Here is a 194,160-nt window from a genome sequence, read left to right on the forward strand (position 1 = left end):
CGCACCGCGATTCGAGTACTGCCCCACCGACATCCGAGCTACTGTGGATGTCATGACTGCGGCCTACGAAGAGGTGCCCTTCAGCGAACTGCTCCACCACCCGGCCGCGACCACGCGCCGACTGGACGCCGTCCGCGCGATCCGTCTCCGGAGACGCGACGCCGGAGACCTCGCGTTGATGAGGGTCGACCAGATGGAACGGGACGCATCGGTCGTGGATTTCACCTCCCGCCTGCTCGCCGGGCTCGTACGGACCGAGAACACCGCCGCCCTGCGCCAAGCGCTGCCCGAAGCCCTGCCGTGGGTCACCTTCCTGCCCGAGGAGGACGTCGACGCGCTGCTCGCCGAACTGGTCGACACGGCACGCGGCGCGGTGGAGCTGGACAACCTCGCCCCGATCGCGGTCCTGCTCACCCAGTGGAAGCACAGCGCCGAGATCCACGCGGATCCTACGCTGTACGCCCTCCTCACCCGCGAGCCCGAGGGCGACCTCGGGCCAGTGCCGCCACCCGAGGCGGCAGAGTGAGCCCGAAGAGGGGGGACCGGGCCGCGCCGCCCCCGATCGGGGAGGAGTACGACCTCCGGTTCGCGAACTCCGAGGCGGCGGAGGGGTGGGAGCACCTGGCACGCCAGGCTGCGGGCAACCTGCGCCGCGCGTTCGAGAGGATCCGCGCCACCCCGCGCGCCGGTGACAACCCCGCCCGTCAGCACCGGCTCAAGGGCGGTCTCGGAACCGCCGCCTTCAAGGGGCAGGCGTTGGAGCGCTGGCAGTTCGAGGTCACGGGCGGCGGGCGCGTCTGGTATCTGATCGACGACGTCAACCGCACCGCGTGGATCACCCATGCGGGTAGCGGCCATCCCAAGGCCACGGACTGACCCGGTCAAGGGCGTGAACTGCGGGGTGCCGGGCGATCCACGGCGGATCGCCCGGCACCGTGGTGTTCCGGGCTTGCTCAGTGCTGGTGGCTGGCGGTGGGCTCGGTCGGGTGGGCGGCGGTGGTGAGGGTGAAGGCCGCGGTGTGGACGGTGTCCTGGTGCTTGAAGTCCAGGAAGAGGCGGTAGTCGCCGGGGCTCGGGGCGGTGGTGGTGAAGCCGATCTCCGGGCCCGGGGCGGTGGTGTCCGGGTGGACGTGCAGGTAGGCGAGGTCGCCGGCGCGGAGCGCGACGAGGTGGCCGTACGCGCCGAGGTAGGGCTGGAGGTCGGTGACCGGCTTGCCGTCCTTGCTGACGCTCAGGGTGAGCCGGCCGCTTCGCCCCGGGGTGAGGTCGCCGCCGAGGGTCACGGTGTAGCCGTCCACGGTGACGGTCCGGCCGGTCTCCGGGAGCGGGGCCGGGCGTAGCTCGCCCGCGGCGTGCAGGTCGGCGCCGAGGGTGAGGCCCTCGGCGGCGCCGGCCGGGGTGAAGTCGGCGAAGACCCGGTACTCGCCGGCGGCGGGTACGGCGGCCGGGGCGCTCCAGGTGCCGTCGGCGGCGAAGGTCGGGTGCAGGTGCTGGAAGGTGGAGAGGTCGCGCGGGGCGACGATCAGGTGCAGGTCCTTCTCGTGCTCCTGCTGGTACGCGGTGACCGGCTTGCCGTCCGTACCGAGGATGCGGAACCGCAGGTCGGTGGGGGCGCCGGCGGTGACGAAGGGGTTCTCGACGCTGAGGGTGTAGCCGCGCTCGGAGATCTGCAGCCCGCCGGGCAGGTGGTCGGCGGCCGCGTCGTCCGTCCGTCCGGGCGCTCCGGTGTCGTGGCCCGCGTGCGCGGCGGTGGCGGGCCTGGGGGAGGGGCCGTTGCCGGTGGCGTTGCCGACGCCGAGGGCGAGGCCGAAGGCGGCGGCGAGGCCGGCGGTGAAGGCGGTGATGCGCAGCGCGGTGTTCATGGCGGTTCTCCTCGGGGGCGTGGGCGTGGGCGGCGTACGGGGGGAGGGGCTCAGGTGCGCATGAGCCGGGCGATGGCCTGCGTGGCCTCGGCGACCTTGAGGTCGGCCTCGGTGCCGCCGCCCGCGATGGCGTCCTGGACGCAGTGGGCGAGGTGGCTGTCGAGCAGCTGCAGTGCGACGGACTGGAGGGCCTTGGTGGCGGCCGAGACCTGGGTGAGGACGTCGATGCAGTAGGTGTCGGTGTCGACCATGCGCTGGAGGCCGCGGATCTGGCCCTCGACGCGGCGCAGTCTGCGCAGGAGCTGGTCCTTCTCGGTGCGGTAGCCGGTCATGCGGGCCTCCTCGGGATTCCGGCGGGGCGTGCGGGGCGTGCGGGGCGTGCGGGGCGTGCGGGGAGTGCGGGGAGTGCGGGTGTGCGGGCGTGCGGGGCGCGCTGTGCGGCCCCGATGCCCATGAGTGAATACCCCATGGGGGTATCAAGTCAAGCGGATCGGCACCCCGGAAAATACCTGCCGGGGGTATCGCTCAGGCCTTGCCGACGATACCCCTCAGGGGTATAAATGAACCCGGCGCCGCCCGATACCCCTCATGGGTATGAAGGCCCGGCCGTCGAAGGCAAGGCAACCGACGTCACGAGGAGCGACGATGACTACGCAGGCACCCGCCTCCGCGGAGGTGGAACTCTCGATCGGCGGAATGACGTGCGCCTCGTGCGCGGCCCGCATCGAGAAGAAGCTCAACCGGATGGACGGGGTCACCGCCAGCGTCAACTACGCCACCGAGAAGGCGAAGGTCTCCTTCGAGGGCGGCGTCGAGGTCGCCGACCTGATCGCCACCGTCGAGGCCACCGGCTACACCGCGGCACTGCCCCAGCCCCCGGTCGCCGAGGGCGGGGCCGGCGAGCCGACCGAGCCGGCCGACGAACTCGCCCCGCTGCGGGCCCGGTTGTTCACCGCGCTGGCACTCGCCGTGCCCGTGATCGCGATGGCGATGGTGCCCGCGCTGCAGTTCGACAACTGGCAGTGGCTCTCCCTGACCCTGACCGCCCCGGTCGTCACCTACGCCGCCTGGCCGTTCCACCGGGCGGCCTGGACCAACGCCCGGCACGGCGCCGCGACGATGGACACCCTGGTCTCGCTCGGCACCGGCGCCGCGTTCCTCTGGTCGCTCTGGGCGCTGTTCTTCGGCGACGCCGGGATGGCCGGCATGCGGCACGGCTTCGAGTTCACCATCGCCCGCAGCGACGGCGCGTCCAACATCTACCTGGAGGCGGCGGCCGGCGTCACCGCCTTCATCCTGGCCGGCCGCTACTTCGAGGCCCGCTCCAAGCGCACCGCCGGCGCCGCGCTCAAGGCGCTGCTGGAACTGGGCGCCAAGGACGTGACGGTGCTGCGCGGCTCCACTGAGGTGCGTATCCCGATCGCCGAACTCGCCGTGGGCGACCGCTTCCTGGTGCGGCCCGGCGAGAAGATCGCCACCGACGGCACGGTGGTCGAGGGCGCTTCGGCGGTGGACGCCTCGATGCTGACCGGCGAGTCCGTGCCGGTCGAGGTCGGGGTCGGCGACAGCGTCACCGGTGCGACCGTCAACGCGGGCGGGCGGCTGGTCGTCGAGGCCACCCGGGTCGGCGCGGACACCCAGCTGTCCCGGATGGCCAAGCTGGTCGAGGACGCGCAGAACGGCAAGGCCGCCGCGCAGCGCCTCGCCGACCGGATCTCCGCGGTCTTCGTACCGATCGTCATCACCCTCGCGGTGGCCACCCTCGGCTACTGGCTGGGCACCGGCGAGGGCTGGACCGCCGCCTTCACCGCGGCGGTGGCCGTGCTGATCATCGCCTGCCCGTGCGCCCTCGGCCTGGCCACCCCGACCGCGCTGCTCGTCGGCACCGGCCGCGGCGCCCAGCTCGGCATCCTGATCAAGGGCCCGGAGGTCCTGGAGTCCACCCGCAAGGTCGACACCGTCGTCCTGGACAAGACCGGCACCGTCACCACCGGCCAGATGACCCTGCTCGCCGTGCACACCGCCACCACCACCACCCGGGCCGAGGTGCTGCGGCTGGCCGGGGCCCTGGAGCACGCCTCCGAGCACCCGATCGCCCGGGCGATCGCCGGCGCCGCCGCCAAGGCCGGCGAACTGCCCGCCGTGGAGGGCTTCGAGAACGTCCCGGGCCTGGGCGTCCAGGGTGTGGTGGACGGCCACGCGGTGGTGGCCGGCCGCGAGGCGCTGCTCAACGAGTGGTCGCAGTACCTGCCGGCGGAGCTGGCCGAGGCCAAGCGCACCGCGGAGGCCGCCGGGCGCACCGCGGTCGCGGTCGGCTGGGACGGTGAGGCGCGGGCCGTGCTGGAGGTCGCCGACGCGGTCAAGCCGACCAGCGCCGAGGCCATCGGCAAGCTGCGCGCGCTGGGCCTGACCCCGGTGCTGCTGACCGGCGACAACCGGCTGGTCGCCGAGGCCGTGGCGTCCGAGGTCGGCATCGCACCGGAGCACGTGATCGCCGAGGTCATGCCGCAGGACAAGGTCGAGACGGTCAGGCGGCTGCAGGCCGAAGGCCGGGTCGTCGCGATGGTCGGCGACGGCGTCAACGACGCCGCCGCGCTCGCCCAGGCCGACCTGGGCCTGGCCATGGGCACCGGCACCGACGCCGCCATCGAGGCCGGCGACCTCACCCTGGTCCGCGGCGACCTGCTGGCCGCGGCCGACGCCATCCGGCTCTCCCGCAAGACCCTCGGCACCATCAAGAGCAACCTGTTCTGGGCCTTCGGCTACAACGTCGCCGCCCTGCCGCTGGCCGCCGCGGGCCTCCTCAACCCGATGATCGCGGGGGCTGCCATGGCCTTCTCCTCGGTCTTCGTGGTCGGCAACAGCCTCCGGCTGCGCCGCTTCCGCTGAAGCCTTCGAAGCCGTTGAAGCCTTCGCAGGCCTTGAAGTCCTCGCAGCCTTGAAGCCTGGAAAGCCCCCCGCACCGGGCCGAGGCCCCGGAACCCCGCCAGGGTTCCGGGGCCCCGGCGTTCCCGACGGGCCGTCGCGTCCTCGGCTGCGTCCCCGGTCGAGCCCTCAGCCGTCCGCGATGCCCAGCGCGGTGCGGATCTCGCCGACCAGCCGGGCGTCGAGGCCGCCCGCCGCGGTCATCCGGTTCTTGACGAGCGCGAAGGAGAACCGGTGTGCAGGGTCGGCGAAGGCGGTGCTGCCGCCGGACCCGCTGTGGCCGAAGCCGCCCGGCGGACGCACCGGCGGCCAGGACTCGTCCCCGACCAGGAACCCGAGGCCCATCGTCCACGGGACGCCCATCATCCGGTCCACGCCGCTCGTCCGGCCGGTGGTCGCCTCCTTCAGGGTCGGAGCGGAGAGCAGCCGCACCCCCGCCGCCTCGCCGCCGCAGGCCAGCACCGCGAACAGCCGGGCGGCCGCGCGCGCGGTCATCACGCCGTTGGCCGGCAGCGCCGTGCGCCGGAAGTCGGCGCGGTTGGCCAGCCCGGCCAGGGGCAGCACGGCGGGCGGGGCGCAGACGAAGAACGGCGCCCCGGCCGGGATCCGCTCCAGCCGGGCCGCCCAGCCGCCGTCGTAGCAGGTCGCCCCCCGTGGCAGCAGGTGCTCGGGGACGTGGAAGAGCAGGTCGTCGGCGATCCCGAGCGGGCCGGTCACCTCCTGCCGCAGCAGTTCCCCGCAGCCCCGGCCGGTGGCGCGGCGCAGGATCTCGGAGAGCAGCACCCCGTACGTCCAGGCGTGGTAGCCGACCGCGCTGCCGGGCTCCCAGAGCGGCTCCTGCCCGGCCAGCCAGGCGGCCGTGGCCGGGAGGTCCAGCAGCCGCTCGGGGGTCACGTCCGGCGGCAGCTGCGGCAGCCCGGCCGTGTGGGAGAGCACCTGCCCCAGGGTGATCCGCGCCTTGCCGGCCGCGCCGAACTCCGGCCAGTACGCGGCCACCGGCTCCTCGTACGCCAGCGCGCCCCGGTCCACCAGCACCGCCACCAGGGCGGCTGCCACCCCCTTCCCGGTCGACCAGGCCGGGACCAGCGTGTCCGGTCCCATCGGGCGCTGCTCGGCTCGGTCGGCCAGGCCCGCCCACGCGTCAACCACCACCTCGCCGTCCAGCCACGCGGCCACCTGCACCCCGAGCTCCTCGCCGGAGCCGGCGACCTCGGCCAGGACCGCCTCGACCCGCCGCTGCGCCGGGTTGTCCGGCGCCGTTCCGCTTCCCATCCGGCCTGCTCCCCCTTCTGCTGCCCGGACCCCGCGGATGCGGGGCCCGCTCGGGGAGTCCAACTCGGCTGATGATCGGAACGATCCCGCAGGCCCCGCCGGGCCCACTCGGCCCGTACGGCCGTACGGCCCACTCGGCCCACGGGACGCGCGGCCCGGCTCAGGGCGCCTCCGGCAGCTCCACCGCCTGCCACCGGTACGCCGCGTCCTCCTGCCAGACCTGCAGCTCGCCCTCCACCACCGCGGCCAGGCAGAGCCGCCAGTCGTCCCCCATGGCGAGCGCGACCCGGGTCGCCGGGCGCAGCGTCGGCCGCCACCAGCGCGGGCGCCGGGAGGCGCCGCCGGCCGGCAGTCGCAGCCGTACGCCGCCCGCGCCCGCGAGGGCGATGGTCGGGCCGCCGCGGTGGCCCACCATGGCGATGCCGAGCGAGGGTTCGCCGTCGCCGATCTCGGTGCCGGGCCCGGCCGCGCCGAGGGTGTGCAACTGGACGGAGCCGTCCGGCCGCAGGGTGGCGGCCCGCGGTCCGGCGGAGGTACGGGCCAGCGCCCCGGCGCGCGGGCTGTCGGCCGGGCCGAGCGGGGCGGGCGGCTCGGCGGAACCGGGCCGCCAGCTCAGCACCCGTCCCCGGTGCTCGACCAGGACCAGCCAGCAGCCGGGCCGTTCCTCCAGCGCCGCGAGCACCCGGTCGGCGGGGCAGCCGGACAGTTCCTGGCCGGTGAGGGTGAGGCCGGGCGCCCAGCGGTAGGAGCGCAGCGCGCCGCCGACGGCCGTCCAGACCGTCATCTCCCCGCCCGGGCCGACCGCTCCCGCCAGTCCGTTGACGCCGCGGGCCGCCTCCCACCAGCCGGCCGCGGTACCGACCCAGAGGGTGTTGCCGCGGTCCTCGGCGCAGACCACCAGCTCGCCCTGGCGCCCGGCCCAGCCGGCGGCCAACTCCCGTACCGCGCCGGGGCCCTGGCCGGCCGGCAGCCGGTGGGCGGTGCGGCCGGGGCCGGCCAGCGCGGTGCCGTCGGCGCCGCCGGTGACGACCAGCGGGCGTCCGGAGCGGTCCGGCAGCACCGCCAGGCCGGCGGTGCGGGCCACCGGCCGGTGGGAGCGCAGCAGTTCGCGGCCGCGGCCGGCCCACGGGCCGAGCGGGGCCGGGCGGCGTTCCGGGTCGCGGGCCAGCGGCTCGCACGCCCAGCGCGCCAGCTCCTCGCCGTAGCCCGCCGCGAGCAGCTCGGCGCGGGCCTGTTCGGCGGCCAGCCGGTGGTCGAGCCGGCCGTGGTCGGGCAGCAGCAGGGTGCGGGCTAGGGTGCCGACCGCGAACAGGTCCTTGGCGGTGGTGGGGAAGCCGCCGACCTGCTCGGCCTCCGGCGGGACGTGCCCGGGGGTGAACACCGCGACGGTGAGGGTGTGGTCGAGCGGGGCGAGGAAGGTCAGGTCGATCAGTTTGACCACGCCCTGGCCGTCCACCAGGACGTTGGCGGGGGAGATGTCGCGGTGCACCCAGCGCTTGCGGTGCAGCTCGTCGACGATCCGGCAGAGCCGCTCCAGCACCTCGGCCACCGCCGCCGGACCGCCGCGCTGGGTCCGGGCCCAGGTGTGCAGCGGCACGCCTTCGACCCACGGCGAGATCTGGTAGCCCAGCAGCCCGCCGGAGGACACCGCGCCGGGCCGGTGCGGGGAGGGGCCGAGCAGGAAGCTGGGCACCACCAGGTCGGTGACGCCCAGTCGGTGGGCGTTGTGCGAGACGTCGTCCCAGCGGCCGAGCCAGCGCCGCACCTCGGACGGGTCGCGCTCCAGCATGATCTTCGCGGCGACGAGTTCCTTGCGCCCGTTGTGGCCGGTCCGGACCGCCCGCCACACCTCGGCCTCGCCGCCCCGGTGGTGGAATTCCAGGAGTTCGTACTGCTCGGGGTCGAACTCCGGACCGAACCTGAGCCCGGGCACCCAACGCGACTCGGACACACGACCCCCGACGCTTCCGAACCGTTCGACGGTTCTGACCGCTGCTGATGCGCTTGTTGACGTCCCGCCGACGCGCTTGTCCGCGTCCTGCTGCCGCGCTGACCAGGATAGTGCTCTTTCCTGTTCGTCTGTCCGATCGAGGGCCTATTCTGTTGGCGCTCGAGCAACATCACGACACGACGTCAACTCATGATCATCCAAAGCTGCTTGATCATGGAGCGGACGACATCCTGACACAGGGGGACGGTGCATGGCGCTGCTAGCGGTGCTGCTGATCGTGGTGGCACTGGCCGGTGCGGCCGCCGTCGTGCTGGCGCGACGCCGACGGATCCTGGACGCCGAGGCCGCGACGAAAGCCCTGGCCGCGGCCGCCGAACGGCTCACCGCGGGCAAGGCCGCCCAGGCCCGCCGCCACTACGCCCGGATCGCCGGCCGACTCGCCGCCGGGCCCGCCGAACTGAGTCCGCACCGCGGCCTCGCCCTGCTCGGCCAAGCCGAAGCCACCATCCCCACCGGCGACCAGCAGGCCACCCTCGCCCTGTACCGCGAGGCCTTCCCGCTGCTCACCGACCCGGCCCGCCAGCTGCCCCGCTGGAGCCTGCGCCGCCTCGCCGACGAGCAACTGCACACCGCCGACGGCGACCTCGGACCGCTGCTCGCCCTCCTCCAGGCCACCGCCGCCGGCGCCGAACCCGGCGAGGAGGCCGACACCGCGGCCCGCGCCCTCGACCGGCTGCACCACCGCTGCCGCGACGGCGCCCCCGCGCGGCGCGAGGACGCCACCGCCCGCGCCCTCGCCGCCCTGCCCGGCCGCGACTGGCCGGTCCTCGCCCGCGCCGCCCTGCTCCAGGAGACCGACCGCGCCGCCGAGGCCGAGGCCCTGGTCGCCGAACGGGCCCCCGGCGGCAGCGGCGAACTCTGGTTCCGCCGCGGCGTCCAGCTGTACGGCCGGCACCAGGACGGACCCGCCGGCGCCGCCTTCGACGAGGCGCTGCGCCTCGGCCCCGGCGAGCCCTCGCCGTGGGGGCGCGGCCTTGCCCTGCGCACCGACTGCCTGCTCTTCCGCGGCCTGGCCCGGCAGCGCCTCGGCAACACCGAGGCCGCCTGGAGCGACTTCGCGGCCGCCACCGCCGAGGCCCCGACCGACCCCCGCCCCCGCTACGCCCTCGGCCGGCTCGCCCTGCTGCTCGGCGCCGACGACCAGGCCCGGGAACAGTTCACCGCCGCCCTCACCGTCCAACCCTCCTTCGCCCCGGCCCGGTTCGGCCTCGCCCTGGTGCACGAACGGGCCGCCCGCCCCGCCGAGGCCGCCGCCGACTACCGGGCCGGCCTCGGCCAGGCCCCCGACTGGCGCCCCGCCCGGGTCCGGCTCGGCGCCGCCCTGCTCGCCGCCGGACGGGCCGACGAGGCCGAACCGCTGCTGCGCGCCGAGTCCGACACCGAACCGGGCACCCGCTGGACCAGGATCGCGGCCTTCCACCACGGCCTCGCCCTCGCCCGCACCGACGACCCGGCCGGCGCCCTCGCCCGCTGGGAGCCGCTGGAGGACGAGGACCTGCGCGAACGCCAGGCCCTGGCCCGCGACCGGCTCGCCCGCACCCGCCTGGCCACCGACCCGGCCGCCGCCCGGGCACACTGGCAGCGCGCCGCCGCCGAACACCCCAGCGCCGCCGGCTACCGCACCGCGCTGCGCGAGGCCGCCCTGCGCGAGGCCGCCCACCTGCTCGTCACCGGCCGCGACCACCCCGAACCCCGGGCCCGCGCCACCGCCGCCCTCGCCCTCGCCGACACCCTCCCCGGCGCCCTCACCCACCGCCAGGCCCGGCTGCGCGCCGCCCTCGCCCTGGCCGAGGGCGCCACCGAACCGGTCACCACCCTGCTGGACGCCTCCGGCGGCCTGCGCGACCGCTACCACCTGGCCGCCCTCGCCCTGCTCGCGGGCCGCCCGGCCCAGACCATCGCCCTGCTCGGCCCGCCCGACCCGAACGGCGACCCGGCCGTCGCCCGGCTGCGCGCCCTGCTCGCCGAACGGGCCGGCAACTGGACCGCCGCGCTCGACTGGTACCGGCACTTCCTGAACGCCGGCCCCGGCACCGGCCGCGCCCCCGGCACCCCGCCGGACCACGCCCCCGGCGGCTGCGCGGTCTGCGACCGCCCCGCCACCGGCGCCTGCGGCGGCTGCGGCCGCGAAGCCTGCGCCGACCACCTGCACATCGCCGCCGACGCCGCCTCACCCCGCTGCGTCCGCTGCGCCGGCCCCGCGCTGCGCGCCGTCCTGGACTGCGCCCGCCGCGCCGGCACCCCCGAACAGGCCGAACCCGTCCTGGCCGGCTGGGCGGCCGCCCTCGGCGACAGCGCCGCCGCGGGCCCGGTCCGCCTCGACCTCGCCCTGCTGCGCGCCGAACTCGGCCGCCACGACGAGGCACTGGCCGACCTCCCGGCGGACGCCGCGGCCTCCCGCGCCGCCGTCCTGGTCCGCAGGGCCGGCGCAGCCCTGGCCGCCGACCGGCCCGGAGCGGCCGCCGGCGACCTGCGCCAGGCCCTCGCCCTCGCCCCCGGCCACGCCCAGGCGGCGGGCACCCTGGTCCTGCTCGCCGAGCACGAGGCGCACCAGCACGCCACCGAGGGCCGGCACCGGGAGGCCTGGACGGCCTACCGCGAGCTGCTCCGCAGGGACCCGGCACACCCCCGGCTGCTGCACGCCCTCGGCCTGGCCGGCTACCGCCTCGCCGCCGGTGCCGACTCAGCCGCCGACCCGGTCGCTGCCGACTCCGCCGCCGACCTGACCGCTGCCGCCGACCCGACCGCCGCGGGGACGACCGCTTCGGCGGCGGCCGACGAGGAGGTCTGGGCCTGGACGCTCGGCTGCCTGGTCGCCGCCCTGCACCAGCCCGAGCTGTGGGACGAGTCCGCCCGGATCACCGGCCGCACCCCCGAACCGCAGCGGCTGGCCGCCGCCCGTACCGGCCTGATCGACCGCCTCCGGGACGACCTGCGCGCCCTCGACCGGGCCGCCGGCCGCAGCGGCGACGAGGTCACCTCCTGGACGCTGCGCCTCGGCCTGGAGGCCCACGCCGCCGACGCCTTCGCCCAGGAGCACGTCCGGATATCCCTGCCCGGCCGCCCCACCCGCCGGCTGACGGCCGGCCCCACGCTCGACCGGCTGCTCCGCGCCGAGCCGGGAACCACCGGCTGGGCCGAGGCCTTCGAGCAGGCCGTCGGCGCGTGGCGGCGGCGCACCATAGCCGCCGACGCCCCGCCGCTGGTCCGCGCCGTCGGCCTCTTCGGCCCGCTCGGACCGCAGCGCTACCTGCAGCTGCAGGGCCGCCAGGCCGCCGCCGTCGCCGCCCTGGACGAGGTGGCCGAGGGCGAGCGCGGCGAGGACTGGCAGGCGCTGCTCGGCGCGTCCCTGATCAGCCAGGCCCGCGAGCACCACCGCAACCAGGACTGGCGCGAGGCCCTGGACTGCCTCACCCGCGCCCGGGCCGTCCCCGGCGTCGACCTGCCCGCCGACGCCGCCAGGATCGCCGCCGAGTCCGGCGTCCGGGCCGCCCGCGCCCTGCTCAAGAACACCGTCGACGACCAGCCCGGGGCGGCAGAACTGCTGGAGAAGGCCTTCGCGATCGCCCCCGACGACCCCGAGGTGCGCGGCGACCTCGGCGCCACCTACGCCCAGTGGGCCCGCAAGATCAACAACGAGGACAAGGACTACGGCCGCGCCATCGAACTGCTGCGGAAGAGCCAGGAGCTCGCCCCCGGCGACCCGACCGCCCGGCACTTCCTGGAAGCCGCGCTCGGCAACCGGGCCGGCCAGCTCAGCCGCGCCGACGCCCCCGACCCGGAGCTGGAGGAGGCCGCGGAAGCCTGGCGGGCCCTCATCGCCATCAACCCCGACCCCGACCACCGGCTCGGCCTCGCCTTCGTCCTGCGCCAGCTCTCCCGCTCCGCCGCCTTCGCCGACGACCGTGCCCGCGCGGTACGGCGGATGGCCGAGGCGCTCGACGCCGACCCGGAGTGGGACGGCGACATCGACCGCGAAGCCCCCCGCCGGGTCGCGGTGATGATCGCCAACCACGTCGTGGACGCCATGCAGGACCGGCCGTTCACCGCCCAGGCCGCCATGCTGCAGAAGGCCAGGTCCTACGACGACTCGACCGACATCTGCCGCCTGATGGTGAGCATCTGGCGCGGCGAGGCCATCGGCCACTACGAGGCCCGCCGCTACGTCGAGGCGATCCGGCTGCTGGAGGAGGCCCTCGGGCTGTCCCGCAGCCCGGAGGACACCGGCAAGCTGCACCGCGAACTCGGCATCGTCTACGGCTCGTACGCCGTGCAGCGGGCCAACGCCCGCCAGCTGCGGGAGGCCCGCGACCTGGCCCGCAAGGCCGTCGAGCACAGCCCGGAGGACTCCGAGCTGCGGGCCATGCAGCGGCGGATCAACGCGCTCTACTGACGGCAACCGCACGGCACTTGCCGTCGTCCTTCAGCCGAGAGCCCTGTCGCCGACCCCGTCCGTTCAGCCGATCCAGCCGTCCCTACCGATCCAGCCGCCCGAGCCGTCAGCCGTCCCAGCCGCCACCGTGAGGAGAGACCGCCCGCCATGCCACTGCCAGAACCGTCGCCGTACGAGGTGCTGGGCATCCCGCTCACGGCCGGAGTGCGCGAGATCAACCTCGCCGTCGGACCGGCGATGCGCGCGGCCCGCTACACCCGCCAGCAGATCCAGGAAGCCGCCGCACTGCTGCGCAACCCGGACCGCCGGCTGGAGGCGGACCTCCAGCAGCCGCTCCCGCCGGAGCCCGTCGAGCAGGCCGCCGAGCTGCTGGCCCCGGCCCTCGCCGAGCCGCTGCTGGTGATCGAGCGGCCCCCGCTCCCACCCGTCCCCGCCTTCCTCACCCTCCACCGCGCCGAGCTGGCCGCCGACTTCACCGATCCGGCCCCGGCCGGCACCGACCCCGAACCCCCCGTCCCCGCCCGCTACGCGGCCGACCTCTCCGTCCTGCCGCAGATCGAGGTTCCCGATTGACTTCCTCCCCTCCTGAAGGAGGGCGATTCCCCTCAGCCTCGCGGCTGAGCCGCTGCGCGTCGGCGCTGCGGTGGGACTACTTCCTGCTTCACCGACGACCGCCCGCCCGGAGCGCTCCGTTGAGGTCTTACACCGTCTCCACAGGCCGACACCGCCAGTCCGGCGGCCAGGATGTTCTTGGCTGCGTTCACGTCCCGGTCGTGGGTCGTGCCGCAGCCGCATGTCCAGGTACGGACGTTCAGCGGCATGCTCGCCGCGATGGTGCCGCACGCCGAGCACAGCTTGGAGCTGGGGAACCACCGGTCAACGGTGATCAGCTCGCGGCCGTACCAGGCACACTTGTACTCCAGCATGACCCGCAGCTCGCTCCAGCCCGCGTCACTGATCGCGCGGGCCAGCTTCCTGTTCTTGAGCATGTTGCGGACCATCAGGTCCTCGATCACGATCGTTTGGTTCTCACGAACGAGTCGAGTGGTGAGCTTGTGGAGGAAGTCCCTGCGCCGGTCGGCGATCCCGGCCTGGATCCTGGCGACCTTGGTCCGGGCCTTCCCACGGTTCGCCGATCCCTTGGCCTTGCGGGCAAGCACCCGCTGCGCTGTCGCGAGGCGTCCCCGGTCCCGGCGTTCATGCCGGGGGTTGGTGATCTTCTCGCCGGTGGAGAGTGCCACCAGGCTGGTGATCCCGACGTCGATGCCGACCGCCGCGTTCACCGGCTTGGCCATGGTCGGCCGGTCGTCGCACAGGATCGACACGAACCAGCGGCCCGCACCGTCCTGCGACACCGTGACCGTGGACGGGGCCGCCCCCTCGGGAAGCGGCCTCGACCACACGATGTCGAGCGGCTGATCCATCTTCGCCAGGGTCAGACGCCCGTTCCGGAACCGGAACGCCGAGGACGTGTACTCGGCGGACTTCCTCGACTTCTTCCGGGACTTGAACGTCGGGTACTTCGCCCGCTTCTGCCAGAAGTTCGAGAACGCCCCTTGAAGATGCCGGAGCGCTTGCTGCAACGGGACCGACGACACTTCGCAGAGGTAGGCCAGCTCTTCAGTCTTCTTCCAGGCCGTCAGCATCGCCGACGTCCGGTTGTAGTCGACCCTCTCCTGGCGCAGCGTCCACGCCTCAGTCCGGGCCTGCAACGCCATGTTGTAGACCTTCCGCACGCATCCGAACGTGCGCGACAGCTCAGCTGCCTGCGCATCGGTCGGGTGGAAGCGGTACTTGAACGCCCGCTTCACGTGGGTGGTCGCCATGGGTCACACATTAACACCCATTGTTGTAGCAATATAACGGACAGTCACAATTTGGACATTCCAAGCCGCATTGGCGGCGGTCTGCCTATTCCTGTCCCGCTACATGGGAGTTCGCTCCCTATCCCGGCTGAAGCCGGGGGTATCCATGAAAGGATCCGAATGACCGACGCACCGACTGTGACCCCGCTCGACGGCCACCGGCCGCTGGAGATCCCGCCGGGGGTCGAGGAGGTCGACCTGGAGCGGAAGTTCGTCCAATTGCTGTTCCGGGCATCCCTGTTGGGGAGCAAATTGACGGAGCAGCGGCAGGCCGCCCGGGCCGAGCAGCGGGAACTGCTGGGCGTCCTGGTCGACGTGGACGACGCGCTGGCCGCGCTCGGGCTGGACCGCGAGCTGGTGGCGATGGGCCGGGGCGAGGGCATCGAGGCCACCCGGCGGCGGCTGCTCGGTCGGCTGGCGAAGGCCAAGGTGCGGCCGATGCGGCTGGAGGGGATGACGGCGGACCCGGACCTGGCCGAGATCGTGGGCGTCGAGGCGCGGCCGGGGGTGGCGCCGGAGACGGTGGTGCGGACGGTGCTCACCGGGTTCTTCTGGGAGGACGAGGTGCTGCGGCGCGCCCAAGTGGTGGTCGCCGCACCGGAGTCGGACCAGGACCCGGAGCCGGAAGCGGCAGCGGCGGTGACCGCCGGGGCGGTCGCGGAGCCGGAGCCGGAATCGGAAGCGGAAGCGGAAACGGCCGGAGCGCCCTCGGCCGGGATGACCTCGGCCGAGGTCGAGGAGGCGCTCCAGGGCGCGGAGTCCGAGCAGCCCGAGGGGGCGGGGGAGCCCGAGGCGGTGGTGCCCGTCCGGGCGCAGCCCAAGGCGGCGCCGCCGCGGGCACGCCGGAAGGCCGCGGTGTCGGGCAAGCGGGCCAAGCGCAAGAAGTAGCCAGGACCACGAGGGGCAAGAGGGGAACGACATGTACCGCACACTCGGCATCGACCTGGGCACCACCAACTCGGTGGTCGCCCACCTGCGCCGGGGCGAGCCGGAGATCATCTTCAACCGGCAGAACCAGGAGGGCACGCCCTCGGTGGTCGGCAGCGGCCGCAAGGGCGAGCTGCTGGTGGGCTCCACGGCGCGCGGCCGGATCGCCATCGACGGCGTCAACGTGATCCGCTCGGTGAAGCGCTTCATGGGCCGCAAGTTCAAGGACCCGCAGGTCCAGGCCGCCCTGAAGGAGGTCGACTACAAGGTCACCGCGGGCACCGACGGGGACGTCAACGTCTGGTTCAACGGCCGCTCGTACACGCCGATCGAGATCTCCGCGATCATCCTGCACCGGCTCAAGGAGGACGCCGAGCAGCGCTTCGGCGAGCCGTTCCACCGGGCCGTGATCACCGTCCCCGCCTACTTCGGCGAGCGGCAGGTCGCGGCGACCCAGGAGGCGGGCCGGCTGGCCGGCCTGCACGTGCTGCGGATCATCAACGAGCCGACGGCCGCCGCGCTCGCGTACGGGATCACCTCGGAGGCCGGCGACGAGGGCAAGACCGTGCTGGTCTACGACCTCGGCGGTGGCACCTTCGACATCTCGATCCTGCTGCTGGTGCCCGGTTCGGTCTCGGTGCTCGGCATCGAGGGCGACAACCTGCTCGGCGGCGACGACTTCGACCGGGCGATCACCACCGCGCTGCTGGAGGACATCCGGGAGGAGTACGGCTCGGACTACCAGCCGGACCTGCGCGACCGCCCGAAGATCGCCTCCACCGCCGAGACGATCAAGATCGAGCTCTCCAACCAGGAGTCCTCCGAGGTCATCCTGCCCGGTCTCGGCGCCGGACAGCTGGTGCTGGAGACGGAGTTCGAGCGGGCCCGGTTCGAGGAGCTGATCGAGGCCCAGATCGAGCGCACCATCGAGCTGACCCACAAGGCCATCATGCAGGCCAACCTGACCGTCGGGGACATCGACGAGGTGGTCCTGGTCGGCGGTTCGACCGCGATCCCGCTGGTCGCCCGGCGGCTCGGCGAGGTGTTCGGCCCGCGCCGGATCCGGCGCGGCGTCAACCCGATGCAGTGCGTGGCGCTCGGCGCGGCCGTGCAGTCCGCGCTGGTCGGCGAGGTGGAGTGCCCCGAGTGCCGGGCCCCCGGCGACCTCTCCGCCTCCAACTGCGCCAACTGCGCGACCTCCCTGCTGGGCGGCGACCGGGTGTCCTGCCAGACCTGCCACATCCCGGTCGACTCCGCGGCCGCGGACTGCCCCAAGTGCGGTCAGTCCATGGCCGGTTCCGGCGGCGTCGGCATCCCGAAGCAGACGCAGGCCACCACCGTGGTGCGCGGCGACAACTGCCCGCGCTGCGGCACCCCGGCCGCGCCCGGGGTCACCGCCTGCGAACTCTGCGGCGAGGCGCTCAACTCGGCCGCCCCCGGTCAGACCAGGGTGGCCTCCACGGCGGCCGAGGACGTCGGCCTGCGCTGCGGCTCCTGCGGCCAGGTGAGCCCGCCCGGCAGCGAGATCTGCACCGGCTGCGGGGAGTTGATGCAGGTCACCAACCCCTTCGACATCACACCGAAGAACCTCGGGATCGAGCTCAACGACGGCCGGCTCGCCGTCATCATCCCCAAGAACACCAGCTACCCGACGAGTTCGCCGGTCAGCCGGGAGTTCGTGGTGTCCGGCAGCGGCCGCCAGCGGCTGGAGATCGCGGTCTACGAGGGCGAGCACGAGATCGCCCAGCAGAACGAGCTGATCGGCCACCTCACCCTGCGCCTGCCCGAGGGCCTCGGCGGCCGCACCCCGGTGGAGGTGGCCTTCGGCCTCGACCGGGACCGCACCATCACCCTGTCGGTACGGATCCAGGGCGGCGCGGAGAAGACCGTCAAGCTGGAGCGGGTCACCCTCGACCCGGAGCTGAAGGTGCAGGTCGAGGAGCAGCAGCGGCAGATCGAGACCTTCACCGACCGCTGGGGCGGCGAGCTGACCGAGGCCGAGATGCGCGAGGCCCAGCGGCTGATGGACACCCTGGACGACCTGGCGGCCGGCCAGACCCGCGGCCAGTCGGTGGACGAGGCGCTGGAGCGGGCCCAGCGCCAGCTCAAGGCGCAGCGCTGGGTGCGCGGCTCGGAGGCGTACCTGAGCCTGTTCATCCACTACTGCGAGAAGCTCCTCGACCCGAGCGACCTGGACCGGCTCCGGTCGGTCGCCGCCGAGCTGCGGCTGAAGCGCGAGGCGGCGGACTGGGAGGGCGCGATGCGCGCGGCCCAGCGGGCGGACGAGCTGTGCGACTCGCTCGGCCACACCATGCGGATGCTCACCATGTGCAACGTCTACGTGACCCAGAACATGGTCTCGCCCGCCCTCGGCCAGCTGGTCATGGCCGAGCTGCGCGGGCTGGACGCCGCCGTGGAGGCGCCGAACATGGAGGAGGTCAACAAGCACATGTCGAACCTGCTGGCCCTGTACGCGCAGGCGCAGCGGGAGCTGGGCAGCGAGCCGAGCGCCGAGTCGCTGGGTCCGGTGCGCCCGGAGGAGGCCGGTCCGCGATGAGTGTCGTGCCCGAGAGTGCCGTGTCCGAGAGTGCTGTGCCCGAGAGTGCCGTGCCCGACCTCCAGGTGCTCTGTCCGCTGTGCAAGGTGGCGGCGGACCCGGCGAGCCTGTGCTGCCCCTCCTGCCGGGAGGACCTGTCCGTGCTGTTCCGGCTGCGTTACGCCGGTCGGATCGACTTCAACCGGGCGTTGGAGGCCCTGCGGAACGGGGACGCGGCTGCCGCGGCCGCCCTGCTGCGCGCGGCGCTGGCGGCCGAACCGGAGCTGGAACCGGCGCGTGAGCTGCTGGAATCACTGAGCGTGGCCGGGCCCGGCGGGCCGGATCCGGTGGGGCGGGAGGGCGACACGCCCTCTGAGTGACCAATTCGGCCGCTCTCGACCTGCCGTCGAGTTCGATCGGTGCGAGTGTGATCGTCACACGGATGTTCGCCACCCTCACAAGGAGTGACGCAATGCGTCTTCGCACCTACCTCGCCGCCACGGCCGTCGCCGCGGTGTGCGTCCTCGCCGGCGCCGGTACCGCTGCGGCCGGCGGCGCCACCGCCAACGGTGTCGCCTTCGGCTCGCCGGGCGTCCTGTCGGGCAACCAGATCCAGATCCCGATCAACATCGAGGCCAATGTCTGCGGCAACACGATCGGCGTCATCTCGATCCTGAACCCGGCGATCGGCAACACCTGCATCAACGCGTGACCTGAGCTCCTGGCCCCGGGGCCGTCCGTCGCACCGACGGGCGGCCCCGGTGTCGTGCCGGGGCGCGGATGCGAAGGGGGTGTGCCGGGGCGCGGTACCCCCGTTCGGGGGTGGCGCCGGAGCCGCGGGGTCGGGACCATGGTCCCCGACCCTCGCGATCCCCAGCCAGGAGGCAGCACGTGCGGACCACGCCGACCAGTCGCAGCTACTCATCCGGCACCTCGGACGTCCCGCTGCTCGGCGACACCATCGGGGAGAACCTCGACCGCGCGGTGCGGGCCTTCCCCGACCGCGACGCCCTGGTCGACCGGCCCACCGCCCGCCGCTGGACGTACGCCGAACTCGCCGCCGACGTCGACGCCCTGGCCCTCGGCCTGCTGCGGCTCGGCATCGCCAAGGGCGACCGGGTCGGCATCTGGGCGCCCAACTGCGCCGAGTGGACGCTCACCCAGTACGCCACCGCCAAGCTCGGCGCGATCCTGGTCACGGTCAACCCCGCCTACCGCGCACACGAGTTGGAGTACGTGCTGAAGCAGGCCGGGATCCGGCTGCTGGTCGCCGTCGAGCGGTTCAAGACCTCCGACTACGCCGCGATGATCGAGGAAGTCCGGCCGCGCTGCCCCGAGTTGGAGCGCGTACTGCTGACCGGCGGACCCGGCTGGGACGAGGTGCTCGTCGCCGGCCGGCGGGCCGACCCGGCGCTGCTCGCGGAATTCGCCGAGCGCCAGGGCGAGCTGGCCCCGGACGACCCGATCAACATCCAGTACACCTCCGGCACCACCGGGTTCCCCAAGGGCGCGACCCTGTCGCACCACAACATCCTCAACAACGGGTACTTCGTCGGCGAGCTGCTCGACTACACCGAGCAGGACCGGATCTGTGTCCCGGTGCCGTTCTACCACTGCTTCGGGATGGTGATGGGCAACCTGGCGGCCACCTCGCACGGCGCCTGCACGGTCATCCCCGCCCCGTCCTTCGAGCCCGGCGCCACGCTGGCCGCCGTCGCCGCCGAGCGCTGCACCTCGCTGTACGGCGTGCCGACCATGTTCATCGCCGAGCTGGCCGACCCCGACTTCGAGCGCTACGACCTCGGCAGCCTGCGCACCGGCATCATGGCCGGCTCGCCCTGCCCGAGCGAGGTGATGAAGGAGGTCATCGAGCGGATGGGCATGGCCGAGGTCTCCATCTGCTACGGCATGACCGAGACCTCGCCGGTCTCCACCCAGACCCGGGTCGACGACTCGGTCGATCGCCGGGTCTCCACCGTCGGCCGGGTCGGCCCGCACCTGGAGGTCAAGGTCGTCGACCCGGCGACCGGCCGTACCGTCCCGCGCGGTGAGCCGGGCGAGCTGTGCACCCGCGGCTACTCCGTCATGCTCGGCTACTGGAACGAGCCCGAGCGCACCGCCGAGGCCGTCGACGCCGCCCGCTGGATGCACACCGGGGACCTCGCCGTGATGGACGAGGACGGATACCTCGCCATCACCGGGCGGATCAAGGACATGGTGATCCGCGGCGGCGAGAACCTCTACCCGCGCGAGATCGAGGAGTTCCTGTACACCCACCCGGACGTCCTCGACGTCCAGGTGATCGGCGTCCCCGACCCGAAGTACGGCGAGGAGCTGATGGCCTGGATCCGGATGCGCGAGGGCGCCGAGCCGCTCACCGCGGAGGCCGTCCGGGCGTACTGCGCGGGCCGGCTCGCGCACGTCAAGATCCCGCGCTACGTGCACGTGGTGGAGGAGTTCCCGATGACGGTCACCGGGAAGATCCGCAAGGTCGAGATGCGGGAGGCGGCGGTGCGGATCCTGGGGCTGTAGCCCCTCGGGTCCGGTCCGGCGGGCTGCGGGTGTCCGGCGCGCGCCGGGGGAGCGGGGCACGCGTCGGGGGTACGCGCTCGTCCGGGCGGGTGGAACGGCGGCCCGCCGGGAATGCCGCACGGTCGGTGTGCGCACAGTCCCGGCATGACTGCTCGTACGCCCATGCGATCCCTGGTCGCGGACGCCGCCCTCGCCGCCCTGCTCGCCCTGGCCCTCGCCCACCCGGCCGCGCCCGCCCTCGCCGACCGGGCCGGGCCGACGGCACCGACGGCCGGCTGCGCCGCACAGCCCGCCGCACAACCCGCGGCACAACCCGCCGACCGGCCCGGTGGCACCGCCGGTCCCTGCGCCCGCTGACCGGGGTGGTCCCCGCCCCACCACCGGCTGACCGCCCGAACCGCTCGGACGCCCCGGCCGTTCTCCTCCCTCCGGTAGGGTGCGCGGTCGTCCGGGCCCGACGAGGAGAGGTGCAGGTCGATTCGATGAGCGGGGCGAGGACGGTGGCCGGGCCGGGGGAACTGCGGCGGCACCTGGGCGTGTTCGACGCCGTGGTGATCGGGCTCGGGTCGATGATCGGCGCCGGCGTCTTCGCCGCCCTGGCGCCCGCCGCGGCCGCCGCCGGGTCCGGACTGCTGATCGGGCTGGCAGTGGCCGGCGTGGTGGCGTACTGCAACGCGACCTCCTCGGCCCGGCTCGCCGCCCGCTACCCGCAGTCCGGCGGCACCTACGTCTACGGCCGGGAACGCCTCGGCGCGTTCTGGGGCTACCTCGCCGGCTGGGCCTTCGTCGTCGGCAAGACCGCCTCCTGCGCGGCGATGGCGCTCACCGTCGGCTCCTACGTCTGGCCCGGACAGGCCCACGCCGTCGCGGTCGCCGCGGTCGTGGCGCTGACCGCGGTCAACTACGTCGGCGTGCAGAAGGCGGCCCGGCTCACGCGGGCGATCGTCGCCGTCGTGCTGGCCGTGCTCGCCGCCGTGGTGACGGCCTGCCTCACCGGCGGCGACGTCGACACCGGCCGCTGGGCCGTCGGCGCGGACGCCGGCCTCCACGGCGTGCTCCAGGCGGCGGGCCTGCTGTTCTTCGCCTTCGCCGGGTACGCCCGGATCGCCACCCTCGGTGAGGAGGTCCGCGACCCGCGGCGCACCATCCCCCGCGCGATCCCGCTCGCGCTCGGCATCACCCTGGTCGTCTACGCCGCCGTCGCGCTCGCCGTCCTGGCCGTCCTCGGCCCCGACCGCCTCGCCCACGCCGGGGCGCCGCTGGCCGACGCCGTCCGGGCCGCCGGGGCCCCCGGCCTGGTCGCGGTGGTGCGCGCCGGGGCCGCGGTCGCCGCGCTCGGCTCGCTGCTCGCCCTGATCCTCGGCGTCTCCCGCACCACCCTCGCGATGGCCCGCGACCACCACCTCCCGCACCCGCTCGCCGCCGTCCACCCCCGCTTCGGCGTACCCCACCGCGCCGAGCTGGCCGTCGGCACCGTGGTCGCCGTCATCGCGGCCGTCGGCGACGTACGCGGCGCGATCGGCTTCTCCTCCTTCGGCGTCCTCGCCTACTACGCCGTCGCCAACGCCTCCGCCTGGACCCTCACCCCCGCCGAAGGCCGCCCCCTGAGGCTCGTCCCGATCGTCGGCACGGCCGGCTGCCTCCTCCTCGCCTTCGCCCTCCCCGCGTCCGCCGTCCTCAGCGGCGCCGCCGTCCTCGCCCTCGGCGCCGCCGCCTACGGCCTCCGCCGGGCGACGGCTCGCCGCTGACCCGGGCGTCACCCGGGACCCGTCCGAACGCCGACGGCCGGCGGGGCGCGATGCCCTCGCCGGCCGTCGGTGGGTGTGCGGGGTGTTACCGGGCGCCCCACTCCTGGTCGGTGTGCACGATCTCGCGGCCGAGCGGCATCAGCGAGATCGGGATCATCTTGAGGTTGGCCCAGCCGAACGGGATCCCGATGATCGACAGGAACAGCGGAATGCTGGTGATCAGGTGCCCGATCGCCAGCCACCACCCGGCGAAGACCAGCCAGATGACATTGCCGACGCAGGACGCCGCCCCGGCGTCGGGCCGCTCCACCGCCGTCCGCCCGAACGGCCACAGGATGAAGCCGGCGATCCGGAACGAAGCGATCCCGAACGGGATGGTGACGATCAGGACGCAGCAGATGATGCCGGCGAGCGTGTAGGCAAGCGCCATCCAAATGCCGCAGAAAACGAGCCAGATGACATTGAGGATGAACTTGATCGCCTTCATGGGTCGTACCTTCTCACGTCGCTCGTGCTTGCTGCCATGACCGGTGAATGCCCGCTGGCGGGCGCGTCCACGCCCGTAGGGCCCGTCTTCGGACCCCCGCCTGCGGGCCGACGCCGGGGCACGCACCTCGCCGCGTTGTCGTCGGTCGCCGATGCTCCGCATGGACTCCCTCCTCCGCCTTGCGATGCACGCACCCCAACGCCGCCCCGCCCGCCCTGGCGGGCGGACGACGGGGGTTCGAAGACGGGCCCTCGGGGGCGCATATGGGGGAGCGGGCCGGGGTGGCCGGATCTCGACGGCCGGGAGGGTGGGCCGAGATTTCTTCGAACCGGCCTGCAACCTCGGCGGGCGTCGCACGTCTATCCGAGTGAGAGGGTCGGGAAGGGCCGGCCGCTCGCTTCCGACACATCGACACCACGGCTCCGACGGGCCGGGCGATGCCGCCCGGGCCTGGTCAGTCGTGTACGAATCCTTGGGGGGATCATGTTCGAGAACACCACCGTCAAGCGCCGTCTCGGCTCGGTTGCCGGCGCGCTCGCCGTCGTCGTGGGCGGCGGGCTGCTCGCCGCCGCGCCGGCCTCGGCGGCCAACTGGAACCCGATCGACACCGCGGGCCAGGCGGTGCAGGTCCGGGTGGCGTTCAACGGAAAGTGCCTGGAGGTCGCGGACTGGCGGACCGACGACGGTGCTCCGGTGCGGCAGTGGACCTGCACGGGCGGGGCGAACCAGCAGTGGACGTTCAGCGACGGTGTGGCGGTCAACCAGGCGAGCGGCAAGTGCCTGGCCGTGGTCGGTGCGAGCCTCCAGCGGGGCGCGCTGATCGAGCAGCGCAGCTGTGACGGGACGAACAACCAGAAGTGGGGGAAGGTCAACATCCACGACAACGGCCTGATGTCGATCCACAACGTCGCCAGCAGCTACTTCCTCGACGTCAGCGGGTGGAACCCGAACGACGGCGCCGCGGTGGACCAGTGGGACCCCAGCCTCCGCGACAACCAGCTCTGGCTGCTCGGCTGAGGCCGGTAGCCCGATGAAGCCGGTGCCCGGCCCGGCCCCGGTCGGGCCGGGCACCGGCTGGGCCGGGGGCGGGGACGGCTGGGCCGTGCCGCTGTGGCAATCTCAGGTAGTCGTACGTCAGAGATCCATTGGGGGGATCATGTTCGAGAACACCGTGGTCAAGCGCCGTCTCGGCTCGGCCGCCGCCGCGCTGGCCGTCGCCGTCGGCGGCTGGGTGCTCGCCGCGCCGGCCTCGGCGGCCGACCGGCCGCCGGTCGACAGCTACGGCCGGTTCGCGCAGGTCATGTCCTGGTCCAGCGGCAAGTGTCTGGAGGTCGCGGACTGGCGGACCGACGACGGTGCTCCGGTGCGGCAGTGGACCTGCACCGGGGGCGCCAACCAGAAGTGGTGGTTCCGGGACGGCGTCGCCGTCAACCAGTTCAGCGGCAAGTGCCTGGCGGTCGTCGGCGCGAGCACCGAACTCGGGGCCGGGATCGAGCAGCGGACCTGCAACGGGACCGCCGCCCAGCACTGGGAGCAGGGCGCCTACTTCGGCGGCTACATCGAGATCGTCAACTCCAACAGCGGCAAGCTGCTCGACCTCTACGGCGGCGACCCGGCCGACGGCACCCCGGTGATCCAGTGGGAGTCGAACCTCGGCGCCAACCAGCGCTGGGAGCTCATCTGACGGTCCACCGCAAACCGCACGCTCACCTACGTCCCATGCTTCACGCACGTCACCGACCCACAGGGGGAAACATGTTCGGGAACACCGCGATCAAGCGCCGCGTCGGCTCGGCAGCCGCCGCACTCGCCGTCGTCCTCGGCGGCGGGCTGCTCACCGCCTCGCCGGCCGCGGCCGGCGACGGGATGATCTACAAGCAGATGGACACGGCCGGCGTCGCCAAGCAGCTGCAGGTCAAGTCCACCGGCAAGTGCCTGGAGGTCGCCGACTGGCGCACCGACGACGGCGCGCCGGTGCGGCAGTGGACGTGCACCGGCGGTGCGAACCAGCAGTGGACCTTCAGCAACGGCCTGGCCGTCAACAAGGCGAGCGGCAAGTGCCTGGAGGTGCCCGGGTGGAGCACCTCGGTGGGCACCGCCGTCCAGCAGTGGAGCTGCCACGGCGGTGACAACCAGCACTGGGGCGAGGTCAACGTCGGCGACGACGGCTACCAGGCGGTGATCAACATCAACAGCGGGCACGTGCTCGACGTCAACGGCAACAGCGGCGCCGACGGTGCCGTGGTCATCCAGTGGTACCCGACAGGCGTCCCGAACCAGCGTTGGCGCCTGGTCTGACGGCTGCCGCCGCCGTACCCGCCCGTACCCGTGCCCCGGACCGACGACCATCGGTCCGGGGCACGGGTGTTTCGCCGGGGCCGTCAGGCCGGGCGGGGGATGTAGGCGAGGCCGTGGGCGCCGGGTTCGGCGAGCTTGGGGACGGTGAGGCGGGAGACGGAGGTGAGGGTGTCGAGGTCGACGACGTCGACGGTGGAGGAGACGACGCAGGAGACGTAGGCGAAGCGGCCGTCGGGGGAGGAGGTGATGGTCAGGGGGAAGAGGCCGACCTCGACGGAGCCGAGGCGCCGGTGGTCGTCGGCGGAGAACACGGTGAGCCGGCCGGGGAGTTGGCGGCCGAGCGCGGAGTCGGGGTCGGGGGCCGAGCGGACCTCGCCTGCCAGGATCCGGCCGGTGGAGGTCAGGTGGACCGGGAGCGCGGCGGACTCGGTCGGGAGGACGGCGACGACCGAGGCCGTCTCGGTGTCGATCACCCGGATGCCGGGGGCCGCGTCGGGCCGTGCGGCGTAGCCGAGGTACGGGCCGGCGACGTAGACCCGGGTGCCGTCGGGGGAGACGGCGAGGCCCTCGCTGCCGGGGACCTCGACCTTGGTGGTCATGACGCCCCGGCCGAGGTTCACGACCGAGACGAACGGGGCCTCCTTGTTGGTGGCGAAGCCGGTGCGTCCGTCCGGGGAGATGGCGAACCAGTGCGGGCCGGGGGCGCCGGTGTCGATCCGGCCGAGCGAGCGGCGGGTCTCGGTGTCGATGACCACGACGCCGCCGGGGCGGTCCGGGCCGCCCTCCACGCTGACGTAGAGGCGGTTGCGCTCGGCGTCCAACGCCAGTCCGTGCGGGCCGTGTTCGGGGGCGAGGTCGATCACCTCGACGATCCGGCGGGTGTCGGCGTCGATGAGGGTCAGCTCGGTGCGCCGGCCGTTGTGCGCGTGGTAGTAGCCGGAGCTGTAGGCGGTGGTGCACCAGAGCTGGCGCCGGGTCGGGTCGAAGAGCAACTCGTGGGGTTCGGCGAGGATTTCGACGGTGTCGAGGAGCCGGTCGGTGGCGGCGTCGAAGAAGGAGACGGTCGGGCCGCTCTGGCTGACGACGGCGAGGACGTCCCCGGCGAGGTGGGAACGGGAGGTGGTGGACAACGGGTGCTCCTTGCGGCGGGTTTCCGTGTGAACGGTTCCACTCTCGGCGCCCCGGGGCGCCGGCACCATGCAAAGATTGGCAGGGGATAGTTTCCCTATACGCAAAAGTGCAGTTCAGGAGCAGAATCATGGACCTCAACCTGCTGCGGGCCCTGGACGCCCTGCTCCAGGAGAACAGTGTGACCCGGGCCGCCGAGCGGCTCGGCACCTCGCCGGCGGCGGTGAGCCGGATGCTGGCCCGGCTGCGCCGCGCGGTCGGCGACCCGCTGCTGGTGCGGGCCGGCCAGGGGATGGTGCCGACCCCGCGGGCGCTCGAACTCCGTGAGGAGGTGGGCGCGTTGCTGCGGGGCTGCGAGAACGTGCTGCGTCCCGGGGCGGGGTTCGACCCCGTGCACCTGGAGCGGACCTTCACTGTGCAGACCAGCGACGTGGTGCTGGTCCGGGTGGCCGGGTCGTTGACCGAGCGGATCCGCGCGGAGGCGCCGAAGGTCGACGTGCTGTTCCTGCCGGAGGCGCTGGAGGGCGGGCCGGCGCTGCGTCAGGGGCTGGTGGACGTCGAGGTGGGCGTGCTCGGGCAGTTGGACCCGGAGATCCGTACCCGGCCGCTGGTCCGGGCGCCGCTGGTGGGTGTGGCCCGCAGCGGCCATCCGCTGTTCGAGGGGCGGATCACCGCCCGGCGCTTCGCCGCGGCCGACCACATCGGCATCTCGCGGCGGGGCAAGCGGCTCGGGCCGATCGACACCGTGCTGGCCGAGCGCGGACTGCGGCGCAGGGTCGCGGTGGTGGTGCCGAGCCACACCACCGCGATGCTGCTGGCCCGGGACAGCGACCTGGTCGCACTCGGCCTGTCGGACTGGCTGCCGGAGACGCTCGACGCGCTGGGGCTGCGCACCTTCCCGATCCCGCTCGAACTCGCTCCGCTGGAGCTGGGGATGGCCTGGCATCCGCGCAACTCGGCCGATCCGGGCCACCGTTGGTTCCGCGAACACCTGGCGGCGGCCGTCCGGCAGGTGCGGGAGGAGTGAGTCGGCCGGGCGCGGTACGGACCCCACAGTCCGTACCGCGCCCGGTGGTTGCCGGTGGATTCCGGACGGCTACCGGCGGAGCGGCCCCTCGCAGGTGTAGTCGGCGGTGCCGGCCTTGCCGGTCTTCCAGACGTCGACCTTGCCGAAGGTGCAGTTCATGTCGTTGAGGTTGTTCGCCTCGTCGACGTTCTTGGTGCGGGTGAGGAGGAAGTAGTCCACGGTGTCGGACATGTCCTTGAAGACCCTGTCCGGGTTGGCGGAGTCCGAGAGGTTGGCGGTGATGCGGCCGGTGCAGACGAAGCGCATCGGCTTGTTGGCCCAGTCGCCGTTGTCCTTGCAGGTGGGCGTGGAGGAGGTGGCGGCGGCGAACTCCTCCTGGACGTCGTCGGCCCAGGCGAGGTCGAGGGCGTCGTCGGCGATGAAGGAGGTCGACGGGACGTACAGCTTGTCGACGTTCTTGATCTGCTCGTCGAGGAAGGCCGAGTACTCCTTCTGGAGCGCGGCGTCGGCGCCCGCCCGGGTGCGCCAGGCGTCGAACCCGGCCGGGTCGTCGGCGCGCTCGTAGCCGTACATCTCGCGCAGCAGCGTGGGGTGCTTCTGCCAGAGGAACTCGAAGAAGGTGCCGGCGTAGTTGTAGAAGTGGAAGGCCGGGGTGTCGGTGTACTTGGCGTGCAGGAGCTGGGCGACGGTCATCCGCGGGATGCCGGCGGCCTCGTCGGCGGCGAGCTTGCGCACCAGCGACTTGCGGACCAGGATGCCCTGGTCGCGGGTGGCGCCGTCGAAGAACTCGGCGGTTCCCTCGTCCATCGCGGTGGTCTTGTCGTCGGCGTACCAGCGCGCGTCGCCGAAGTAGCCCGGCACCGCCCAGCGGCCGTTGAGGTAGTGGGTGTACTCGTGGCGGAACAGCTCCTCGAGGGTGAGCTGGGAGTCCTGCGGGACGCGCCGCTGGTAGGTGTAGAAGGTGGCGCCGCGCTCGATGTACATGCCGCCGTTGGCGGTGCTGTAGCCGGTGAGGACCGGCTGGTACACCTCGTAGTCGGCGCGCGAGGCGTACAGGTGGATGTGCAGCGTGGAGTTGGTGTCCCCGGCGAGCGGCTGGTCGGTGCCGAGGACGCGGAAGAACTGGGTCTTGACCTGCTTGCTCGCGTAGTACATCTGGTCGACGGTGGCCTTGTCGAGGGCGGTGCGGACCTCGATGGCGCCGTTGTCGTAGGTGTACGTGTGGGGGAAGAGCCTGGCCTCCAGATCGGACACGCAGACGCCGTACTGGTGGCAGACGCCGTAGGTGGCGGCCCAGCCGATGGCCTTGACCCACGGGTCGGACCACTCGCCGAAGGAGGTCCTGGTGGTGTCGATCAGCGCGCCGAGGCCGGCGACGGTGGCGTCGCGCAGGGCCGGGATCTGGCCGAAGCGGCCGGCCTCGGCGACGGCGTCACGGGCGGTCCAGGCGTTCCGGGTGCCCTTGAGGTGGCCCCAGGAGGCGTACGCGCGGAACGCGGCGCGGTAGTCGGCGTCGGCGGTGACGGCGGCGAGGAAGGCCGGGTCCTGGTTGTAGATGCCCAGGTAGTTGAGGTTGAGCGCCTGGAGGACGGCCTTGCCCCAGGCGGCGCTGTCGGCGACGGTGGTGCCGGGGGCGAGCACGCCGAGGATGCGCCGGGCGAGGCCGAGGTTGTTCTGGCGGAGGCCGTCGGTGCCGGCGGTGATGGCCGTCTCGCGCAGGACGTTGGCGGCGAGGTCGGTGCGGTCGAAGGCGTGCGCGCTGCCCGCGTACGCCGTGACCGCCTGCTGGACCGAGCTGAGCGTGGCGGGGTCGGAGACGTTCAACTCGTGGTGGGTGAAGGCGTGGTAGACGGTCGCGTGCAGGTACGTCCACAGCTCGTAGACGTGTGAGGAGCCGGTGCCGTCGTCGGTGGCGGACAGTTGGGCGATCCGCTTGGCGACCGCCTGGACGTGGGCGTTGTCCATGGTGGTGGTGAAGCGGGCGTCCCAGGTCCAGAGCAGCGTGTTGAGACAGCCGTCGGCGGTGACCGCGGGATCGGTGAGGAAGGCGACCAGTTGGTCGGCGCCGAGGCCGGTGAGCCCGTCGACGGTACAGGGCACGCCCGCGGCGGTGGTGGGCGCGGTGGCGGCCGTGGCGGTGACCGGGCCGGCGGTGGGCGCGGGCGCGCCCACGTGGTCGGGCAGCAGGCCGGGGATGAGCGAGTCGCCGAGCGAGCCGCCGCCGGGGGCCGGGGCGGGGGCGCCGGGCTTGGCGGCGTCGGTGCCGAGGTGGTCGACGTCGTCGTAGGCGGTGCGCCGGTCGGGGTCGGCCTGGGCGGGCGTGGCCGGGGTGGCCGGGGCGGCCGACTGGGCCGTGGGGGCCGAGGGGGACGACGGCGTGGGGGTGAGGGCCTGGGCGGTCTGCAGGGTCGGCAGCGTGAGCGTGAGGGCCATCGCGGAAGCGAGCAGGACTCGCTTGGCAACGCGGGAAGTTGACACCGTAACTCCTGGAGGGGGAAGTGGCAGGGCGGTGCGAGGCGGCAGTGCCGTGGGGGTCCGGCCCGGGACTGCCGGGGGGAGGGGGCGGGCGGTGCGGGGTCGGGGCCGCCCCCGAGTGAGGCGTAACATAGCAATGTGAAATTGCACCTGCCAAGAGGGTGAACGAAGTTGACCCCGGCTCGGTCCGCCGCCGCAGTTCGGGATACCCTGCGGGGGTACGGGATCAGCTAGGACGGTGAGGAGGCGAACGATGGCGCGGTCACCGCGACCGTTCGGGCCCGCCGTCCCGTGGGTGCTGCGCCCGCTCCTCCTCGCCGCGCTGCTGCTGGGCGTCCTGACGATGCACGCGCTCGGGCATCCGGTTGCCGGACATGGTGGGCACCACAAGGGTGACGACCGCGTGACGGCGGCGCAGCAGCTTCCCGAACACCACACGATGGCTGCTGAGCCCGTACCAGCCTCGGCCATGGACCCCGCCTCCGCCGACGGCATGGACCCGATGGCGGTCTGCCTCGCCGTCCTCGTCGGCTGGGCCCTGGCGCTGCTCGTCGCCGGCCACCTGCTGCGCCGCAGCGGCGACGCCGCCGCCGAGGTGCGGGCCAGGCTGCTGCGGGCCGTCCGCGCGCTGCCCCCGCCCGGCGGCGGGCGGACACTCCTCACCCGGCTTTCGGTGCTGCGTCAGTAGGCGCGCGCCCGCCGTCCCGTGCCCGCGTGCCCCGACAGGCCCGTGCACGGAACGGCGGACGCGACGTCCCGCTCACCCACACCACACCGCACGAGGTGCACTCCGTCATGCGCACACCCACCCGTCGTACCGTCCTCGGCGCCGCGCTCGGCGCCGCCGGGGCCGGCCTGGTCGCCGCCTGCTCGTCCGACTCGATGAAGGGCATGGACCACTCCGCCATGAACCACGGCGCCACCGGGAGCACCGGCAGCGCCACCGGCTCGGCCACCGCCTCCGGTGCCGCGCCCACCGGCTTCGTCGCCCCGAACGGCCCTGAGGTCGCCGCCGCCGAGGCCCGCCGCAACCCGGGCCCGGAGCGGAAGGTCGCGCTCACCGCCACCGAGACCACCCTCGACCTTGGCGGCCGCACCGTCCGCAGCTGGGCGTACGGGGACCGCCTGCCCGGTCAGGAGGTCCGGGCCACCGTCGGCGACACGCTCGCCCTCACCCTCGCCAACCACCTGCCGCAGCCCACCTCGCTGCACTGGCACGGCCTCGCGCTGCGCAACGACATGGACGGCGTGCCGGGTGTGACGCAGGCCGCCGTCAAGGCCGGCGGGTCCTTCGACTACCGCTTCGCGCTGACCCACCCGGGCACCTACTGGCTCCACCCGCACTCCGGCGTCCAGCAGGACCGCGGCCTGTACGTGCCGCTGATCGTCGAGGACCCGAAGGAGCCCCTGCGGTACGACAAGGAGTGGGTCGTCGTCCTGGACGACTGGGTGGACGGCGTCGACGGCAGTACCCCGGACGCCGTCCTCGCCGAACTCGCCAAGGGCATGGGCGGCACGGGCGGGATGGGCGGGACGGACCACTCGGGCGGCTCCGGCCACGACATGCCGGGGATGCCCGGCATGGGAAGCGCGTCTGGTGCGGAGAGCGGAGCAACCGGCCCCTCCCGGATGCTGATGGGTGCCTCCAGCCCCCTGCTCGGCGGCGACGCCGGTGACGTGGCCCACCCGTTCCACCTGGTCAACGGCCGGCTCGCCACCGCGCCCGAGACCTTCACCGCCAAGCCGGGCGACCGGATCCGGATCCGGCTGATCAACGCGGCCGGCGACACCGCCTACCGGGTCGCCCTCGGCGGCCACGAGCTGACCGTCACCCACACCGACGGCTTCCCGGTCGAGCAGGCCACCACCCGGGCGCTGCTGCTCGGCATGGGCGAGCGCTACGACGTCCTGGTCACCGCCCAGGACGGCGTCTTCCCGCTGACCGCGCTCGCCGAGGGCAAGAACGCCACCGCGCTGGCCGTGCTGCGCACCGGCGGAGGCGCCGCGCCCGACGCCTCGGTGCGCCCGGCCGAGCTGGACGGCAAGCTGGTCACCGCCGGGCAGCTCAAGGCCGGCCCGGACGTCCGACTGTCCGCCAAGTCCCCCGACCGTACGGTGGGGTTGGAGCTCACCGGCGGCATGGCGAAGGCCGACTGGGCGTTCAACGGCCGCCCGTACGACCCGGCGCAGCGCTACCCGGTGGCGGCGGGTGAGCGGGTGCGGCTGGAGTTCCGCAACAGCACCGCCATGTGGCACCCCGTCCACCTGCACGGGCACAGCTTCGCGCTGCCCGGCGGCGGCCCGCGCAAGGACACCGCGATCGTGCTGCCGGGCGCGACCCTGGCCGTCGACTTCGACGCCGACAACCCGGGGCTGTGGATGGTGCACTGCCACAACGTGTACCACGCGGAGACGGGCATGATGACGGTCCTCGGTTACCAGGCGTAACCCCCGTCCGCATCCCGGGACGCCGGGGCGGGGAGCCCGCTCCGCACCCCGGCGTCCCGGCCCGCCGCGCCGTGCACCCGCGCCGACCTGCGGCGTCATGACGTTTTCTTAACGCGTCCCGATGACGTGCCCTTAACGCCCGTCGCATAGCCTGGCGCACTGCCGTCGCCCGACGGCGACTTTGCGGGGTCTTTAAACAAGAGGTGTCACGTGGTTTCGTCGGGTTCGACGGGGGCGACGGCGGAGGGTTCTCCGTCGGCGCGAATACGGTTGCGGACCTGGCTGCTGGAGGACGTGAGCGCGGAGAAGCCCGCGCAGCCGTCCGCGGCGGCCAGGGGTCCGGAGGCGGCGCACAAGGCTTCGGCACACGCGGGTACGGCACCTGCGGGTACGGCGTCCGCGGGCGCCGGGCACGAGGGTGCGGCGGCGGGGGAAACCGCCGCGCCCGGTGCGCACGCCGGCCAGCGCTGGTGGCGGGTGATGTGCCTGACCGGCCTGGACTACTTCTCGACGCTCGGCTACCAGCCGGGCATCGCCGCCCTCGCCGCGGGCGTGCTGTCGCCGATCGCCACCATCGTGCTGGTGGTCGTCACCCTGCTGGGCGCGCTGCCGGTCTACCGGCGGGTGGCCAAGGAGAGCCCGCGGGGTGAGGGCTCGATCGCGATGCTGGAGCGGCTGCTGTCGTTCTGGAAGGGCAAGCTGTTCGTCCTGGCGCTGCTGGGCTTCGCGGCGACGGACTTCCTGATCACCATCACGCTGTCCGCCGCCGACGCGAGCGCGCACCTGGTGGAGAACCCGCACCTGAACGGCATGCTCGGCGGCAAGCAGGTGCTGATCACGCTGGTCCTGGTGGCGCTGCTCGGCGCGGTCTTCCTCAAGGGCTTCAGTGAGGCGATCGGCCTGGCGGTGGCGCTGGTCGGCGTCTACCTGGCGCTGAACGTGGTCGTGGTGGCCGTCGGCCTCTGGAAGATCGTCGAGGCGCCGCACGTGGTCACCGACTGGACGGACGCGCTGACCGCCCAGCACGGCAACCCGGTGATCATGGTCGGCGTGGCCCTGGTGACCTTCCCGAAGCTGGCGCTCGGCCTGTCCGGTTTCGAGACCGGCGTCGCCGTGATGCCGCACATCGAGGGCGCGCCCGGTGACACCGAGGCCAACCCGGCCGGCCGGATCCGCGGCGCCCGCAAGCTGCTCACCACCTCCGCCGTGATCATGAGCTGCTTCCTGATCGCCACCAGCTTCATCACCACGCTGCTCATCCCGGCCGACCAGTTCAAGCCCGGCGGTGACGCCAACGGCCGCGCCCTGGCCTTCCTGGCGCACGAGTACCTGGGCGGCGCCTTCGGCAGCGTCTACGACCTCTCCACCATCGCGATCCTCTGGTTCGCCGGCGCCTCCGCGATGGCCGGCATGCTCAACCTGCTGCCGCGCTACCTGCCGCGCTACGGCATGGCGCCGCACTGGGCGCGCGCGGTGCGGCCGATGGTGATCGTGCTGACCGTGGTCGGCTTCCTGGTCACCTGGATCTTCGACGCCGACGTGGACGCCCAGGGCGGCGCGTACGCGACCGGCGTGCTGGTGCTGATCAGCTCGGCGGCCATCGCGGTGACCATCGCCGCGTACCGCAAGCGCGAGAAGGGCTGGACGGTCGCCTTCGCGGCGATCTCGGCGGTCTTCCTCTACACCACCGTGCTGAACTGCATGGAGCGGCCGGACGGTCTCAAGATCGGTGCCTGCTTCATCGCCGGCATCATCCTGGTCTCGCTGCTCTCCCGGCTGCGCCGCGCCTTCGAGCTGCGCGTCACGAACGTCGCGCTGGACGATGTGGCGGAACGTTTCATCAGGGACTACGCGCACCGCCCGCTGCGGCTCATCGCCAACGAACCGAGCCGCCGCGACAACGCCGAGTACCGCGACAAGATCCGCCAGATCCGCGCCGACAACGACATCCCCGGCGAGGACGACCTGGTCTTCGTCGAGGTCACCGTCCGCGACGCCTCCGACTTCGAGGCCGAGCTCACCGTCCGCGGCGAGGTCCTGCACGGCCGCTACCGCGTCCTCACCCTGGAGAGCTCCAGCATCCCCAACGCGATCGCCGCCCTGGCGCTCACCGTCCGGGACCGCACCGGGCAGCGGCCGCACCTCTACTTCGAGTGGACCGAGGGCAACCCCTTCGCCCAGTTCCTGCGCTTCTTCCTGTTCGGCCAGGGCGAGGTCGCACCGGTCACCCGCGAGGTGCTGCGCGAGGCCGAACCCGACCGCTCACGCCGTCCGCGGGTCCACGTCGGCTGACCCCCTGCCCGTACCCGTACGGCCCGTCCGCTCCCGGTGAGCGGTCGGGCCGTCGGCGTTCCCCGGCCGTCTTCGGTGTGACCGGGCACGGCGCCGCCCACGCCCGGGAGGGGGAGGGCGTGGGCGGCGGGTCGGGGGGAGAGGGGACGGGTCCAGGCGGCGGGTCAGGAGGGGAGGTCGAGGACGGTGCCGGGCTGGATGAGGTCCGGGTCCTCGCCGACGGCCGTGCGGTTGAGGGCGTACAGGGCCGGCCAGCCGCCCGGGACGCGCAGCCGCTCGGCGAGGTCGGCCAGGGTGTCGTCCTCGCGGACGGTCCAGGTACCGGCTCCGGGGGTGGGGGCTTCGACGGCGGTCGCGGGGGCGGTCGCGGGGGCGTCCGGGGGCGGGAGGACGCCGCCGCGGTCGTGGTCCCGGGTGGCGCGGGCGCCGCAGACCGGCCACGGGGAGAGGCCGCGGTGGCCGGCCAGGTGCTGGGCGACGGCGATCTGCTGGTCGCGGGTGGCGAGGTCGGCGCGCGGGGCGTAGGCGAGGCCGCCGTTCTCGCGCCAGGTCGGCTGGTCGAACTGGAGGCCGCCGAAGTAGCCGTTGCCGGTGTTGACGCGCCAGTCGCCACTGCTCTCGCAGGCCGCCACGCTGTCCCAGTCGTACCGGTCGTCACCCGCCCGTCCGGGGTCGGACCCGGTGTCGCGCCCCGGCGGTGCGGCGTGGGCCGCGGGGGCGGCGAGGACCACGGCGAGGGCGCAGAGCGCGGTGGGGACGAGGCGACGGAGACGAGCGGTGGGAGGCATCGGCGGCTCTCAGATCCGGGGACAGGGCGTGCACCGACCGGAGGCGGCGCACTCCCACCGACGCACGACCGGTGGGGCGCGCCGCCGCCGACACGTCCGGCAGGTCACCCGCACGGCCGCGCGGGACCACCCCGGCGGCCCGCGGCCGATCGGCCGTACCCCGTTCCACCCACCCCCCGTAGGGTGGCCCGGACGTTCCTCGACGAAGGGTACGAACGATGACGAGCGATCAGGGCACCGTACGGGCCGAGTTGGGCGTGATCGGCGGCTCGGGTCTCTACGCGCTGCTCGACGACGTGACCGAGGTGCGCGTCGACACCCCGTACGGGGCGCCCAGCGACGCGCTGTTCGTGGGGGAGGTGGCCGGGCGGCGGGTCGCCTTCCTGCCCCGGCACGGGCGCGGCCACGGGCTGCCGCCGCACCGGATCAACTACCGGGCCAACCTGTGGGCGCTGCACTCGCTGGGCGTGCGGCAGGTGCTCGGACCGTGCGCGGTGGGCGGGCTGCGGCCGGAGTACGGGCCGGGGACGCTGCTGGTGCCCGACCAGTTCGTCGACCGGACCTCGGGGCGGGTGCAGACCTTCTACGACGGGCTGCTGCTGCCGGACGGCTCCGTCCCCGAGGTGGTGCACGTGTCGATGGCCGACCCGTACTGCCCGGCCGGGCGACGGGCGGCCCTGGACGCGGCCCGCGACGCGGACTGGGAACCGGTGGACGGCGGCACCCTGGTGGTGATCGAGGGACCGCGCTTCTCCACCCGCGCCGAGTCCCGCTGGTTCACCGCCAACGGCTGGTCGGTGGTCGGCATGACCGGCCACCCGGAAGCCGTCCTCGCCCGTGAACTCGGGCTCTGCTACACCTCGTTCGCGCTGGTCACCGATCTCGACGCGGGGGTGGAGAGCGGCGAGGGCGTCACCCACGCCGAGGTGCTGAAGGTCTTCGCGGGGAACGTCGACCGGCTGCGCACGGTGCTGTTCAAGGCACTGGAGAGCCTGCCCGCCGCGCGGGACTGCGTCTGCTCGCACGCCCTGGACGGGGTCGCCACCGGTCTGCCGGGCGTGGTCGCCACCGGCTGAGCCCCGCTGACCGGTCGCCACGGGTCGTGGGGGCGTGGGTCGTGGGGGCGCGGGTCGTGCACCGACGTTTTCCGGCCGACCGGTGTTCAACTGCCGTTCCCCGTACGCACGGCCGGTCGTGGTCCGGCCGTGCGGTTCGGCTGGGAGCCTCCTGGGCGATTCCCGGAGCCCAGGAGGCGGCAGTCGTGGCACACCCTTCGGTCCATCCTTCGACACACCCTTCGACACATCCCTCGCGCAGGACGGTCCTTCGGACGGGGACGGCGGCCGGCGCGCTCGCCGCACTGCCCGCGTCCACCCTGCTGTGGACCCAGCCGGCGGTGGCCGGCACGCCCGGCCCGGAGCAGATCCACCTCCAGTGGGGCGAGGAGCCCTCCCGGGAGATGACGGTCTCCTGGGCGACCGGCGCCTCCGTGCGCCGCCCCCGGGTACGGATCGGCACCCCGCGCGGCGGCGCCGGACACACCGTGGACGCGGCGACCCGCACCTACGTCGACGGTCTCAACAAGGTCGAGACCTTCACCCACCACGTCCGGCTGACCGGCCTGCGGCCCGACACCACGTACGTCTACGAGGTCCTGCACGACGGCGCGGACCCGGTGCGCGGCACCTTCCGCACGGCGCCCGCGCGCGGCCGGGCGGCCTTCCGGTTCACCAGCTTCGGGGACCTGGGCACCGGCGACAACGTGTTCAAGAAGTCCTCGAGACACGGCGCCGCGGCCGTCCGCCAGGTCGAGCAGTTCAACCCGCTGTTCCACCTGCTCAACGGCGACCTCGCGTACGCCAACAACAACACGGACCTCCAGCCGCAGTGCTGGAACGCGTTCATGAACAACCTGTCCACGTCGGCCGCGAACCGCCCGTGGATGCCCGCACCCGGCAACCACGAGGTGGAGGCCGGCGGCGGGGACCTCGGGTACGCCTCGTACCTGACCCGCTTCGAACTGCCCGACAACGGCACCCGCGACCACTGCGGCAACTGGTACAGCTTCCAGGTCGGTTCGGTGCTCTTCGTCAGCCTGGACGGCAACGAGATCGCGGTCGAGGACGACGCCAGCCTCGACCCGGCCACCGGGCAGTCCATCTACATCAGCGACTACAGCGAGGGCGCCCAACTCCGCTGGCTGGAACGGGTGCTGTCGCGGGCCCGGCGCGGCCGCTCGGTGGACTGGATCGTCGCCAACATGCACCAGTTCGCGATGTCCTCCTCCTCCGCCAGCCACGGCGGCGACATGGGCATCCGCGAGAAACTGCTGCCACTGCTCGACCGCTACTCCGTCGACCTGGTGCTGGCCGGCCACGACCACGACTACGAGCGCACCCACCCGGTGCGCGGCACCGCCCCGGGCGGGCTGCTCACTCCGGCGGTGGCCGACGACGACCTGCGGCAGATCGACACCTCGCAGGGCACCGTCCACCTGATCCTCGGCGGCGGCGGCACCGCCGGGCACGACGACGTCTACCTGCCCGCCGACGGCGACGGCGTGCGCGAGGCCTTCGTCCGCACCCAGCGGCTCACCTTCAAGGCCGACCCGGACGCCAAGGAGAAGGCCCACTGGTCAGCGGTGACGGATCCGGACACCAAGTACCCGTACGGCGTCGCCGTCTTCGACGTCGACCCGGGCCTGGTGCCCGGCGGCCGCACCACCATCACCGTCAGCTACTACCACTCGGTGCCCGCCACCGCCGCCAACCCCTTCCCGACACCGGTCCTGTACGACCGCTTCACCCTCCACCGCGACCGCAGCGACGGCTGGGACGACGAGGACCAGGGCGACGACGAGAACGTCTCCCGGAACGACGCGGAGGCGGCCGCCTCCGGCTGACCTGTGGCCCCCCAACTCCCCGGGCCCGCCGCGTACTTCGCGGCGGGCCCGGATTGCTTGTAGCGCACCAGGAGTGCGGCGGGCAATCCGCAGTTCGTCGTAAGACAGGCCAGGGGGCGGCGGGCAAGACTGTCTCCGCCATGTCCACGCCAATGACTGGCAGTTCGGATCAGCCGCTCGGATCAACAGCACGCGCCATGCGCACTCCCACACCACCAGAAGGTTGGAAGCGATGCACCTCCGTGCCACGACCCGCAAACTCCTCCTCACCGGCCTGGCGCTCGCGTTCGCGGCCGCCCCGCTGCTGGCGGTCCCGGCCCAGGCCACCACCACGTCCGCCGTCGCCCTCGCACCGGTGAGCGCGGCCGCGTCCGTCGCCCGGCCGGGCGCCCCGATCGCGGTCTCGACCGCTGTGTTCGCGCTCTCCCCCGACCGCGGCGGCGTCTACAACTGGAACGGCGCCGCCTGGACCCAGGTCGGCGGCCCGGCCGCCACCATCGTCTCCGGCGGCGGCGGGCTGGTCGCCACCAACCCGACCAGCGGGGACCTCTACGTCTACAACTGGAGCCCCAACAGCTGGTCCAGGATCGGCGGCCCGGGCAAGCAGTTCGCCCTGGACGGCAGCCGGCACGTCTTCGGGCTCAGCCCGGACGGCAGTGGTGTGTTCGTGTGGATGGGCGGCACCAACTGGAACCAGATCGGCGGCCCGGCGGGCAGCATCGCGGCCGGCGGCAACACCCTGATCGCCACCAATCCCAGCACCGGGGACGTCTGGCGCTACGACGGCACCGGCTGGACCCGGATCGGCGGCCCCGGCGCCCAGTTCGCCGTGGACGACGCGGGCCGCGTGTACGGCCTCAGCCCCGACCGCAGCGCCGTCTTCCAGTGGCAGGGCGGCACCAACTGGACCCAGGTCGGCGGCCCGGCCGGCAGCATCGTCGCCGGTGGCGGCGGCACCCTGCTCGCCACCAACCCCGGCACCGGGGACGTCTGGCGCTACAGCGGCGGGAACTGGTCCCGGATCGGCGGCCCCGGCGCCGAGTTCACCATCGACGGCGCCGGCCACGTGTACGGCCTGAGCCCCGACCGCAGCGGCGTGTTCCAGTGGCAGGGCGGCACCAACTGGACCCAGGTCGGCGGCCCCGCCGCCTGGCTTGCCGCCTCCTGAGGTCCAGCCACGATCCGGGCCCGCCGCGTCGCTCCGCGCGGCGGGCCCGCTCAGGTGCCGGTGGCCCGGACGTAGATGTCGGCCGCGCCCGGTGTGGACGTGGTGGACGGCCGCGCCACCACGAAGATCTGCCGTCCGGCCTGCCCGCCGGGCACCAGCGAGCCTTCGGTGGGTTCGTTGCCGGGCAGCGCGGCCCGCAGGTCCTCCGGCAGCGGTGCGGGGGCTCCGGGCCGGGCCAGGTCGTACGTGCTGAGGAAGTCGTCGATGTTGACGTCGTCGCCCCCGCCGAGTCCGTAGTGCAGGTAGGCGACCGGCTTCCCGTCGGCGGTTCGGGAGAGCACGGCGTCCGCCGGGACGTAGTACCGCCCCTTGGCGGGGTGCTGCTCGTGATGCAGGCCCGCCAGCCGCTCCGCGCGGTCGGCATCGGTCTCGCGCGGATCGAAGGTCCGCAGGACCCCGGCCACACCCCACCAGACGCATCCCACGGTGACCAGCACGCACAGCGCGAGGAACGTGCCCAGGAGCCAACGCGTCCACGGCCTGCGAGCGGAACCACCGGACGTCATGTCAGAGCTTCCTGGTCCTGTTCCTACTGCTGCCTCCCATGTCGAACTCCTGCGCCAGACCGGTCCGGTGGAGGCGCTGGAGGTCGTCGTCCGAAACATAGCCGATGCCCGGCACGTCGGTCCCCTTCCGGTGGTCCCAGTTGTACCGGTCGCGGACGTGCGTCTTGTAGGTGACGGTCACCTCCGGCGGAGCACCGGGTGAGGTCGGCCTGACCTCGATCTTCGCTCCGGTGTTGTAGTGGAAGGAACCGACCGCGTAGAACCAGTCCTTGCTGCTGTCGGGCGTCGCGGACATGGGCTGCCAACCGGTCTGCTGAACCAGCGCGACGGGTTTGCCGGTGCGCCGGTACTCCGCCAGAGCCTCGGCTTCCCAGCCCGGGATGTTTCCGTCCAGCGTGGTGGAAACGCTCCCCTGGAAGTCGGGTATGTCCCTCAGCATGTCCTCGACGTTCAGATCGAGCGGCTCGCCGGTGCCGGAGAGGAAGTGCGCCATGTTGGCGCTGGCGCAGACCCGTGACTGGCGCACGCGCCGAGGGACGATCCGATGGTCCAATCGCCGTGTCGGATTGCGGCCGCCGCCGACTCACCGAAGCCGGTGTCGGACTGTGAGACCTTGTCTGCTCCCTCATCCACCTTGGCAGCCGCTACTGGGAGTCGCTCCGGCTCCGATATATACCCAATCATCCCGTGCCTCCCAAACTTGGGTAGCTCTCCTGGTTCTCGCGCTAACGAGAGAGCAGCGGCGGACGCAGGTGAATGGGATGACCCGTGAGAGAGCTCGACCCATGCCTTCGTCGGCAGGCGCGCCATCCGGACGGGCGTGTTGACGGGTGGTGGTTCGCGCAGCCGCGACGGGGCCTCCACGCGAGGTGGAGGCCCCTGCGGGTCTTTCGGATGATCTGTCAGGTGAACAGGCGGGCGTCGTCGTTGGCCGTGATGTTGAGTGATCCTGCGTATCCGTTGCCGTAGGCGTACCAGAGGCCGTCGCTGACCCGGCTGACCCATACGGTGTGGCCGGTGTTGTTCACGATCGAAGCCGCGTTCTGGTAGACGGTCTGGCCGTAGCCCGAGCCGTTCGCCCAGTGGGCGAAGGTGAAGTTGTGCAGGTCGACGTTCTGGCCCGGGGACCAGTTCTCGAACGAACCCCAGCCGTTCCCGGGCGAGTTGTAGTACAGGCAGACGCTACCGCTGGGGCAGGTCTCTGCCCCGCCCGGACCGGCGGCGTAGGCGCTCCCGGTGGCCATGGCCACCGCGCCGGCCGTCAGTGCCGCCACCGCTGCGAGCCTGGCCGCACGCGGTTTGATCGTGATGCGCATTCCGTACTCCCGTCTCAAGTCGACAGTGCAGGAAGGCCGATGGGTGCGGTCAGTGTTCGACCGCTGTCCGCTTGAGGCCTCGAACAGGCTGGCACGGCAGTCTCGTTGGCGCCATGGTTTCGCATCGTTCCGCTTGTGGACACATCCGGAGGCGGCGGCGCTGGTTTCGGAGGGCTCAGGCGGCTTCGGCCCGGTCCAACGCGGCGGCACCCGGCTGTGCGAGCCAGACCAGCCGCGCGGTGATCCCCGGTTGCCCGGCGAAATGGCGAACGGCTCGCTCGGGTGACGCGAGGGTCATTCGCAGCCGCCCGTCGACGCCGATCACGTGCGTCGGCCCGTCGTTGTCGGCGAGCCCCCAGGCCACGACCCACCCGTCGGCGTCGGCAGGGCCCTCGCCGCACACCTGGACGACGGCGAACAGCCGGGGCGCGGTGTCGAGCACGAGTTCGCACAGCTCCTGGTCGAACGGGCGGGGGTTTGGCGAGGGCTGAGCGGTCATGGAAGTCTCCTGACTCAGGGCATGGTTGAGCCAACGGCCAGCACCTTCGGTAACTGATCCAGTTCATACGGTAGTGCCAGCGTGGCATACTTTCCATGCAGTCCATTGAAGACTTGCTATTTCACTCCAGGTAGTGAACGAGAGGATCGCGATGGCATCGAGCGATGCCCCGACGTTGCGTCAGCAACGTCTCGGCGTTGAACTGCGCAAACTCCGCGAGAACGCTGGGCTCAGCTCAACAGCCGCTGCAGCTCTCGTCGGTGTGAGCCAGGCCCACATGAGCCGAATCGAAGCTGGCCGCTACGCGGTGAGTGCGGATCGAGTCCGCGCGTTCGCTCGCGCGTACACATGCACGGACCAGAACCTGATCGACGCTCTGGCCGGCATGACCGGCAGGCGGACCCGGGGGTGGTGGGAGGAGTACCGTGACATCCTGCCGCCGAGCGCGCTCGATCTTGCCGAAACGGAACACCACACGACGGCGATGCGCATCGCCTCGGTGATTCACATCCCCGGCCTGCTCCAGACCGCCGAACACACACGTGCGCTTGCCGGCAACGCCGTACCGCCTCTGGCGCCACACGAGGTGGAACACCGGGTGTCGTACCGGATCAAGCGGCAGGTCGTCATCTACGGCCAGCGGGCAATCCCACTCACGGCGATTGTCCATGAGGCAGCCCTGCGAATGGAGTTCGGCGGGCCGCTCGTGGCCCGCGCGCAGCATGGGCACCTCATCGAGGCGAGCACCCGCGAGAACATCACGGTTCTCGTGATTCCCTTCGGCGCGGGAACGCTCCCCGGCTCCGGGCAGTCCATCGTCTACTGCTCCGCGGTCGTACCCCAGCTCGACACCGTGCAGCTCGATACGTATCACGGCTCCGAGTTCCTCGACGCCCATGCACAACTGGTGAAGTACCAGAAGGTCCTGGACATCATGGAAGCCTGCGCCCTCAGCCCTGCCAAGTCACGTGATCTCATTGCCCGTATCGAGAAGGACACCTGAGAGGAAGCGCCATGTCAGCTCCCGACTGGCAGAAGTCCAGCTACAGTTCCGAGTCGGTCAACTGCATCTATCTCGCCGCGGCCCCCGACCGCAGCGTCAAGCTCCGCGAGAGCGATGACCCGGACGTCATCATCACCACCTCGCCCGACAGGTTCCGCGCCTTCCTCCTCGGCGTCAAGGCGGGGGAGTTCGACCACCTCACGACGTAGTTCGGTCGGGGCAGGGGTGACGGTCAGGTGGCGCTGGGGGCGGTCTCGTCAGGTCGCGGGGTCGTCGGCCTGCGCAGGCACGGTGCACGGGCGCAGGACCATGAGCGAGTCCTCCAAGGCCGCCACCATGGCGAAGGGAAACCGGTCGAGCTCAAGGCAGAGTGCGATGTCGTCGGGGTGCACTCCCTGACGCACCCCCGCCGCGAGCTCGGCGGCGGCGCGCGACTCGGCAGCTCGGCGGAGGAACACGGAAGCGTCCGCCTCGGCGTCGGTCGACCTGCGAGCGATGTATTCAGCGCACGCCACATCCTCATCGGCCTGGCCGTCTTCGCCGGTGACCACGAACGTGACACCGCGGCTCTTGCGTGTCCGCAGGAGCCGAGCGGTCGCCTCTGCCACCACGAAGCCGGCGCACAGCACCAACGGTGCGTCCTTCACGGCAAGGGCGCCGACCGTCCCCGCGGTGGTCTTCTGCACAACGGTCCGTCCGCGAAGGTCGGCCGACCGCAGCATTCCCGGAGAGTTGACCAGGTCGAACCCGGCCGCGGGCGGACCGTCTTTGAGTGCCACCCAATCCGGGTGGCGGGTCTTCAGTGCCAGGGCGTCGTCCAGCGACTCGGCGAGAACGATCTTCTCCGCCCCTTGGGCAAAGGCCCAGGCGGCCACGGTGAAAGCGCGCATGACGTCGACCACGACCGCCACGGACGGGACCTCGACCAGCTCCGCGATACCGACGAAACGAGCGTCCATGCCGGCGCAGTCCTCCGCACCCCGGGAGAGGCGCCAGATCTGCTCCTCTCCCGTGGCGGCCGGGGTGAGGCGCTCGGTGGGACGGCGGAGGTGGACGGTGAAGCCGAGGCGGGCGGGGACGGCGGCGCTGCGGTGGTTGCCGGGGTCGTGCCAGATCTCGACGTGGTCGACGCCGGGCAGCCGGAAGGCTTCGGCGATCATGGCGCGGGCGGCCCGGGTGACGAGGCCGCGGCCGGTGGCGTCGGGGTGCAGCCAGTAGCCGATCTCGCGTACGGCGGGCCCCGATTCCTCGCGCCGGTAGAGGCTGGTGGCGCCGACCATCCGGCCGTCCTGGACGATCAGGTAGGTGTAGCTGTCGCCGCGTTCCCACTTCTCGTCGCGGGTGGCGACGAACTCGGCTGCCGCGGCCGGGGTGTGGTCGGCGATCCAGGACATCCAGGGCCGTACGTGTTCGGCGGACTCCTCGATCAGCCGGAGGAACTCCGGGTAGTCCGCCTCGCCCCTGAAGCGCCTCAGGGTGAGGCCGCCGTCGAGCTCGATCACGTTCAGCGGGAGGTCCATCCTGCGATCATCGGGCAGGCTGTTCGCACGCGCGAAGCATTTTTGGGAACGCCAGGCGCATCGAGGTCGACGGCAAGCTCGGGCGGCGGCTCCGACACCGTCGCTGCTCTCAGGCGCGGTCGGGGAAGATGCGGCCGAGGTGGTAGTGCAGGACGGTGGTCGCTGCATCCGCCGTGCGCTGGTTGAGCAGGACGCTCAGGCCGAGGCCGGCGGAGACGGCGAGGAGGACGACGGCTTCCTGGCGGGGGTCGAGGTGGGGGGCGGCGTCCCCGGCCTGTTGGGCGGCGGTCAGCTGGGCGGCCAGGAAGGATTCCATCTCGTCGGGGGCGGCGAGGAAGGGCTGTCCGCCCAGGGCGGGGTCGGTGACGGAGAGCACCGCGTACTCGGTGTAGACGAGGTGGAAGGTGCGGCTCTCCTCGTCGGTGGGGACGGCTTCGAGGAGCACCGCCTCGATGATGCCGCGGGGGTCGGCGGTGGTGCCGGCTGTGCGGACGCGTCGTTGGACCCGCTCGCCCATGCGGGTGGCCAGGCGGGTCATGGCGGCGAGTAGCAGCTGCTCCTTGGTGTCGAAGTAGTACTGGACGAGGCGTACGGAGACGTCTGCCTCGATCGCCACGGAGCGCATGGTGACGGCGTGCAGTCCGTTCCGGGCCGCCGAGCGGAGCAGGGCGTCGATGATGTGGGCCCGCCGTTCCTCGTGATCCACCAGCTTCGGCATCGGGTTCCCTCCGGATGTTTTTATGGTACAACCATACCATCAAACTGGGAGGGGATCATGACCAGGACCAGCGTCGGACACTTCGTCAGCGAGGCGGCTCGGACGACGTTCCTTGCGGCGTACGACCGGGCGATGGAGCTGTGGCCGAGTCCGCGCCAGGAGTTCGATGTCGAGACCACCTACGGGAGCGTGCACGTCCACCGCTACGGCGCGGCGACCGGCGAACCGATCGTGCTGCTGCACGGCCACGCCGGGCATCCGTCCAACTGGTACCCGCAGGTCGCCGCCCTGGGTGAGCACCACCCGGTGTACGCGATCGACACCCTGGACGACCCCGGCCGTAGCGTCCAACGCGCCGTCGCGGCCGGGTCGGAGGAGAACGCGGCCTGGCTGGAGGAGGTGCTCGCCGGTCTGGGGCTGGAGCGGGTGCACCTGGTCGGGGTCTCGTACGGTGGATGGCTGGCCCTCAATCAGGCCATGCACGCGCCCGAGCGGCTCGCGTCGATCGCGGCGCTGGACCCGGGCGGGATCGAGAAGGTGCCCGCGCGGTTCTACCTCCACATGGTCGCTGGTCTGTTCGGGATGCTGGCCCCGCGACCGCTGCGCCCGGCGGTCGGGCGGCTGCTGGCGAACCCGGCGCTCAGTGCGCCGCGCGAGATGATCGCGCCGCTGATGCTCGCGATGCGCGGTTACAGGCCGAGCGCCCGGCCGCCGGCCCGGCCGTTCACGGACGAGGAGTTGGGGTCGATCGCGCTGCCCGCGCTGGTGCTGGTGGGCAAGCGCAGCGCGCTGCTGCGGCCGCGCCAGGTGGTGGAGCGGGTGACGGCGCTGATTCCGGGGGTGCGGGCGGAAATCCTCGAACGGGCCGGGCACGGGCTGAACTTGGAGCAGCCGGAGCTCGTCAACGAGCGGCTGCTGGCGTTCGTCGGTGGGGTGTCAGGCGGCGGCGAGTAGGGCTGAGGTGGCCCGGGCCTGGTCGTAGCGGTGGAGGGCGAGGCGGGCGACGGCCGGGTGGGCTCCGAGAGGGGCGGCGGTCCAGGTCGCTCCGGCACCAGCGGCGCGGCGGGCGAAGAAGCCGGGGGAGAGGAGGTAGGTGGCGAGGGCGACCCGGGGGTGGCCGGCGGCCTGGAGGGCGGCGACGGCCTGCGGTGGGGTGGGGGTGGCGGCGGAGAGGTGGGCGGGGGTGACGGGGCGGCCGAGGCGGGTGGCGAGGAGGTGGGCCATCCGTTCGGTGTCGGCGAGGGCGGTGGGGTCGGAGGAGCCGGCTCCGGCGAGGACCACGGGGGCGTCCGCCGGGGCACCGCTCCCGGTGAGGCGGTCGGCGAGGGCTTCGGTGAGCAGGGGGTGGGGGCCGAGGGCGGGGGTGAGGCATTCGGGAGGCAGGCCGGCGGACGCGAGGGCGGCGGGGATGTCGACGCGTACGTGGTAGCCGGTGCCGAGGAGGAGGGGGACCAGGATCGGTTGCCGGCCGTCGAGCCGGTCGAGGGCATGCGGAAGGGACGGCTCCGCGAGGTCCAGGAAGCAGCAGCGGACGGTGAGTTCGGGGCGGAGGGAGCGAACCAGCCGGAGCAGGGCGCGAGTCGAGGTGACGGCCGCCGGGTCGCGGCTGCCGTGGGCGACGGCGAGCAGGACCGGCGGCATCAGCCGGCCGCCAGCCGGTAGCCGCGCTTGGGGACGGTGCGGATCAGGGCGGCGTGCGGTCCGAGGGCGGCGCGCAGCCGGCCGACGGCGGCTTCCACGGCGTGCTCGTCGGCCGTGGCGTCCGGCCAGGCGGCGCGCAGGAGTTCGGCGCGGCTGAGCACCCGGCCGGGGCGTTCGGCGAGGGCGCGCAGGACGGCGGCGCCGCGCGGGCTGAGCATGTGGCTCTCGCCGTCGACCAGGGCGGCGTTGCCCTGGAGGGTCAACACCTGGCCGTCCAGCGGGACTTCACGACGCGCCCGGACCGGCAGGACGTCCGCGAGCAGCCGGACCAGCGAGCCGAGCCGGCCGCGCTCGGGGTGGACGGCGGGCAGGCCGAGGTCGGCGAGCGGCCGGGCGCACAGGGTGCCGACGCAGACCGGCAGGACGTCCTCGCGCAGGGCGTCGATCAGCGCCTCGTACAGGCCCTCGGCCTCGGCCGCGGTGAGCAGGGCGGTGATCGCGGGGGCGCTGGTGAAGGTGAGTGCGTGCACCTGGCGGCGGACGGTCTGGTCGATGAGTCTGCGTACCGCGCCCGGGTCCTCCGGGGGTGCCCAGCGGTAGACCGGGACGGAGATCACCTCGGCGCCGCGTTCGCGCAGCGCGGCGGCGAAGCCGTCCAGTCGGACCCCGTGCTCCTGGACGGCGATCCGGCACCCGGCGAGCGGGCGGGCGAGCAGCCAGGTGAGCAGTTCGTCGGTGGCCTCGGTGCCGGGGGAGTAGCCCTCGTCGAGCCCGCTGGCCCGGACCGCGCCGGTGGCCTTGGGACCGCGGCTGAGCACCACCGCGCCGCGGCAGGCCTCGGCGAGGGCGGCGCCCCGGTCCCAGCCCTCGGCCGCGCTCATCCAGCCGCGCCAGCCGACTCCGGTGGTGGCCACCACGTAGTCGAGCGGGGCGGCCAGGCAGCGGTCGGTGGCCTCGCGCAGGGCGAGGTCGTCGGCGAGCGGCAGGATGCGCAGCACCGGAGCCTCGACCACCTGGGCGCCGCGCCGGGCGAGCAGGGCGGTGAGCTCCTCGCGGCGGCGGGCGGCGGTGACCCCGACGGTGAAGCCGGTGAGCGGTCCGGGCTGGGTGAGGGTTGCCATGGCGGTCAGCGTGCGGTGCTCCTGTTACGGGGGGATTGCCCAGCCGTCACCTACCGGTAAGCGAAAGTGCCCTTCCGGTTACGGCAGATGTCCGACCGTGCACCCCGGTGACCTGGGACCGTGAGCGAGGCGTACCGCGGCCGCAACACCGGTGACCCGATCGCGAAACAGCGGGCGGCGACCTTTCTCGGCATGACGCCGACCAGCCCGGACGCCGCCGCCCCCGCCGCCGGGGCCGCCGCCACCGGCGGGGCCGCCACCGCCGCCCCCGCCGCGGCCACCGACACGCACTGCCCGTACTGCTCGCTGCAGTGCGGCATGCGGCTGGGCGGCCCCACGGCGGACGCCCCGGTCGAGGTGCTGGAGCGCCCGGACTTCCCGGTGAACCGCGGCGCGCTCTGCGGCAAGGGCCGCTCGGCGCCCGCGCTGCTGGCCCGGGACGTCCGGCTGACCGGCCCGCTGCTGCGGGACCGGCCGGGCGGGCCGCTGCGCTCGGCGGGCTGGCCGGAGGCGCTGGACCGGGTGGCCGCGGGGCTGGCCCGGACCCGGGCCGAGCACGGGCCGGACGCGGTGGGCGTGTTCGGCGGCGGCGGGCTCACCAACGAGAAGGCCTACCTGCTGGGCAAGTTCGCCCGGGTGGTGCTGGGCACCGCCAACATCGACTACAACGGCCGGTTCTGCATGTCCTCGGCGGCGGCGGCGCACCGGCGGGCCTTCGGCCTGGACCGCGGGCTGCCGTTCCCGCTCGCCGACGTCCCGCACACCGGCTGCCTGATCCTGGTCGGCGCCAACCCGGCCGAGACGATGCCGCCCGCCGTCCGCTACCTCCGCGAACTGCGGGAGAACGGCGGCAGGTTGATCGTGGTCGACCCGCGCCGTACCCGCACCGCCGAGCTGGCCGACCTGCACCTGCAGCCCCGCCCCGGCGGGGACCTGGCACTGGCCCTCGGCCTGCTCCACCTGGTCGTCGCGGACGGCCTGGTGGACGAGGAGTTCGTCGCCGGGCGCACCACCGGCTTCGAGCGGGCGCGCGAGTCGGCGATGGCCCACTGGCCGGACCGGGTGGAGCGGATCACCGGTGTCCCCGCGCACCGGCTCCGCGAGGCGGCCCGGCTGTTCGGCGAGGCGGAGACCGGCATGGTGCTCACCGCGCGCGGCCCGGAGCAGCAGAGCAAGGGCACCGACACCGTCGGCGCCTGGATCGACCTGTGCCTGGCCACCGGCAAGGCCGGCCGCCCGTACAGCGGTTACGGCTGCCTGACCGGCCAGGGCAACGGGCAGGGCGGGCGCGAGCACGGCCAGAAGGCCGACCAGCTGCCCGGCTACCGCTCGATCGAGGACCCGGCGGCGCGGGAACACGTCGCCGCCGTCTGGGGCGTGCCGGCCGAGAGCCTGCCCGGCCCCGGCAAGTCCGCCTACGAGCTGCTGGACGGCCTCGGCCGCCCCGGCGGCGTCCGGGCCCTGCTGCTGGCCGGCTCCAACCCGGCGGTGTCCGCGCCGAACGCCGGGCACGTCACCGAGCGGCTGCGCGCCCTGGACCTGCTGGTCGTCGCCGACCTGGTGCTCTCCGAGACGGCCCGGCTCGCGGACGTCGTCCTGCCGGTCACCCAGTGGGCCGAGGAGGACGGCACCACCACCAACCTGGAGGGCCGGGTGATCCTGCGCCGCCGGGCCGTCGACCCGCCGGAGGGCGTCCGCAGCGAGCTCTGGGTGCTGCGCGAACTCGCCGCCCGGCTCGGGGCACCGGCGGGGCGCCAGGCCGACGGCTTCCCGGTCGAAGGCTCGGCGGCCGACGGCTTCCCGGTCGAGCCCGAGCGGGTCTTCGACGAGCTGCGGCGCGCCTCGGCGGGCGGCGACGCCGACTACGCGGGCGTCAGCTACGCCCGGATCGCCGCCGAGGACGGGGTGTTCTGGCCCTGCCCGTCCGAGGACCACCCCGGCACGCCCCGGCTGTTCCTGGACCGCTTCGCCACCCCGGACGGCCGGGCCCGCTTCGCCGCCGTCACCCACCGCCCGGCCGGCGAGGAACCGGACGAGGCGTACCCGCTGTACCTGACCACCGGCCGGGTGCTCGCCCAGTACCAGAGCGGCGCGCAGACCCGCCGGGTCGCCGAGCTCAACGCGGCCGCGCCCGGCCCGTTCGTCGAGCTGCACCCGAGGCTCGCCGAGCGGCTCGGGATCGCGGAAGGCCAGCCGGTCGCCGTCACCAGCCGGCGCGGCCGGGCCGTCGCCCCGGCGCGGGTCACCGACGCGATCCGGCCGGACACCGTCTTCATGCCCTTCCACTGGTCCGGCGCCGGCCGGGCCAACAGCCTCACCAACCCGGCGCTGGACCCGGTGTCGCGGATGCCGGAGTTCAAGCTCTGCGCGGTGCGGGTGGAGCCCGCCCAGAAGGAGGCCACGCCATGACCCCGAGGATCGCCGTGGTCGGCGGCGGCATGGCGGCCGCCCGGTTCGCCGAGCGCTACGGGGCGCTCGGCGGGCCCGGCACGGTCACCGTGTACGGCGCCGAACCGCGCGCCCCGTACAACCGGGTGCTGCTCGCCGAGGTGCTGACCGGGCGCTACGACGCGGAGTCGATCGCCCTGCCGCTCGGCGGGGCGACGGCCCGGCCCGGCTGCGAGGTCGTGGCGATCGACCCGGCCGCCCGGACCCTGCGGCTCGCGGACGGCGGCGTCGAGGAGTGGGACGAACTGGTCCTCGCCACCGGCGCCAACCCGGTCCTGCCGCCGGTGCGCGGACTGCGCCGGGCCGACGGGTACGGCCTGATCGAGGGCGTGCACACGCTGCGCACCCTGGAGGACTGCGCCCGGCTCGCCGAGGAGGCCGTCGGCGCCGAACGGGCCGTGGTGATCGGCGGCGGGGTGCTCGGGGTGAGCGCCGCCCGGGCGCTGGCCGCGCTCGGTGTCCGTACCGAGATCGTCCACCAGGCACCGCATCTGATCGAACGCCAACTCGACGACGAGGCGGCGGTGGTGCTGCGCGAGCGGCTCCGGGCGCTCGGCGTCGAGTGCTACACCGGCAACCGGGCCCGCGCCGTGCACGGCGGCACGGGGGTGCCCGCCCCCAGCCTGACGGCCGGGAGGTACCCCCAGGCCGAAGGCGGGGGGAGGGTCGGCGCCGTCGAGCTCGCCAACGGCTACCGGCTCGACTGCGACCTGGTCGTGCTGGCCTGCGGCACCCGGCCGCGCACCGCGCTCGCCCACGCCGCCGGACTGCCCGTGGCCACCGGCGTCCTGGTCGACGACGGCCTGGCGGCCGCCCCCGGCGTGTCCGCGATCGGGGACTGCGCCGAACACCGCGGCACCGTCCACGGTCTGGCCGGCCCCGCCTGGGAGCAGGCCGACGTGCTCGCCCGCCGGCTCTCCGGCGCCGAACCGGGCGCCCGCTACCCCGGCACCCGCCCGCGTGCCCGGCTCAGCACCGGCGGCCTGGAGTACGCGGCCTTCGGCACCGTGGACGAGACCCTCGACCCGGGCCTCGACGTCCTGCGGCTCACCGACGCCACCCGCGGCAGCTACAAGAAGCTCCTCCTGCGCGGCGACCGCCTGGTCGGCGCCATCCTGCTCGGCGACCTGGCCACCGTGGACGCGCTGGCCGGCGCCTTCGCCGACGGCGGTGCGCTCGCCGGCCACCCCCTGCACCTGCTCACCCAAGGAACCGTGATGACTGGAGACGTGCGTTGACCACAGACGACCGCAGCATTCGAGACCTCGTCCTGGTCGGCCACGGCATGGTCGGCCAGCGCTTCCTGGAGGCCTGGACCGAGCAGCCGGCCGCGCGCGACTGGCGGGTGACGGTGCTCGCCGAGGAGCCCCGGCCCGCCTACGACCGGGTCCACCTGAGCGCCCTGTTCTCCGGCAGCACCGCGGAGGACCTGACGCTCTGCCCGTCCGGCTTCCTCGCCGAGCACGGCATCGACCTGCGGCTGGGCGACCCGGCCACCGCGATCGACCGCGAACGGCGGCTGGTGGCCACCCGGTCCGGCGCCGAAGTCCGGTACGACGTCCTGGTGCTGGCCACCGGCTCGGTGCCCTTCGTCCCGCCGGTGCCCGGCACGGACGCGCCCGGCTGCCACGTCTACCGCACCATCGAGGATGTCGACGCGATTCGCGCCCAGGCCGGGACCGCCCGGACGGGCGTGGTCGTCGGCGGCGGACTGCTCGGCCTGGAGGCCGCCGGCGCCCTGCGGGCCGGCGGACTGGACACCCACGTCGTGGAGTTCGCGCCCCGGCTGATGGCCGTCCAGGTGGACGACGGCGGCGGCGCGGCGCTGCGCCGCAAGATCGAGGAGCTCGGCGTCACCGTCCACACCAGCGCCGGCGCCAGCGGTGTGCTCACCGGCCCGGACGGCGCCGTCCGCGGCCTCGCCCTCGCCGACGGCCGCGAACTGGCGGCCGACCTGGTGGTGTTCTCGGCCGGCGTGCGCGCCCGCGACCAGCTCGCCCGGGACTGCGGACTGCCGGTCGGCCCGCGCGGCGGTGTCGTGGTCGACGCGCACTGCCGTACCGAGGACCCGGCGGTCCTCGCCGTCGGCGAATGCGCCCAGGCCGTCGACGGCCGGGTCTACGGACTGGTCGCCCCCGGCTACCAGATGGCCGAGACGGCGGCCCGCACCCTCGCCGAGCTCGCGGGCTCCGGTCCCACCGGCGCAGGCTTCGTCGGCGCCGACACCTCCACCAAGCTCAAGCTGCTCGGCGTGGACGTCGCCAGCTTCGGCGACCCGCACGGCACCGCCGACGGCGCCCTCGACGTGCTCTACAGCGACAGCCGCAGCGGCGTCTACCGCAAGCTCGTCATCGGCGCCGACGGCGCGCTGCTGGGCGGAGTCCTGGTCGGCGACACCGAGGGCTACGGCGCCCTGCGCCCGCTCGCCGTCGGCGGCAAGCCGCTCACCGTCGCCCCCGAACAGCTGGTGCTGCCCGCCGGGTTCGCCTCCGCCGGACCGGTCGCGCTGCCCGACGACGCCGTGCTCTGCTCCTGCCACAACGTCACCCAGGGCGCGGTGCGCGCCGCCGTCCGCGAGCAGGGCGCCGACAGCGTCGCCGCCGTCAAGAAGTGCACCCGGGCCGGCACCGGCTGCGGCAGCTGCCTCAAGCAGCTCGGCACCGTCGTCACCGAGGAGCTGGAGGCCGCCGGGGTCAGCACCGCCAAGGGCCTGTGCGAGCACTTCGGCCACACCCGCGCCGAGTTGTACGAGATCGTCCGGGTCACCGGCCTGGCGAGCTTCTCCGAACTGCTCGCCAGGCACGGCAACGGCGGCGAGGGCTGCGAGATCTGCAAGCCGACCGTCGCCTCCGTCCTGGCCAGCCTCGGCAACGGCCACATCCTGGACGGCGAGCAGGGCGCCCTGCAGGACTCCAACGACCACTTCCTGGCCAACCTGCAGCGCAACGGCTCCTACTCGGTCGTGCCCCGGGTGCCCGGCGGCGAGATCACCCCCGAGGGCCTGATCACGATCGGCGAGATCGCCCGCGACCACGGCCTCTACACCAAGATCACCGGCGGCCAGCGGATCGACATGTTCGGCGCGACCGTCGACCAACTGCCGGTCATCTGGCGCAAGCTGGTCGACGCCGGGTTCGAGTCCGGACACGCCTACGGCAAGTCGCTGCGCACCGTGAAGTCCTGCGTCGGCGAGACCTGGTGCCGCTTCGGCGTCCAGGACTCCACCGCCCTCGCCATCGAACTCGAGCTGCGCTACCGGGGGTTGCGCTCCCCGCACAAGCTCAAGGCCGCCGTCTCCGGCTGCGCCCGCGAATGCGCGGAGGCGCAGAGCAAGGACTTCGGCATCATCGCCACCTCGGCCGGCTGGAACCTGTACGTCGGCGGCAACGGCGGCATGACCCCGCGCCACGCCGACCTGCTCGCCGCCGACCTCGACCGCGAGACCCTCATCCGCACCATCGACCGCTACCTCATGTTCTACATCCGCACCGCCGACCGGCTGGAGCGCACCTCGGTCTGGCTGGAACGGCTGGAAGGCGGCCTGGACCACCTGCGGGCCGTCGTGCTGGACGACTCGCTCGGCATCGCCGCCGAGCTGGACGAACTGATGGACCGTCATATCGGCGGCTACCGGGACGAATGGGCCGAGACGCTGGCCGACCCCGACCGGATGCGGCGCTTCGCCTCCTTCGTCAACGCCCCCGGCACCCCCGACCCCGCCGTGACCTTCGTCCCCGAACGCGGCCAGATCCGCCCCGCCCGCCCCGGCGAGGCCGGCCACACCCTCGACTCCCCGGTGCTCGTCGCCGGGGCCCGACTGGAGGTGCTCACCCCGTGACCGTACAGATCCACGACGGGACCAGCTGGCGGACCGTCTGCGCCCTCACCGACCTCGAACCCGGCCGCGGCGTCGCGGTGCTGCTCCCCGACAGCGAACAGGTCGCGCTCTTCCGCGACCGCGCCGGCGAGCTCTACGCCGTCGACAACCTCGACCCGTTCAGCCGCGCCCCCGTCCTCTCCCGCGGCCTGCTCGGCAACCGCGGCGACCGGCCCACCCTCATCTCGCCCATGTACAAGCAGGTCTACGACCTCACCGACGGCCGCTGCCTGGACGAGGACACCGCCCCCGACGGCGCCCCCGCCGTCCTGCGGCGCTGGCCGGTGCGGGTCCACACCGAGGAGCGTGCCGCATGACCACCGTCCTCGACACCAGAACGCCCGCCCCGCTCGCCGGATGGGACCCGGAGGACGAGGAGTTCTGGGAGCGCTCCGGCGCCCGGATCGCCCGCCGCAACCTGGTGTTCTCCGTGCTCTCCGAGCACATCGGCTTCTCCGTCTGGAGCCTCTGGTCGGTGCTCGTCCTCTTCCTCGGGCCCCAGTACCACATCGACACCGCGGGCAAGTTCACCCTCACCGCCCTCCCCACCGCGCTCGGCGCCACCCTGCGGCTGCCGTACACCTTCGCCGTCGCCCGCTTCGGCGGACGCAACTGGACGGTGATCAGCGCCCTGCTGCTGCTCCTCCCCACCGGGCTCGCGGCCCTCGTGCTGGAACCCGGCGTCTCCTACGGGACCCTGCTGGCCGTCGCCTGCGTGGCCGGCGTCGGCGGCGGCAACTTCGCCTCCTCGATGGCCAACATCAACGCCTTCTACCCGCACCGGCTCAAGGGCTGGGCGCTCGGCATCAACGCGGGCGGCGGCAACCTCGGCGTACCGGCCGTCCAACTCCTCGGGCTGCTGGTCCTGGCCACCGCCGGGGCCGCCCACCCCCGGCTGCTGCCGCTGCTCTACCTGCCGCTGATCGTGCTCGCGGCGGTCGGGGCGTGGTGGCGGATGGACAACCTGGCGACGACCGGCCCCGGCGAGGGGAAGGCGCTGCGCGAGGTGGCCCGCGACCCGTACGGCTGGGCCGTCTCCACGCTGTACATCGGGACGTTCGGCTCCTTCATCGGCTTCGGCTTCGCCTTCGGGCAGGTGCTCCAGGTGCAGTTCCACGAGCGCTTCGACACCCCGGTCAAGGCGGCCGCGCTCACCTTCCTCGGACCGCTCCTCGGCTCGCTGCTGCGACCGGTCGGCGGGCGGCTCGCGGACCGGTACGGCGGGGCGGCGGTCACGCTGTGCACCTTCCTCGGGATGGGGGCCGGGACGGCGGTGGTGCTGGTCGCCTCGCGGGCGGGCTCGTTCCCGCTGTTCCTCGGCGGATTCATCGCCCTGTTCGTGCTCAGCGGCATCGGCAACGGCTCGACCTACAAGATGATCCCGGCGCACTACCAGGCCGTCGCCCGGGCGGCGGTCGCGGCCGGCGCCGAACCGGCGGCCGCCGAGGCCGACTCCCGCCGCCGCTCCGCCGCGCTGATCGGGCTCGCGGGGGCGATCGGGGCCTTCGGCGGGGTGCTGGTGAACCTGGCCTTCCGGCAGTCCTTCCTCGCCAGCCACAACGGGGACGCGGCGTACCTCGGGTTCCTGGGGGCGTACCTGCTCTGCTCGGTGCTGACCTGGGCGGTCTGGCTCCGGCGGCGGTGAGAGCGGCGGTGACGCCCGGGCCGGCGCGGCGGTGAGAGCGACGGTGACACCCGGGCCGGTGCGGCGGTGCGCCGGTGAGAGCGGCGGGCGTCGGGCCGTTGGGCCGTTGGTATGACGGGCGGACGGCCCCGGCGCGCGCCGCTCCGGCCGGACGGTTAGCGTCGGCCGCAACACGTCCTCAGCCCCGGGAGGTTGCAGTGCAACGGTGGATCATCCTGACGGTCGTCACCACGGCCCTCACCGGCCTCGCCGCACCCGCCCGGGCCGCCCAGGAGGTCGCCGACCCGGCGCCCGCCACCACCGTCGTCACCCTCGACAACGCCACCATCGACCCGAAGATCCCCAGCCGCGTCCGGGTCGACGTCAGCTACCTCTGCTCGGTCGCCGACGACGCCCGCTCGCTCACCGTCTCCGTCGAACAGAAGGACCCGGAGGACACCTCCTCCGTCGCCTTCGGCTCCAGCCGCACCGCCGAAGCCGACGTGCTCTGCGACGGCACCCAGCAGCACCGGCGGATCGTCGTCCAGTCCAAGACCATCAACTGGATCCCCGACGCCGACGCCGTCCTCACCGCCATGGTCTCCAACATCGGCGCCACCCCCCAGGCCGCCGCCGACGCCAAGCGCGCCAAGCTCGTCACCGGCCCCGCGAGCTGAACCACGCTTGCCCTACGCGCTTGCCCTACGCTCGTGCCCTGCACTCGGGGAGGGGCGCGAACGGTGACCGACGGCTCGAACACGATCAACAACAGCACCGTGAACGGGAGTTCCGTCCAGGCCGGGTACATCGAGAACCTGTACCTGGACGGACGGCGTCCACCGGCCGGCCCGGACGAGGACGACCCCTGGGTGCGGAACGCCGCCGCGTCACGCGCCTGGCAGCACATCCGGGCCGACCGGGACACCGAGCCGTACCGCGGGGCGGCCCTCGCCGCCGTCCGCGAACTTGCCCGGCTGCGGGACGCGGTGGACCTGGCCGACGACCCCTGGCAGGACCCCGGCATCGCGCTCCGCTTCGCCGACCGGCTCGGCTGGCTCCTCGGCGACCGCCCCCTCGGCCTCTACCCGGCCGAGGCCGCGCTGCTGGCGGTCACCCCCTTCCTCTACCGGGTCCGCACCCTGCGCCTCGCCGCCGACCGCACCGGCGTCCGCCCCACCGACCTGCTGCCCGCACCGGCCCCCGACGCCCACCGGGCGGCCTACGAGCAGTTCACCGAGTCCTACGACCTGCTCACCCACCGCGCCCGCACCCGGCCCACGTCGGCCGCCCCGCTCGGCTGGTGGCTCTACCACCGCTGGCTCGACCAGCACGAGGACCTCGCCGACCCGGACGCCGTCCGCGAACTCCTCGACGCACTGCCGGCCCTCACCGAACTCGGCGAAACCTTCTCACCGAAGCGCGTCAGCGCCCTCCTGCACGGCCTCCGCCGGGGCCCCGACGTCACCAACCACGACTACCTGGCCGGTCTCAGCACCGACGACCACCTCCGAGCCCCCGGCGAACAACAGGTCCGCGAACGGCGGTTGGCCCTCCTCCTCGCCCTCGCCCACGGCACCGCCATCGAAACCACCGCCCTCCCCGACATCGTCGCCGAACACCTCGGCATCCCCCACGAAGTCGACCTCACCGCCCTGCGCCGCACCCTCGACGAGGCCGTCTGGGGCGGCTCCTACGACCTGCCCGTCCTGCGCGCCGAATGCCACCACGAGGCCGTCGTCGAAGGCCTCCGCGAATACACCGCCCGCGCCGACGAACTCCTCCACGCCGTCCGCCGCGAACTCACCGACCACCCCCTCCCCACCCGCCTCACCTCCGACGAAGCCGCCCCCGCCACCGGCGCCTTCACCGGCTGGGCGAGGTTCCGCCTGGACGAACGACGCGTCCGCAGCCTGCTGATGGGCGTCGAGCTCTACCGCGACCGCGACCTGGCCATCCGGGAGCTCTACCAGAACGCCCTCGACGCCTGCCGCTACCGCCGCGCACGCACCGAATACCTGGACCGCACCAACACCGTCGGAGCCACCTTCAGCTACGAAGGCCGCATCGAGTTCCGCCAAGGTGTGGACGAGAACGGCCGCGCCTACCTGGAATGCCGGGACAACGGCGTCGGCATGGGCGAGGCGGAGTTGAGAGGCGTCTTCTCCAACGCCGGCGCCCGCTTCGCCGAGCAGCTGGACTTCAAGCTGGAACGCGCCGAATGGCGAAAGGCCGACCCACCCGTCGAGCTGTACCCCAACAGCCGCTTCGGCATCGGCGTACTCAGCTACTTCATGCTCGCCGACGAGATCCGGGTGACCACCTGCCGGATGGACGCCACCGGCCGGCGGGGCCCGCTGCTCGAAGTCTCCATCTACGGCCCCAGCCACCTCTTCCGCATCGTCGAACGCGAGGACACCTGCCGGAAGCCCGGCACCACCGTGCGCCTGTACCTGCGCGACGACATCGAACCGGCGGAGTCCTGGTCGGCCGTCGGTGTCCTCGAACGCCTCCTGGGCATCGCGGAGTTCCCGACTTCGGCGGTGCACGGCGACCGGGCAGCGCACTGGGATCCCGGGGTCCTCCGCTCGCGGAAGGCTCCGCAGGGCGAGGCCTTCGGGTTTGACGCCGGGGGAGGGACGACATCGTGGCTCGCCGCGCCGAAGGGGGCGCAGGTGACGTGGTGCGAACGCGGTGGCGCGTTGCTGGTGGACGGACTGGTGGTCGAGCCGGAGGTCGTCCGCGGAGTGATCTCGCCCAGCGGGCTGTCCGGCGCGGTGGTGAACCTCTCCGGAAGACTGGCACCGGGGAAGCTGTCGGTGGACCGCCGCCGCGTCATCAGCGATGTGTCGGAGACCGTCCGGGAACTGCTCGAAGAGGCGGTGGGCGAGTTCGTGAGCTGTGAGTCGGCCGTACTCACGATGGACTGGCTCCACCGGGTGACGGACAGGAACTACGATTTCGCCGATCTGGTGGCCGCCGAATGCGCCCGACAGGGCCGACGGTTCGAATTTCGCGAGGTCGAATACGACACCCGCCGCACGGGATTGTTCCTGGCCGATGATCGGATCCTCAAGTCGCTCGAAGCCCCGGATGCCTATGTTCCGGGGCAGGTGGACGGAGACCCGCTCGATCACGTTCTGCTGTGGCGGATCATGGCTCACGGAAGGGAGTCGCTGTTCCCGGAACTGGGCGATCTCTGTCCGGAGCTGCTCGTGTCCGGGAAGGTACGGACCGCGATGCCGTCTGACATCGCGGTCCTGGCGGAGCGTGACCATCGATTCAGCACTCGATCGTGGCGGAGTCGGACACATCTGAGGGGCGAGTGGATCTCCGGGCTTTCCCAGGAACTCGGCATCACGCCGGAGAGTGCCCGTGTCCGGGCCACTGCTCTGGGGGTTCCGCCTGGCGGCCGTCGAGGCCACATGGTCGGACAGGAGCATGACCGCTCGCCGGCGGTCGTCAATGACCTGCTGGTCATCGCCGATTTGCGCGGGGTCTCGGCGGCAACGGCGGCAGAGTTCTGGACTGGTCTGGGCCGAGAGGTCGCCCGCGAGGTGGTCGATCTCGCGATCGCCGTCGACACCAACCCCGTCTTTCTCTGGCGCCGGTCCGGCAAGGGAGCCTTGTGGGGTGGGCCGCACCCGGGAGGCGATGTCGCGCCGGGGCATCTGGCCAAGGCCAGTCGCCTGCTCGGGCTTTCGGTCGATCGGGTCTGTGCGGTCATGATGGACCACGGCCTCACGGCGGACTCGACGGGCCTGCCGCCCTTCCCCTCCGAGGAGACCGTGGTGCTGTTGAGCTGCTACCTCAACGGCTCCACCCCGTGGCTGGATCGGTCGGAACCGGTCCCGGCGGAGCATCTGCTGCGCGCGGCGCGAGACCTGGGGGCGACGGTGGAACGAGTGGCACAGGTCCTTCGGACCGCCGGATTCCGTGTGCCGCCCTTCCCGGAAGACGCTCATGTCGCGGACTTGGAGCTGTTCCTGAAGCGACCGTCCCAGTGGCCTGCGACTGACCTGACCTTCGAACAGCTCTTTGACCTGGTGAAGTCGAGGAGATCCACGCTGCGCGAGGTGATCGAGCGCTACCGGGCCTACGGAGTGGAGATTCCGATCCACCTGCCGGAAAGGCTCACTCGACGAGACGAAGAGCTCTTCTCGTCCGGCGGCGCGATGAACTGGGACCGCCTGACGGTGAGCGCGCCCGTGCCCTTCGCCCGGTTGATCGCGGCGGCCCGTATGCTTCGACGGCCCCCCGGGGAGCTGGCGCGCCACTTGAGGACGCGCGGACTCGTACCGTCCAGTGACGACCTTCCGGCCGAACTCACCCTGGACCAGGCGGTCGAGCTCCTGAACCGCAACGGGGTCGCGTCGATCGCACTGAGCTGGATGGAGGAGATCGTCCTGGTCGACCTGCTGAAGCTGTCGCTGAGGACGGGACACTCGATGGCGCAGATCGCCGCGTGGTACCGGGAGTGGGGCATGGACGTGCCCGATGTCGGCGAGGTGATCCGGGCCGCGCTGGCGCGGGTGCCGATGGCGGGCCCCTCGTAGGTGTGAATCCGCCGCTCACCAGGGGTGCTGTGGTGCCGTGCGATGTTCTACAGTGCTGTAGAACTGAACGACCGGCGAACGGGGACGCACCATGCACAAGCCGCTTCGGCTGCCGCAGCAGGATCGGGCCGACTTCGAGACGGAGCTCGGGCGGGCGCTCGGTGCGCCGGAGGTGCGGGCGGCGCTGCGGGAGGGTGGCGGCGAGGCGGGCGGGGTGGAGTGGCTGCGGCGGGCGGCGCGGGAGAACGCGGAGTTCGTGCTGGCCGCGGCGGCGCCGGAGTACGAGCGGTACGCGGCGCTGCGGGCCGACGCGGACGCGGTGGCGCGGCTGCCGGTGGATGTGCCGGCGCGGGAGCGGGCGTCGGGGTGGTGGGGGGTGCTGGGGGTGGTGGTGCCGATCGTCGCCGGGGTGGCGGCGGGAGTCTTCCTGCTGGCGGGCTGGCTGCTGGACCTGGTGGAGGACCTGGACGTGTTGGCGCACGCGCTGCTGAGCGCGGGGTGGGTGGCGGCCGGGGTGGCCGCGGTGAGTCTGCTGGTGGGTGGGGCGGGGTTGCTGGGCGCGGCGGCCCGCTCGTCGGCGGCGGTGGGCGTGGAGGCGGACGGGCCGGGGGAGTTGGCCCGGGCGCGGGCGGCCTGGCGGGCGGCGTTGGCGGAGCGCGGGCTGCTGCCGTACCTGGTGGCGCAGGCGAACGCGGCGGCCGGTCAGCGGGGTTGATCGAGGTTCGGGGTGCGGGCGGCGTCGACGAGGAGCTGGGCAGCGTCGAGGGGGATGGCGAGGCGGCGGGCGATCCAGGGGGCGGGGCGGCCGGCCCGGGCGAGCATCCAGGCGGAGTACAACTGGCCCAGCTGGGGCGCTCCCTGGGCGAGCAGGAGGGGGCGGACGGCTTCCATCGGGAAGCCTTCGAGGGCACGGGCGCTGTACTCCCGGCCGTTGGGGCCGGCGGGTGGCAGGGGGAGCGGGCGGCGGGCGTCGAGCCAGCGGGTGAGGAGGACGGCGCCGACGACGAGGAGGCCGGTGCCGGAGGCGCCGATGAGGATTCCGCCGATGACGGGGCGGTCGTCCTCCTTGGCCATGCCGAGGGCGATCTCCTCCAGGACGAGCAGGCCGAGCACGGTGAGCAGCACCGCCGCTTCGCCGGGGCGAGGACGGGGCCGGGACGTCGACATGCGGAACCTCTTCCTCGGCGGGCTGACCGGGGCGTTCGGGCGGGCGCGGCGATTCACCTCCCGTACAACGGCGGTGGGCGGCGCGGGGCACGCTCGGGCGGGCCTGGTGGTGAAGCGCCGGACTCGCGTTGACGTACCGTCATGGTCCTTGTGTCGTCGGCGGGTTGATCGTAAGGGTGGATGCTTCGGTGGGGCGGGGAGCTCTGCTGCGGGCCTCGGGCCAGGCCAGCCCGGGCCCACCGAGCTCGACGGGCTCGACGGCGATGTCGAAGGAGCGGAGCCCGGCCGCACCGGAGGCGCCCCGAGGCCGGGCGGACGGGTGGCCGGGCGGCCGGGCGGGCGTCAGCGGGCCAGGAGCGGCAGCGGGGCGCCGGTGCGGGCCGGGAGTTCGAGGCGGGTGAGCAGCGCGGAGGGCGAGACCTCGACCACGCGGCAGCCGGCCCGGTGGCGGCAGTGGCGGGCGACGGAGCCGTGGCGCAGCCGGTCGAAGCGGCGGCGGGTGGCGGCGCCGAGGACGAGCAGGTCGTCGGGGCCGCTGACGGCGCCGACGAGGGCGGGTCCGGGGTCGGCGTCGACCACCAGCGGGTGGATGACCAGGCCGGACGGGTAGCCGCCGTAGGCCTGCTCGAAGGCGATGTCGAGCCGGCGTCGGGCGGCGTGCTCCAGTTCGGAGCGCGGGCGCAGTCCGTCGCGCTCGCCGGCGGTCCAGGCGGCCACGGGCACCAGCACCGCCTGGTGCCGGGCCGCCTCGCCGACGGCGTGGTAGAGGGCGGCCAGACTGCTCAGTGATCCGCTCAGGCCGACGATCACTCGGGTGGTCCCGGTCATGGCCGTTCGCCTCCGTCTCTCCGGATCGGCTCCGGTGGGGTGGCCCGCGGGTTGGTCCGTCGGGGTGGCCCGGTGGGGTTCTCCGGTTCGGTACTCCTCGCTTCGGATGACTCCAGTGAACCCCGGAACGACCTGCTCCGTACCGGCGCTGACACCACCATGACGCGGGTCGCACCCATCTTGACGGCCTCCTGACGGGTGGGCCGGCCGGGTGGCCTCAGCCGAGCCCCGGGACGAACTGGATCAGCAGGTCGATGGCCTTGATGCCGAGGAAGGGCAGGATCAGCCCGCCCAGTCCGTAGACCCGCAGGTTGCGGCGGAGCAGGTCGGTGGCGGAGGCGGGCTGGTAGCGGACGCCGCGCAGGGCGAGCGGGATCAGCGCGATGATGATCAGGGCGTTGAAGATGATCGCGGAGGCGATCGCCGAGGTGGGGCTGTGCAGTTCCATGATGTTGAGGTGGTGCAGTCCGGGGTAGGCGCCCGCGAACATCGCGGGGATGATCGCGAAGAACTTGGCGACGTCGTTGGTGATCGAGAAGGTGGTCAACGCTCCCCGGGTGATGAGGAGTTGCTTGCCGACCCGGACGATGTCGATGAGCTTGGCCGGGTTGGAGTCGAGGTCGACCATGTTGCCGGCCTCCTTGGCGGCGGGGGTGCCGGAGTTCATGGCGACGCCGACGTCGGCCTGGGCGAGGGCGGGTGCGTCGTTGGTGCCGTCGCCGGTCATCGCGACCATGTTCCCGGCGGCCTGCTCGCGCCGCAGGTGGGCGAGCTTGTCCTCGGGGGTGGCCTCGGCGAGGAAGTCGTCCACGCCGGCCTCCTCGGCGATGGCCTTGGCGGTGAGCGGGTTGTCGCCGGTGACCATGACCGTGCGGATGCCCATCCGGCGCAGCTCGGCGAAGCGTTCGGCGATGCCCTCCTTCACCACGTCCTTGAGTTCGACCACGCCGAGCGCGCGGGCGCCGTGGCGGTCGTGGACGGCGACCAGCAGCGGGGTGCCGCCGGCCGCGGCGATCCGGTCGACCAGCGGTTCGGCCTCGGCGGGCAGCCGTCCGCCGGATTCGGCCACCCAGCGGGCGACGGCGCTCGCGGCGCCCTTGCGGATCAGACAGCCGGTGCCGTCGGGCCAGTGCAGGTCGACGCCGCTCATCCGGCTGTGCGCGGTGAACGGGACGGGCCGCTGCTCGCCGAGCTCGCCGGGGGAGCGCGGCGGCACCCAGTACTGACGGTTCGTCAGTTCGACGAGTGAGCGGCCCTCCGGCGTCCCGTCCGCGACGGAGGCCAACTGGGCGGCCTCGGCGAGCTGTTCGGTGGTGGCGCCGGGCAGCGGGTGCAGGGCGACGGCCCGACGGTTGCCGTGGGTGATGGTGCCGGTCTTGTCGAGCAGCAGCACGTCGACGTCCCCGGCGGCCTCCACGGCGCGGCCGGAGAGGGCGATCACGTTGCGCTGGACCAGGCGGTCCATGCCGGCGATGCCGATCGCGGAGAGCAGCGCGCCGATCGTGGTCGGGATGAGCGCGACCATCAACGCGACCAGCACGACGGTGGTCTGGGGCGCGCCGGCGTAGATGGCCATCGGCTGGAGGGAGACCACGGACAGCAGGAAGACGATGGTGAGCGAGGCGAGCAGGATGTTGAGCGCGACCTCGTTCGGGGTCTTCTGCCGGTCGGCGCCCTCGACCAGGGTGATCATCCGGTCGATGAAGCTCTGGCCGGGGCGGGAGGTGACGCGGACGACCAGGTGGTCGGAGAGCACCCTGGTGCCGCCGGTGACGGCGGTGCGGTCGCCGCCGGACTCGCGGATGACGGGCGCGGACTCCCCGGTGATGGCGGACTCGTCGACGGAGGCGACGCCTTCGACCACCTCGCCGTCCTGGGGGACGACCTCGCCCGCCGGCACCAGCACGATGTCGTGCAGCAGCAACTGCGCTGCGGGGACGGTCTCGTGGCGGTGGTCGCGGGTACCGACCCGCCAGTGCGGCAGCCGCCGGGCGGTGGTGCCGGCCTGGGCGCGGCGCAGCGAGTCGGCCTGGGCCTTGCCGCGGGCCTCGGCGACGGCCTCGGCCAGGTTGGCGAACAGCACGGTCAGCCAGAGCCAGAAGGAGATCACCCAGGCGAAGACACTCGGATGGACGACCGCGGTGAGGGTGGTGAGCGCCGAGCCGGTCTCGACCACCAGCATCACCGGATTGCGCGCCATGACCCGCGGGTGGAGCTTGCGGACGGCGGCGGGCAGAGCCTCGGCGAGCTGTCGGCGGGTGACGAGCCGGCGGCGCCCCGTCGGGCCGGTGGGCCGGTGGCCGGGGTGGTGCGGCGGCTGCCCGGGTGCGGGGGCCGGGGCCGGGGCCGGGCGGCGGAACAGGTTCTGCTGCCGGCTGGTGGCGGCAGGGCTGGTGGTGTCCGGGGTGGTGAGGGCCGAACGGCGCATCGTCTCGGGGGACCTTCCGGGCCGCCCGGTCGGACGGGGCGGCGGTTCGGGGAGCGACGGGGGACGGCGGACAGCCCACCACCGGTGTCCCGCGCGCCATGCCGTTCTTGACACGGGCTTGGCGGCGGAACGGCCGTCCTTGACACCTCCCTGACACCGCGCCCGGGCCGCCGTCAGGGGGGCGTCAAGGTCGGCGGCGGGGGCGTAGGTCCTGCGTCAAGGGCGGGTGCGGTGGGTGTGCGGAGGGTCTCCACTGGAGGGGGCCGGGCGTACGACGCCAGCTGTGCGGCCGCAAGACGCGAGCCGCCCGGCCGTACGGCCCACCACTCGAAGGGACCCCGCCATGACCACCGCCACCCTCGTCATCGACGTCGACCGGCCGCCGGCGCGCACCGTCCGCCTGGTGCCGGCCACCGGGCGCCGGGACCGGCCCGAGCCGCCGGAACCGGCCCCGGCCGCCGAGGCCGACCGCGCCCGCACCCGCCCGGCGAACTGCCGCTTCGCGATGCACTACGAGGACTGACCGGCCGCCACCCGAACCCACCCGACAGGAGCATCCCCATGACCCAGCTCACCGCCCCACCCGTCACCTCCCCGACGGCCACGCCCGCCGACGCCCCCGCCGACGCCCCCGCCGACGCGCTCGGCGGCCCCTGGCCGGCTTCGGCGCGGCCCGGCCGGGGAGCCGACCTGCTGGTCGGCGGGGTCGGACTGGCCGAGGCCGCCGAGCGGTTCGGCACCCCGCTGTACGTGCTGGACGAGGGCGAGGTGCGGGCCAGGGCCCGGGCGTACCGGCGGGCGCTGCCGCACGCCGAGGTGCTGTACGCGGCCAAGGCCTTCCTGTGCAGTGCGATGGCCGACTGGGTGGAGCAGGAGGGCCTGGGCCTGGACGTGTGCTCCTCGGGCGAGCTGTGGCTGGCGGTCTCGGCGGGCTTCCCGGCGCGGCGGATCCTGCTGCACGGCAACGCCAAGTCCCCGGAGGACCTGCGGCTCGCCCGGCGGCTGAGGGTCGGCCGGATCGTCATCGACGGCCCGGCCGAGATCGCCCGGCTGGCCGCGCTGGTGGCCGCCGACACCCCGCAGCGGGTGCTGGTGCGGGTCGTCCCGGGGATCGCGGCCGGGCACCACGCGGCGGTGCGGACCGGGGTCGGCGGTCAGAAGTTCGGCTTCCCGATCGAGGGCGGGGACGCGGCCGACGCGATCGCCCGGGTGCTCGACCAGCCCGGTCTGGAACTCGCCGGTCTGCACTGCCACCTGGGCTCGCAGATCACCGAGGTGGAGCCGTACCTGCGGGCGGTGGACGCGTTGGTGCGGCTGCTGGCCGAGGTGCGCGAGCGGCACGGCGTGGAACTGCCCGAGCTGGACCTCGGCGGCGGCCACGGCATCCGCTACCTGCCCGGGGACGCGGAGTTGGACCCGGCCGAGTTCGCCGTCCGGGTGACCGACCGGGTGGCGGTGCGCTGCGCGGAGGCCGGACTGGAGGTGCCGCGGCTGCTGGTGGAACCGGGCCGCGCGATCGCCGGGCCGGCCGCGGTGGCGGTGTACCGGGTGCTGTCGGTCAAGCACACCGCCGACGGCCGCTGCTTCGTCGCGGTGGACGGCGGCATGAGCGACAACCCGCGTCCGGCGCTGTACGGATCCCCGTACACGGTACGGCTGGTGGGCCGCCGCTCGGAGGCGGGCGCGGTCCGCGCGGACGTGGTCGGACGGCACTGCGAGGCCGGCGACGTGCTGGTGCGCGACGCCGTGCTGCCCGCCGACGTCCGGCCGGGGGACCTGCTGGCGGTCCCGGCGGCCGGCGCGTACCAGCTGTCGATGGCCTCCGGGTACAACCTGGTCGGCCGTCCGGCGGTGGTGGCGGTGCGCGACGGCCGGGCCCGGCTGCTGATCCGGCGGGAGACGGTCGAGGACTTCCGGCTGCGCGAGGTCGGACGCTGAAGCGGCTCAGCGCTTCAGCGCTTCAGCGCTTCAGCGCCTCACGGCTTCACGGCTTGATGGCGACGCCCGCGTAGAAGGAGACCTGTGCGTCGGTGACGCCGGCGGGGAGCAGCCCGTCGGTGGGGGTTTCGGTGTCGTCGTGGCTCCAGCGGTGGGCGGGGACGATACCGGGGCCGAGGAGATCGAGGCCGTCGAAGAAGGTGGCGAACTCGGCCTTGGGGCGCAGCCGGAGGGAGGTGCCGGCCTGGTTGTAGATCTCCTCCACCCTGGAGGCGCCGGACGGGTCGAGTTCGGCGGTGGCGTGGGAGAGGACCAGCGCGGAGCCGGCCGGCAGGGGAGCCAGGAGGTGCTTGACGATGGCGTGGGCGGCGTCGAGGTCGGGGACGAAGTGGAGCAGGGCCACCATCGAGAGGACCACGGGCTGCGTCAGGTCGAGGGTCTGCGCGACCTGGGGGGTGGCCAGGATCGCGGCCGGGTCGTGGACGTCGCCGTGGACGTAGGCGGTGCGGCCCTGGGGGGTGCTGGTCATCAGCGCGCGGGAGTGGGCCAGGACGACGGGGTCGTTGTCGGCGTAGACCACGCGGGCCCGCGGTTCCACGGCCTGGGCGACCTCGTGGAGGTTCGGAGAGGTGGGGATGCCGGTGCCGATGTCCAGCCACTGGCGCAGGCCGCGTCGGGCCAGGGCCCGGGTGGCGCGGTGCATGAAGGTGCGGTTGGCGTGGACGGCGGTGCGCATGGTGGGGAACACGGTCAGGACGCGTTCGGCGGCCTCCCGGTCGACCGCGAAGTTGTCCTTGCCGCCGAGGAAGTAGTCGTACATCCGGGCGCTGTGCGGTATGTCCTGACGTATGTTCAGTGCGGCCGATTCGGTGGACCCGAACTGGACGGCCGTCACCAAGGTCTCGTCGGTGCTCATTCCGTACTCCCTCATCGGTGATCATGCCAGGGCTCGCCGCATTGTAGCCAGCTGCCGGCCCGGCCGACGTCACCGTCCCGCTGCCACTGTCGTGGGCGGACGGTGAACAGTTCGACCATCCGCTCCTCCACGCGGCGCACCGCCCAGGTGGTTGCTGCGCCCCGCCCGGAAGCGGGGAAAAGCGGGTGAACGGGCGTGGCGCCGTCGGTAGGGTCCCGCCCGTGACGGACTGGCTGGAGATCTACGAGAGCGACTGCGCCCTTCCCCCGGGGCGCCGGCTGGACGACCTGGTCGCGGAGCTGGCGCGGGCCCTGGGGGACCCGGACCCGGAGATCAGGGACGGCTACCCGTACGCGGTGCTGGCGACCTGGATCGAGCGCGGGGTGATCGACCGCGACCGGCGCCTGGCGCTCGGCGACCTGATGGCCGATCGGTTCACCGATCCGCGGACCGAGGCCAGGACCTTCGCCGCGCTCGTCCTGGAGATGATCGTGCGCGGGGGCGACCTCCGGCCCGGCTGGGTCGAGGCCTTCGCCGCCTGGTACCGCTCGGAGACCGACCTGCGGGGCCACGACGCCGCGCTCGGCTGGCTGCACGCCGTGGCGCACGGCGCGGACCTGCTGGGGACGTGTGGCCTGCGGCCCGAGGTCGATGCCGAAGCGCTGCTCGCGCTCGCCGCCGAGCGGCTGCTGGCCCCGACCGACTACCTGTTCGCCGAGCGGGAGGACGACCGGCTCGCCAAGGCCGTCGGTCTCGTCCTCACTCGGGGCGACCTGACGGCGGAGCAGTCGATTGGATGGCTGTCGCCGATCGGATCCGCGCTCGCCCCGCACGAGCGAGGGCCGATGCCGGCCTGGGCCTCCAACACCGTACGCACCCTCCGCGCCCTGTACCTCGCCGCGGACCTCGGCGTCTCTGCGCGGCGCGACGGCCACCGCGCCCCGCTCGCCCACGGCGAAGCGGTCAAGGCTCGGCTGGCCGAGGTGCTGGCCCCGGTGTTCCCGTACTCCTGACCCGTCCGGACGGATCTCCCGAGGATCTTCCGACGCGATATCGGACGAATCGCGGGGTTCGTCATCCGACGGAGCGTCAGGAGGTGGCAGGAAGGCGCCAGAAGACGTCGGGAAGTCGGTGCGAACGCGACCACTTCGTGGGCGATCGCTGTTAGGCTGCGCGCCTGAATCCCAACTCACCGGGATTCCAGCAGATTTGGACGAGGGCGTGAACACCCTCCCGCCGGGCGGGATCGGCTGGGGCGGGCCCGCACCAGCCGACACCCGAGGAGCCAGGTGAAACCCGAAGAGCTGCCCCTGCTGTTCCAGGTGCTGGCCCACGAGTTCACGGACGTGACCGGCATGTCGGTGGCGGCGACCGGCTCGCTGGCCAGGGGCGATCACCGCACCGGGCCCGGCGGCGAGATCGTCTCCAACCTCGACCTGGTCCACGTGGTGGCCGACCGGGCCGACGTGCCGGAGGCCCGCGCGGTGGTCGGCCGGGTGATGCAGCGGATATCCGACGCCTTCCGGATCGAGACGACGTCCACCATCGCCGTGCTCCCGGCGTTCCGGTCCGCCGGGCACGCCCACTACCGGAGGAGCATGCGGCCCGAGTGGTTCTGCGACGGCCTCGGACTCGGGCCGGCGGCCTTCGATCCCCCCGGCCGCGAGGACGGCGGCCCGCTCGCGGCCCTGGCCTGGGCGCTGCAGCCGGTGCCGTACTACCTGGCGAAGGCCACCGCACTGGACCCGCCGACCAACCTGGCCAAGGCCCGGAGGCACGCGCGGCGGCTGGCCGACCGCTTCGGCCTGACGGAGGTGCGGGACGGCCTGGACGACCTCCCGCGCGCCCTGCGCGAGGTGATCGCCGGACACGGTCTGACCCCGCTCGACTCCACCGCCCGATACCTGGACACCCCGACCCACCCGGCCATCGCGCAGCTCGTGCGGGACGCGGTGTTCGTCGAGGCCATGGGCCTGGTGTCCGCGGATTCGATGATCGTCATGCTGCCCTCCGTACGGCAGCCCGCACGCTCACGGCCCTCCGCCGCACTGTCCGCCGTATCGCTGTCCGCCGTCCCGAACTGACCGGCACCTCCCCGAACCCACCGACTGGAGAGCGCCGCATGTCCACCCGGCAGCACGTGGAGATCCTGCCCCCGCACCCGCTGCGGGCCGGCTACGACCGGGCCCTGGAACGCGGGTCGATCGCCGACCGCTTCCAACGGCGCCTGGAGCCCGCCAACTTCAACCCCGGCTACCTCGGCGATCTGACGGCGCGGGTCGAACGGGCGCTGCGCCTGGACCCGTCGGACGAGACCATGCGCTGGCGCCTGGCGTTCCTCCTACTCCAGAACAACGCCACCGCGGCGGCCGTCGAGCGGGCCGGGGAGCTGCTGGCCGGTGCCACCCTCCCGCAGGCCGGGCGGCTGGCCCGGCTGGTGGCCGGGATCCGGGGCCGGGCCGACCGGCCGCGGACCGGCCGTCGGGTCAGACGGGTCAACTGGTCGATCAACAACCGCTGTCCGATGTCCTGCCAGGGCTGCTACAACCCGTTCGCCGCGGAGCAGATCGACCTCGCCCAGGCCGAGCTGATCGTCGGGAAGCTGGCCGCGCACGGGACCAGCGACCTGGTGCTGGCCGGTGGGGACCCGCTGCTGTGGCCGCCGGTCTTCGACGTGGTCGACCGGGCCGTCGCCGCCGGGCTCAAGGTGGGCCTGGACACCACCGGTTACACGCTCACCGCGGCGAAGCTCGCCCGTCTGCGCGGGCTGTCCTCGCTGCGGCTGCCGCTGGACGCCGTCACCCGGGACGTGCAGCGGGCCTTCCGCCGCAGCCCGGACCACCGGCTGCTGGACGCCCTGCTGGAGTCCCTCGCCCTGTGCGACGCCGAGGGCTTCGACCGGGTGCGGGTGCACACCGTGGCGAGCGCCGCGAACCTGCGTCAACTGCCGGAGCTCGCCGAGGAGGTGCTGTCCCACCCCTCGGTGGCCCAGTGGGTGATCTTCCAGTGGTGGGGCCGCCGGGCGTCGCCGGAGACGGTCCGCCGGCTCGGGGTGGAGGTGGAGGCCGTCCGCGAGGTGGTGGCCGGGATCCGGCGCGACCACCCGGACCGGGAGATCCACCTCGCGGAGAGCGGCGAGCGGGAGCTGCTGAACTGGATGATCCAGTCGAGCGGACAGGTCGTCACCTTCGGCTCGGGCGCGGAGGAGGAGTTCATCCTGGGCAACCTGCTGACCGACGAGGTCGAGGAGATCCTGACCCATCCGATCCTGGACTTCGAGGCGATGGCCCGCGGGATCCCGGTCACCCCGGGAACCGTGTTCGGCCCGCCGGACGGCGCACCCGACGGCGCACCGGACGTCCCGCACGGCTGATAACGGAACGGTTGCGGAGCCCGTCCTTCCCCCGCTCGGGTCTTGACGGCACGGGGAGGGCGGGCGTTTGCTGTGTCCCGCTCGTTGGAACCTGTTCGGTTCTGGTTTGTTTTGTGTATTTGAACGTTCAAAACACCCGGACGGGCACCCATCCCCCACCCCCTTCAGCCTCCACCCTCCAGCGCCGCCCCACCGAGAGGAATGCAATGTCACACCTTTCCCGACGCGATCTGCTCCGCACCTCCGGAGCGGGCTTGCTGGCCCTCACCGCCGGCGGCGCCCTCGCGGCCTGCGGCGGCGGCTCCGGTTCGGGCGGTGCCGGCGGCGACGCCGAGAGCGGCACCGTCACCGTCTGGTCCTGGGCCACCGCCGCCGAGGCCCTGCGCGGCGTCGTCCCGGCCTTCGAGAAGGACAACCCCGGGATCAAGGTCGACGTCCAGGACATCGGCGAACCCGCCATCTGGGACAAGATCACCGTCGGCATGGCGGCCGGCGGCCAGGGCCTCGGCGACGTGCTGCACATCGGCTGCGACTACCTGCCCGGCTACCTGGAGAAGTTCCCCGGCGGCCTCGCCAACCTCTCCGAGTTCGGCGCCGACGCCCACAAGGACGCGTTCGCCAAGGGCCTGTGGCCGGTCGTCACCGGCAAGGACGGCCACGCCTACGCGCTGCCCTGGGAGGTCAACCCGCTCGGCTTCTTCTACCGCAAGGACTACTTCGACAAGGCGGGCGTCGACCCCGAGTCCCTCGCCACCTGGGACGACCTGATCGCCGTCGCCGACCGCTTCAAGGCCGCCAACCCCGGCATCGCCATGGTCGGCCTCAACAAGGCCGCCAACCCCAGCCCCGACCTGGACTTCCTCCAGGGCCTGATGCAGCTCCAGGGGGCCTTCTACTTCGACCTCCAGGGGAGGATCACCGTCGGTTCGGAGGCGGCCGTGCGCGCCCTGACGATCATCAAGCGGCTGGAGGAGGCCGGGATGATCGCCGACACCCCCGGCGTCCAGAGCTGGCCGCCCGTGATGAAGGCCGGCAAGCTCGCGGTGGCCGCCATGCCCGCCTGGGTCGCGCACTACCTGGAGAAGAAGTTCACCGACCAGAGCGGCGACTGGCGCCTCACCAAGCCGCCGGCGGTCACCCCCGGCGGCAAGCGCACCGCGCTGGTCAACTCCACCCACCTGGCCGTCGCCGCCTCCAGCCCGCGCCGCCGGGCCGCCTGGAAGTTCGTCGAGTACGCGCTCACCCGCACCGCCGCGGTCAACTCCATGTTCAACGCCGGCGGCGTCTTCCCCGCCCTCACCGCGGCCTACGCCGACCCGCTGTACTCCGCCCCGAGCGCCTTCTACGGCGGCCAGCCGGTGCTCAAGACCTTCGCCGACCTCGCCACCGACGGCGGCGATCCCACCAACTACTCCGGCGACTACGCGCGCGCCCTCAAGCTCGTCAGCGACGCCCAGACCAAGGTCCTGCTCAAGGGCGCCGACCCGGCGGCCGTCCTCCAGGACGCCGCCAAGCAGCTCGCCCAGCAGACCGGACGCACGATCGCATGACCGCCGCCGTCCCGTCCGTCACCCTCGCCAAGGACGCCGCGCGGGCCCACCGCAACGCCCGCCGGCGCCGCACCGCCGTGCCCTACCTGCTGCTCGCCCCCGCCCTGCTGACCTTCGGCGTGTTCAAGGCCTACCCGGTCGTCGACTCGCTGCTGCTGTCCTTCACCACCGGCTCCGGCTCCGCCAGCCACGCCGCCGGACTCGCCAACTACCGCCGCCTGCTGGACGATCCGCTGTTCTGGACGGCCCTGCGCAACACGGGCGAGATCCTGGTCCTCCAGGTGCCGCTGATGCTCGGCCTGGCCCTGCTGACGGCCGTCGGCATCAACTCGGCGCTGGTGCGCTGGCGTACGGTCTGGCGGCTCGGCGTCTTCATGCCCTCGGTCACCGGCCTGGTCGCCACCGGCGTGATGTTCGCCTACCTGCTCAAGGCCGACGACGGCGCGGTCAACTGGCTGCTGAACGCCGTCGGCCTGCCCGCCGTCGACTGGCTCGGCCAGCCCTTCTGGGCCCGGATGGCCGTCGTCCTGGTGCTCACCTGGCACTACACCGGCTACAACGCCGTCATCTACCTCGCCGGACTCCAGTCCATCCCACGGGAGTTGTACGAGGCCGCGATGGTCGACGGCGCCGGTCCGGTCCGCCGGTTCACCGCGATCACCGTCCCCGGCCTGCGCCCGGTGCTGCTCTTCACGATCGTGCTGTCCACCATCGGCACGCTCCAGCTCTTCGACGAGCCGTACGTGCTGACCGGCGGCGGGCCCGACAACGCCACCCTGACCGTCTCCATGTACCTGTACCAGAACGGCTTCCGGTTCTTCGACTTCGGCTACGCCTCCGCCATCGCCTACGCGCTCACCCTGCTCGTGTCGGTGCTCGGCGCGGCCCAGATGCGCCTGATGGGAGAGCGCGACACATGAATCCGACGAAGCTGCGCGGCTGGCCGCTGACCTTCCTCCTGGCCGGCGTCACCGGGCTGTCGATCGCCCCCTTCTACTGGCTGGTGGTCTCCTCCACCCGCAAGGACACCGAGGTCTTCGACTGGCCGCCCAAGCTGCTGCCCGGCGGGAGCCTCGGCGAGAACCTGAGCCACCTGGAGCAGAAGATCGGCCTGCTCAGGGTGGTCGGCAACTCCCTGCTGGTGGCGGGCGTCCAGACGCTGGGCGCCCTGGTCGTGGCGCTGCTCGCGGGCTACGCCTTCGCCAAGTTCCGCTTCCGCGGCCGCACCCTGCTGTTCGCGCTGCTGCTCTCCACCCTGGTGGTGCCCGAACAGGTCATGCTGGTGCCGCTGTTCAAGATGATGATGAACCTCGGCCTGCTCGACACCTACCAGGCGCTGATCCTGCCCGGGCTCTGCGTGCCCTTCGCCATCTTCCTGATGCGGCAGTCGCTGAGCAGTCTGCCGGACGAACTCCTGGACGCCGCCCGGGTCGACGGCGCGGGCGAACTCCGGGTGCTGTTCAGCGTGGTGGTGCCGGTCATGCGGCCGGTGCTGGCCGCCCTGTCGATCTTCCTCTTCCTGGGCTCCTGGAACCAGTTCGTCTGGCCGCTGATCGCCCTGCGCAGCCCCGAGATGCACACCCTGCCGGTCGCGCTGGCGACCCTGCACGGCAACAAGGCCAACACCGACTACGGCGCCATCCTCTCCGGCACCGCGCTGTCCACCCTGCCGATGATGGTCCTCTTCCTGGTCCTCCAGCGGCAGTTCATCTCCGGCCTGCTGGCCGGCGCCACGAAAGGCTGAGCATGACCGAGAGCGTGACCGAGAGCACGGCCGAGGGCGCGACCCCGAGCACGGCCGAAAGCACCGAGGCGAGCACGACGCCGAGCACGGCCGAGGTCTGGGAGCCGCACGCCCCCGCCGTCGCCGGAGGCCTGCGCCCGCTCCACGCCCCAGGGCTGGACCTGCGGGTGAGCGGCGCCGCCACCGCCCGGGAGACCGCCGACGGGGTGGTGGAGGTGACCGCCGAGGGCAGCGGCGACGTCCGGATCGAGTGGCGGGTGCCCTGCGTCGACGCCACCGCGTTCTGGACGCCCGAGCCGCGCGGCACCGGCCGGCTGCCCGCCGCCTGGAGCGCCCCGCGCCGGACCGGCCTCGCCGACGGCGCGCCGATCGCCGCGCTGGTCGGCACCGGCGACGTGGCGCTCTGCGCCTTCGCCGCCGGGCGCCCGGACGTCCTGACCGGGGCCGGCGTGGTCGAGGAGACCGGCGAGTTCCGGTTCTGGGCCCAGGCCGCCGACCGGCTGACCGTGCGGATCGACACCTCGCGCCGGCACTACGCCCGCTGCCTGGCCGACCTCGCCGCCTGGTGGGGCGCCGACCACGCGGCCGACATCCCCGACGCCGCCCGCCAACCCGCCTACTCCACCTGGTACTCGATGCACCAGGACGTCTCGCCGAAGGGCGTCGAGACCCAGGCCGCGCTCGGCAAGGAACTCGGCCTGGACGTGATCATCGTGGACGACGGCTGGATGACCGCCGACCGCACCCGCGGCTACGCCCACTGCGGCGACTGGGAGCCGGTCTCCCTGCCCGACACCGCCGCCCACGTCCGGCGCGTCCACGAGCTCGGCGTCCGCTACCTGCTCTGGTACGCACTGCCGTTCATCGGCAAGGACAGCGCCGCCTACCAGCGGATCGGCCGGTACGCGCTCGCCGAGGTCCCCCGGATGGGCGCGGTCGTCGCGGACCCGCGCCACCCCGAGGTCCGGGCCTTCCTCACCGACCGGCTCGCCCGCGCCGTCGAGGAGTGGGGCATGGACGGACTCAAGGTCGACTTCGTCGACTGGTTCGCCCGCGCCGCCCAGGGCGGCGACGCCCCGGCGGCCGGCCCCGGGGCGGACTGCGACAGCGTCGACGAGGGCGTGCGACGGCTGCTCGCCGCCATCCGCGACCGGATCACCGCCGCGAACCCGGAGGCGATGATCGAGCACCGCCAGCCGTACGTGAGCCCCGGCCTGTGGCCGTACGCCACCATGATCCGCGCCACCGACTGCCCGCTCAGCCCGCAGGAGAACCGGCAGCGGACCGTCGACGTGCGGCTCGCCGCCGGGCCCGTCCCGGTCCACGCCGACATGCTGATGTGGCACCCGGCCGAGCCGCCGGAGCAGATCGCCTGCCACCTGATCAACGTGCTGTTCTCGGTCCCGCAGGTCTCCGTCGACCTCGCCGCGCAGAGCGACGGGCAGCGCGAGGCGCTCGCCTTCTGGCTCGGCGTCTTCCGCGAACACACCGAGACCCTCCAGCTCGGCGAACTGCTGCCGGCCCGCCCGGACCTCGGCTACCCGATGGTCACCGCGCGCGGCGCCGACACCGTCGCGGTGGCACGCTACGCCGCCCTTCCCGTGGACGCCGCCGGCGAGGACTGGCGCACCCTGCTGGTCGCCAACGCCGACGCCGACCCGGACGTGCGGCTCACCGGCGGCAGCGGGCGGGCCGCGGTGACGGTGCGGGACGCCCGGGGGCGTATCGTCCGGCAGGGCGAGGTCGAGCTGGCCGCCGCGGACCCGATCCCGGTACCGCGCGGCGGACTGCTCACCCTGCGCCGCCCCTGACCAGGCCTGGAGGAGACCGGATGCCCGAGGGACCGCCGCGACCGCGCCGCGGCGCCAGCACGATCGAGGAGGTCGCCCGGGCGGCCGGGGTCTCCCGGCAGACCGTCTCCAACGCGCTCAACGCCCCGCACCGGGTCCGGCCGGAGACCCTGGAACGCGTCACCACCGCGATCCGCGAACTCGGCTACCAGCCCGACCAGTCCGCCCGCTCGCTGCGCAGCGGCGCCCGGCGCACCCTCGGCTACCTCGCCCCGGTGGACGACCCGCTCGACCCCAACCCGCTGATGGCCGGCTTCCTGGAGGCCCTGGTCGACGCGGCGGGCGCCGAAGGCCGACGGGTCCTGCTGTTCCGGCCCGCCCCGCCGACGGCGGACCCGACGGCCGCGATCGACGAACTGGTGGCGGCCCGCCAGGTGGACGGGCTGGTGCTGGCCGACGTACTGGCCGAGGACGCCCGGATCGCGCACGTCGCCCGGCTCGGCGTCCCCTTCGTCAGCTTCGGGCGCACCGGCCCGGGGGAGCCGCAGCACTGGGTGGACATCGCCAACGACGCGGCGATGGCCGAGGTGGTGCGGCACCTCGCGGCCCAGGGCCACCGCCGGATCGGCTACCTCGGCGCCGCCGAGGAGCTGCCCTGGATGGCGGCGCGGCGGGCGGGCTTCCTCGCCGAGGCCCACCGGCTGGGGCTCACCGCGGTGGCGCTGCCCGGGGCGGAGGCGACCGCCCCTTCGGCGGTCGCCGCGGTCCGGGCGCTGCTGCGCGGGCCCGACCGGCCGACCGCCGTCGCCGCGGGCAGCGACCTGCTGGCGCTGGACGTGTACGAGGCGGTCCGGGCGGAGGGGCTGGCGGTCGGGCCCGGCGGGGTGGCCGTCACCGGCTTCCACGACACGCCGCTCTGCCGCCACCTGCACCCCGGGCTGACCTCCGTCCGGCTGCCGCTGCGGGCGATCGCCGCCGCGCTGGTCGGTCGGCTGCTGGGCCGGCTGCGCGGTGAGGCGGAGCCGGCGGCGGGGCTGGAGCTGCCCACCGAGCTGGTGGTGCGGGGGAGCAGCGGGTAGCCGGAAGCGGGCCGCGGGCTGTCGGCCAGTCGGGTCGTCGGTCAGTCGGCGCCCGGTGCGACGATCAGCTCGCCGACCAGGCGGGCGGCCGCGGCCCGCTGTTCGGCGGGCAGGGCGTCGTCGGTGACGAGGACGTCCAGCTGGTCCAGAGCGGCGAAGGAGGCCAGGCCGACGGCGTTCCACTTGGTGTGGTCGGCCACCACGACCACCCGGCGGGCCGAGTGCAGAAAGGCCCGGTTGGTCTCCGCCTCGGCCAGGTTGGGGGTGGTCAGCCCGGCCTCGGGGGAGAGGCCGTGGCAGCCCAGGACCAGCAGGTTGACGTGCAGCGAGCGGATCGCCTGGTCGGCCACCGGCCCGACCAGCGCGTCCGAGGGTGTGCGGACGCCGCCGGTGCGGATCACCGTCGCGGTGGCGGGGCCGCCGTCCTCGTCGGGCTGTTCGAGGAGGTCGGCGATCCGCAGCGAGTTGGTGACCACGGTGAGGCCCTCGACCGCGCGCAGGTGCCGGGCGACCGCGAAGGTGGTCGTCCCGCCGGCCAGCGCGACGGCCGAGCCGGGCGGTACCAGTGCGGCGGCCGCGCGGGCGATCGCCTCCTTGGCGGGCAGCTCCCAGTGCGCCTTGGTCTCGAACCCGGGCTCGCCGGTGGCCGGCGCCTCGATCCGCACCGCGCCGCCGTGCACCTTGTGCACCAGGCCGCGGCGGGCCAGCGCGTCCAGGTCGCGGCGGACCGTCATGTCGGACACCCCGAGCTCCCGGACCAGCTCGGTGACCCGGACCCCGCCGCGCGCACGGACCTGCTCCAGGATCAGCACACGGCGCTGCCCGGCGAGCGGTTGGGCGCTGTCAGCCATCGGGAGGCCTCCTTCCCCTACGTCTGAGGCATGGCATTGGTGGATAATGTTTGAGATTGTAGCTTTCTGTTGATTCCAATGGCTCCACTCGGAGGAAGAAGGCCATGCCCGGGACGACCCTGACCCAGCCCACGACCAGGACCGTGACCGGACTCGCGGACGGCCGGCAGCTGATCTACTACGACCGCGGGGCCGCCGCCCCCCGGAACGCCGTCGACGAACGCCCGCTGGATCCGCAGGCCCCCGGCTCCCAGGTCCGGCTCGACCCGGCCACCGGCGACTGGGTCACCATCGCCGCGCACCGCCAGGCCCGCACCTACCAGCCGCCCGCCGAGGAGTGCCCGCTCTGCCCGTCCCGGGACGGCCGGCTCAGCGAGATCCCGGCCGAGGACTACCAGGTGGCCGTCTTCGAGAACCGCTTCCCCTCGCTCGCCGGCCCGCCCGCCGACCCCGCCGGGGAGGCCGACGGCCTGTGGACCGCGGGCCCCGGCGCCGGCCGCTGCGAAGTGGTCTGCTTCACCGCCGACCACGACGCCTCCTTCGCCGACCTCACCCCCGAGCGGGCCCGGCTGGTCCTGGACGCCTGGACCGACCGCACCGCCGAACTCTCCGCCCTGCCGGGGATCGAACAGGTCTACTGCTTCGAGAACCGGGGCGCCGAGATCGGCGTCACCCTCGCCCACCCGCACGGCCAGATCTACGCCTTCCCGTTCACCACCCCCCGCACCGCCCGGATCGCCGCCCGCGCGGCCCGGCACCGCGCCGCCACCGGCGGCAACCTCTTCGAGGACCTCCTCGCCGCCGAACGCGCCCACGGCGAGCGCGTCGTGCTGACCGGCGAGCACTGGACGGCCTTCGTGCCCTTCGCCGCCCGCTGGCCCTACGAGGTGCACCTGTACCCGAACCGCAGGGTGCCCGACCTGACCGCCCTGGACGAGTCGCAGCGCGCCGAATTCCCGCTCCTCTACCTGGAGTTGCTCCGCCGCTTCGACCGCCTCTTCGGCACCGGCCGCACCCCGTACATCTCCGCCTGGCACCAGGCGCCCACCGGGCAGCGCGACGAACTCGCCCTGCACCTGGAGCTGTTCACCATCCGGCGCGCCGCCGACAAGCTCAAGTACCTGGCCGGCGTGGAATCCGGCATGGACGCCTTCGTCAACGACGTCACCCCCGAGGACGCGGCCCGCCGGCTGCGGGAGGTCGCGTCGTGAGCCCCGCGCACCCCGTGAACACTGTGAACCCCGAGAACACTGTGAGCCCCGTGAGCCCCGTGAACCCCGTGAACCCCGTGAACGCCCCCACCTTCGCCGAGCTCTACGGACGCCCCGCCGAAGGCGAGTGGGCCGCCCCCGGGCGGGTGAACCTGATCGGCGAACACACCGACTACAACCTCGGCTTCGTGCTGCCGATCGCCCTCCCGCAGACCGTCCGCGCCCAGGCCGCCCGCCGGGACGACGGACTGCTGCGGCTCTGGTCCGCCCAGGGCCGGGAACTCGTCGAACTCCGGCTCGCCGACCTCGCCCCGGGCGCGGTACCCGGCTGGGCCGGCTACCCGGCCGGCGTGGTGTGGGCGCTGCGTGACGCCGGACACGAGGTCGGCGGCGCCGACATCCGGCTGGACAGCGACGTCCCGAGCGGCGCCGGCCTCTCCTCCTCCGCGGCCCTCGAATGCGCCGTCGCCGCCGCCTACGACGGCCTGTACGGGCTGGGCCGCTCCGCATCCGAACTCGCCCAGCTCGCCCAGCGGGCCGAGAACGCCTTCGTCGGCGTGCCCTGCGGGATCATGGACCAGATGGCCTCGATGTGCTGCCGCCCCGGCGCCGCCCTGTTCCTGGACACCCGCGACCTGTCGGCACGCCAGGTCCCCGTCGACCTCGCGGGCGCGGGCCTCGCCCTGCTCGTCCTGGACACCCGGGTCAAGCACGACCTCGGCGACGGCGCGTACGCCGCCCTGCGGGCCGGCTGCGAGAAGGCCGCCGGCCTGCTCGGACTGCCCGCGCTGCGCTCCCTGGAACCCGCCGGACTCGCCGACGCGCTCACCCGCCTCCCCGAGGAACTGCGCCCCCTGGTACGCCACGTGGTCATCGAGAACGCGCGCGTGGAGGCCGCCGTCGCCCACCTGGACGCCGGCGACCTCCCGGCACTGGGCCCGGTCCTGACCGCCGGCCACGCCTCGCTGCGCGACGACTTCCGGGTCTCCTGCCCGGAGACCGACCTCGCCGTCGAAGCAGCGGTGGCCGCCGGTGCCCACGGCGCCCGGATGACCGGCGGCGGGTTCGGCGGCTCCGTCATCGCCCTGGTCGACACCGGCCGGGCCGACCACGTCGCCGCCGAGGTCACCGCCGCCTTCCGCACCGCCGGCTACGCCGAGCCGCGCACCCTCACCGCCACCCCCGCCGAGGGGGCTCGGCGGATCCGCTGATCAGGCCCGGTGGGCCGCCGGGCGCTCCGGGGAGGCCTCCGCGAGCGCCCGGGCCACGGCCTCGGCGCCGGCGCGCAGCCCGTACACCGGGGTGGACGGCTGCTGGCGCCAGGAGTCGTCGATGCCGCCCGCGTCCACCGAGTCGAAGCCCAGCTCGTCGACCAGCGCCCGGACGACCCGCTTGGCCGCCTCGTCGTCGCCCGCGACCGGCACGGCGATCCGCTCCGGGTCGCCCGCCGGGAGCGGACGGTCCAGCAGGTCCTGCGCGTAGGTGCCGTTGAACACCTTCACCACCGGGTGGCCGAGGTGCCGCTCCGTCCACCGGCTCTCGGTGAGCCCGTCGTCCTCGATCGCGTCGATCCGGCCGTCGCGCTCCTTCGGGTAGTAGTTGCCGGTGTCGATCACGGCCACGCCCTCGGCGGCCCCGTCGAACAGCCCGGCGGGCAGGTCCGGGACGTTCTTCAGCGGCACGGTCACGACCACGACCTCGGCGCCCCGCGCCGCCTCGGCGACCGTCACCGCCGTCGCGCCGGTCTCCTCGACCAGGGCCTTCAGCGTCTCCGGGCCGCGCGAGTTGGCGACCGAGACGTCGTGCCCGAGCGCGGTCAGCCGCCGGGTCAGGTTTCCGCCGATGTTGCCCGCGCCGATGATGCCGATCTTCATAGGAAGCCCCTCGTGTGCGAGTTCCGTACCGGGTCGTCAGGCTCGTACGGCCCGTCCGGCCGCGGTAGCCCGTCGTCCTGTCCCAACCGCGCCGCGACCGCCGCGATTCCCCGCGCCAGGGTGGTTCTCCGGGACCCGGGGTCGGGGCGGGTCTGGTACCGGGTCAGCGGCCGCCGTGAGGGTGGGGGCCATGAACACCGACCGCACCCCCGCCGCCGACCGCACCGTCCTCGTCACCGGCGGCACCAGCGGCATGGGCCTCGCCACCGCCCGCCGCCTGCTCGCCGACGGCTCCCGGGTCGTCGTCACCGGCCGCGACGACGCCCGGCTCGACCGCGCCGCCCGGCTGCTCGACGCCGGCGACCGGCTGCTCGCCGTCCGCGCCGACGCCGCCGTCCCGGCCGACCTGGCCCGCCTCGCCGACACCGTCCGGGAGCGGTACGGCAAGCTCGACGGCGTCTTCGCCAACGCGGGCGTGGCCGGCTTCCGGCCGCTGGAGGAGGTCACCGAGGACGAGTTCGACCGGATCACCGGCACCAACCTCAAGGGCGTCCTCTTCACCGTCCGGCACGCCCTGCCCCTGCTGGACGCGGCCGGCGGCGGCTCGGTCGTCCTCAACGCCTCCTGGACCCAGCACCGCGGCCTGCCCGGCGCCGCCGTCTACGCCGCCACCAAGGCGGGCGTCCGCAGCCTCGCCCGCACCCTCGGCAGCGAGCTCGCCGGGCGCCGGATCCGGGTCAACTCGGTCAGCCCCGGCTACATCGTCACCGAGATGTTCCACCGGGCCGTCCCGGACCCGGCCGACCACGAGCCGATCCGCGGCCACGTCCCGCTCGGCCGCCTCGGCACGGCGGAGGACGTCGCCGAGACCGTGGCCTTCCTGCTCTCCGACCGGTCCTCGTACATCACCGCCCAGGACATCGTGATCGACGGCGGCCTCGTCCCCGCCTTCCCCTCCCTCACGGGCTGATCCACCCGCCGCCCCGTGCGTCCCCGTGCCTGGTCCTGACAGGGCCAGGCACGGGGACGCCCCGCCGGGCGAGAATCCTTCCGTGAACCCGACCAGCGCCCTGAGCGAATTCCTCCGCACCCGCCGCGCCCGGCTGCGCCCCGAGGACGTCGACCTCCCCGACTACGGCGGCCGCCGCCGGGTCGCCGGGCTGCGCCGCGAGGAGCTCGCCCACCTGGCGGGCGTCAGCGTCGACTACTACACCCGCCTCGAACAGGGCCGGGTCGGCAACCCCTCGCAGACCGTGCTCGACGCCGTCGCCCGCGCCCTGCGGCTGGCCCCCGACGAGTCCGGCCACCTCCACCGGCTGGCCCGGCCCGCGCCCCGCCCGCGCCGCCGCCCCGCCGTCCGCCAGCAGCCCCGCCCCTCCCTGCTGCGGCTGCTGGAGCAACTCCACGACACCCCGGCCCTGGTGATGGGCCACCGGATGGACATCCTGGCCTGGAACCGGGCCGCCACCGCCCTGTTCGGCGACTACGGCGCCCTGCCGGCCGAGGAACGCAACATCGCCCGCATCACCTTCCTCGACCCCTCCTCCCGCGAGCTCTACGCCGACTGGGCGAGCTGCGCCCGGGAGAACGCCGCCTTCCTCCACCTGGAGGCCGGCCGCCGCCCCGACGACCCGCTGCTCGCCGAACTCGTCGGCCAACTCTGCCTCCGCAGCGAGGAGTTCCACCACTTCTGGGCCGAACACCCGGTCGCCGACAAGACCTCCGGCCGCAAGGTCTTCCGCCACCCCGTCGCCGGCACCCTGGACCTCGCCTACGACACCCTCCGCCCCGCCGACGACCCCGGCCAGGCCCTGGTCACCTACACCCCCGACCCGGGCACCCCGTCCGACGACGCCCTCCGCCTGCTGCTCTCCTGGGCCGCCTCGCGCTGAGCCCCGCGTTCCCCGGCGCCGGGCCGGTCGGGTGACGGACGGCCCCCGCCGCGGGAGCCGCCCGGTCCGTCACTCGAAGCGCGCGGGGTCTCCGGCCCCCCGTCGGACGACCTCCGGGCTGCCGCTGGAGAAGTCGATGACCGTCGTCGGCTCGGTGCCGCAGTCGCCCGAGTCGACCACCGCGTCGAGCACGTGGTCGAGGCGCTCCTTGATCTCCCAGCCCTGGGTCATCGGTTCGTCGTCGCCGGGCAGGACCAGGGTGCTGGAGAGCAGCGGCTCACCGAGTTCGGCGAGCAGCGCCCGGGTCACGGCGTGGTCGGGGATCCGGACGCCCACCGTCTTCTTCTTGGGGTGCATCAGCCGGCGCGGAACCTCCTTGGTGGCGGGGAGGATGAAGGTGTAGCTGCCGGGGGTCGCGGCCTTGACGGCGCGGAACACGTTGTTGTCGAGCTGGACGAACTGCCCCAGCTGCGCGAAGTCCTCGCACATCAGGGTGAAGTGGTGGCGCTCGTCGAGGCGCCGGATCGTCCGGATCCGTTCGAGGCCGTCACGGTTGTCCAGCCGGCAGCCCAGGGCGAAACAGGAGTCGGTCGGGTACGCGATCAGGGCTCCGGAGCGGAGGCTGTCGGCCACCGTGCCGATGGTGCGCGGCTGGGGGGACTCGGGGTGAACGTCGAAGTACTTCGCCATTGGCCGACCCTACGGGATTCCCGGGGCTCATCGGCGCAGCCGCGTCGTCCCGCGTTCCGGCGTTCCCGCGTTCCGGCGTTCCCGCGTTCCCGCGTTCCCGCGTTCCCGCGTTCCCGCGTTCCCGCGTTCCCGCGTTCCGAGGTTCCCCCGTTCCGGCGTTCCCGCGTTCCCGCGTTCCCGCGTTCCGAGGTTCCCCCGTTCCGGCGTTCCCGCGTTCTGGCGGGCCGCCGGGCCGCGGCGTACGGTCGGTCGGCATGGGCTTCGATCAGGCTGTGGCGAACCGGATCTTCCTCCCCGGGACGTACGCCGAGGGCGTGCCGTACGACCTGTTCCGTGAGCTGCGGGCCGAGGCGCCGGTCTGCTGGGTGGAGGAGCCGGCGGTGGGGGAGTGGCCGGCCGGGCCCGGGTACTGGGCGGTGCTGCGGCACGCGGACGTGAAGCACGTGCTGCGCAGCCCGGAGGACTTCTCCTCGCACCTCGGCGCGACCCAGATCAGGGACCCGGACACGCCCGCCGACCTGGCCTTCGCCCGCACGATGATGCTCAACCAGGACCCGCCCGACCACTCCCGGCTGCGCCGGGCCGTCGCCGCGGCCTTCACCCCGCGGGCGCTGCACGAGCTGACCGTGGCCGTGGAGCGCCGCGCGGCCGAACTCGTCGACGCGATCCGCCCGTTGGGCGAGGCCGACTTCGTGCCGGTCGCCGCCGAGCTGCCGGTGTGGACACTGGCCCTGATCCTGGGCGTGCCGGAGCAGGACCGGCAGCTCCTGGTCGACTGGTCGAACCGGGTGATCGGCTACCAGGACCCCGACCACGCCCGGTCCAGTACCGCCGACCCCTCCCGGCTCACCGACCTGGGCCGCGCCGCGCTCGCCCACCGCCCCGCCGTCCGGACCGCTGTCCGCACCGCCCCCGGCGGACGCCCGGTCAACCCGCGCTCCCGCGCGGCCCTCGCCGACATGTTCGCGTACGCCCACGGGCTCGCCGAGCAGCCGCCGCCGGGCAGCATCGTCGCCCGGATGCGGGACGCCGGGCTGGGCCCCGCCGAGTTCGAGACGATGTTCTTCCTGTTCGGGGTCGCCGGCAACGAGACCCTGCGCAACGGCCTGCCCGGCGGGCTGTACTCCCTGCTCACCCACCCCGAGCAGTACGGCCGGCTGGCCCGCGAGCCCGGGCTGACCGCTCCGGCGGTCGAGGAGCTGCTGCGGTTCTGGCCGCCGGTCGTGGAGTTCCGCCGCACCGCCACCAGGGACGTGGTGCTGGCCGGGCGGCCGATTCGCCGGGGCGACAAGGTGGTGGTCTACCATGCCTCCGCAAACCGGGACGAATCGGTCTTCCCTGACCCGGACCGCCTGGACCTCACCCGCTCGCCGAACGACCACGTCAGCTTCGGCTTCGGCCCGCACTTCTGCGTCGGGGCACGGCTCGCCAGGATCCAGACGGCGGCCCTGATCCGCCGGGTCGTCGCCGGACTGCCCGGCCTGGAGCTCGCCTCCGACGCGCCGCCGAGGCGGCTGGTCTCCAACTTCCAGAACGGTCTCAAGTCACTGCCGGTCCGCTGGAGGCAGCGGTGAGGAACCCGGGGCGCGGAACCGCCGGCGCGGAACCGGCGGTGCGGGGACGGAGGCGTGGGGCGGTCAGCCCGCGCAGTCGGGGCAGAGCCCGCGGTAGGTGACCTCGGCCTGCGAGACGGTGAAGCCGAAGCGCTGCTCCGCCGGGAGGTCGGCGAGCGGGTTGCCGAGCGGGTGGACGTCGCGGATGGCGCCGCAGCCGGTGCAGATCAGGTGCTGGTGCGGACGGTGGGCGTTGGGGTCGTAGCGCTTGGCGCGCCCGTCGGTGGCGACCTCGATGACCTCGCCGAGCGTGACCAGCTCGCCGAGGGTGTTGTAGACCGTCGCCCGGGAGATCTCCGGCAGGCGCTCGGCCGCCCGGGCGTGCACCTCGTCCGCGGTCAGGTGCACGTGCTCGCCGTCCAGGACCTCGGCCACGACACGCCGCTGGGAGGTCAGGCGCCAGCCGCGCCCGCGCAGCCGCTCCAGCAGGTCACTCATATCGGTTCACCTATTCAGGTCAAGGGGAGGACCGGAGTTTACCAATGCACATCCTGCGCCCTCCGGTTCCCGATGGGATATGGGCTTGGTGCCTTTCTTGACTTGGATTCCGTCCATCGTAGGATCGGCTCCGCGCTAGCCTGGTGAGCAGCAGCACGTGGCTCCCGTTGCTGTGGTGCGCAGCAGCAACACGTGGCACGCGGCTCCGAACGGCACCGACCGGTGCCGTAGGCAGCCAGAGAAGACACCGTGATCCGCCTTGTGAGGGAAGGATTCCCATGTCTGACATCCACGATGCAACCGGCGTAGAGGCGAGTGCGGAGGGCTGCCCGGTGAATCACGGGCGCGCGCCGCACCCGACCCAGGGCGGTGGCAACCGCCAGTGGTGGCCGGAACGGCTCAATTTGAAGATCCTTGCCAAGAACCCCGCCGTCGCCAACCCGCTCGGCGGGGAGTTCGACTACGCGGCGGCCTTCGCCACCCTGGACCTCCCGGCCGTCAAGCGGGACATCCAGGAGATCCTCACCACCTCCCAGGACTGGTGGCCGGCCGACTACGGCAACTACGGTCCGTTCATGATCCGCATGGCCTGGCACAGCGCCGGCACCTACCGGATCAGTGACGGCCGCGGCGGCGCCGGCGGCGGCCAGCAGCGCTTCGCCCCGCTGAACAGCTGGCCCGACAACGCCAGCCTGGACAAGGCCCGCCGCCTGCTCTGGCTGGTGAAGAAGAAGTACGGCCGCAGCCTGTCCTGGGCCGACCTGATCGTCCTGACCGGCAACGTCGCGCTGGAGGGCATGGGCTTCCGGACCTTCGGCTTCGGCGGCGGCCGCGTCGACGAGTGGGAGCCGGACGAGGACGTCTACTGGGGCCCGGAGACCACCTGGCTGGGCGACGAGCGCTACACCGGCGACCGCGAGCTGGAGAGCCCGCTCGCCGCCGTCCAGATGGGCCTGATCTACGTCAACCCCGAGGGCCCCAACGGCAACCCGGACCCGATCGCCGCCGCCCGCGACATCCGCGAGACCTTCTACCGGATGGCGATGAACGACGAGGAGACCGTCGCGCTGATCGCCGGCGGCCACACCTTCGGCAAGACCCACGGCGCCGGCCCGGCCGACAACGTCGGCCCGGACCCGGAGGCCGCCCCGATCGAGCAGCAGGGCCTCGGCTGGAAGAGCAGCTTCGGCACCGGCGTCGGCGCCGACGCGATCACCAGCGGCCTGGAGGGCGCCTGGACCGCCACCCCGATCACCTGGGACAACAGCTTCTTCGAGACGCTGTTCGGCTACGAGTGGGAGCTCACCAAGAGCCCGGCCGGCGCCCACCAGTGGAAGCCCAAGGACGGCGCCGGCGAGGGCACCGTCCCGGACGCCCACGACCCGAGCAAGCGGCACGTCCCGATCATGCTCACCACCGACCTGTCGCTGCGCTTCGACCCGGTCTACGAGCCGATCTCCCGGCGCTTCCTGGAGAACCCGGACGCGTTCGCCGACGCCTTCGCCCGCGCCTGGTACAAGCTCACCCACCGCGACATGGGCCCGGTCGTCCGCTACCTCGGCCCGGAGGTCCCGAGCGAGAAGCTGCTCTGGCAGGACCCGCTGCCGGAGGTCTCGTACCAGTCGGTCGAGGCGGCCGACGTGGCCGACCTCAAGCGCCGGATCGGCGCCACCGGCCTCTCGGTGGCCGAGCTGGTCTCCACCGCCTGGGCGGCGGCCTCCTCCTTCCGCTCCAGCGACAAGCGCGGCGGCGCCAACGGCGCCCGCATCCGGCTGCAGCCGCAGATCGGCTGGGAGGTCAACGAGCCCGACCGGCTGGCCTCCGTGCTGCGCACCCTGGAGGGCGTGCAGCAGGAGTTCAACGCGCAGGCCGGCGGCGGAAAGCAGGTCTCGCTGGCCGACCTGGTGGTGCTGGCCGGCGGCGTCGGCGTCGAGCAGGCCGCCAAGGCGGCCGGCCTCGCCGTCGAGGTGCCGTTCGCGCCGGGCCGGGTGGACGCCCCGCAGGAGCTGACCGACACCGAGTCCTTCGCCGCGCTGGAGCCCAAGGCGGACGGCTTCCGCAACTGGGTCGGCAAGGGCAACCGGCTCCCGGCCGAGTACCTGCTGCTCGACAAGGCCAACCTGCTCGGCCTGAGCGCCCCCGAGCTGACCGTGCTGGTCGGCGGCCTGCGCGTGCTGGGCGCCAACCACGGCGGGTCCGCGCACGGCGTGCTCACCGCCACCCCGGGCGTGCTGACGAACGACTTCTTCGTCAACCTGCTGGACCTGGACACCCGTTGGACGGCCACCTCGGAGGACTCGCACACCTTCGAGGCCCACGACGCCTCCGGCAAGGTCACCTGGACCGGCACCCGGGCCGACCTGGTCTTCGGCTCCAACGCCGAACTGCGCGCCGTCGCCGAGGTGTACGCGAGCGACGACGCCAAGGAGAAGTTCGTGACGGACTTCGTCGCGGCCTGGACCAAGGTCATGAACGCGGACCGCTTCGACCTGGTCTGATCGAGGCCGTCCCGAGCCGGTGACGGCGGGAGCCCGGGAGTCGTCAACCCCCGGGCTCCCGCCCGTCGTTACGGCGTTACGGCTCCTGCGCCGCGGACCCCACGCTGACCAGCCCGGTCTCGTACGCCGCGACCACCACCTGGGCCCGGTCCCGCAGCCCCAGCTTGCCGAGGATCCGGGCGACGTGCGTCTTCACCGTCGCCTCGGACAGCCGCAGCCGGGCGGCGAGTTCGGCGTTGCTGAGGCCGCGGCCGAGCAGCGCCATCACCTCCAGTTCGCGCGGGGTGAGCGTGCCCAGCTCCCGGTGCGGGGCGGCGGTCGGGGCGTCCGGGCGGGCGAAGCGCTCGACCAGGCGGCGGGTGATGGCGGGGGCGAGCAGCGCGTCCCCGGTGCGGACCAGCCGGACGGCGGCGGCCAGGTGCTCCGGGGTGACGTCCTTGAGCAGGAACCCGCTCGCCCCGGCGGCCATCGCGGCGTAGACGTAGTGGTCGAGGTCGAAGGTGGTCAGCATGATGATCCGCGGCGGCTGCCCGGAGGGGTCGGCGAGGATCCGGCGGGTGGCCTCCAGCCCGTCCAGGCCGGGCATCCGGATGTCCATCAGGACGACGTCCGGCCCGGTCCGGCGGACGGCGGAGACGGCCCGCTCGCCGTCCTCCGCCTCGGCGACCACCTCGATCCCCTCCGACTCCAGGATCAGCCGGAACCCGCTGCGGACGAGGGCCTGGTCGTCGGCGACCACCACCCGGATCGGCTGTCCACTCGTCGGCTGTCCACTCATCGGTGGTTCAGTCGTCGGCTGTTCACTCATCGGCTCTCCAACGGGATCAGGGCGGTGACGCGGTAGCCGCCGCGCGGCCGGGGGCCGGACCGCAGGGTGCCGCCGTAGACGGCGAGGCGTTCGCGGAGGCCGAGCAGGCCGCGGCCGTTGCCGGTGGCGGCGGCGCCGGTGGGGCGGCCGCCGGTGTCGGTGACGTCCACCGTCAGGCGGTCGGGGGCGTACTCGACGGTCACCGTGGCGTCGGCGCCGCCCGCGTGCTTGACGGTGTTGGTGAGGGCCTCCTGGACGACCCGGTAGGCGGCCAGTTCGACCCCGGGCGGCACCGGCCGGCGCTCGCCCCGGACCGCCAGCTCCACCGGCAGCCCGGCCCGGCGGACGCCCTCGACCAGCGCGTCCAGCCGGCCGAGGCCCGGCTGCGGGCTCAGGTCGGCCCCGGCGGCCGGGTCGAAGCCGGGCGCCGGATCGGCGGGTTCCGAGTCGATGGTCAACAGGCCCATGACGTGGCGAAGTTCGGTCATCGCCGCGCGCCCGCCGGACTCCACCGCGGCCATCGCCTCGCGGGCCTTGTCCGGGGCGGTGTCCAGGATCTTGCGGGCGGCACCGGCCTGGATCGTCATCATGCTCACGTTGTGGGTCACCACATCGTGCAACTCCCGTGCGATCCGCGCCCGTTCGAGCTCCACCGCGCGGCGCAGGGCGGCCAGCTGCTCGCGCTCCAGGGCGGTCAGCCGCTCCCGCCCCTCGTCCACCCGGCGGCGCCACATCCGCAGTTCGTAGGCGACCGCGAACACCGGCACCAGGACCAGGACGGCGATCACCCCGTTGGGGAAGTGCGGCAGCTTGGCGTCGGTGAAGAGCACCACCAGCGCGGCCGTCGCGACCGGCAGGCTGAGCAGGACGGTCCTCGGGCGGCGCCCGTACGCGGCCGCGCTGTACGCGGCGACGATCACCGCCGTGCCCGCCGAGTACGCGATGTCCTGCGACTGGTGGCGGACCAGCAGCGCGGCCGGCAGCACCGCCCACAGCACCGCCAGCGGGTGGCGGCGGCGCAGCACCAGGGGCAGCGGCACGAGCGGGACCAGCAGCAACAGCCAGGTCAGGGTCGTTTCGCGCGGGTTGTCCGCGATGGTGGCGTAGCGCCCGCTGGTGACGGAGAGGAAGAGGGCCAGGGCCACGTCGAAGGCCAGGCCGCGCCGGGTCGGCCGGGGCGGCGGCGTGGCGCCCGGGCCATCGGCCGGGTCGTCGGCCGGGCGGAGGGCCGCGCGCAGCCGTCGCACCGTCGGATGGTTGATCACCGGGCCATTGTGGTGGTCGGGCGGCCCCGGGGACAGCCCCGCGGACGGCGGTAGCCGGTACATCCGGCGACTACCTCGCAAGGATGACGCCGCGCCGGATCCGCCGGACGCGGTACGGAAGTTGCCGCGGGCGACGGACGCGGCGGCGCCCCGCCCCTCCGTACCGTCGTGCCGTCCACCGGAAGGAACGGGTGAGGAGCGGGGATGAGCAGCGTACGAGGAGTGCCGGGGTCGGGGTCCAGGCCGGGGCCGGGGTCGAGCGGCGATCCGGTGATCGAGCTGAGCGGGGTGAGCCGCCACTACGAGGGCGCGCGGGCGGCGCTGGACGGGGTGACGCTGAGCGTACGGGCGGGGGAGTCGGTGGCCGTGCTCGGCCCGTCCGGGAGCGGCAAGTCCACGCTGCTGAACCTGGTGGCCGGGCTGGACCGGCCGAGCGCCGGGACGGTCACCGTGGCCGGGGTCCGGGTGGACCGGCTGGGGGAGGCGGCCTCGGCCCGCTACCGGCGCGGCACGATCGGCATGGTGTTCCAGTTCTTCAACCTGCTGGACGACCTCACCGTCGCCGACAACGTGGTGCTGGCCGGGGAGCTGGCCGGGGTCCCGCGCGGCGAGGCCCGGCGCCGGGCCGGGGATCTGCTGGAGTCGCTCGGCATCGACCGGCACGCCCGCGCCCACCCGGGCCGGCTCTCCGGCGGTGAGCGCCAACGCGTCGCGGTGGCCCGGGCGTTGATGAACCGGCCGACGGTGTTGCTGGCCGACGAGCCGACCGGTGCGCTGGACTCGGCCTCGGGCGAGGACGTCAAGGAGCTCTTCCGGGAGCTGCACGAGGACGGCCAGACCGTCCTGATCGTCACCCACGACCTGGCGCTGGCCGAGGACTGCGCGACCCGCACGGTCCGGATGCGCGACGGCCGGATCGAGGCGGACTCGGCGGCAGCCCCGGCGGTGACGGCATGAGCGCGCTCGGCAGGGTCGTGCGCGCCGGCGTCCGGCGGCGCCGGACGCAGTCGGTCGCGGTCGGGCTGGCCACCCTGGTGGCCACCACCTGCTCAGTCCTCGGCGGCTCGCTGCTGGTCGCCTCCCAGGCGCCCTTCGACCGGGCCTTCGACGCCCGGCACGGCGCCCACCTCACCGCGCGCTTCGACGGTACCCGGACGGACGCCGACCGGCTCGCCGCCACCGCGCACGCCGCCGGGGTGACGGCCGCCGCCGGGCCGTTCCGCACCGTCACGGTCGACCCCGAGCCGGGCCCGGACTCCGGCGTCCCGGCCGGGGTGACCATGGCCCCGATGACCGTCACCGGCCGTGCCGCCCCGGCCGCCGGGGACATCGACGACGTCGAGCTTCTGCAGGGAAGTTGGCCGACCCGGCCGGGCGAGGTGGTGATCGACTCCGGGTACCGGGACCAGGAGCTGGAGACCGGTGCCACCCTGCGCCTGCCCGGTCTGCCGGGGGCACCGACGCTGCGGATCGTCGGCCGGGCCCGGTCCGTCAGCCGTACCTCCGACGCCTGGGTGACGCCCGACGGCATCACCGCGCTCACGGCGTCGGGCAGCACCCCCGGCTACGAGATGCTCTACCGCTTCGCGCAGGCCGGCACCGCCGACGCGATGGCCGTCGACCGGGCCGCCGTCACCGCCGCCGCCCCCGCCGGCTCGCTGACCGGCGCGCAGTCCTGGCTCACCGCCAAGCAGGGCTCCGACCGCAACACCGCGCTGTTCCTGCCGTTCATGGTCGCCTTCGGGCTGCTCGGCCTGGCGATGTCGGTCCTGGTGGCGGGGAATGTGGTGGCCGGCGCGGTCGGCACCGCGACCCGACGGATCGGCGTGCTCAAGGCCCTCGGCTGCACCCCCGCCCAGGTGGTGCGGGCGTACGTCGCCCAGGCGCTGGTCCCGGCCGGCGCCGGCACCCTGCTCGGGGTGGTCGCCGGCAACCTGCTGACCGTCCCGGTGCTCGCCACCACCGGGCAGCTGTACGGCACCGACACCTCCGGCATCGCCCCCTGGGTGGACCTCGCGGTGGCGGGCGGCACCCTCGCCGCCGTCGCCCTGGTCGCCTGGGCGGCCGCCGCCCGGGCCGGACGGCTGCGCACGGTGGACGCGCTGGCCGTCGGCCGTACGGCGGGCGGCACCCGGCGGGACGCGGTCGCCCGGCGCGCCGCCGCACTGGCCGCCCGGCTGCCGCTGCCCCGGCCGCTGAGCCTCGGCCTGGCCCAGCCCTTCGCCCGCCCGGCCCGGGCCGCCGGCATGCTCGCGGCGGTGCTGTTCGGCACGGCGGCGGCGGCCTTCGCGACGGGCATGGGCGGCACGATGACCTGGGTGCAGGAGGCGAAGAACCACGACGTCTCGGACGTCTTCGTGCACCCCCAGCGGCCCGGCGTCTCGCCCGCGCTCTGGTCGGCCCCTGTGGCCCGGCCGGAAGCGGCCGACCCGGCCGCCGTCACCGCCGCCCTGACCGCCCAGCCCGGCACCGCCGCCTACTACGGCACCGGCGTCGAGGACGTCACCGTGCCCGGCGTCGCCGGGAACACCACGGTGACCGCCTTCACCGGCGACAGCGGCCGGGCCGGCTACCGGATGGTGTCCGGCCGCTGGTACCGGGGCCCGGGCGAGGCCGTCGCCCCCGCCACCTTCCTCACGGAGGCCTCGGCGAGGATCGGCGACCAGGTCACCTTCACGGACCACGGCCGCCCGGTCACCGTCCGGATCGTCGGCGAGGTCTTCGACCCGCACGTCCAGACCAACGAGCTCTTCACCGACGCCGCCACCTTCCCGGCCGGAACGGCCCCGAAGCCGGACGTCTGGTTCGTCACGCTCAAGGACGGCACCGACCGCGCCGCCTACGCGACCGCCCTCGGCCGCGCGCTCGCCCCGGTGCACATGAGCGCCGAGGCCGGCGGACCGTCCGGCTCCAGCGACATGATCCTCGCGATGAGGTCCCTCACCGCGACGCTGACCGCGCTGCTGGTCGCCGTCGCCGGGCTCGGGGTGTTCAACACCGTCGTCCTGGAGATCCGGGAACGGCGGCGGGACACCGGCGTCAACAAGGCGATCGGCATGACCCCGCCGCAGACCGTGGGCACGGTGCTCGCCTCGGTGCTCCTGGTCGGCGCCGTCGGCGGCGCGGCCGGCCTGCCCGTCGGCCTGCTGCTGCATCGGGTCACCGTGCCCGCGATGGGCCACTCCGCCGGGCTGAACTTCCCGGCCGCGGCACTGGACGTCCTCGGCACCCCGCAGCTGGTGGTGCTCGGCCTGGGCGGCGTACTGATCGCCCTGCTCGGGGCGCTGGTGCCGGCCGTACGGGCGGCGCGGGCGCGGACGGTGGACGCCCTGCGGGCGGAGTGACGGCGGGGGCGGGAGGCTCAGGCGCCGTCCGGGGCCCGGTCGTTCCCCTCCTGCCGCTCCGCCGCCTTCTCGGCCGCCCGCTGCTCCTCGGCCTTCTTCTCCGCGGCCCGGACCTGCTCGGTGAAGGTGTGCGCGTCGATCCGCTCGACGGTGGCACCGTGCCGGGCGGCCAGCTCGTCGGCCGGGCCGGGGGAGGCCTCCCGCAGCTCCAGGACGATCAGCACGCCGCCGTCCGGCACCCGGGTGGAGAGCACGATCAGGGCGGCGCCGGCCTCGGTCGCGTACCGCTCCTCCGCGGCGTTGCCCAGGGCCGCGCCCGCCGCGAAGCCCAGCAGCACGCCGATCGGCCCGCCGAGCAGCCCGACCACCCCGCCGAGCAGCCCCGACCCGACGGTGGCCACGCCCGCACCCCGGGTGAAGGTGTCCCTGACCTCCAGCACCCCCTCGGTGCTGCGCTCCAGCGCGGCCGCGACCCGCAGACCCGGCAGGTGCTGCGCCTCGTCGAAGGCGGGGCGCCAGCCGGCGGCGTCGGGGAAGGTCAGCAGGACGGCGTTGTGCTGCTCGCTCATCGCACTCCGATCGGGCCGGGACCGGCGGTGGCCGGGCTTCCATCGTGACCCTCGGTACAGGCCGGTGCCACAGGAACGGCGCACTCGAACCCCGGCCGGGTGGCGTCTGGCCGGGGTTCAGCCCTCGGGCCGGTTGAAGAGCGGCCCCAGGTCCGGCGGGAGGTGCTCGACCACCAGGGCGACGGCCTCCTCGGGGCTGGTCGGGCTGCCGAGCACGTCGAGGCTGAACGGGCGGCGGACGCGGTAGATCCCGTTCCCCATCGGGTCGGTGAACGGGATGCCCTCATGGGTCCACGGCCAGTGCGTCGACAGGCTGAAGCACAGGGTGTAGTGGCTGGTCCAGAGGTAGAGCCGGCGCAGCCTCGGCTCGGCGTACGCGGCCCGGAGCAGGCGCAGCTGGTCGTCGATCGCGCTGCCGGGACCGCGCCCGTTCGCCAGCTTGCGCCACTCCGAAGCCCGGATCTTGTTCTGCCAGTTGGCCTCCGCAGCGGCCTCCGGCCCGATCGCGCGGGCGGCGGCGACGTCCAGCATGACGGGCTTGGGCGGAAGGTCCTTCAGATCGTCGGATCGCATGCCTGAGAGTCTGCCCTGGCCCCTCCCGGAATCGAACACCAGCAGCTCCGATGATCGGCCGCCACTGACCGGGGCCAGCCCGCCGACCCGCTGGCCCCGGTCGGCGGGTCGGGTGTCAGTGCGTGGCGCGTGCCGCGGCGCGCAGTCGGCGCCAGGTGCGGCCGACGGATCCCAGCCCGGGGCGCCCGGTGCCGGGCCCGCCGGTCTCCCAGGCCCGGGCCGTCTCGGCGAAGCTCTCCGGCCGGGTCGGCGTCGCGGGCGGCAGCGACGCGGCCCGGGCGGCGAGCAGCAGGTCTTCCGGTCCGATCGTGTCGAGCCGCTCCCGGGCCTGGCCGAGCAGTGTGCCGCAGGCGTCGGCGATCGCGGCCTGGCCTAGTGGGCGTGCCGGGAGGGCCGACCCTTCGGCCAGTTGTTGCGCGAGGGCCGTCCGCAGGTCCTGCAGGGAGAGGTCGCGGATGGTGAGCGACAGGTGGGCGGACAGTCCGGCGGCGCCCACCGCCCGGTGCGCGAAGCCGCGCGGCACGTAGAGCAGGTCGCCGGGTTCGAGGACGCGGTGGAGGCGTTGCCGGGAGCGTTCGTCGTCCGGGAGTTCTCCCAGGGACCAGTCCGCCGCGGCCGGCGCGTCGTGGACGTACCAGGTCTTGCGTCCGGCCGCCTGGAGGACGAACACGTCGGCGTCGTCGCGGTGCACCGCGAGGCCCTGGCCGCCGGCCGGGGTGAGGAAGAAGAACGCCTCCACGCGCCGGCCGAGTTCCTCGGACAGCCGGGCCACCAGCTCGCCCGTCGGGCGGTGCCACTGGTCGACGCACCGCAGCAGCAGCGTCGCCCCGGCGCGCAACCGCTCGATGACCTTCGCGCGGTCGGCGAAGCCCTCGTGCGTCACGCCGTTGACCACGCGTGAGGTGGTGTAGGCCTCGGTCGGGACGGTCACCTTGTCGGAGCGGACCATCTCCAGGTAGGGGGTGCGCAGCAACCCTCCGTCGAAGGCGGCGTCCAGCACGTCGAGGTCGAACGGCGGGGCGAGGGCCTCCGGGGTGAAGACCGCGGGCTCGCGCTGCCACTGGCGGCCGGTGAAGGTCTCGATGTCGCCGACCCAGTCGGCCAGCGTGGGCGATTCCATGATGTGTCCCGTGGTGTCAGGGTGTTCGGTGCTCGCGGCCGGCGGTCTCCGCCCGCTGCCGCCGGGTCATCTCCCTGCCGCCTCGAACCGTGTCGCCGCCTCGAATCGTACGGAGAGCAGGGAGCGCAGGGGGACGGGTGCGTCGTGGCGCGGGCCGCGGATGACGAGGCCGCTGTCGAAGGCGACGGTCAGCAGCCGCTCGGCCAGGGGGACGACCAGGTGCTTGGCCCAGCAGCGCGCGCCGTCGAAGCCGAAGGGCATGAACGCGGGCGTCTTCTCCGGGTCCGCGACCCCGGCCCACCGCTCGGGCCGGAACTCCAGCGGGTCGGACCAGTGGTCCGGGTCGCGGTGCATCAGGAGCGGGAAGAGCGCCACGTTGTCCGTGGGGCGGATCTCGGGGTGCAGCCCGGTGTACGCCTCCCCGCCCGTGCGCCACAGCATCCACGCGGGCGGCAGCAGGCGCAGGGTCTCCCACAAAACAGCGGTGAGGTCGGCGGGGGCGGTCTCCCGGCCTCCGTGCTGCCGCAGCAGCCACAGGGCGTTGCCGGCCAGTGCGGCCACGCCGTCGCAGAGGGTGGCGGTCGCCCGCCGGTACATCGCGACGGCCTGCTTGCGGTCCAGGGGGTCGGAGGCGCCGCGGATCAGCTCGGCCAGTGCGGTCGACCCGGCCCCGTTCCCATCCCCACCCCCGGGGCCCGGCCAGACGGTGACGGCCCGGTCGACGATCCGGGAGAGGGCGTCGGAGCGCGTGATGCCGCGTTTCGACAGCAGGGAGACCGGCAGGGGGTCGGAGGAGAAGAGCCAGCGGCGCAGGTAGGAGGTGGGCGCGTAGGGCCAGGCGCCGGACAGCCCGCGGGCCGGGGGCGGCGGCGTCCGGATGCCCGCCATGACGTCCTGCCCGAGCGCCCGGATCGTCCGGGTCGCGCTGTCGTGCGGGATGTCGGCTCCCGCGGCGGGCTTGTAGACCGAGCGCTCCGTGGACAGCACGGGGCGCGCCGCGACGATTTCGGCGGTCAGCCGGTGGTCGGAGACGCCGACCGTGGTGGCGTCGATCCGGAATACCTTTTCGGTCCGCTCCAGCAGGTCCCGGATCCTCGGGGCATAGACGAGGGAATGGCCGAGCACGGCGGCCGGCGCCATTTCTTCCACGAGAATCCCGCCTTTATCGGAATGGCGATGACATGCGTAGTGCGCCGCATCGCCGGGCGGAGGGGGCGGCTCGGCCGCGCCGCGCCCCCGCCCGGCGACGGTGCGTCAGATGACGTGCAGGACCCACGCGTGGGCGGCGAGGTCCTCGTCCTTCTTGAACTTCTTGACGATCGCCTTGAACATCTTCATGGCTGTCCCCATTTCCGTGGTTTCGGGCGCGACACGGCAGTCGCACCTCGATCGTGAGGCGAATTCGGAATTCCGCTGGCGGACTCCGGACCCGCTTCATCCGTCCCTGGACCATAACCGACCGTTCGACGATTTGACACCCCTCGGACAGCCGTTGATCGCATCTCTTCGCAATATTGACGGCCGATATTTGGGGGAATTGTTATAACCCCGCCCCGGCACGTCCGTGGATGGGGGAACATGGCGGTATGGAGCTGAGGATCGAGGCCACCGACCTGCCCGGCCGTGAGTGCGGCGCCACACCGGGCGACCCGGAGTACCGGGACGTCCACGTCGCCGTCCAGCGCCGGGGGAAGCCGGGCGAGCTGCTGGACCCGCAACCCGGGGACGCGGCGCGGGCGGGCTGGTCGCTGGAGTGCGCGACGAAGCCGCTGCCGGACGGCGGGGTGGACATCACCGGGCGGTACGTCCAGGGCGGCCCGGGCGGGCGGTTCGTCTACCTGAACTGGGTGGCGAGGGACGGGGGCGACTGGACGATGTTCCGCCGGGCGAAGCTGCTGCTGGAGGAGATCGACCGGGACACCGCCCGGGAGGCCGCCCGTACCGGCCTCCTGGTCGCCCGACTCGGCCTGACCGACGTCAAGGGGCACCCGCTGTGCGCCGCCGTCCGCCCCCCGCTGGTCACCTGGTCGCCGGCGTAGGCGGGTGTGGCGTAGGTGGGGAAAACGGGAAGGGCCCCGCGTCGCCGCGGGGCCCTCCGGTACCGGTCGTGCGGGGGCGGTCAGTTGTACGTCGTGGTGACGGTGACGCCGCTGAAGGCCTGCTGGCCGTAGAGGCTGAAGTAGACCCAGCCGGACGGCGGGTTGGCGATGGTGAGGGTCTCGCCGTTGCCGCCGGCGGTGGACTTGGCCCGGTAGGAGCCGGTGGTGGCCCACGCGCCGCCGTTGTAGTAGAGGTCGGCGTTGCCGGTGCCGCCGCTGGTGGTGACGGTCAGCTGCTGCACGCCGGCCGGGAGGTACAGGAAGCTGTAGCTGTAGTTCCCGGTGGTGGCGGCCACGTTGTCGCGGCGGCAGTTCTTGTCGTACTGCCGGGCGTCGGCGGCGGTGCACAGCGGCGCCTGGGAGGTGGGCAGCGAGCCGCAGTTGTCGGCGGCGCAGGCCTTGAGCCAGGTGGCGAAGTCGGCGTCGTAGCGGGTGCCGATGGTGGTCTTGAGGATGGTGCGGGCGCCGTTCCAGTCGCCCACGCGGTACTTGGCGAGCAGGGCGTCGACGTCCTGCGGGTGCGACTGGAGCATGTAACGGACGGCCAGGTAGCCCCAGTTGTAGATCCGGGTGGAGTCCGCGTTGTCGTAGGTGCTGTCGAAGAGGGTGCTCAGCGTGTAGGTGCCCTTGCCGGCCTGGGTGACCGCGTCGTCGTAGTGGACGCCCCGGTAGCTGTAGGAGACGTACTCGGCGAGGCCCTCGACCCACCAGATGGTCGGGGTGGTCATGCCGGCGTCGAAGTCGCCGTAGAAGTCGTAGCGGCCGTCGAGGTAGTGGGTGTACTCGTGGTTGAGGTTCCAGATCTGGAACTGGGGGCGCAGCCAGGAGGCCTCGTGGGCGATGAAGCGGGCCTGGTTGCCGGCCGCGTTGGGCTTGCCCTCCTCGTACATGCCGCCGTTGTCCACGGCGATGTGGTACATCTCCCAGGCGTACAGGCTGTAGTTGTAGTAGTCGTCGAAGGCGACGACCTCCAGGCTGGTGTTGTTGTCGTCGGCGACCGGGCCGCCGTCCTTGACCAGCTTGTGGAAGAACGCGTCCTGGTTGACCAGGCTGGTGCAGGTGTCGGCGAGCTGCTGCGCGGTCATGTCCTGGGCGCGGATGCGCAGGTTGGCGTTGCAGGTGTGGTCGACGGTGAGCACGAGCGGGACGAGCCGGGTGGGCACGTCACAGGTGCCGTAGTACGAGCAGTTGCCGGCGTCCTTGTTCTCCGCGAACCAGAGCAGGTTCATGGTGAGCGGCCCGGTGTTGCCGACCAGCGGGTAGCGGTTGATCAGGTCCTTGAGGATCGGACGGCCCTGGGCGCGCAGCGCGGTGTTGGCGACCAGGTTGCCGAGCTCCATGCCGATGCCGGTCACCATGTCCGAGCCGTTGAGCTGGGAGCTGTTGCGGGTGACGAAGGACTGCACGGTGGTGGCGAAGGACGGGTCGGCCTGGAGCGCGGCGGTGAAGGCCGGCAGGTCGAAGCCGCGCTCGATGACGGTCTTGGTGTTGGCGACGGCGGCGGCCATCGAGCCGGTCCAGGACGGGGTGTAGTCGGTCAGCAGCCGCTTGACGACGCCGGTGTAGCGGGCGTTCTCCTGGGCGCTGTCGATCAGGGTGACGGCCTCGGCGAGGGTGGCGCCGTTGGCCTCGGTGACGTCCTTGCTGTGCGGGGCGGCGAAGAAGGCGTCCAGCGCGCCGCGGGCGGCGGTCTGCAGGGTGGTGCCGTACGTGCCGACGACGTCCGGGTGGTTCCACTGGACGTAGTAGCCGGCGCGCAGGAAGAGCACCAGCTCGCCGGCCGCGGTGGAGTCGTCGCCGGGGTAGGTGGCGGCGGTGTCGCGCAGGGCGTTGGCGACGCTGACCATCTGGGCCTCGTTGAACGCGGCCTTGGCGTCGTTGCCGGTCAGCGTGAACAGCGTGTTGACGCAGTCGAGTCCGGCGGCCTTGACCTTCTGGACCAGCGCGGCACCGGAGTTGCCGGTGAACGCGGAGACGTCGCAGGCGTTGGCGGCGGCCGAGAGCTGCTTCGCCGTCCGGGCGCCGACGGTGCTGCCCGCCGTCGGGGCGGTGGCCTTGGCCTGCGGGTCCGAGGCGAGCGGGCGGGCGTCCTTCGGGGTGTCGGGCGACTTGGGGACGGGGATCGCCCGCGGCGCGGCGGCCTTGGCGGCGGGCGCGGCCGGCTTGCCCGCTGGGGTGGGGGCGGGGGCGGCGTGGGCCTGGGGCGCGAAGAGTCCGAGGGCGAGGAAGAAGGCGGCGCCGAGCGCAGGGAGTCTGCGCGCGTTCGCCTTCGCTATCCGGAAGGGACGCATGGGTGGGGGCCTCCGGGGCCGTTGAGGGTCGTCGTGCGGTGATTGGGGCGCACGGGTTCCTGATGTGTGACATGTAAAATGGCACACAGGTTGACGCGAAGGGAAGCCCCCGGGAACGGATTTGTTGTCAGACCTCGGTGCGGGCCCGCGCTCTGAGATGCCGGCTGCTGCGACCAGTGTGCCCGACGGGGTGTGAGGAATAAGCAGGAGCCCATGCTTCGTTCCTGCAAGTCATACGCAATAGTGTTGTCCCGGCACGATCAGCATCGTTCAACCCGCCGAAAGGGGCCGTGTCCTGATGGGCACCTACACGCTTCCCGACCTCCCGTACGACTACTCCGCGCTCGAGCGGGCCATGTCGGCCGAGATCCTGGAGCTGCACCACTCCAAGCACCACGCCGCCTACGTCAAGGGCGCCAACGACACCCTGGAGCAGCTCGCCGAGGCGCGCGACAAGGAGCAGTTCGGCGGCCTGGTCGGCCTGCAGAAGACCTTCGCCTTCCACCTGTCCGGCCACGTGCTGCACTCGCTGTTCTGGGAGAACCTCTCCCCGGAGGGCGGCGACCGCCCCGAGGGCGAGCTCGCCGACGCCATCACCGAGCACTTCGGCGGTTTCGAGGCCTTCAAGAAGCAGCTCACCACCGCCACCACCGGCGTCCAGGGCTCCGGCTGGGGCATCCTCTCCTGGGAGCCGCTCGGGCAGCGCCTGATCGTCGAGCAGGTCTACGACCACCACGGCAACGTCGGCCAGGGCACCACCCCGCTGCTGGCCTTCGACGCCTGGGAGCACGCCTACTACCTGCAGTACCGCAACGTCCGCCCCGACTACGTCACCCGCCTGTGGGACGTCGTCAACTGGCAGGACGTGTCGGCCCGCTTCGCGGCCGTCAAGAGCGCCTGATCACCCCATCAGGTGACACGAAGGCCCCGGACCGGTCGGGCGGTCCGGGGCCTGTCGTCGTTTCCAGCCCTCGTGCCCGGGCTCAGGGGGTGCCGAAGAAGGCGTCCAGGAGGTGCTGGGCGGCGAGGCCGGCGGGGAGGGTGCCGGCGCGGACCCGGGCTTCCAGGTCGGGGGCGAGGCGGCGGACCTCGGGGTGTTCGTGGAGGCGGGCGTAGAGCTGGTCGTGGACCATGGCCCAGGTCCATTCGACCTGCTGGTCGCGGCGCTTGGCGGCCAGGGCGCCGGTGGCGTCGAGGACCTTGCGGTGCTGCTGGAGGCGTTCCCAGAGGACGTCGAGGCCGGTGTTGTCGAGGCCGCTGCAGGTCAGGACGGGCGGGGTCCAGGCGGCGTCGGGGGCCTGCAGCAGCCGCAGGGCGCCGGCGAGTTCGCGGGCGGCGGCCTTGGCGTCGCGTTCGTGTGGCCCGTCGGCCTTGTTGACGGCGATGACGTCGGCGAGTTCCAGGACGCCCTTCTTGATCCCCTGGAGCTGGTCGCCGGTGCGGGCGAGGCTGAGGAGGAGGAAGGTGTCGACCATGCCGGCGACGGCGGTCTCGGACTGGCCGACGCCGACCGTTTCGATGAGGACGACGTCGTAGCCGGCCGCTTCCATCACGACCATGGACTCGCGGGTGGCCTTGGCGACGCCGCCCAGGGTGCCGGAGGTGGGGGAGGGGCGGACGAAGGCGTGCGGGTCGACGGCGAGGCGTTCCATCCGGGTCTTGTCGCCGAGGATGGAGCCGCCGGTGCGGCTGGAGGTGGGGTCGACGGCGAGGACCGCGACCCGGTGGCCGAGCCCGGTGAGCATGGTGCCGAAGGAGTCGATGAAGGTCGACTTGCCGACACCGGGCACCCCGGTGATGCCGACCCGGACCGCCCCGCCCGCGTGCGGCAGCAGCCGCTGGAGCAGCTGCTGCGCGAGCACGCGGTGGTCGGGCCGGGTGGATTCGACGAGGGTGACGGCTCGCGCGATCCAGGCGCGCGAGCCGTCGAGGACGCCGGTCGCGTAGCTGTCGAGGTCGATCGTCCGGGGTGGCATCCTTCAGCGACCCCGGTTCACAGCTCGTGGCCGAGTTCGGCGGCCAGTGCCGTCAGCAGGTCGTGCGCGGCGTCGGGGATGACCGTGCCGGGGCCGAACACGGCTGCCGCGCCGGCCTCGTAGAGCGCGTCGAAGTCCTGCGGGGGGATGACCCCGCCGACGACGATGGTGATGTCCTCGCGGCCGGCGGCGGCGAGTTCGGCGCGCAGGGCGGGCACCAGGGTGAGGTGGCCGGCGGCGAGGGAGGAGACGCCGACGATGTGGACGTCGGCCTCGACGGCCTGGCGGGCGACCTCGGCCGGCGTCTGGAACAGCGGGCCGACGTCGACGGTGAAGCCGAGGTCGGCGAAGGCGGTGGCGATGACCTTCTGGCCGCGGTCATGGCCGTCCTGGCCCATCTTGGCGACCAGGATGCGGGGCCGGCGGCCCTCGGCCCGCTCGAACCGCTCGACCAGGTCGCGGGTGCGCTGGAGGGAGGCCGACGGGCCCGCTTCGTCTCGGTACACACCGGAGATGGTACGGATCTGGCCGGAGTGGCGGCCGTACACCTTCTCCAGGGCGTCCGAGATCTCGCCGACGGTGGCCTTGGCCCGGGCCGCGTTGACGGCGAGGTGCAGCAGGTTGCCGTCGAGGGAGCCGCCGCGCTGCGGGCCGGCTTCGGCGGCCCGGGTGAGCGCGTTCAGGGCGTCCTGGGTAGCGGTCTCGTCGCGCTCCTCGCGGAGGCGGCGGAGCTTCTCGATCTGCCGGGCGCGGACCGCGGAGTTGTCGACCTTGAGGACGTCGATCTGCTCGTCGCTCTCGACCCGGTACTTGTTGACGCCGATGACCGGCTGGCGGCCGGAGTCGATGCGCGCCTGGGTGCGGGCGGCGGCCTCCTCGACGCGCATCTTGGGGATGCCGGCGTCGATGGCCTTGGCCATGCCGCCGGCGGCCTCGACCTCCTGGATGTGCTGCCAGGCGCGGGCGGCCAGGTCGTTGGTCAGCTTCTCGACGTAGGCGGAGCCGCCCCACGGGTCGATGACCCGGCAGGTGCCGGACTCCTGCTGGAGCAGCAGCTGGGTGTTGCGGGCGATCCGCGCGGAGAAGTCGGTGGGCAGGGCGAGCGCCTCGTCGAGGGCGTTGGTGTGCAGCGACTGGGTGTGGCCCTGGGTGGCGGCCATCGCCTCCACGCAGGTACGGGTGACGTTGTTGAACACGTCCTGGGCGGTGAGCGACCAGCCGGAGGTCTGCGAATGGGTGCGCAGCGACAGGGACTTGGGGTTCTTCGGGTCGAACTGCTTGACCAGCTTGGCCCAGAGCAGCCGGGCCGCGCGCAGCTTGGCGACCTCCATGAAGAAGTTCATGCCGATCGCCCAGAAGAAGGAGAGCCGCGGCGCGAAGGCGTCGACGTCCAGGCCCACCTCCAGGCCCGCGCGCAGGTACTCCACCCCGTCGGCGAGGGTGTAGGCGAGTTCCAGGTCGGCGGTGGCCCCGGCTTCCTGGATGTGGTAGCCGGAGATGGAGATCGAGTTGTACCGGGGCATCTTCTGCGAGGTGTACGCGAAGATGTCCGAGATGATCCGCATCGACGGCTGCGGCGGGTAGATGTAGGTGTTGCGGACCATGAACTCCTTGAGGATGTCGTTCTGGATGGTCCCGGCCAGCTTCTCCGGCGGTACGCCCTGCTCCTCGGCGGCGACGATGTACAGCGCCAGGACGGGCAGCACGGCGCCGTTCATGGTCATCGAGACGGACATCCGGTCGAGCGGGATGCCGTCGAAGAGCTGGCGCATGTCGTAGATGGAGTCGATGGCGACGCCCGCCATGCCGACGTCGCCGGTGACGCGCGGGTGGTCGCTGTCGTAGCCGCGGTGGGTCGGCAGGTCGAAGGCGACGGAGAGGCCCTTCTGGCCGGCCGCGAGGTTGCGGCGGTAGAAGGCGTTGGACTCCTCGGCGGTGGAGAAGCCCGCGTACTGGCGGACGGTCCACGGCTGGTTGACGTACATGGTCGGGTACGGCCCGCGCAGGTACGGGGCGACGCCCGGGTAGGTCTCCAGGAAGTCGAGGCCGGCCAGGTCGTCGGCCGTGTACAGCGGCTTCACGCCGATGCCCTCGGGGGTGTCCCAGACCAGCTCGTCGACGTCCTTGCCGGTGGACTGCCGCCAGGCGGCCTGCCACTGGGCGTCGGTGACGCCGGCGGTCACATCGGCGGTGGTGTCGGCGGTGGTGTCGGCGGTCAGGTCGGCAGCGGTCGCGTCGCCGGCGGTGCCGCCGTCCAGCCCGATTCCGGTGAAGTCAGGGATCATCGGGCCACTCCGATCAGGTCCAGCAGGGAGGTCAGGACGGCGACCGCGTCTCCGCCCGCGTAGATGAACTCGTCCACGCCGTCGGGTACTTCGCCGGGCCGGCCGGCCAGCAGCACCTTCCGGGCACCGGCCGCCCTGAGAGCGCCGGCGACGGCCGGGGCGTGCTCGCCGTACAGGGCGTCGCTGGAGCAGAGGCAGGCGACGGTGGCGCCGGAGGCGGTGAAGGCCTCGGCGAACGCGGCCGGGTCGACGGACTCCAGCGAGGTGGTCGCGATGCCGCCGGCCTGGAACAGGTTGGCCGCGAAGGTGGTGCGGGCGGTGTGCGCGGAGGCGCCGCCGATCGAGGCGAGGAACAGCTTCGGCCGTTCGCCGGTGGCGGCGAGCGCGGCGTCGGAGCGGTCCCGCAGCGCCTCGTAGGCCTCGGCGCGGCGGACCCGCGGCAGGCCGCCGACGGGCACGGCCGGGGCGGGCTCGCGGACCAGTGGCTGCTCGTCCAGGTGGGGGAACTCGCTGACGCCGGTGATGGGTTCGCGCCGCTTGGCGAGCTTGGCGGACCGCTCCGCCCAGGTCGCGGCGATCCGCTCCCCGACGAGGCCCGAGCCCAGCGCGGCCTGCTGCCCGCCGGCCCGCTCGATCTCCTGGAACCAGGCCCAGGCGGCCCGGGCGAGCTCCTCGCCGAGCTGCTCGACGTACCAGGAGCCGCCGGCCGGGTCGATGACCCGGGCCAGGTGGGACTCCTCCAGAAGGATCGCCTGGGTGTTGCGGGCGATCCGGCGGGCGAAGGCGTCGGGCCGGCCGACCGCGCTGTCGAAGGGCAGTACGGTGACGGCGTCGGCGCCGCCGACCCCGGCGGCCAGGCAGGCCACGGTGGTGCGCAGCATGTTCACCCACGGGTCGCGGGCGGTCATCATCACCCGGGAGGTGACGGCGTGCTGACGCTGCGCGGAGGCCTCGGCGGACGCCCCGGAGACCTCGGCGACGCGGGCCCAGAGGCGGCGCGCGGCACGGAACTTGGCGATCGTGAGGAACTGGTCGGCGTCCGCCGCGTAGCGGAACTCGAGCTGGCCGAGCGCCTCGTCGACGGAGAGCCCGGCGGCGGTCAGCGCGCGCAGGTAGGCCACGCCGGTGGCGAGCGAGCAGCCCAGTTCCTGGGCGGGGGAGGCGCCGGCCTCGTGGTACGGCAGGGCGTCGACGGTCAGTGCCCGGACGTTCGGGTAGCCGGCGGCGCAGCGGGCGGCCAGTACGGCGGCCTCGGCGAGCAGCGCGTCGGTGCGGGCGGTGTCGCCGGTGCGGGCCTGCAGGCCCAGCGGGTCGGCGCCGAGGTTGCCGGCGGCGGAGGCGGGGGAGACCTCTCGCTGCTCGTACAGCGCGAACAACCGCGCGGCGGCGTCGGTGAATTCGGGTCCGGCGTCGAGCGCCACGGCGGCCAGGTCCAGGTACACCCCGGTCAGGGCCTCGGGCAGGCCGTCCACCGGAAGGGCCTCGCCGCCCAGTTCCAGCCAGAGTGAGCTCACACCGTGCTCCAGATCAGCCAGGACCGCCTCGTTGGCGCGCCGGCGGTCCGGGTCGGCGTGGCGCTGCCGGACGTCCCAGCCGGCGACGGCGGAGCCCTGCGGGCGGCCGCCGCGGACGAAGGGCGGGAAGCCCGGGTAGCCGGGGTCGACCGCGGTGTCCTCAGCGGTGTACAGCGGGCGTGCGGTCAGCCCGTCCTGGAGCTTGGTGGTCAGTGCCTGCTCGGCGGCGGCGCCGTCCTCGGGCTGGGCACCGGACTTGCGCAGCACGCCCTGGACGAGCTGCTGCCACTGCTCACGGTGCGCAGCCGGGAACTCGGCGGCGAGGGGGAGCCCTTCGGGCGGGACCTTCATGTCCGCAGGTTAGCGCCCGTTCGCATAGCCGCAGGAGGGGCGCCGCGTGTGACCTTTCCCTCGATTTGGCGGATTCTGAGCACTCCACGGGGCGGGGAGTGCCACGGGGTCGCCATCGACGCGATGTGAACCGTCGGCGCGGCGCCGTCCGTAGTGAACACCGATGGCACGGAACGCGATCGATGTCCCGTCATGGCCCCGTAGCGCCATGATCAGGGGGATTGCGGAACCCCACCACTCATCTATTAAGTTACTTCGTAGAAGGTGGGCGGGGCGGCATCCCCCCGTTGCTCGCCCTGCCCGCCTTCGCCCGTCCCCGGCCCCCGCGAAGCCGTCCCCCCGGACTCCGCGGATTCCCCCGAAGGAGCGCCGACCGCCCATGGGAAATCGTCGCAAGCCCAGCCCTCCGAGCCGGGCCCGCATGGCGGTCCTCACCACGGCCATGGCGGCCGGCGGCGCGGTCCTGGCCTCCGGCACCGCCCACGCCGAGCCCGGGCCCACCGTCGCCTCCGTCAAGGAGCAGGTGGACCAGCTCAACGAGCAGGCCGAGCAGGCGATCGAGCGCTACAACGGCTTCCAGGCCAAGCAGCAGAAGCTGCAGAGCGACGCCAACCAGATCCAGGAGAAGGTCGTCCGGGGTCAGGAGGCGATGAACGAGCTGCGCACCCGGCTCGGTGCGGTCGCCGCCGACCAGTACCGGACCAACGGCATAGACGCCTCGGTCCAGCTGATGCTCGACTCCGACCCGTCCGGCTACCTCGAGCGCGCGGCGGTGCAGAACCAGATCGCCGACTCCCAGGCGGCCCTGCTCAAGCAGGCCCAGGACGAGCAGCGCAAGCTCGACCAGGACCGCGCCGAGGCCACCGCGACCCTCGCCGAGCTCGACTCGGTCGGCAAGCAGCTGGCCACGCAGAAGAGCGACATCCAGACCAAGCTGGCCCAGGCCCAGGCGATGCTGAACAAACTCAGCGCCGAGGATCGCGCCAAGATCAACGCCCAGCAGTCCGCGGAGAAGGCCAAGGCCGAGGCCAAGCAGGCCGCCGCGGCGGGCGCCGCTGACCGGGCTTCCCGCTCCGACCAGCGCGCCGACCTGAACGCCCCGGTGCCGGCCGCCGGCGGCCGGGCCGCCTCCATCATCGGGTTCGCCCAGGCCCAGCTCGGCAAGCCGTACGGTTGGTCCAAGACCGGCCCCGACAGCTTCGACTGCTCGGGCCTCACCAGCATGGCCTACCGCGCCGCGGGCGTCCGGATCTCCCGGACCTCCCAGGAGCAGTGGAAGGACGGCCCGCACGTCGACCGCGCCAACCTCCAGCCCGGCGACCTGGTCTTCTTCTACGACGACCTGCACCACGTCGGCCTGTACATCGGCGACGGCAAGATGATCCACGCGCCGCGCACCGGCAAGAACATCGAGGTGCTGCCGATCTCGGTGATGCCGTACATGGGCGCGGTGCGCCCGGCCTGACCGGCACCCGGAGGCCCGCTCCCGCTCCGGCGGGGGCGGGCCTCCGGCGTTCCCCGGTCTGATGAAGAGTCAGAAGTCCTGCATGCAAGGAAAGTTGATACAGCTGGCGGCCCGCAGGCGAGGGTCACCGCAGGCCGCGGGACCTCACCTGTTCGAGGGCGGTGAGCAGGGCGGAGGCCTCGGCGGCGCTGATCCCGTCGACGAAGCGGAGCAGCGCGCCGGCCCGGTCGGGGGTGGTCTCCAGGGCCTGGTGCATCAGCCGGGCGGTGTACTCCTCCCGGGTGCAGGTCGGCCGGTAGACCCAGGCGCGGCCGACCTTGTCGCGGCGCAGCCAGCCCTTGGTGTGCAGGATGTCGGCGACCGTGGTGACGGTGGTGTACGCGACCGCCCGCTGCTGCCGGAGGTCGTCCACGACCTCGCGCACCGTGGCCGGGCGGTCCCAGGACCAGAGCCGGTCCATGATCTCGGCCTCCAGGTCTCCGAAGCCCCGTAGCACCGCCTGTCTCCCTCGCCGAACCCACCCGCCGGCGCCCTTCGCCCGCCGGACCGCGGCCCATGGTACGGCGAGCGCCGGGCGCCCGCCCCGGGGTGACGGGGGCGGGCGCCCGGCGGGTGCGGGGCGGTGCCGAGCTGGTGTCCGAGTGGTGTCGGACCGTGTGCGACGGGTGTTCGAGCGGTGTCCGGATCCGACCGCCCGGGTTCCGGACGGTCGCCGTCCGGGCCCGGGACAGCCACTGCCCGGGCCCGGGACAGCCACCGCCCGGGCTCAGGACAGCCGTCGTCCGAGCGGGATCCGGGACTTGGTGAACAGCGCCGCGAGCAGCCCCGCGACCACCGGCAGCACCAGGACGACGACCAGCAGCTCGACCCAGGGCGCGGTGATCAGCGCCGGCTTGGCCCCGAACCCGCTGGCCCGGGACTTCAGCAGCCCGACCGCCGGTACGAACCCGTTGGCCGCGCCGAGGAGTGCTCCCAGCAGGGCGATCAGCGCGCACTGCAGGCCGGCCATGGTCCGCCGGATCCGCGGCGGCGCGCCGACGGCGGCGAGGGTGGCCTGGTCCTGCCGGGAGTCGGCGGCCGCGAGGCCGGTGGCGATCCCGGCCGCGCCGAGCACGACCAGCGCGGCGAAGCCGGTGAGCGCCAGCGAGAGCGCGTCGCTCTTGGGCTGGAAGCCGCGCTCGACGTCCAGCGTGGCGGCGCGGTCCAGCCGGGTCGCGGCCGCCTCGGCGCGCTGCTGCGCCTTGCGGTCGGGTGGGGTGGCGGGCCGCCAGACCGCGCCGGTGGACTGCGCGGAGAGCCCGAACTTCGGCAGCGCCGAGGGCAGCAGCATGCCCTGGGCGAACCGGGCGGCGAGCGGGTTGTCGACCAGCACCGCCTCGACCGGGATCTCCTGCACGTCGGGCTTGGGGATCTCGCCCGGCTGCAGCGGCGCGCCGCCCCCGCCGCGCAGCACCAGCACGGCCTTCCCGTCGGCGCCGATCAGGGTGCGGTCGAAGACCAGCAGCTTCCCGGCGGCCAGCGCCTGCTCGACGGCCGGGTCGTGGACGTCGAACAGGTTGTGCAGCACGGTGGTGTCGCCGACGGCCAGGTGCGGCTGGGTGGTGAGGGTGCGCCAGTTCACCGGGCCCTTGAGCTGGGCGGTGCTGGAGCAGTTGGGGCAGAACCGGTACACCGCCTGGGCGAGGTCGCCGCGCGGGCCGAGCCCGGTCAGCTGCTTCTCCGGTTCGGCGCGCACCTGGTCGGCCTGGGTGCCCTCGCTGTAGCTGCTGAGCTGCACGGCGCCGTACGGGGCCTGCGGCCGGTAGTCGCGCCGGTTCTCGGCGTCGGTGCTGGTGTTGTACACGCCGATGGCGACGGCGCCGGCCACCGCGGCCATCACCGCGGCCACCGCGGGGGCGGTGCGCGAGCGGTGGCGGGCGGAGTCGCGCAGCGCGAGCCGGGGCCCGAGCGGCAGCTTCCCGGCGGCCCGGCCGATCAGGGCGACCAGCATCGGGGTGCAGAGCAGCAGTCCGATCTCGGCGGACACCGAGCCGCCGAGCACGGTGAGCGTACGGGTGTCGAAGGTGCCGGCCACCGGCAGGCCGCGCTCCACGGCGGCGGCGCCGTACATGCCGACCGCGCCGCCGAGGACGACCAGCAGCAGGCCGGTCACGGTGGCCCAGCGGCTGGGCCCGCGTACGGTGTCCCGTCCGGTGAGCCCGGCGGTGACGCTGCGGCGGGCGGCCTGGAGGGCGGGCAGCGCGGCCGCGAGCAGGGCGGTGACCAGGCCGATCCCGGCGATCGCGAGCAGGTCCAGCGGGGGGAGCGCGAAGTGGCCGAAGCGTGCGCCGCCGACCCGTTCGATCTGTGTCCGGAGTGCGGCGACCAGGCCGGTTCCGAACACCACGCCGATCAGTGCCCCGGCCGCGCCGAGGACCAGGCCGCCGCCGAGCACCACCGCGCCGACGTGGGCGCGGCTGCCGCCGGCGGCGCCGAGCAGGGCGAGCTGGCGGCGCGAGCGGCGGGCGCCGACAGCGAAGGCGGGCCCGGCGAGCAGGGCGACCTCCAGCAGCGCCATGCCGGTGACGGTGGCGACGACGATCTTGGTGTTGTTGCCGGCCGCCGGGTCGCTGGAGCGGTGGGCGTCACGGTAGTAGGGGACGGCCGGGCGCGGCGGCGGGGCGAGCGCGACCGAGCGCGCGGTGACCGTGTACCCGTGCGCGTTGAACTCCTGGACCTTGGCCCAGTCGAGCGAGGCCCCCGCCGGGAGCCGGACCAGCCAGGCGGAGCGCTGGCCCGAGGCCCGCTCGGCGGCGGACTGGCCGGGCGCCGCGGCGGCGGCCATCGGGTCGAGCAACTCGCCTGGCCGGGCGATGAGTTCGACCCGTCCGAGCTCGCCCGGGTGCTCCACCACGCCGGTGATGGTGAAGGTGGTCCGCTCCAGGCCCTGGACGGTGGTGGTGCCGCCGACCTTGAGCCCGGCGTGGTCCAGGAAGGTCCGGGTGGCGGCGATCTCGTGCGCGGCGCTGGGGGCGCGGCCCTCGACCAGGTCGACTCGGCCGTGCCAGATCGGGTCGGCGAGGTTCGCCTCGGTGGTGAGGGTGCGGACCAGGCCCTCGGGCGAGGTCGCGCCGGTCTCCGGCCCGGGCCGGGCCGGGGTGAGCGCGCTGCCGGGCGGCAGCAGCGCGCCGACCAGGGTGAGCGGGTCGGTGCTCGCGCCCTTCAGCTGCTCGGCGGTCGGCTGCTGGTCCGGGCGGGACTCGGCGACGAAGGCGCCGTCCTCGGCGACGGGGGCCTGTTCGACGGTGCGGCCCGGGTTGAGCGCGGTGACCAGGGCGTCCGCGCCGCCGACCACCCGTTCGACCCGTTCGGCCGGGGTGAGCTGGCCGCTGCGGTGGACCACGTCGGCGCCGGTGACGCCGAGCACGGGCAGGGCGATCATGGCGACGATCAGGGCGCTGCGGCCCTTGGCCCGCAGCGCGTCGCGGCGGGCGATGCGCAGGGCGACCTTCCAGGCTCCGATCCTCAACGCGTCACCTCGCCGGCCGAGTTGGGGCGGTGGACGGCCGCCGGGCAGGTGGCGGAGCGGTAGCCGGGGCTCTCCGAGGCGACCGCGCCGTCCCGGAGGTGGATGATCCGGTCCGCCCAACTGGCGTGCGAGGCCTCGTGGGTGACCATCATGGCGGCCGCGCCGGCGTCGCAACGGGCGCGCAGCACGCCGAGCACGGCGTCACCGGTGGCGGAGTCGAGCGCCCCGGTGGGCTCGTCGGCGAGTACCAGCCGCCGCTCGCCGATCAGGGCGCGGGCGATGGCGACGCGCTGCTGCTGGCCGCCGGACATGTCGTCGGGGAAGCGGTCGGCGAGTTCGCCGATCCCGAGTTCCTCCAGGGCGGCCAGCGCCTCCCGGCGGGCCCGGCGGCCGGAGACTCCGTCGAGTTCGCGCGGCAGGGCGATGTTCTCGGCGGCGGTGAGCGCCGGGATCAGATTGTAGTCCTGGAAGACGTACCCGATGGAGCGTCGCCGCAGGTCGGCGAGCTTGCCCCGGCTGAGGCCGCCGAGCGGCACGCCCTCCACCAGGACCTCGCCGTCGCTGGGCTGGTCGAGTCCGCCGGCCAGGGTCAGCAGGGTGGACTTCCCGGAGCCGGACGGCCCCATGACGGCGACGAACTCGCCCGGGTGGACGGCCAGGTCGATGCCGCGCAGGGCGTGCACCTCGGCGGCGCCCCGCCCGTGGACACGGGTGACGTCGGCCAGGCGCAGGACGGGCGCGGGTCGGGTCGGATCGGCGTGGGACACACTTCCCCCTCGTGAGCTGCTCAACTGCATATGTCGGTGAACTATATATGCCGGAGAGAGAAGCTCAAGTGCGGGGCCGGTTTGGTCAAAGTTCTACAAAGCTGTCGAAGTTCGGCCCGGAAGTCGGACCGGGGTGTTCGAAAGGGGTCTATGCTTGGTGAGGTTTCAAGAGGCACCTCGTTCGGTGAGGCGTCTTCACGGACACAGGCCACTGACCCGACGACGTCGAGAGACGCCCAGGTTCAGGACAGGTCTTCCCGGATTAAGGGTTGATCCCAAGTGGCTTCCGGCCGGTCGGTCGGACACGCCGTGGAGTGCCAAAGCTCTGACGAGTTGGGGTGTGCCGGTCCCGTGCGGGCCGGTGTGCTCCTTGCCGTGTCGTGATGCGGCGCACAGACGGTGCGCCCCCGGCCGGGAGGAGGTGAGAGACATGGACTGCAGTAGTCCGGGCCACAGTCGCCCCTGCCCCCGCATGCTCTCGATCACCTCCGGCACGCGGTAACAACCTCCCCTGCGCGTCCACCAGGCGCTTCACCCCGGGCTCAACCGTGCCCGGACGCAAGCCGCCTGACGCACCGTCATGCCCGTAGGGCCGCCGCCACCCGGCGCCGCCGTACGGTCCGGTGCCGTGCGCCCGCAGGAGGGTCGCCGCCGCGTGCCCCCTGACGCCCCCTCAAGGAAGGGGGCAGGGAGGCCCTGCCATGACCAACGCCACGCTGGACCCGAAGGTCCCCGCCACGCCCGCCGCCACCGCCGTACTCGACGACGCCCACGTCGGCGACATCCGGGGCGCGCTCGGCACCATCCGCCTCGACGACACCGCCCCCCGCCACGGCCTGTCGGCCCGGCTGAAGACCCTGCTCGCCGTCGTCGGCCCGGGGCTGATCGTGATGGTCGGCGACAACGACGCCGGCGCCTTCTCCACCTACGGGCAGGCCGGGCAGAACTACGGCACCCAGCTGCTGTGGACCCTGCTGATGCTGGTCCCGGTGCTGTACGTCAACCAGGAGATGGTGCTGCGCCTCGGCGCCGTCACCGGCGTCGGCCACGCCCGGCTGATCCTCGAACGCTTCGGCCGGTTCTGGGGCGCGTTCAGCGTGATCGACCTGTTCCTGCTCAACGCGCTCACCCTGGTCACCGAGTTCATCGGCGTCACCCTCGCCGCCGGCTACCTCGGACTGCCCAAGGCCGCCGCCGTGGTGCTCGCCGCCGCCGTCATCATCGCCTCGGCGTTCACCGGCTCCTTCCGGCGCTTCGAGCGCGTCGCGGTGGCCCTCTGCGCGGGATCGCTGCTGCTGGTGCCGGTCTACTTCCTGGTCCACCCGAAGACCTCCCAGATGGCCCACGACTTCGTGACCCCGACCATGCCCGGCGGCACCGGCGGACTGGCCGCCGTGATGCTGGTGATCATCTCGATCGTCGGCACCACCGTCGCCCCCTGGCAGCTCTTCTTCCAGCAGTCGTACGTCATCGACAAGCGCATCACCCCGCGCTTCATGACCTACGAGAAGGTCGACCTGTGGATCGGCATCGTGATCGTGATCGTCGGCGCCGCGGCGCTGATCGGGCTCACCACGGCCGCCTTCGCCGGCACCGACGGCTTCGGCCAGTTCTCCGACGCGGGCGCCGTGGCCCGGGGCATCGAGGCCAGGGCCGGCCACCTCGCGGGCGTGCTGTTCGCGATAGCGCTGCTGGACGCCTCCGTCATCGGCGCGTTCGCCGTCTCCCTCTCCACCGCCTACGCCATCGGCGACGTCTTCGGCATCAAGCACTCGCTGCACCGCGGGGTCAAGGGCGCCAAGGGCTTCTACGCCGTCTACGCCGGCCTCGTGGTCGTCGCGGCCGCGATCACCCTGCTGTCGACGGACGCCATGCAGGGCCTGATGACCCAGTTCGTCCAGGTGCTGGCCGGAGTCCTGCTGCCCTCGGCGACCGTCTTCCTGCTCCTGCTCTGCAACGACCGCGCCGTGCTCGGCCCCTGGGTCAACGGCCCCAGGACCAACGCCTTCACCTCCGCCGTCGTCGGCGTCCTGGTGACGCTGTCGATGATCCTCACCGCCGCCGTGGTCTGGCCGGGCATCAGCTCCGGGGCGATCCTGTGGATCATGACCGGCTGCGGCGTCACCGGCGTCCTCGCCGCCGGCTACGCCTTCACCACCGGCCGCACCGCCACCAAGGAGGACCCCGTCGACCGCAGCGGCCGCCGGGACTGGCGGATGCCCCCGCTGGAGACCCTCCCCGCGCCCACCATGTCCACCACCCGCAAGGTCGGCATGGCCGCCCTGCGCGCCTACCTGCTCATCGCCATGGCGATGGTCATCATCAAGGTCGTCCAGACCGCGCTGAACCACTGACCCCCCGACCGCAGCCCGTACGGGCGGGTCGCGGACAGCGTCCCGCCACCCGCCCGTGCCCCACCCCGTGAAGGAGGTGCCGTCGTGCACACCCTGACCACCGTCGAGTTCCTGGTCCGGCTCGCCACCGGCGTCGCCTGCGGCGCGCTGATCGGCGTCGAGCGCCAGTGGCGGGCCCGGATGGCCGGCCTGCGCACCAACGCCCTGGTCGCGGCCGGTGCCACCCTGTTCGTCCTCTACAGCGAGGCCGTCGGCGACACCGGCAGCCCCACCCGGGTCGCCTCCTACGTCGTCTCCGGCATCGGCTTCCTCGGCGGCGGCGTCATCCTGCGCGACGGCGCCGGCATCCGCGGCCTCAACACCGCCGCCACCCTGTGGTGTTCGGCCGCCGTCGGAGTGCTGGCCGCCGCCGGCAAGCTGGACCTCGCCGTCCTCGGCACCCTCATGGTGCTCGGCGTCCACCTGGTGCTGCGCCCGGCCGGGCGGCTGCTCGACCGGGCCCCGCAGGCCGGCAGCGACCCGGACTCCACCTGCCGCGCCACCGTCCACCTGGAGTGCGACCGCAAGTCCGAGACCCACATCCGGGCCCTGCTGCTCCAGGCCCTCGCCGGCTCCGGCCTCGCCCCCACCGGTCTGCGCGCCCGCCGCTCCGAGCAGGGCGACCTCACCAGCCTGCGGGCCACCGTGGCCATCACCGGCCAGGTCACCCCGGCGCTCGAACAGGTCGTCTCCCGGCTGTCGTTGGAGCCCGGTGTCCGCGACCTGCACTGGCACCTGGAGGAGGAACCGGATGACCCGGGCAGCGCCGCGCTCGCCTGACGGAGGAGACCCGAGTCCATGGCACGGAAGGACCGTCTCACGAACCGCCCGGGAGGACCGATGCTGACCCACGACCCCGAGCACGGGCCGCTGGTACCGATGCTGCTGGTGCTGACCGTCGTCACCGGAGTGGTGGACGCGGTCAGCTACCTCGAACTCGGCCACGTCTTCGTCGCCAACATGACCGGCAACGTGGTGTTCCTCGGCTTCGCCCTGGCCGGCGCGGCCAACCTCTCCGCCACCGCCTCGCTCACCGCCCTCGCCGCCTTCCTGCTCGGCGCCCTGGCCGGCGGCCACCTCGCCCGCCGCCTGCCCGGCCACCGGGGCCGGCTGCTGACCGTGGCCGTCGGCGGCCAGGCGGCGCTCGTGGCGGCGAGCACCGTCCTGGCGGCGGCCGTCGGCCACACCGCGGACCCGGTCCGCTACACCCTGATCGGGCTGCTCGGCTTCGCCATGGGCGGCCAGAACGCCGTGGTCCGCGCGCTCAAGGTCCCCGACCTCACCACCACCGTGCTCACCATGACCATCACCGCCCTCGCCGCCGACCGCACCGGCCCCCGCCGGCTCGCCTCCGCGGTCTGGATGTTCGCCGGGGCCCTCCTCGGCGCCCTCCTCGTGCTCCACGCCGACGTCCCCACCGCCCTGGCGCTGGCCCTCGTCCTCCTCCTCGCCGTCGGCGCCCTCACCCATCTCGCTGCCAGGCCGACACCCGCCCCGGCGTGGACCCGGCCGCGCTGAACCCGCGCTGTCGGCGCCCTCACCCACCTCGCCGCCGGGCCGACACCCGCCCCCGCTGAACCCGCGCCGCGCCGCTCACCTGGGGCGTCTCCCGGACGGGTGGCGCGGCGGCCGGCGCTCAGTCCTCCCGGCGGTGACCCGCGCGGCCGCTCCAACGGGGCTCCAGGCGGGCCCAGTCGTCGGTCCAGGCGGTGTCGGCGCGGCGGTCGAGGGCCTGGAGGCGCAGGCGGAGCAGGAGGACGACCAGGGCGAGCAGCGTGAGCAGGGCGCCGAGGCCGGTGCAGGCGGCCGAGACGGCGAGGGCGAGGGGATCGAGCGGGGGAGGGGTGGCGTCGCCGGCCGGGTCGATCCAGACCGGGACGGTGCTGCCGGTCACCGCCGAGCGCGGGGCCTGCACGGTGCCGGAGCGCGGGGTGCCGTCCTCGGCCGTCCAGGTGACCTCGACGTCGATCCGGTCGTGGTAGCCGCCGGTGAAGCGGCCGCCGCCGGCGGCGGGGCGCTCCGGCGTGCCGCCGACCACCGCGTCGACCTGGTGCAGCCGGGCGCGTTCCGCCGACGCCCGGGTCGCGGTACCGCGGTAGAGGAGGAGCGAGCCGCCCGTGGAGAGGGCGACGACGAGCACCGCGGCGAGCACGGCGAACAGCCAGGCCCGGGCCCGGGCGCGGTCCACCGGACGGGCGAGCGGCTCGTGCCGGGCACCGAGGGCCCGCCGCAGCTGACGGCCGGTTCGCCGCGGGAGCGACGCGGGCCGGGCCGGGCGAGGTGTGCTGGACACGTCGATGGCTCCTCAGGGGCGCGGTGGCGTACGGCGGTTACGGCGGTTCGCCACCAATTTCCACCCGACGGCCCCTCGCGCACAAGAGTGGTGCGCGCCCGTAGCACCGCCATCGCATCGCCCCTGCAGCCGGGCGGGCCGTCAGTGCACCGCCCCCGCAGCCGGGACGTTCGGCGCGCGGCCGGGACGTTCGGCCCTCGGCTGGGGTGCCCTCGTCGGGGCAGGCTGGGGACGCGGCGGCGCCCCCCGTGCCTGGGTGCGGCCGTTGGCCCGGTCGACCGTGGGGGTGCCGGGCCGAGGTGCGGGCAGGGGGTGGTCGTGGGGCCACCCCCTGCTTTCCGCCTCTTCCCTGTGTCGCGGGGTCTTCGGCGCCCGACCTCAGCGGGTGACGGGGTAGCCGTGCGTCCCGCTGCGCCGTACGCCGTCCAGCCCCGGCAGCCAGCTGCCGAGGACCAGGGCGGACGGGTAGAACATCGGCTCCGGCAGCTCGTCCACCGCGAAGCGCTCCCAGCCGGCGCAGGCGTGCGGCTCGGTGACCACGGCCTCGGCCAGGCTGGGCGGCGCGAGGACGGCGGCGGTCAGCCGCGGCCGGCCGAGCTCGTGGTCCAGGTGGACGGCGAGCACCCGCATCTCCTCGGCGGGCAGCACGATGCCGGTCTCCTCGGCGAGTTCGCGGGCCGCCGTCCCTTCGAAGGACTCGCCCGGGTCGACCTTGCCGCCCGGCAGGCTCCAGGTGGGCGGCTCACCGGCGGTGGTGCGCCGGCCGATCAGCACCCGGCCGTCCCCGGTGGGCACGATGATCCCGGCGCCGAGCATCGGTGCGGTGCTGGCGGGTGCGGTGCTCCCGGCCTGCGGTGCGGTGGTCAACTCGGGCTCTCCTTCGGGTGGTTACCAGTTGGCGCGCTCGTAGTCCTTGAGGAAGCAGCCGAACAGGTCCTCGCCCTGCTCGCCGCGCACGATCGGGTCGTACACCCGGGCGGCGCCGTCGACCAGGTCGAGCGGGGCGTGGAAGCCCTCCTCGGCGAGGCGCATCTTGTCCGGGTGCGGCCGCTCGTCGGTGATCCAGCCGGTGTCGACGGCGGTCATCAGGATGCCGTCGCTCTCGAACATCTCCTGCGCGCTGGTGCGGGTGAGCATGTTGAGCGCGGCCTTGGCCATGTTGGTGTGCGGGTGGCCGGCGCCCTTGTAGCCGCGGGCGAAAACGCCCTCCATCGCGGACACGTTGACGACGTACTTGCGGCGCGACGCGGAGGCGGCCATCGCCGGGCGCAGCCGGCTGATCAGGATGAACGGCGCGGTGGAGTTGCAGAGCTGCACCTCCAGCAGCTCGACCGGGCCGACCTCGCTGACGGTCTGCACCCAGCTGTTGGTGTCCGCGAGGTCGGGCACCAGGCCGCCGGCGTCGATCGCGGTGCCCGCCTCGATCCGGGCGGGGGTGGCGGAGCCGGTGACCAGGGCGAGCGAGGTGACGTCCTCGGCGGCCAGCCGCTGCTCGCCGCCGCCGGCCTGGTGGGGGAGCTCGGGCAGGGCGACGCCGCCGCTGCCGAAGCGGCCGATCGTGGTGGCCTGCGGCAGTTCACCGGCGGGAAGCGGCGCGGACTCGGCGTTGAGCAGCTCGCGGTAGGACTCCGGCGGGCGGCGCACGGTCTGCGCGGCGTTGTTGATCAGGATGTCCAGCGGACCGTCGGCGGCGACCTCGTCGGCGAGGGCCATCACCTGGGCGGGGTCGCGCAGGTCGATGCCGATGATCTTGAGGCGGTGGATCCACTCGGCGCTGTCCGGCATCGCCGTGAAGCGGCGGATCGCGTCGTTGGGGAAGCGGGTGGTGATGGTCGTGTGGGCGCCGTCGCGCAGCAGCATCAGCGCGATGTACATCCCGATCTTGGCGCGGCCTCCGGTGAGCAGCGCGCGCTTGCCGGTGAGGTCGGCGCGGGCGTCCCGGCGGGACCGGTTGAGCACCGCGCACTTCTGGCAGAGGTTGTGGTAGAACGCGTCGACCTCGACGTACCGCTGCTTGCAGGTGTAGCAGGAGCGCGGCCGCTCCAGGATCCCGGCGATCTCGGTGGTCGTGACGGTGGTCAGGCCGAAGGCGCCGGCCGTCTCGTCGTCGATCCGGGTGGGCGCGCCGGTGGCGGTCCGGGCGGTGACCGCGCGGTCGTTGGCGGTCTTGCGGGCCCGGGTCTCCTGGCGGCGGCGCTGCTTGAGGGTCCGGAATATGCCGCCCACGGCCTGGCGGACGGTGATCGCGTCCGGGTGGTCGACGTGCAGCTCGTCGAGCTCGGCGATCACCTCCAGGCAGAGCCTCAGTCGCTCCGGGTCGAGGCCGGGGCCGTAGTCGATCTCCTCCTCGGTGTCCTCGACCCGGTCCTGCTCGATGTCCGTCTGCCCGATGCCCACGCGTGCTGCCGCTTTCCGGTTCGCCTCACCCATTACCGCGTGAATGCTACGGGAGTGGCCCCGGCCGGGGCGAAAGGCGGACGTCGGAGGGGGTCTTTGGATGATCCTCCATGTCTACGCGCGAAGCTTTGATCACGGTTTGTGTACAGCGCCAGCAATGTTCTCCCAACTGGCTTTTGCTCCTGCCGTCACGGAGAATCGAACGCTGGGTGCAGGGCGCCCGAGTGCGCCCCGGCGGCATCGCCGCACCCGCACCCGAGGTGTAATTTCTCCCAGCCAGAGAGCCCCCCTTCATGCGCTTCCTGAACGACCTCAAGCCTTCGTACGACCTCACGTACGACGACGTCTTCATGGTCCCCAGCCGTTCCGCCGTGGGCTCCCGGCAGGGTGTGGACCTCGCCTCGAACGACGGCACCGGCACCACCATCCCGCTGGTCGTGGCCAACATGACCGCCATCGCCGGCCGCCGGATGGCCGAGACCGTCGCCCGCCGCGGCGGCCTGGTCGCCATCCCGCAGGACATCCCCACCGAGGTCATCGCCGAGGTCATCTCCTGGGTCAAGGGGCGCCACCTGGTCTTCGACACCCCGATCACCCTCGCCCCCGGCGCCACCGTCGCCGAGGCGCTCTCGCTGCTGCCCAAGCGCGCGCACGGCGCCCTCGTGGTCGTGGAGGACGGCAAGCCGGTCGGCGTGGTCACCGACTCCGACTGCCAGGGCGTGGACCGCTTCACCAGCCTGGCCGACATCATGTCCCGCGACCTGCTGCTGCTCGACGAGTCCATCGACCCGCGCGCCGCCTTCGAGAAGCTCACCGAGGGGCACCGCAAGCTCGCCCCCGTGGTCGACGGCGAGGGCCGCCTGGTCGGCATCCTCACCCGCAAGGGCGCGCTGCGCGCCACCCTGTACACCCCGGCCGTGGACGCGAACGGCAAGCTGCGGATCGCCGCCACCGTCGGCATCAACGGCGACGTCGCGGGCAAGGCCAAGGCCCTGATCGAGGCCGGCGCCGACGTGCTGGTGGTGGACACCGCGCACGGCCACCAGGAGTCGATGATCAGCGCGCTGCGCGCGGTGCGCGGCCTGGACCCGCAGATCCCGATCGTGGCCGGCAACGTGGTCTCCGCCGCCGGTGTCCGCGACCTGGTCGAGGCGGGCGCCGACATCCTCAAGGTCGGTGTCGGCCCGGGCGCCATGTGCACCACTCGGATGATGACCGGCGTCGGCAGGCCGCAGTTCTCCGCGGTCCTGGAGTGCGCCGCCGAGGCGCGCCGGCTCGGCAAGCACGTGTGGGCCGACGGCGGCGTCCGGCACCCGCGCGACGTCGCCATGGCGCTGGCCGCCGGCGCCTCCAACGTGATGATCGGCTCCTGGTTCGCCGGGACCTACGAGTCCCCGGGCGACCTGCAGACCGCCGCCGACGGCCGCCAGTACAAGGAGAGCTTCGGCATGGCCTCGGCCCGCGCCGTCAGCAACCGCACCGCCCAGGACTCCTCGTACGACCGGGCCCGCAAGGCGCTGTTCGAGGAGGGCATCTCGCACTCCCGGATGTTCATCGACCCGGCCCGCCCGGGCGTCGAGGACCTGATCGACTCGATCATCGCGGGTGTCCGCAGCTCCTGCACCTACGCGGGCGCCAACAGCCTGGAGGAGTTCCAGGAGAAGGCGATCGTGGGCATCCAGAGCGCGGCCGGCTACGCCGAGGGCAAGCCGCTGCACTCCAGCTGGGCCTGATCGGGCCGGGCCTGATCGCCCGCGAGCGCACCGCCGGACGTCTCATCGGGTGTCCCGGCGGATCCACCGGCCGGCCGGTTCCTCGTCCCGGGGAGCCGGCCGGCCGGTGCCGTGCCGGGGGTGTCGCGGCGGGTGGGGGCGGGGTCTCCGGAGCGTGCGACCCGTGCGTCGCGCGTGCCGCGTGCATCCCGTGCGTCGCGTGCGTCGCGTGCGTCGTGCGCGTCCGGTCCGGCGTGCGGCCCGAGCGGGAGCAGCAGGGCGCGGCCGAGCAGCCCGACCGAGCCGGCCAGCGCGGCGGCGAAGGCCCGGGCCGCGCCCGGCAGGTGCCGCAGCTCCCAGAGCGCGCCCACGGCGCTCCACGCCCGCTCGCGGGCGACCCCGACCGACCAGGCGCCGAGCAGGTGGGTGAACGGCTCGGCGTGCTCCAGCAGGTCGGGGCCGGGCATCAGCCGCTCCCGGACGGCCGTCTCCACCTCGGCCAGCAGTCCGTTGATCCGGTGGTAGTCCTCCTCGACGTCGGCGGGCGCGCAGCCCCGGCGCCGGCAGGTGTCCACGACGGCCAGCGGCAGGTCGTGCTGGATGTGGGCGTTCATCCCGGCCAGCGCGAACTGCAGTGGGTGCACGCCCGGGTGGGCGCGCAGCGCGAACAGCGGCCGCCAGCAGGCGGGAGGCTCGTGCCCGGCCGCGTCGGCGGCCACGGCCCGCAGGTACCGCCCGGCGAACACCACGTCCAGCTCGGCCATCGCCGGCGGGTCGGCGAAGTACCCGTCGCCGAGCCGGTCGCGGACCGCCTCCGTGACGTCGAGGTAGAGCCGGTTGAAGACCGCCACCCCGTCGGCCGGGGGCAGCTCCGCCGCGAGCCCGCGCAGCCGGTCGACCACCTCCGTGACCGTGGCCGTGACGGTGGCCGTGGCCGCCGTCGCCGTTGCTGCCGCCGTACGATCCACCGCTGTGCCGGGCATGCGCCACCCTCCGATGTCGATCGTGCACTGATCGCATCATCGTGACAGCGCGCCCCGGCGCCGGCCGGGCGCGGCACGCCGTGGCCCGGGCGGGCCGCGGGCCTCAGCCCAGCTCGTACGCCAGGACGAAGGTGTGGGCGCCGGACTCGTCGACCGTCAGGTGGAACTCCCCGGTGATCCCGGCCAGCTCGCCCGCCCCCGTGCCCGGCACCACGCGTATCGTCGTGCCGCTGGTGTCCCAGGCCGCGTGCTGGAGCACGAACGAGCCCTTGCGCCCGTCCAGTTCACCCGTGACGTGCTCCACCGCGACGTACGACGCCGGGGCGCCGGACGGGCCCCCGACGGAGAGCATCCGCACCTCGCTGGTGCCGCTCAGCGCACCCGTGAAGGTCTTGGCGAGGCGGATCCGCCCGAAGGCGGCGCCCTCCCGCTCCTCCGTCTCCACCGGCTCGAACGCCGTCACCTCGAACGATCCCTCGGCCTCGAACCCCATGGCACCCGTCCCCTCGTCGGCCGATCCGCGCGATCGGCACCCCGCCGACCCTGCCGTGAGCCTTGCACACCCCACTGACAATCGGCCGCCCCGCCGACCCGGGGCCGCCGCCCGTCACGCCTCCCAGCGCACCGCCAGCACCGCCGCGTCGTCCGCCAGCCCGTCGGCCCCGACCCAGCCGCCGACGTCCGTCAGCACGGCGTCCAGCAGGTCCGCCGGGCTCCCGCCGTGCAGGCCCGGCAGCCGCTCCGCCAGCGGGTAGAACCGCCCGCCGGCGTCCCGGGCCTCCGACACGCCGTCGGTGTGCAGGAGCAGCAGGTCGCCCGGTTCCGGGTCGAAGCGCCGCGCCGGGTACGAGTCGCCGGTGAGCCCGCGCAGCCCCAGCGGCGGCGCCGGGAACGGGGGCTCCAGCTCGCTCACCAGGCCCGCCCGGCGCAGCAGCGGGGCCGGGTGGCCGCAGTTCACCACCCGGACCGGCCCGCGGTCCGGCGCCACGTCCAGCAGCACCGCGGTCGCGAACCGGTCCCCGTCCGGCCGGGCCGTGAGCGCCGCGTCCAGCCGCTCCGCCAGCCGCCCGGGATCGGCCTCGGTCCGCGCCGCCTCCCGGAACACCCCGAGGACGTCCGCCGCCGTCTCCACCGCGGGCAGCCCGTGCCCCTGGACGTCCGCGAGCAGGATCCGCACCCCGAACCGGGTCTCCACCACGGCGTACAGGTCCCCGCCGATCCGCGCCTCGGCCGCCGCCGCGACGTACCGCACCGCCACCCGCAGCGGGCCGATCCGCTCGGGCGGCGGCCGCAGCAGGGCCCGCTGCGCGGCCTCGGCCACCGTCCGGACCTGGAACAGCTCCCGCTCGCGGGCCGCCACCAGGACGACGCTGGCGGCGCTGGCCAGCGTCGAGGCCAGCACGGTCACCGGCACGCTGATCCGCACGGACAGCGGCAGCTCCGCGTTGGCCGACTCCAGCAGCCCGACCGCGAGCAGCGCCGCCGCGCCGACCAGCAGCGGCACCCGGGCCCGCCGGGTGGTCGCCCCGGCGAGCACGGGGGCCACCGCGAGCAGCGGCGCCAGGGTGGTCCCCGGGCCGATGGCCAGGGCCGCCACCACGGCGGCGACCAGCAGCAGGAGCGCGCCGTACAGCAGGGTCCGGGTCCGTCGGGGCAGATGCAGCGGCGGCACCCCGTCCGGGCCGTCGGCGGTCACGCGTCCTCCAGTGGTGCGGCGTCGGACGGGTCCGACAGGGGTCCGGCGGTCGGTCGGGCCGGTCGGGCCGCCCGACCGCGGACGGGTCGAAGGCCCCGGCGGAGCGGGGGCCACCGGTCCACTCTCCCCGCCCCGCCCCGGGGCGGCACCTCGGCGACGGCTCCGGCCCAGGCTCCGACCCAGGGCCTGTCTTCGGACTCCCGCCTGCGGGGCGACGCCGGGGCACGCGCCTCGCGGCGTTGTCGTCGGTCGCCAATGCTCCGCATGGACTCCCTCCTCCGCCTTGCGATGCACGCACCCCAACGCCGCCCCGCCCGCCCTGGCGGGCGGACGACGGGAGCCCGAAGACAGGCCCTAAGCTGGGCCGGGAGATGAGACGCAAGAGCCGCCGCCCGGCCTCCCCCCTCCCGCAGCGCCGGGGCGTGGACCCGGTGCACCTCCGGCTGCCGCTGGAAGGCCCCTGGCCGACCCTGCGGGAGCACCTGGTCGAGCGGCTGCGCGCCGTTCCGGCCGAGCGGATCGACGCGGCGCTGCGCGAGGGCGAGATCGTCGGCGAGCAGGGCCCGGTCGCCCCGGACGAACCGTTCCGCCCCGGTGCCCACCTGTGGTTCTACCGCGACCTCCCACCCGAGGTGCCGGTCCCGTTCGAGCTGGTCGTGCTGCACCGCGACGAGCACCTGGTCGTCGTCGACAAGCCGCACTTCCTGGCCACCACCCCGCGCGGCCGGCACGTCACGGAGACCGCGCTCTCCCGGCTGCGGCACGCCCTCGACCTGCCCGCGCTCAGCCCCGCACACCGGCTGGACCGCCTCACCGCGGGTCTCGCCATGTTCGTGGTCCGCCCCGAGGACCGCGGCGCCTACCAGACGCTGTTCCGGGACCGCCTGGTCCGCAAGGAGTACCGGGCGATCGCCCCGTACGACCCCGGGCTGAGCCTGCCGCGCACGGTGCGCAGCCACATCGTCAAGGAGCGCGGCGTGATCGCCGCACAGGAGGTCGACGCGCCGCCGAACAGCGAGAGCCGGATCGACCTGCTGGAGCACCGCGACGGCCTCGGCCGCTACCGGCTGCGCCCGCTCAGCGGCCGCACCCACCAGCTGCGACTGCACATGAGCGGTCTCGGACTGCCGATCCTCGGTGACCCGGTGTACCCGGTGGTGCTGCCCGAACCGGCCCCCGACGACTTCCGCCGCCCGCTGCAACTGCTCGCCTCGACGGTCGAGTTCACCGATCCGCTGACCGGCCGCGAACGCCGCTTCGAGAGCCGCCGCACACTGACCGCCTGGACCGACCCGGAGGACTGGGCCGAGGGCCCATCAAGCAACTCCGGCGGCTCCGGCGGTTCCAACGCGCAGTCCTAGGACCGTCCGACGATCTAGTCCCAAGGTCCGACCGGGTCCCCGTCCCGGCGGCCGATCCGGTGCGCGGCGGGCGGCGGGATCGTTGCGGTATGAACGCAGAACAGCGCACCGCCGTACCGCACTCCGCCCCCGTGGCCGTCGTCACCGGCGCCTCCCGAGGCCTCGGCCTGGCCCTCGCGCGGGCCCTCGCCGCCGACGGCTGGCAGCTGGTGATCACGGCCCGGGGCGCGGCCGAACTCGCCGCAGCCGAGGCCGGACTGGCCGCCGTCACCAAGGTCGTCGCGCTGCCCGGCAGCATCGTCGACGACGACCACCGCGCGCACCTGGCCGAGGCCGCCGAGCGGCTCGGCGGCGCGAGCCTGCTGGTCAACAACGCCGGTACGCTCAACGGCGCCGCGGCCCCCGGGTCCGAGCCGCTGCCCCGGCTGGCGGACTACCCGCTGGCGGACCTGCTGGAGACCTTCGAGGTGAACGCGCTCGCGCCGATCGCGCTCACCCAGCTGGTGCTGCCCCAGCTGCGCGGCCACGCCGGCGCGGTCCTCAACATCAGCTCCGACGCCGCCGTGGTGGCCTACCCCGGCTGGGGCGGCTACGGCGCCAGCAAGGCGGCGCTCGACCTCGCCACCGCCGTACTCGCCCGGGAGGAACCGGAGTTGCGGGTCTGGGCGGTCGACCCGGGCGGCATGCGGACCCGGATGCTCCAGGAGGCCAGCCCGGGCGAGGACATCTCCGGCGAGGCGCTGCCCGAGGACGTCGCACCGGTCCTGCTCGGCCTGCTCCGCGATCGCACCCCGTCCGGCCGCTACCGGGCCGAGGACCTGGCCATCTCCGCTGTCACCGCCGTCCTCGCCGCCCCGGCCGCGGACCGGGCCGGGCGATGAGCGCACCCGCCGATCCCGGCCTCGACCTCACCGTGCCGCCCGAACTCTCCGCCCGCGCCCCGGCGGAGGCCCGCGGCACGGCCCGGGACGCCGTCCGGATGCTGGTCGGCCGGCGGGCCACCGGCGCCGTCGAGCACCGCCGGTTCACCGACCTGCCCGAGGTGCTGCGCCCGGGGGACCTGCTGGTGGTGAACAACTCGGCCACCCTCCCGGCCGCCCTGCCCGGGCGGCTGCCCGACGGCACGCCCGTCGCGCTGCACGTCTCCTCCGCTCAGCCGGACCGGAACGGCACCCACCTGGTGGAGTTGCGCCGGGTGGTGCCGGGCGAGGCGGCGGCGTACTACCCGCCGGAGGAGTCCCCGGCCCGCACGGGGCTGCGGGTCGCGCTTCCCGAGGGTGGTGCGGCGGTGCTGGCCGGGGCCTTCACCGCCCGCCTCTGGTACGCCGAACTCTCCCTTCCCGAGGGGATGTTGCCGTACCTGGCACGGCACGGCCGGGCGATCCGGTACGGCTACGTGGACCGCGAGTGGCCGATCGAGGCCTACCAGACGGTCTTCGCGACCGTCCCCGGCAGCAGTGAGATGCCCAGCGCGGCCCGCCCGTTCAGCGCCGAGGTGGTGGCCCGGCTGGCGGGGCGGGGCGTGCTGGTCGCGCCGGTCACCCTGCACACCGGGGTGGCCTCGCCGGAGGCGCACGAGGCCCCGTACGCGGAGCGCTTCCACGTCCCGGCTGCCACCGCCCGGCTGGCGGGCCACGTCCGGGCCGGCGGCGGCCGGGTCATCGCCGTCGGCACCACGGTGGTCCGGGCCCTGGAGTCCGCTGCCGAGCCGGACGGCACGCTCGGGGAGGCCGACGGCTGGACGGAGTTGGTGATCACGCCGGAACGCGGTGTCCGCGCCGTCGACGGCCTCCTCACCGGCTGGCACGAGCCCCGCGCCTCGCACCTGCTGATGCTCGCCGCCGTCGCCGGCCTGCCCCTGCTCACCTCCTGCTACCGCGCCGCTGTCGACCACCGGTACCTGTGGCACGAGTTCGGCGACGTCAACCTCCTGCTGCCGGACTGAGACCGGGCGCGGCACCGGCCGGTCGGGCCGGCGGGGTCGGGCCGGCGGGGTCAGGCCAGCAGGGTCCGGGCGACGTGGTCGGTGTCGAGGTACTCGCGGACGGCGGTGATCCGGCCGTCCTCGACGGTGAACACGCCCAGGCAGTGGTTCTCGTACGGTGCGCCGTTGGCGGCGGTGCCGACGGTGGTCCACTCGGCGACGGCCAGCGGGCCGTCGGCGAGGACCCGGGTGAGGGTGATGACGGGCAGGCCGTCGGCGGCGAAGTAGGTGCCGATCCGGCCGAGGAAGTCGCCGAAGATCTCCTCCTTGCCGCGCCAGGTACGGGAGATGGCGAGGTGGCCGGGGTAGTCCCAGGTGGCGTCCTCGGCGAACAGGGCGATCGCGGCGTCGAGTTCGCCCGCCGCGATGAGGGTGACGTAGTCGGTGACGACGGTGCGGGCGTCGGGGTGCTGCACGGTGGCTCCCTCTGGTCGGTCCGGTCGGGGCTGTCCCGCCGTGGCACCAGGTAACCGCCGGGGCGGGCCGGCGGGCCAACAACCGTGGCGGCGGCCCGACAACCGTCCGTTGTCCATGCTGTCGGGGGGCTGGTGCGGGTGGTGTTCAGGTGCCCGGGGAGGTGCCCGGGGGCAGCTCCAGCTCGAACCAGACCACCTTGCCGTCCTCGGTCTGCCGGCTGCCCCAGCGGTGGGCGAGCTCGTTGACCAGGTGGATGCCCCGGCCGCCCTCGTCCTCGCTGCGGGCGCGGCGGATCCGGGGCGCCTCGCTCTCCCGATCGGCGACCTCGACGGTGAGCACCCGGTTGCAGAACAGCCGTAGCTGGGTGGGGGATCCGGCGTGCACCAGGGCGTTGGTGATCAGCTCACTGGTGAGCAGCTCGGCCCAGTCGGCGAGCGCGCCGAGCCCCCAGGCGTCCAGCGTCTCGCGGGTGAAGCGGCGGGAGTGCGCGACCATCGCGCGGTCGCCGGTGAGCGGCAGGGTGGCGATCCGGTCCGTGCCCCGCGGGCGGACCTGCGCCATGATGACGGCGATGTCGTCCTCGCTGGTGCGGCCGGTGAGCCGGGCCAGGACGGCGTCGCAGGTCTGCTCCAGCGTGGGGCGCCGGTCGGCGACGGTGCGGCAGAGCAGCTGGATCCCCTCGTCCAGGTCGCGGCCCCGGCGTTCGACCAGTCCGTCGGTGTAGAGGGTCAGGATGCCCTCCTCGGGGAGGGTGAACTCCGCGCTCTCGAACGGGACTCCGCCGACGCCGAGCGGTGCGCCGGTCGGCAGCTCGATCAGGTGCGCCCGCCCCTGGGTGTCGGCGACCACGGGCGGCAGGTGCCCGGCGCAGGCCGCGGTGCAGCGGCTGTCCACCGGGTCGTACACCACGCAGACGCAGGTGGCGAACTGGCCCTCGCCGACGGCCGTGGTGGCCTCGTCCAGCCGGTGCAGCACCCGCGCCGGGTCCAGGTCCAGGGTGATCAACGTGCGGGCTGCCGTACGGAGTTGGCCCATGGTCGCGGCGGCCCGGATGCCGTGCCCCATGACGTCCCCGACGATCAGGGCGACCCGCCCGGAGGAGAGCGGCACGACGTCGAACCAGTCGCCGCCGACCTCGCTGACCACACTGCTGGGCAGGTAGCGGTAGGCGATCTCCAAACCGAGGGTGCGGTGCACCTCCTGGGGCAGCAGGCTGCGCTGGAGCATCAGCGCGGTGTCCCGTTCGCGGCGGTAGAGCCGGGCGTTGTCGATGGCGAGCGCGGTACGGGCGACCAGCTCCTCGGCGAGTGAGCGGTCGGCCGGGCCGAACGGCAGCGGGTTGCGGGTGCGGACGAACTCCGCGCCGCCCAGCACGTGTCCGCGCGCCATCAGCGGCACCATCAGGTAGGAGTGCACCCCGGCGTCCAGCCCCGGCTGCACCCGGTCGGGGGAGGCGACGATCCGGCGCAGCTCCTCCTCGGTCACCTCGGACACCAGGATCGAGCGCCCGGTGCGCAGGCTCTGCGCGTACAGCTGGGCGGACTGCGAGGTCTCGCCCACCTGGTCGGCGGCGTCCGTCATGCTGCCGTCCGGGGCGACCTCGCCGACCGCCACGGCCCGCATCAGCACCCGCCCCTCGGCGGGGACGGGGCCGGGCTCCTCGCCGCTGAGCACCGCTTCGCGCAGGTCGACGGTGATGAAGTCAGCGAAGCGCGGGATCACCACCTCCACCAACTCCTGGGCGGTGCGGTGCAGATCGAGCGTGGTGCCGATCCGGTTGCTGGCCTCGTTCAGCAGCGACAGCCGCTGCTGGGCGGCCCAGGCCTCGTCCAGGGCCCGCTGCCGGGCGGCGGCCGCGTCCCGCTCCCGGGTGAACAGCAGCGCGTTGTCGATCGAGACGGCGGCCCGCACCGCCAACTCCCCGGCGAGCGCCACGTCGTCGTCCTCGTACGGGCGCTCCACGAGCGTGCGGTAGAAGCCCGCGACGCCGACCGGAGTGCCGCGCGCGATCAGCGGGACGACCATGAAGGAGCGCACGTTCTGCTCCTTGACGGCGGCGGTGCGCACCGGGTCGTCGGCGAACCAGGCCAGGCCCTGCTCGTCCATCCGCGGCACCAGCAGCGGCTTGCGGTTCGCCAGGCACCACGCGTACGGCGAACCGGGCCGGAAGCGGTGCACGTTGCCGAGGCGGGCGATCGGCTGCAGGGTCGAGCCGTGCACCGAGTGGAAGGCCATCCGGCGCAGCAGGGCCGAGCCGTCGGCCGGCGCGCGGGCCTCGCGCTCGCCGCGGACCAGGTCCTCCAGCACCTCGACCACCACCGTGTCGGCCAGCCTGGGCGTCGCGACCTCGGCCAGCTCCTGGGCGGTCTGGGCGAGATCGAGCGTGGTCCCGATCCGGGTGGAGGCCACGTTGACCAGCGCCAGGCGTTCCTGCGCGGCCTTCGCCTCGCGCAGCGCCTGCTGGCGGGCCAGGACGGTCTGGTGCTGGCGCAGGTACAGCCGGGCGTTGTCGATCGCGACGGCGGCCCGCGAGGCCAGTTCGTCGCCGAGCGTGATGTCGGCCTCCGCGAAGGACTCGCGCTCGCCGCGCCGCGAGTACACCACCATGCCGAGCGTGGTGCCGCGCGCCACCAGCGGGGTGATCCGCACCGAGCGCGGCCGGTCGCCGAGGTAGGCCTGCCGGCGGCTCTCGTTGATGCCCTCGCTGAGCATCGGCAGTTCCCAGGACGGCGTGACCACCGTGCGGCCGGTGCTCAGCGCGCGGGCGTACGGGGAGTCGGCGGGCAGCTCGTACACGGCGTCCACGGGCAGCGCGTCGGACGGGTAGAGCGGGTCGGCGGTGACCAGCGCCAGCCGGCGCACCAGCTGCGGGGCGTCCGGGGCGGGCGGTTCGACGGTGCGGCCGGCCACCAGGGCCTCCAGCGCGAACACCCCGCTGATGTCGGCGACCCTGGGCACCATCGCGTCGGCGAGCTCGCGGGCGGTCTGCCGCAGGTCGAGCGTGGTGCCGATCGAGGCGGTCGCGTCGACCAGCAGGGACAGCCGCTCCTGGGCGCGGGCCGCCCGGGCGTCGGCCCGGAACCGCTCGGTGATGTCGATGACGGTCGAACTCACTCCGAGGACCCGGCCGCCCCGGTCCTCCAGCCGGAAGTACGAGGCCGACCAGGCGTGGTCGTGCTGCGGATCGCCCGGGGTGCGGCCGTGCGAGCGGGTGTCCACCACCGGCTCGCCGGTCTCCAGCACCCGGCGCATCACCGCCTCGGCCTCGGCGCCGTTGATCCCGGGCAGCACCTCGGTGAGCCGGTGTCCCAGGTGCCGCCCGGGGGACAGGCCGTTCGCCCGGGCCAGCGCGTCGTTCAGCCGGACGAACCGCAGCTCGGTGTCGAAGACCCCCATGCCGACCGGGGACTGCGTGAAGAACCCGTCCAGGACGGCGAGGTCCGCCTGGATCCGGCGCAGCGTGGTCACCTCGGAGGCCACGGCCAGGACGAGCGGTTCACCGTCCGGCCCGACGATCGGATGGGTGCGGAACTCCAGGTTCACCAGGTGCCCGTCGCGGTGGCGCACCGGGAACACACCGGTCCAGGCCCGGCCGCCGAGGATCTGCCGGAACAGCTGCAGCACCTCGGGACGCTCGTCGTCGGTGGTCAGCAGCTTGGCCGCCTTCGCCCCGACCGCGTCCTCCACACGGTGACCGAGCAGTGCCTCCGCGTCGCCGCTCCAGTGCAGGATCCGCCCGTCGGCCGCGATCAGCGCCGTCGCGATCGGCACCATCAGCAGGGCGTCCTGCTGCGGTTCCCCTGCGCGCCGCGCGTTGTGGTTCACCATGGCCAGAGAACCGTCCCAGAACCGTCCGGTGATCGTTCCCACCAGCCCTGCCATCTTCGCACGCGGCCCCGGGAGACCGCTCACCGTGGCAGCGGGCGAGGTCCGCTCAGCGCGGTAGCGGGCGCTCCAGGCAGAACTCCGTCCACCGGCCCGGCTCGGCCTTCAACGACTGGACCTCGTACCGCCCGGCGGCCGGCTCCAGCACCGGTCCGCGCCGAGGAGGCCGTCGGCGGGCAGCCGACGGCCTCGCCGGTGGAGCGGGGTCAGGAGTGGAAGCGCACCTCCGGGTCGGCGGCGGTCGGGCCGTCGAACAGCGGCTGCTCGACGCCCTTCAGCTGCAGGTCGAAGAAGGCGCCGACGTACCGGCGGGTGAGCTCGACGGCGCGCCCGCTCGCGATGGTGACGCCGGGCCCCCGGGGCAGGCCCAGTCCGTCGATCAGCACCGGGAAGTCGGTGAAGCTGTGGTGGTCGGTGCCGTCGACGGTCAGCCAGCGCTTCCAGCCGTCGAGGTTGGGCCAGCTCTTGACCCAGCTGCTGTCCTCGTCGTCGCCGCCGAGCGGGTGGCCCATCATCAGGAAGGGCTTGCCGCCGATCCCGGAGGCGGGCACCAGGACGTCCATGGTGCCGTCCAGGTCCACGCCGGCCCGGATCCGGTCGTCGGAGAGCAGGGCGGGCACGGCGGCCGCGCCCCCGGCGGAGTGCCCGGCCATGCCGATCCGGTTGCGGTCGATCATGCGGGCGGCGTAGCGCCAGGCGGGGTGCGGGCGGCTGGTCAGCCGGTCGATGACGAAGGACACGTCCTTCGCGCGGCTCTCGTCCACCTTCGACCAGTCCTTCGGCTGGCCGCACATCACGCAGGGCACCGTCCGGCCGTCCGGGAAGGTCGTGCCGGTGTTCTCGTAGGTGTGGTCGACCAGCGCGACGACGTAGCCGCGGCTGGTCAGGTCCTCGGCGAGACCGGTGATCGCGGTCCGCGGGTCGACGAAGCCGGGGGACAGCACCACCAGCGGGTAGTGGCCGCCCTGCGGGCGCGCGCCGGTCTCCGACCAGGTCCGGACGCCGGTGAGCGTCTCGGTCGGGACGGTGTTGCCCGGCAGCCTGAAGTCCAGCAGCCCGCGGGCCGCCCCGGCGGTCATGTACGGGGCCGGGGTGCCCGTCCCGGCGCGGGCGGGGTAGTACATCGAGACCATCAGCTGGCGCGGACCGGCGGAGGGCACCCACGGGTCCGGACGGTCCTCGTCCACCAGGTGCAGGACCTCCTGGCCGACCGCGTACGGCCCGGTCGGGCGCGGGAGTTCGATGCGGACGGCGGCCGGGTCGCTCGTCGGGGCGCTGCCGGGTGCGGCGGGACCCGCGGTGCTGGCGACGGGGGAGGGGGCGGTGCCGGGGGCGGCCAGGGCCGGAACCGCGGCGGCGACGGACAGGGGCAGCGCGAGCAGCAGGGCCGCCGCGCCGGCAGTGACGCGAAGTCGTCTCATGTCGGCGACGGTAGGCCGCGCGCCAGGGAGTTGACGTCCACTCAGCGACGGACCGGACCCCTCCGGGAAGAGCCGTTCGCGCCCCTAGGGGCCGGTCCTCCGGCGGCCGGCCCGCGGGCTCCCGCCGGTCGCCCGGAGCTCCTCCAGGAAGTCCGCCGCCGCGCGGGCGTTGGGCACCGGGAAGGTGAGCGGCAGGCCGGCCGAGTGCGTCCGGATCTCCAGCTCCCCGAGGCCCGACGTCCGGGTCGACTCCACTTCGGCCCACCGGTAGGACTCCGTCGCGGCGAGCGGGTGCGGCGGGCGGTGCACCAGCCCGCCGGGCGTCACCGTCAGCCGGCCCCGGGCGAACCGGACGCTGCCCTCGGTGCGCAGCGTCTCGTGCAGGGCTGCCCGGAGCCCGGGGGAGAGGCGCTCCTCCAGCTCCCGGAACAGCCCGCCCAGCCCGCGCAGCCGCGCCAGCACCACCGGCTCGTCCACGCCGGCCAGCCATATTCGCCCCTGCTCGTGCTCCCCGCAGCGGCCGCCGGGGGAGTACTCCGTGGCCTCCACCGAGCCCCAGGGGAGCGGGCGCTCGGAGCCGTCCGCACCCACCAGCACCAGCCCGGCCTCGTGGACGCGTACGGACCGCGGCCCGGAGGCCGGTCGCAGCCGGCCGAACCCGCTCGCCGCGACCACTGCGAGGGCCCCCACCACGGGCGCGGGCCACCACCCGCCGAGCGCCAGACAGGCCGCCAGGGCGACGACGACCGCGCAGGCGCCCACCCAGACCCGGACGAGCCGGGGCACCGGCCGGAACCGCCGGTACACGTGCACCACCGGCCCGAGTCGATCGGCCGGATCGACCGGATCGACCGGACCAGCCGGGCCGGTGAGGCCGGCCGGACCGCTCGGACGGACCGCGCGCACCGGTGTCGGCGACCACACCACCGCCACGTCGGCCCCCCTTTCACTCGGCGGACCCCCATCGGGACCGCAGCTGCCGGATCCCAGCATCGACCGTCCGTCGCACCCGGCAACAGTGCCAATCGGCACCTTTTGGCCTGAAACGACCCGACCATCATCGCTCCCCGCCCGCTGCTCCCCGCGACCGGGGGTGCCGATGAGCAGGGGAAACGGCCTCCGGCCCGCCCAGGCCCGCGCCCGGGCCCGGGCCCGCCCAGGCCCGCCCAGGCCAGCCGCAGCCCGCCCAGGCCCGCCCCGGCTGCCCCTCGCCCCCGCCTCACCCAGCCGTCGCGAAGTCCCTCTGCAGCCTGCGCAGCAGCGCCGTGCCCGCCGGATCGGCCGACCGCCGGGTGTTGGCCAGCACCAGCGCCCCCACCTGCTTCTCCGGGTCGAAGGCCGCGAAGGACCGGAACCCGCCCGTGCCGCCGTTGTGCCAGATCTGCAGGTGGCCGCCCTGCTGGGTGTGCAGCCGGTGCCCGAGCCAGCCCAGGTGCATCCAGGCGAACGGGTTGACCCGGTGCCTGGTCTCCCGGGTGAGCGTGATCGCGGGCGACAGCGGCGCGTCCGGCTCCCGCTCGGCGGCCAGCTGGGCCCGCAGGAGTATCGCCAGGTCGGCGGCGGTCGACCGGAGCCCGCCCATGCCCGGCAACGCCGCCAAGTCCCAGTACGGCACCGGCCGCCCGCCCGCCGTGTGTCCGTGTGCCAGTCGCCCGGTCCGGTCGGAGCCGCTTCGGTCCGCGTCGGTCCGGCCCGCACCTGACCGCTCCGCGCCGGACCCCTCCGCACCGGTCCGCACGTGGGTGTCCGCCAGCCCCAGCGGCTCGCAGACCTCGCGCGCCACCAGTTCCTCGTACCCGGTGCCGGCCCGGTGCGCGAGGGCCAGGCCGAGCAGCCCGGCGCCGAGGTTGGAGTAGCGGAAGCTCCGCCCGGGGGTGGCCCGCAGCCTCGTCCGGGCGAGCCCGCCCAGCACGTACTCGGCGCTGCAACGGGCGTACGGATCGGGGTCGTTGGGCTTGACCAGTGCCTTCAGCAGCATGCCCCGGGGCAGCCGGGGGAGTCCCGAGGTGTGGGTGGCCAGGTGCCGCAGGGTGATCGGTTGCCTGCCCCGGCCCGGGACGACGGCCGGGCCGTCGGGGCCGTCGGCGAGCACCTCGGCGAGCGGCTCGTCCAGCCGGACCGTGTCGTCGAGCACCAGCCGTGCGAGCACGAGCGCGGTGAACACCTTGGTGACGGAACCGATTTCGAACACCGTGTCCGGCCCGGGCACGCCGCCGCCCGGGCCCGTCCGCCCGACGCCCCGGATCTCCGTCTCACCGCCGGCCAGCCCGGCGACCACCGCGCCGACGTGCTGGCCCTCCAGCCGGTCGGCCGTCTGCTGCACGACGCGCGCGAGTTCGTTCATGGCAGTGAGCCTAGGCGGGCCGACCTGCATGATCCCTCCGCCCCGAAAACGATTTCGGCCGCTCCTGATGCTCCTCCAGATGTACGCCCGGCTGCGCCCGGCACGGTACAACCCGGCACGGTACAACCCGGCGCGCCGCCACCCGGTCAGCAGCAGCCGGTCCGACGGTCCCCCGCCCGGCCACGCGGCAGGACGCCGAGCTCACTCCCCCAGCGCCGCCCGCAGCCTGGCCGCGACCTCCGCGGCCCCCGCCTCGTCCGGGTACTTCCCCCGCGGCCAGAAGAACCCGCGCAGCCCGTCCTTCGGATTGCGCGGCACCACGTGGACGTGCAGGTGCGGCACCGACTGGCTGATCCGGTTGTTCGCCGCCACGAAGCTGCCCGCCGCGCCCAGGCCCCGCTCGACGGCGGCGGCCACCCGCTGCACCCGCAGGAAGAACGGCCCGACCTCCTCGGCGGGCAGGTCCGCCAGCGTCCGGTGATGGGCGCGGGGCACGACCAGGACGTGTCCGGGGAACAGCGGGCGGCGGTCCAGGAAGGCCACCGCCGTCCCGTCGTCCAGCACCAGGTGCGCGGGCTCCTCGCCCGCCACCACCGCACAGAAGACGCAGTCCATCCGTCCATTCAAGCCATCGGCGGCCGCCCCGGCACCCCGGCAAACCCCCGCCGCCCCGGCGTCACCCGACCGGCCGCCGACCGGGTGCGGCCGCCCGGCCGCCGGGCGCACGGTGCTGCAGGGGGCCGATCAGCGGGCGCGCCGAGCGCCGCACGAGGAGGTGGCCCGGATGTCGGGCAAGTTCGAGGTCTATCAGGACGCCGGCGGCAAGTACCGGTTCCGGCTCAAGGCGGGCAACGGCGAGATCGTCGCCACCGGCCAGGGCTACGTCAGCAAGGAAGCCGCCCACAAGGGCGTCGACGCCGTCCAGCGGGCCGCCGACGGCGCGGCCGTGGTGGACGTCCCCAAGGCCGCCTGAGCGTACGGGCCCCGGCGGGCGGACACGCCGGTCCGGCCCGCCGGGACCCCGTATGCCCGGCCCGGCCCGGCCCGACCGTCCCCGCCCGCCGGGGCCCGTACGCCCGGCCCGGCCCGCCGCCTCACTCGTACCGGTACAGCAGCGACTCCCGCTCGGTCTGCTCGATCATCTCGATGGTCAGCGACTCGTCCCGCAGGTGCGAGAGCGTGACCTCCGCCGACGTCGGCTGCGCGTCCTTGGCGAGCCAGTTCTCCGGCTTCCAGGCCGAGGCTCGCAGCAGGGACTTCGGGCAGTGCGCGTACACCTCCTCCACCGCGACCACGATCGCACTGCGCGGCGGCTTGCCGACGGCGGTCAGCTGCCGCAGCAGCTCGGGGTCGGTGGAGACGCAGGCCCGTCCGTTGACCCGCAGCGTGGTCTCCCGGCCCGGGACGACGAAGAGCAGCCCGACCCGGCCGTTCTCCAGGATGTTGTGCAGGGTGTCCAGGCGCTTGTTGCCGGTGGCGTCCGGGATGGCCAGGGTGTGCTCGTCGAGCACCGAGACCAGCCCGGCCGGCCCGCCGCGCGGGGAGACGTCGCAGCGCCCGGCGGCGTCGGAGCTGGCCACGAAGACCAGCGGCGAGCAGGCGATCAGGCGCTGGGCGACCTCGTGCAGGTGGTCGACCTGCTTGCGGCGCGCGTGATCGCCGGGCTGCTCGTAGATCTCGCGCAGCTGGGCCGGGTCGCGGAGGGCGTCCGCGCGGAGGGCCTCGAACAGACTGGTCGGCCGGTCCGGTCCGGCGCTTGACGGAGCGGCAGTTTCCGGTGTGGTGGTCATACCGGAAATCTAGCCGAGGCCCTCCGGCACCCCGCCGGCCCGGCCGCCCGCGACCCCCGGGAGAAGCCCGGCCGTACCCCTCGCCACCAGCGGTTTTCCGCTGATAATGGGGCCAGGGACTAATGGGGCCGGGGACCCCAGCCAGCCGGAGGTGGTGGTCGTGATCGTCAGAATCTGGGCCGGGCAGGTGCCGGCCGGTCGCATCGAGGAGTTCTGCGCCCACCTGGCCGCCCAGGTGCTCCCGCAGCTGGGGCGGACGGACGGCTGCCTCGGCGGCGAGCTGCTGCGTCCGGTGTCGGAGGAGAACGGGAACCGGGTGCTGGTGGTGAGCCGCTGGCGCGACGAGGACGCGCTGCGCGGGTACGCCGGGCCGATGTGGCGGATCCGGCCGGTCTGGTCGGAGGGCGAGCTCCGCTACCTCGCCCACCCCCCGGAGGTCACCCACTTCCTCCAGGTCACCGCACCCGCCGCACTCTGAACACTCCGCGGGAGCGCTCGCCGAGAGCGCTCCCCGCTCGCACTCCGTAACGCGCCCGTCCCTCTCCTCGCACCGGCGACGGCGCCCTCACACCGACAGCGGCACCGGGTGGATCTCGTCCGCCGGGTGCCCGGTACGGGTGTGGACCCGCTGCACGGCCTCCTTGGTCGGAGCCTCGGAGAGGCAGTACACGGTGCCCGAGTCCGGGTCCGCCCACGCCTGCTCGAAGTGGACGCCCTCCTCGCCCTCGACCTTCAGGTCGGCCGCGTGGGCCGCCTTGAGCTGCTCGGCCGTGATCCCGGCCATCCCGTGGTGGACGTCCATGAACTTCGCCATCGCCCTCGCCTCCGTAGCTTCGGTGCGTCACCGGCAGGGCCCCACCTACCAGCGTCGCCCCCACCACGCCTGTCCGCCACCAGACCGCCCCGGCTGTCGGGCAGCCCCCCGCCGGACCCCCGCCGGACCCCCCGCCACCGACCACCACACCGGATCCCGACAGCAGCACGTAGCACCCCGCCGCACATTCCCCGCAAGGCCGTGAAACAGGCCACAGCGAAACCCACTCCCTGCCCTTGCGTCGACCGTGGCAGAATGACCGCAACAGCAGTGACGTTCAGCGCACTCCGGGGTCGGTGAAAATCCGAACCGGCGGTTACAGTCCGCGACCCGTCCGCAGCCAGCGGCCGGTTGACCAGGTGAAATTCCTGGACCGACGGTTAAAGTCCGGATGGGAGGCGTGCGCGGGCGGACGAAGAGCAGTTCCCGTGGTCCATCGGATGTCCCGAACATCCGGGTCGGCCGCGGTCAGGTGAACGACGGGAGACGGGTGTCTCCCGGGCCGGGTGAGCGATCTCCCGGCGGCTTGGGCGCTCCCGGCGACGGGTGCCGCCGTGAGCCCGTGCACCGGTGCCCGTCCGCGTCATCTCCCCCTGCCGCCCCGGAGTCCGCGCCCCAAGCGCGAGGAGAACCCGGGTGTTCACCGGCATCATCGAAGAGCTCGGCGAGGTCGTGTCGATCGAGGAGATCGGCGACTCCTCGCGGATCCGCCTGCGTGGCCCGGTGGTCTGTTCGGACGCGGGGCACGGCGACTCCATCGCGGTCAACGGCGTCTGCCTGACCGTCGTCGACAGCCCGGAGGAACTGGCCGCGGGCACCGGCGAGTTCAGCGCCGACGTGATGGCCGAGACGCTGCACCGCTCCAGCCTCGGCGAGTTGAAGCCCGGCTCCCGGGTCAATCTGGAGCGCGCCATGGCGCTCGGCGCCCGGCTCGGCGGTCACCTCGTCCAGGGCCACGTCGACGCCACCGGGCGGCTGGTGAGCCGCGAGCCCGGCGAGCGCGACGCGAACGGCGAACTGCGCTGGGAGGTCCTGCGGTTCTCGCTGCCGGACACCATCTCCCGCTACCTGGTGGAGAAGGGCTCGATCACGGTCGACGGCGTCAGCCTCACCGTGGTGGAGGCCGCCCGTGACAGCTTCACCGTCAGCCTCATCCCGGCCACCCTCGCGCTGACCACGCTGGGCGCCAAGACCGTCGGCGAGAGCGTCAACCTGGAGGTGGACGTGCTCGCCAAGTACGTGGAGCGGCTGCTCGAGTCGCGCACCCTGCCGAGCCTGCCCGGCCTCTCCACCCTTTCCATCCCGTCCGACCCGTCCACCTCGTCCGACCTGTCCGACCTGCCGACCGACGGAACCCCGGGGGAGTCCGAATGAGCTGGCTCAGTGGAGAAGCGTTCACCGTCTTCGGTGAACACGTGAAGTGGGCCGACATGTTCGGCAACCTGCTCGGTTTCGGCGGCCTCGCGCTCGGCTGGCGCCGCTCGGTCTGGAGCTGGCCGGTCCAGCTGCTGTCCGGCGTGGTGCTGATCACCGCCTACCTCGGCGGCCACGTCCCCGGCCTGATCGGCAAGCAGCTGATCGTGATCGCCACCGCCGCCTGGGGCTGGGCCCAGTGGCGGCGCGGCCGCCGCGACACCGGCACGATCGCCGTCCGGTTCGCCACCTGGCCCGAGCGGGCCGCCCTGGCGGCGGGTACGGCGGTCGGCACCGTCGCGCTGGCGATGCTCTTCCAGTCCTACCCCAGCCTGTCCTGGAGTCCCTGGTCGGACGCCTACATCTTCGTCGGCACGCTGGCGGCGATGGTCGCCCAGGCCCGTGGCTGGCTGGAGTTCTGGTTCGCCTGGATCGCGGTCGACGTCGTCGGCGTCCCGCTCGCCTTCAACAGCGGCTACTCCTTCTCCGGCCTCACCTACTCCATCTACTTCGTCCTGGTGCTGCTCGGCCTGCGCTCCTGGTGGCTGAGCACCCGTGAACCGCGCACCGAGTCCGCCACCGTCCCGCAGGGAGCCACGGCATGACCGAGAACCAGTCCGACAAGGGCACCACCGAGGTCGAGCTCGTCCTCGACCCGGTCGAGCGGGCGATCGCCGACATCGCCCTCGGCCGCGCGGTGATCGTGGTCGACGACGAGGACCGGGAGAACGAGGGCGACATCGTCTTCGCCGCCTCCGCCGCCACCCCCGAGCTGATGGCCTTCACCATCCGCTACAGCTCCGGCGTGATCTGCGCCCCGATGACCGGCGAGGAGCTGGACCGCCTCAAGCTCCCGCCGATGACCCAGGTCAACGAGGACCGCAAGGGCACCGCTTACACCGTCTCGGTGGACGCCCGCGAGGGGGTCGACACCGGGATCTCCGCCGCCGACCGCGCCCGCACCGTCCGGCTGCTCTCCTCGGCCGGCACCGAGCCCGGCGACCTCACCCGCCCGGGGCACGTCTTCCCGCTGCGCGCGGTCGAGGGCGGGGTGCTGGTCCGCCCCGGCCACACCGAGGCCGCCGTCGACCTGGCCCGGCTGGCCGGGCTGCCGCCGGCCGGCGCGATCGCCGAGGTGGTCAACGACGACGGCTCCATGGCCCGGCTGCCCGAGCTGGTCGTCTTCGCCCGCGAGCACGGCCTCGCGATCATCTCCATCGAGGACCTGATCGCCTACCGTCGCCGCACCGAGCTACACGTCGACCGGGCCGCCGTCACCTCCCTGCCCACGGCGTACGGGGAGTTCACCGCCGTCGGCTACCGGGGCACCATCGACGGCACCGAGCACATCGCCCTGGTGGCCTCCGGCGGCCCGGACGGCGGCCTGGACGGTTCCGGACGGCTGCCGGACGGCGAGGACGTCCTGGTGCGGGTCCACTCCGAGTGCCTGACCGGCGACGTCTTCGGTTCGCTGCGCTGCGACTGCGGCCCGCAGCTGGAGGCCTCGTTGCAGCGGATCGCCGAGGCGGGCCGGGGCGTGGTGCTCTACCTGCGCGGGCACGAGGGGCGGGGGATCGGCCTGGCCCACAAGCTGCGCGCGTACGAGCTGCAGGAGCAGGGGCGCGACACCGTCGACGCCAACCTGGACCTCGGCCTGCCCGCCGACGCCCGCGACTACAGCATCGCCGCGCAGATGCTGGTGGACCTCGGCGTCCGCTCGCTCACCCTGCTCACCAACAACCCGCAGAAGCTGACCGCGCTCACCGAGCACGGCCTCAAGGTCAAGGGGCGCGAGGCGGTCGAGATCGCGCCCGGCGAGCACAACCTGAGCTACCTGCGGACCAAGCGCGACCGGATGGGCCACGACCTGCCCGGCCTCGGCTCCTGAACACGCCCACCACTCGTACGACGAACAGGAAGTAAGAACATGAGCGGCCACGGAGCCCCCGAGCTGACCATCGACGGCGCCGCCGACCTCAAGGTCGCCGTCATCGCCGCCCAGTGGCACGACCAGGTGATGAACGGCCTCCTGGACGGCGCCCACCGCGCGCTCAAGGAGCTGGGCATCGCCGAGCCGACCGTGCTGCGCGTCCCGGGCACCTTCGAACTGCCGGTCGCCGCCAAGCGGCTGGCCGAGCGCGGCTACGACGCCGTGGTCGCCCTCGGCGTGGTGATCCGCGGCGGCACCCCGCACTTCGACTACGTCTGCCAGGCGGCCACCGTCGGCCTGACCCAGGTCAGCGTCGACACCGGCGTCCCGGTCGGCTTCGGCGTGCTGACCTGCGACAACGAGGAGCAGGCGCTCGACCGCGCCGGGCTGCCCGGCTCCGCCGAGGACAAGGGCCACGAGGCCGTCACCGCCGCCGTCGCCACCGCCGCGGTGCTGCGCGCCGCGCACTGACGAGGGCCCGTACGGTCCCGGACCGCGGACGTCCACCGGACTGTCCACGGTCCGGGACCGTTTACCGTCCGTCCGTCCGCACGCCGTAAGGTGGCCCCATCATGGCTTCGAAGACATTCGAGGAGCTCTTCGCCGAGCTCCAGCAGAAGGCCGCCACCGGCGACCCCTCGTCCTCCCGTACCGCGCAGCTCGTCCAGCAGGGCGTCCATGCGATCGGCAAGAAGGTCGTCGAGGAGGCCGCCGAGGTCTGGATGGCCGCCGAGTTCCAGTCGGACGAGCAGACAGCGGAGGAGATCTCGCAGCTCCTTTACCACCTTCAGGTGATGATGATCGCCCGTGGGCTGACGCTCGACGACGTCTACAAGTACCTCTGAACCCTCAAGCTCCGCCGAGCAGTCCCCTTCAACAGGTAAGGAAGCAACCTCCCATGCTGCGCATCGCCGTCCCCAACAAGGGTTCGCTCTCGGGTCCCGCGGCGGAGATGCTCCATGAGGCCGGCTACCGCCAGCGGAAGGATCCCAAGGAGCTCGTCCTCGTCGATCCGAACAACGAGGTCGAGTTCTTCTTCCTCCGCCCGCGCGACATCGCCGTCTACGTCGGCTCCGGCCGCCTGGACGTCGGCATCACCGGCCGCGACCTGCTGCTGGACTCGCACTCCAACGCCGAGGAGGTGCTCGCCCTCGGCTTCGCCGGGTCGACCTTCCGCTTCGCGCGCCCCGAGGGCGTGGCGGTCGAGGACGTCAAGGGCCTGGAGGGCCTGCGGATCGCGACCTCGTACACCGGCCTGGTGGAGCAGCACCTGGCCGACCACGGGGTGAAGGCGACGGTCACCAAGCTGGACGGCGCGGTCGAGACCGCGGTGCAGCTGGGCGTCGCCGACGTGATCGCCGACGTGGTGGAGACCGGCACCAGCCTGCGCAACGCGGGCCTGGAGGTGTTCGGCGAGCCGATCCTGATCTCGGACGCCGTGGTGATCCGCCCCAAGGGCGCCGGCGACGACCCGCAGGTGGAGCAGTTCCTGCGCCGCCTCCAGGGCGTGCTGGTGGCCCGCCGCTACGTGCTGATGGACTACGACATCCGCGCGGAGAACGTCGGCGCGGCCGTGGGCCTGACCCCGGGCCTGGAGTCGCCGACCGTCTCGCCGCTGCACACCGAGGGCTGGGTCGCGGTCCGCGCGATGGTGCTCCGCAAGGAGGCGCAGCGGATCATGGACGACCTGTGGGGCATCGGCGCCCGGGCCATCCTGGTCACCAACATCCACGCCTGCCGCCTCTGAATCCCACTCGCCCGTGCGCGAGCGACCCGCGCGCCTGTGGGCGCGTGACCCGCTCGTCCGTGGGCGAGTGACCTGCCCGCCCGCCCGCGGGTAAAGAACGGTTCAATGGGGCGGGGACGCCGGCCGGCGTCCCCGCCCCGTCGTGCTGCCGCCACCAGATCCACCCGGAGACCCCCGTGTCCACGCCGTCCGTCGAGTTCCCCGTCACCTGGGCGCCGCGCCGCACCCGCGTCGTGCTGCTGCCGGTCTGCGCCCTGCTGGTGGTGCTGTTCGCGGTGCTGGCCGTGCTGCTCCCGGAGAACTGGCAGCTCAACGACCGGATCATGATGACGGCCAGCGGCGTGCTGTTCGCCGCCGTCGGCCTGATGCTGGCCCGTCCCCGGGTGAGCGCGGACGCGGACGGCGTGACGGTGGTCAACTTCGTCCGCAGCCGCCGGCTGGCCTGGGCCGAGATCGTCCGGGTCAACTTCCGGCAGGGCGACCCGTGGGCCACCCTCGACCTCGCCGACGGCACCTCGCTCGCCGCGGTCGGCATCCAGTCGGGCGTCGGCAAGGCGCAGGCGATCGCGGCCGCCCGGACGCTGCGCGACCTCGTGGAGCACCACGCCGGGGCCTGACGCCGACGTCCACGGACGTGGCGCCCCCGGCGCCGCCCCCGGCCTGCGGTTCGTGGGCCCGGCGGGTCCGAACACCCTTCCTACGCCTGTCCGGGTATGGTCTACGCTGGTAAAAGCAGGGCAAAGTCCGCCCTGCCCCGAAGCGCCTCGAGAGCGCCAGACCGTACCGACCTGAGGAGTGACACTCCCCCTCGATGGACGATCCGTCCGGTAGTACCTGCGCCGCCCCACTTCCGGCCTCCGGAAGGCAGGCGGCACTGTGATCACCGCCTGGCTGCTGTTGTTCGCGGCCGTTCTCCTGATCCTCGCCAACGGCCTGTTCGTGGCCGCCGAGTTCGCCTTCGTGACCGTCGAGCGCGGGGCGGTGGAACGTTCCGCCGCGACCGGCGACGCCCAGTCCGCCCGCGTCTCCCGGGCCCTGCGGCACCTCTCCTTCGAGCTCTCCGGGGCCCAGCTCGGCATCACCGTCACCTCGCTGGTGGTCGGCATGCTCGCCGAGCCGGCCCTGTCGACCCTGCTCTCACCCGTCATGTCCGGCCTGGGCGTGCCCGACTCGGCCGCCCGCGGCGTCGCCGTGGTCGTCGGCATGGTGCTGGCCACCGTCGTCCAGATGGTGATCGGCGAGCTGGTCCCGAAGAACTGGGCGATCTCCCGCCCGCTCCAGGTGGCCCGCGCGGTCGCCGCCCCGCACATGGCCTTCTCCTTCGTCTGCCGCCCGCTGATCAGCTTCCTCAACGGCGCCGCCGACCGTACGGTCCGGGCCTTCGGGGTCGAGCCGCAGGAGGAGCTGGGCCACGCCCGCACCCCGGCCGAGCTGGTCTCGCTGGCCCGGCACTCGGCCAAGGCCGGCGCGATAGACGAGGAGTCGGCGCGGCTGTTCGTCCGCACCCTGGGCCTGGGCGAGCTGACCGCCGAGTCGGTGATGACCCCGCGCGTCGACGTGGCCGCGCTCCAGCGCGACGCCACCGCCTCCGACGTCGTCAACCTGACGCGGGCCACCGGCCTGTCCCGCTTCCCGGTCTACTCCGACAGCCTGGACGAGGTCACCGGCATCGTGACGCTCAAGGACGCGCTCGCCGTCCCGGCCGCCCGCCGCGGCCTGGTGCGGGTCGCGGGCCTGTCCTCGCCGCCGCTGCTGGTGCCCGAGACGCTGCCCGCCGAGGTGCTGCTCGACCGGCTGCGCCGGCTCCAGCCGATGGCCATCGTGGTCGACGAGTACGGCGGCACCGCCGGCGTGGTCACCGTCGAGGACATCGTCGAGGAGATCGTCGGCGAGGTGCAGGACGAGCACGACCCCGACGACCACCCCGACCTGTCCCCGCTGCCGGCCGTCGACGGCCTGCCGGTCTGGGAGGCCGACGGCCGCGCCCGGATCGACCAGCTGGAGAGCATCGGCCTGAACGCCCCGGACGGCCCGTACGAGACGCTGGCCGGCCTGGTCGCCGACCTGCTCGGCAAGCTGCCCGAGGTGGGTGAGCAGGCCGGGCTGCCCGGCTGGCGGTTCACCGTGACCGCGGTCGACCGCCACCGCACCAGCCGGGTCCGGGTGGAGCGCACCAGCGCGCCCGGATCCTTCGGCGAGGACGGGGAGGGCGTCCGATGACCGCGCTCCAACTCGCCGTCGCGCTCTTGCTGCTGCTCGGCAACGCCTTCTTCGTCGGCGCCGAGTTCGCCGTCGTCTCGGTGCGCCGCAGCCAGATCGAGCCGCTCGCGGAGGCCGGGCACAAGCGTGCCCGCACCGTGCTGCACGCGCTGTCCAACGTCTCCGCGATGCTGGCCGCCGCCCAGCTCGGCATCACCGTCTGCTCGCTGGGCCTCGGTGCGCTCGCCGAGCCGACCATCGCCTCGCTGCTGGAGGACCCGTTCCACGCGATCGGTGTCCCGTCCGGCCTGATGCACCCGCTCTCGTACGGGATCTCGCTCGCCGTCGTGGTGTTCCTGCACATGGTGATGGGCGAGATGGTGCCGAAGAACATGGCCATGGCCGGCCCGGAGAAGGCCGCGCTCTGGCTCGGCCCGCCGCTGGACCGGCTGGCCCGCTGGCTCGCCCCGGTGATCCGGGTGCTGAACGCCCTCGCCAACGGCATCCTGCGGCTGTTCCGGGTGGACGCCAAGGACGAGGTCGAGTCGGTCTTCACCACCGAGCAGCTGATGTACCTGCTGGTGGACTCCCGGGACGCCGGTCTGCTCGACGAGGACCGCCAGGAGCGCCTGGAGGACGCCCTGGAGCTGGGCCGCCGCCCGGTCACCGAGGTGCTGCTCCAGCCGGAGCAGCTGGTCACCGTGGACACCAAGGCGACCGCCGCCGAGGTGGAGGCGCTCGCGCTGCGCACCGGCTTCTCGCGCTTCCCGGTCACCGACGGGGACCCGGCCGGCCACGGCTACCTCGGCTACGTGCACCTCAAGGACGTCCTCGACGTGGACGACCCCGCGGCGCCGATCCCGGCCCGGCTGTGGCGGCCGATCACGGCGCTGCGCGGCGGCCTCCCGCTGGACGACGCCCTCGGCGCGATGCGCCGCGCGGCCTGCCACCTGGCCGCGGTGCTGGACCAGGACGGGCGCACGCTCGGCGTGGTGATGCTGGAGGACGTCCTGGAGGAGCTGGTCGGCGAGATGCACGACCCGGACCACCGCGCCACCGCCTGACGCGCCCGCCTGGTCGGCCGGAGACCCGCACACCGGAGACCCGCACACCGGAGACCCGCACACCGGAGACCCGCGCACCGGAGCCCCGCCGACCGGAGTTCCCGCGTTCGCCCGGGGCGTGTCCGCTCACCGCGATTCTGCCCACAGCATGCAGCCGTTCCGTGCCGGCCACTCTCGGAGGAGGGTGGTCGGCATGAGACTTCTGCTGCTGGGTGGAACCAAGTTCGTCGGACGGGTCGTCGCCGAGGAGGCGCTGGCCCGGGGCTGGGAGGTGACGGCCCTCAACCGGGGCACACAGCCCGCCCCCGAGGGCGTCCGGGTGCTGACCGGCGACCGCACGGCCGAGGGCGGGCTCGCCGCGCTCGGTTCGGGGGAGTGGGACGCGGTGGTGGACACCTGGTCCTGGGCGCCGGCGGCGGTGCGCGACAGCGCCCGGGCGCTGAAGGGCCGGGTCGGCCACTACGCGTACGTCTCCAGCCGGTCGGTGTACGACTACCCGCTGGCGGCCGGCGGGGGCGAGGCGGCGCCGGTGGTGGCCTCCTCGCCGGACCTCACCGGTGAGGTGCCCTACGCCGAGGCCAAGCGCGGTGCCGAACTGGCCCTGGAGGCGGAGTACGGCGGGCAGGCCCTGCTGGCCCGCGCCGGGCTGATCCTCGGCCCGTACGAGGACATCGGCCGGCTGCCCTGGTGGCTGAACCGGATCGCCCGGGGCGGCCCGGTGCTCGCCCCCGGCCCGCGCGACCTGGCGCTGCAGTACATCGACGTCCGCGACCTCGCGGTCTGGACCCTGGACGCGGTGGTGGCCCGCCTCGGCGGCCCGTACAACGTGGTCAGCCCGTCCGGGCACGCCACCATGGGGGAGCTGCTGGAGGCCTGCGTGCGGGCCACCGGCTCGGACGCCGAACTGTGCTGGACCGACCCCGAGCGGATCCTGGCGGCCGGCGTCGAGCCGTGGACGGAGCTGCCGATCTGGCTGGCTCCCGGTGAGCTGTACGACTACCTGCACACCGGCACGGTCGAGCGGGCGGTCGGCGCCGGGCTGCGCTGCCGGCCGGTCGCGGAGACGGTCGAGTCCACCTGGGCCTGGCTGCGGGGGATCGGCGGCACCGCGCCGCAGCGCGCGGACCGGGTCACGGTCGGGCTCGACCCCGAGCGGGAGGCCGCGCTGCTCAGGGGGTGAGCCCGGCGCCCGCCGGGACCGGCGGGCGCGGATCAGCCGCGGCCGTCCATGCCGTGCGGCCGTCCCTCAGCCGCGGCCGTCGATCAGCTCCCCGTACGCCTGGACGAGGTCCGGCAGGCGCAGTGTGGCCAGGTCCTCCCGGCCGGGCGGTTCGCGCAGCAGCGACAGCCGCAGGTCCCGGTAGGCGCAGGACTTCTCGTACAGGGTGCGGATGAACCGGCCGTTGCCCAGCTCGTCGATCCAGCCCTCGCGGACGACGTGGGCGCAGATGCTGGCCAGCTCCTCGGCGGCGTCCTCGTCCCAGCCGTCGCCGTCCCGGCCGGCCAGCGCGGCGCCGATCGCGGTCAGCTCGCCGGGGCGGTAGCTGGGGAAGTCGACCCGGGTGGTGAAGCGGGAGTTGAGGCCGGGGTTGGTGGCGAGCAGCCGGTTCATGCCCTCGGGGTAGCCGGCCAGGATCACCACCAGCCGGTCCCGGTTGTCCTCGGCGCGCTTGAGCAGCACCTGGAGCGCCTCGTCGCCGTAGGCGTCGCCCTTGGTGTAGCCGGAGTTGGAGAGGCTGTACGCCTCGTCGATGAACAGCACGCCGTCCAGGGCGGAGTCGATCAGCTCGTTCGCCTTGACGGCGGTCTGGCCGAGGAACTCGCCGACCAGGTCGGCGCGCTGGGCCTCCACCAGGTGGTCGCCGGAGAGCAGGCCGAGCGCGTGGAAGACCCGGCCGAGGATGCGGGCCACGGTGGTCTTGCCGGTGCCGGAGGGGCCGGAGAAGACGAAGTGGCGCTTGGGCGGCTGGACCGGCAGGCCCTGCTCGGCCCGCAGCCGCGACATTCTCAACTGGGCTGACAGTGCCCGCACTTGTCGCTTGACGGGCTCCATGCCGACCATCAGCGAGAGCTCGGCCAGGGCGGCGTCCAGCTCGCGCTCGTGACCGCCCGCCCGGGGTGCGGGCGCCGCGGCGGTCCGGGGCTGCGCCTGGCCGCGGACGGGCAGCGGCGGCGCGGTGGGGGCCATCGGGGTGCCGCTGCCGGAGCGCTCCCCGGCGGCCTGTGGTGCGCCGTCCGGTGACGTCCCGTCGGGCAGGACCTCCTCCGCGCTGGAGCCCGCCGCCGGAACGCCGCCCGGCAGCCCGTCGGGCAGGGAGCCGTCCGGCACGGGCCCGTCCACCAGGCTGGCGTCCACCGAGGGCCCGCCGCCCACTCCGCCGCCCGGCAGCCCACCGCCCACACCGCCGCCCGGCAGCCCGGCGCCCGACAGCCCGGCGCCCTGCAGCCCGAGGTCCTGGGTGCCGTCGGTCAGCGGTCCGTCGCCGGAGACGGTCGCACCGCTCTGACCGGCGCCGTCCCCGAACTCCTCGCCGTACCCCGGACCGCCGGGGTAGCCGACCTCGTCCACGAAACCGGCCGCGCCGCCGTCGGCCCCGCCCGGGCGCCCGTCCGCCGGCAGGCCGTCGGCCAGCAGGCCGTCCGCGAGCCCGTCCTCGGCCGAGATGGCCGTCAGCCGGGTCGCGGTGTCCATGAACGCCGGGTCCGCCCGGTGCACCGCCCGGTAGAGCGGCAGCGCCGCCGCGCTGCGCCCGGCGCCCTCGTACGCCCGCGCCAGCCAGTACCGCAGCTCCTTGCGCTGCGGCTGCTCGGAGCGGCAGCGGGCCAGCGAGGAGGCCAGTGGCGCCTGCGCCTGCGCGCACATGTCGAGCCGCACCCGCGCCATGCCGGCGAACAGCCCGGCCTCGATGCCGAGCAGCGGGTCGTCCAGCAGCCGGTCGGTGTCCCGGATCAGCTGCTCCCAGTCCTTGAGCAGGTAGGAGCGGCAGGCGTACAGGAAGCGGGCGGACGGGTCCTCGCTGGGCGCCGGGCACTGCTCCAGCGCCCGGTCCAGCTCGGCCAGGTGGCGGCCGTCCAGCCAGTGCGAGGCGTGCGCCAGCGCGAGGTCGCGGGCGTCCTCCAGGACGGGCTGCACCCACCAGCCCAGCCAGTACCAGGAACTGAGCGGCCGTCGGTGCAGCCGGCGCTGTTCGCCGAACCGCTTCTGGTGGCGGTACATCGCCAGCAGCGCGGCCGAGGTGTCGCTGCGCAGCGCGTGCAGGCCGAGCCAGGCGTCGGCCATGCCAGGGTCCAGCCGGACGGCGGCCCGGAACTCCTCCTCGGCCCGGGCGTACGCGCCGGCCGTGTAGGCGTCCATGGCGCGCAGCCAGGCCCGGTCGGCGAGTCGGTCCGGGCCGCCCGCCGTGCTGTCGGAACTGTCCACCGTCGTCACTCACGCCCCCCGCGGTGTGGCCCGGGGCTCGGCCGGTGAGTCGCTCCGCGCAGCTTGGCCGGTGGTCGTCGAGCCCCCTGCGGCGCATATGCGCCTGCCTGGAATCGTACCGGCGCCGGGCTGATCCGGAAGGGTGCCGCACAGGGTCAAATGCGATCGCGGGAGCGGCTGTTGAGCGGCCGGGCGACGAAGCGGGCGGCGGGGGAGCGAGATTCGGAAGGGGACCGGACGACGCCCCCGGCTCACGGGGGAACAAGCCGGGGGCGCCGGGTCCGAGGCGGCCGGAAGCTTTCGTTCCGGCGGCTGGGGAGAACCTAATTCCTGGTGATGTCGCAGGTCAAGGAGCTTGTTGAAGATTCACCGACAGTGCCCGGCAGGATCCGTCCGGTCACCCCGTCGACCCGCGTCGCGGCGTGCGGGCGGCTCGGGTCGACGGCGAAATGCGCCGATTCGGCCCGGGCCCAGCCCGCCCAGAACTCGGCCAGATCCGGACCGTCCCGCTCCTCCCCGCGCCGCCGGGCCGCCGCCGCGTCCAGCTCCATCCAGATCACCCGGGCCAGCCACGGCCGCACCTCCCGCCGCCCCGCGCCGACCCCCTCGACCAGCACCACCGGGGCGGCCGGCACCGCGGCCGTGCCCGCGAAGCGGCGCAGCGTCCAGTCGTACACCCGGTACCCGGCGTCCCGGCCGGCCGCCAGCGGCTCCAGCACCTGCGCGCGCAGCCGCCCGGTCCAGCCGAAGAGCTCCTGGTGGGTGGCCAGGTCGTCGAGGTGGACCACCGGCGCCCCGTCGAGCGCCGCCGCCAGCCGCCCCGCGAAGGTCGTCTTGCCGGAGCCCGCGTGCCCGTCCACCGCGACCAGCCGCACCGGCCCGCAGGACGGCGGCAGCGCGCGCAGCTCCGCCGCGAGGGCGCCCAGGGCGTCGTCGACGGGTGTGGGGAAAAGTCCTGATGCAGCCACATTGTCAACCCTACGGTGCCGTAGCCCACCACTGCGGCCAGTTCATCTCCGCAGGTCGTGACGGCGGCACCGGATTCGGGCATACTCGCTTCGCCACACATGTGAACGGCCGTTCACCGCGACCCGGTGCCGGTCGGGCCGATCTGCCACACCCCGCTCCGGACCGAGCCACACCCTCGGTCCGGCGCCCTGATCGAGGAGGCGACCGCCGCCATGACCCCCTCCCCTGTGAAAGCCGTGGAGCGACAGCTGCCCAGCGAGGAGGCCCGCGAGCTGCTGAGCCTCACCCGGGACCTGGTCCAGCGCGAGCTGCAGCCGCGCGCGGCGGAGGACGAGGCCGCCGGCCGCTTCCCGCGGGAGGTCTTCCGCACCCTCGGCGAGGCCGGCCTGCTCTCCCTCCCGTACGGCGAGGAGCACGGCGGCGGCGAGCAGCCCTACGAGGTCTACCTGCAGGTGCTGGAGGAGCTCGCGGCCGGCTGGCTGGCCATCGGCCTCGGCGTCAGCGTGCACACCCTCTCCTGCCACGCGCTGGCCACCTTCGGCACCGACGAGCAGCGCGCCAAGTGGCTGCCCGGCATGCTCTCCGGCGACCAGCTCGGCGCCTACTGCCTCTCCGAGCCGCAGTCCGGCTCGGACGCGGCCGCGCTGCGCACCCGCGCCGACCTCGACGGCGAGGCGTACGTGGTGAACGGCACCAAGGCGTGGATCACCCACGGCGGACAGGCCGACTTCTACAGCGCCCTGGTGCGCACCGGCGGCGAGGGCGCCAAGGGCATCAGCTGCCTGCTGGTCCCCGGCACCCAGCAGGGCCTCTCGGCGGCCCCGCCGGAGCACAAGATGGGCATGCGCTCCTCGCCGACCGCCCAGCTGCACTTCGACGGCGCCCGGGTCCCCCGCGAGCGGCTGGTCGGCGAGGAGGGCCAGGGCTTCCAGATCGCGCTCGCCGCGCTGGACTCCGGCCGGCTCGGCATCGCCGCCTGCGCGATCGGTGTCGCCCAGGCCGCGCTCGACCTCGCGGTCGACTACGCGCGCACCCGGCGCCAGTTCGGCCGCCCGATCGCCGACTTCCAGGGCCTGTCCTTCATGCTCGCCGACATGGCCACCCAGATCGAGGCCGGCCGCGCGCTGTACCTGTCCGCCGCGCGCCTGAAGGACGCGGGCCGCCCGTTCTCGAAGGAGGCGGCGATGGCCAAGCTGTTCTGCACCGACACGGCGATGCGGGTGACCACCGACGCCGTCCAGGTGCTCGGCGGCTACGGCTACACCCAGGACTTCCCGGCCGAGCGCTTCATGCGCGAGGCCAAGGTGTTGCAGATCGTCGAGGGGACCAACCAGATCCAGCGCCTGGTGATCGGCCGCCACCTCACCAAGGGCTGACCCCCCGGGGGGCTCGCGTACGGCCTCCGGCCGTCACTCCAGGGTGCGGAGTGACGGCCGGAGGCGTTCCTGGCGGAGCGTCGGCCCGGGGCCCCGGGCGGGAGGTCAGCGCCGGACGAGCCGGCGGCGCTGCTCCGGGATCGACCGCAGCGCGGCGACGGTCGGGACGGGCACGGCGGGCACCGTCGCGTCGACCACGGCCATCCGCACCGGGCGGTCCGCCACCGCGTGCGAGAACGGCTGGGTGCGCCAGTCCAGCCCGTTCGGGAGCTTGAACAGCGTGTCGAACGCGGTGGGCTCGGCGTCCTCCGGCGTCTCCACCTCCGCGAGGTCGTCCGTGGGCGTGCCCGAACCGGGGCAGATCGCGGGGGTGAAGGGGTTCCAGGCGGTCGGCAGCAGGGCGTGCTGGGGGAGCCGCTCCTCGTCCGCCACCAGCGCGATCGGGCGGCGGCAGTCGGGGCAGTTGACCCGGAAGACGTCCCAGTTCTCGGCCTCGCCGGGGTCGGTGCCCGGCGCGTGGTCGACCGCGAGGTCGTCGCGGCCGGACACATCGTCGATCTCGTCGGCGCCCAGCGCGCGCTGGTCAGTAGCAGGCATGAGGATCCCCCTAGGATCGGGCCCGGCATGGTCGTCCAGGGCCACAACCAGCACTTCCCTGTGATCCGGGCTCATAACCCTGCGGTGTTGTGCACCGTGATGCACCGGGTGTGTCCTTGGCCACACCTCGCGCCACATTCACCCGGCACGTGCCCGCCTGGCACCTGCGAGCACCGCCCGTGCCACCGCGTGCGCCCCCCGTGCTCCCGACCGGGTAGGTTTGCGGACTGTGGAGGATCTCGACCAACGCATCGTCCAGCTGCTCCTAGAGGACGGCCGGATGAGCTACACGGACCTGGGCAAGGCCACCGGCCTGTCCACCTCGGCGGTGCACCAGCGCGTGCGCCGCCTCGAACAGCGCGGGGTGATCCGCGGCTACACCGCGATCATCGACCCCGACTCCGTCGACCTGGCGCTGACCGCGTTCATCTCGGTCAAACCCTTCGACCCCAGCGCCCCGGACGACACCCCGGAGCGGCTGGCCGGCCTGCCCGAGATCGAGGCCTGCCACAGCGTCGCCGGGGACGAGAACTACATCCTCAAGGTCCGGGTCGGCGCCCCGGGCGACCTGGAGGACCTGCTCGCCCGCATCCGCAGCGCCGCCGGAGTCTCCACCCGCACCACCGTCGTCCTCTCCACCCCGTACGAGGCACGACCCCCGAAGCTCTGAGCGCGAAGGGCCGAGGTGCAGACTTAGCGGCATGACCGAACGCGACACCCGGACCGTCCTGCTGCGCGGCGGCGCCGTCTACAGCCCCGCCGACCCCTTCGCCACCGCGATGCTCGTGGAGGGCGAGCACATCGCCTGGGTCGGCAGCGACGGCGCCGCCGAGGCGTACGCCGCGACCGCCGACGAGATCGTCGAGCTGGACGGCGCCCTGGTCACCCCCGCCTTCGTGGACGCCCACGTGCACGCCACCGCCGCCGGTCTGGCGCTCACCGGCCTCGACCTCACCGGCAGCCCCTCGCTGGCCGCCACCCTGGCCGCCGTCACCGCCTTCGTCGACGCGCGGGCCGAGCCCGGCGGGGTGCTGATCGGCCACGGCTGGGACGAGACCGGCTGGCCCGAGGGCCGCCCGCCCACGCTCGCCGAACTCGACGCCGCCGCCAGGGGCGCCGCGCTCTACCTCTCCCGCACCGACGTGCACTCCGCGCTCGCCACCACCGCCCTGCGCGCCCTCACCGAGGGCCTCGCCGAGCGGCCCGGGTACGACGACGAGGCCCCGCTCACCAAGGACGCCCACCACGCCGTCCGGCGGACCGCGCTGGCCCGCCTCACCCCCGAGCAGCGCCGCCGCGCCCAGCGCGCCACCCTGTCCCGCGCCGCCGAACTCGGCATCGGCGCCCTGCACGAGTGCGCCGGCCCGGAGATCTCCTCCGAGCAGGACCTGGCCGCCCTGCTGGACCTGGCCGCCGACCGCGAGGGGCCCGAAGTCTTCGGCTACTGGGGCGAGTTGGGCGGGGTCGAGACGGCCCGCCGGCTCGGCGCGGTGGGCGCCGGAGGCGACCTCTTCGTGGACGGCGCGATCGGCTCGCACACCGCCTGCCTGCACACCCCGTACGCCGACGCCGAGCACACCGGCACCGCCTACCTGACCGCCGAGCAGGTCGCCGACCACGTCGCCGCCTGCACCGAGGCCGGGCTGCAGGCCGGCTTCCACGCCATCGGCGACGCGGCCGTGGCGGCCGTCGTCGAGGGCGTCCGGGCGGCCGGCGAGCGGGTCGGCGCCGGCCGGGTCAGGGCCATGCGCCACCGCGTCGAGCACGCCGAGTCGCTGGACGACAAGACGATCGCCGCCTTCGCCGAGCTCGGCCTCACCGCCTCCGTCCAGCCCGCCTTCGACGCCGCCTGGGGCGGCTCGGAGGGCATGTACGTCCAGCGCCTGGGTGCCGACCGGGCGGCCGCCCTCAACCCCTTCGCCGCCCTGCTGCGGGCCGGCGTCCCGCTGGCCTTCGGCTCGGACACCCCGGTCACCCCGCTCGACCCCTGGGGCACCGTCCGCGCCGCGGCCTTCCACCGGACCCTGGACCACCGGATCTCGGTCCGCGCCGCCTTCACGGCCCACACCCGCGGCGGCTGGCGCGCCATCGGCCGGGACCAGGACGGCGTGCTGGTGCCCGGCGCGGTCGCCAGTTACGCGATCTGGGCCGCCGCCGAGTTGGTCGTCCAGGCCCCCGACTCCCGGGTGGCCGGCTGGTCCACCGACCCGCGCTCCGGCACCCCCGGCCTGCCCGACCTCACCCCGGGCCACCCGCTGCCGACCTGCCTGCGCACGGTGGTCCGCGGCCGCACCGTGCACCAGCGCTGAAGCCCGTTCCGGCAGGCCGGACAGGGCGCTTAATCGGATGAGGGCGCCGGGTACCGGCCCGTAGGTTGATCACCATGACGACCGACCCGCTGGTACCCGCCGACTTCACCGTCCCGCGCGAGCTGCTCGCCCCGGAGTTCCGCCTGGAGCCCCTGGGCGAGCGGCACAACGCCTCCGACCACGCCGCCTGGACCGGCAGCATCGAGCACATCCGCGCCACCCCCGGCTTCGTCGGCCGGAACTGGCCGCCCGTCGAGGGCATGGCGCCGGAGCGGAACCTGGCCGACCTGCGCCGCCACGCCGCCGACTTCGCCGCCCGCACCGGCTTCACCTACACCGTCCTGGAGCCGGCCGGCGCGGAGGTGATCGGCTGCGTCTACATCTACCCGGACCGCGAGGAGCCCTCGGCGGTCTCGGTCAGCTCCTGGGTCCGCGCCGACCGCGCCCACCTGGACGCCCCGCTCCACCACGCCGTCTCGGACTGGCTCGCCGACTGGCCGCTGGGCCCGATCCGCTACGCCGAGCGCTGACCGCCCGGGCGGGGGAGAACAGTTCCACTGAACGGGGCCGGTGAACGGGGCCGAACGGGTCGGCCCCGGCCCCGGCACCCTCACCTCACGTCCCACCGATGTTCCGGGGTACCTTCTTCGCACAGCGTCCGAACAGCAAGCCCCAGGAAGATGGTGCGCCGGTGGCCATTCCCGTCACCCAGGAGCGGTCGGGGACCGTGCCCGAGCCCCAGGAACCGGCACCCCGACCGGGCCGGGGCGCCCGCGCCCTCAACAAGGTCCGCGCCGGGCTGCCCCGGACCGGCCTGGCGGCCCTGGCCGGCCTGCTGCTCGCCCTCGCCTTCCCGCCGTACGACCTCTGGCCGCTGTCGCTGCTCGGTGTCGCCGCGCTCTCGCTGCTCACCCGGGGCCGCACCGTCCGCCAGGGCCTGTGGACGGGCTTCGCCTTCGGCCTGCCGTTCTTCCTGATGCTGCTCAGCTGGCTGCGGGTGGTCGGCTGGGACGCCACGATCGGCCTGTCCGTCGTCGAGGCGCTGTTCCTGGCCCTGCTCGGCGGCGCACTGGCCGTCACCTCCCGGCTGCCGGCCTGGCCGCTCTGGGCGGCCTGCCTGTGGATCACCCAGGAGTGGGCCCGTGACCGGCTGCCGCTCGGCGGCTTCCCCTGGGGCCGACTCGCCTTCGCCAACACCGCCACCCCGTACACCCCGCTGGCCGCGCTCGGCGGCGCGCCGCTGGTCACCTTCGCGGTGGCGCTGTCCGGCGCCCTGCTCGCCTGGGCCGTGCCGCGCCTGCGCGGGCCGCGCAAGGCTCCCGGGGCGGCCGCGCTGGCGGCGCTCGGCGCGGTGGGCCCGCTGGTGGCCGGCTACCTCGTCCCGGTGCCGACGGCCGCGGCCGACACCGTGAAGGTCGCGATCGTCCAGGGCAACGTGCCCAACCCGGGCATGGACTTCCTGGGCCGCCCGATGATGGTCCTCAACAACCACGCCTCGGCCACCGAGCGCCTCGCCGCCGACATCGCGGCCGGCAAGGTCGAGCGCCCGGACGTCGTGATCTGGCCGGAGAACTCCTCCGACCTCGACCCGTTCAGCGACCCGCTGGCCCGTCAGCGGATCGACGAGGCCGTCCGGGCGATCGGCGTGCCGACCCTGGTCGGCACCCTGGTGGACGGCCCGGACGCCCAGCACGTCCAGAACGAGGGCATCGTCTGGGACCCGCAGACCGGCCCCGGCGCCTCCTACACCAAGCAGCACCCCGTCCCGTTCGGCGAGTACGTGCCCTTCCGCGCCCAGCTGATGAAGGTGATCACCCGCCTCCAGCGGGTCGCCCGGGACTTCTACCCCGGCGACCACAACGGCGTGATGCAGCTCGGCCCGGCCCGGATCGGCGACGTCATCTGCTTCGAGGTGGCCTACGACGAGATCGTCCGCGACACCGTGGACAGCGGCGCCCGGGTCCTGGTCGTCCAGACCAACAACGCGACCTACGCCAAGACCGGCCAGCCCGAGCAGCAGCTCGCGATGAGCCGGCTGCGGGCGGTCGAGCACGGCCGGGCGGTGCTGATCGCCGCCACCAGCGGCATCAGCGCGGTGATCTCCCCGGACGGCACCGTCCAGCAGCGCACCGAGGAGCTGACCCCGGCCGAGCTGTCGGCGACCGTCCCGCTGCGCGACGGCACCACGGTGGCCGACCGGGTCGGCGCCGCCCCGGAGTGGACGCTGGCGATCGGCGGCCTGCTGGCCTGCGCCGCCGCGGTGCTGGTCGGGCGCCGCCGCAAGGGTGCCTCCGGAACACCGGCCGGGCGGGATTCGTTGGACCAGGTGGTGCCGTAGCCGGCCCGGACCTCCCGTGCGGCGCGCAGAGCACCGCTGGGAGTGGATCCGTACCGTGACGCAGCAAGCTACCCCCACCCGTCCGGCCCCGCGCGGCAGGCTCCGCCGGGTGCTGCCGCTGCTGGTGACCGCCTGGCTGGTGCTGGAGATCTGGCTGCTGGTCCAGGTCGGCTCGTGGCTGGGCGGTCTCACCGTCCTGCTGCTGCTCGTCGCCGGCGCCCTGATCGGCGGCTCACTGATCAAGCGGGCCGGGCTGAAGGCGCTGTCGGCGGCGATCGAGCAGAGCAAGAACCCGCAGTCCGAGCAGCCGCAGACGGGCACCAGCATGACGGTGCTGGCGGGCGTGCTGCTGATCGTCCCCGGCTTCCTGTCGGACCTGGTGGCCCTGACCCTGCTCTTCCCGCCGACCCGGGCGCTCTGGCGGGCGGCCGGGCGCCGGCTCGCCGACAAGGCGCTCCGCAGCACCGGGGCGGTCGGCGCGGACGCGTTCGCGGACGCCGTGCGGCTGCAGGAGCAGATGCGCATCCACCGCCCGGACGGCAAGGTGATCCAGGGCGAGGTCGTCGAGCCCGGGGCCGGCCCGCGCGGCCCGCAGGGCCCGGACACCACCTACCGCCCGCCGATCACCGGCTGACACCACCGACCGACACCGGTCACCGAACCGCCACCCGTCCACCGGGCGACGCCGACCCCCCCGGTCGGCCGTCGCCCGGTCGGCCGTGCGCCACCGGGGGCGACGGCCGCGCCGGGACCGGACAACGCGAAAGGGACCCTGGAAACCAGGGTCCCTTTTCGCGTCCTCCCGCACGGGGCGGGAGCGAGGTCAGGCGCTCTTACGGGTGTCCCGCGGGTGTACCGCGAGGTTCATCCCGCCGGAGCGGAGCACGGCCAGCCGTTCGGCCAGCACCTCCTCCAACTCCTCGCGCGTCCGGCGCTCCATCAGCATGTCCCAATGGGTGCGCGTCGGCTTGGTCTTCTTCTCTTCCGGCTCGTCGCCGTCGAGAAGCGCTGCCTCCTGGCCACAGAAGCGACATTCCCAGGTCGCGGGGATCTCCGCCTCGACCGAGAAAGGAACCTCGAATCGGTGTCCGTTCTGACATGCGTACTCGACGGTCTGGCGGGGAGCCAGATCGATACCGCGGTCGGTCTCGTAGCTAGTGGCCCCGAGTCGCGTGCCGCGGAGAGCTCGCTCGCTCATGAATCGTGCCTCCCGGGCTTATGGCCCACAGGACTAGTGGTCGCTGTTCTTCGTCGTTCGGTCAACGCTCGGCTTCCGACGAAGATTCCCGTCCCGGGACATGCGTCGTCTGTTGTGCCGCCCCTGTTTGTACCCACCTGCGCCCGATTTGTCACATCTGGCCGGTGATATCACCCCGGGTGTCACCTATTTCACATCTGGTGATCGTGCGGACTTTCTGTGACGAGCGTACCGGGACGGGTTCCGGAGGCTTCAGCCGACCCCGGCCCGGAGCCGGGAGGCCGGTCAGGAGATGGGACGTGAGCGGATCATCGGCTCGCCCTTGGCGAGGTCGACCGGGCGGGTCCGCGGGGCCGGCTCGGCCGGTGCGGCCACCGGCGGGCGCTCCGGGCGGGGCGGGACGCCGGCGGCCGCCTCGGTGCGGGTGTCGCGGTGCGGCAGCAGGGCGATCACCGCGTCCCGCAGCTGGGCCGGGGCCTCGTCGTCCAGCGGGTCGACGGTGGCGGGCACCTGCAGCCGGACCGGGGCGCCGTTGCCGATCCGGGCGTAGCCGCGGCCGGCCGGCGCGTGCGCGGCGGGCACGATGTCCAGCGGCGCGCCGAGCGCGGCGCGGCCCTCGTCCGGCCCGGCCGGGCCGAGCAGCACGCGGGCCCGGGTGGTGGCGCGGACGGTCGGGGTGATCCGGTCCCGGGCCTCGATGTCGTCGGCGATCACCACGGTGACCCGGGCGGCCCGGCCGTGCCGCAGCGGGAGCTCCAGCAGGTCCTGCGGGTCCGGGCGGCCCTCGGCCTGGGCGAGCTCGCTCAGCTCGGTCGGGTGGTCGAGCAGCAGCCAGAGCGGCCGGGTGACGTCCTCGGGCGGCGCGGAGCCGGCCCGCCGGGCGGCGTTGAGCGCGGTGAGCCGGCGCTCGGTCTCCTGGACGGACCACTCCAGCGCGGCCAGCGCGCCGCGCAGGCTGGTCTCCACGGTGTGCACGCCGGGCCGGTTCACCAGGCAGGCGTGCTCCCCGGTGCCCGCGCCGTCGACGACCACCAGGTCGGCGTACGGGAGGGCCTGCAGCGCGATCGAGCGGAGCAGGCTGGAGGTGCCGTAGCCGGTGACGCCGAGCGCCAGCAGGTGGGGCTCGGAGGAGCGCGGGCCGGTGCGCCAGACCACGGGCGGCTGCTGGACGGTGGTGCCGCCCCGGGTGACCGGGATGGTCCGGGCGGTGCCGTCCTCGTCGGTGAAGCCCAGCACGATCTCGCCGGGGGCGGCCACGAAGCGCTGGGCGACGAGGTCGGCGGGCAGCGGGGCGAGCGCGGCGATCAGCAGCCGGTTGGACTCCTCGTCCCAGTCGAAGCGGTACTCCCGGGCCCGCCCGGCCTTGCCCTGGACGACCTGCTCGATCCGGGCCCGGGCGGCGGGCTCGGTGTCGGTGAAGTACGCCGGGTAGCTCAGCTCCAGCCGGGAGAGCCGGCCCTCGCCGTCGAACTCCCAGGAGGTGAAGGCGTTCTTGTAGCTGCCCTCGAAGTGGTAGAGCGGGTTGGCGTCCTCGGGGCCGCACAGGTACGGGGTGAGCGCGGCGTAGAGGGCGCCGAGCTTGACGTCGGCGACGTCGGGCGCGGCCGGGGCGGGTGGCGCCTTGGGGGACCGGCCGGCCCAGGCGGCGCTGGCCATCAGGGCGATCAGGGCGAACAGCAGGCCGTGCGGCAGCAGGTAGACGCCGACCAGCAGCGCGGCGGTCAGGAAGACCGTCGGGCCGCGGCGCTCCTTCGGGGTGGAGTGCCAGCGGCCCTTGGCCCAGGCGACGTGGTGGCGCAGGCCGCGGCCGATGACGGAGACCGGGGCGAACATGTCGGAGGCGTGGTCCCCGGCGGTCCGGGCGATCTCGCGGCCCTTGCTGAGGTGGCGGTGGAGCGGCATTCCTTGACTCCCCGGGCGAGTGGGACGGGTGGGACGGGTGGGACGGGTGGGAGGAGCGGGACGGGCGGGTGCGGCGGTGGGGTACGACGGGGCCCGGGGCGGTGGGATCCGCGCCCGGGCCGGTACGGGGGAGTGGGTGCGGCTAGAACCTGATGCCGCCGAGCAGGCTCGCGAGGCTGGCGCCGCCCGCGGTGATGCTGGGGGCGATGGACGAGCCGGCGATGTAGAAGCCGAGGAGAGCGCAGACGATGGCGTGGGAGACCTTCAGTCCGTCTCTGCGGAAGAAGAGAAAGGCGATGGTGCCGAACAGGACGATGCCGGAAATCGAGAGGATCACGATCCGCTCCTCGGGAGGGGGGACAAGCGGGGGTGGGGGTGTTACGTAAAGTGCACCAATCGTGACAAAAAGTAATAGATGATGGAACGGCGCAAATGGGTGGTTCTGCCGTTCGATGCCGTTCCGGACGCCGGACGGCGGTATGCGAACCGGCCGGTACGGGGCCGGTCACCGGGGGGATTCGGTGCGTCGAGGCATTCCCGGGGGGTGGGCGGGAAGTTTCCGGGGGGTCCGGGAAGTTCGCTCGAATGGCCGCGCAACCCGCGTGGCCGCGTGTCGTGGCCGTTCCGGGCCGTCATCCGGATCACGGACACCGGCTGGCCCGCTCCGGCGCCGGCCGCTACCGTGCCCTGGGCGCAGCCCGTGACCACCCGACGAACCGACCGGAAAGGCCGCCCGCCATGACCGACGCCGCCAGCCAGCAGCCCGCCGACGCCCCCGACGCCGAGGTGATCGCGCTGGCCGGGAAGCTCTTCGACGCCGCCCGCGCCGGGGAGACCGACACCCTGGCCGCCTACCTGGACGCCGGCGCCCCGGCCGACCTCACCAACGACCGTGGCGACACCCTCGTCATGCTGGCCGCGTACCACGGCCACGCCGCCACCGTGGAGGCCCTGCTCCAGCGCGGCGCCGACCCGAACCTCGCCAACGACCGCGGCCAGACCCCGCTGGCCGGCGCCGTCTTCAAGGGCGCCGACGACGTGCTGGCCGCCCTGCTGGCCGGCGGCGCCGACCCGCAGGCCGGCACCCCGAACGCCGTCGACACCGCCCGGATGTTCGGCAAGGACGAGCTGGTCGCCCGGTTCGAGGCCCGCTGAGCGGAGATCGTAGGCTTTTCGACCATGGACACCACCGCCACCGTCGAGTTCCACATCACCGGCTACGCCCACCCCGACGCCCAGGCCCTGTCGGCGGAGGTGCAGCAGGAGTACGTCCGCCGCTACGGCGACCCGGACTTCACCGAGATGAGTGCCGAGGACTTCGAGGCACCCGCCGGGCTGTTCCTGATCGCCTACCTGGACGGCCGCCCGGTCGCCTGCGGCGGCTGGCGGGCCAAGGAGGCCGGCGGCGCGGACGAGCTGCGCGAGGGCGACGCCGAGCTCAAGCGGATGTTCGTGGTCCCGGACGCCCGCGGCCGCGGCCTGGCCCGGGCGGTGCTGCGCCGCCTGGAGCAGACCGCCGTCGAGGCCGGGCGCACCCGGTTCATCCTGGAGACCGGCACCCAGCAGCCCGAGGCCATCGCGCTCTACAAGTCCGAGGGCTACACGGCGATCCGGAAGTTCGGCTACTACAAGGAGCACCCGCTGGCCGTCTGCCTCGGCAAGGAGCTCGTGACGGTCTGATCGGCCGCCCCGCCGGGTAGGCTCCCGTCGCCCTGACAGCCGCGTCCTGGGGGACGGGATGAGCCACCGAGCACCCGGAGCCGACCGGCTCCCCGCCCTGGCCGCGCCGGGAGGGGAGCTGGACCGGCTGGTCCGCGCGGGCGTGCGCACCGTCGGCGCGGGCGCCGTCTGGGCCGTCGGCGACGCCGGGGGCACCCTAGGCGGCGGCAGCCACGGCGTGCTCGGGCAGGGCCCGTACGCGCGGCTCACGCCCGGACCGGACACCCGGTACGACCTCGCCAGCCTGACCAAGATCGTCGCGCTCTGGCCCTGCGCCGGGGTGCTGTGGCGGTCCGGGCGGCTGCCGCTGGACGAGCCGCTCGGCCGCTGGTGGCCCCCGGCCGCCGGCCGCCCGACCGGTGCGGTCACCGCCCGGCAGCTGCTCGCCCACACCGCCGGGATGCCGCCGTACACCCGCTTCGAGCGGCTCTACGGGCGCGAGCCCGCGGCGATCCGGGCCGGGGTGCTCGCCGCGCCGCTGCACCGTCCGCCCGGCACGGCCGTCGAGTACACCGACCGCGCCGCCGTGCTGCTCACCTACCTCGTGGAGGACCTCGGCGGCGCCCCGCTGGACGTCCTCGCCGCGCGCTGGACCTGGCGGCCGCTCGGCATGGCCGACACCCGGTACGGGCCGCTCGACGCCGCGCTCCTCGACCGCACGGCGCCCACCGAGTACGACGAACGGGCCGGCGGGCACCTGCGCGGCGTCGTCCACGACCCCTCCGCCCGGCTGCTCGGCGGCGTCTCCGGCAACGCCGGGGCCTTCTCCACCGCCCGGGACCTCGCCCGCTTCCTCACCGCGGTGCTCGCCCCGCCGCCCGGGCCGCCGTGGGGCGGGGCGTGGACCGAGGAATCGCTGCGCGAGCAGACCGGCGGCCTGCGGCCCGCCCGCGGCCTGTCCTGGCTGTACGCCCCCGGCACCGAGCCGGCCGAGGGCACCTTCGTCCACTACGGCTTCACCGGCACCGGCTTCTGGGTCTCCCGGCGGCTCGGCCGCTGGGCGCTGCTGCTCACCAACAAGGTCCACCACGACCGGGTCACCCAGCCGCTGACCGATCTGCGCAACGCCTACCGGCGGCTGGTGTTCGGGTGAGGAGCGGGCGGCACTCGTTCGGGTGATCGGGTGCGAACCACCGTTTGCGGTGCGGAGATCGCGGCAGATTGTCCTCGACGGACGGCACCCGGCGGAGGAGGCGCGATGACGGACACCTGGACACTCTCGGAGGAGGAGTGGCTCGCCCGGATGGTGCGCGCCTACGTCGGCTGCAGCGTGCTGCTCACCGACGAGTCCGGCAAGGTCCTGCTGCTCAAGGCCAGTTACCGCGACCAGTGGCAGTTCCCCGGCGGCGGGATGGACCCGGGAGAGGCGCCCGCTCAGTGCGCGGCGCGGGAGCTGCGCGAGGAGACGGGGCTGGCCGCCGGGCGCCTGCGGCTGCTCGTGGTGGAGTGGCGCGACGCCATCCCCGACCAGGGCGAACACGCCCACCCGGCCGTGCAGTTCATGTTCGACGGCGGGACGGTCCCCGCCGGCGCGGCGGTCCGGCTGCAGGCCGAGGAGATCGCCGACCACGGCTGGTTCACCCCCGCGCGGGCGGCCGCCCTGCTGCACCCCGCCGCGGCGCGTCGGCTCACCGGGGCCCTGGAGGCCCGGCGGACGGGCGCCGCCGCGCTGCTGCACTCGGCGGGGTACGTGGGGTGAGGGGCGGCAGGACGATCAGAGGAGCGTGCTCCAGTAGAACCAGAACCGGTTGAGCACCAGCAGCGCGATCACCGCCGCCCACAGCACCGGCAGCGCCCAGTGGTAGCGCGCCGCCTCCCGGACCACCACCCGCAGCCGGGGCCCCACCGGGATCACCCCCGTACGGAGGTTGTGCAGCGTCGTGTACCAGAACAGCGCCACCACCGTCACCCACACCACCATGCAGTACGGGCACAGCGCACCGATGTCGTACAGCGCCTGGCCGATCAGCCAGTGCACGAACACCACACCCAGCGCGGTGCCCGCGTGCAGGCCCAGCCAGAACCAGCGCCGGTACGCGGCGCCCGACAGCAGGCCCGCCCCGATCGCCGCCAGCGCGCCGAACGCGGCCAGGCCCAGCAGCGGGTTCGGGAAGCCGAAGACCTCCGCCTGCTCGGTCCGCATCACCGAGCCGCAGCTGATGATCGGATTGATGTTGCAGCTGGGGACGTAGGAGGGGTTCTCCAGGATGCGGAGCTTGTCGAAGGTCAGGACGGCCGAGGCGGCCAGCCCGACCAGCCCGCCGAGGAACAGCAGGAACGCGTAGGCCCGGCCCGCCCCGATCGGGGCCCGGCCGGCGGCGTCGGGAGCGGGACGGGACAGGTGCACGGTGGTAGCGGCGGACATGGCAGCACACTCCGGTGGCTGGCTGGGAGGAGCCGGCCCGGCCGGGAGTTCGGCCGGACCGGTGGTGCCGTGCGGTGCGGGGGAAAGGGCCTGGCTACTGGAGGCCGGCGGCCTGCTTGACCTGCGCGGTGAACTGCTCCGGCGAGACCACGGCCTTGCCGGCGAACAGCGTCACCGGCTTGCCGTCCACCTTCACCGTCGGGGTACCGGTCACCCCGCTGTCGTTGAACGCGTCGGCGACCTTCGCCGCCCACGGCGCGTAAGTCCGGTCCTTGACCGCCTTCACGAAGGCGTCCGTCTTCAGCCCGGGCACCTGGCCGGCCAGGTCCAGCAGGTGGTCGACGTCGCCGAAGCCGTCCTCGCGCTCGTCGGGCTGGTTGGCGTACAGCACGTCGTGGAACTGCTTGAACTTGTCCACGCCCTCGTTCAGCGCGGCGCCGACGGCGGCCAGCGCGGTGCGCGAGCCCTTGCCGCCGAGGTTCTTGTCCAGGAAGGCCGCCAGGTGGAACTCCACCTTGATCTGCCCGTCCTCGGTGAGCTTCTTGACCGTCTCGCCGTTCGCCGCCTCGAAGTGCTTGCAGATCGGGCAGCGGAAGTCCTCGTAGACCTCCATGGTGTGCGGGGCGTCGGCCTTGCCGTAGGTGATCACCGTGCCGTTCGGGCCGCCGGCGTTCGCCGGCACGACCAGCGGCGCCGAGGTGGCCGCCGCGGCGGCCTTGTCGCTCTTGCCCGAGGCCGAGTTGACGGCGACGGCGGCACCGCCCGCGAGGGCGAGCACGGCGACGGCCGAGACCGTCACCACGATCCGCTGACGGCGCTTGGCGGACTGCTGCTCGCGGCGCTGCGCCTCCTGGATCCGCTCACGGGCACTGACGCGCTTGTCCTGCTGCTTGCTGGGGGCCTGAGCCATGGGAAGTCAACTCCTGTACGCGGCGCGCGGGAGCGCGCGGGAAACCGCACCGGGTGCGGCGGGGTCGGGGAACGCGGGAGTCGTGCGCACTGCCTGCGGGCGCACCGGGGCCGAGGACCGGCGGGGTACGGAAATGACCGGCGTACGGGGGAAAGCCCGGTACGGAAGGGGTCAGCAGGCAGGCGCGAAGGCCGGCGGGCCGCGGCGCGGCGCCGGGCTCAGCACCACGTCCTCGCGGCGCGGCCGCACCCGGTCCGACACCGGCAGCGGCACCCGCAGCACCGGGCGCTCCGGGGCCGGGACCAGCAGGACGAGCAGGGCGCGCAGCGGCCGCCCCAGCGACTCGCGCAGCGCGCGCAGCGCCCGGGCCAGGCCCGACAGCGCCGAGTCACCCAGCCGCAGCCAGGCGGCGGCGGCCAGCGCGATCACCAGGTGCACCAGCAGGAGCAGCAGTTGGGTCAGCGCCGGCGCCAACTGCCCGGCGTGACCCAGCGGGCCCGAGAGCAACGAGCCGTCCACCGAACCGCCGCCGCAGACCAGCAGGTTCACCCCGCGCGCGGGGACCTGCCCGGAGAACACCGGCCCACAGCCGGTCTGGCCCAGGTTGAACGTGGTGTTGAGCAGAAGCTCGACCGGCACCATCACGGCGGAGATGTGCAGCATCCGCCGCTCCCCGCCGGCCACCACGGAGGCGACCAGGAAGACGACGGCGCACGCCGAGGCCACCAGCGACAGCGGCAACGGGCGGCCCGTGATGACCACCTGCCCCAAGGCGGCCATCGGCACGGCGAGCGCGGTGAACACCGCGGCCCGCAGGGCCCTGGTCGCATGGGTGGAGGTCGTCACGCTCCGGAGTATGCCATGACGCTCACACCCGGCACGAGGGCGCATGGACCCTTGCGCTTCCGGCTGACGCGCCCTCAGGGGGAGGCGGGGACGGAGCCGGGGCTGGAGGCGGGACTGGAGGTGGGAGCAGAGGTGGGATCGGAACCGGGGCCGGAGGCGGGGTCGACAGTCGCCGGATAGGACCTAGCCTGGAAGCGTTCCCGGCGACCCCGACGAGGGGATGGACGCGCATGGCGAAACCCGAGACCACCGTCGGCCAGGTCCTGATGGCCCGGATCGAGGCCCAGGCGGAGGTGCTGGCCGGACTGGACGACGCCGTCCGGGCCGACGAACCGGACGCGGTGCACCGGATGCGGGTCGCCTGCCGGCGGCTGCGCAGCGCCCTGCGGACCTTCCGGCGGCTGTTCGCCCCCGGCACGACGGAGCACCTGGTCGCCGAGCTGCGCTGGCTGGCCGGCGCCCTCGGCGGCGCGCGCGACCTCGAGGTGCTGGCCGCCCGGCTCGCCGCCCAGGCCCGGGAGCTGCCCGCCGAGTGCGGGCCGGAGCGGGTCGCCGCCGCCCTGGAACGCTGGGGCGAGGCCGAGTACCACCGGGTCCGGCCCGAGGTGGTCGCCGCCCTCGACAGCCCCCGCCGCCGCGCCCTCGGCGAGGCCCTCACCGCCCTCCTCGCCGACCCGCCGCTGCGCCACCGCGCCGCCCGTCCCGCCCTCCCCGAACTGTCCCGCGTCGCCGCCCGCGAGCAGCGCCGCACGGCCGACCGCGTCCGGGTGGCCCTCGCCGCCGGCCCCGAGGACCGCGACCACGCCCTGCACGAGGCCCGCAAGGCCGCCAAACGCGCCCGCTACACCGGCGAGACCGCCACCCCGGTGGCCGGCGGCCCGGCCGAGCGCTACGCGGCGCGGATGAAGGCCGTCCAGGAGGTCCTCGGCGAGCACCAGGACGCCGTGGTCGCCGCCGCCACCCTCGCCGCCCAGCCGGTGGCCGCCGCCGAGCCCTTCGGCTACGGCGCCCTGTACGGCCGCCAGCTCGCCGCGGAGCAGGCCGCCCGCGAGCGCCTGCCGAGCGTGTGGCAGCAGGCGGGCAAGCGGACGCTGGCGCGGTTCGGGTAGGGCGCCCGGCCCGGGGGCGGGGCCGTGCTCCGGTCGGGAGGAGCGGGCGCCCGGACGCGGCTACGGGTGCGGCGGTGGGGTGTCCGGGGGGCGGGCGGTGGCGAAGGCTCGGCGGGCGGGGCTGTCGGGTGGGGCGAGGAAAGCGAAGACGTGGCGGCCCTCCTCGGGGAGGGGGAGCACGGTGTAGTCCAGGACCCCGGTGGCCAGGTCGGGGTGGCGGATGTGGAGGCGGCCGGGGCGGGGTGGGGCGGCCCGGTGGCGGTCCCAGAGGGCGGCGAAGGCGGGGCTGTCGTCGGACAGCCGCCGGACCAGTGCGAGGAGGGCGCGGTCGCGGGGCCGGTCGGCGTGGTGGGCGCGCAGCGAGGCGACCAGGTCGGCCCCGATCGAGCCGTCGGCGGCGACGTTGCCCTCGGAGCGGTCCCGGTGCGGGCAGCAGAACACCTGCCAGAGCAGGTTGCGTTCGTGCGGCGGCCGCCGGTCCGGCCGGGCCATCAGCAGGGCCGCGGCGGGGTTCCAGGCCAGCAGGTCGAAGGTGGGGCCGGTGACGAAGGCCGGGGCGGCGTCCAGGGTGTCCAGCAGGGCGAGGGTGGTCGCCGGGAGGGCCGGGGGTTCGGCGGGCGGCGGAGCCGGTCGGCCCTGCCGGGCGGCCAGGCGGTGCAGGTAGGCGCGTTCGGGCCCGGCGAGCTGCAGGGCCTCGGCGAGGCCGTCGAGGACGGGTCCGGTGGGTACCCGCTGGCGGCCCTGCTCCAGGCGCGCGTAGTAGTCGGCGGAGATCCCGGCGCGGGCGGCGACCTCCTCGCGGCGCAGCCCGGGTGTACGGCGGCGCCCGGCGGTCGGCAGGCCCGCGTCGGCGGGCACGAGTCGGGCGCGGCGGGCGCGCAGGAAGGCGCCCAGCGGTGTCTCGGGCATGCGCGCCACGCTGCCACAGCCGGGCCGGATCAAGCCAGGACCTGGCTGTCCCCGGCAGGCCGTTCCCGGGGAACGCCCGGCCGCTGGTGGGCCGCCGGCCGCGGCGGCAGGCTCGCCGCATGGGACTTCTCGACGACAAGGTCACGATCGTCACCGGGGCCGGCCGTGGCATCGGCGCGGCCGCCGCCCGGCTGTTCGCCCGGGAGGGCGCGCTGCTGGTGCTCGCCGCCCGCTCCGCGCCCGAGGTGGAGGCGCTGGCCACCGAGCTGACCGCCACCGGTGCCGAGGCGGTGGCGGTCGCCGCCGACCTGACCACCGCCGCCGGTGCCGAACGTACGGTGGCCGCCGCGCTGGAGGCCTTCGGCCGGCTGGACGCGGCCTTCGACAACGCGGGCAACGGTGCGGTGCCCGTCCCGCTCGCCGAGCGTTCGGAGGCGGAGTGGGACGACGCCCACGCGCTCAACCTGCGGGGCAGCTGGCTCTGCCTGCGAGCCCAGCTGCGGGTGATGGCGGCGGCCGGGCGCGGTGGCGCGGTGGTGCTCAACTCCGGGGTGGGCGCCCTGGTCGGGGGATTCGGCGACGGCGCCCAGCAGGCCGCCAAGCACGGCCTGACCGGCCTGGTCAAGGCGGCCACCGCCGACTACGCCCGGTACGGTATCCGGGTCAACGCCGTCGCGCCCGGGGTGGTGCGCACCCCGGGGACGGAGCCGTTCTTCGCGGCGGGCCCGGAGTTCGGCGCGCTGGTGGAGCGGTCCACCCCGCTGGGCCGGGCGGGTGCGGACGTGGAGGTGGCCGAGGCGGCGGCCTGGCTGCTGAGCGACCGGGCGTCGTACGTCGCGGGGGTGACGCTGCCGGTGGACGGGGGGATCGCGGCCACCCGCCGCTTCGACTGAAGTCGGCCGAGGGCCGGCTACCGGGGGCTGAGCCCCGCCGAGCGGGCCGCGTCGCGAAGCAGGGCGTGGAGCATCGTGGTGGTCAGGCGGCCGGTGTTCGTGTTGCGCGGGCTGACGTGGTAGCAGCCGTAGAGCCGCAGCGGGGGGCCGCCGTCGTGGGCGGGGAGGACGGCCGAGGCGGCGTGGCCGAAGGCGGGGCGGGGGCGGGGTACCTGCCAGCCGGCGTCCGCGATCACCGGGAGCAGGGCCTGCCAGGCGAAGCCGCCGAGGGCGACCACGGTCCGTACGGTGGGGCGCAGCAGCCGCAGTTCGCGGGTGATCCAGGGTCGGCAGGTGTCGCGTTCGGCGGTGCTGGGCTTGTTGTCGGGCGGGGCGCAGCGGACCGGGTCGGTGATCCGTACGCCGTACAGTTCCAGGCCGTCGCCGTGGCGGACGGATTCGGGGCGGTTGGCGAGCCCGAGGTCGTGGAGGGCCGCGTAGAGCAGGTCGCCGGAGGGGTCGCCGGTGAAGATCCGGCCGGTGCGGTTGGCGCCGTGGGCGGCGGGGGCGAGACCGACCAGGACGAGCGGGGCGTCGGGCGGGCCGAAACCGGGGATCGGCCGGGCCCAGTAGTCCCAGTCCTGGTAGGCGCGGCGCTTGGTGCGGGCGGTCTCCTCGCGCCATTCGACGAGGCGGGGGCAGGCCCGGCAGCCGGTGACCACGCGGTCCAGTGCGGCGAGTCCGTCGGCGCGGGCGGCGGCCGCGGCGGGGTGGCGGGGGTCGCCGGGGTCGTCGGCGGGGGACTGCGGGGCGGCCACGGTCGGCATGGCCCGATCCTAGGGCCCTGGGGGTGTCCCGGGCGTCGGGGATTTCGTGCCGTTCTGTTCCGGTTCGACCCGGTCGTGGCCGGGCAGACGTAGCGTGGAGGCGGTTGCTCCGGCGGCCCCCGGCCCGGCGGGCCGGTGGTGGCCGGGCGCGCCGGTGCGTGCGGGCCGCGAGGAGGCCGCGATGATCGTCGATGCGGTGCTGGGGGCGCTCGGGGGGCTGGCCGGGCTGGGGGCGCTGTGGGCGGCCATGAGCCTCAGGGTGGTCCAGCAGTTCCAGAAGGGCGTGGTGTTCCGCTTCGGGAAGGTGCGGGACGAGGTGCGCGAGCCCGGGCTGGTGGCGCTGATGCCGGTCGCGGACCGGCTGCGCAGGGTGAACGTGCAGATCGTGACGATGCCGATCCCGGCACAGGAGGGCATCACCCGGGACAACGTCACGGTGCGGGTGGACGCGGTGGTCTACTTCCGGGTGGAGGACCCGGTGAAGGCGACGGTCAACGTGCAGGACTACAACTTCGCGATCTCCCAGGTCGCGCAGACCTCGCTGCGGTCGATCATCGGCAAGAGCGAGCTGGACGACCTGCTGGCCAACCGCGAACCGATCAACCAGGGGCTGGAGTTGATGATCGACAGCCCGGCCCTCGGGTGGGGCATCGAGATCGACCGGGTGGAGATCAAGGACGTCGCGCTGCCGGAGTCGATGAAGCGCTCGATCGCCAGGCAGGCCGAGGCCGAGCGGGAGCGGCGCGCGCGGATCATCACCGCGGACGGTGAGTTCCAGGCTTCGTCGCGGCTGTCGGAGGCCGCGGCGGTGATGAGCGCGACCCCGGCCGCGCTGCAGCTGCGGCTGCTGCAGACCGTGGTGGAGGTGGCGGCGGAGAAGAACTCGACGCTGGTGCTGCCCTTCCCGGTGGAGCTGCTGCGCTTCCTGGACAGCGCGACCGAGGTCCAGCAGCGGAACCTGCTGGCGGCCGCGGCGGTCGCCGCCGGGGCGAAGGCCGTGGAGGAGGCGGTGGAGAGCGGGGAGATCCCCGGAGAGGAAATCGACCAGGAGCCGCCCCGGCACGAACTGCCGCCCTTGGAGGAATTGTTGGGGCAGACGCCGCTGGACGGGCCGGGCTCGCCGGGCTCGTCGGACTCGCCGGACGGACGGGCCGAGCGCGGGGCGGCGGGCGCTCCGGCCGACGCGGAGCGCTGAGCGGCCGCCCGGTGGCGTGGGGCACCGGCCCGGCTCAGGATGGACAGAGGAAGCCAGGTCAGGAGGCGGACCATGACCAGAGCCAGCGACATCATGCACCCGGGCGCGGAGTGCATCCGCGAGCACGAGACGCTCGCCGCCGCCGCCCGGATCATGCGGGAACGCGACGTGGGCGCCCTGCCCATCTGCGGGCCGGGCGACAAGCTGCTGGGCATCGTGACCGACCGCGACATCGTGCTGCGCTGCGTCGCCGAGGGCCGTGACCCGGCGTCGGTGACGGCGGGCGAGCTGGCCCAGGGGCGGCCGATGACGGTGGAGGCCGACGAGGACTGCGAGCAGGTGCTGCGGGTGATGGAGCAGTACCAGGTGCGCAGGCTGCCGGTGATCAACCACCCCGAGCACAAGCTGGTCGGCATGATCAGTGAGGCGGACATCGCGCGCGGCCTGCCGCAGACCAGGCTGGCCGAGTTCGTGTCGGCGGTCTGCGCGGAGGAGGCGCCGGCGAAGGCCGACGTGAGCTGAGTCCGCACGCACGCACGTGGTCCGTGGCCCCCGCCCCCGCCGGGCGGGGGCCACGACCGCGCGGCGGGGGCGGGGGGCGCGGGCGGCCCCGGTCACCCCAGGGCGTAGACGGTGGTGGCGTGGGCGGCGGGCTCCTCGGCGCCCTCGGGGGTGAGGGTGATGTCGAGGAAGGCGATCCGGCGGCCGAGCTTGGTGATCCGGGCGTGCACCAGGACGTCCTGGGCGAGGACCGCGCGCTGGAAGGTGGTGGACTGCTGGACGGTGGTCATCGGGCCGAAGCCGCCGCGGGCCGCCGAGAGGGCGATCACGCAGGCCGTGTCGGCGGCGGCCATCAGGGCCTGGCCGGAGAGTCCGCCGCCCTCCCGGGCGAGCCGGTCGGACCAGGGCAGGCGCAGGACGGCGTGCTGTTCGCCGGTCTCGACGGCGGCCAGCCCGAGAGCCTGCACCCAGGGGGCGAAGTGGTCGGCCAGGAGCTTGTCCGCCTCGGCGGTGGTGAGGGTCATCGCGCCATTGTGGCCGGGGTGTTGGCGCGGTGTCAGGAGCTCGGCGCGGCCAGGGTGTCGAGGTGGCGGCGGAGCACCGCGCGCAGCTCGTCCGGGCCGACCAGGGCGGGGTGCTGGACGGCTTGCAGGGTGAGGCCGTCCAGCAGGGCGGAGAGCCGGCGGGTCTCGATGTCGAGGTCCAGCCCGGGGGCGAGGCCGCCGGCGCGGACGGCTTCGGCCAGGACGCGTCGGACCAGCGCGTCCAGGCCGGTCTGCATCTCGGCGGCGCGGGGCCGGAGTTCGGGGCGGGTGCGGGCGGCGGTGACGAAGGAGAGCCAGAGCGCGGACTCCTCCCGGCGCGCGGTGTCCAGCGGGAGGATCTCGGCGAGCAGGCGCGTGGTCTGTTCGCGGCGGTCGGTGCCGGGGGCCGGGGCCGGGTCGAGCAGGGTGTGGGCGTGGGCGCGGATGCGGGTGTCGATCCGGCGGGCCAGCTCCTGCATCGCGAAGATCATCAACTCGGAGCCGCCGGCGAAGTAGTGCCGCACCGAGCCGATCGCGAGCCCGGCCTCCTCGGCGACGTTGCGCAGCGAGGCGTGTTCCAGGCCCTCCCGGGCCGCGACGCGCAGCACGGCGTCGGCGACGGCCTGGCGGCGTTCCACGGGGTCGACGATCTTCGGCATGTTGCCGTTATAGCACGGGTGAGCTAAATTGCTGATTTAGCACAGTCGAGCTATAAAAATCGGGGGCAGGAATGAGCAGCTGGGTGTACGTGACGCTGGTCGTCGCCGTGATCGTCGTGGTGGTGGTCCGCAGGCTGCGCGGGGAACCGCTGAACGTCCGCGACCTCTGCGCTCCGCCGGTGGTGCTCACCGGCCTCGGCCTGTGGGCGCTGTGGCAGCGGCACGGTCTCGGCGCGGGCGACTACGCCTGGGTGGCCGCGGGTGCCGTGCTCGGCGTCGCACTGGGCGTGGCGCGCGGCACCACCATCCGGGTCTACGAGCGCGAGGGGGTGCTGTGGCAGCGCTACACCGGCCGGACCTTCCTGGTGGCGGCGGTCTCGCTGGCGGTGATGGCCGGATTCGCCGCGCTCGCCGGGCGCAACGGCCTGGCTCCGGACGCCCGCCCGGTCCAGCTGTCGATCGGGGTCGGCTTCCTGGGGGAGGCGCTGGTGGTCGGCCTGCGCGGGCTCGCCTCGGGCGTCCCGTTCGCCCCCGAGCGGCCGGTTGCCGGCTCGTCGTTCGGGTTGGACCGATTCCGGCGGTAACTTTGGTTGTCAAAGGCGGATGCGGTAACTATGGTTGTCACCATGACGACCGTGGAGATCACCCATGAGGAGCGGGCGGAGCTGGCCAAGGCCCTCCTCGGCGCGCTCGACCCCCTCGCCGTCGCCGTCCGCACCCGGGCGACGGGCCTGCCCGAGGAGCGGATCTGGCACGCGGAGCCGGCCGAGGTCGCTCTCTCCGTCCTGTCCGCCTGGAAGCTGGTGGACACCGAGGTCAAGCGGCTCACCGCGATCGCGGCCGCCACCGCCGGCTCCTACGGCGCCAGCTACGAACAGCTGGGCGCCGCCTGGGGCATCACCCGGCAGGGCGCGCGGAAGAAGTGGCCGGAGGCGGTCAGCCGCCCGGCGGGGCGCCCCGGCTCACTCGAACTGTTCGGTGGAACCGCCGAGTTGACCTCGGACGGGGCCGAAGGCGGCTGGCGCTGGACGGCCACGGGTGCGGACGGGGAACGCGGCGGGTCCACCACCGGCCATCCGACCCGGGAGGAGGCGGCGGCGCACGCCGGGGCCTTCCTCGCCGGGCACGCGTAACCCGGGCCGCGTAACTTGGGCCCGCGTAACTCGGGCCCGCGCAGCCCGGGCACGCGTAACGTCGGAGCGCGTGACCGGGCCCGCCCGCTCACTCCGCCGCGCGCAGCCCCCTGGCGATCAGCTCCGCCAGGTGCAACGCCTGCCGCCCGTCCGCGAGTTGGGCGATCTGGGTGCGGCAGCTGAAGCCGTCCGCCAGTACCACGGTGTCCGGCCCGGCCGCCCGCACCTCGGGCAGCAGGACCCGCTCGGCGATCGCCTCGGACACCTCGAAGTGGCCCTTCTCGAACCCGAAGTTGCCCGCCAGGCCGCAGCAGCCGGAGTCCAGCACCCGGTTGTCCAGGCCGAGTCGGGCCTCCACCCGGCGGTCGGCGGCGCTGCCGAGCACCGCGTGCTGGTGGCAGTGGGTCTGGGTGACGGCGTCCAGCCCGAGGCGGGGGAGCGGGGCGTCCGGGGCGTACTCGTCGAGGAACTCGGCGAAGGTGCGGGTGCGTTCGGCGAGCGGCCGGCCGTCCGGACCGAGCAGCCGGGGCAGGTCCTCGCGGAGGGTGGCGGTGCAGCTCGGGTCCAGGCCGACCACGGGGGTGTCGGCCGGGAGCCCGGCCGCCGCCAGCGCCCGCAGGCTGCGCCGCAACACCCGGCGGGCGGTGCCTAGTTGGCCGGTGGAGTACCAGGTGAGGCCGCAGCAGACCGGGCCCGCGGGCAGCCGGACGTCGAAGCCCAGGTGCTCCAGCACCTCGACGGCCGAGCGCGGCACGTTCGGCTGCAGGTGGTCGGAGAAGGTGTCCGGCCACAGCAGCACCGGCCGCGCGCCGGGCGGAGCCGGGTGGGTGGCGCGGTGCCGCCGGTACCAGGCGGTGAAGGTCTCCGGTGGGAAGACCGGCAGCACCCGGCGCGGGTCGATCCCGCCGATCCGTTTGAGCAGCCCGCCGAGCGGCGAGCGGGCCAGCGTGTTGGCCGTCCCCGGCGCGAGCGCGACCGCTCGCAGCCAGAGCGGCAGCCAGCCCATCGAGTAGTGCGGCAGCGGGCGCGGGCGGTGCCGGTAGTGCTGGTGCAGGAACTCCGTCCGGTAGGTCGCCATGTCGACGTGGACGGGGCAGTCGCTCGCGCAGCCCTTGCAGCCCAGGCAGAGGTCCAGGGCCTCCCGCACCTCGGCCGAGCGCCAGCCGTCCGGGATCGCGTCGCCGCGCAGCATCTCGGCGAGCAGCCGCGCCCGCCCCCGGGTGGAGTGCCGCTCCTCGCCGGTGGCCATGTAGCTCGGGCACATCACCCCGGTGGTCGGGTCCACGCACTTGGCCACGCCCACGCAGCGGTGCACCGCCGTGGTCAGGCTGCCGCCGTCCTGCTCGTACGGGAGGGCCAGTGGCAGTGGGCGGCGGGGGGCGGTGACGAAGCGCAGGTCGGCGTCGAGCGGGCGGGGGTCGACCAGGGCGCCCGGGTTGAGCAGGTTCTCCGGGTCCCAGATCCGCTTGAACTCGCCGAACAGGCCGATGATGCCGGGCGGGTACATGCGCGGCAGCAGCTCGGCCCGGGCCTGCCCGTCGCCGTGCTCGCCGGAGAGCGAACCGCCGTACGAGACGACCAGGTCGGCCGCCTGCTCCAGGAACTCCCGGAAGAGCGGCACCCCTCGGGGTTCGTCCAGCGGGAAGTCGATCCGCAGGTGCACGCAGCCGTCGCCGAAGTGCCCGTACGGGACGCCGCGCAGGCCGTGCCGGCGCAGCAGGGCGCGCAGGTCCCGCAGGTAGTCGCCGAGCCGCTCGGGCGGGACGGCGGAGTCCTCCCAGCCGGGCCAGGCCTGCCCGCCGCCGGGCAGCCGGGTGACGATCCCCGCGCCGGCCTCCCGGACGGCCCACAGCTGGCGCTGCTCGACCGGGTCGGTGACCAGGGAGACGGCGGCCGAGCGCTCGCGGCGCACCGCGTCGGCGAGCCGGCGGGCGGCCTGGTAGGCGGCCAGCGGGGTGGCGCCGCCGGTTTCGAGGAAGAGCCAGCACTCGCCCGCCGGCAGCCGGTCCAGCGCAGGCGGACGGGGGCCGGCCGCGAGCAGTGCGGCGATCAGGTCGGCCGCCATGCCCTCGGCGGTCAGCGGCCCGTACGGCAGCAGTGCGGGGACGGCGTCGGCGGCGGCGCCCTCGTCGGGGTAGCCGGCCACCACCAGGGCGCGGGCGGGCGGGTCCTCGACGAGCCGGACGGTGGCGCCGAGCAGCAGCGCGCAGGTGCCCTCGGTGCCGGTGAGCGCCCGGGCGAGGTCGTGGCCGTGTTCGGGGAGCAGGGCGTCCAGCGGGTAGCCGGAGGTGCGGCGCGGCAGCCGGGGCATGTCCTGGCGGATGGCGGCGAGGTTGCGGTCGGTGAACTCCTGTAGCTGCCGGTGGAGTTCGCCGGCCCGCCCGGGCAGTCCGGCGAGCGCGGCGCGCTCGGCGGGGCCGAGCCGGCCGCCGACGGTCAGCTCGGTGCCGTCGGCGAGCAGCAGCTCCAGCCGCTCGACGTTGTCGGCGGTGCGTCCCCAGGCGAGCGAGTGCGAGCCGCAGGAGTCGTTGCCGATCATGCCGCCGAGGGTGCAGCGGCTGTGCGTGGACGGGTCGGGGCCGAACCGCAGCCCGTACGGCCCGGCGGCGCGCTGGAGGTCGTCCAGGACGGTGCCGGGCCGCACCCGCGCGGTGCGGGCGTCCGGGTCGACCTCCAGGACGTCGCCGAGGTGGCGGCGGAAGTCCAGCACGACCGCGCCCGGGCCGATCGCCTGACCGCCGATGCTGGTGCCGGCCCCGCGCGCCACCACCGGCACCCCGTACGCCCGGCAGAGCGCCAGCGCGGTGCGCACGTCGTCCGGGTCGGCGGGCTTGACCACGCCGAGCGGCAGCTGCCGGTAGTTGGAGGCGTCGTGGCTGTAGACGGTCCGCTCGGCGGCGCCGAAGCGGACCTCCCCGCGCAGTACGGCGGCCAGCTCACGGCCCAGTTCGGCCCCGGGTTCGGCGGACGGACGGCTCACGGGGACCTCCCGGGCGGTGCGACGGCATGGGCTCCGCCGATGATCGCAGCCGGGGCGCCGTCCGGGCACCGGGCATGACGGGGGTTCCGCCGTCGGGGTGGCGTCCGGCTTCCCGCACGTCGGCCGTGGACGGTCCGTGCCGCGCCCGGGCCCGGCGGGTCACTTGCGGCCGGTGAGTGTGCCCTTCGCGATGTGGGACAGCTTGGCGACCTCGAACGCCGGGTAGGCGCCGCCGGCCAGCAGCGAGAACTTGATCCCCTCGCGGCCGCCGGGCCGGCGGTGGCCGGGCGGCTGGAAGCGGCGGTGGTGCTCGGCGGCCCGGTGGAAGAACTGCGGCCGCTCGGCGCGGGTGACGCAGCCGGCGAGGTCGAAGACGAACAGGTAGTGCCGGATCATCCGGACGAACAGCGCGTCGCGCACCGCGTACAGGTGGGGCTGGTCCTCCAGCAGGGCGAAGCTGCGCTCGTACTGGTCGAAGAGGTCGAAGACGCTGCTGCCCGGGCCGCCCGCCGGGTGGACGGTCTCCCGGCGGCGCAGCTGGACGCACTCGCGGGCCAGTACGGCGGCCTTCCGGGCGCCGAGCAGGGCCTGGTGCACCACCGGGACCTCCTCGTAGCGGCCGGCCGGGAAGGCGAGCCCCAGCTCCTCCCAGTGGCCGCGGCGGATCAGCCGGTCCCAGATCAGCGGCGGCGCGCCGAACAGCGCGGGCCGGTCGAAGGGCTCGAACGTCTCGGGGCCGGCCTCGGCGAGCAGCGCCTCGGCCCCGCCCGGCCAGTCCCGGTCCTTGTGCCGGCGGGAGTGGCCGAACAGCAGGACGTCCACCGGGCCGGTCTGTTCGAGCCGGTCGGCGAGCGCCCGGAGCGCGTCCCGGGGCAGCAGGTGGTCGGCGTCGAGGAACAGCAGGTAGTCGCCGGTCGCCCGCGCGGCCCCCGCGTTGCGGCTCACCCCGACCCCGACCGCCGCGTTCAGGTGCAGGGCGGTCACCCGGGGGTGCCGCGCCGCGTACGCGTCGGCGATCCCGCCCGCGGTCTCGGGGGAGCGGTCGGCGACCACGATCACCTCGACGTCGGCCAGGGACTGCGCGAGCAGCGAGTCGAGGCAGTCGGCGAGTTGTTCGTGCTGGTCGTAGGCGGGGAGCACGACGCTGATCAGGGGTGAGGGCATGACGCCGGAGCGTAAGAGGGACCGCGAACGGTCGCAAAGCCTTGACGGCCCGTAATTCCGAGCAATTGGCGGCAAATCGTACGACCGTGCGCCATATCTTCACGCCGTCTTCCGGACGCGTCCACGACAGGTGTGAACCGGCCGCTCCGCGCCCCGCGTTCGCCGGAACGCGCGGGGGCCCGCGACGCGGGAGTGCGTCGCGGGCCCCGGGGCCGGTCTTCCGTCCGCAGCTGCGGGGGGCCGGCTCAGTACCAGTGGCTCGGTGCCGGTGGCTCAGTGTCGGTGGTCAGGCACCAGCGGCTCAGTACCAGTGGTGGCTCTGCCAGAACGACCAGGCGCCGCAGGGGCTGCCGTAGCGGGTGTTCATGTAGTCGAGACCCCACTTGATCTGGGTGGCCGGGTTGGTGCGCCAGTCGGCGCCCGCGGAGGCCATCTTGGAGCCCGGCAGGGCCTGGACCAGGCCGTAGGCGCCGGAGGAGGCGTTGACGGCGAGCGGGTTCCAGCTGCTCTCGCGGAACACGATGTTGCTGAAGCACTGCAGCTGGCCGGCCGGGACGATCTGCGCGGCGATCTGCTGCGGCGTGCCGGAGTAGGTGGTCACGAGGCTCTGGCGCTGCTCGGAGCGGGAGGCGGCGGCATCGGCGTCGGCCTTGGCCTTGGCGTCCGCCTGGGCCTTCGCCTCGGCCTCGGCCTGCGCCTGGGCGGCGGCCTGCGCGGCGGCGTCCGCCTGCGCCTTCGCATCGGCCTCGGCCTGCGCCTGGGCGGCCTGCTGGGCGGCGGCAGCGGTGTCAGCCGGGGCCTGGTCCGCGACCTGCTTGCCGTCCACCGAGACGGCGGCCACCGGGGCGGTGGCCCCGGTGGCGGTCCCGGCCTGCGGGATGGCGAGGGCGGCGGTGGCGGCGCTCGCGACCACGAGGGTGGCGACGCCGGTGATCAGGGAGTTGCGGCGGGCATGGCTGAGCTGCATGGAGCGGGCGTTCCTATTCCGTCGGGGACCGTGCCGGGGGTGCCGGGCACGGGGCATCGCGCGGGGCTCCGGGGTGAGCGGGGCCCGCGCGGCCGTCCGGGACGGCCGTGGCGCCCCGGCGCAAGTGGCGGGGCGGGCGGGCTGCACGGCGGATCGGACCGGCCGTGCTGCCTTGGCGACGGACCATTCTTGGCAGCGCCCGAGGCGGGTCGCAAAGGCGGTGGCTACTACGCCGGGTAGTGGTCGCCGGGCGGGCCGGGCCAGGGTCCCGTGGTCGATTTGATGGGATTTGTCCGCTCTGTGCATCTGCGGGTCGGGCCCGCCCCGCACCGACGGAAGGTACGGGCGACAGTCGTGGTGGCCTGCGTTCTTCAGGCCGGGCGGTGCCGGGCCGGGCCCGGCCCGGGCGTGACCCCGGTGCCCGGCCGGAGCCCGTGCGGCGCCCGTCCACTAGCGGGAGTCGTAGATGCCGAACCCCCTGTGGGCGGGCTCACACGCGGAGCGGCCCGATGTCGACGCGGCGTGACCGCCCGCTCACGGCTTCAGGGGGTCGCGTACGGATTTCCCGGGACGGGCCGCGCGGCGGAAGGGGTGGCGGGGGAAGCCGCCGGCTCCTCCTCTGCGAGGTCCGCCGCGTCCGCCGCGTCCGCCGCGTCCGCCGGGTCCGCCGGGTCCGCCGCGTCCGCCGCGTCCGCCGGGTCCGCCGCGTCCGCCGGGTCCGCCGCGTCCTCCCGCCCGGCCGGGACGAGGTCGCGGGCCAGCAGGGTGGCGCCGGCGACGGCCCCCGGCATGGCGAGCACCGTCACCAGCGGCACCAGGAAGGCCAGCACCAGCGGCGTGCCGAAACCCAGCGCCAGTCCGAGCCGGGCGCGCAGCAGCCGGATCCGCTCGCGCTGCGGCACCCGGCGGCGCTGCAGCGCCACGGCGGTCAGCTCGACGGTCAGGAAGAAGCCGGACACCAGGAAGCCGAGCGCCGGGACGACGGTCTGCCCGACCACCGGGATGAAGCCGCAGCCGAACAGCAGCACGCCGAACGCGGCCACCCGCAGCAGCACGGACCCGGTGTCGCCCAGCGCGGTCAGCAGCTCGCGCCAGAGCGGGGTGTCCGGGGGCTCGGGCGCGTCCCCCTCGGTCTCGTCGACCCGGGTGCTCAGCGCCTCGTAGAAGGGCTGGCCGACCAGCAGGGTGACGGCGGTGAAGGTGAGCAGGGAGATCAGCAGGCCGCCGCCGAAGACGATCGCCGCGAGCGCGTCGCGCAGCAGGCCCCGCCAGGGCGAACCCCAGTGGTCGGCGAAGGGGGTGGCCCAGGCCGCGAGGTCCTCGGACCAGGCGCCGAGGAAGGCGAGCGCGACGACGTAGCCGACCAGGGCGAGCAGCGCCGGCAGCATCCCGAAGCCCCACCAGCGGCCGTGCCGCCCCACCCACTTCTGGCCCTCGACCAGGTACTTCATCCCCGCCGCAAGATCCCGCATGGGCGATCACCCTAGGGCCTCCGGGTCCGGAACCCCGCATTGCCGTGTTCCTGCCATTTCGAACCGGCAGGGCCGGGCCCTTCCTGTCGCGCCGCCCGCCGGGCCACGCTCGGTCTTCCCCCACATGCAAGGAGGAACCCGATGAAGCGTCAACTCGGCAGAGTCGTCAGCCTGCTGGCGGGCCTGGTGCTCGGCGCCGGCATGCTGGTGCTGCCCGCCGCCGCCTCGCCCGCGCCGTCGCCGACCGTCGTCGGCGGCACCCGGGCGGCGCAGGGAGAGTTCCCGTTCATCGTGCGGCTCTCGATGGGCTGCGGCGGCGCGCTCTACACCCCGCAGATCGTGCTCACCGCCGCCCACTGCGTCGACGGCACCGGTGCCGACAGCAGCATCACCGCCACCGCCGGTGTGGTCGACCTGCGCAGCGGCAGCGCGATCAAGGTCCGCTCCTCGTACGTCTACCAGTCGCCCGCCTTCACCGGCGCCGAGAACGGCGACGACTGGGCGCTGATCAAGCTGGCCTCGCCGGTGAGCGGCGGCCAGGTCACCACCCTGCCGATCGCGACCTCCACCGCGTACGACAGCGGTACCTTCACCATCATGGGCTGGGGTGCCGCGCGCGAGGGCGGCGCCCAGCAGCGGTACCTGCTCAAGGCCACCGTGCCGTTCGTCGACGACGCCACCTGTGCCGGCGCGTACTCCGGCCTCAACGAGGCCGGCTCGCTCTGCGCGGGCTACGTCTCCCAGGGCGGCGTCGACACCTGCCAGGGCGACTCCGGCGGCCCGATGGTCCGCCAGGACGCGGCGGGCCGCTGGGTCCAGGTCGGCATCGTCAGCTGGGGCAACGGCTGCGCCCGCGCCGGCTACCCGGGCGTCTACACCCAGGTGAGCACCTACGCGTCCCAGATCGCCGCGGCGGCGGCCCGGCTCTGAGCGGTTGACCCGTCGCGGCAGGGCCGGTCACCACACCCGCAGGTGGTGGCCGGTCCTGCCGCGCGCGTGGGGCCGGGCGCCGATCGGACCACTCCGTGTGGCCTGCGGCGCGGCGCGGCGGTTGGCTGGGGACCGCGCCGTCAGGAGGTGCGCGCCGTGAGCGAACGGTCGCCCGGTGCGAAGGGCGGGGACGTCACCGGCCTGCGGAACGCGATCAACGCGGCCAACGCGGCCGGCAGCGGCGACATCGGGCCCTCACCCGTGCAGCCATTCCTCGGCCCGCCGCCGCTCGCGGGCGATCCGGCCGGCGGTGTGCGGCGGCAGCCGGGCGAGCAGGGCGGTGGCCGCGTCGGGCCGGCCGGCGAGGACCTGGGCGCCGGCCAGGCGGGCGGTGACCAGGGCGTGGTCGCGCGGGTGGGCGGCCGGGTCGAGCAGTCGAAGGGCGCTCTCCAGCCGGGCCGTCGCGGTGCGGGCGTGGGTGGTGCGGCCGGTGCGCAGGGCGAGGTCCCGCTGGCAGGTGCCGTGGGCGACGGCCAGGACCAGCTCGGCGCGCGCCGTCCAGGGCGTCGGCTCCCCGATGCGGCGCGCGGTGTCGGTCAGCCGCCGGGCGTCCGCGAGCGTCCGGCGCACCTGCGGCGCCTCGCCGGCCAGCGCGTGGGCGTGGGCCCGGGCGACGGCGGCCCAGGCCTGCAGACCGGGCTGGGGCGGTGCGGTGGTGCGGGCGGCCTCGGCGAGGGCGAGTGCGGCGGCCGGGTCCCCGCGCCACCAGTGCAGGGCGCTCTGCCGGGCGAGCAGGGTGGTGGCGGTGGCCCGGTCGTCGGTCGCGCGGGCCCATTCCAGTCCGGTGGCGTACCAGCTGAGCGCGCGGGCGCGGCGGTCGCCCTCGAAGTGGGCCCAGCCGGCGAGTTCGGCGTACTGGGCGGCGAGCGAGCGGACGGCGGCGAGGGTGTCGCGCGAGGCGGTGTGCTGCCAGCCGGCCAGGGTGCGGGCGTGGTGTTCCAGGACGGCGGCGAGCTCCTCGCCGCCGATCCGGCCGGCGGCGGCGCGGTAGTCGGCGAGCAGGTGGGCGAGCACCTCGATGGTGGCGGCGTCCGGTGGGGTGGTGTCGGTGGTGAGCGCCGGCCGGGTGGCGACGGCGAGTTCGCCGAGGCGTTCGCGTTCCTGCCGGACGGTCTGCCACAGGTGTGCCAACTCGCCGCCGGCGAGCAGGAGTTCGTCGGCCCGGGCGGGCAGCCCCGGCGGTGGCCAGCGGCGGGCGTTCTCCACCCGGCTGATCAGTGAGTTGTGGTAGCCCAGCAGCCGGCCGAGCTCGGCCTGGCTGAGGCCGCGGGTCTCGCGCCAGTGGCGCAGCCGTCGGCCGAAGCGCAGGCGTGCGGACTCGGGTTCCGGGCGGGGCCGGGCAGGCGGGGGTGACGTGCGGGAGGGCAGGGGCGGCACGGGGTCTCCCGGTGGGCGTGGGGGAGCGCTCGTGGGGGAGCGCCATGCCCAGGTATCCCCCTTGACGTGCCTTGGTCAAACTGGCGTGGGGTGCTGGAAACGGCACCGGGCCCGGGAGCCTCCGCAACGGCTCCCGGGCCCGGCGTTCTCGCGCGGGGCGGACGGGTCAGGACTCCGCCGCCACCGCGGCCCGCCGGCGGCGGCCCACCACGGCCGAGGCCGCGAGCACGATCGCCGCGGCGACCAGCGACAGGTACATCTGCTTGCGCCCGTCCTCGGTGGTGAACATGTAGATCATGACGAACCCGATCATGCCCATCGCGGTCCAGGTCAGGTACGGGTACAGCCACATCCGGACGGTGTGCCGCTCGGGCATCTCGCGCTCGATGATCTTGCGCATCCGCAGCTGGGTGGCGCAGATGGCCAGCCAGACGAAGAGCGCGATCGCACCGGAGGAGTTGAGCAGGAAGGCGAACACGGTGTCCGGCGAGGTGTAGTTGAAGAACACCGCGACGAAGCCGAAGACCACCGAGGAGAGGATGGCCACCCGCGGCACGCCGCGCTCGGTCACCTTGGCGAAGGCCTTCGGGGCGTCGCCGCGCTGGCCGAGCGAGAAGGCCATCCGGGAGGCCGTGTACATCCCGGAGTTGAGGCAGGACAGCACCGCGGTCAGCACGATCACGTCCATCACCTGGCCGGCGCCGGGGATGCCGATGTGGGACAGCACCGCCACGTACGGGCTGGCCTTGACCTCGGCCGAGTCCCAGGGCAGCAGGGTGACCACGAGCAGGATCGAGCCCAGGTAGAAGATGCCGATGCGCCAGATCACGCTGTTGGTGGCCTTGGTGACCGCCTTCTGCGGGTCCTCCGACTCGCCGGCGGCCAGGGTGACGATCTCGCTGCCCATGAAGGCGAAGACCACCGTGAGCATGCCGGTGAACACCGCGCCCACCCCGTGCGGCAGGAAGCCGCCGTGACCGGTCAGGTTGCTGGCGCCCACCGAGTGGGTGCCGGGCAGCAGGCCGAAGGCGGCCAGGGTGCCGATCACCAGGAAGGCGGCGATCGCGACGACCTTGATCCCGGCGAACCAGAACTCGAACTCGCCGTAGGAGGAGACCGAGAAGAGGTTGGTGGCGGTCAGCACCGCCATCACGATCAGCGCCCAGCCCCACTGGGGCACGCCGGGCACCCACTGGTTGAGGATCTTCGCGCCGGCCGTCGCCTCGACCGCGAGCACCACGACCCAGAAGAACCAGTACAGCCAGCCGATGGAGAAGCCGGCCCAGCGGCCCAGCGCGCGGTCCGCGTACGCCGAGAAGGAGCCGCTCTGCGGGTCGGCCGCGGCCATCTCGCCGAGCATCCGCATCACCAGCACGACGAGCGCGCCGGCCAGTGCGTAGGAGAGCAGGATGCCGGGACCGGTGGACGCGATGCCCGCGCCGGAGCCGACGAAGAGGCCGGCGCCGATCACGCCGCCGATGGCGATCATCGACAGGTGGCGGTTCTTGAGCCCGGCCTTCAGGTGGCCGTCGCCGTCGTGCCCGTGCGGTCCCGCCTGGTGGGGGACCTGCGCGGCTGCCGCCGACTTGGTGGTGTTCGCACTCATCTGTGGGGTGCCCTGTTGCCTTTCCAGCGCGGCGACCCCGGGCTCGTCGCCACAGGGTGGGGGGACAGACCCGCGCATTGCGGTGCAACCTAACTTCTACGCCCGAGTATCGGAACAATGCTTTGATAACTGTTCGCTTACCGGACATAAAAGCCCAGGTCAGGGTGGGTTTGACCGGGCTCCGGAAAGCTCAGATCTGACGCATCGTCAGGGTGGCGGGGGTCGGCCGAGGTCAGATCTCCCTCAAATCGAGCACCACGACCTCCGGCCGGAACCCCGATGGAAGGGCCGTGAGCCGGGCCGCGAGGATCCGCGGGATGTCGTCCTCCCGCGAGTACCCGGGCACCACGGTGACCTCGTCCTGGCGCACCTCGCCCGAGACGGCGTAGGTCACCCGGTACGCCGTGCGGTCCGGTGGCGGGGCGGGGCCGGTCGGGCTCGTCGCGGTCATCGGCGTCGACCTCCTCGGCCCATTGTCGGCGCGGTGTGGCCGATCGGGGCAAATCCGGGCAGAGTGGGACTCTCGGGGCGATCGTCGGAGCATCCCCCGAGCGTGCGGCGCCCGTCGGTTCCCGGCGCCGGGCAGGAGCGACCCCATGCAGACCACCTGGAAGGGGACGATCAGCTTCGGGCTGGTCAGCATCCCCGTCCACCTCTACTCCGCGACCCAGGAGCACGACGTCCCGCTGCACCAGGTGCACGCCAAGGACGGCGGCCGGGTGCGGATGAAGCGGTACTGCGAGCAGGAGGAGAAGGAGGTCCCGTACGCGGAGATCGCCAAGGGCTACGAGTCCCCCGACGGGCGGACCGTCACGCTCAGCGACGAGGACCTGGCCGACCTGCCGCTGCCCAGCAAGAAGATCATCGACGTGCTGGCCTTCGTCGACGAGGGCGAGATCGACCCGCTGATGTTCTCCAAGGCCTACTACGTGGGCGTCGCCGACAAGGCCGCCGCCAAGCCGTACGCGCTGCTGCGCGACGCGCTCACCGAGTCCGGCCAGATCGCCGTCACCAAGATCGCGCTGCGTACCCGGGAGTCGCCCGCGGTGCTGCGGGTGCACGACAACACGCTGGTGCTGCAGACCTGCATCTGGCCCGACGAGGTCCGCCCGGCGGCCGGGATCGCTCCCGAGGAGGACGTCACCGTCCGGCCGCAGGAGCTCAAGATGGCCCGCTCGCTGATGGACACCCTCTCCGAGGACTTCGACCTGTCCCAGCTGCACGACGACTACCAGCAGGCGCTGCAACAGGTGATCACCGCGCGGCTGGAGGGCGTCGAGCTCCCGCACGAGGAGGAGCCCGGCGAGGCGCCGGACAACGTGATCGACCTGATGGAGGCGCTGCGCAGCAGCCTCAAGCAGGCCAGGGGCGGGCACGGGCCGGTCGGCGGACCGGCGGCCGGGGCGGACGGGGAGCCGGCGGAGGAGCCCGGGCCGCGCAGGCGGGCCGCCCCGGCGAAGACGAGCACGGCGGCGGCCCGGAAGGCCGCGGCGAAGAGCACCACCGCCAAGCCCACCGGGACGAAGAAGAGCACCACGGCCAAGGGCACCTCCACGGCGAAGAGCACCTCCGCGGTGAAGTCCACCTCCGCGGTGAAGACCACCTCCGCGGCGAAGAAGACCGCGAGCCGGAAGTCCGCGGCTCCGCGCAAGGCTTCCTGACCCACCGGGCCAGGCTTTCCCTCCCGTCCGGCATTGGAGGAGACCCCGATGGACCTGCTCACCTACAAGGAACTCGAAACCGGCCCAGGCGCCCAGCGGGACCAGGGCTTCGGGCACCAGGCCTGGACCTGGCTGCTCACCCTCAGCCCCACCGTGGTGACGTTCATGATCGCGCTGTCCGTCGGCCTCGGCATGGTCGCCACCCAGGTGAGCCTGCTGCCGATGCTGGTGCTGATGGCGATCTTCTGGGGCCTGACGGTCGTCGCCATGGTCGGCGTGATCGCCCGCTGGATGACGCCCGGCCGGGGCAGGCACCGGATGGCGGCCTGACCCGGTCGGGAGCGCGGCGCCGGGTGAGCGCGGGTCCGGGAGGGCTCAGCCGATCCACACCGTGGTGACGTTGCAGAACTCCCGGATCCCGTGCCCGGACAGCTCCCGCCCGAAGCCGGAACGCTTGACGCCGCCGAACGGCAGCGCCGGGTGGGAGGCCGTCATCCCGTTGAAGAACACCCCGCCGGCCTGGATGTCGCGGACGAAGCGCTCCTGCTCGCCCTCGTCCGTGGTCCAGACGTTGGCGCTCAGCCCGAACGGGGTGTCGTTGGCGGCCGAGACCGCCTCGTCCAGGCCGGCCACCCGGTAGACGGTGGCGACCGGGCCGAAGGTCTCCTCCTGGTGGATCCGCATCGCCGGGGTGATGCCGGTCAGCACCGTCGGCTCGTAGAACCAGCCGGTGTCCCAGCCCTCCGGGCGCCCGCCGCCGCACTCCACCCGGGCGCCGTGGGTGCGGGCGTCCTCGACCAGTTCCTCCAGGTCGTCCCGGCCCTGGCGGCTGGCCAGCGGGCCGACGTCGGTGGCCTCGTCCATCGGGTCGCCCACCCGCAGGGCGCGCATCGCCGCCGTGAACCCCGCGGTGAAGCGGTCGTAGACGTCGGTGTGCACGATGAACCGCTTGGCGGCGATGCAGGACTGGCCGTTGTTCTGCACCCGGGCCCGGACGGCGGTCGCCACCGCGGCGTCCACGTCGGCGCTCGGCAGGACGACGAACGGGTCGCTGCCGCCCAGCTCCAGCACGGACTTCTTCACCTCGTCCGCCGCGGCGGAGGCGACGGCCCGGCCGGCCGGCTCGCTGCCGGTGAGGGTGACGGCGGCGACCCGGGGGTCACGGACCACGCCCTCGACCGCGCCGGAGCCGATCAGCAGGGTCTGGAAGCAGCCCTCCGGGAAGCCGGCCCGCCGGAACAGCTCCTCGATCGCCACCGCGGTGCGCGGCACGTTGGACGCGTGCTTCAGCAGCCCGACGTTGCCCGCCATCAGGGCCGGCGCGGCGAACCGGATCACCTGCCAGAACGGGAAGTTCCACGGCATCACGGCCAGCACCGGCCCGATCGGGCGGTAGCGGACGTAGGCGCGCGCGGCGCCCGAGTCGGCGACGTCGGCCGGGGCCGGGTGCTCGTCGGCGAGCAGCGCCTCGGCGTTGTCGGCGTACCAGCGCATCGCCTTCGCGCACTTGGCGGCCTCGGCCCGGGCGGCGGCGAGCGGCTTGCCCATCTCCAGGGTCATGGTGCGGGCGACCGCCTCCAGGTCCTGGTCCAGCAGGTCGGCGGCGCGGTGCAGCAACTCGGCGCGGGCGGCGAACGGGGTGTCGCGGTAGGCGCGGTAGGTGGACTCGGCGAGGGCCAGCCGTTGTTCGATGCCGGCCGCGTCGAGCGGTTCGAAGGTCTCCAGGGTCTCGCCGGTCGCGGGGTTGACGCTGGCGATGGGCATGCGGGGCTCCCGAGGGGGTGTGGACCGGTGCCGGTCCGGGCCTGGTGCGTCTGGGCCCTCACACCCTCCCCGACAGCCGGGCGCCGGGCACGCCACGGCGCGCCCGGCGTGTCCCGCCGGGCGCGCGGCCGGGCCCGTCACTCCGGCAGCGACTCCACCCGGGCCGCCGCCTCCCGGGCCCGGGCGCCGGCCCTGGTCCGTCCGGCGGTCACCAGCCGGCCGGGGAAGCGGTGCAGGTACTCGGCCTCCAGCTGGCCGGTGCGCAGGGTGTGCCGCTTCAGCGCCTCCTCCGACCCGTACAGGAAGGTCTCGTGGCGCGTGCGGTGCAGCTGCTCCAGCTCGTGCAGGAGCACGTCGTTGCCCAGGGCGTGCGGGGAGACGCCCTCGGGCCGGATGTGGGTGGCGTCGGCGTGCCGCATCTCGGTACCTCCTCGACGGAAGCCCCCTCCTACGGAGTGCCCGGTGGCCGCCGCCGGTACACCCGTGCGACGAGGGGCGGGTGGCGCGGGTGATTCAGGTGGTGCGGGTGATTCGGGTCATCGGACAAGGAGTGTTGTAAAAGAAGTGTCATACAAGAGTTCTTGTCAGTAGTCTCCCCGGCATGACCGACACGACGGACGAACCGCGCGGCACCCGGGAGATCCAGGACTCCCGGGTGCTCGCCGCCCTCACCCACCCGCTGCGCCGCCGGCTGCTGGACCTGCTCAAGGTGGACGGCCCCGCCACGGTCGGGAAGCTCGCCGAGCGCACCGAGCAGGCGGTCGGCAACGTCAGCCACCACCTGAAGGTGCTGGCCGAGAGCGGACTGATCGAGGAGGCGCCCGAGCTCGCCCGCACCCGGCGCGAGCGGTGGTGGCGGCGCGCCGACCGCGAACTCACCTGGACCAGGGCCGACTTCGACGGCGACCCGGTCACCGAGGCCGTCGCCGACGCGGCCGGATCGATCCTGCTGGAGCGCCAGGTCGAGCTGGTCCGTGAGTGGGCCGTGCGGCGTGGCGGCTACCCGCCCGACTGGCGGGACGGTTGCTCGGTGGCCACCCAGACCTGGCTGCGGCTCACCCCGGAGGAGGCCCGGGAGCTGGCGGCGGACCTGCACGGGGTGATCCAGAAGTGGGCGAACCGGCCGGTGCCCGAGGACGGGCGGGAGCGCGAGACCGTCCTCGCCTTCGCCCACAGCGTCCCGGCCAGGCCGTGAGCGCCGTCCAGGCCCCGGAGCGGGCACCCGGGACCGCCCGCCCGCGCTGGGGCCTGTTCGCCCGGCGTGACTTCCGGCTGCTCTGGGCGGGTGAGACCGTCAGCAGGCTGGGCAGCAACATCACCTCCGTCGCGCTGCCGCTGGTCGCGGTGCTGGTGCTGGACGCCGGACCGCTCGCGACGGGAGCGCTGACCGCCGCCGTCTGGCTGCCCTGGCTGGTGTTCGGCCTGCCGGCCGGGGTCTGGGTCGGCCGGGCGCCCCGGCGGACCGTGATGATCGCCTGCAACCTCGCCTCCGCCGCCCTGCTCGCGAGCGTGCCGGTGGCCGGCTGGTTCGGAGTGCTCACCCTGGCGCAGCTGCTGGTGGTCGCCCTGTCGACCGGGATCTCCTCGGTGTTCTTCGACGCGGCCTTCGAGGCGTATCTGCCCGAGCTGGTGGCGCCCGAGGACCTGATCGAGGGCAACGCGAAACTGCAGGGCAGCGCGTCGGCGGCCGCGGTCGCCGGGCGCGGACTGGCGGGGCTGACCGTCCAGGTGCTCGGCGCGACGACCGGGCTGCTCGCCGACGCCGTGAGTTTCCTGGTCGCGACCGCGACCCTGCTGAGGATCCGGGCTCGTTCCGGGCTCGACCCGGCCGGGGGCCGGCCCGGAGCGGACGGGACCCTGGATAAGGCCCGGGCGGACGGGACCCTGGGTCAGGCCCGGGAGGGGCTCGCCTTCCTGCTGCGTGACCCCTACCTGCGTTCCTTCACGCTCTACGGCGCGGCCGCCAACTTCGCGCTCACCGGCTACCAGTCGATCACCGCGCTGTTCCTGATCCGGGACGCCGGAGTCGCCCCGGGCTGGGTCGGCGGGCTCGCCTCGGCGGGCGCGGTCGGCGGAGTGCTCGGCGCGCTGGCCGCCCGGCCGCTGTGCCGGCGCCTCGGTACGGCCCGTGCGCTACGGATCGTGCTGATCGCGCTGTCGCCCTTCGGCATGCTGATGGCCCTGGCCGGACCGGGCCCCGGGATGCTGCTGTACGTGCTCGGGGCGTTGGTGGTGGTCGCGGCGGTGGTGTTCTGCAACGTCGTGCTCAACAGCTTCCGGCAGTCCTACCTCCCGCCCGCGTTGCTGAGCCGGGTCGCCGCCACGTCGATGTGCGCCAACCACGCCACCATCCCGCTCGGCGCCCTGGCCGGCGGGGCGCTGGGCGCGGTGGTCGGGCTGCGCGCCACCATGTGGGTGATGACCGGACTGCTGGCGCTGTGCGCGGTGCTGCCGCTGCTGTCGCCGCTGCGCACCGTCCGGGAGCTGCCGACCGGAGCGGCGGAGGCGGCGCGGTGATCGCCCGGATCGACCGCGGATCGTAGGATGAATTCATCCGTACCTTCGGGTTCCCCCGCTACCGCTCGGACAGAACGCTGATGCCGCTTCCCAAGGCCGAACTCCACCTGCACATCGAAGGCACCCTGGAGCCCGAGCTCGCCTTCGAGCTCGCCGCCCGCAACGGGGTCGAGCTGCCCTACGCCGACACCGAGGAACTGCGGAAGGCCTACTCCTTCAGCGACCTGCAGTCCTTCCTGGACCTGTACTACGCGCTGATGGCCGTGCTGCGCACCGAGCAGGACTTCGCCGACCTCGCCGACGCCTACCTGGCCCGGGCCGCCGAGCAGGGCGTGCGGCACGCGGAGATCTTCTTCGACCCGCAGGCGCACACGGCCCGGGGGGTGCCGCTCGGCGTGGTGGTGGACGGGCTGACCCTGGCGCTGTCGCGCAGCGAGGAGCGGTACGGCATCAGCACCCAGCTGATCATGTGCTTCCTGCGCGACGAGTCCGCCGAGTCCGCGCTGGAGACCTTCGAGGCCGCCCGCCCGTACTTCGACCGGATCGCGGGCATCGGCCTGGACTCGGCCGAGGTCGGCAACCCGCCGGCGAAGTTCCGCGAGGTGTACCGCCGGGCCGCCGAGGCGGGGCTGCGGCGCGTCGCCCACGCGGGCGAGGAGGGCCCGGCCTCGTACATCACCGAGGCGCTGGACGTCCTCGGCGTCGAGCGCATCGACCACGGGCTTCGCTGCCTGGAGGACGGCGAGCTGGTCGCCCGCCTGGTCCGCGAGCAGATCCCGCTGACCCTCTGCCCGCTCTCCAACGTCCGCCTGCGCTGCATCGACACGATCACCGACCACCCGCTGCGCGAGATGCTGGAGGCCGGCCTGCTGGTCACCGTCAACTCCGACGACCCGGCGTACTTCGGCGGCTACGTCGAGGACAACTTCCGTGCCGTCCGGGAGGCCCTCGGGCTGGACCCGGAGACGCTGCGCCGGCTGGCCGCCAACTCCTTCCGGGCCTCCTTCATCGACGACCGGCGCCGGGCCGAACTCCTGGCCGAGGTCGAGGCGTTCACCTTCGGCCCGGCGGAGGGCTGACCCGCGCGGTTCGGGGAAAGCCCCACCCGGACGGGCCGGCCTGGCTAGCCTGTCCGGGTGACCACCCCGCCATCGGAGCCCCCGGCCCAACTGGGCCTGCTCGACCTCTCCGTCGACCTCTCCGTCCCGCAGGTGTACTCCGGCACGGACTTCACGGTCTACCTGCACATCAAGAACCCGTTCTCGGTGCCGGTGTGGATCGACAAGGTGGACATGAGCCTGCCGACCCAGCTGTTCTGGCGCACACCGGAGCGGCCGGAGACACCCGAGAAGGCGGCGGAGCCGGTCCTCCCGGAGGCCGAGACGGCACGGCTGACGGCGGCCGTCCAGGAACGGCAGGCCCGCATCCGGCAGTTGGAGGAGGAGTCGGCGGCGCTCCCGCCGGAGCGGGCCGAGGAGGCGTGGGGGATCCAGGACGAGATCGCCCTGCTGCACCAGGCGAACGTGCGCGACCAGGCCCGCCTGGACGGCGCCGACGACCAACTCAACCTCCACATCTCCGGCGGGTCGACCGTGGATCTGCACGGACGGGCCAGGCAGACCAACATCCATGTGGCGGGAGGGTCGACGGTGGCTGTCTTCGCCGACCGTCCGGCCGATCGCGAACGCGTGCCGCTGATCGGCTCGCTGCCCCGCCGGGTCGCCTTGGAACCAGGGTCGACCGACGTCTGGACCATCCGCCTCGGCACGCCGCGGAACCCGTTCTTCGTCCCCGCGAGCTACCGGCTGCAGCTCAACGTGGTCTACGGGCTCGTACCGGAGCAGAGCGGGGGTCCGCTGCCCGGGGCACCCGGATCGGAGCGCCGGAGGGTCTTCGCCAACACCACCGCGCTGACCGTGCCGCTCAAGGCCGCGTTGTGGAACGTGATGACCGGCGGGGTGGCGGGCGGCCTGGTCGGCAGCCTCGGCCGGTCGCTGCAGGAGGCGCAGAGCCTGAGCGCGCTCGCCCACCAGCCCCTCGGGACCACGCTCGGCTCGCTGGTGCTGGCGGTCATCCTGACCGGGGCGGCGATCGTCTTCGCCGCGCGGAAGTCGGAGGCGCCGTCGTTCGTCACGGTCGAGGACTTCTGGGGCGGCGTGCTGGTGGGCTTCCTGATCGGCTACTCGGGCACGGCCGCCTTCACCGAGCTCACCGGGCTGCCGGCGTAGTCCCGCGCTCCCGGGCGTAGTGGAGCAGGGTGACGCCGTTGGTGAAGCGGTGGGTGTCCTTCAGGGCCAGCGGGGCGGGGTGGTCGGTCGGCCGGAAGAACAGGGTGCCGCGGCCGAGCACGACGGGGTGGACGTAGAGCCGGAACTCGTCGATCAGGTCCTGGGCGAGGAAGGACTCGGCCAGGTTCGCGCCGCTGAGGCAGAGGTCGCCGCCCGGGCCGGCGGTGAGGGCGGCGATCGACTCCGGGGTGACCTCGCGGACGACCGTGGTGTTCCAGTCGGCGTGGTCGAGGGTGCGGGAGAAGACGACCTTCGGCATCGCGCGCCAGATGCCCGCGAACTCGATCATCGGGGCGTCGGCGGCCGGGTCCTGGTCGGCGGTCGGCCAGAACGAGGCCATCAGCTCGTGCGTCACCCGGCCGGAGAGGAAACCACCCATCCGGGCGAGTTCCCGGTTGAAGTGGGTGTGCACCTCGTCATCGACGAGGTGCCAGGAGAGGTCGTGGTCCGGACCCTCGAAGTAGCCGTCGACCGAGACGGAGACGAAGAGAACGATCCTGCGTCGCATGGCGCCCCCACGAGGAGGAGTGGCCCGCCGCCCTCCCTCCCAGCGGGGCGGGAGGGCGGCGGACGGGATCAGATCAGGGTGCTCCAGTAGTACCAGAACCGGTTGAGGATCAGCAGCGCGATCACCGCGTACCAGAGGCCCGGGACGACCCAGTGGTAGCGGGCCGCCTCCCGGACGACCACCCGCAGCCGCGGCCCCACCGGGATCACGCCGGAGCGCAGGTTGTGCAGCGTGGTGTACCAGAACAGCGGGATCACCGCGGCCCACACCACCATGCAGTACGGGCAGAGCGCGCCGATCCGGTAGAGCGCCTGGTACATCAGCCAGGTCACGAAGCCGACCCCGAAGACCGTCCCAGCCTGCAGGCCGAGCCAGAACCAGCGCCGGTACGTCGCGCCCGCGAGCAGCCCGGCGCCGACCGCGACGACGACCCCGAAGGCCACCAGGCCGATCAGCGAGTTGGGGAACCCGAAGGCCTCCGCCTGGTCGCTGCGCATGATCGAGCCGCAGCTGATGATCGGATTGATGTTGCAGTTGGGGACGTACGACGGGTCCTTCAGCAGCCGGATCTTGTCCAGAGTGAGGACCGCCGAGGCGAACAGGCCGACCGCGCCGCCGATCAGCAGCAGCCAGGCGAACGGGCGGCTCGCGCCGTGGGCCGTCCGGGGGGCGGGGGTGAGGGTGGGCGCGTTGGGGGCGGTCACCCGGTCACCTGCTTGACCATCGCGGTGAACTGCTCGGGCGAGACGGCCTTGCCGTTGGTGAGGACGTCCAGCTTCTTGCCGTCCAGCTTGACGGTCGGGGTGCCGGTGACGTCGCTCTTGTTGAACTCCTCGTTGACCTTGGCCGCCCACGGTGCGTAGGTGCCCTCCCGGACGGCCTTGACGAAGGAGTCGGTCTTCAGCCCGGGCACCTGGCCGGCCAGGTCCAGGATGTGGTTGACGTCGCCGAAGGCGTCGCTGCGCTCGTCGGGCTGGTTGGCGTACAGCACGTCGTGGAACTGCTTGAACTTGTCCACGCCCTCGTTCAGCGCGGCGCCGGCGGCGGCCAGCGCGGTGCGGGAGCCCTTGCCGCCGAGGTTGTTGTCCAGGAACGTCGCCAGGTGGTACTCGACCTTGTACGAGCCGGCGTCGGCGAGCTGCTGGACGGTCTTGCCGGTGGTGGTCTCCAGCTGCTCGCAGAACGGGCAGCGGAAGTCCTCGTAGACCTGCAGGGTGTGCGCGGCGTCGGCCTTGCCGTAGGTGACCACCGTGCCGCCGTCGCCGGTCGCGTTGGCGGGGACGACCAGCGGGCCGTTCGCGGCGGCGTCCGAACCGGATCCGGAGGAGCCGCCGACGGCGAAGGCCACGCCCGCCGCGAGGGCCAGCACCGCGGCGGAGGCGGCGCCGACCACCACCCGGCGGCGGATCCGGTCCGAACGCTCGGCCTGGGCCCGGGCGACGCGCATCCGGTCGGTGGCGGAGTTCTTCTGGTCGGTCTTGCGGGAGTTGCTCATGGGGTGTCGTCGTCCTGTGCTCTCGGGCGTACGGGGCGCGGGCGCGGCCGGTGGGTCGGGGCCT

Annotated in this window: 173 protein-coding genes, 1 pseudogene and 2 riboswitches; of the genes and pseudogenes, 96 read left to right on the forward strand and 78 right to left on the reverse strand. The window is 73.9% G+C overall.

Features of this window, described 5'->3' with window-relative positions:
* The first annotated feature begins 52 nt into the window (after window positions 1-52).
* Window positions 53-526: a hypothetical protein gene (locus IE332_RS17080; RefSeq protein ID WP_189916946.1), complete on the forward strand. Its 474-nt coding sequence runs from the start codon at window positions 53-55 to the stop codon at window positions 524-526.
* Complete coding sequence (locus IE332_RS17085; protein ID WP_189916948.1) at window positions 523-876, forward strand: hypothetical protein; 354 nt, start codon at window positions 523-525, stop codon at window positions 874-876. Before IE332_RS17080 ends, IE332_RS17085 begins: the two co-directional genes overlap by 4 nt.
* A gap of 77 nt (window positions 877-953) precedes the next feature.
* Here IE332_RS17085 and IE332_RS17090 read toward each other — a convergent pair whose 3' ends face one another.
* The gene (locus IE332_RS17090) at window positions 954-1,862 is read right to left on the reverse strand and encodes a DUF8832 domain-containing protein (RefSeq protein ID WP_189916950.1); all 909 of its coding nucleotides are present in this window, start codon (window positions 1,860-1,862) and stop codon (window positions 954-956) included.
* A gap of 50 nt (window positions 1,863-1,912) precedes the next feature.
* Complete coding sequence (locus IE332_RS17095) at window positions 1,913-2,194, reverse strand: metal-sensitive transcriptional regulator (RefSeq protein WP_189916952.1); 282 nt, start codon at window positions 2,192-2,194, stop codon at window positions 1,913-1,915.
* A gap of 313 nt (window positions 2,195-2,507) precedes the next feature.
* On the opposite strand from IE332_RS17095, the gene IE332_RS17100 reads away from it, so the two are divergent.
* Window positions 2,508-4,751, forward strand: a complete 2,244-nt coding sequence (locus IE332_RS17100) for a heavy metal translocating P-type ATPase (protein WP_189916954.1) — start codon at window positions 2,508-2,510, stop codon at window positions 4,749-4,751.
* Window positions 4,752-4,916: 165 nt separating this feature from the next.
* Here the strand turns inward: IE332_RS17100 and IE332_RS17105 are convergent, their stop codons facing one another.
* The gene (locus IE332_RS17105; protein WP_189916957.1) at window positions 4,917-6,059 is read right to left on the reverse strand and encodes a serine hydrolase domain-containing protein; all 1,143 of its coding nucleotides are present in this window, start codon (window positions 6,057-6,059) and stop codon (window positions 4,917-4,919) included.
* A gap of 160 nt (window positions 6,060-6,219) precedes the next feature.
* Window positions 6,220-8,010, reverse strand: coding sequence for a serine/threonine protein kinase (locus tag IE332_RS17110; RefSeq protein WP_189916959.1), 1,791 nt, complete (start codon window positions 8,008-8,010; stop codon window positions 6,220-6,222).
* Window positions 8,011-8,260: 250 nt separating this feature from the next.
* Here IE332_RS17110 and IE332_RS17115 point away from each other — a divergent pair, with 250 nt between their 5' ends.
* Both IE332_RS17115 and IE332_RS17120 read left to right on the forward strand, forming a co-directional pair.
* Complete coding sequence (locus tag IE332_RS17115; protein WP_189916961.1) at window positions 8,261-12,463, forward strand: tetratricopeptide repeat protein; 4,203 nt, start codon at window positions 8,261-8,263, stop codon at window positions 12,461-12,463.
* Window positions 12,464-12,610: 147 nt separating this feature from the next.
* The gene (locus IE332_RS17120; RefSeq protein WP_189916963.1) at window positions 12,611-13,036 is read left to right on the forward strand and encodes a hypothetical protein; all 426 of its coding nucleotides are present in this window, start codon (window positions 12,611-12,613) and stop codon (window positions 13,034-13,036) included.
* A gap of 32 nt (window positions 13,037-13,068) precedes the next feature.
* Here the strand turns inward: IE332_RS17120 and IE332_RS17125 are convergent, their stop codons facing one another.
* On the reverse strand, window positions 13,069-14,289 hold the full coding sequence (locus IE332_RS17125; RefSeq protein ID WP_189916965.1) for an RNA-guided endonuclease InsQ/TnpB family protein: 1,221 nt from the start codon (window positions 14,287-14,289) through the stop codon (window positions 13,069-13,071).
* 159 nt (window positions 14,290-14,448) lie between these two features.
* On the opposite strand from IE332_RS17125, the gene IE332_RS17130 reads away from it, so the two are divergent.
* The 7 genes from IE332_RS17130 (at window position 14,449) to IE332_RS17160 (ending at window position 22,071) form a co-directional block, all read left to right on the forward strand.
* Entirely contained in the window at window positions 14,449-15,216 is a 768-nt protein-coding gene (locus IE332_RS17130) for a nucleotide exchange factor GrpE (RefSeq protein WP_189916967.1), read from the forward strand.
* Between the two features lie 31 nt (window positions 15,217-15,247).
* A complete protein-coding gene (locus IE332_RS17135; RefSeq protein ID WP_189916969.1) occupies window positions 15,248-17,812 on the forward strand; it encodes an Hsp70 family protein in 2,565 nt (854 codons plus the stop codon).
* On the forward strand, window positions 17,809-18,171 hold the full coding sequence (locus IE332_RS17140) for a hypothetical protein (RefSeq protein ID WP_189916971.1): 363 nt from the start codon (window positions 17,809-17,811) through the stop codon (window positions 18,169-18,171). The genes IE332_RS17135 and IE332_RS17140 overlap by 4 nt, the downstream gene beginning before the upstream one ends.
* 92 nt (window positions 18,172-18,263) lie before the next feature.
* Window positions 18,264-18,503: a chaplin gene (locus tag IE332_RS17145; protein WP_189916973.1), complete on the forward strand. Its 240-nt coding sequence runs from the start codon at window positions 18,264-18,266 to the stop codon at window positions 18,501-18,503.
* 68 nt (window positions 18,504-18,571) lie between these two features.
* Complete coding sequence (locus IE332_RS17150) at window positions 18,572-20,323, forward strand: AMP-binding protein (protein WP_189916975.1); 1,752 nt, start codon at window positions 18,572-18,574, stop codon at window positions 20,321-20,323.
* A 144-nt stretch (window positions 20,324-20,467) separates the two neighbouring features.
* A complete protein-coding gene (locus tag IE332_RS17155) occupies window positions 20,468-20,680 on the forward strand; it encodes a hypothetical protein (protein ID WP_189916977.1) in 213 nt (70 codons plus the stop codon).
* A gap of 125 nt (window positions 20,681-20,805) precedes the next feature.
* The gene (locus tag IE332_RS17160) at window positions 20,806-22,071 is read left to right on the forward strand and encodes an APC family permease (RefSeq protein WP_189917312.1); all 1,266 of its coding nucleotides are present in this window, start codon (window positions 20,806-20,808) and stop codon (window positions 22,069-22,071) included.
* Window positions 22,072-22,156: 85 nt separating this feature from the next.
* Here the strand turns inward: IE332_RS17160 and IE332_RS17165 are convergent, their stop codons facing one another.
* Window positions 22,157-22,558, reverse strand: a complete 402-nt coding sequence (locus IE332_RS17165; protein WP_189916979.1) for a YccF domain-containing protein — start codon at window positions 22,556-22,558, stop codon at window positions 22,157-22,159.
* A 483-nt stretch (window positions 22,559-23,041) separates the two neighbouring features.
* On the opposite strand from IE332_RS17165, the gene IE332_RS17170 reads away from it, so the two are divergent.
* From IE332_RS17170 to IE332_RS17180, 3 genes are all read left to right on the forward strand, one after another.
* Window positions 23,042-23,575 (forward strand): RICIN domain-containing protein, encoded by a 534-nt coding sequence (locus tag IE332_RS17170; RefSeq protein WP_189916981.1) that lies wholly within the window; start codon window positions 23,042-23,044, stop codon window positions 23,573-23,575.
* A gap of 139 nt (window positions 23,576-23,714) precedes the next feature.
* Entirely contained in the window at window positions 23,715-24,242 is a 528-nt protein-coding gene (locus tag IE332_RS17175) for an RICIN domain-containing protein (RefSeq protein ID WP_189916983.1), read from the forward strand.
* 71 nt (window positions 24,243-24,313) lie between these two features.
* The gene (locus IE332_RS17180) at window positions 24,314-24,856 is read left to right on the forward strand and encodes an RICIN domain-containing protein (protein ID WP_189916985.1); all 543 of its coding nucleotides are present in this window, start codon (window positions 24,314-24,316) and stop codon (window positions 24,854-24,856) included.
* An 83-nt stretch (window positions 24,857-24,939) separates the two neighbouring features.
* On the opposite strand, the gene IE332_RS17185 is transcribed toward IE332_RS17180, so the two are convergent.
* Window positions 24,940-25,986 carry a YncE family protein gene (locus IE332_RS17185; RefSeq protein WP_189916987.1) on the reverse strand — a complete coding sequence of 349 codons (1,047 nt, stop codon included), beginning with the start codon at window positions 25,984-25,986 and terminating at the stop codon, window positions 24,940-24,942.
* Window positions 25,987-26,114: 128 nt separating this feature from the next.
* Here IE332_RS17185 and IE332_RS17190 point away from each other — a divergent pair, with 128 nt between their 5' ends.
* Complete coding sequence (locus tag IE332_RS17190) at window positions 26,115-27,011, forward strand: LysR family transcriptional regulator (protein ID WP_189916990.1); 897 nt, start codon at window positions 26,115-26,117, stop codon at window positions 27,009-27,011.
* Window positions 27,012-27,080: 69 nt separating this feature from the next.
* On the opposite strand, the gene IE332_RS41900 is transcribed toward IE332_RS17190, so the two are convergent.
* Complete coding sequence (locus IE332_RS41900) at window positions 27,081-29,444, reverse strand: collagenase (RefSeq protein WP_189916992.1); 2,364 nt, start codon at window positions 29,442-29,444, stop codon at window positions 27,081-27,083.
* 295 nt (window positions 29,445-29,739) lie between these two features.
* On the opposite strand from IE332_RS41900, the gene IE332_RS17200 reads away from it, so the two are divergent.
* The 3 genes from IE332_RS17200 (at window position 29,740) to IE332_RS17210 (ending at window position 34,226) form a co-directional block, all read left to right on the forward strand.
* Complete coding sequence (locus IE332_RS17200) at window positions 29,740-30,174, forward strand: DUF6153 family protein (RefSeq protein WP_189916994.1); 435 nt, start codon at window positions 29,740-29,742, stop codon at window positions 30,172-30,174.
* A 107-nt stretch (window positions 30,175-30,281) separates the two neighbouring features.
* The gene (locus IE332_RS17205; protein WP_189916996.1) at window positions 30,282-31,934 is read left to right on the forward strand and encodes a multicopper oxidase family protein; all 1,653 of its coding nucleotides are present in this window, start codon (window positions 30,282-30,284) and stop codon (window positions 31,932-31,934) included.
* Window positions 31,935-32,414: 480 nt separating this feature from the next.
* Entirely contained in the window at window positions 32,415-34,226 is a 1,812-nt protein-coding gene (locus IE332_RS17210) for an APC family permease (RefSeq protein ID WP_189917314.1), read from the forward strand.
* A 164-nt stretch (window positions 34,227-34,390) separates the two neighbouring features.
* Here the strand turns inward: IE332_RS17210 and IE332_RS42230 are convergent, their stop codons facing one another.
* Window positions 34,391-35,014 (reverse strand): LysM peptidoglycan-binding domain-containing protein, encoded by a 624-nt coding sequence (locus tag IE332_RS42230; protein ID WP_189916998.1) that lies wholly within the window; start codon window positions 35,012-35,014, stop codon window positions 34,391-34,393.
* A 218-nt stretch (window positions 35,015-35,232) separates the two neighbouring features.
* Here IE332_RS42230 and IE332_RS17220 point away from each other — a divergent pair, with 218 nt between their 5' ends.
* The 3 genes from IE332_RS17220 to IE332_RS17230 all read left to right on the forward strand — a co-directional run bounded on the left by IE332_RS17220 (window position 35,233) and on the right by IE332_RS17230 (window position 39,084).
* Complete coding sequence (locus tag IE332_RS17220; protein WP_189917000.1) at window positions 35,233-36,090, forward strand: S-methyl-5'-thioadenosine phosphorylase; 858 nt, start codon at window positions 35,233-35,235, stop codon at window positions 36,088-36,090.
* 320 nt (window positions 36,091-36,410) lie between these two features.
* On the forward strand, window positions 36,411-37,916 hold the full coding sequence (locus IE332_RS17225) for a purple acid phosphatase family protein (RefSeq protein WP_189917002.1): 1,506 nt from the start codon (window positions 36,411-36,413) through the stop codon (window positions 37,914-37,916).
* A gap of 232 nt (window positions 37,917-38,148) precedes the next feature.
* On the forward strand, window positions 38,149-39,084 hold the full coding sequence (locus IE332_RS17230) for a hypothetical protein (RefSeq protein WP_189917004.1): 936 nt from the start codon (window positions 38,149-38,151) through the stop codon (window positions 39,082-39,084).
* A gap of 50 nt (window positions 39,085-39,134) precedes the next feature.
* On the opposite strand, the gene IE332_RS17235 is transcribed toward IE332_RS17230, so the two are convergent.
* The 4 genes from IE332_RS17235 to IE332_RS17250 all read right to left on the reverse strand — a co-directional run bounded on the left by IE332_RS17235 (window position 39,135) and on the right by IE332_RS17250 (window position 41,465).
* Window positions 39,135-39,650, reverse strand: coding sequence for a hypothetical protein (locus IE332_RS17235; protein WP_189917006.1), 516 nt, complete (start codon window positions 39,648-39,650; stop codon window positions 39,135-39,137).
* A 1-nt stretch (window position 39,651) separates the two neighbouring features.
* Complete coding sequence (locus tag IE332_RS17240) at window positions 39,652-40,176, reverse strand: hypothetical protein (RefSeq protein WP_189917008.1); 525 nt, start codon at window positions 40,174-40,176, stop codon at window positions 39,652-39,654.
* 376 nt (window positions 40,177-40,552) lie between these two features.
* Window positions 40,553-40,966 carry a peptidase inhibitor family I36 protein gene (locus IE332_RS17245; protein ID WP_189917010.1) on the reverse strand — a complete coding sequence of 138 codons (414 nt, stop codon included), beginning with the start codon at window positions 40,964-40,966 and terminating at the stop codon, window positions 40,553-40,555.
* Between the two features lie 175 nt (window positions 40,967-41,141).
* The gene (locus tag IE332_RS17250; protein WP_189917012.1) at window positions 41,142-41,465 is read right to left on the reverse strand and encodes a hypothetical protein; all 324 of its coding nucleotides are present in this window, start codon (window positions 41,463-41,465) and stop codon (window positions 41,142-41,144) included.
* Between the two features lie 151 nt (window positions 41,466-41,616).
* Between IE332_RS17250 and IE332_RS17255 the strand changes: the two genes are divergently transcribed.
* Window positions 41,617-42,468: a helix-turn-helix domain-containing protein gene (locus IE332_RS17255; RefSeq protein ID WP_189917316.1), complete on the forward strand. Its 852-nt coding sequence runs from the start codon at window positions 41,617-41,619 to the stop codon at window positions 42,466-42,468.
* A gap of 11 nt (window positions 42,469-42,479) precedes the next feature.
* Window positions 42,480-42,677, forward strand: a complete 198-nt coding sequence (locus IE332_RS17260; RefSeq protein ID WP_189917014.1) for a DUF397 domain-containing protein — start codon at window positions 42,480-42,482, stop codon at window positions 42,675-42,677.
* 48 nt (window positions 42,678-42,725) lie between these two features.
* Here the strand turns inward: IE332_RS17260 and IE332_RS40985 are convergent, their stop codons facing one another.
* The 3 genes and pseudogenes from IE332_RS40985 to IE332_RS17270 all read right to left on the reverse strand — a co-directional run bounded on the left by IE332_RS40985 (window position 42,726) and on the right by IE332_RS17270 (window position 44,706).
* The gene (locus IE332_RS40985; protein ID WP_229928685.1) at window positions 42,726-43,427 is read right to left on the reverse strand and encodes a 2-phosphosulfolactate phosphatase; all 702 of its coding nucleotides are present in this window, start codon (window positions 43,425-43,427) and stop codon (window positions 42,726-42,728) included.
* A gap of 108 nt (window positions 43,428-43,535) precedes the next feature.
* Window positions 43,536-44,156 (reverse strand): annotated as a pseudogene (locus IE332_RS40990) (GNAT family N-acetyltransferase); the annotation flags it as partial.
* Window positions 44,098-44,706 carry a TetR/AcrR family transcriptional regulator gene (locus tag IE332_RS17270; RefSeq protein ID WP_189917019.1) on the reverse strand — a complete coding sequence of 203 codons (609 nt, stop codon included), beginning with the start codon at window positions 44,704-44,706 and terminating at the stop codon, window positions 44,098-44,100. The pseudogene IE332_RS40990 and the gene IE332_RS17270, both read right to left, overlap by 59 nt.
* A 57-nt stretch (window positions 44,707-44,763) precedes the next feature.
* Here IE332_RS17270 and IE332_RS17275 point away from each other — a divergent pair, with 57 nt between their 5' ends.
* Entirely contained in the window at window positions 44,764-45,660 is an 897-nt protein-coding gene (locus IE332_RS17275; RefSeq protein WP_229928668.1) for an alpha/beta fold hydrolase, read from the forward strand.
* Here the strand turns inward: IE332_RS17275 and IE332_RS17280 are convergent.
* Window positions 45,643-46,347: a sirohydrochlorin chelatase gene (locus tag IE332_RS17280; protein ID WP_189917021.1), complete on the reverse strand. Its 705-nt coding sequence runs from the start codon at window positions 46,345-46,347 to the stop codon at window positions 45,643-45,645. The two genes, IE332_RS17275 and IE332_RS17280, sit on opposite strands and share 18 nt — an antisense overlap.
* Window positions 46,347-47,468, reverse strand: a complete 1,122-nt coding sequence (locus IE332_RS17285; protein ID WP_189917023.1) for a uroporphyrinogen-III synthase — start codon at window positions 47,466-47,468, stop codon at window positions 46,347-46,349. Before IE332_RS17285 ends, IE332_RS17280 begins: the two co-directional genes overlap by 1 nt.
* Before the next feature lie 318 nt (window positions 47,469-47,786).
* Between IE332_RS17285 and IE332_RS17290 the strand changes: the two genes are divergently transcribed.
* From IE332_RS17290 to IE332_RS17325, 8 genes are all read left to right on the forward strand, one after another.
* Window positions 47,787-49,877, forward strand: coding sequence for a molybdopterin oxidoreductase family protein (locus IE332_RS17290; RefSeq protein WP_229928686.1), 2,091 nt, complete (start codon window positions 47,787-47,789; stop codon window positions 49,875-49,877).
* Window positions 49,874-51,154 (forward strand): NAD(P)/FAD-dependent oxidoreductase, encoded by a 1,281-nt coding sequence (locus IE332_RS17295; protein ID WP_189917025.1) that lies wholly within the window; start codon window positions 49,874-49,876, stop codon window positions 51,152-51,154. Before IE332_RS17290 ends, IE332_RS17295 begins: the two co-directional genes overlap by 4 nt.
* Window positions 51,151-53,754 carry a nitrite reductase large subunit NirB gene (gene nirB / locus IE332_RS17300; RefSeq protein WP_268256581.1) on the forward strand — a complete coding sequence of 868 codons (2,604 nt, stop codon included), beginning with the start codon at window positions 51,151-51,153 and terminating at the stop codon, window positions 53,752-53,754. The genes IE332_RS17295 and nirB overlap by 4 nt, the downstream gene beginning before the upstream one ends.
* The gene (nirD, locus tag IE332_RS17305; RefSeq protein WP_189917027.1) at window positions 53,751-54,110 is read left to right on the forward strand and encodes a nitrite reductase small subunit NirD; all 360 of its coding nucleotides are present in this window, start codon (window positions 53,751-53,753) and stop codon (window positions 54,108-54,110) included. Before nirB ends, nirD begins: the two co-directional genes overlap by 4 nt.
* Window positions 54,107-55,438, forward strand: a complete 1,332-nt coding sequence (locus IE332_RS17310) for a nitrate/nitrite transporter (protein ID WP_189917029.1) — start codon at window positions 54,107-54,109, stop codon at window positions 55,436-55,438. Before nirD ends, IE332_RS17310 begins: the two co-directional genes overlap by 4 nt.
* Before the next feature lie 197 nt (window positions 55,439-55,635).
* On the forward strand, window positions 55,636-56,094 hold the full coding sequence (locus IE332_RS17315) for a hypothetical protein (protein WP_189917031.1): 459 nt from the start codon (window positions 55,636-55,638) through the stop codon (window positions 56,092-56,094).
* Window positions 56,095-56,286: 192 nt separating this feature from the next.
* Window positions 56,287-59,970: an HD domain-containing protein gene (locus IE332_RS17320; protein WP_444542942.1), complete on the forward strand. Its 3,684-nt coding sequence runs from the start codon at window positions 56,287-56,289 to the stop codon at window positions 59,968-59,970.
* Window positions 59,971-60,061: 91 nt separating this feature from the next.
* Complete coding sequence (locus IE332_RS17325; protein WP_189917035.1) at window positions 60,062-60,685, forward strand: hypothetical protein; 624 nt, start codon at window positions 60,062-60,064, stop codon at window positions 60,683-60,685.
* Here the strand turns inward: IE332_RS17325 and IE332_RS17330 are convergent.
* From IE332_RS17330 to kdpB, 3 genes are all read right to left on the reverse strand, one after another.
* Window positions 60,673-61,137 (reverse strand): hypothetical protein, encoded by a 465-nt coding sequence (locus tag IE332_RS17330; protein WP_189917037.1) that lies wholly within the window; start codon window positions 61,135-61,137, stop codon window positions 60,673-60,675. The genes IE332_RS17325 and IE332_RS17330 overlap by 13 nt on opposite strands.
* 342 nt (window positions 61,138-61,479) lie before the next feature.
* The gene (locus IE332_RS17335) at window positions 61,480-61,965 is read right to left on the reverse strand and encodes a universal stress protein (protein ID WP_189917039.1); all 486 of its coding nucleotides are present in this window, start codon (window positions 61,963-61,965) and stop codon (window positions 61,480-61,482) included.
* 217 nt (window positions 61,966-62,182) lie between these two features.
* Entirely contained in the window at window positions 62,183-64,393 is a 2,211-nt protein-coding gene (gene kdpB / locus IE332_RS17340) for a potassium-transporting ATPase subunit KdpB (protein WP_189917041.1), read from the reverse strand.
* Window positions 64,394-64,736: 343 nt separating this feature from the next.
* Here kdpB and IE332_RS17345 point away from each other — a divergent pair, with 343 nt between their 5' ends.
* On the forward strand, window positions 64,737-64,916 hold the full coding sequence (locus IE332_RS17345; RefSeq protein WP_189917043.1) for a hypothetical protein: 180 nt from the start codon (window positions 64,737-64,739) through the stop codon (window positions 64,914-64,916).
* Window positions 64,917-64,954: 38 nt separating this feature from the next.
* Window positions 64,955-66,331 carry a diaminopimelate decarboxylase gene (gene lysA / locus IE332_RS17350; protein ID WP_189917045.1) on the forward strand — a complete coding sequence of 459 codons (1,377 nt, stop codon included), beginning with the start codon at window positions 64,955-64,957 and terminating at the stop codon, window positions 66,329-66,331.
* 46 nt (window positions 66,332-66,377) lie between these two features.
* On the opposite strand, the gene IE332_RS17355 is transcribed toward lysA, so the two are convergent.
* A complete protein-coding gene (locus tag IE332_RS17355; protein WP_189917047.1) occupies window positions 66,378-67,247 on the reverse strand; it encodes an SAM-dependent methyltransferase in 870 nt (289 codons plus the stop codon).
* A gap of 221 nt (window positions 67,248-67,468) precedes the next feature.
* Here IE332_RS17355 and IE332_RS17360 point away from each other — a divergent pair, with 221 nt between their 5' ends.
* The 8 genes from IE332_RS17360 to IE332_RS17395 all read left to right on the forward strand — a co-directional run bounded on the left by IE332_RS17360 (window position 67,469) and on the right by IE332_RS17395 (window position 76,783).
* The gene (locus IE332_RS17360; protein WP_189917049.1) at window positions 67,469-68,260 is read left to right on the forward strand and encodes a DUF2785 domain-containing protein; all 792 of its coding nucleotides are present in this window, start codon (window positions 67,469-67,471) and stop codon (window positions 68,258-68,260) included.
* Between the two features lie 276 nt (window positions 68,261-68,536).
* Complete coding sequence (locus IE332_RS17365) at window positions 68,537-69,331, forward strand: hypothetical protein (RefSeq protein WP_189917051.1); 795 nt, start codon at window positions 68,537-68,539, stop codon at window positions 69,329-69,331.
* 38 nt (window positions 69,332-69,369) lie between these two features.
* Window positions 69,370-70,620, forward strand: a complete 1,251-nt coding sequence (locus tag IE332_RS17370) for a radical SAM protein (RefSeq protein WP_189917053.1) — start codon at window positions 69,370-69,372, stop codon at window positions 70,618-70,620.
* Between the two features lie 206 nt (window positions 70,621-70,826).
* Window positions 70,827-72,170: an extracellular solute-binding protein gene (locus tag IE332_RS17375; RefSeq protein ID WP_189917061.1), complete on the forward strand. Its 1,344-nt coding sequence runs from the start codon at window positions 70,827-70,829 to the stop codon at window positions 72,168-72,170.
* Window positions 72,167-73,090, forward strand: a complete 924-nt coding sequence (locus tag IE332_RS17380; RefSeq protein WP_189917063.1) for a carbohydrate ABC transporter permease — start codon at window positions 72,167-72,169, stop codon at window positions 73,088-73,090. Before IE332_RS17375 ends, IE332_RS17380 begins: the two co-directional genes overlap by 4 nt.
* Window positions 73,087-73,914 carry a carbohydrate ABC transporter permease gene (locus IE332_RS17385; RefSeq protein ID WP_189917065.1) on the forward strand — a complete coding sequence of 276 codons (828 nt, stop codon included), beginning with the start codon at window positions 73,087-73,089 and terminating at the stop codon, window positions 73,912-73,914. Before IE332_RS17380 ends, IE332_RS17385 begins: the two co-directional genes overlap by 4 nt.
* A 2-nt stretch (window positions 73,915-73,916) precedes the next feature.
* Window positions 73,917-75,725, forward strand: coding sequence for a glycoside hydrolase family 36 protein (locus IE332_RS17390; RefSeq protein WP_189917067.1), 1,809 nt, complete (start codon window positions 73,917-73,919; stop codon window positions 75,723-75,725).
* A gap of 20 nt (window positions 75,726-75,745) precedes the next feature.
* On the forward strand, window positions 75,746-76,783 hold the full coding sequence (locus IE332_RS17395; RefSeq protein WP_189917069.1) for a LacI family DNA-binding transcriptional regulator: 1,038 nt from the start codon (window positions 75,746-75,748) through the stop codon (window positions 76,781-76,783).
* Window positions 76,784-76,824: 41 nt separating this feature from the next.
* Here IE332_RS17395 and IE332_RS17400 read toward each other — a convergent pair whose 3' ends face one another.
* The gene (locus IE332_RS17400) at window positions 76,825-77,634 is read right to left on the reverse strand and encodes a DeoR/GlpR family DNA-binding transcription regulator (protein WP_189917071.1); all 810 of its coding nucleotides are present in this window, start codon (window positions 77,632-77,634) and stop codon (window positions 76,825-76,827) included.
* A gap of 104 nt (window positions 77,635-77,738) precedes the next feature.
* Here IE332_RS17400 and galT point away from each other — a divergent pair, with 104 nt between their 5' ends.
* Together galT and galK are read left to right on the forward strand one after the other, a co-directional pair.
* Entirely contained in the window at window positions 77,739-78,845 is a 1,107-nt protein-coding gene (gene galT / locus IE332_RS17405; protein ID WP_189917073.1) for a galactose-1-phosphate uridylyltransferase, read from the forward strand.
* A gap of 68 nt (window positions 78,846-78,913) precedes the next feature.
* On the forward strand, window positions 78,914-80,056 hold the full coding sequence (galK, locus tag IE332_RS17410) for a galactokinase (protein WP_229928669.1): 1,143 nt from the start codon (window positions 78,914-78,916) through the stop codon (window positions 80,054-80,056).
* Here the strand turns inward: galK and IE332_RS17415 are convergent, their stop codons facing one another.
* A complete protein-coding gene (locus IE332_RS17415) occupies window positions 80,057-80,719 on the reverse strand; it encodes an NADPH-dependent F420 reductase (protein ID WP_189917075.1) in 663 nt (220 codons plus the stop codon).
* 190 nt (window positions 80,720-80,909) lie between these two features.
* Between IE332_RS17415 and IE332_RS17420 the strand changes: the two genes are divergently transcribed.
* Both IE332_RS17420 and IE332_RS17425 read left to right on the forward strand, forming a co-directional pair.
* Window positions 80,910-81,689 carry an SDR family NAD(P)-dependent oxidoreductase gene (locus IE332_RS17420; protein WP_189917076.1) on the forward strand — a complete coding sequence of 260 codons (780 nt, stop codon included), beginning with the start codon at window positions 80,910-80,912 and terminating at the stop codon, window positions 81,687-81,689.
* A gap of 82 nt (window positions 81,690-81,771) precedes the next feature.
* Complete coding sequence (locus tag IE332_RS17425) at window positions 81,772-82,611, forward strand: helix-turn-helix domain-containing protein (RefSeq protein ID WP_189917078.1); 840 nt, start codon at window positions 81,772-81,774, stop codon at window positions 82,609-82,611.
* 69 nt (window positions 82,612-82,680) lie between these two features.
* Here the strand turns inward: IE332_RS17425 and IE332_RS17430 are convergent, their stop codons facing one another.
* Window positions 82,681-83,301, reverse strand: coding sequence for an L-threonylcarbamoyladenylate synthase (locus tag IE332_RS17430; RefSeq protein WP_189917080.1), 621 nt, complete (start codon window positions 83,299-83,301; stop codon window positions 82,681-82,683).
* Window positions 83,302-83,555: 254 nt separating this feature from the next.
* Here IE332_RS17430 and IE332_RS17435 point away from each other — a divergent pair, with 254 nt between their 5' ends.
* Entirely contained in the window at window positions 83,556-84,875 is a 1,320-nt protein-coding gene (locus IE332_RS17435; RefSeq protein WP_189917082.1) for a cytochrome P450, read from the forward strand.
* A gap of 63 nt (window positions 84,876-84,938) precedes the next feature.
* Here IE332_RS17435 and IE332_RS17440 read toward each other — a convergent pair whose 3' ends face one another.
* Window positions 84,939-85,352, reverse strand: coding sequence for a Fur family transcriptional regulator (locus tag IE332_RS17440; RefSeq protein ID WP_189917084.1), 414 nt, complete (start codon window positions 85,350-85,352; stop codon window positions 84,939-84,941).
* A gap of 278 nt (window positions 85,353-85,630) precedes the next feature.
* On the opposite strand from IE332_RS17440, the gene katG reads away from it, so the two are divergent.
* Window positions 85,631-87,850: a catalase/peroxidase HPI gene (gene katG, locus IE332_RS17445; protein WP_189917086.1), complete on the forward strand. Its 2,220-nt coding sequence runs from the start codon at window positions 85,631-85,633 to the stop codon at window positions 87,848-87,850.
* A 76-nt stretch (window positions 87,851-87,926) separates the two neighbouring features.
* Here katG and IE332_RS17450 read toward each other — a convergent pair whose 3' ends face one another.
* Together IE332_RS17450 and IE332_RS17455 are read right to left on the reverse strand one after the other, a co-directional pair.
* Window positions 87,927-88,628: a response regulator transcription factor gene (locus IE332_RS17450; RefSeq protein ID WP_189917088.1), complete on the reverse strand. Its 702-nt coding sequence runs from the start codon at window positions 88,626-88,628 to the stop codon at window positions 87,927-87,929.
* A 26-nt stretch (window positions 88,629-88,654) separates the two neighbouring features.
* Window positions 88,655-89,923: a sensor histidine kinase gene (locus IE332_RS17455; protein WP_229928670.1), complete on the reverse strand. Its 1,269-nt coding sequence runs from the start codon at window positions 89,921-89,923 to the stop codon at window positions 88,655-88,657.
* Between the two features lie 204 nt (window positions 89,924-90,127).
* On the opposite strand from IE332_RS17455, the gene IE332_RS17460 reads away from it, so the two are divergent.
* Together IE332_RS17460 and IE332_RS17465 are read left to right on the forward strand one after the other, a co-directional pair.
* A complete protein-coding gene (locus IE332_RS17460; RefSeq protein ID WP_189917092.1) occupies window positions 90,128-90,880 on the forward strand; it encodes an ABC transporter ATP-binding protein in 753 nt (250 codons plus the stop codon).
* A complete protein-coding gene (locus IE332_RS17465; RefSeq protein ID WP_189917094.1) occupies window positions 90,877-93,267 on the forward strand; it encodes an ABC transporter permease in 2,391 nt (796 codons plus the stop codon). The genes IE332_RS17460 and IE332_RS17465 overlap by 4 nt, the downstream gene beginning before the upstream one ends.
* Before the next feature lie 17 nt (window positions 93,268-93,284).
* On the opposite strand, the gene IE332_RS17470 is transcribed toward IE332_RS17465, so the two are convergent.
* The 4 genes from IE332_RS17470 to IE332_RS17485 form a co-directional block, all read right to left on the reverse strand.
* Entirely contained in the window at window positions 93,285-93,836 is a 552-nt protein-coding gene (locus tag IE332_RS17470) for a hypothetical protein (protein WP_189917096.1), read from the reverse strand.
* 117 nt (window positions 93,837-93,953) lie between these two features.
* Window positions 93,954-94,409: a DUF6193 family natural product biosynthesis protein gene (locus tag IE332_RS17475; protein ID WP_189917098.1), complete on the reverse strand. Its 456-nt coding sequence runs from the start codon at window positions 94,407-94,409 to the stop codon at window positions 93,954-93,956.
* Window positions 94,410-94,524: 115 nt separating this feature from the next.
* Window positions 94,525-95,529 (reverse strand): JmjC domain-containing protein, encoded by a 1,005-nt coding sequence (locus IE332_RS17480; RefSeq protein ID WP_189917100.1) that lies wholly within the window; start codon window positions 95,527-95,529, stop codon window positions 94,525-94,527.
* Window positions 95,530-95,595: 66 nt separating this feature from the next.
* The gene (locus tag IE332_RS17485; protein ID WP_229928688.1) at window positions 95,596-96,669 is read right to left on the reverse strand and encodes a cytochrome P450; all 1,074 of its coding nucleotides are present in this window, start codon (window positions 96,667-96,669) and stop codon (window positions 95,596-95,598) included.
* 446 nt (window positions 96,670-97,115) lie between these two features.
* On the opposite strand from IE332_RS17485, the gene IE332_RS17490 reads away from it, so the two are divergent.
* Window positions 97,116-97,568, forward strand: a complete 453-nt coding sequence (locus tag IE332_RS17490) for a DUF5990 family protein (protein ID WP_189917111.1) — start codon at window positions 97,116-97,118, stop codon at window positions 97,566-97,568.
* Between the two features lie 80 nt (window positions 97,569-97,648).
* On the opposite strand, the gene IE332_RS17495 is transcribed toward IE332_RS17490, so the two are convergent.
* Window positions 97,649-99,919 (reverse strand): M9 family metallopeptidase, encoded by a 2,271-nt coding sequence (locus IE332_RS17495; protein ID WP_189917113.1) that lies wholly within the window; start codon window positions 99,917-99,919, stop codon window positions 97,649-97,651.
* Between the two features lie 298 nt (window positions 99,920-100,217).
* On the opposite strand from IE332_RS17495, the gene IE332_RS17500 reads away from it, so the two are divergent.
* Window positions 100,218-100,820, forward strand: a complete 603-nt coding sequence (locus IE332_RS17500) for a superoxide dismutase (RefSeq protein WP_189917115.1) — start codon at window positions 100,218-100,220, stop codon at window positions 100,818-100,820.
* 82 nt (window positions 100,821-100,902) lie between these two features.
* On the opposite strand, the gene meaB is transcribed toward IE332_RS17500, so the two are convergent.
* From meaB to IE332_RS17515, 3 genes are read right to left on the reverse strand one after another with little or no spacing between them, the layout of a single operon-like run.
* Window positions 100,903-101,895 (reverse strand): methylmalonyl Co-A mutase-associated GTPase MeaB, encoded by a 993-nt coding sequence (meaB, locus tag IE332_RS17505; RefSeq protein WP_189917117.1) that lies wholly within the window; start codon window positions 101,893-101,895, stop codon window positions 100,903-100,905.
* 17 nt (window positions 101,896-101,912) lie between these two features.
* Window positions 101,913-104,180 carry a methylmalonyl-CoA mutase gene (scpA, locus tag IE332_RS17510; RefSeq protein WP_229928671.1) on the reverse strand — a complete coding sequence of 756 codons (2,268 nt, stop codon included), beginning with the start codon at window positions 104,178-104,180 and terminating at the stop codon, window positions 101,913-101,915.
* Complete coding sequence (locus IE332_RS17515; protein WP_189917119.1) at window positions 104,177-106,045, reverse strand: methylmalonyl-CoA mutase family protein; 1,869 nt, start codon at window positions 106,043-106,045, stop codon at window positions 104,177-104,179. Before IE332_RS17515 ends, scpA begins: the two co-directional genes overlap by 4 nt.
* A 379-nt stretch (window positions 106,046-106,424) precedes the next feature.
* Here IE332_RS17515 and IE332_RS17520 point away from each other — a divergent pair, with 379 nt between their 5' ends.
* Window positions 106,425-107,510 (forward strand): C40 family peptidase, encoded by a 1,086-nt coding sequence (locus tag IE332_RS17520; protein ID WP_189917120.1) that lies wholly within the window; start codon window positions 106,425-106,427, stop codon window positions 107,508-107,510.
* 124 nt (window positions 107,511-107,634) lie between these two features.
* Here the strand turns inward: IE332_RS17520 and IE332_RS17525 are convergent, their stop codons facing one another.
* The 3 genes from IE332_RS17525 to IE332_RS17535 all read right to left on the reverse strand — a co-directional run bounded on the left by IE332_RS17525 (window position 107,635) and on the right by IE332_RS17535 (window position 111,785).
* The gene (locus tag IE332_RS17525; protein WP_189917122.1) at window positions 107,635-108,006 is read right to left on the reverse strand and encodes a BlaI/MecI/CopY family transcriptional regulator; all 372 of its coding nucleotides are present in this window, start codon (window positions 108,004-108,006) and stop codon (window positions 107,635-107,637) included.
* 270 nt (window positions 108,007-108,276) lie between these two features.
* Complete coding sequence (locus IE332_RS17530) at window positions 108,277-111,018, reverse strand: FtsX-like permease family protein (RefSeq protein WP_189917124.1); 2,742 nt, start codon at window positions 111,016-111,018, stop codon at window positions 108,277-108,279.
* Entirely contained in the window at window positions 111,015-111,785 is a 771-nt protein-coding gene (locus IE332_RS17535; protein ID WP_229928672.1) for an ABC transporter ATP-binding protein, read from the reverse strand. Before IE332_RS17535 ends, IE332_RS17530 begins: the two co-directional genes overlap by 4 nt.
* Window positions 111,786-111,954: 169 nt before the next feature.
* A riboswitch (M-box (ykoK) riboswitch) is annotated at window positions 111,955-112,130 on the forward strand.
* A gap of 356 nt (window positions 112,131-112,486) precedes the next feature.
* On the opposite strand from IE332_RS17535, the gene IE332_RS17540 reads away from it, so the two are divergent.
* From IE332_RS17540 to IE332_RS17550, 3 genes are all read left to right on the forward strand, one after another.
* Window positions 112,487-114,139 (forward strand): NRAMP family divalent metal transporter, encoded by a 1,653-nt coding sequence (locus IE332_RS17540; protein WP_189917127.1) that lies wholly within the window; start codon window positions 112,487-112,489, stop codon window positions 114,137-114,139.
* Window positions 114,140-114,223: 84 nt separating this feature from the next.
* Window positions 114,224-114,958, forward strand: coding sequence for an MgtC/SapB family protein (locus tag IE332_RS17545; RefSeq protein WP_189917129.1), 735 nt, complete (start codon window positions 114,224-114,226; stop codon window positions 114,956-114,958).
* 60 nt (window positions 114,959-115,018) lie between these two features.
* Entirely contained in the window at window positions 115,019-115,696 is a 678-nt protein-coding gene (locus IE332_RS17550) for a YoaK family protein (protein ID WP_189917131.1), read from the forward strand.
* A gap of 118 nt (window positions 115,697-115,814) precedes the next feature.
* On the opposite strand, the gene IE332_RS17555 is transcribed toward IE332_RS17550, so the two are convergent.
* The 3 genes from IE332_RS17555 to IE332_RS17565 form a co-directional block, all read right to left on the reverse strand.
* The gene (locus tag IE332_RS17555) at window positions 115,815-116,471 is read right to left on the reverse strand and encodes an Rv1733c family protein (protein ID WP_189917133.1); all 657 of its coding nucleotides are present in this window, start codon (window positions 116,469-116,471) and stop codon (window positions 115,815-115,817) included.
* Window positions 116,472-116,849: 378 nt separating this feature from the next.
* Complete coding sequence (locus IE332_RS17560; protein WP_189917135.1) at window positions 116,850-117,338, reverse strand: nucleotide triphosphate diphosphatase NUDT15; 489 nt, start codon at window positions 117,336-117,338, stop codon at window positions 116,850-116,852.
* 21 nt (window positions 117,339-117,359) lie between these two features.
* Window positions 117,360-118,847, reverse strand: coding sequence for an SDR family NAD(P)-dependent oxidoreductase (locus IE332_RS17565; RefSeq protein ID WP_229928690.1), 1,488 nt, complete (start codon window positions 118,845-118,847; stop codon window positions 117,360-117,362).
* A 314-nt stretch (window positions 118,848-119,161) separates the two neighbouring features.
* Here IE332_RS17565 and IE332_RS17570 point away from each other — a divergent pair, with 314 nt between their 5' ends.
* A complete protein-coding gene (locus IE332_RS17570) occupies window positions 119,162-120,601 on the forward strand; it encodes a GuaB1 family IMP dehydrogenase-related protein (RefSeq protein WP_189917139.1) in 1,440 nt (479 codons plus the stop codon).
* Here the strand turns inward: IE332_RS17570 and IE332_RS41000 are convergent.
* The 3 genes from IE332_RS41000 to IE332_RS17585 all read right to left on the reverse strand — a co-directional run bounded on the left by IE332_RS41000 (window position 120,562) and on the right by IE332_RS17585 (window position 123,259).
* Window positions 120,562-121,563: a DUF5995 family protein gene (locus IE332_RS41000; protein ID WP_229928673.1), complete on the reverse strand. Its 1,002-nt coding sequence runs from the start codon at window positions 121,561-121,563 to the stop codon at window positions 120,562-120,564. The two genes, IE332_RS17570 and IE332_RS41000, sit on opposite strands and share 40 nt — an antisense overlap.
* Before the next feature lie 103 nt (window positions 121,564-121,666).
* Window positions 121,667-122,056: a DUF3224 domain-containing protein gene (locus tag IE332_RS17580; RefSeq protein ID WP_189917142.1), complete on the reverse strand. Its 390-nt coding sequence runs from the start codon at window positions 122,054-122,056 to the stop codon at window positions 121,667-121,669.
* 114 nt (window positions 122,057-122,170) lie between these two features.
* A complete protein-coding gene (locus tag IE332_RS17585) occupies window positions 122,171-123,259 on the reverse strand; it encodes a PP2C family protein-serine/threonine phosphatase (RefSeq protein WP_189917144.1) in 1,089 nt (362 codons plus the stop codon).
* A gap of 371 nt (window positions 123,260-123,630) precedes the next feature.
* On the opposite strand from IE332_RS17585, the gene IE332_RS17590 reads away from it, so the two are divergent.
* From IE332_RS17590 to IE332_RS17600, 3 genes are all read left to right on the forward strand, one after another.
* On the forward strand, window positions 123,631-124,620 hold the full coding sequence (locus IE332_RS17590; protein ID WP_189917146.1) for an RluA family pseudouridine synthase: 990 nt from the start codon (window positions 123,631-123,633) through the stop codon (window positions 124,618-124,620).
* Between the two features lie 89 nt (window positions 124,621-124,709).
* A complete protein-coding gene (locus IE332_RS17595) occupies window positions 124,710-125,501 on the forward strand; it encodes an SDR family oxidoreductase (protein ID WP_189917148.1) in 792 nt (263 codons plus the stop codon).
* Window positions 125,498-126,565: an S-adenosylmethionine:tRNA ribosyltransferase-isomerase gene (locus IE332_RS17600; protein WP_189917150.1), complete on the forward strand. Its 1,068-nt coding sequence runs from the start codon at window positions 125,498-125,500 to the stop codon at window positions 126,563-126,565. The genes IE332_RS17595 and IE332_RS17600 overlap by 4 nt, the downstream gene beginning before the upstream one ends.
* Window positions 126,566-126,615: 50 nt before the next feature.
* On the opposite strand, the gene IE332_RS17605 is transcribed toward IE332_RS17600, so the two are convergent.
* The 6 genes from IE332_RS17605 to IE332_RS17630 form a co-directional block, all read right to left on the reverse strand.
* Entirely contained in the window at window positions 126,616-127,020 is a 405-nt protein-coding gene (locus IE332_RS17605) for a nuclear transport factor 2 family protein (RefSeq protein WP_229928674.1), read from the reverse strand.
* 145 nt (window positions 127,021-127,165) lie between these two features.
* A complete protein-coding gene (locus IE332_RS17610) occupies window positions 127,166-130,891 on the reverse strand; it encodes a SpoIIE family protein phosphatase (protein ID WP_189917154.1) in 3,726 nt (1,241 codons plus the stop codon).
* Between the two features lie 221 nt (window positions 130,892-131,112).
* Window positions 131,113-132,327 carry an alpha/beta hydrolase family protein gene (locus IE332_RS17615; protein ID WP_189917156.1) on the reverse strand — a complete coding sequence of 405 codons (1,215 nt, stop codon included), beginning with the start codon at window positions 132,325-132,327 and terminating at the stop codon, window positions 131,113-131,115.
* An 84-nt stretch (window positions 132,328-132,411) separates the two neighbouring features.
* Complete coding sequence (locus IE332_RS17620; protein ID WP_189917158.1) at window positions 132,412-133,143, reverse strand: hypothetical protein; 732 nt, start codon at window positions 133,141-133,143, stop codon at window positions 132,412-132,414.
* 403 nt (window positions 133,144-133,546) lie between these two features.
* Window positions 133,547-134,671, reverse strand: a complete 1,125-nt coding sequence (locus tag IE332_RS17625; RefSeq protein ID WP_189917160.1) for a serine hydrolase domain-containing protein — start codon at window positions 134,669-134,671, stop codon at window positions 133,547-133,549.
* Window positions 134,672-134,872: 201 nt separating this feature from the next.
* Complete coding sequence (locus IE332_RS17630) at window positions 134,873-135,286, reverse strand: HIT family protein (RefSeq protein ID WP_189917162.1); 414 nt, start codon at window positions 135,284-135,286, stop codon at window positions 134,873-134,875.
* A 169-nt stretch (window positions 135,287-135,455) separates the two neighbouring features.
* On the opposite strand from IE332_RS17630, the gene IE332_RS17635 reads away from it, so the two are divergent.
* Entirely contained in the window at window positions 135,456-135,644 is a 189-nt protein-coding gene (locus tag IE332_RS17635; RefSeq protein ID WP_189917164.1) for a YegP family protein, read from the forward strand.
* A 121-nt stretch (window positions 135,645-135,765) separates the two neighbouring features.
* Here IE332_RS17635 and IE332_RS17640 read toward each other — a convergent pair whose 3' ends face one another.
* Window positions 135,766-136,461 (reverse strand): MSMEG_1061 family FMN-dependent PPOX-type flavoprotein, encoded by a 696-nt coding sequence (locus IE332_RS17640; protein WP_189917166.1) that lies wholly within the window; start codon window positions 136,459-136,461, stop codon window positions 135,766-135,768.
* A gap of 160 nt (window positions 136,462-136,621) precedes the next feature.
* Here IE332_RS17640 and IE332_RS17645 point away from each other — a divergent pair, with 160 nt between their 5' ends.
* Window positions 136,622-136,939 carry an antibiotic biosynthesis monooxygenase family protein gene (locus tag IE332_RS17645; protein ID WP_189917168.1) on the forward strand — a complete coding sequence of 106 codons (318 nt, stop codon included), beginning with the start codon at window positions 136,622-136,624 and terminating at the stop codon, window positions 136,937-136,939.
* Between the two features lie 87 nt (window positions 136,940-137,026).
* Here the strand turns inward: IE332_RS17645 and IE332_RS17650 are convergent, their stop codons facing one another.
* Window positions 137,027-137,275, reverse strand: coding sequence for an SCO4226 family nickel-binding protein (locus IE332_RS17650; RefSeq protein WP_189917170.1), 249 nt, complete (start codon window positions 137,273-137,275; stop codon window positions 137,027-137,029).
* A gap of 279 nt (window positions 137,276-137,554) precedes the next feature.
* A riboswitch (FMN riboswitch) is annotated at window positions 137,555-137,682 on the forward strand.
* A gap of 229 nt (window positions 137,683-137,911) precedes the next feature.
* On the opposite strand from IE332_RS17650, the gene IE332_RS17655 reads away from it, so the two are divergent.
* The 10 genes from IE332_RS17655 to IE332_RS17700 all read left to right on the forward strand — a co-directional run bounded on the left by IE332_RS17655 (window position 137,912) and on the right by IE332_RS17700 (window position 146,808).
* On the forward strand, window positions 137,912-138,649 hold the full coding sequence (locus IE332_RS17655; RefSeq protein WP_189917172.1) for a riboflavin synthase: 738 nt from the start codon (window positions 137,912-137,914) through the stop codon (window positions 138,647-138,649).
* Complete coding sequence (locus tag IE332_RS17660; protein ID WP_189917174.1) at window positions 138,646-139,293, forward strand: nicotinamide mononucleotide transporter family protein; 648 nt, start codon at window positions 138,646-138,648, stop codon at window positions 139,291-139,293. The genes IE332_RS17655 and IE332_RS17660 overlap by 4 nt, the downstream gene beginning before the upstream one ends.
* Window positions 139,290-140,576 carry a bifunctional 3,4-dihydroxy-2-butanone-4-phosphate synthase/GTP cyclohydrolase II gene (locus IE332_RS17665; RefSeq protein WP_189917176.1) on the forward strand — a complete coding sequence of 429 codons (1,287 nt, stop codon included), beginning with the start codon at window positions 139,290-139,292 and terminating at the stop codon, window positions 140,574-140,576. Before IE332_RS17660 ends, IE332_RS17665 begins: the two co-directional genes overlap by 4 nt.
* Window positions 140,577-140,615: 39 nt before the next feature.
* The gene (ribH, locus tag IE332_RS17670; protein ID WP_189917178.1) at window positions 140,616-141,089 is read left to right on the forward strand and encodes a 6,7-dimethyl-8-ribityllumazine synthase; all 474 of its coding nucleotides are present in this window, start codon (window positions 140,616-140,618) and stop codon (window positions 141,087-141,089) included.
* Window positions 141,090-141,190: 101 nt separating this feature from the next.
* Window positions 141,191-141,463, forward strand: a complete 273-nt coding sequence (locus tag IE332_RS17675; RefSeq protein ID WP_097238956.1) for a phosphoribosyl-ATP diphosphatase — start codon at window positions 141,191-141,193, stop codon at window positions 141,461-141,463.
* A 53-nt stretch (window positions 141,464-141,516) separates the two neighbouring features.
* The gene (hisG, locus tag IE332_RS17680) at window positions 141,517-142,365 is read left to right on the forward strand and encodes an ATP phosphoribosyltransferase (protein WP_189917180.1); all 849 of its coding nucleotides are present in this window, start codon (window positions 141,517-141,519) and stop codon (window positions 142,363-142,365) included.
* A gap of 176 nt (window positions 142,366-142,541) precedes the next feature.
* Window positions 142,542-142,982 (forward strand): PH domain-containing protein, encoded by a 441-nt coding sequence (locus IE332_RS17685; protein ID WP_189917182.1) that lies wholly within the window; start codon window positions 142,542-142,544, stop codon window positions 142,980-142,982.
* A 259-nt stretch (window positions 142,983-143,241) separates the two neighbouring features.
* Window positions 143,242-144,585, forward strand: a complete 1,344-nt coding sequence (locus IE332_RS17690) for a hemolysin family protein (RefSeq protein ID WP_189917183.1) — start codon at window positions 143,242-143,244, stop codon at window positions 144,583-144,585.
* The gene (locus IE332_RS17695) at window positions 144,582-145,628 is read left to right on the forward strand and encodes a hemolysin family protein (protein ID WP_189917185.1); all 1,047 of its coding nucleotides are present in this window, start codon (window positions 144,582-144,584) and stop codon (window positions 145,626-145,628) included. The genes IE332_RS17690 and IE332_RS17695 overlap by 4 nt, the downstream gene beginning before the upstream one ends.
* Window positions 145,629-145,821: 193 nt before the next feature.
* Window positions 145,822-146,808, forward strand: a complete 987-nt coding sequence (locus tag IE332_RS17700; protein WP_189917187.1) for an NAD-dependent epimerase/dehydratase family protein — start codon at window positions 145,822-145,824, stop codon at window positions 146,806-146,808.
* A gap of 66 nt (window positions 146,809-146,874) precedes the next feature.
* On the opposite strand, the gene IE332_RS17705 is transcribed toward IE332_RS17700, so the two are convergent.
* Together IE332_RS17705 and IE332_RS17710 are read right to left on the reverse strand one after the other, a co-directional pair.
* Entirely contained in the window at window positions 146,875-148,983 is a 2,109-nt protein-coding gene (locus IE332_RS17705) for an AAA family ATPase (RefSeq protein WP_189917328.1), read from the reverse strand.
* A gap of 389 nt (window positions 148,984-149,372) precedes the next feature.
* Window positions 149,373-150,017 (reverse strand): uridine kinase family protein, encoded by a 645-nt coding sequence (locus IE332_RS17710; RefSeq protein ID WP_229928675.1) that lies wholly within the window; start codon window positions 150,015-150,017, stop codon window positions 149,373-149,375.
* Window positions 150,018-150,230: 213 nt separating this feature from the next.
* Here IE332_RS17710 and IE332_RS17715 point away from each other — a divergent pair, with 213 nt between their 5' ends.
* The gene (locus IE332_RS17715; RefSeq protein ID WP_189917189.1) at window positions 150,231-151,394 is read left to right on the forward strand and encodes an acyl-CoA dehydrogenase family protein; all 1,164 of its coding nucleotides are present in this window, start codon (window positions 150,231-150,233) and stop codon (window positions 151,392-151,394) included.
* Between the two features lie 105 nt (window positions 151,395-151,499).
* On the opposite strand, the gene IE332_RS17720 is transcribed toward IE332_RS17715, so the two are convergent.
* Window positions 151,500-151,991: a hypothetical protein gene (locus IE332_RS17720; RefSeq protein WP_189917191.1), complete on the reverse strand. Its 492-nt coding sequence runs from the start codon at window positions 151,989-151,991 to the stop codon at window positions 151,500-151,502.
* A 229-nt stretch (window positions 151,992-152,220) separates the two neighbouring features.
* Here IE332_RS17720 and IE332_RS17725 point away from each other — a divergent pair, with 229 nt between their 5' ends.
* From IE332_RS17725 to fxsA, 5 genes are all read left to right on the forward strand, one after another.
* Window positions 152,221-152,661: an Lrp/AsnC family transcriptional regulator gene (locus IE332_RS17725; protein WP_030243361.1), complete on the forward strand. Its 441-nt coding sequence runs from the start codon at window positions 152,221-152,223 to the stop codon at window positions 152,659-152,661.
* A gap of 31 nt (window positions 152,662-152,692) precedes the next feature.
* Entirely contained in the window at window positions 152,693-154,300 is a 1,608-nt protein-coding gene (locus IE332_RS17730; protein ID WP_189917193.1) for an amidohydrolase, read from the forward strand.
* 74 nt (window positions 154,301-154,374) lie between these two features.
* Window positions 154,375-154,830, forward strand: a complete 456-nt coding sequence (locus tag IE332_RS17735; RefSeq protein WP_189917194.1) for an N-acetyltransferase — start codon at window positions 154,375-154,377, stop codon at window positions 154,828-154,830.
* Between the two features lie 98 nt (window positions 154,831-154,928).
* Complete coding sequence (gene lnt, locus IE332_RS17740; RefSeq protein WP_189917195.1) at window positions 154,929-156,638, forward strand: apolipoprotein N-acyltransferase; 1,710 nt, start codon at window positions 154,929-154,931, stop codon at window positions 156,636-156,638.
* Between the two features lie 55 nt (window positions 156,639-156,693).
* On the forward strand, window positions 156,694-157,272 hold the full coding sequence (fxsA, locus tag IE332_RS17745; protein WP_189917196.1) for an FxsA family membrane protein: 579 nt from the start codon (window positions 156,694-156,696) through the stop codon (window positions 157,270-157,272).
* Between the two features lie 189 nt (window positions 157,273-157,461).
* Here fxsA and IE332_RS17750 read toward each other — a convergent pair whose 3' ends face one another.
* The 3 genes from IE332_RS17750 to IE332_RS17760 form a co-directional block, all read right to left on the reverse strand.
* Window positions 157,462-157,836 (reverse strand): RNA polymerase-binding protein RbpA, encoded by a 375-nt coding sequence (locus IE332_RS17750; RefSeq protein WP_031071348.1) that lies wholly within the window; start codon window positions 157,834-157,836, stop codon window positions 157,462-157,464.
* A 285-nt stretch (window positions 157,837-158,121) separates the two neighbouring features.
* A complete protein-coding gene (locus IE332_RS17755) occupies window positions 158,122-159,738 on the reverse strand; it encodes a P-loop NTPase family protein (RefSeq protein WP_189917197.1) in 1,617 nt (538 codons plus the stop codon).
* 142 nt (window positions 159,739-159,880) lie between these two features.
* Complete coding sequence (locus IE332_RS17760) at window positions 159,881-160,075, reverse strand: hypothetical protein (protein ID WP_189917198.1); 195 nt, start codon at window positions 160,073-160,075, stop codon at window positions 159,881-159,883.
* Window positions 160,076-160,476: 401 nt separating this feature from the next.
* Here IE332_RS17760 and IE332_RS17765 point away from each other — a divergent pair, with 401 nt between their 5' ends.
* From IE332_RS17765 to IE332_RS17780, 4 genes are all read left to right on the forward strand, one after another.
* Entirely contained in the window at window positions 160,477-160,893 is a 417-nt protein-coding gene (locus IE332_RS17765; RefSeq protein ID WP_189917199.1) for an ankyrin repeat domain-containing protein, read from the forward strand.
* A 24-nt stretch (window positions 160,894-160,917) separates the two neighbouring features.
* A complete protein-coding gene (locus IE332_RS17770) occupies window positions 160,918-161,418 on the forward strand; it encodes a GNAT family N-acetyltransferase (RefSeq protein ID WP_189917201.1) in 501 nt (166 codons plus the stop codon).
* Window positions 161,419-161,476: 58 nt separating this feature from the next.
* On the forward strand, window positions 161,477-162,550 hold the full coding sequence (locus IE332_RS17775; protein ID WP_189917202.1) for a serine hydrolase domain-containing protein: 1,074 nt from the start codon (window positions 161,477-161,479) through the stop codon (window positions 162,548-162,550).
* Window positions 162,551-162,655: 105 nt separating this feature from the next.
* Window positions 162,656-163,156 (forward strand): NUDIX domain-containing protein, encoded by a 501-nt coding sequence (locus IE332_RS17780; protein WP_189917204.1) that lies wholly within the window; start codon window positions 162,656-162,658, stop codon window positions 163,154-163,156.
* A gap of 15 nt (window positions 163,157-163,171) precedes the next feature.
* Here IE332_RS17780 and IE332_RS17785 read toward each other — a convergent pair whose 3' ends face one another.
* The 3 genes from IE332_RS17785 to IE332_RS17795 all read right to left on the reverse strand — a co-directional run bounded on the left by IE332_RS17785 (window position 163,172) and on the right by IE332_RS17795 (window position 165,578).
* The gene (locus IE332_RS17785) at window positions 163,172-163,822 is read right to left on the reverse strand and encodes a vitamin K epoxide reductase family protein (protein ID WP_189917206.1); all 651 of its coding nucleotides are present in this window, start codon (window positions 163,820-163,822) and stop codon (window positions 163,172-163,174) included.
* A 94-nt stretch (window positions 163,823-163,916) separates the two neighbouring features.
* Window positions 163,917-164,732, reverse strand: coding sequence for a DsbA family protein (locus tag IE332_RS17790; protein WP_189917208.1), 816 nt, complete (start codon window positions 164,730-164,732; stop codon window positions 163,917-163,919).
* A gap of 171 nt (window positions 164,733-164,903) precedes the next feature.
* On the reverse strand, window positions 164,904-165,578 hold the full coding sequence (locus IE332_RS17795; protein WP_189917210.1) for a hypothetical protein: 675 nt from the start codon (window positions 165,576-165,578) through the stop codon (window positions 164,904-164,906).
* 230 nt (window positions 165,579-165,808) lie between these two features.
* On the opposite strand from IE332_RS17795, the gene IE332_RS17800 reads away from it, so the two are divergent.
* Window positions 165,809-166,687: a CHAD domain-containing protein gene (locus IE332_RS17800; protein ID WP_189917212.1), complete on the forward strand. Its 879-nt coding sequence runs from the start codon at window positions 165,809-165,811 to the stop codon at window positions 166,685-166,687.
* Between the two features lie 60 nt (window positions 166,688-166,747).
* Here IE332_RS17800 and IE332_RS17805 read toward each other — a convergent pair whose 3' ends face one another.
* Window positions 166,748-167,596 carry a helix-turn-helix transcriptional regulator gene (locus tag IE332_RS17805; RefSeq protein WP_189917214.1) on the reverse strand — a complete coding sequence of 283 codons (849 nt, stop codon included), beginning with the start codon at window positions 167,594-167,596 and terminating at the stop codon, window positions 166,748-166,750.
* 119 nt (window positions 167,597-167,715) lie between these two features.
* Here IE332_RS17805 and IE332_RS17810 point away from each other — a divergent pair, with 119 nt between their 5' ends.
* Window positions 167,716-168,489, forward strand: a complete 774-nt coding sequence (locus IE332_RS17810; protein WP_189917216.1) for an SDR family NAD(P)-dependent oxidoreductase — start codon at window positions 167,716-167,718, stop codon at window positions 168,487-168,489.
* 17 nt (window positions 168,490-168,506) lie between these two features.
* Here the strand turns inward: IE332_RS17810 and IE332_RS17815 are convergent, their stop codons facing one another.
* Window positions 168,507-169,295, reverse strand: coding sequence for a uracil-DNA glycosylase (locus tag IE332_RS17815; RefSeq protein ID WP_189917218.1), 789 nt, complete (start codon window positions 169,293-169,295; stop codon window positions 168,507-168,509).
* A gap of 184 nt (window positions 169,296-169,479) precedes the next feature.
* Here IE332_RS17815 and IE332_RS17820 point away from each other — a divergent pair, with 184 nt between their 5' ends.
* Together IE332_RS17820 and IE332_RS17825 are read left to right on the forward strand one after the other, a co-directional pair.
* On the forward strand, window positions 169,480-170,490 hold the full coding sequence (locus tag IE332_RS17820; RefSeq protein ID WP_373313754.1) for a slipin family protein: 1,011 nt from the start codon (window positions 169,480-169,482) through the stop codon (window positions 170,488-170,490).
* A 72-nt stretch (window positions 170,491-170,562) separates the two neighbouring features.
* Window positions 170,563-171,012: a CBS domain-containing protein gene (locus tag IE332_RS17825; protein ID WP_189917220.1), complete on the forward strand. Its 450-nt coding sequence runs from the start codon at window positions 170,563-170,565 to the stop codon at window positions 171,010-171,012.
* Between the two features lie 92 nt (window positions 171,013-171,104).
* Here IE332_RS17825 and IE332_RS17830 read toward each other — a convergent pair whose 3' ends face one another.
* Together IE332_RS17830 and IE332_RS17835 are read right to left on the reverse strand one after the other, a co-directional pair.
* The gene (locus IE332_RS17830; protein ID WP_189917222.1) at window positions 171,105-171,515 is read right to left on the reverse strand and encodes a PaaI family thioesterase; all 411 of its coding nucleotides are present in this window, start codon (window positions 171,513-171,515) and stop codon (window positions 171,105-171,107) included.
* Between the two features lie 32 nt (window positions 171,516-171,547).
* Complete coding sequence (locus IE332_RS17835; RefSeq protein ID WP_189917224.1) at window positions 171,548-172,174, reverse strand: TetR/AcrR family transcriptional regulator; 627 nt, start codon at window positions 172,172-172,174, stop codon at window positions 171,548-171,550.
* Window positions 172,175-172,245: 71 nt separating this feature from the next.
* Here IE332_RS17835 and IE332_RS17840 point away from each other — a divergent pair, with 71 nt between their 5' ends.
* Window positions 172,246-172,758 (forward strand): DUF1453 family protein, encoded by a 513-nt coding sequence (locus IE332_RS17840; protein ID WP_189917226.1) that lies wholly within the window; start codon window positions 172,246-172,248, stop codon window positions 172,756-172,758.
* Between the two features lie 42 nt (window positions 172,759-172,800).
* Complete coding sequence (locus IE332_RS17845; RefSeq protein WP_189917228.1) at window positions 172,801-173,307, forward strand: hypothetical protein; 507 nt, start codon at window positions 172,801-172,803, stop codon at window positions 173,305-173,307.
* Between the two features lie 88 nt (window positions 173,308-173,395).
* On the opposite strand, the gene IE332_RS17850 is transcribed toward IE332_RS17845, so the two are convergent.
* From IE332_RS17850 to IE332_RS17865, 4 genes are all read right to left on the reverse strand, one after another.
* Window positions 173,396-176,287 (reverse strand): FAD-binding and (Fe-S)-binding domain-containing protein, encoded by a 2,892-nt coding sequence (locus IE332_RS17850; protein ID WP_229928678.1) that lies wholly within the window; start codon window positions 176,285-176,287, stop codon window positions 173,396-173,398.
* Between the two features lie 159 nt (window positions 176,288-176,446).
* Window positions 176,447-177,451, reverse strand: coding sequence for a glycosyltransferase family 2 protein (locus IE332_RS17855; RefSeq protein WP_189917230.1), 1,005 nt, complete (start codon window positions 177,449-177,451; stop codon window positions 176,447-176,449).
* A gap of 301 nt (window positions 177,452-177,752) precedes the next feature.
* Window positions 177,753-178,418 (reverse strand): aggregation-promoting factor C-terminal-like domain-containing protein, encoded by a 666-nt coding sequence (locus tag IE332_RS17860; protein WP_189917232.1) that lies wholly within the window; start codon window positions 178,416-178,418, stop codon window positions 177,753-177,755.
* Between the two features lie 542 nt (window positions 178,419-178,960).
* The gene (locus IE332_RS17865) at window positions 178,961-179,890 is read right to left on the reverse strand and encodes an EI24 domain-containing protein (RefSeq protein ID WP_189917234.1); all 930 of its coding nucleotides are present in this window, start codon (window positions 179,888-179,890) and stop codon (window positions 178,961-178,963) included.
* A 141-nt stretch (window positions 179,891-180,031) separates the two neighbouring features.
* On the opposite strand from IE332_RS17865, the gene IE332_RS17870 reads away from it, so the two are divergent.
* Complete coding sequence (locus IE332_RS17870; RefSeq protein ID WP_189917236.1) at window positions 180,032-180,820, forward strand: S1 family peptidase; 789 nt, start codon at window positions 180,032-180,034, stop codon at window positions 180,818-180,820.
* Between the two features lie 255 nt (window positions 180,821-181,075).
* On the opposite strand, the gene IE332_RS17875 is transcribed toward IE332_RS17870, so the two are convergent.
* The 3 genes from IE332_RS17875 to IE332_RS17885 form a co-directional block, all read right to left on the reverse strand.
* A complete protein-coding gene (locus IE332_RS17875; RefSeq protein WP_189917238.1) occupies window positions 181,076-182,257 on the reverse strand; it encodes a helix-turn-helix domain-containing protein in 1,182 nt (393 codons plus the stop codon).
* A 166-nt stretch (window positions 182,258-182,423) separates the two neighbouring features.
* A complete protein-coding gene (locus IE332_RS17880; RefSeq protein WP_189917240.1) occupies window positions 182,424-183,863 on the reverse strand; it encodes an amino acid permease in 1,440 nt (479 codons plus the stop codon).
* Between the two features lie 232 nt (window positions 183,864-184,095).
* A complete protein-coding gene (locus tag IE332_RS17885) occupies window positions 184,096-184,314 on the reverse strand; it encodes a hypothetical protein (protein ID WP_189917242.1) in 219 nt (72 codons plus the stop codon).
* A 145-nt stretch (window positions 184,315-184,459) separates the two neighbouring features.
* Between IE332_RS17885 and ku the strand changes: the two genes are divergently transcribed.
* Together ku and IE332_RS17895 are read left to right on the forward strand one after the other, a co-directional pair.
* Window positions 184,460-185,524 (forward strand): non-homologous end joining protein Ku, encoded by a 1,065-nt coding sequence (gene ku, locus IE332_RS17890; protein ID WP_189917247.1) that lies wholly within the window; start codon window positions 184,460-184,462, stop codon window positions 185,522-185,524.
* Window positions 185,525-185,572: 48 nt separating this feature from the next.
* The gene (locus IE332_RS17895; protein ID WP_189917249.1) at window positions 185,573-185,854 is read left to right on the forward strand and encodes a hypothetical protein; all 282 of its coding nucleotides are present in this window, start codon (window positions 185,573-185,575) and stop codon (window positions 185,852-185,854) included.
* A gap of 45 nt (window positions 185,855-185,899) precedes the next feature.
* On the opposite strand, the gene IE332_RS17900 is transcribed toward IE332_RS17895, so the two are convergent.
* Both IE332_RS17900 and IE332_RS17905 read right to left on the reverse strand, forming a co-directional pair.
* The gene (locus tag IE332_RS17900; RefSeq protein WP_189917251.1) at window positions 185,900-187,288 is read right to left on the reverse strand and encodes an NADP-dependent succinic semialdehyde dehydrogenase; all 1,389 of its coding nucleotides are present in this window, start codon (window positions 187,286-187,288) and stop codon (window positions 185,900-185,902) included.
* A 137-nt stretch (window positions 187,289-187,425) separates the two neighbouring features.
* Window positions 187,426-187,707: a DUF6158 family protein gene (locus IE332_RS17905; protein WP_189917253.1), complete on the reverse strand. Its 282-nt coding sequence runs from the start codon at window positions 187,705-187,707 to the stop codon at window positions 187,426-187,428.
* Between the two features lie 182 nt (window positions 187,708-187,889).
* Here IE332_RS17905 and IE332_RS17910 point away from each other — a divergent pair, with 182 nt between their 5' ends.
* From IE332_RS17910 to IE332_RS17925, 4 genes are all read left to right on the forward strand, one after another.
* The gene (locus IE332_RS17910) at window positions 187,890-188,483 is read left to right on the forward strand and encodes an ArsR/SmtB family transcription factor (protein ID WP_189917254.1); all 594 of its coding nucleotides are present in this window, start codon (window positions 187,890-187,892) and stop codon (window positions 188,481-188,483) included.
* Complete coding sequence (locus IE332_RS17915; RefSeq protein ID WP_229928679.1) at window positions 188,480-189,805, forward strand: MFS transporter; 1,326 nt, start codon at window positions 188,480-188,482, stop codon at window positions 189,803-189,805. Before IE332_RS17910 ends, IE332_RS17915 begins: the two co-directional genes overlap by 4 nt.
* 80 nt (window positions 189,806-189,885) lie before the next feature.
* Window positions 189,886-190,884, forward strand: coding sequence for an adenosine deaminase (locus tag IE332_RS17920; protein ID WP_189917256.1), 999 nt, complete (start codon window positions 189,886-189,888; stop codon window positions 190,882-190,884).
* A 57-nt stretch (window positions 190,885-190,941) separates the two neighbouring features.
* Complete coding sequence (locus IE332_RS17925; RefSeq protein ID WP_189917259.1) at window positions 190,942-192,033, forward strand: hypothetical protein; 1,092 nt, start codon at window positions 190,942-190,944, stop codon at window positions 192,031-192,033.
* Here the strand turns inward: IE332_RS17925 and IE332_RS17930 are convergent.
* The 3 genes from IE332_RS17930 to IE332_RS17940 form a co-directional block, all read right to left on the reverse strand.
* Entirely contained in the window at window positions 192,014-192,601 is a 588-nt protein-coding gene (locus IE332_RS17930; RefSeq protein ID WP_189917261.1) for a dihydrofolate reductase family protein, read from the reverse strand. The genes IE332_RS17925 and IE332_RS17930 overlap by 20 nt on opposite strands.
* A gap of 68 nt (window positions 192,602-192,669) precedes the next feature.
* Entirely contained in the window at window positions 192,670-193,305 is a 636-nt protein-coding gene (locus IE332_RS17935) for a vitamin K epoxide reductase family protein (RefSeq protein WP_189917263.1), read from the reverse strand.
* Window positions 193,302-194,096 (reverse strand): DsbA family protein, encoded by a 795-nt coding sequence (locus IE332_RS17940; RefSeq protein WP_189917265.1) that lies wholly within the window; start codon window positions 194,094-194,096, stop codon window positions 193,302-193,304. The genes IE332_RS17935 and IE332_RS17940 overlap by 4 nt, the downstream gene beginning before the upstream one ends.
* Between the last annotated feature and the right edge of the window lie 64 nt (window positions 194,097-194,160).

Origin of the sequence: Kitasatospora xanthocidica, assembly GCF_014656195.1 — a bacterium.
GTDB lineage: Bacteria > Actinomycetota > Actinomycetes > Streptomycetales > Streptomycetaceae > Kitasatospora > Kitasatospora xanthocidica.

Excerpts from the sequence above, each read along its gene's own strand:
- IE332_RS17080 (WP_189916946.1), top strand. The coding sequence starts at position 53 with ATGACTGCGGCCTACGAAGAGGTGCCCTTCAGCGAACTGCTCCACCAC.
- IE332_RS17090 (WP_189916950.1), bottom strand. The coding sequence starts at position 1,862 with ATGAACACCGCGCTGCGCATCACCGCCTTCACCGCCGGCCTCGCCGCC.
- IE332_RS17095 (WP_189916952.1), bottom strand. The coding sequence starts at position 2,194 with ATGACCGGCTACCGCACCGAGAAGGACCAGCTCCTGCGCAGACTGCGC.
- IE332_RS17100 (WP_189916954.1), top strand. The coding sequence starts at position 2,508 with ATGACTACGCAGGCACCCGCCTCCGCGGAGGTGGAACTCTCGATCGGC.
- IE332_RS17105 (WP_189916957.1), bottom strand. The coding sequence starts at position 6,059 with ATGGGAAGCGGAACGGCGCCGGACAACCCGGCGCAGCGGCGGGTCGAG.
- IE332_RS17115 (WP_189916961.1), top strand. The coding sequence starts at position 8,261 with ATGGCGCTGCTAGCGGTGCTGCTGATCGTGGTGGCACTGGCCGGTGCG.
- IE332_RS17120 (WP_189916963.1), top strand. The coding sequence starts at position 12,611 with ATGCCACTGCCAGAACCGTCGCCGTACGAGGTGCTGGGCATCCCGCTC.
- IE332_RS17125 (WP_189916965.1), bottom strand. The coding sequence starts at position 14,289 with ATGGCGACCACCCACGTGAAGCGGGCGTTCAAGTACCGCTTCCACCCG.
- IE332_RS17130 (WP_189916967.1), top strand. The coding sequence starts at position 14,449 with ATGACCGACGCACCGACTGTGACCCCGCTCGACGGCCACCGGCCGCTG.
- IE332_RS17135 (WP_189916969.1), top strand. The coding sequence starts at position 15,248 with ATGTACCGCACACTCGGCATCGACCTGGGCACCACCAACTCGGTGGTC.
- IE332_RS17140 (WP_189916971.1), top strand. The coding sequence starts at position 17,809 with ATGAGTGTCGTGCCCGAGAGTGCCGTGTCCGAGAGTGCTGTGCCCGAG.
- IE332_RS17145 (WP_189916973.1), top strand. The coding sequence starts at position 18,264 with ATGCGTCTTCGCACCTACCTCGCCGCCACGGCCGTCGCCGCGGTGTGC.
- IE332_RS17150 (WP_189916975.1), top strand. The coding sequence starts at position 18,572 with ATGCGAAGGGGGTGTGCCGGGGCGCGGTACCCCCGTTCGGGGGTGGCG.
- IE332_RS17155 (WP_189916977.1), top strand. The coding sequence starts at position 20,468 with ATGACTGCTCGTACGCCCATGCGATCCCTGGTCGCGGACGCCGCCCTC.
- IE332_RS17160 (WP_189917312.1), top strand. The coding sequence starts at position 20,806 with ATGAGCGGGGCGAGGACGGTGGCCGGGCCGGGGGAACTGCGGCGGCAC.
- IE332_RS17165 (WP_189916979.1), bottom strand. The coding sequence starts at position 22,558 with ATGAAGGCGATCAAGTTCATCCTCAATGTCATCTGGCTCGTTTTCTGC.
- IE332_RS17170 (WP_189916981.1), top strand. The coding sequence starts at position 23,042 with ATGTTCGAGAACACCACCGTCAAGCGCCGTCTCGGCTCGGTTGCCGGC.
- IE332_RS17175 (WP_189916983.1), top strand. The coding sequence starts at position 23,715 with ATGTTCGAGAACACCGTGGTCAAGCGCCGTCTCGGCTCGGCCGCCGCC.
- IE332_RS17180 (WP_189916985.1), top strand. The coding sequence starts at position 24,314 with ATGTTCGGGAACACCGCGATCAAGCGCCGCGTCGGCTCGGCAGCCGCC.
- IE332_RS17190 (WP_189916990.1), top strand. The coding sequence starts at position 26,115 with ATGGACCTCAACCTGCTGCGGGCCCTGGACGCCCTGCTCCAGGAGAAC.
- IE332_RS41900 (WP_189916992.1), bottom strand. The coding sequence starts at position 29,444 with ATGGCCCTCACGCTCACGCTGCCGACCCTGCAGACCGCCCAGGCCCTC.
- IE332_RS17200 (WP_189916994.1), top strand. The coding sequence starts at position 29,740 with ATGGCGCGGTCACCGCGACCGTTCGGGCCCGCCGTCCCGTGGGTGCTG.
- IE332_RS17205 (WP_189916996.1), top strand. The coding sequence starts at position 30,282 with ATGCGCACACCCACCCGTCGTACCGTCCTCGGCGCCGCGCTCGGCGCC.
- IE332_RS17210 (WP_189917314.1), top strand. The coding sequence starts at position 32,415 with ATGTGCCTGACCGGCCTGGACTACTTCTCGACGCTCGGCTACCAGCCG.
- IE332_RS42230 (WP_189916998.1), bottom strand. The coding sequence starts at position 35,014 with ATGCCTCCCACCGCTCGTCTCCGTCGCCTCGTCCCCACCGCGCTCTGC.
- IE332_RS17220 (WP_189917000.1), top strand. The coding sequence starts at position 35,233 with ATGACGAGCGATCAGGGCACCGTACGGGCCGAGTTGGGCGTGATCGGC.
- IE332_RS17230 (WP_189917004.1), top strand. The coding sequence starts at position 38,149 with ATGCACCTCCGTGCCACGACCCGCAAACTCCTCCTCACCGGCCTGGCG.
- IE332_RS17235 (WP_189917006.1), bottom strand. The coding sequence starts at position 39,650 with ATGACGTCCGGTGGTTCCGCTCGCAGGCCGTGGACGCGTTGGCTCCTG.
- IE332_RS17245 (WP_189917010.1), bottom strand. The coding sequence starts at position 40,966 with ATGCGCATCACGATCAAACCGCGTGCGGCCAGGCTCGCAGCGGTGGCG.
- IE332_RS17250 (WP_189917012.1), bottom strand. The coding sequence starts at position 41,465 with ATGACCGCTCAGCCCTCGCCAAACCCCCGCCCGTTCGACCAGGAGCTG.
- IE332_RS17255 (WP_189917316.1), top strand. The coding sequence starts at position 41,617 with ATGGCATCGAGCGATGCCCCGACGTTGCGTCAGCAACGTCTCGGCGTT.
- IE332_RS17260 (WP_189917014.1), top strand. The coding sequence starts at position 42,480 with ATGTCAGCTCCCGACTGGCAGAAGTCCAGCTACAGTTCCGAGTCGGTC.
- IE332_RS40985 (WP_229928685.1), bottom strand. The coding sequence starts at position 43,427 with ATGGACGCTCGTTTCGTCGGTATCGCGGAGCTGGTCGAGGTCCCGTCC.
- IE332_RS17270 (WP_189917019.1), bottom strand. The coding sequence starts at position 44,706 with ATGCCGAAGCTGGTGGATCACGAGGAACGGCGGGCCCACATCATCGAC.
- IE332_RS17275 (WP_229928668.1), top strand. The coding sequence starts at position 44,764 with ATGACCAGGACCAGCGTCGGACACTTCGTCAGCGAGGCGGCTCGGACG.
- IE332_RS17280 (WP_189917021.1), bottom strand. The coding sequence starts at position 46,347 with ATGCCGCCGGTCCTGCTCGCCGTCGCCCACGGCAGCCGCGACCCGGCG.
- IE332_RS17285 (WP_189917023.1), bottom strand. The coding sequence starts at position 47,468 with ATGGCAACCCTCACCCAGCCCGGACCGCTCACCGGCTTCACCGTCGGG.
- IE332_RS17290 (WP_229928686.1), top strand. The coding sequence starts at position 47,787 with ATGCGGCTGGGCGGCCCCACGGCGGACGCCCCGGTCGAGGTGCTGGAG.
- IE332_RS17295 (WP_189917025.1), top strand. The coding sequence starts at position 49,874 with ATGACCCCGAGGATCGCCGTGGTCGGCGGCGGCATGGCGGCCGCCCGG.
- IE332_RS17310 (WP_189917029.1), top strand. The coding sequence starts at position 54,107 with ATGACCACCGTCCTCGACACCAGAACGCCCGCCCCGCTCGCCGGATGG.
- IE332_RS17325 (WP_189917035.1), top strand. The coding sequence starts at position 60,062 with ATGCACAAGCCGCTTCGGCTGCCGCAGCAGGATCGGGCCGACTTCGAG.
- IE332_RS17330 (WP_189917037.1), bottom strand. The coding sequence starts at position 61,137 with ATGTCGACGTCCCGGCCCCGTCCTCGCCCCGGCGAAGCGGCGGTGCTG.
- IE332_RS17335 (WP_189917039.1), bottom strand. The coding sequence starts at position 61,965 with ATGACCGGGACCACCCGAGTGATCGTCGGCCTGAGCGGATCACTGAGC.
- kdpB (WP_189917041.1), bottom strand. The coding sequence starts at position 64,393 with ATGCGCCGTTCGGCCCTCACCACCCCGGACACCACCAGCCCTGCCGCC.
- IE332_RS17345 (WP_189917043.1), top strand. The coding sequence starts at position 64,737 with ATGACCACCGCCACCCTCGTCATCGACGTCGACCGGCCGCCGGCGCGC.
- lysA (WP_189917045.1), top strand. The coding sequence starts at position 64,955 with ATGACCCAGCTCACCGCCCCACCCGTCACCTCCCCGACGGCCACGCCC.
- IE332_RS17355 (WP_189917047.1), bottom strand. The coding sequence starts at position 67,247 with ATGAGCACCGACGAGACCTTGGTGACGGCCGTCCAGTTCGGGTCCACC.
- IE332_RS17370 (WP_189917053.1), top strand. The coding sequence starts at position 69,370 with ATGTCCACCCGGCAGCACGTGGAGATCCTGCCCCCGCACCCGCTGCGG.
- IE332_RS17375 (WP_189917061.1), top strand. The coding sequence starts at position 70,827 with ATGTCACACCTTTCCCGACGCGATCTGCTCCGCACCTCCGGAGCGGGC.
- IE332_RS17380 (WP_189917063.1), top strand. The coding sequence starts at position 72,167 with ATGACCGCCGCCGTCCCGTCCGTCACCCTCGCCAAGGACGCCGCGCGG.
- IE332_RS17385 (WP_189917065.1), top strand. The coding sequence starts at position 73,087 with ATGAATCCGACGAAGCTGCGCGGCTGGCCGCTGACCTTCCTCCTGGCC.
- IE332_RS17390 (WP_189917067.1), top strand. The coding sequence starts at position 73,917 with ATGACCGAGAGCGTGACCGAGAGCACGGCCGAGGGCGCGACCCCGAGC.
- IE332_RS17395 (WP_189917069.1), top strand. The coding sequence starts at position 75,746 with ATGCCCGAGGGACCGCCGCGACCGCGCCGCGGCGCCAGCACGATCGAG.
- IE332_RS17400 (WP_189917071.1), bottom strand. The coding sequence starts at position 77,634 with ATGGCTGACAGCGCCCAACCGCTCGCCGGGCAGCGCCGTGTGCTGATC.
- galT (WP_189917073.1), top strand. The coding sequence starts at position 77,739 with ATGCCCGGGACGACCCTGACCCAGCCCACGACCAGGACCGTGACCGGA.
- IE332_RS17415 (WP_189917075.1), bottom strand. The coding sequence starts at position 80,719 with ATGAAGATCGGCATCATCGGCGCGGGCAACATCGGCGGAAACCTGACC.
- IE332_RS17420 (WP_189917076.1), top strand. The coding sequence starts at position 80,910 with ATGAACACCGACCGCACCCCCGCCGCCGACCGCACCGTCCTCGTCACC.
- IE332_RS17430 (WP_189917080.1), bottom strand. The coding sequence starts at position 83,301 with ATGGCGAAGTACTTCGACGTTCACCCCGAGTCCCCCCAGCCGCGCACC.
- IE332_RS17435 (WP_189917082.1), top strand. The coding sequence starts at position 83,556 with ATGGGCTTCGATCAGGCTGTGGCGAACCGGATCTTCCTCCCCGGGACG.
- IE332_RS17440 (WP_189917084.1), bottom strand. The coding sequence starts at position 85,352 with ATGAGTGACCTGCTGGAGCGGCTGCGCGGGCGCGGCTGGCGCCTGACC.
- katG (WP_189917086.1), top strand. The coding sequence starts at position 85,631 with ATGTCTGACATCCACGATGCAACCGGCGTAGAGGCGAGTGCGGAGGGC.
- IE332_RS17450 (WP_189917088.1), bottom strand. The coding sequence starts at position 88,628 with ATGAGTGGACAGCCGACGAGTGGACAGCCGATCCGGGTGGTGGTCGCC.
- IE332_RS17460 (WP_189917092.1), top strand. The coding sequence starts at position 90,128 with ATGAGCAGCGTACGAGGAGTGCCGGGGTCGGGGTCCAGGCCGGGGCCG.
- IE332_RS17465 (WP_189917094.1), top strand. The coding sequence starts at position 90,877 with ATGAGCGCGCTCGGCAGGGTCGTGCGCGCCGGCGTCCGGCGGCGCCGG.
- IE332_RS17470 (WP_189917096.1), bottom strand. The coding sequence starts at position 93,836 with ATGAGCGAGCAGCACAACGCCGTCCTGCTGACCTTCCCCGACGCCGCC.
- IE332_RS17475 (WP_189917098.1), bottom strand. The coding sequence starts at position 94,409 with ATGCGATCCGACGATCTGAAGGACCTTCCGCCCAAGCCCGTCATGCTG.
- IE332_RS17480 (WP_189917100.1), bottom strand. The coding sequence starts at position 95,529 with ATGGAATCGCCCACGCTGGCCGACTGGGTCGGCGACATCGAGACCTTC.
- IE332_RS17485 (WP_229928688.1), bottom strand. The coding sequence starts at position 96,669 with ATGGCGCCGGCCGCCGTGCTCGGCCATTCCCTCGTCTATGCCCCGAGG.
- IE332_RS17490 (WP_189917111.1), top strand. The coding sequence starts at position 97,116 with ATGGAGCTGAGGATCGAGGCCACCGACCTGCCCGGCCGTGAGTGCGGC.
- IE332_RS17495 (WP_189917113.1), bottom strand. The coding sequence starts at position 99,919 with ATGCGTCCCTTCCGGATAGCGAAGGCGAACGCGCGCAGACTCCCTGCG.
- IE332_RS17500 (WP_189917115.1), top strand. The coding sequence starts at position 100,218 with ATGGGCACCTACACGCTTCCCGACCTCCCGTACGACTACTCCGCGCTC.
- meaB (WP_189917117.1), bottom strand. The coding sequence starts at position 101,895 with ATGCCACCCCGGACGATCGACCTCGACAGCTACGCGACCGGCGTCCTC.
- scpA (WP_229928671.1), bottom strand. The coding sequence starts at position 104,180 with ATGATCCCTGACTTCACCGGAATCGGGCTGGACGGCGGCACCGCCGGC.
- IE332_RS17515 (WP_189917119.1), bottom strand. The coding sequence starts at position 106,045 with ATGAAGGTCCCGCCCGAAGGGCTCCCCCTCGCCGCCGAGTTCCCGGCT.
- IE332_RS17520 (WP_189917120.1), top strand. The coding sequence starts at position 106,425 with ATGGGAAATCGTCGCAAGCCCAGCCCTCCGAGCCGGGCCCGCATGGCG.
- IE332_RS17540 (WP_189917127.1), top strand. The coding sequence starts at position 112,487 with ATGACCAACGCCACGCTGGACCCGAAGGTCCCCGCCACGCCCGCCGCC.
- IE332_RS17550 (WP_189917131.1), top strand. The coding sequence starts at position 115,019 with ATGCTGACCCACGACCCCGAGCACGGGCCGCTGGTACCGATGCTGCTG.
- IE332_RS17570 (WP_189917139.1), top strand. The coding sequence starts at position 119,162 with ATGCGCTTCCTGAACGACCTCAAGCCTTCGTACGACCTCACGTACGAC.
- IE332_RS41000 (WP_229928673.1), bottom strand. The coding sequence starts at position 121,563 with ATGCCCGGCACAGCGGTGGATCGTACGGCGGCAGCAACGGCGACGGCG.
- IE332_RS17580 (WP_189917142.1), bottom strand. The coding sequence starts at position 122,056 with ATGGGGTTCGAGGCCGAGGGATCGTTCGAGGTGACGGCGTTCGAGCCG.
- IE332_RS17590 (WP_189917146.1), top strand. The coding sequence starts at position 123,631 with ATGAGACGCAAGAGCCGCCGCCCGGCCTCCCCCCTCCCGCAGCGCCGG.
- IE332_RS17595 (WP_189917148.1), top strand. The coding sequence starts at position 124,710 with ATGAACGCAGAACAGCGCACCGCCGTACCGCACTCCGCCCCCGTGGCC.
- IE332_RS17600 (WP_189917150.1), top strand. The coding sequence starts at position 125,498 with ATGAGCGCACCCGCCGATCCCGGCCTCGACCTCACCGTGCCGCCCGAA.
- IE332_RS17615 (WP_189917156.1), bottom strand. The coding sequence starts at position 132,327 with ATGAGACGACTTCGCGTCACTGCCGGCGCGGCGGCCCTGCTGCTCGCG.
- IE332_RS17625 (WP_189917160.1), bottom strand. The coding sequence starts at position 134,671 with ATGAACGAACTCGCGCGCGTCGTGCAGCAGACGGCCGACCGGCTGGAG.
- IE332_RS17630 (WP_189917162.1), bottom strand. The coding sequence starts at position 135,286 with ATGGACTGCGTCTTCTGTGCGGTGGTGGCGGGCGAGGAGCCCGCGCAC.
- IE332_RS17635 (WP_189917164.1), top strand. The coding sequence starts at position 135,456 with ATGTCGGGCAAGTTCGAGGTCTATCAGGACGCCGGCGGCAAGTACCGG.
- IE332_RS17640 (WP_189917166.1), bottom strand. The coding sequence starts at position 136,461 with ATGACCACCACACCGGAAACTGCCGCTCCGTCAAGCGCCGGACCGGAC.
- IE332_RS17650 (WP_189917170.1), bottom strand. The coding sequence starts at position 137,275 with ATGGCGAAGTTCATGGACGTCCACCACGGGATGGCCGGGATCACGGCC.
- IE332_RS17660 (WP_189917174.1), top strand. The coding sequence starts at position 138,646 with ATGAGCTGGCTCAGTGGAGAAGCGTTCACCGTCTTCGGTGAACACGTG.
- IE332_RS17665 (WP_189917176.1), top strand. The coding sequence starts at position 139,290 with ATGACCGAGAACCAGTCCGACAAGGGCACCACCGAGGTCGAGCTCGTC.
- ribH (WP_189917178.1), top strand. The coding sequence starts at position 140,616 with ATGAGCGGCCACGGAGCCCCCGAGCTGACCATCGACGGCGCCGCCGAC.
- IE332_RS17675 (WP_097238956.1), top strand. The coding sequence starts at position 141,191 with ATGGCTTCGAAGACATTCGAGGAGCTCTTCGCCGAGCTCCAGCAGAAG.
- hisG (WP_189917180.1), top strand. The coding sequence starts at position 141,517 with ATGCTGCGCATCGCCGTCCCCAACAAGGGTTCGCTCTCGGGTCCCGCG.
- IE332_RS17695 (WP_189917185.1), top strand. The coding sequence starts at position 144,582 with ATGACCGCGCTCCAACTCGCCGTCGCGCTCTTGCTGCTGCTCGGCAAC.
- IE332_RS17700 (WP_189917187.1), top strand. The coding sequence starts at position 145,822 with ATGAGACTTCTGCTGCTGGGTGGAACCAAGTTCGTCGGACGGGTCGTC.
- IE332_RS17705 (WP_189917328.1), bottom strand. The coding sequence starts at position 148,983 with ATGGACGCCTACACGGCCGGCGCGTACGCCCGGGCCGAGGAGGAGTTC.
- IE332_RS17715 (WP_189917189.1), top strand. The coding sequence starts at position 150,231 with ATGACCCCCTCCCCTGTGAAAGCCGTGGAGCGACAGCTGCCCAGCGAG.
- IE332_RS17720 (WP_189917191.1), bottom strand. The coding sequence starts at position 151,991 with ATGCCTGCTACTGACCAGCGCGCGCTGGGCGCCGACGAGATCGACGAT.
- IE332_RS17730 (WP_189917193.1), top strand. The coding sequence starts at position 152,693 with ATGACCGAACGCGACACCCGGACCGTCCTGCTGCGCGGCGGCGCCGTC.
- IE332_RS17735 (WP_189917194.1), top strand. The coding sequence starts at position 154,375 with ATGACGACCGACCCGCTGGTACCCGCCGACTTCACCGTCCCGCGCGAG.
- lnt (WP_189917195.1), top strand. The coding sequence starts at position 154,929 with ATGTTCCGGGGTACCTTCTTCGCACAGCGTCCGAACAGCAAGCCCCAG.
- IE332_RS17750 (WP_031071348.1), bottom strand. The coding sequence starts at position 157,836 with ATGAGCGAGCGAGCTCTCCGCGGCACGCGACTCGGGGCCACTAGCTAC.
- IE332_RS17755 (WP_189917197.1), bottom strand. The coding sequence starts at position 159,738 with ATGCCGCTCCACCGCCACCTCAGCAAGGGCCGCGAGATCGCCCGGACC.
- IE332_RS17765 (WP_189917199.1), top strand. The coding sequence starts at position 160,477 with ATGACCGACGCCGCCAGCCAGCAGCCCGCCGACGCCCCCGACGCCGAG.
- IE332_RS17770 (WP_189917201.1), top strand. The coding sequence starts at position 160,918 with ATGGACACCACCGCCACCGTCGAGTTCCACATCACCGGCTACGCCCAC.
- IE332_RS17775 (WP_189917202.1), top strand. The coding sequence starts at position 161,477 with ATGAGCCACCGAGCACCCGGAGCCGACCGGCTCCCCGCCCTGGCCGCG.
- IE332_RS17780 (WP_189917204.1), top strand. The coding sequence starts at position 162,656 with ATGACGGACACCTGGACACTCTCGGAGGAGGAGTGGCTCGCCCGGATG.
- IE332_RS17785 (WP_189917206.1), bottom strand. The coding sequence starts at position 163,822 with ATGTCCGCCGCTACCACCGTGCACCTGTCCCGTCCCGCTCCCGACGCC.
- IE332_RS17790 (WP_189917208.1), bottom strand. The coding sequence starts at position 164,732 with ATGGCTCAGGCCCCCAGCAAGCAGCAGGACAAGCGCGTCAGTGCCCGT.
- IE332_RS17800 (WP_189917212.1), top strand. The coding sequence starts at position 165,809 with ATGGCGAAACCCGAGACCACCGTCGGCCAGGTCCTGATGGCCCGGATC.
- IE332_RS17805 (WP_189917214.1), bottom strand. The coding sequence starts at position 167,596 with ATGCCCGAGACACCGCTGGGCGCCTTCCTGCGCGCCCGCCGCGCCCGA.
- IE332_RS17810 (WP_189917216.1), top strand. The coding sequence starts at position 167,716 with ATGGGACTTCTCGACGACAAGGTCACGATCGTCACCGGGGCCGGCCGT.
- IE332_RS17815 (WP_189917218.1), bottom strand. The coding sequence starts at position 169,295 with ATGCCGACCGTGGCCGCCCCGCAGTCCCCCGCCGACGACCCCGGCGAC.
- IE332_RS17825 (WP_189917220.1), top strand. The coding sequence starts at position 170,563 with ATGACCAGAGCCAGCGACATCATGCACCCGGGCGCGGAGTGCATCCGC.
- IE332_RS17830 (WP_189917222.1), bottom strand. The coding sequence starts at position 171,515 with ATGACCCTCACCACCGCCGAGGCGGACAAGCTCCTGGCCGACCACTTC.
- IE332_RS17835 (WP_189917224.1), bottom strand. The coding sequence starts at position 172,174 with ATGCCGAAGATCGTCGACCCCGTGGAACGCCGCCAGGCCGTCGCCGAC.
- IE332_RS17840 (WP_189917226.1), top strand. The coding sequence starts at position 172,246 with ATGAGCAGCTGGGTGTACGTGACGCTGGTCGTCGCCGTGATCGTCGTG.
- IE332_RS17845 (WP_189917228.1), top strand. The coding sequence starts at position 172,801 with ATGACGACCGTGGAGATCACCCATGAGGAGCGGGCGGAGCTGGCCAAG.
- IE332_RS17855 (WP_189917230.1), bottom strand. The coding sequence starts at position 177,451 with ATGCCCTCACCCCTGATCAGCGTCGTGCTCCCCGCCTACGACCAGCAC.
- IE332_RS17860 (WP_189917232.1), bottom strand. The coding sequence starts at position 178,418 with ATGCAGCTCAGCCATGCCCGCCGCAACTCCCTGATCACCGGCGTCGCC.
- IE332_RS17865 (WP_189917234.1), bottom strand. The coding sequence starts at position 179,890 with ATGCGGGATCTTGCGGCGGGGATGAAGTACCTGGTCGAGGGCCAGAAG.
- IE332_RS17870 (WP_189917236.1), top strand. The coding sequence starts at position 180,032 with ATGAAGCGTCAACTCGGCAGAGTCGTCAGCCTGCTGGCGGGCCTGGTG.
- IE332_RS17880 (WP_189917240.1), bottom strand. The coding sequence starts at position 183,863 with ATGAGTGCGAACACCACCAAGTCGGCGGCAGCCGCGCAGGTCCCCCAC.
- IE332_RS17885 (WP_189917242.1), bottom strand. The coding sequence starts at position 184,314 with ATGACCGCGACGAGCCCGACCGGCCCCGCCCCGCCACCGGACCGCACG.
- ku (WP_189917247.1), top strand. The coding sequence starts at position 184,460 with ATGCAGACCACCTGGAAGGGGACGATCAGCTTCGGGCTGGTCAGCATC.
- IE332_RS17895 (WP_189917249.1), top strand. The coding sequence starts at position 185,573 with ATGGACCTGCTCACCTACAAGGAACTCGAAACCGGCCCAGGCGCCCAG.
- IE332_RS17900 (WP_189917251.1), bottom strand. The coding sequence starts at position 187,288 with ATGCCCATCGCCAGCGTCAACCCCGCGACCGGCGAGACCCTGGAGACC.
- IE332_RS17905 (WP_189917253.1), bottom strand. The coding sequence starts at position 187,707 with ATGCGGCACGCCGACGCCACCCACATCCGGCCCGAGGGCGTCTCCCCG.
- IE332_RS17910 (WP_189917254.1), top strand. The coding sequence starts at position 187,890 with ATGACCGACACGACGGACGAACCGCGCGGCACCCGGGAGATCCAGGAC.
- IE332_RS17920 (WP_189917256.1), top strand. The coding sequence starts at position 189,886 with ATGCCGCTTCCCAAGGCCGAACTCCACCTGCACATCGAAGGCACCCTG.
- IE332_RS17930 (WP_189917261.1), bottom strand. The coding sequence starts at position 192,601 with ATGCGACGCAGGATCGTTCTCTTCGTCTCCGTCTCGGTCGACGGCTAC.
- IE332_RS17940 (WP_189917265.1), bottom strand. The coding sequence starts at position 194,096 with ATGAGCAACTCCCGCAAGACCGACCAGAAGAACTCCGCCACCGACCGG.